At 63.7% G+C, this 230,686-nt stretch carries 194 protein-coding genes, 1 tRNA gene and 1 pseudogene (2 of these 196 only partly in view); 113 read left to right on the top strand and 83 right to left on the bottom strand.

Features of this window, described 5'->3' with window-relative positions:
* Positions 1–361 carry the end of a rhamnogalacturonan lyase gene (locus LDN85_RS17940; RefSeq protein ID WP_275966381.1) on the top strand. Its footprint begins 1,673 nt before the window's first position, so the window shows 361 of its 2,034 coding nt (coding positions 1,674–2,034); its start codon lies off the left edge, out of view; its stop codon occupies positions 359–361.
* Between the two features lie 88 nt (positions 362–449).
* Here LDN85_RS17940 and LDN85_RS17935 read toward each other — a convergent pair whose 3' ends face one another.
* The 4 genes from LDN85_RS17935 to LDN85_RS17920 form a co-directional block, all read right to left on the bottom strand.
* Positions 450–806 carry a hypothetical protein gene (locus LDN85_RS17935; protein ID WP_223943717.1) on the bottom strand — a complete coding sequence of 119 codons (357 nt, stop codon included), beginning with the start codon at positions 804–806 and terminating at the stop codon, positions 450–452.
* A gap of 214 nt (positions 807–1,020) precedes the next feature.
* Positions 1,021–2,253: an amidohydrolase family protein gene (locus tag LDN85_RS17930; RefSeq protein ID WP_223943716.1), complete on the bottom strand. Its 1,233-nt coding sequence runs from the start codon at positions 2,251–2,253 to the stop codon at positions 1,021–1,023.
* Entirely contained in the window at positions 2,254–2,742 is a 489-nt protein-coding gene (locus tag LDN85_RS17925) for a GAF domain-containing protein (RefSeq protein WP_223945490.1), read from the bottom strand.
* Positions 2,743–2,747: 5 nt separating this feature from the next.
* Positions 2,748–4,136 (bottom strand): MFS transporter, encoded by a 1,389-nt coding sequence (locus tag LDN85_RS17920; protein ID WP_026546935.1) that lies wholly within the window; start codon positions 4,134–4,136, stop codon positions 2,748–2,750.
* Between the two features lie 109 nt (positions 4,137–4,245).
* Here LDN85_RS17920 and LDN85_RS17915 point away from each other — a divergent pair, with 109 nt between their 5' ends.
* Positions 4,246–5,124: a MurR/RpiR family transcriptional regulator gene (locus LDN85_RS17915; protein WP_091552067.1), complete on the top strand. Its 879-nt coding sequence runs from the start codon at positions 4,246–4,248 to the stop codon at positions 5,122–5,124.
* Between the two features lie 181 nt (positions 5,125–5,305).
* Here LDN85_RS17915 and LDN85_RS17910 read toward each other — a convergent pair whose 3' ends face one another.
* Positions 5,306–8,107 (bottom strand): Tat pathway signal sequence domain protein, encoded by a 2,802-nt coding sequence (locus tag LDN85_RS17910; protein ID WP_223943715.1) that lies wholly within the window; start codon positions 8,105–8,107, stop codon positions 5,306–5,308.
* A 148-nt stretch (positions 8,108–8,255) separates the two neighbouring features.
* On the opposite strand from LDN85_RS17910, the gene LDN85_RS17905 reads away from it, so the two are divergent.
* The 3 genes from LDN85_RS17905 to LDN85_RS17895 all read left to right on the top strand — a co-directional run bounded on the left by LDN85_RS17905 (position 8,256) and on the right by LDN85_RS17895 (position 9,787).
* Positions 8,256–8,621, top strand: coding sequence for a metalloregulator ArsR/SmtB family transcription factor (locus LDN85_RS17905; protein ID WP_091552064.1), 366 nt, complete (start codon positions 8,256–8,258; stop codon positions 8,619–8,621).
* Positions 8,618–9,106, top strand: a complete 489-nt coding sequence (locus LDN85_RS17900; RefSeq protein ID WP_223943714.1) for an SRPBCC domain-containing protein — start codon at positions 8,618–8,620, stop codon at positions 9,104–9,106. Before LDN85_RS17905 ends, LDN85_RS17900 begins: the two co-directional genes overlap by 4 nt.
* A 102-nt stretch (positions 9,107–9,208) precedes the next feature.
* A complete protein-coding gene (locus LDN85_RS17895; RefSeq protein WP_223943713.1) occupies positions 9,209–9,787 on the top strand; it encodes an adenylate kinase in 579 nt (192 codons plus the stop codon).
* 15 nt (positions 9,788–9,802) lie between these two features.
* Here the strand turns inward: LDN85_RS17895 and LDN85_RS17890 are convergent, their stop codons facing one another.
* The 3 genes from LDN85_RS17890 to LDN85_RS17880 are packed head-to-tail and all read right to left on the bottom strand — an operon-like array spanning position 9,803 to position 13,001.
* Positions 9,803–10,570 (bottom strand): glycosyltransferase, encoded by a 768-nt coding sequence (locus LDN85_RS17890; RefSeq protein WP_223943712.1) that lies wholly within the window; start codon positions 10,568–10,570, stop codon positions 9,803–9,805.
* Entirely contained in the window at positions 10,567–11,925 is a 1,359-nt protein-coding gene (locus tag LDN85_RS17885) for a bifunctional PIG-L family deacetylase/class I SAM-dependent methyltransferase (protein WP_223943711.1), read from the bottom strand. The genes LDN85_RS17890 and LDN85_RS17885 overlap by 4 nt, the downstream gene beginning before the upstream one ends.
* Positions 11,919–13,001, bottom strand: a complete 1,083-nt coding sequence (locus tag LDN85_RS17880; protein WP_223943710.1) for an acyl-CoA dehydrogenase family protein — start codon at positions 12,999–13,001, stop codon at positions 11,919–11,921. The genes LDN85_RS17885 and LDN85_RS17880 overlap by 7 nt, the downstream gene beginning before the upstream one ends.
* A gap of 227 nt (positions 13,002–13,228) precedes the next feature.
* On the opposite strand from LDN85_RS17880, the gene LDN85_RS17875 reads away from it, so the two are divergent.
* Positions 13,229–15,526: a bifunctional SulP family inorganic anion transporter/carbonic anhydrase gene (locus LDN85_RS17875; RefSeq protein WP_026541957.1), complete on the top strand. Its 2,298-nt coding sequence runs from the start codon at positions 13,229–13,231 to the stop codon at positions 15,524–15,526.
* A 222-nt stretch (positions 15,527–15,748) separates the two neighbouring features.
* Complete coding sequence (locus LDN85_RS17870) at positions 15,749–16,345, top strand: DUF1992 domain-containing protein (RefSeq protein WP_026541956.1); 597 nt, start codon at positions 15,749–15,751, stop codon at positions 16,343–16,345.
* A gap of 80 nt (positions 16,346–16,425) precedes the next feature.
* Here LDN85_RS17870 and LDN85_RS17865 read toward each other — a convergent pair whose 3' ends face one another.
* Together LDN85_RS17865 and LDN85_RS17860 are read right to left on the bottom strand one after the other, a co-directional pair.
* The gene (locus LDN85_RS17865) at positions 16,426–17,748 is read right to left on the bottom strand and encodes an ammonium transporter (protein WP_175493431.1); all 1,323 of its coding nucleotides are present in this window, start codon (positions 17,746–17,748) and stop codon (positions 16,426–16,428) included.
* Between the two features lie 174 nt (positions 17,749–17,922).
* Positions 17,923–19,149 (bottom strand): MFS transporter, encoded by a 1,227-nt coding sequence (locus tag LDN85_RS17860; protein ID WP_035761082.1) that lies wholly within the window; start codon positions 19,147–19,149, stop codon positions 17,923–17,925.
* Positions 19,150–19,308: 159 nt separating this feature from the next.
* Between LDN85_RS17860 and LDN85_RS17855 the strand changes: the two genes are divergently transcribed.
* From LDN85_RS17855 to LDN85_RS17845, 3 genes are all read left to right on the top strand, one after another.
* Positions 19,309–20,040, top strand: coding sequence for a glutamine amidotransferase (locus LDN85_RS17855; RefSeq protein WP_026541953.1), 732 nt, complete (start codon positions 19,309–19,311; stop codon positions 20,038–20,040).
* A 70-nt stretch (positions 20,041–20,110) separates the two neighbouring features.
* Positions 20,111–20,755 carry a dihydrofolate reductase family protein gene (locus LDN85_RS17850; RefSeq protein ID WP_026541952.1) on the top strand — a complete coding sequence of 215 codons (645 nt, stop codon included), beginning with the start codon at positions 20,111–20,113 and terminating at the stop codon, positions 20,753–20,755.
* Between the two features lie 93 nt (positions 20,756–20,848).
* Positions 20,849–21,616: a phosphatase PAP2 family protein gene (locus tag LDN85_RS17845; protein ID WP_051421610.1), complete on the top strand. Its 768-nt coding sequence runs from the start codon at positions 20,849–20,851 to the stop codon at positions 21,614–21,616.
* A gap of 97 nt (positions 21,617–21,713) precedes the next feature.
* Here LDN85_RS17845 and LDN85_RS17840 read toward each other — a convergent pair whose 3' ends face one another.
* The 4 genes from LDN85_RS17840 to LDN85_RS17825 form a co-directional block, all read right to left on the bottom strand.
* A complete protein-coding gene (locus LDN85_RS17840) occupies positions 21,714–23,342 on the bottom strand; it encodes an FAD-dependent oxidoreductase (protein WP_035761063.1) in 1,629 nt (542 codons plus the stop codon).
* Positions 23,339–24,511 (bottom strand): alcohol dehydrogenase catalytic domain-containing protein, encoded by a 1,173-nt coding sequence (locus LDN85_RS17835; RefSeq protein ID WP_051421609.1) that lies wholly within the window; start codon positions 24,509–24,511, stop codon positions 23,339–23,341. The genes LDN85_RS17840 and LDN85_RS17835 overlap by 4 nt, the downstream gene beginning before the upstream one ends.
* Before the next feature lie 8 nt (positions 24,512–24,519).
* A complete protein-coding gene (locus tag LDN85_RS17830; protein WP_026541949.1) occupies positions 24,520–24,840 on the bottom strand; it encodes a YciI family protein in 321 nt (106 codons plus the stop codon).
* A 111-nt stretch (positions 24,841–24,951) separates the two neighbouring features.
* Positions 24,952–25,848, bottom strand: a complete 897-nt coding sequence (locus LDN85_RS17825; RefSeq protein ID WP_026541948.1) for a LysR family transcriptional regulator — start codon at positions 25,846–25,848, stop codon at positions 24,952–24,954.
* A gap of 91 nt (positions 25,849–25,939) precedes the next feature.
* On the opposite strand from LDN85_RS17825, the gene LDN85_RS17820 reads away from it, so the two are divergent.
* From LDN85_RS17820 to LDN85_RS17800, 5 genes are all read left to right on the top strand, one after another.
* On the top strand, positions 25,940–26,746 hold the full coding sequence (locus LDN85_RS17820; protein ID WP_026541947.1) for an IclR family transcriptional regulator: 807 nt from the start codon (positions 25,940–25,942) through the stop codon (positions 26,744–26,746).
* A gap of 242 nt (positions 26,747–26,988) precedes the next feature.
* On the top strand, positions 26,989–28,401 hold the full coding sequence (locus tag LDN85_RS17815) for an MFS transporter (protein WP_081733373.1): 1,413 nt from the start codon (positions 26,989–26,991) through the stop codon (positions 28,399–28,401).
* 134 nt (positions 28,402–28,535) lie between these two features.
* Entirely contained in the window at positions 28,536–29,696 is a 1,161-nt protein-coding gene (locus LDN85_RS17810) for a Gfo/Idh/MocA family oxidoreductase (protein WP_223943709.1), read from the top strand.
* A gap of 2 nt (positions 29,697–29,698) precedes the next feature.
* Positions 29,699–32,920 (top strand): FAD-dependent oxidoreductase, encoded by a 3,222-nt coding sequence (locus LDN85_RS17805; RefSeq protein ID WP_223943708.1) that lies wholly within the window; start codon positions 29,699–29,701, stop codon positions 32,918–32,920.
* The gene (locus tag LDN85_RS17800; RefSeq protein ID WP_223943707.1) at positions 32,917–34,680 is read left to right on the top strand and encodes an FAD-dependent oxidoreductase; all 1,764 of its coding nucleotides are present in this window, start codon (positions 32,917–32,919) and stop codon (positions 34,678–34,680) included. Before LDN85_RS17805 ends, LDN85_RS17800 begins: the two co-directional genes overlap by 4 nt.
* Positions 34,681–34,770: 90 nt before the next feature.
* On the opposite strand, the gene LDN85_RS17795 is transcribed toward LDN85_RS17800, so the two are convergent.
* The 8 genes from LDN85_RS17795 to LDN85_RS17760 form a co-directional block, all read right to left on the bottom strand.
* Positions 34,771–36,966, bottom strand: a complete 2,196-nt coding sequence (locus tag LDN85_RS17795; protein WP_223943706.1) for a transglycosylase domain-containing protein — start codon at positions 36,964–36,966, stop codon at positions 34,771–34,773.
* 106 nt (positions 36,967–37,072) lie between these two features.
* Positions 37,073–37,573, bottom strand: coding sequence for an ATP-binding protein (locus LDN85_RS17790; RefSeq protein WP_223943705.1), 501 nt, complete (start codon positions 37,571–37,573; stop codon positions 37,073–37,075).
* A gap of 465 nt (positions 37,574–38,038) precedes the next feature.
* Positions 38,039–39,661: a carbohydrate-binding domain-containing protein gene (locus LDN85_RS17785; RefSeq protein ID WP_223943704.1), complete on the bottom strand. Its 1,623-nt coding sequence runs from the start codon at positions 39,659–39,661 to the stop codon at positions 38,039–38,041.
* A gap of 44 nt (positions 39,662–39,705) precedes the next feature.
* Positions 39,706–40,467 (bottom strand): polyphosphate polymerase domain-containing protein, encoded by a 762-nt coding sequence (locus tag LDN85_RS17780; protein WP_223945488.1) that lies wholly within the window; start codon positions 40,465–40,467, stop codon positions 39,706–39,708.
* A 23-nt stretch (positions 40,468–40,490) separates the two neighbouring features.
* Positions 40,491–41,273 (bottom strand): DUF4956 domain-containing protein, encoded by a 783-nt coding sequence (locus LDN85_RS17775; protein WP_346347051.1) that lies wholly within the window; start codon positions 41,271–41,273, stop codon positions 40,491–40,493.
* Positions 41,273–42,418, bottom strand: coding sequence for a bifunctional glycosyltransferase family 2/GtrA family protein (locus LDN85_RS17770; RefSeq protein WP_223943703.1), 1,146 nt, complete (start codon positions 42,416–42,418; stop codon positions 41,273–41,275). Before LDN85_RS17770 ends, LDN85_RS17775 begins: the two co-directional genes overlap by 1 nt.
* Positions 42,415–43,425: a phosphodiester glycosidase family protein gene (locus tag LDN85_RS17765; RefSeq protein WP_223943702.1), complete on the bottom strand. Its 1,011-nt coding sequence runs from the start codon at positions 43,423–43,425 to the stop codon at positions 42,415–42,417. The genes LDN85_RS17770 and LDN85_RS17765 overlap by 4 nt, the downstream gene beginning before the upstream one ends.
* Before the next feature lie 65 nt (positions 43,426–43,490).
* The gene (locus tag LDN85_RS17760) at positions 43,491–44,078 is read right to left on the bottom strand and encodes a DinB family protein (RefSeq protein WP_091552034.1); all 588 of its coding nucleotides are present in this window, start codon (positions 44,076–44,078) and stop codon (positions 43,491–43,493) included.
* A gap of 300 nt (positions 44,079–44,378) precedes the next feature.
* Between LDN85_RS17760 and LDN85_RS17755 the strand changes: the two genes are divergently transcribed.
* On the top strand, positions 44,379–46,751 hold the full coding sequence (locus LDN85_RS17755) for a polysaccharide lyase 8 family protein (RefSeq protein WP_223943701.1): 2,373 nt from the start codon (positions 44,379–44,381) through the stop codon (positions 46,749–46,751).
* 28 nt (positions 46,752–46,779) lie between these two features.
* On the opposite strand, the gene LDN85_RS17750 is transcribed toward LDN85_RS17755, so the two are convergent.
* Positions 46,780–48,003 (bottom strand): substrate-binding domain-containing protein, encoded by a 1,224-nt coding sequence (locus LDN85_RS17750; RefSeq protein ID WP_223943700.1) that lies wholly within the window; start codon positions 48,001–48,003, stop codon positions 46,780–46,782.
* A gap of 142 nt (positions 48,004–48,145) precedes the next feature.
* Between LDN85_RS17750 and LDN85_RS17745 the strand changes: the two genes are divergently transcribed.
* Positions 48,146–49,645 (top strand): sulfatase-like hydrolase/transferase, encoded by a 1,500-nt coding sequence (locus LDN85_RS17745; RefSeq protein ID WP_223943699.1) that lies wholly within the window; start codon positions 48,146–48,148, stop codon positions 49,643–49,645.
* A gap of 28 nt (positions 49,646–49,673) precedes the next feature.
* Here LDN85_RS17745 and LDN85_RS17740 read toward each other — a convergent pair whose 3' ends face one another.
* Complete coding sequence (locus LDN85_RS17740; RefSeq protein ID WP_263422070.1) at positions 49,674–50,666, bottom strand: Gfo/Idh/MocA family oxidoreductase; 993 nt, start codon at positions 50,664–50,666, stop codon at positions 49,674–49,676.
* A gap of 292 nt (positions 50,667–50,958) precedes the next feature.
* Here LDN85_RS17740 and LDN85_RS17735 point away from each other — a divergent pair, with 292 nt between their 5' ends.
* The 5 genes from LDN85_RS17735 (at position 50,959) to LDN85_RS17715 (ending at position 55,104) form a co-directional block, all read left to right on the top strand.
* On the top strand, positions 50,959–52,296 hold the full coding sequence (locus LDN85_RS17735; RefSeq protein WP_223943697.1) for an extracellular solute-binding protein: 1,338 nt from the start codon (positions 50,959–50,961) through the stop codon (positions 52,294–52,296).
* Positions 52,296–53,294, top strand: coding sequence for a sugar ABC transporter permease (locus tag LDN85_RS17730; protein WP_223943696.1), 999 nt, complete (start codon positions 52,296–52,298; stop codon positions 53,292–53,294). Before LDN85_RS17735 ends, LDN85_RS17730 begins: the two co-directional genes overlap by 1 nt.
* Before the next feature lie 10 nt (positions 53,295–53,304).
* The gene (locus LDN85_RS17725; RefSeq protein WP_223943695.1) at positions 53,305–54,213 is read left to right on the top strand and encodes a carbohydrate ABC transporter permease; all 909 of its coding nucleotides are present in this window, start codon (positions 53,305–53,307) and stop codon (positions 54,211–54,213) included.
* 179 nt (positions 54,214–54,392) lie between these two features.
* Complete coding sequence (locus LDN85_RS17720; RefSeq protein ID WP_223943694.1) at positions 54,393–54,707, top strand: MmcQ/YjbR family DNA-binding protein; 315 nt, start codon at positions 54,393–54,395, stop codon at positions 54,705–54,707.
* An 85-nt stretch (positions 54,708–54,792) separates the two neighbouring features.
* On the top strand, positions 54,793–55,104 hold the full coding sequence (locus LDN85_RS17715) for a hypothetical protein (protein WP_223943693.1): 312 nt from the start codon (positions 54,793–54,795) through the stop codon (positions 55,102–55,104).
* Between the two features lie 103 nt (positions 55,105–55,207).
* Here the strand turns inward: LDN85_RS17715 and LDN85_RS17710 are convergent, their stop codons facing one another.
* The 4 genes from LDN85_RS17710 to LDN85_RS17695 are packed head-to-tail and all read right to left on the bottom strand — an operon-like array spanning position 55,208 to position 60,331.
* Positions 55,208–56,020: a bifunctional allantoicase/(S)-ureidoglycine aminohydrolase gene (locus LDN85_RS17710; RefSeq protein WP_223943692.1), complete on the bottom strand. Its 813-nt coding sequence runs from the start codon at positions 56,018–56,020 to the stop codon at positions 55,208–55,210.
* 14 nt (positions 56,021–56,034) lie between these two features.
* Complete coding sequence (locus LDN85_RS17705) at positions 56,035–57,297, bottom strand: aldolase (protein ID WP_223943691.1); 1,263 nt, start codon at positions 57,295–57,297, stop codon at positions 56,035–56,037.
* A 1-nt stretch (position 57,298) separates the two neighbouring features.
* Positions 57,299–58,912 carry a malate synthase A gene (gene aceB / locus LDN85_RS17700; protein ID WP_223943690.1) on the bottom strand — a complete coding sequence of 538 codons (1,614 nt, stop codon included), beginning with the start codon at positions 58,910–58,912 and terminating at the stop codon, positions 57,299–57,301.
* A gap of 18 nt (positions 58,913–58,930) precedes the next feature.
* On the bottom strand, positions 58,931–60,331 hold the full coding sequence (locus tag LDN85_RS17695; RefSeq protein WP_223943689.1) for an NAD-dependent malic enzyme: 1,401 nt from the start codon (positions 60,329–60,331) through the stop codon (positions 58,931–58,933).
* A gap of 221 nt (positions 60,332–60,552) precedes the next feature.
* On the opposite strand from LDN85_RS17695, the gene LDN85_RS17690 reads away from it, so the two are divergent.
* Complete coding sequence (locus LDN85_RS17690; RefSeq protein WP_026546905.1) at positions 60,553–61,308, top strand: IclR family transcriptional regulator; 756 nt, start codon at positions 60,553–60,555, stop codon at positions 61,306–61,308.
* Positions 61,309–61,852: 544 nt separating this feature from the next.
* Here LDN85_RS17690 and LDN85_RS17680 read toward each other — a convergent pair.
* Both LDN85_RS17680 and pucL read right to left on the bottom strand, forming a co-directional pair.
* Positions 61,853–63,361: a nucleobase:cation symporter-2 family protein gene (locus LDN85_RS17680; protein WP_026541934.1), complete on the bottom strand. Its 1,509-nt coding sequence runs from the start codon at positions 63,359–63,361 to the stop codon at positions 61,853–61,855.
* Between the two features lie 197 nt (positions 63,362–63,558).
* Complete coding sequence (gene pucL / locus LDN85_RS17675) at positions 63,559–64,473, bottom strand: factor-independent urate hydroxylase (RefSeq protein WP_026541933.1); 915 nt, start codon at positions 64,471–64,473, stop codon at positions 63,559–63,561.
* A gap of 370 nt (positions 64,474–64,843) precedes the next feature.
* Here pucL and LDN85_RS17670 point away from each other — a divergent pair, with 370 nt between their 5' ends.
* Positions 64,844–65,020: a hypothetical protein gene (locus LDN85_RS17670; protein WP_014922716.1), complete on the top strand. Its 177-nt coding sequence runs from the start codon at positions 64,844–64,846 to the stop codon at positions 65,018–65,020.
* Positions 65,021–65,989: 969 nt separating this feature from the next.
* On the opposite strand, the gene LDN85_RS17665 is transcribed toward LDN85_RS17670, so the two are convergent.
* Positions 65,990–66,940 (bottom strand): type IV toxin-antitoxin system AbiEi family antitoxin domain-containing protein, encoded by a 951-nt coding sequence (locus LDN85_RS17665; protein WP_026546902.1) that lies wholly within the window; start codon positions 66,938–66,940, stop codon positions 65,990–65,992.
* 245 nt (positions 66,941–67,185) lie between these two features.
* Entirely contained in the window at positions 67,186–67,887 is a 702-nt protein-coding gene (locus tag LDN85_RS17660; protein WP_155854085.1) for a hypothetical protein, read from the bottom strand.
* 1 nt (position 67,888) lies between these two features.
* Here LDN85_RS17660 and LDN85_RS17655 point away from each other — a divergent pair, with 1 nt between their 5' ends.
* Entirely contained in the window at positions 67,889–69,025 is a 1,137-nt protein-coding gene (locus LDN85_RS17655) for a hypothetical protein (protein ID WP_223943688.1), read from the top strand.
* A 116-nt stretch (positions 69,026–69,141) separates the two neighbouring features.
* Here LDN85_RS17655 and LDN85_RS17650 read toward each other — a convergent pair whose 3' ends face one another.
* On the bottom strand, positions 69,142–70,488 hold the full coding sequence (locus LDN85_RS17650; RefSeq protein ID WP_026546901.1) for an 8-oxoguanine deaminase: 1,347 nt from the start codon (positions 70,486–70,488) through the stop codon (positions 69,142–69,144).
* 522 nt (positions 70,489–71,010) lie between these two features.
* On the opposite strand from LDN85_RS17650, the gene LDN85_RS17645 reads away from it, so the two are divergent.
* The 5 genes from LDN85_RS17645 (at position 71,011) to LDN85_RS17625 (ending at position 78,610) form a co-directional block, all read left to right on the top strand.
* Positions 71,011–71,505, top strand: a complete 495-nt coding sequence (locus tag LDN85_RS17645; protein WP_011776019.1) for a nucleoside deaminase — start codon at positions 71,011–71,013, stop codon at positions 71,503–71,505.
* Between the two features lie 6 nt (positions 71,506–71,511).
* Entirely contained in the window at positions 71,512–73,095 is a 1,584-nt protein-coding gene (locus tag LDN85_RS17640; RefSeq protein ID WP_026546900.1) for an NCS2 family permease, read from the top strand.
* A 328-nt stretch (positions 73,096–73,423) separates the two neighbouring features.
* Complete coding sequence (locus LDN85_RS17635) at positions 73,424–74,749, top strand: XdhC/CoxI family protein (RefSeq protein ID WP_081733550.1); 1,326 nt, start codon at positions 73,424–73,426, stop codon at positions 74,747–74,749.
* Positions 74,740–75,678 (top strand): FAD binding domain-containing protein, encoded by a 939-nt coding sequence (locus LDN85_RS17630; protein WP_026546899.1) that lies wholly within the window; start codon positions 74,740–74,742, stop codon positions 75,676–75,678. Before LDN85_RS17635 ends, LDN85_RS17630 begins: the two co-directional genes overlap by 10 nt.
* Positions 75,668–78,610, top strand: coding sequence for a molybdopterin cofactor-binding domain-containing protein (locus LDN85_RS17625; protein WP_223943687.1), 2,943 nt, complete (start codon positions 75,668–75,670; stop codon positions 78,608–78,610). Before LDN85_RS17630 ends, LDN85_RS17625 begins: the two co-directional genes overlap by 11 nt.
* A 75-nt stretch (positions 78,611–78,685) precedes the next feature.
* Here the strand turns inward: LDN85_RS17625 and LDN85_RS17620 are convergent, their stop codons facing one another.
* Complete coding sequence (locus LDN85_RS17620) at positions 78,686–79,153, bottom strand: GNAT family N-acetyltransferase (protein ID WP_223943686.1); 468 nt, start codon at positions 79,151–79,153, stop codon at positions 78,686–78,688.
* A gap of 58 nt (positions 79,154–79,211) precedes the next feature.
* Positions 79,212–79,850 carry a nicotine blue oxidoreductase gene (gene nboR, locus LDN85_RS17615; RefSeq protein WP_026541925.1) on the bottom strand — a complete coding sequence of 213 codons (639 nt, stop codon included), beginning with the start codon at positions 79,848–79,850 and terminating at the stop codon, positions 79,212–79,214.
* A gap of 160 nt (positions 79,851–80,010) precedes the next feature.
* Here nboR and LDN85_RS17610 point away from each other — a divergent pair, with 160 nt between their 5' ends.
* Complete coding sequence (locus tag LDN85_RS17610) at positions 80,011–80,202, top strand: DUF1508 domain-containing protein (RefSeq protein ID WP_026541924.1); 192 nt, start codon at positions 80,011–80,013, stop codon at positions 80,200–80,202.
* Between the two features lie 85 nt (positions 80,203–80,287).
* Here LDN85_RS17610 and aceE read toward each other — a convergent pair whose 3' ends face one another.
* Positions 80,288–83,053 carry a pyruvate dehydrogenase (acetyl-transferring), homodimeric type gene (aceE, locus tag LDN85_RS17605; protein ID WP_223943685.1) on the bottom strand — a complete coding sequence of 922 codons (2,766 nt, stop codon included), beginning with the start codon at positions 83,051–83,053 and terminating at the stop codon, positions 80,288–80,290.
* A 290-nt stretch (positions 83,054–83,343) separates the two neighbouring features.
* Between aceE and LDN85_RS17600 the strand changes: the two genes are divergently transcribed.
* The 5 genes from LDN85_RS17600 (at position 83,344) to LDN85_RS17580 (ending at position 89,419) form a co-directional block, all read left to right on the top strand.
* The gene (locus tag LDN85_RS17600) at positions 83,344–84,909 is read left to right on the top strand and encodes an NCS1 family nucleobase:cation symporter-1 (protein WP_223943684.1); all 1,566 of its coding nucleotides are present in this window, start codon (positions 83,344–83,346) and stop codon (positions 84,907–84,909) included.
* A 103-nt stretch (positions 84,910–85,012) separates the two neighbouring features.
* Positions 85,013–85,777, top strand: a complete 765-nt coding sequence (locus LDN85_RS17595; protein ID WP_091549668.1) for an aspartate/glutamate racemase family protein — start codon at positions 85,013–85,015, stop codon at positions 85,775–85,777.
* Positions 85,778–85,845: 68 nt separating this feature from the next.
* Positions 85,846–86,613 (top strand): SDR family oxidoreductase, encoded by a 768-nt coding sequence (locus LDN85_RS17590; protein ID WP_223943683.1) that lies wholly within the window; start codon positions 85,846–85,848, stop codon positions 86,611–86,613.
* Between the two features lie 599 nt (positions 86,614–87,212).
* Positions 87,213–87,752: a hypothetical protein gene (locus LDN85_RS17585; RefSeq protein ID WP_223943682.1), complete on the top strand. Its 540-nt coding sequence runs from the start codon at positions 87,213–87,215 to the stop codon at positions 87,750–87,752.
* A 179-nt stretch (positions 87,753–87,931) separates the two neighbouring features.
* Positions 87,932–89,419 carry a cation:dicarboxylase symporter family transporter gene (locus tag LDN85_RS17580; protein ID WP_223943681.1) on the top strand — a complete coding sequence of 496 codons (1,488 nt, stop codon included), beginning with the start codon at positions 87,932–87,934 and terminating at the stop codon, positions 89,417–89,419.
* Between the two features lie 70 nt (positions 89,420–89,489).
* On the opposite strand, the gene LDN85_RS17575 is transcribed toward LDN85_RS17580, so the two are convergent.
* Entirely contained in the window at positions 89,490–89,894 is a 405-nt protein-coding gene (locus tag LDN85_RS17575; protein ID WP_223943680.1) for a sterol carrier family protein, read from the bottom strand.
* A gap of 62 nt (positions 89,895–89,956) precedes the next feature.
* Entirely contained in the window at positions 89,957–90,973 is a 1,017-nt protein-coding gene (locus LDN85_RS17570; RefSeq protein WP_026541401.1) for an asparaginase, read from the bottom strand.
* Between the two features lie 81 nt (positions 90,974–91,054).
* Between LDN85_RS17570 and purD the strand changes: the two genes are divergently transcribed.
* Positions 91,055–92,365, top strand: a complete 1,311-nt coding sequence (purD, locus tag LDN85_RS17565; protein ID WP_026546562.1) for a phosphoribosylamine--glycine ligase — start codon at positions 91,055–91,057, stop codon at positions 92,363–92,365.
* Between the two features lie 2 nt (positions 92,366–92,367).
* A complete protein-coding gene (locus LDN85_RS17560) occupies positions 92,368–93,306 on the top strand; it encodes a phosphoribosylaminoimidazolesuccinocarboxamide synthase (RefSeq protein WP_026541399.1) in 939 nt (312 codons plus the stop codon).
* Between the two features lie 91 nt (positions 93,307–93,397).
* On the opposite strand, the gene LDN85_RS17555 is transcribed toward LDN85_RS17560, so the two are convergent.
* The gene (locus tag LDN85_RS17555) at positions 93,398–94,663 is read right to left on the bottom strand and encodes a helix-turn-helix transcriptional regulator (RefSeq protein WP_026541398.1); all 1,266 of its coding nucleotides are present in this window, start codon (positions 94,661–94,663) and stop codon (positions 93,398–93,400) included.
* Positions 94,664–94,790: 127 nt separating this feature from the next.
* Between LDN85_RS17555 and LDN85_RS17550 the strand changes: the two genes are divergently transcribed.
* Positions 94,791–95,006 (top strand): hypothetical protein, encoded by a 216-nt coding sequence (locus LDN85_RS17550; protein WP_223943679.1) that lies wholly within the window; start codon positions 94,791–94,793, stop codon positions 95,004–95,006.
* Positions 95,007–95,160: 154 nt separating this feature from the next.
* Here the strand turns inward: LDN85_RS17550 and LDN85_RS17545 are convergent.
* The 5 genes from LDN85_RS17545 to LDN85_RS17525 all read right to left on the bottom strand — a co-directional run bounded on the left by LDN85_RS17545 (position 95,161) and on the right by LDN85_RS17525 (position 102,361).
* Positions 95,161–95,237 (bottom strand) — tRNA-Pro (locus LDN85_RS17545).
* Positions 95,238–95,335: 98 nt separating this feature from the next.
* A complete protein-coding gene (locus LDN85_RS17540; RefSeq protein ID WP_223943678.1) occupies positions 95,336–97,168 on the bottom strand; it encodes an ABC transporter ATP-binding protein in 1,833 nt (610 codons plus the stop codon).
* On the bottom strand, positions 97,165–98,964 hold the full coding sequence (locus LDN85_RS17535) for an ABC transporter ATP-binding protein (RefSeq protein WP_223943677.1): 1,800 nt from the start codon (positions 98,962–98,964) through the stop codon (positions 97,165–97,167). The genes LDN85_RS17540 and LDN85_RS17535 overlap by 4 nt, the downstream gene beginning before the upstream one ends.
* A gap of 152 nt (positions 98,965–99,116) precedes the next feature.
* Complete coding sequence (locus LDN85_RS17530; protein WP_223943676.1) at positions 99,117–100,064, bottom strand: metallophosphoesterase; 948 nt, start codon at positions 100,062–100,064, stop codon at positions 99,117–99,119.
* 2 nt (positions 100,065–100,066) lie between these two features.
* Positions 100,067–102,361, bottom strand: a complete 2,295-nt coding sequence (locus tag LDN85_RS17525; RefSeq protein WP_223943675.1) for a transglycosylase domain-containing protein — start codon at positions 102,359–102,361, stop codon at positions 100,067–100,069.
* 37 nt (positions 102,362–102,398) lie between these two features.
* Between LDN85_RS17525 and LDN85_RS17520 the strand changes: the two genes are divergently transcribed.
* From LDN85_RS17520 to LDN85_RS17510, 3 genes are read left to right on the top strand one after another with little or no spacing between them, the layout of a single operon-like run.
* Positions 102,399–102,554 carry a DUF4177 domain-containing protein gene (locus LDN85_RS17520; RefSeq protein ID WP_011775990.1) on the top strand — a complete coding sequence of 52 codons (156 nt, stop codon included), beginning with the start codon at positions 102,399–102,401 and terminating at the stop codon, positions 102,552–102,554.
* A 2-nt stretch (positions 102,555–102,556) separates the two neighbouring features.
* Positions 102,557–103,093, top strand: a complete 537-nt coding sequence (locus LDN85_RS17515) for a RidA family protein (protein ID WP_223943674.1) — start codon at positions 102,557–102,559, stop codon at positions 103,091–103,093.
* A 17-nt stretch (positions 103,094–103,110) separates the two neighbouring features.
* Positions 103,111–104,022, top strand: coding sequence for an NUDIX hydrolase (locus tag LDN85_RS17510; RefSeq protein WP_026541391.1), 912 nt, complete (start codon positions 103,111–103,113; stop codon positions 104,020–104,022).
* 135 nt (positions 104,023–104,157) lie between these two features.
* On the opposite strand, the gene LDN85_RS17505 is transcribed toward LDN85_RS17510, so the two are convergent.
* Positions 104,158–104,835: a Crp/Fnr family transcriptional regulator gene (locus tag LDN85_RS17505; RefSeq protein WP_011775987.1), complete on the bottom strand. Its 678-nt coding sequence runs from the start codon at positions 104,833–104,835 to the stop codon at positions 104,158–104,160.
* 246 nt (positions 104,836–105,081) lie between these two features.
* On the opposite strand from LDN85_RS17505, the gene LDN85_RS17500 reads away from it, so the two are divergent.
* Together LDN85_RS17500 and aroQ are read left to right on the top strand one after the other, a co-directional pair.
* A complete protein-coding gene (locus LDN85_RS17500) occupies positions 105,082–106,266 on the top strand; it encodes a MarP family serine protease (protein ID WP_026546554.1) in 1,185 nt (394 codons plus the stop codon).
* 94 nt (positions 106,267–106,360) lie between these two features.
* Positions 106,361–106,825 (top strand): type II 3-dehydroquinate dehydratase, encoded by a 465-nt coding sequence (gene aroQ, locus LDN85_RS17495; protein ID WP_026546553.1) that lies wholly within the window; start codon positions 106,361–106,363, stop codon positions 106,823–106,825.
* Between the two features lie 151 nt (positions 106,826–106,976).
* Here aroQ and LDN85_RS17490 read toward each other — a convergent pair whose 3' ends face one another.
* From LDN85_RS17490 to LDN85_RS17475, 4 genes are all read right to left on the bottom strand, one after another.
* Entirely contained in the window at positions 106,977–109,166 is a 2,190-nt protein-coding gene (locus LDN85_RS17490) for an alpha-galactosidase (protein WP_223945486.1), read from the bottom strand.
* 115 nt (positions 109,167–109,281) lie between these two features.
* Positions 109,282–110,628, bottom strand: coding sequence for a sugar ABC transporter substrate-binding protein (locus LDN85_RS17485; RefSeq protein WP_026541387.1), 1,347 nt, complete (start codon positions 110,626–110,628; stop codon positions 109,282–109,284).
* A 67-nt stretch (positions 110,629–110,695) separates the two neighbouring features.
* Complete coding sequence (locus LDN85_RS17480) at positions 110,696–111,622, bottom strand: carbohydrate ABC transporter permease (RefSeq protein ID WP_026541386.1); 927 nt, start codon at positions 111,620–111,622, stop codon at positions 110,696–110,698.
* A 9-nt stretch (positions 111,623–111,631) separates the two neighbouring features.
* The gene (locus LDN85_RS17475; RefSeq protein WP_081733348.1) at positions 111,632–112,453 is read right to left on the bottom strand and encodes a sugar ABC transporter permease; all 822 of its coding nucleotides are present in this window, start codon (positions 112,451–112,453) and stop codon (positions 111,632–111,634) included.
* A gap of 358 nt (positions 112,454–112,811) precedes the next feature.
* Here LDN85_RS17475 and LDN85_RS17470 point away from each other — a divergent pair, with 358 nt between their 5' ends.
* Both LDN85_RS17470 and LDN85_RS17465 read left to right on the top strand, forming a co-directional pair.
* Complete coding sequence (locus LDN85_RS17470) at positions 112,812–114,011, top strand: Gfo/Idh/MocA family oxidoreductase (RefSeq protein ID WP_223943673.1); 1,200 nt, start codon at positions 112,812–112,814, stop codon at positions 114,009–114,011.
* 14 nt (positions 114,012–114,025) lie between these two features.
* A complete protein-coding gene (locus tag LDN85_RS17465) occupies positions 114,026–115,045 on the top strand; it encodes a LacI family DNA-binding transcriptional regulator (protein ID WP_026541383.1) in 1,020 nt (339 codons plus the stop codon).
* Positions 115,046–115,165: 120 nt separating this feature from the next.
* On the opposite strand, the gene LDN85_RS17460 is transcribed toward LDN85_RS17465, so the two are convergent.
* The 4 genes from LDN85_RS17460 to acs form a co-directional block, all read right to left on the bottom strand.
* Positions 115,166–116,536 carry an FtsX-like permease family protein gene (locus LDN85_RS17460; RefSeq protein WP_223943672.1) on the bottom strand — a complete coding sequence of 457 codons (1,371 nt, stop codon included), beginning with the start codon at positions 116,534–116,536 and terminating at the stop codon, positions 115,166–115,168.
* Positions 116,529–117,338 (bottom strand): ABC transporter ATP-binding protein, encoded by an 810-nt coding sequence (locus tag LDN85_RS17455; protein WP_223943671.1) that lies wholly within the window; start codon positions 117,336–117,338, stop codon positions 116,529–116,531. The genes LDN85_RS17460 and LDN85_RS17455 overlap by 8 nt, the downstream gene beginning before the upstream one ends.
* 84 nt (positions 117,339–117,422) lie before the next feature.
* Positions 117,423–118,211, bottom strand: a complete 789-nt coding sequence (locus tag LDN85_RS17450; protein WP_223943670.1) for a DeoR/GlpR family DNA-binding transcription regulator — start codon at positions 118,209–118,211, stop codon at positions 117,423–117,425.
* Between the two features lie 179 nt (positions 118,212–118,390).
* Entirely contained in the window at positions 118,391–120,436 is a 2,046-nt protein-coding gene (acs, locus tag LDN85_RS17445; protein WP_026541379.1) for an acetate--CoA ligase, read from the bottom strand.
* A gap of 468 nt (positions 120,437–120,904) precedes the next feature.
* On the opposite strand from acs, the gene LDN85_RS17440 reads away from it, so the two are divergent.
* Genes LDN85_RS17440 through LDN85_RS17430 form a run of 3 tightly spaced genes read left to right on the top strand, consistent with a single transcriptional unit; the run spans position 120,905 to position 123,956 of the window.
* Positions 120,905–122,476, top strand: coding sequence for a hypothetical protein (locus LDN85_RS17440; protein ID WP_223943669.1), 1,572 nt, complete (start codon positions 120,905–120,907; stop codon positions 122,474–122,476).
* Positions 122,477–122,487: 11 nt separating this feature from the next.
* The gene (nth, locus tag LDN85_RS17435) at positions 122,488–123,282 is read left to right on the top strand and encodes an endonuclease III (protein WP_223943668.1); all 795 of its coding nucleotides are present in this window, start codon (positions 122,488–122,490) and stop codon (positions 123,280–123,282) included.
* Positions 123,279–123,956, top strand: a complete 678-nt coding sequence (locus LDN85_RS17430) for a CoA pyrophosphatase (RefSeq protein WP_223943667.1) — start codon at positions 123,279–123,281, stop codon at positions 123,954–123,956. Before nth ends, LDN85_RS17430 begins: the two co-directional genes overlap by 4 nt.
* Positions 123,957–123,970: 14 nt before the next feature.
* On the opposite strand, the gene LDN85_RS17425 is transcribed toward LDN85_RS17430, so the two are convergent.
* Together LDN85_RS17425 and LDN85_RS17420 are read right to left on the bottom strand one after the other, a co-directional pair.
* The gene (locus LDN85_RS17425; RefSeq protein WP_026541370.1) at positions 123,971–124,171 is read right to left on the bottom strand and encodes a DUF1508 domain-containing protein; all 201 of its coding nucleotides are present in this window, start codon (positions 124,169–124,171) and stop codon (positions 123,971–123,973) included.
* A gap of 169 nt (positions 124,172–124,340) precedes the next feature.
* A complete protein-coding gene (locus LDN85_RS17420) occupies positions 124,341–126,032 on the bottom strand; it encodes a bifunctional 3'-5' exonuclease/DNA polymerase (protein WP_223943666.1) in 1,692 nt (563 codons plus the stop codon).
* Positions 126,033–126,189: 157 nt separating this feature from the next.
* Here LDN85_RS17420 and ssd point away from each other — a divergent pair, with 157 nt between their 5' ends.
* The 7 genes and pseudogenes from ssd (at position 126,190) to LDN85_RS17385 (ending at position 131,471) form a co-directional block, all read left to right on the top strand.
* On the top strand, positions 126,190–127,308 hold the full coding sequence (gene ssd, locus LDN85_RS17415) for a septum site-determining protein Ssd (RefSeq protein ID WP_223943665.1): 1,119 nt from the start codon (positions 126,190–126,192) through the stop codon (positions 127,306–127,308).
* On the top strand, positions 127,305–128,561 hold the full coding sequence (locus LDN85_RS17410) for a TadA family conjugal transfer-associated ATPase (RefSeq protein ID WP_223943664.1): 1,257 nt from the start codon (positions 127,305–127,307) through the stop codon (positions 128,559–128,561). Before ssd ends, LDN85_RS17410 begins: the two co-directional genes overlap by 4 nt.
* Positions 128,558–129,358: a hypothetical protein gene (locus LDN85_RS17405; RefSeq protein WP_223943663.1), complete on the top strand. Its 801-nt coding sequence runs from the start codon at positions 128,558–128,560 to the stop codon at positions 129,356–129,358. Before LDN85_RS17410 ends, LDN85_RS17405 begins: the two co-directional genes overlap by 4 nt.
* Entirely contained in the window at positions 129,358–129,933 is a 576-nt protein-coding gene (locus LDN85_RS17400) for a type II secretion system F family protein (RefSeq protein WP_223943662.1), read from the top strand. Before LDN85_RS17405 ends, LDN85_RS17400 begins: the two co-directional genes overlap by 1 nt.
* Before the next feature lie 538 nt (positions 129,934–130,471).
* Positions 130,472–130,636, top strand: a pseudogene (locus LDN85_RS22020) (DUF4244 domain-containing protein); the annotation flags it as partial.
* A gap of 89 nt (positions 130,637–130,725) precedes the next feature.
* Positions 130,726–131,112, top strand: a complete 387-nt coding sequence (locus LDN85_RS17390; protein ID WP_223943660.1) for a TadE family type IV pilus minor pilin — start codon at positions 130,726–130,728, stop codon at positions 131,110–131,112.
* On the top strand, positions 131,109–131,471 hold the full coding sequence (locus LDN85_RS17385; protein ID WP_223943659.1) for an Rv3654c family TadE-like protein: 363 nt from the start codon (positions 131,109–131,111) through the stop codon (positions 131,469–131,471). The genes LDN85_RS17390 and LDN85_RS17385 overlap by 4 nt, the downstream gene beginning before the upstream one ends.
* A gap of 20 nt (positions 131,472–131,491) precedes the next feature.
* On the opposite strand, the gene LDN85_RS17380 is transcribed toward LDN85_RS17385, so the two are convergent.
* Both LDN85_RS17380 and LDN85_RS17375 read right to left on the bottom strand, forming a co-directional pair.
* Positions 131,492–133,834 (bottom strand): DEAD/DEAH box helicase, encoded by a 2,343-nt coding sequence (locus tag LDN85_RS17380; protein WP_026541363.1) that lies wholly within the window; start codon positions 133,832–133,834, stop codon positions 131,492–131,494.
* Positions 133,835–133,915: 81 nt separating this feature from the next.
* Positions 133,916–134,611, bottom strand: a complete 696-nt coding sequence (locus LDN85_RS17375) for a GNAT family N-acetyltransferase (RefSeq protein ID WP_026541362.1) — start codon at positions 134,609–134,611, stop codon at positions 133,916–133,918.
* 195 nt (positions 134,612–134,806) lie between these two features.
* Here LDN85_RS17375 and LDN85_RS17370 point away from each other — a divergent pair, with 195 nt between their 5' ends.
* Positions 134,807–135,703, top strand: coding sequence for a rhodanese-related sulfurtransferase (locus tag LDN85_RS17370; RefSeq protein WP_026541361.1), 897 nt, complete (start codon positions 134,807–134,809; stop codon positions 135,701–135,703).
* 8 nt (positions 135,704–135,711) lie between these two features.
* Here the strand turns inward: LDN85_RS17370 and LDN85_RS17365 are convergent, their stop codons facing one another.
* Together LDN85_RS17365 and LDN85_RS17360 are read right to left on the bottom strand one after the other, a co-directional pair.
* Positions 135,712–136,242 (bottom strand): hypothetical protein, encoded by a 531-nt coding sequence (locus tag LDN85_RS17365; RefSeq protein WP_223943658.1) that lies wholly within the window; start codon positions 136,240–136,242, stop codon positions 135,712–135,714.
* A gap of 64 nt (positions 136,243–136,306) precedes the next feature.
* Positions 136,307–136,750: a hypothetical protein gene (locus tag LDN85_RS17360; RefSeq protein WP_026546537.1), complete on the bottom strand. Its 444-nt coding sequence runs from the start codon at positions 136,748–136,750 to the stop codon at positions 136,307–136,309.
* Between the two features lie 92 nt (positions 136,751–136,842).
* Between LDN85_RS17360 and LDN85_RS17355 the strand changes: the two genes are divergently transcribed.
* The 7 genes from LDN85_RS17355 (at position 136,843) to proC (ending at position 145,837) form a co-directional block, all read left to right on the top strand.
* Complete coding sequence (locus LDN85_RS17355) at positions 136,843–138,492, top strand: methyltransferase (RefSeq protein ID WP_223943657.1); 1,650 nt, start codon at positions 136,843–136,845, stop codon at positions 138,490–138,492.
* Positions 138,489–139,199 carry a winged helix-turn-helix domain-containing protein gene (locus LDN85_RS17350; RefSeq protein WP_026541357.1) on the top strand — a complete coding sequence of 237 codons (711 nt, stop codon included), beginning with the start codon at positions 138,489–138,491 and terminating at the stop codon, positions 139,197–139,199. Before LDN85_RS17355 ends, LDN85_RS17350 begins: the two co-directional genes overlap by 4 nt.
* A 125-nt stretch (positions 139,200–139,324) precedes the next feature.
* Positions 139,325–142,051, top strand: coding sequence for a type I DNA topoisomerase (gene topA, locus LDN85_RS17345; protein ID WP_091549688.1), 2,727 nt, complete (start codon positions 139,325–139,327; stop codon positions 142,049–142,051).
* A gap of 145 nt (positions 142,052–142,196) precedes the next feature.
* Positions 142,197–142,631: an SseB family protein gene (locus tag LDN85_RS17340; protein ID WP_026541355.1), complete on the top strand. Its 435-nt coding sequence runs from the start codon at positions 142,197–142,199 to the stop codon at positions 142,629–142,631.
* Between the two features lie 89 nt (positions 142,632–142,720).
* A complete protein-coding gene (locus LDN85_RS17335) occupies positions 142,721–143,863 on the top strand; it encodes a Ppx/GppA phosphatase family protein (RefSeq protein ID WP_026541354.1) in 1,143 nt (380 codons plus the stop codon).
* A 1-nt stretch (position 143,864) separates the two neighbouring features.
* Entirely contained in the window at positions 143,865–144,698 is an 834-nt protein-coding gene (locus LDN85_RS17330; RefSeq protein ID WP_026546534.1) for a sugar phosphate isomerase/epimerase, read from the top strand.
* A 308-nt stretch (positions 144,699–145,006) separates the two neighbouring features.
* Positions 145,007–145,837 (top strand): pyrroline-5-carboxylate reductase, encoded by an 831-nt coding sequence (proC, locus tag LDN85_RS17325; protein ID WP_026541352.1) that lies wholly within the window; start codon positions 145,007–145,009, stop codon positions 145,835–145,837.
* 76 nt (positions 145,838–145,913) lie between these two features.
* Here the strand turns inward: proC and LDN85_RS17320 are convergent, their stop codons facing one another.
* Together LDN85_RS17320 and LDN85_RS17315 are read right to left on the bottom strand one after the other, a co-directional pair.
* Positions 145,914–146,600, bottom strand: coding sequence for a TrkA family potassium uptake protein (locus tag LDN85_RS17320; protein WP_026541351.1), 687 nt, complete (start codon positions 146,598–146,600; stop codon positions 145,914–145,916).
* Positions 146,593–148,026, bottom strand: coding sequence for a potassium transporter TrkG (locus LDN85_RS17315; protein WP_223943655.1), 1,434 nt, complete (start codon positions 148,024–148,026; stop codon positions 146,593–146,595). Before LDN85_RS17315 ends, LDN85_RS17320 begins: the two co-directional genes overlap by 8 nt.
* A 103-nt stretch (positions 148,027–148,129) precedes the next feature.
* Between LDN85_RS17315 and LDN85_RS17310 the strand changes: the two genes are divergently transcribed.
* The 3 genes from LDN85_RS17310 to gdhA all read left to right on the top strand — a co-directional run bounded on the left by LDN85_RS17310 (position 148,130) and on the right by gdhA (position 151,559).
* Positions 148,130–149,356, top strand: coding sequence for an acetoin utilization protein AcuC (locus tag LDN85_RS17310; protein WP_223943654.1), 1,227 nt, complete (start codon positions 148,130–148,132; stop codon positions 149,354–149,356).
* Positions 149,357–149,435: 79 nt separating this feature from the next.
* Positions 149,436–150,014, top strand: coding sequence for a metalloregulator ArsR/SmtB family transcription factor (locus tag LDN85_RS17305; RefSeq protein ID WP_223943653.1), 579 nt, complete (start codon positions 149,436–149,438; stop codon positions 150,012–150,014).
* 207 nt (positions 150,015–150,221) lie between these two features.
* The gene (gene gdhA, locus LDN85_RS17300; RefSeq protein ID WP_026541347.1) at positions 150,222–151,559 is read left to right on the top strand and encodes an NADP-specific glutamate dehydrogenase; all 1,338 of its coding nucleotides are present in this window, start codon (positions 150,222–150,224) and stop codon (positions 151,557–151,559) included.
* 81 nt (positions 151,560–151,640) lie between these two features.
* On the opposite strand, the gene LDN85_RS17295 is transcribed toward gdhA, so the two are convergent.
* Positions 151,641–152,984, bottom strand: a complete 1,344-nt coding sequence (locus LDN85_RS17295; RefSeq protein ID WP_275966324.1) for an alpha-hydroxy acid oxidase — start codon at positions 152,982–152,984, stop codon at positions 151,641–151,643.
* A gap of 91 nt (positions 152,985–153,075) precedes the next feature.
* Here LDN85_RS17295 and LDN85_RS17290 point away from each other — a divergent pair, with 91 nt between their 5' ends.
* Positions 153,076–153,804 carry an FCD domain-containing protein gene (locus LDN85_RS17290; RefSeq protein WP_091549693.1) on the top strand — a complete coding sequence of 243 codons (729 nt, stop codon included), beginning with the start codon at positions 153,076–153,078 and terminating at the stop codon, positions 153,802–153,804.
* Between the two features lie 38 nt (positions 153,805–153,842).
* Here the strand turns inward: LDN85_RS17290 and LDN85_RS17285 are convergent, their stop codons facing one another.
* Positions 153,843–154,871, bottom strand: coding sequence for a LacI family DNA-binding transcriptional regulator (locus LDN85_RS17285; RefSeq protein ID WP_026541345.1), 1,029 nt, complete (start codon positions 154,869–154,871; stop codon positions 153,843–153,845).
* Positions 154,872–155,051: 180 nt separating this feature from the next.
* On the opposite strand from LDN85_RS17285, the gene LDN85_RS17280 reads away from it, so the two are divergent.
* From LDN85_RS17280 to LDN85_RS17260, 5 genes are read left to right on the top strand one after another with little or no spacing between them, the layout of a single operon-like run.
* Entirely contained in the window at positions 155,052–156,473 is a 1,422-nt protein-coding gene (locus tag LDN85_RS17280) for a Gfo/Idh/MocA family oxidoreductase (protein ID WP_223943652.1), read from the top strand.
* A gap of 29 nt (positions 156,474–156,502) precedes the next feature.
* Positions 156,503–157,594 carry an NAD(P)-dependent oxidoreductase gene (locus LDN85_RS17275; protein ID WP_223943651.1) on the top strand — a complete coding sequence of 364 codons (1,092 nt, stop codon included), beginning with the start codon at positions 156,503–156,505 and terminating at the stop codon, positions 157,592–157,594.
* Complete coding sequence (locus LDN85_RS17270) at positions 157,591–158,496, top strand: 5-dehydro-4-deoxyglucarate dehydratase (RefSeq protein ID WP_223943650.1); 906 nt, start codon at positions 157,591–157,593, stop codon at positions 158,494–158,496. The genes LDN85_RS17275 and LDN85_RS17270 overlap by 4 nt, the downstream gene beginning before the upstream one ends.
* Positions 158,496–159,677 carry a mandelate racemase/muconate lactonizing enzyme family protein gene (locus LDN85_RS17265; RefSeq protein WP_223943649.1) on the top strand — a complete coding sequence of 394 codons (1,182 nt, stop codon included), beginning with the start codon at positions 158,496–158,498 and terminating at the stop codon, positions 159,675–159,677. The genes LDN85_RS17270 and LDN85_RS17265 overlap by 1 nt, the downstream gene beginning before the upstream one ends.
* Positions 159,658–161,109, top strand: coding sequence for an aldehyde dehydrogenase (NADP(+)) (locus LDN85_RS17260; protein ID WP_223943648.1), 1,452 nt, complete (start codon positions 159,658–159,660; stop codon positions 161,107–161,109). Before LDN85_RS17265 ends, LDN85_RS17260 begins: the two co-directional genes overlap by 20 nt.
* A gap of 110 nt (positions 161,110–161,219) precedes the next feature.
* On the opposite strand, the gene LDN85_RS17255 is transcribed toward LDN85_RS17260, so the two are convergent.
* Genes LDN85_RS17255 through LDN85_RS17245 form a run of 3 tightly spaced genes read right to left on the bottom strand, consistent with a single transcriptional unit; the run spans position 161,220 to position 165,720 of the window.
* Positions 161,220–162,359, bottom strand: a complete 1,140-nt coding sequence (locus LDN85_RS17255) for a M24 family metallopeptidase (protein WP_223943647.1) — start codon at positions 162,357–162,359, stop codon at positions 161,220–161,222.
* Positions 162,356–164,437, bottom strand: coding sequence for a DUF6807 family protein (locus LDN85_RS17250; RefSeq protein ID WP_223943646.1), 2,082 nt, complete (start codon positions 164,435–164,437; stop codon positions 162,356–162,358). Before LDN85_RS17250 ends, LDN85_RS17255 begins: the two co-directional genes overlap by 4 nt.
* Positions 164,434–165,720, bottom strand: coding sequence for an acetylxylan esterase (locus tag LDN85_RS17245; protein ID WP_223943645.1), 1,287 nt, complete (start codon positions 165,718–165,720; stop codon positions 164,434–164,436). Before LDN85_RS17245 ends, LDN85_RS17250 begins: the two co-directional genes overlap by 4 nt.
* Before the next feature lie 387 nt (positions 165,721–166,107).
* On the opposite strand from LDN85_RS17245, the gene LDN85_RS17240 reads away from it, so the two are divergent.
* From LDN85_RS17240 to LDN85_RS17230, 3 genes are all read left to right on the top strand, one after another.
* Complete coding sequence (locus LDN85_RS17240; RefSeq protein ID WP_026541336.1) at positions 166,108–167,052, top strand: sugar ABC transporter permease; 945 nt, start codon at positions 166,108–166,110, stop codon at positions 167,050–167,052.
* Positions 167,045–167,983: a carbohydrate ABC transporter permease gene (locus LDN85_RS17235; RefSeq protein WP_026541335.1), complete on the top strand. Its 939-nt coding sequence runs from the start codon at positions 167,045–167,047 to the stop codon at positions 167,981–167,983. The genes LDN85_RS17240 and LDN85_RS17235 overlap by 8 nt, the downstream gene beginning before the upstream one ends.
* 301 nt (positions 167,984–168,284) lie before the next feature.
* Positions 168,285–169,670: an extracellular solute-binding protein gene (locus LDN85_RS17230; RefSeq protein ID WP_223943644.1), complete on the top strand. Its 1,386-nt coding sequence runs from the start codon at positions 168,285–168,287 to the stop codon at positions 169,668–169,670.
* Positions 169,671–169,851: 181 nt separating this feature from the next.
* On the opposite strand, the gene LDN85_RS17225 is transcribed toward LDN85_RS17230, so the two are convergent.
* Complete coding sequence (locus tag LDN85_RS17225) at positions 169,852–171,882, bottom strand: beta-galactosidase (protein WP_223943643.1); 2,031 nt, start codon at positions 171,880–171,882, stop codon at positions 169,852–169,854.
* A gap of 218 nt (positions 171,883–172,100) precedes the next feature.
* On the opposite strand from LDN85_RS17225, the gene LDN85_RS17220 reads away from it, so the two are divergent.
* The 6 genes from LDN85_RS17220 (at position 172,101) to LDN85_RS17195 (ending at position 178,800) form a co-directional block, all read left to right on the top strand.
* Positions 172,101–173,387 carry an ABC transporter substrate-binding protein gene (locus tag LDN85_RS17220; protein WP_223943642.1) on the top strand — a complete coding sequence of 429 codons (1,287 nt, stop codon included), beginning with the start codon at positions 172,101–172,103 and terminating at the stop codon, positions 173,385–173,387.
* A gap of 31 nt (positions 173,388–173,418) precedes the next feature.
* The gene (locus LDN85_RS17215; protein WP_223943641.1) at positions 173,419–174,369 is read left to right on the top strand and encodes a sugar ABC transporter permease; all 951 of its coding nucleotides are present in this window, start codon (positions 173,419–173,421) and stop codon (positions 174,367–174,369) included.
* The gene (locus LDN85_RS17210; protein WP_091549702.1) at positions 174,366–175,289 is read left to right on the top strand and encodes a carbohydrate ABC transporter permease; all 924 of its coding nucleotides are present in this window, start codon (positions 174,366–174,368) and stop codon (positions 175,287–175,289) included. Before LDN85_RS17215 ends, LDN85_RS17210 begins: the two co-directional genes overlap by 4 nt.
* A gap of 32 nt (positions 175,290–175,321) precedes the next feature.
* Complete coding sequence (locus LDN85_RS17205; protein ID WP_223945484.1) at positions 175,322–175,963, top strand: Poxvirus protein I5; 642 nt, start codon at positions 175,322–175,324, stop codon at positions 175,961–175,963.
* Between the two features lie 104 nt (positions 175,964–176,067).
* Positions 176,068–177,375, top strand: coding sequence for an MFS transporter (locus tag LDN85_RS17200; protein WP_223943640.1), 1,308 nt, complete (start codon positions 176,068–176,070; stop codon positions 177,373–177,375).
* A 135-nt stretch (positions 177,376–177,510) separates the two neighbouring features.
* A complete protein-coding gene (locus tag LDN85_RS17195; RefSeq protein ID WP_223943639.1) occupies positions 177,511–178,800 on the top strand; it encodes an extracellular solute-binding protein in 1,290 nt (429 codons plus the stop codon).
* Between the two features lie 58 nt (positions 178,801–178,858).
* Here the strand turns inward: LDN85_RS17195 and LDN85_RS17190 are convergent, their stop codons facing one another.
* Together LDN85_RS17190 and LDN85_RS17185 are read right to left on the bottom strand one after the other, a co-directional pair.
* Positions 178,859–182,020, bottom strand: coding sequence for a family 78 glycoside hydrolase catalytic domain (locus tag LDN85_RS17190; protein WP_223943638.1), 3,162 nt, complete (start codon positions 182,018–182,020; stop codon positions 178,859–178,861).
* Entirely contained in the window at positions 182,017–184,155 is a 2,139-nt protein-coding gene (locus LDN85_RS17185) for a DUF6807 family protein (protein WP_223943637.1), read from the bottom strand. Before LDN85_RS17185 ends, LDN85_RS17190 begins: the two co-directional genes overlap by 4 nt.
* A 340-nt stretch (positions 184,156–184,495) precedes the next feature.
* On the opposite strand from LDN85_RS17185, the gene LDN85_RS17180 reads away from it, so the two are divergent.
* The 10 genes from LDN85_RS17180 to LDN85_RS17135 all read left to right on the top strand — a co-directional run bounded on the left by LDN85_RS17180 (position 184,496) and on the right by LDN85_RS17135 (position 193,574).
* Positions 184,496–185,317: a DUF624 domain-containing protein gene (locus LDN85_RS17180; RefSeq protein ID WP_223943636.1), complete on the top strand. Its 822-nt coding sequence runs from the start codon at positions 184,496–184,498 to the stop codon at positions 185,315–185,317.
* A 225-nt stretch (positions 185,318–185,542) separates the two neighbouring features.
* Positions 185,543–187,072, top strand: coding sequence for an extracellular solute-binding protein (locus LDN85_RS17175; protein WP_091549708.1), 1,530 nt, complete (start codon positions 185,543–185,545; stop codon positions 187,070–187,072).
* The gene (locus LDN85_RS17170; protein ID WP_091549709.1) at positions 187,069–188,043 is read left to right on the top strand and encodes an ABC transporter permease subunit; all 975 of its coding nucleotides are present in this window, start codon (positions 187,069–187,071) and stop codon (positions 188,041–188,043) included. The genes LDN85_RS17175 and LDN85_RS17170 overlap by 4 nt, the downstream gene beginning before the upstream one ends.
* On the top strand, positions 188,043–188,915 hold the full coding sequence (locus LDN85_RS17165) for a carbohydrate ABC transporter permease (RefSeq protein WP_026541323.1): 873 nt from the start codon (positions 188,043–188,045) through the stop codon (positions 188,913–188,915). The genes LDN85_RS17170 and LDN85_RS17165 overlap by 1 nt, the downstream gene beginning before the upstream one ends.
* A gap of 28 nt (positions 188,916–188,943) precedes the next feature.
* Complete coding sequence (locus LDN85_RS17160; RefSeq protein WP_223943635.1) at positions 188,944–189,630, top strand: rhamnogalacturonan acetylesterase; 687 nt, start codon at positions 188,944–188,946, stop codon at positions 189,628–189,630.
* Positions 189,627–190,373, top strand: coding sequence for a DUF1961 family protein (locus LDN85_RS17155; protein ID WP_223943634.1), 747 nt, complete (start codon positions 189,627–189,629; stop codon positions 190,371–190,373). The genes LDN85_RS17160 and LDN85_RS17155 overlap by 4 nt, the downstream gene beginning before the upstream one ends.
* Before the next feature lie 51 nt (positions 190,374–190,424).
* A complete protein-coding gene (locus LDN85_RS17150; RefSeq protein WP_026546512.1) occupies positions 190,425–191,432 on the top strand; it encodes an acetylxylan esterase in 1,008 nt (335 codons plus the stop codon).
* Positions 191,433–191,652: 220 nt separating this feature from the next.
* Positions 191,653–192,795, top strand: a complete 1,143-nt coding sequence (locus LDN85_RS17145; protein WP_223943633.1) for a 3-deoxy-7-phosphoheptulonate synthase — start codon at positions 191,653–191,655, stop codon at positions 192,793–192,795.
* 304 nt (positions 192,796–193,099) lie between these two features.
* Complete coding sequence (locus LDN85_RS17140) at positions 193,100–193,312, top strand: helix-turn-helix domain-containing protein (RefSeq protein ID WP_017199160.1); 213 nt, start codon at positions 193,100–193,102, stop codon at positions 193,310–193,312.
* Positions 193,313–193,475: 163 nt separating this feature from the next.
* Positions 193,476–193,574 carry an AURKAIP1/COX24 domain-containing protein gene (locus LDN85_RS17135; protein ID WP_003792170.1) on the top strand — a complete coding sequence of 33 codons (99 nt, stop codon included), beginning with the start codon at positions 193,476–193,478 and terminating at the stop codon, positions 193,572–193,574.
* 364 nt (positions 193,575–193,938) lie between these two features.
* Here LDN85_RS17135 and LDN85_RS22015 read toward each other — a convergent pair whose 3' ends face one another.
* Together LDN85_RS22015 and LDN85_RS17125 are read right to left on the bottom strand one after the other, a co-directional pair.
* Positions 193,939–194,517, bottom strand: coding sequence for a DUF559 domain-containing protein (locus LDN85_RS22015; RefSeq protein WP_346347050.1), 579 nt, complete (start codon positions 194,515–194,517; stop codon positions 193,939–193,941).
* A 565-nt stretch (positions 194,518–195,082) separates the two neighbouring features.
* On the bottom strand, positions 195,083–195,931 hold the full coding sequence (locus tag LDN85_RS17125) for an HAD-IB family hydrolase (RefSeq protein WP_223943631.1): 849 nt from the start codon (positions 195,929–195,931) through the stop codon (positions 195,083–195,085).
* Between the two features lie 133 nt (positions 195,932–196,064).
* Between LDN85_RS17125 and LDN85_RS17120 the strand changes: the two genes are divergently transcribed.
* Together LDN85_RS17120 and LDN85_RS17115 are read left to right on the top strand one after the other, a co-directional pair.
* A complete protein-coding gene (locus tag LDN85_RS17120) occupies positions 196,065–196,319 on the top strand; it encodes a glutaredoxin family protein (protein ID WP_026541317.1) in 255 nt (84 codons plus the stop codon).
* Positions 196,320–196,407: 88 nt separating this feature from the next.
* Positions 196,408–197,103 carry a redox-sensing transcriptional repressor Rex gene (locus LDN85_RS17115; protein WP_026541316.1) on the top strand — a complete coding sequence of 232 codons (696 nt, stop codon included), beginning with the start codon at positions 196,408–196,410 and terminating at the stop codon, positions 197,101–197,103.
* Between the two features lie 44 nt (positions 197,104–197,147).
* Here LDN85_RS17115 and LDN85_RS17110 read toward each other — a convergent pair whose 3' ends face one another.
* From LDN85_RS17110 to LDN85_RS17100, 3 genes are all read right to left on the bottom strand, one after another.
* On the bottom strand, positions 197,148–197,897 hold the full coding sequence (locus LDN85_RS17110) for a hypothetical protein (RefSeq protein ID WP_026541315.1): 750 nt from the start codon (positions 197,895–197,897) through the stop codon (positions 197,148–197,150).
* A gap of 275 nt (positions 197,898–198,172) precedes the next feature.
* The gene (locus LDN85_RS17105; RefSeq protein ID WP_223943630.1) at positions 198,173–198,886 is read right to left on the bottom strand and encodes a hypothetical protein; all 714 of its coding nucleotides are present in this window, start codon (positions 198,884–198,886) and stop codon (positions 198,173–198,175) included.
* Between the two features lie 190 nt (positions 198,887–199,076).
* On the bottom strand, positions 199,077–199,628 hold the full coding sequence (locus tag LDN85_RS17100) for a YceI family protein (protein WP_026541313.1): 552 nt from the start codon (positions 199,626–199,628) through the stop codon (positions 199,077–199,079).
* A 207-nt stretch (positions 199,629–199,835) separates the two neighbouring features.
* On the opposite strand from LDN85_RS17100, the gene LDN85_RS17095 reads away from it, so the two are divergent.
* The 10 genes from LDN85_RS17095 to LDN85_RS17050 all read left to right on the top strand — a co-directional run bounded on the left by LDN85_RS17095 (position 199,836) and on the right by LDN85_RS17050 (position 214,055).
* On the top strand, positions 199,836–200,501 hold the full coding sequence (locus tag LDN85_RS17095) for a histidine phosphatase family protein (protein ID WP_223943629.1): 666 nt from the start codon (positions 199,836–199,838) through the stop codon (positions 200,499–200,501).
* A gap of 2 nt (positions 200,502–200,503) precedes the next feature.
* Entirely contained in the window at positions 200,504–201,109 is a 606-nt protein-coding gene (locus LDN85_RS17090; RefSeq protein ID WP_223943628.1) for a TlpA disulfide reductase family protein, read from the top strand.
* Between the two features lie 6 nt (positions 201,110–201,115).
* A complete protein-coding gene (locus tag LDN85_RS17085) occupies positions 201,116–201,871 on the top strand; it encodes a cytochrome c biogenesis CcdA family protein (RefSeq protein ID WP_026541310.1) in 756 nt (251 codons plus the stop codon).
* On the top strand, positions 201,871–203,586 hold the full coding sequence (locus LDN85_RS17080; protein ID WP_223943627.1) for a cytochrome c biogenesis protein ResB: 1,716 nt from the start codon (positions 201,871–201,873) through the stop codon (positions 203,584–203,586). The genes LDN85_RS17085 and LDN85_RS17080 overlap by 1 nt, the downstream gene beginning before the upstream one ends.
* Positions 203,586–204,653, top strand: coding sequence for a c-type cytochrome biogenesis protein CcsB (ccsB, locus tag LDN85_RS17075; protein ID WP_026546507.1), 1,068 nt, complete (start codon positions 203,586–203,588; stop codon positions 204,651–204,653). Before LDN85_RS17080 ends, ccsB begins: the two co-directional genes overlap by 1 nt.
* 220 nt (positions 204,654–204,873) lie before the next feature.
* A complete protein-coding gene (locus LDN85_RS17070; RefSeq protein WP_223943626.1) occupies positions 204,874–207,027 on the top strand; it encodes an Hsp70 family protein in 2,154 nt (717 codons plus the stop codon).
* A gap of 3 nt (positions 207,028–207,030) precedes the next feature.
* Positions 207,031–209,091, top strand: coding sequence for a LuxR C-terminal-related transcriptional regulator (locus LDN85_RS17065; RefSeq protein WP_026541306.1), 2,061 nt, complete (start codon positions 207,031–207,033; stop codon positions 209,089–209,091).
* Between the two features lie 175 nt (positions 209,092–209,266).
* Positions 209,267–210,526, top strand: coding sequence for an IniB N-terminal domain-containing protein (locus tag LDN85_RS17060; protein ID WP_223943625.1), 1,260 nt, complete (start codon positions 209,267–209,269; stop codon positions 210,524–210,526).
* Between the two features lie 155 nt (positions 210,527–210,681).
* Positions 210,682–212,571: a dynamin family protein gene (locus tag LDN85_RS17055; RefSeq protein ID WP_223945483.1), complete on the top strand. Its 1,890-nt coding sequence runs from the start codon at positions 210,682–210,684 to the stop codon at positions 212,569–212,571.
* Complete coding sequence (locus tag LDN85_RS17050) at positions 212,568–214,055, top strand: dynamin family protein (RefSeq protein WP_223945482.1); 1,488 nt, start codon at positions 212,568–212,570, stop codon at positions 214,053–214,055. Before LDN85_RS17055 ends, LDN85_RS17050 begins: the two co-directional genes overlap by 4 nt.
* Here LDN85_RS17050 and LDN85_RS17045 read toward each other — a convergent pair.
* Positions 214,024–214,650: a hypothetical protein gene (locus tag LDN85_RS17045; protein ID WP_223943624.1), complete on the bottom strand. Its 627-nt coding sequence runs from the start codon at positions 214,648–214,650 to the stop codon at positions 214,024–214,026. The two genes, LDN85_RS17050 and LDN85_RS17045, sit on opposite strands and share 32 nt — an antisense overlap.
* Before the next feature lie 6 nt (positions 214,651–214,656).
* Entirely contained in the window at positions 214,657–215,097 is a 441-nt protein-coding gene (locus tag LDN85_RS17040; RefSeq protein WP_026541301.1) for a PLDc N-terminal domain-containing protein, read from the bottom strand.
* A gap of 87 nt (positions 215,098–215,184) precedes the next feature.
* Between LDN85_RS17040 and LDN85_RS17035 the strand changes: the two genes are divergently transcribed.
* Complete coding sequence (locus LDN85_RS17035; protein ID WP_026541300.1) at positions 215,185–215,496, top strand: DUF4229 domain-containing protein; 312 nt, start codon at positions 215,185–215,187, stop codon at positions 215,494–215,496.
* A gap of 61 nt (positions 215,497–215,557) precedes the next feature.
* Here the strand turns inward: LDN85_RS17035 and LDN85_RS17030 are convergent, their stop codons facing one another.
* From LDN85_RS17030 to LDN85_RS17005, 6 genes are all read right to left on the bottom strand, one after another.
* Positions 215,558–216,439, bottom strand: a complete 882-nt coding sequence (locus LDN85_RS17030; protein ID WP_026541299.1) for a 1,4-dihydroxy-2-naphthoate polyprenyltransferase — start codon at positions 216,437–216,439, stop codon at positions 215,558–215,560.
* A gap of 60 nt (positions 216,440–216,499) precedes the next feature.
* Positions 216,500–217,639 carry an AMP-binding protein gene (locus LDN85_RS17025; RefSeq protein ID WP_223943623.1) on the bottom strand — a complete coding sequence of 380 codons (1,140 nt, stop codon included), beginning with the start codon at positions 217,637–217,639 and terminating at the stop codon, positions 216,500–216,502.
* 10 nt (positions 217,640–217,649) lie between these two features.
* Positions 217,650–218,612 (bottom strand): 1,4-dihydroxy-2-naphthoyl-CoA synthase, encoded by a 963-nt coding sequence (locus LDN85_RS17020; protein WP_223943622.1) that lies wholly within the window; start codon positions 218,610–218,612, stop codon positions 217,650–217,652.
* Positions 218,613–218,633: 21 nt separating this feature from the next.
* Complete coding sequence (locus tag LDN85_RS17015) at positions 218,634–219,071, bottom strand: VOC family protein (RefSeq protein ID WP_223943621.1); 438 nt, start codon at positions 219,069–219,071, stop codon at positions 218,634–218,636.
* A gap of 135 nt (positions 219,072–219,206) precedes the next feature.
* Positions 219,207–219,938 (bottom strand): CPBP family intramembrane glutamic endopeptidase, encoded by a 732-nt coding sequence (locus LDN85_RS17010; RefSeq protein WP_026541295.1) that lies wholly within the window; start codon positions 219,936–219,938, stop codon positions 219,207–219,209.
* 46 nt (positions 219,939–219,984) lie between these two features.
* A complete protein-coding gene (locus LDN85_RS17005; RefSeq protein ID WP_026541294.1) occupies positions 219,985–221,235 on the bottom strand; it encodes an Nramp family divalent metal transporter in 1,251 nt (416 codons plus the stop codon).
* Positions 221,236–221,471: 236 nt separating this feature from the next.
* Between LDN85_RS17005 and LDN85_RS17000 the strand changes: the two genes are divergently transcribed.
* From LDN85_RS17000 to LDN85_RS16985, 4 genes are all read left to right on the top strand, one after another.
* A complete protein-coding gene (locus tag LDN85_RS17000) occupies positions 221,472–223,139 on the top strand; it encodes an ABC-F family ATP-binding cassette domain-containing protein (RefSeq protein WP_223943620.1) in 1,668 nt (555 codons plus the stop codon).
* Between the two features lie 280 nt (positions 223,140–223,419).
* A complete protein-coding gene (locus LDN85_RS16995; protein WP_223943619.1) occupies positions 223,420–223,767 on the top strand; it encodes a molybdopterin oxidoreductase in 348 nt (115 codons plus the stop codon).
* Complete coding sequence (locus LDN85_RS16990) at positions 223,767–224,816, top strand: FAD-dependent oxidoreductase (protein ID WP_223943618.1); 1,050 nt, start codon at positions 223,767–223,769, stop codon at positions 224,814–224,816. Before LDN85_RS16995 ends, LDN85_RS16990 begins: the two co-directional genes overlap by 1 nt.
* 150 nt (positions 224,817–224,966) lie before the next feature.
* Complete coding sequence (locus LDN85_RS16985) at positions 224,967–226,430, top strand: amino acid permease (RefSeq protein ID WP_026541290.1); 1,464 nt, start codon at positions 224,967–224,969, stop codon at positions 226,428–226,430.
* 404 nt (positions 226,431–226,834) lie between these two features.
* On the opposite strand, the gene LDN85_RS16980 is transcribed toward LDN85_RS16985, so the two are convergent.
* Positions 226,835–227,704 (bottom strand): DUF1295 domain-containing protein, encoded by an 870-nt coding sequence (locus LDN85_RS16980; RefSeq protein ID WP_223943617.1) that lies wholly within the window; start codon positions 227,702–227,704, stop codon positions 226,835–226,837.
* 96 nt (positions 227,705–227,800) lie between these two features.
* Here LDN85_RS16980 and LDN85_RS16975 point away from each other — a divergent pair, with 96 nt between their 5' ends.
* The 4 genes from LDN85_RS16975 to LDN85_RS16960 form a co-directional block, all read left to right on the top strand.
* Complete coding sequence (locus tag LDN85_RS16975) at positions 227,801–228,280, top strand: MarR family transcriptional regulator (protein ID WP_051421567.1); 480 nt, start codon at positions 227,801–227,803, stop codon at positions 228,278–228,280.
* A complete protein-coding gene (locus LDN85_RS16970) occupies positions 228,277–230,139 on the top strand; it encodes an AMP-dependent synthetase/ligase (RefSeq protein ID WP_223943616.1) in 1,863 nt (620 codons plus the stop codon). The genes LDN85_RS16975 and LDN85_RS16970 overlap by 4 nt, the downstream gene beginning before the upstream one ends.
* Entirely contained in the window at positions 230,136–230,555 is a 420-nt protein-coding gene (locus LDN85_RS16965; protein WP_223943615.1) for a DUF2177 family protein, read from the top strand. Before LDN85_RS16970 ends, LDN85_RS16965 begins: the two co-directional genes overlap by 4 nt.
* Before the next feature lie 89 nt (positions 230,556–230,644).
* Positions 230,645–230,686, top strand: partial view of a pentapeptide repeat-containing protein gene (locus tag LDN85_RS16960; RefSeq protein WP_223943614.1) — the beginning only. Its footprint extends 615 nt past the window's final position; only the first 42 of its 657 coding nucleotides appear in the window; the start codon lies at positions 230,645–230,647; its stop codon lies off the right edge, out of view.

Raw genomic sequence — 230,686 nt, 5'->3', positions numbered from 1 at the left:
CGTGCCTACAATCTCCAAATGGAACTGGGAAACGGAAACCAGTGATCGGCTCCTGACCGCCGACGGCGCCCGCAGCAACAACACCACCAAGGGCAACCCGTCCATCCAGGCCGACATCCTGGGTGACTGGCGTGAAGAGATCGCGTGGCCCTCAACGGACAGCACCGAGCTGCGGATCTACACCACCACGGCTCCCACCGAGGTGCGCTTGCGGACTCTGATGCACGACACCGTGTACCGGACGGCTGTTGCCCGCGAGAACGTGGCGTACAACCAGCCGCCGCACCCGAGCTTCTTCATCGGTGAGGGTATGCAGGCTCCGGCGATTCCCGCCGTCGTCTATACCGGCACTGCCAAGTAAGCCCGGATGAAGAGCAACGCGGGGTCATTTAAGGCCCGTTACGGCGCCCGGAGGGGGCCACAAGTGACCCCGCGTTGCTCTTGAGGGTTCAGCGTTGGCCGGGAAGCCCGCCGCTCTGGGGCGGGATGAAGCCGAGCCCCGGGCCGTGGTCGTCATCATTGCGCTCCGCGGCGCTGCGGGTGTCGCTTTCGGAGGTTCCGTCCGAGTCCCCGTCCACGTCGGCCAAACCGTTCGTCTGGTCAAAGGGGTGGGTGATGGGGTCGACGTCCGGTGTCTCCCGGGCGGCCGGAGCCGAAGCGGCCGGCCCCGAAGCGCCCGGCCCCGCCGCGGGCCCCGCGGCCGGAGCCGAAGCGCCCGGCTCCGCGGCCGGAGCCGTAGCCGCCGTAGCCCCGGTTGACTCCGACTCCGGCTCCTGGTTCTCGATGTACTCCCTGAACTTTTTCAATTCCGACTCAGCCTGCCTCTCAACAACATGGAGTTTGCCGCCCAGGTCCAGAATGCGTTGAAGCGCGTCCGCTGCCTGTAGGCCGCGCTGATCGCAGCGATGACCAGTACTTGGCAACTTCCGTGGCCATGCTGCCCTCCTCGGCTCAATAATGATCAGTATGCTTACATTATTGACCATGGCGGAGGGTTAATACAGGCCCGGCAGGAGCGAATCAGCTGATGATCCGGCCGTTCTGGACGAGGTAGTCCAAGTGCTCGGAGATGTCGGCCAAGACGGCGATGTCCGCCACCGGATCGGCGTCCAGGACCAACATGTCAGCGTCGGCTCCCGGTGCAATGACGCCGATTTCCCCTTCGCGCTCCAGCAGCTCTGCCGCCGTCGTGGTTGCCGAACGGATGGCGTCGATCGCCGGCTGCACCTTCCCCAGCAGCCTGAATTGCTCGTTCTGGTGACGGTGCATACCGCCCAGGAGGTCCGAGCCGAACGCCATTTTGACGCCGGCTTCGTGGGCGCGCTCGATCGCTTCAAGCCCGCTGGTGAGGACGGAATCCACCTTGGCCCACATTTCCTCTGTGAGCCCGAACTCCTTGCCTTCTTCCTTCAGCGCCCAATACGTGACCAAGGTGGGAACCAGGAAGGCGTCCGTTTCCAGGAACAGGTTGAGGCTTTGTTCATCCAGCAGGTTGCCGTGTTCGATCGAGCGAACGCCGGCTTCCAAGGCGCGGTTGATGGCCTTGGCGGTGTAGGCGTGCGCGGCGACGTACCGGTTGGCGGCCTGGGCTTCTTCCACCGCGGCCCTCATCTCTTCCATGGAGTACTGGGTGGAATCGATGCGGTCTGTGGGGGAGGAGACGCCGCCGGACGCCATGATCTTGATGTGGTGGGCACCCTTGCGGATCTCGTCCCGGGCGGCGGCGCGGACAGCGTCAACGCCATCTGCCACCCGGCCAATGCCGCAGCAGCCCCGGCCGTTGGGATCGTGGTCTTCACCGGGCAGGCGCATGTCGCCGTGGCCACCGGTCTGGCTCAGGGCGTGGCCGCAGAAGTGGATCTTCGGCCCCTCCAGCAATCCCTCCTCCTGCGCCATCGCCAGCCCGAAGTCGGCGCCGGACAAGTCGCGGACCGTGGTGAAACCGCGGCGCAGCATCGCCCCCATGATTTTGGCGGTCTGGGCGTAGACGTAGGACGGCGGCGTGAAGGTCAGCGACCGGAAGTCGGCGCTGGAGGCGACCACATGGACGTGGGCATCGATCAGGCCGGGGATCACGAACTTGCCGGTGCCATCGATGACCCGCGCACCGGCAGGTGCCTCGGCATTCGGTTCGACGCTGCTGATCTTCCCGTCAACGCTGACGACGTCGGCAGTTGAGTAGCTGCCGGCCGCAACGTCCAGGACGCTTGCGTTGCGGATGATCAGGGGAGTGCTTTCTGGGGCGGTGCTCATTTAGATGGTGTCCTTCGCGGGGGCTTCGGGGACTTCTGGGATTTCCGTGGGATGGGCTTCAAAAGCCTGGACGAGTTTGGCAAGGTTGGAGTTAACCACGTCGACGGCGGTTTCCACACTGTGCTGGGTGTACTTGCCTTCGGCGTCGAGGAGCGCGAGGACTCCCACTACGTTCTCCTGCTGGTCGAGGACCGGCACGTTGATCACGGCGCCGCAGCCGAGTTGCTGGATGAGTCCGGAGTCGGAGAAGACGTTCCGGAGCGCTTCCAGGTCCGGGGCGAGGAAAGGCTTCTTGTCTTCGATGACCGTTCCCAGCCAGCCGGGGGAGATCTCCACTGTCTTCTCACCTCCCACCGGGTACTCGGCTGGATGGCTGGTGTAGAGCCGCTTGAGGCTGGATCGTTGCGGAATCCACTGCAGGACTGTGAAGAGGACAACTCCGGGGTCCTGCTCCATGGCGTGGAAGGTCTGCTCGAAAACCGATGTCATGGCGTTCACTTGCTTCCTGCCGCTGCGGGATCGTGTTCGGTGCGGGCGTTGATGTCCTCCAGGGACTTCCCTGCCGTGGAGGCGCCGAAGATTACTACGCCCAGGACGCCGATGGTCAGCACCACGGTGGTCATGGTGAACACTCCGCCGAAGCCAAGGGATGCGGCGAAGATGCCGATGATGGAGGGCGCAAGGATGCTGCCGATGCGGCCCACTGCGCTGGCCAGGCCGACGCCGGTGGCGCGCATCCATGTGGGGAAGAGCTCGGGGGTGTAGGCGTAGACGCCGGCGTAGGTGCCGTTGAGGAAGAAGGACAAGGTTGCCGCGGCCACCAGGATCATGCCGGAATCGTTGGACTGGCTCAGCCAGAAGGCACTGATGGCCGATCCTGCCAGGTACAGGGCGATGGTGTTCTTCCGGTCGATCCGGTCGCACAGCCAGGCCGCTGAGAAATAGCCGGGGATTTGTGCCAAGTAGATGAGGATGGAGAACTCGAAGCTCTTGGTGATGGTGATTCCGCGGCCCACCAGCAGGGTGGGGATCCAGGAGAAGAAGCCGTAGTAGGAGAACGTGATCACGAACCAGATCAGCCAGATCACTGCTGTCCGGCGTCGCATGGCCTTGGACCACATGAACTTCAGGGCGTTCCAGATGTTGATCTTCTGTTCGTGCTTGACGATCTCTTCTTCCGCGGCGGGCAAGGGCTCCAACGGCTTTCCGGTGGCCTTAATGACGCTTTGCTCAAAGCGGTCTACTACTTCGGTTGCTTCGGCCACGCGGCCGCGGCTGATGAGGTAGCGGGGGGATTCAGGCAGGCTGCGGCGCCACCACAGGAGAAGGAGGATGGGGATTGCGGTGAGGACCTGGGCCCAGCGCCAGCCGTCTTCGCCCATGGGAACAACGAACCGGCCGATCAGTGCGGCGGCCACAAAGCCGAAGGAGAAGAAGCCGGCCAGGGTTCCAATGAACCATCCGCGGCGCTTGGGGGGAATGAATTCTGAGAGGAACGGCGCGATGATGACACTCTCGGCGCCTGCACCCAGTCCCGCAAAGATCCGTGCAATCAGGAAGATCTCGAAATTCGGGGCCATGGCTGCCACCACGGACATGAGGCAGTAAAAAGCCAGCGCCCACAACATGACCTTTTTCCGGCCGAAGCGGTCACCGAGCCAACCGGCCAGGATTGCGCCGAAGAAGAAACCGAACGGGGCGGCCGAGCCTACCAGGCCCAGGCTGGCGGTGCTGAGACCCCAGAGTTCCTGGATGCGTGGGAGCAGGAAGGCCACCACTGCGCCGTCCATTCCGTCGAAGGAGTAGCCGAGGCCTCCAATGAGGAGAAGCTTGTAGTGTGGTCGACTGAGAGCCAGACGATCAAGGCGTGCTGTGAGAGACATTGGGGATTCCTGCCAAAGTGGGCCAAGTTGTACATTTTTAGGAATATGCACGGATCTGTGCAGAAACGATGTATCGAAGTTACGGCCAAAGTGTGAGGTAGGTCAATAGGTGGAAGAAGATTTCGACTCGTCAACGTTGACCGAGTGGCTGGACAGCCGTGTCCAAGGACGCAAGCTCGCGGCACGCCAAATGCAGGTCATCGGCATCCTCCGCTCGCAGCCCCGGCTGGCCTCCTACGGCTCCGTCAGCGACATCGCCGCAGTGGCTGCCTCCAATGCCTCAACGGTCACAAGAACCGCGCAAACACTGGGCTTCAAAGGGTGGGCGGACTTCCAGTACGAGCTCAGGTCCCGCTTCCTGGCATCCCTTAGCGCAGTGGAAGTCGCGGCGGAACACAACGGCCACCTGAGTAGTCCTGCGCAGGCGGCAGTGTCCACGGACCGGGCAAACCTGGCCCATTTTGAGCGCACTTTGGACGCCGGCACGCTGCACAACATTGCGAAAGCGATCGCCGGTGCGCGGCAAACCTTCATTGTGGCCGCGGGAAGTTACGCCATCCCAGGCAAAGCCCTGGAGCACAACGCGATCATTGCCGGCTACAACGTCAGGCTCCTGGATGCCGACGTCGCGGCCCTCACCAATGCCATTGCACGACTCGGTGCAGAAGACCTGGTGATCGCCATCAGCCTCTGGAGGGTTTACGACAGCACCATGCGCGCCGTGGAAATCGCCCACAACCTCGGCACGCCCATCGCATCGATCACCGACAGCGCGGGCTCACCGGTCGCAGTGCACGCCGATCACAGGATTGTGGTGCCCACCGAGGGCGCCGGCTTCTTCCCGTCCCTGACAGGTGCGGTGACCGCGGTCCAGGCGATCGCCGTCGAGCTTGCCTCCCTGGACCGCGAACGCTCCAACCAGAACATCGCCGCTTCGGAGCGGACCTGGGATCAGATGCGTATCATGCACCCGCGCTCAACTTCCTAGGGCCGTGTCTTCTTGACCTTCTTTGGGTCCACCGGGACCTAAACACAACCCCTTTGGGTTACTTTACGGCCGCGGCGGCGCCAAAGAAGGTGGGGAAGCAACAGAAATTACGACGCCGGGACCTCCTGGGATGCATCGGCCGCCACAGGCTGGTGGTGTCCCGCCGCAGGAGGTACGGAGATTACGACGCCGGGACCTCCTGGGATGCATCGGCCGCCCCAGGCTGATGGTCACCCGCCGGGAGGTGGTCACCGACCAGGGCCAGGTTCTGGATGACGGCCAAGCCGAACTGGGCGGTGTCGTTCGTGGAAACTGTAGGTGCCTCATCCACGGGCTGGAGTACGTAAGGCGGCAGGATCTTCTTCAGCGTGAAGGCCTCGGCATGGTTGAGGTTCTCCCCGCCCTCGGCAAAGCTCTCCCATGCCAACTCCGCCAGTTCCGGAGACCCCAACCGGGCCGCCGCATAGGCCGTCAGCCGACTGTGAGCCTGGGTGAGGTAGATACCGGCCAAGGGCTGGCCCACCTCCGCGATCTGCTCCTCCGGGGTGGCAAGGAACAGCCGGCAGTACTGCATCCAGGCCTCCTCGAAATCCTTGTCTGGCACCAGGCTGATCAGTTCGCTGCAGATTTCCACCAAACCGAACACGGCACTCAGGTGCGAGACGCTGATGGCTTCCCTGCCGGCGTCGAACCTTCCCGCATCCAGGTCGTAGAGCGCTTCACCGGTCAGGAAGCCGTACTTCAGGGCGCCGATGTCGGCCATGGTTCCCAGCAGCCGATCGCGGGAGCGCGGGTTGCCGGTCCGTTCCCAATCGGTGAGCCAAGTGGCGGCAAGCGAGCCCCAGTCCGTGCCGAGTCCCACGCCCAAGGCGCCACGGTCCGGGTGGTAGGTCGCGGCGTCGGGCCTGACTTTCCGGACGGGATCCAGGCCGAGGAAATTCTGGTCGCTGTCCACCAGTTCGGTGAGGAGATCGCCCGTGCGTTCGTCCGCGGTCAGGTAGTAGTGGAAACGCCGGTAGGCCGGGGTGCTGATGCGCAACTGCTTGGCGCTGCAGCCCCAGTGCTGGACGTTGTGCCGTGAACCCAGGCCGCGCCAGGGCCCGAGGTGGTAGACGTCCACCTCACCGGTGTGGCGGGTCATGGCCTCGGCGTAGCGGAAAACGTCCGCGCGGCCCGTCCGGAGGTACATGTACCAGAGCCAAAGATCGGGGGAGAGCTCGGAGTTGTCCCAGGCGTAACCGCCGACGTCGTAGCGCCACACGTGCCTGTCGGTGTCATAGGTGTGCATGACGTCGCCGTAGTTCCAGAACCCGTACCAGCGGCGCTGCTCGGTCTGGCCCTGGTAGAAGTCGAACAGGAAGTCCAACTTGTCTTCCAGCTCTGCCCGGGCGGGGGTGCTGCGGTCCACGGGAGCCCAATCGCCGAACACGCCTGCTGCGTGCAGGTATCCGGGCGAGGGCTGCAGCATTGGCGGAACGGATGCCGCCTTGGCGTCCGCGGCGAGTGACTCCGTGCTGGGCGTTGCGTCGTAGGCGAAGAGCGTCAGCTCGTGCGTCCGGGCGATGCCCGTGGCGTTGCCGAAGCCTGGCTCATAGTCCTCATACGTGATTTCAAGGCCTTCAAGCTGGTCCTCGAACGTGTCCTGGCCCAGACCGTCGTGATAGAAGCGAAGGTCCATCGGCTGGGCTTCGGGGGAGTAGAGCCATGCGGTCATCTTTGCTTCCGCGGTAGCTGCCCCGCGGATATCCAACTGTCCCGGATGCGATTGCCAGAAGTCGCGGATCCCAACGCCGAAGCCGCCGCGGATATCGCTCAGGGAGCAGAAGCCGGCCGCCCGGGTGCCGCCGGAAACCCCCACCCAGCCGTGGCCGGGAGCAGTCCGTTTGCGCAGCTCAAAACCGTCTGCGGTCAGCTGCGTGAGGGTGTAGTCGTTCCAACTGGGGATGAGGTGGAGGCGTTCGGAAACCAGCGGACTCCACTCGGCCGCAGGGGGAGTGGGCCGCCCGGCGATCTGTGCCGCGCGTACTCCCTCGCCCGGATCCCGGCGCAGGCCCGTCACTCCCCGGACAGCCTCCACCAGGAAGCCGCCGTCGGCCCCGGCAATCCTGATGTGCCGGTCATGCAGTTCGCTCTCGAGCGGCACAGTGAACTCGACGCCCAGCCCCGCCAGGAAATCCTGTTCGGCGTCGCCGTCCCAGATGAACGAGTGCATCATCCTGACGCTGCGGGCGCCTGCGTAGAAGTAGAAACGAACGGTGAAGGGGAGCCATTCTTTGCCGCCGTCATCGGCGCGGTGCCGGCCCTCGACCCGGACCACGGCACGGACCGGGCCGCGCTGTTCCACGGTGACCTGTGTGGTGTGGCCGGTGAAGCCCGTGCGGGTGGTGGTGCCTGTTCCCTCCGCCGGCCCGGACTGCAGCAGGCTCACAAGGCGGCCGTCCTTGGCCACCACGTTGCCAGCGCGGCGGAGTTCGCTGAACAGGGTGTCGCTATTGCTGGTGATGACCATGTCCAGGGTGCCCGTGGAGACCGTGACGGAGCCTCCCTCTTCGGTGACGGTCACCGTGCCTCCAGCGGAGCCTTCGGAGCCGGAGCCTTCGGAGCCGGAACCTTCGGAGCCGGAACCTTCCGCGACCGGGTGTTCGGAATTCGCGTGTACGGAACTTGGGGCTTCCGTATCCGGACGCTCGACGACGGCTGCCGGACCGGCCTCGTGCGTTTCAGATGGGAAGCTCACCTGATAGGCGTCGGCGGGTTGATCCGTGGCTCCAATGGCAATGCCGGCCCACTTGAGGGATCCGTCGGGCCAGGTGGCGAGAGGCCATGATTGGGCGCTGATGGTGCTGCCGCCGGAGTCGTGGACCCTGAGGACACCTGCGTCCTGCACTGTGCCGCGCTGGAACGGCATGCCCCACGTCGTGCCGCCGCTGAGTGCGGCGGGCGGTTCGCCATCGATCCACGTGATCGGGGCGTGCTGAGTCATGGTAAATCCACCTAAGAGTCTGGGAAAACGCTTTCTTTGAGACGTTTCAACAACTTACCCGTGCTGCGGCACAGTCGCAAGGGGTGGCCGGGTGGCGATCAGGTGAACCCCTTGACCCACCGCGAATGCCGGCGTATCGTACAACCAAATGGTTGTAGATCAGCTCAGTAAGAATCCCTCCGGAGACGTCGAACTCGATCGCCTGTTCCAGGCCCTGGCCGACGCCACCCGCCGGGACATCGTGGCCCGGGTGACAGCAGGGGAGTACTCGGTCTCAGGGTTGGCTGCGCTGTACGCCATGAGTTTCGCGGCCGTGCAGAAGCATGTTGCGGTACTGGAACGGGCTTCCCTGGTGACCAAGGAGAAGCGTGGGAGGGAGCAGATTGTGCGGGGGAATCATGACGGACTGCAAAAAGCCCGGCATCTGCTGGACCACTTCGAATTGATCTGGCGGCAGCGTGCCGGCCGGATCGCGGACATACTCGCTGAAGAAAACGAAAGGGATCTGCCATGACTGTTGTCAGCGTAAACAAGGATGCTGAGGCCCTGAGCTTCACCATCGTGGCCGAGTTCGATGCCGATGTGAAGCGTGTGTGGAGGATCTGGGAGGACCCGCGGCAGCTGGAACGCTGGTGGGGGCCGCCAACCTGGCCTGCCACGTTTGAAACCCACGAGTTCACCGCCGGGGGCAAGGCCGCCTACTACATGACCGGGCCGGACGGAACCAAAGCCCACGGTTGGTGGAAGTTCACGGCCATCAACGCCCCGGACCACCTGGAATTTGACGACGGCTTCGCCGACGAGCACGGCGAGCCGGTAGATGACCTCGGCATCACGCACGCCACGGTGAAGCTCGAGCCCCTGGACAACCGCACGCGCATGACCATCACCTCCCGCTTCGACTCCGAGGAGCAGATGCAGAAGATGGCCGAGATGGGCATGGAAGAAGGAATGCGCGAGGCAATCGAGCAGATCGATGGGCTGCTGGGCTCCAACTAGCCACTGAACCAAAAGCAAAAAGAAGCCGACGACGGCGGGTGCCTCGCGTCGTCGTCGGCGTATTGTTTAAGTCCCGGCCGCCTCTCGAAACGGACCAGTGACATGGCGCGACTGATCATCATGGGCCCTCCAGGTTCCGGCAAAGGCACCCAAGCCGAACACATCGCGCGGCACTTCGGGATCCCGGCAATTTCAACAGGGGACCTGTTCCGCGAGCACGTTCGGAGGAAAACAGGGCTGGGTGCCGAGGCCAGCGGGTACATGGACCAAGGAGAGTTCGTGCCCGACCATGTCACCACGGCCATGCTGCGCCAACGGCTTGACGACGGGGACGTTGACGCCGGTTTCCTCCTGGACGGCTACCCGCGGAATGTTCTCCAGATCGGCGCCTTGGACGAAATACTCGCTGCGCAGGGCCGGGGCCTGGAAGTGGTGCTCGCCTTGGCAGCCCCGGACGAGGAATTAGTGGCGCGAATGCTTCGACGGGCCCAGGAGCAAGGCCGGGCCGATGACACGGAATCGGTGATCCAGCGGCGGCTTGAGCTCTACCGGGACGAAACGCACCCTGTTCTGACCGCCTACTCGCAGCGCGGGATCCTGGCAAACGTCGAGGGGGCGGGTGATCGGGAGACGATTACTGCGGCCGCGATCGCAGCGGTGGAGGGGATTTTGGGCGGTTAGCCATACGTCCTGTCGTCAGCCCCCGGCGGCGGCAGGAAGTTCGGCGCCCAAGCCGCGGAGGTAGGCCGCGAAGCCTTGCGGTGCCCGGGCCTCGGTCCTGCCCGAGGTCACCACCCGGATGCTGTCCGTGGAAGTCACCGTGAAACCGTTGCGGCGAAGACGCTCCACCAATCCACGATCCTCGTGGGAACGCACCAAAGGAAATCCGCCCGCCGCGAGGTAGGCCGAAGCCCTGATGCCCAGATTGGCTCCGTAGATGTGGGAGTGATCCTCGCGGAACGGATGCAGCGCCAGCCAGCGCCCCAGCACCGCGGGGTCCACATCCGCAGGGTCCGGTTCCACCGAGCCCAGGACGGCGTCGGCGCCTTTGTTGGCAAGATCGACCTGCCTTACCAGCCAATGCCGGGGGACTCTGGAATCGGCATCGGTACTCGCGAGCCAAACGGTTTCGGGTCCTGCTCCGGTTTCAGTCCCGGGGGGTTGGAGGCCGTCCAGGGCAGTCCGCACGCCATAATCGCGGCTGGCCCCTGCGCTGCGCAGCTTCACAGTGACATTGCGGAAGCGGGGATCGTCGGCGCTGAAGGCAGTGCAGATCTCCTTGGAGTTGTCCGCGCAGTTATCCAGGACCACCGTGACTGAAACGCCCACCCCGGCGTGCTCCACTTCAAGAGTGTCCAGTGCACCGCGCAACCCGCTGAGCGCCCGGCCCAAACGCTGTTCCTCGTCATGGGCGGGCATCACAACGGCCACTTTCCTGATGCCTGCCGGCGGTGCTTCGGTCATGTCGAACTGTCCGGCGCCACCAGGACTTCCACCATGAAATCCTTCTCCTGGTAGAGCCCATGGGTGGGCCAGCCGAGCTGGGTGCGGGCCATGGCGTGCACCGATTCCGCGTCGAGCTCCCAGCCGGAGATCGGGTGCCTCCAGTGGCACAAAAGCAGTGCTCCGCCGGGCGTAGTTGAGGCCTGAATTCTTGTGAGCAGTTCGCTGAGCTCTTCCGGGGACAGGTAGTAGCCAGTCTCGGACAGAACCACCAGATCAAATGCGCCATCGGGCCATTGATGCGGCATGGTGAGGTGCTTGACCTCCGCTGACGGGTAGTTCGCGAGGCGCTCCGCTGCCTGGGCCAAGGCTGCGCTGCTGGCGTCCACTCCCAGGAAAGTCCGGCAGCGTTGCGCCAGTTCCTCACTGAGGGTGCCAATCGAACAGCCGAGCTCCAGCCCGGACTCGTAGCTCTCCTGTGGCAGGGCCGCCATGGTGAGCGCCCTCTTCCGGCGCTCATACCAGCTGGTGGTGTAGCTCCATGGGTCCGTTTCCCGGGTGTGGACCTCATCAAAGATCCGCTCAGCATCCGCGGCGCTGTTGTTCCCCGCCGTTGAAGGATGCCAGGCGAACGTTTCCCACGGCCTGGTGAAGTGCTCCAGGAAGGTCGCGGACAGCAGCGTCTCGTCGCCTGCCTGTTCGGAGAGCGGCCCGGTCTGTGAGGCGTGGGCGTGCATGGCGGTCGCTTTGGCGTGTTGTTCTGCCGGGCCCAGAGGCAGGCGTACCCAGTCCTTCCACGCAGAGTCTTCAGGTCCTGCCCACAACCAGTACCAAATGGGGTACTCCAACAGGCCGAAGCCGCGTTGTGTTGCTACTCCGGCGGCTACGCTGCCCAGGGTGTCGTGGTCCGTATGGCCGTCGGACCGGTAGGGACCCACGATCACCACGTTCTGGGGTGAATGCCCCGCGGTGCTCTCCTCAACCGCGGCGGCGATCCGATCAGCAGAGGCGGCCAGTTTCCCGTCAGGGAGTTCCAAATACCGCCACGTCGCCCCCGGCACCAGCCCGGACATCGCTGTGCCGAACTCGGCGAGCCTGACAGCGGCAAGCTGTTCCGGCGTCGTGGTTGGCGAATCCGGGTGCGAGGCCTCGCCTGCGGTGCACAGGATGATGTCCACTGACGCGCCGGCCGCCTGCAGTTTGGCCAGGAGGCCACCGGCGCCCAGTGATTCGTCGTCCGGATGCGCAGCCAGCACCACGAATTTCATGGCTGCGAGCTCTGATGCGTCGAGTGGGAGTTCAGGGAGCGCAGCCACGCCCGAAGCCGCCCAGTCCTTTTCCGGCGTGCCGACGTCAGCGTGCGTGAAAGCTACCATCCACAGTCCCCTTTCAAGGTCAGGGCGCCCAGCTGGGCATCGTCCCGCATGGCGTGGTGCTGCCTGATGTACAGCGACAGGTCCGCCATCCGTTTGCCGTACGCCTCGTTGAACGCCAACGGAGCCGGCCCGAGGTTTTGAGTCACTACCGTTTGGACGCGCTCGACGGCGGCCGCAACAGTGCCGCGGACACGGAGCGCTTCGCTCCAGGCGCTGGGGGAGTTGCTGTTGTGGCCGTCTGGAGTTTCCGGCTCGCCGGTGTCTATCCGCTCGGCGGTTTGGGCGAGGTACCCGGTGACGGATGTGAGGATTCGGTCCACCTCACCCAGGGAGGCGAGGGCCACCTGGTCCGGTTCCCTGCCATTGTCCGCGCCCTTCGCCAGCGCGGTCTTGAAATCCCGGGCAACGGCAACTGCTCCGCCAAGCCAGCACGCGGCAACGCCCATGCCACCCCAAGCGAAACCGGGACGGGCGAAGTACCACCCTTCACCGCCGACAGGGGTTGCGGGGACTTGGTCGAAGTGGACGGTGCCACTGGGGATTTCCTGCAGCCCTCGGCTGGTCCACAGCGGTGTTTCGCAGGAAACCCCGGGGTGTTTCAAGTCCACGGCAAAGGCGGCCCGACTGTTGTCCTCGGCGTGGGCTGTGATCACTGCGCCATCCAGTTCTGCGGCCAGGGAACACCACGGCTTGGACCCGTTGAGGACGTAGTTTCCGGCGTCGTCACGCTTTGCCTCGAGCTTCAGGCCGGGGCCTTCGGCGGCGAAGACTCCCCAAGCGCCCTCGGGTGTGGCGGGGCTGTCAGCCTGTTCCAGGATGGCAAGGGCATCCAGGTGTGGCTCAAGCACCCTCCCGGCGGCCACATCTACTGCGGTCACAGACGCGAGCAACTCCCAGAGCTTGGCGGTGTTGCCTTCGCCGGGCTTCGGGGCTGTGTCGCCGATCTCCTTGGCCAAGGCCAACAACGCCCGAACGTCACCCACCGCGGCCCATACCTGTTCCAGCATGGGTTCGAGCGCCTGCAGTTGAACGGGTTCGGAACTGATGCGTACAGGCCTGGCTTCGGGTTGACTCATGGAGCCAAGCCTAAACTAAGGGGCCTTAGGTTATGGGTGCGCCAAGCAAAAGAACGACGGCGACCCGCGAACGCCCCAACGCGCTCCACCCCGATAAAAGTTCCTCTGGGTCCCAAGATGAAGCGCATCTTCACAGCTTTTGTCATGCTTGTCACATCTTGTTGTCATTAACCGTGACAGTTTCCGTAGCTTGGAGGGGTCAGCATTCCCGAGCTCAAGGACCACCCATGCCACAGCCCAACGATTCCGCTACCGTTCCCACCGACTCGCACAGCCCGCCGGGTACCAACCCGGGCAAGGGAACAGCCAAGCCCAGCTTCCTCAGCAACCTCGGCGCGGACCTTCCCGCGTCCCTCGTAGTTTTCCTCGTAGCACTCCCGTTGTCGCTGGGCATCGCCGCCGCCTCCGGAGCCCCTGTCATGGCCGGTCTCATCGCCGCAGCCGTGGGCGGCATCGTCGCAGGCAGCCTGGGCGGCTCCCCACTGCAGGTGAGCGGCCCCGCCGCCGGGCTGACCGTCGTCGTCGCCGGTCTTGTGGACGAATTCGGCTGGGCGGTGACCTGCGCCATCACAGTGGGTGCCGGCGTCGTGCAGTTACTGATGGGTGTCAGCCGTATTGGCCGGGCCGCGTTGGCAGTGTCGCCCGTGGTGGTCAAAGCGATGCTCGCCGGCATCGGCATCACCATCATCCTGCAGCAAGCCCACGTGTTGCTCGGCGGGCAGGCCGCAGGGTCCGCGATGGAGAACCTGACAGCCCTTCCCGCGGCCATCACCAATGTGGAGCTCCACTCGGCGTTGCTTGGCCTTGCCGTGGTGGCCATCCTGATGGCCTGGAAATACTTGCCTGCGGCGGTGCGGAAAATTCCCGGGCCGTTGGCCGCCGTCGTCGCCGTGTCCGCCTTGGCCGTTGCAGTGGCACCAAACGTTGAGCGCATCAGCTTCAGCGGCTCCATCTTCGATGCCATCGCACTACCAAGCCTGCCGGACGGCAATTGGCGGGCCGCGTCCATGGCCGTCATCACGGTGGCGCTGATCGCGAGCATCGAATCTCTCCTGTCCGCGGTGGCCGTCGACAAAATGCACGGCAGTTCCCGCACCAACCTCAACCGCGAGCTCGTAGGCCAAGGTTCCGCCAACGTTGTCTCGGGCATGCTCGGTGGCCTGCCGGTGACCGGCGTGATTGTCCGCAGCGCCACCAATGTTGAAGCCGGCGCCAAGAGCCGCTCATCTGCCATCCTGCACGGTGTCTGGGTCCTGGTGTTCTCTGCCCTGTTCGCCGGACTCATCCAACTCATTCCGTTGTCCGTCTTGGCCGGCCTGCTGCTGGTCATTGGCGCGAAGCTCGTCAAGGTCGCCGACATCCGCACGAGCCTGCGCACCGGTGAGCTCCTTGTCTACAGCGTCACCCTCATCTGCGTGGTGGTCCTGAACCTGCTCGAAGGCGTCATGATCGGCCTGGCCCTGGCCGCCCTGTGTGTGCTGTGGCGGGTGCTCCGGGCACAGATCCACGCCCACGCACCCGCAGGTTCCGGCCTGCCGTGGCGCGTGACCATCGCCGGCTCGTGCAGCTTCTTCGCGCTGCCCCGGCTCAACCGTGTCCTGCACTCCGTGCCCGCCGGCCAGGACGCCGTGGTGGAACTGAACGCCGACTACCTCGACCACGCCTTCCGTGAAGCACTGGTGGCCTGGCAGAAACAGCACTGCAATTCCGGCGCCTCCGTGGTCCTTGAAGAACACGGAACCACTGCTTTCACCGACGCCGAGGACAACACTCCCCAGCGGCAGGACCTGCGCGAATTCCCCTTGCCGCCGCGCACGTCCTGGTTGCCTTCCGCTGACAACACAACAGCAGACGACGACGGCGGGCAGCCGCCGCTGCGGTCCATCCTCCTGGGCATCGACAAATACCATCGGCGGCACGCAGACAAGGTACGTCCACTGGTCCAGGACCTGACGGAAAGCCAGAATCCGGACACCTTGTTCGTGGCCTGCGTCGACTCCCGGGTCAACCCCAACCTGATCACCAGCAGCGGGCCGGGGGATCTGCTCACGCTCCGCAACATTGGCAACGTGGTGTGCAGTGACGGCCGGGACGCCTCCATCGATTCCGCGTTGTCCTTTGCGGTCAAGGCGTTGTCCGTGGATTCGATTGTCATTTGCGGCCATTCCAACTGCGGTGCCATGAAGGCCGTCATTGCTGACGCTGAGGGTTCAGCAGCTGCGTTGGGTGCCGGTTTTGATGAGTGGCTGGAGCACGCGCGGCCCAGTTACTCGGCTTTGCTCGCCGGTCATCCCGTTGCCCGGGCTGCCGAGGTCGAGGGGTACAGCCGGCTGGACCAACTGAGCATGGTGAACATCGCCATGCAGCTCCGCAAGCTGGAGGACCACCCCGTCACCGGTCCGGCGTTGGGTTCAGGCCAGGTCCAGGCCACTGGGTTGTTCTACGACATCTGCACGGCCCGGGTTGTGCTGGTGACGGCGGAGGGCATTGAACAGCTGGATCCGGGCATGGCTGTGCGCGCCTGATTCCGGCTGTGCCTCCTCTGGCGGTGCCTCCGGCGGTGGTGCCTCCACCACCTGCATTGGCCTCCGAAGGCCCCCGCCTCGCCGCATTTACGGCGTGGCGGGGGCCGAGGCGGTTTCAAAGTGGGTGGTGGGGGTACCTCCTTAAACCAAGCCGACGTGCGGAATACTGGAATGAGGACGTCCGGCAGGCGAGGGGCTGCCGTGTGAGGAGGTGGCGGGAACATGAACGCCGGGAACAACGCCTTCAGGCGCAAGCTTGAGCGCGGCGCAGAACTGCGGGCCGTGCGGTCCTGGGGCGGCAACGCGGAAGAAGACGCCGAGCTCGAAGCCGCCGACGCCGAGGAACGCGAGAAGCGCCGGAAAGTAGACGACGCCGCAAGGGTTGAGTACCTCATCCGCGACGCCATGAGCCAGGGCAAGTTCGACAACCTCAAGTACGCCGGCAAACCAATCCCCGGACTAGGGGAGCATTATGACCCCGACTGGTGGGTCAAAGGCCTCATCCAGCGCGAGCGCCTGAGCGGGATCGGACCACCCGCCATCCTGCTCCGCATCGAGGACGGCGAACTCGAGGCCAAACTGGATCAGCAATACACGGACAAGCAGGTCCGCGACATCCTCGAGGACTTCAACAAACGCGTCATCGAAGCCCGGCGGCAACTCCAGGGCGGCCCGCCAGTGATCACCAAGCTCCGCGACGTGGACGCCGAGGTTCAAAAGTGGCGGGAGCGCAGGGCAGCTGCAGCCCCGCCGGAGCCTGAGCCGGAGCCCCAGGGCAAACGGACGTGGTGGCAGCGCCTCTGGAACGGCTCCGGCTAACCCAACCAGGCGGCGCACAAAACAGTAGCCGACGGCGGGACTCACGTTCCGCCGTCGGCTGCTGTTTGTTGAGCGTGCCGTCAGGCGAAGCTGTCTTCCTTGGCCCCCGGAGCTGGAACGGGCTTCCCTCCGATGAGGGCCGAGAGGTGCGCCTGCTGCTGGCGGAAGTGGCCGTGGGCGGTGAGGCCGAACTCGTAGGCGGACTCGGCGTGCTGGGTGAGGTCCACGCCGGTGACTTCGTGCTCAAGGGGAACCCGGAATCCAATGGCCTTGTGAATCATCCGGCCGATGACCAGCGTTCCGATACCGGAGAGGGCGATGGTGACCAGGACCGCCACGGTCTGTGCGATGAGCTGCTGCGGACCGCCGCCGTAGAGGAGCCCGCCGCCGACGCCGTCCACCGGCAGGGCGAGGAAGCCCAGGGAGAGGGTGCCGATGACGCCGGCGCCGAAGTGGACGCCCACCACGTCAAGGGAGTCGTCGAAGCCGAACTTGTACTTCAGGTCGACGAATACAGCACACGCGGCACCGGCTACGAGGCCCAGTGCCAGGGCAGCGAGCGGGCTGATGTTGGCGCAGGACGGGGTGATCGCCACCAGGCCGGCCACTACACCGGACGCTGCACCCAAGGATGTGGGGTGACCGTGGCGGACCTTTTCCACAACAAGCCAGCTCAGCATTGCCGCAGCAGGTGTGACCAGGGTGTTGATCCAGATGAGGCCGGCCTGCTCCGCTGTGGTGGCGGCACCGCCGTTGAAACCGAACCAGCCGAACCAGAGGATGGCTGCGCCGATCATGATGAACGGGACGTTGTGCGGGCGGTGGTTGGGGTCTTTGGCGAATCCGTGACGCTTTCCCACGATCAATGCGAGGACAAAAGCGGCGGTTCCGGAACTGACCTCAACCACTGCGCCACCGGCAAAGTCGATGACCTGGCCGAAAATCCGGGTAAGGGCGCCGTCTGCGCTCATGAGGCCACCGCCCCAGATCATGTAAGCCAGCGGGCAGTAGACAACGGTGACCCAGATCGGGACGAACAAGGCCCAGGCGCTGAACTTGGCGCGGTCGGCAATTGCGCCGCTGATGAGGGCCACGGTGATGATAGCGAAGGTGGCAGCGAAACCTGCCTTGATGAGGTCCGGCGAGCCGATCAGGTCCTGCAGGCCGAAGTGCGCGAAAGGGTTGCCGAACAAGCCGAGGAAGCCGTCGCCGGTGGTCATCGAGTAGCCCCACAGGACCCACACCACGCCAACGATGCCAGCCGAGATGAAGCTCATCATGATCATGTTCAGTGCAGCCTTGGCGCGGGTCATGCCACCGTAGAACAGGCCGAGGCCTGGGGTCATGAACAGCACCATTGCCGCCGACAACATCATCCAGACGTGTTGCGCAGAGATTTCCACCTGCGTTCCCTTCTCATTGAGCCTGTCCGAAACGGGACCGTTGTTTCCGGCCCACATCAACCCCCCGATCAATATTCGGTGAGCTATGTTTCCGACTCAGAAGAGATAAGTTGCAGGTAAGTTACAGAAATCGTCCGTTCGTGAAGATCACGTCACTGGCGTGTTTCGAGAATGTTAACGGCGCTTCTCCCGACCCCCGGCAGGGTAGCCGCCGCGACGACTCGCAACGATGATCACCAGGGCAATCGCGGTTGGCACTGCGGCAGCCAGGGGCACCAGCTGTGCGCCCACAGTGGTCAGGGCGAATGCTCCGTAGACGGCGCCCACGGCGATACCCAGCTGGATGGTCACCACGGTGAGGCCGTTGGCAGCATCCTTGTGCTCGCCGCCGGCGCGGAGAATCGCGGCCTGGTTGTAGATGCCCACCGCGCCGAACGCGATGCCCCAGAGCGTCATGAGTCCAAACGCACCCACCCACGTGCCGCCCAGCGCCGGCAGCAGGGCGAACGCAACAACCAAGAGTCCGACGGCGGCAATCACCGAGGTGCGCGGCCGGGAGTCCGCTGTCATGCCGGCAATCCAGATACCCACCAAACTGGCAATTCCCACCACGGAAAGGGACAGGCTGGTAGCCGATTCGGGAAGCCCCGAGGCCAGGAGGAACGGAGCAACATAGGTGAAGAGGGTGAAGTGCGCCAGCAGCAGGAGCGGCCAGGCAACGGCGATCGCAACCACGCCGGGGAGTTTCATGGCCGCCCGGAGGGACGGGGTCTTCTGGCTGGCCTGGTCATGGGCGCCGGGGAGCAGCCACAAGGCCAACAATGCCAGCAGTACACCCACCCCGGCCAGGACCAGGAAGGAGGTCCGCCAGCTCATGAGGGAACCCATCAGGGTTCCAATGGGAGCACCGACGGCCAGCGCGATGCTGTTGCCGCTGAAGACCACGGCCATGGATTTACCCACGGAGTGTGCGGGGACGATCCGGGCCACATACGGGGCCATGCTGGACCACAACATGCCATGGGCGATGCCGCCAAGGAGCCTGGCGCCAATGGCCCATCCCAGGGAGGGGCTCAGGGCGAGGAGGACATTGCTCAGCGCAAATGCCAGCACCGTGGCAATGAGGAGGGTCTTCCGCGGCAACCTGCCTGCCAGGAACCGGGACAACGGGAGTGCCGTGAAGACGATGATGGCCGCATAAACCGCGGTCAAGGAACCCACGGCCGACTCGTCCACACCCAGGTCACGGCTGATTTGGGGGAGCAGGCCGGAGGGCAGGAGTTCAGTGGTCACCGCGGTGAACCCGGCCGCGGCGAGGACCAGAAGCCCACCCCAGGGGATCTTCTTCGGTTGCTGCGTTCCAGCAGTCGACGCCTTGGCTGATGGCGTTCCGACGATCACGGGGTCCTGCGTCAAGAGATGGCTCCTCGGGGGATGGTTATTTCATGGGGTTCCTACAACGTTATGCAGCGCCGGCGATGCGAGGGAGTCTCTGTCAGAAACCCCCTCCAACCAGCAACACACTTTGTCAGGCAGGCATTCCTCGCGCAGACTGGGCGTGTGAAGCCCTTCCTCTTGCTGGCCACCCGCGCCGAAGACGCCGCAGCCGATGACGAGTACCAGGCGTACCTGCGCTACTGCGGCCTGGAACCGGAAGAACTTGTCCGCGTGCGCTTGGAATCCGAGCCGTTGCCGCCCCTTGATCTCGCCGACTTTTCCGGAGTAATCGTTGGTGGCAGCCCGTACACCTCCAGTGATCCTGTGGAGGAAAAGAGCACAGCCCAAGTCCGGGTGGAGGCGGAACTCTCGGAGCTGTTGGACAGGATTGTGGCCCAGGATTTCCCGTTCCTGGGCGCTTGCTATGGAGTTGGAACGTTGGGCGTTCATCAAGGAGCCACCATTGACCGGCGCTTTGGCGAACCTGTGGGGCCAACGGAAATCCAGCTCACCGCTGAGGGTGCGCGTGACCCCATGCTTCGAGGCGTTCCCCAAACCTTCGATGCTTTTGTGGGCCACAAGGAAGCGTGCAGCGAACTCCCCGGACACGCAGTGCTGTTGGCAAGCTCGGCTGCCTGTCCTGTTCACATGTTCCGCATCAAGAACAACCTTTACGCCACGCAGTTCCACCCTGAACTGGATGCCGACGGCCTCATCACCCGCATCAACATCTACAAGAACGCCGGATACTTCCCACCCCACGAGGCTGACGAACTTATTGCCGTCGCCCGGAACTCCGGGGTGACTGAGCCCATGCGGGTGCTCAGGAACTTCACGGAGCTCTACGCGCGCTGAATCCGGTGGTGTCGCCGGCGCCGGCGCCACACCATACACCCCCGCTTCACCGAACCGAAGGAATGACGACATGACCCGCGTTCGCATGGACCTGTTCACCTCGCTGGACGGATACACCCCTGCCGATCCCACTCCGGACCAGCCCATGGGTGCTGACTGGGGGCGCCTCACTGAGTCCTATGCCGCCACCCGGACCTTCCGGCAGAAGGTGTTCGGCGATACCAGCGGCGCTGGAACCACAGGACTGGATGATCGCCACGCAGTCTCCTTCTTTGAGGGCGTCGGTTCCGAGATCATGGGCGCAGGGATGTTCGGACTTCACGCGTTTGCCGATGACCCGGACTGGAAGGGCTGGTGGGGTGACAATCCGCCGTTCGGAACCCCGGTCTACGTCCTCACCCACACAGCACCGCGTCCGTCGATCCCGATGTCGGGAGGAACCACCTTCCACTTCCGCAACACCGCAATCGAGGAGGTGCTCGCGGAGGCCCAGGAGGCTGCCGGTGACCTGGATGTCCGCGTTGGCGGTGGTTACGGGACGGCCCGGGACTTCCTGCGTGCCGGCTTGGTTGATGAGATCCACCTGACGATCGCTCCTATTTTCCTGGGTCGCGGCAACCGGCTGTGGGATGACCTGCGCGCATTCGAGCTGACCCACAAAGTGACATCCGAAGTGGCCGAAAGCGGCACCATCCACGTCACCCTGACACGCTAAAACCACCTCCCTGGTGGAACGGGAAGGGAGTATGTTGAACACGCGGGCTTCGGATGTCCAGGATTTGGTATCGCGCGCACTCGCGGAGGGTCAATGAGCGGTAGTCGTCACAGTGCAGGGATACTCAGGCTCCTGGACCGAAAGCTCACCGTTCAGGAACGGGAGATCACCGAGCCCACACGGAAGCGGCTGTATGTTGCCGCTTTGGTGCTGGCGATGGTCGGTGCCGGGTTTTTCTTGCTCCTCCTCACCGGGGTCCAGCAGAAGACGTTCGTGGCCGGCGTCGATGGTCCGGTCAATTCGTGGTTCGACAACCAGCGGTCCCCCGCGATGACCGTCACCATGGCCGTCCTTGCCACTGTTTTCGGCCCCGTTGCCATGCCCATCATTGTGGTGGCCTCCACAGTGGTCTGGATGTTCCGGGCCCGTCACGCCTGGCGGCCTTTGTTGTTGGCCGGCGCGATGCTGACCGGCGTGATCCTTGCCCAGGTCATTTCGCGTCTGGTTGACCGGCCCCGGCCACCGCTGGAACAGATGCTGCTGGGCGGGGACACCACGTACTCGTTTCCCTCCGGTCATGTGCTGGGGGCCTCGGACTTCCTCTTAGTGGGCGCGTTCCTCGTCCTGTCCCGCGGCCGGCACGGGCCAGGGGCCGTAGTTGCCGGATTCAGCGTGGCCGTGGCGGGGATCCTCACCCAGGCAGTGAGCCGGCTGTACCTCGGCTACCACTGGCTAACGGACACCCTGGCATCCATATCCCTTTCACTGGTGGTCCTTGGTGCAGTCATTGCGCTGGACACATGGCGCACCACCCGGGTGGCGCGGGCTCCGGCCACCAAACCCTCAACCGAGGACCCCTGACCCCACCCCCAGCGGCGCCCTCGTCCAGCGGCGCCCACGTCCAGCGGCGTCCCACCCCAAGGGGGGCCCCACGCTGCGCCCACACTTACACCGAGCGCTACGCCAGCCGGGCCGCGAGATCTTCCCCCACGGCGAAGGCGCGGGTAATCGCAGAGCCAAGGGTTGCGCCGCCGCCGGGGTAGTTGTTGCGGAAGACGCCAGCTGAGACGTTCCCCGCGGCGTAGAGCCCCGGGATCGGTGATTGCCGGTGGTCCAGGACCCGGCCACTGAAGTCCGTGGCCAACCCGCCCGATGTCCCCAGCACGCCGGCCCGAATGGGAACGGCATAAAACGGCGCAGCCAGCAAGGGGGCCAGGCACGGGTTGGGCATGTTCCCGGCGTCACCCAGGAACCGGTCCTGTGGCGATGCACCGCGCCCGAATTCGGTGTCCACGCCAAGTGCTGCGTCTGTATTGAACCGGGCAACCGTGGCATGGAGGCCGGCCGGATCGATGCCCAGTTCCCCTGCCAGGAGTTCCAGGGTGGGTGCGGACGCCATCCACTCTGCGGGTTCGCCCGGCACTGAGCCCGCCACCGGATACTTGCCAAGATAGTCAGCATCAAATACCAGCCAGGCCGGATTGTTCTGCTGCCGTCCGGTGTGCGGGTTGATGGACGCAAAGACCCTGCCGGCATCGTGGTAATTGAGGGCCTCATTGACGAATCGCTTGCCGTCGCTGTTTACCGTGATGGAGCCCGGAAGGGTCATCTCCACGTTTCCCATGCGGCCTGACCGCTGCCCGTCGTACTGATGGGCCGGCGTCGAAATGACCGGAACTCCCCACACCGCGGACATGTCCTCCACAGCGGCGCCGGCCTTGAGGCCGAGCACCAAGCCGTCGCCCTCATTGGACGGGGCACTGATAGGGGTCACCGGATACGGCAGGAACGCGCTGCGAAGCCGAGGATTCCATTCGAAGCCACCAGAGGCAAGCACGACGGCGGTCGCTGACACCCGCGCGCCCGCGGAGGTTCCGCCGAGGCCCACCTCCCACCGGTCACCCGTCCGCGACAAGTCCTCCACAGGACTGGACACCGCGATCTGCACGCCCCGATCCAGGGCGCTCGCCGCCAGGCTCCCCACCAGCGCGCCACCCATGGTCCGGATTCCCGCAGAGGCCCGGTGTTCCAGCAGCGCGGGATCAGCGGCGCGGCCGTTGAGCTGATCCCGTTCGGTCATGGTGAGCAGCGGAAAGTACGACGACGGCCGGACCAACTCCGAAAGCCCGGGGTAGTCCCGGGGGTCGAACGCGTTGTTGTCCAGGCCCCTGCCACCATTGGCAGCCCCTTTCCACTCCATGTGGTAATCCGGGCGGGCAATGGGAACCATGGAGACTTTGGTCTTGCGGTTGAGGAACGCCACAGCCCGCGGCGCAGTGGCCACATACCACTGGATTTCCCCGGCCGTCATCACATGGCCTGCCGCCTCGGTCAGGTAAGCGACGCCGTCGGCCTGGCTGTCCTGGTACCCGGCAGCCTTGGCGAGGTGGTTGTCCGGCGCCCACATCACGCCGCCACCAGCAGCGGTGGTGCCGCCCAAAAGCGGGGCCTTCTCCACCACCAGGACGCTGAGCCCGGCATCGGCTGCACGGACGGCGGCAACCAGACCGGCGGCGCCGCTGCCCATGACCACGACGTCGTAGCGTCCGTTGAGCTGTTGGGGTGCGGTGATGATTGCGGTGCTCATGCGGTGCCTCCCGCCGGCATCTGGATTAACACCTTGCCGATCTTTTCGGTCCGGCCTTGCATCAGCCGATACGCCTTCTCAAGATCGGAGAAAGCGAAACGGTGGGTCATGAGCGTGCGGGCCTGTCCGGGGTGCCGGGCCAGCAGGGCGAGCCCCTCCGGAATGAGGTTCAAGCTCATCCGGCTGCCCAGGAGATCCAGTTCCTTGTAAGGAATGTCCTTCATGGAGACGTTGGCCAGACGTGGCGAGATGCCCACCTGGACAATCCGGCCCGCGCTGGCGACCAGCCTGATGGCATTCTCCAAGGAGGAAGGAACCCCCGTGGCTTCAATGACGACCTGCGGTCCGTATCCGTCGGTCAGAGTGTCCAGGCGATGCGTTTGGTGCTCATCCGGGAAGTCGGCTCCCGGGGTCACAAGCAGGGTGTCCGCTGCGCCGAATTCCACTGCAAGATCCAGTCGGTGCTGCTCAGTGTCGGCACAAATGACATTGACGCCCAGTTCCGTCAGATACAAGGTGGCCAGCAGCCCAATGGGTCCGCTTCCCAGCACCAGCGCGGTTTCGCCGGGCTCGGGTCGCCCACGGTTGACGGCCTGCATGGCAATCGAGGCAGGCTCGCCCATGGCGGCGATGTCCAGCGGAAGATCGTCCGGAACAGGGCACAGCTTTTCCACCGGGACGCTGATGAGTTCGGTAAATGCCCCATTTGAATAGCAGCCCAGGCAGCCCACGTTCTGGCAGACGTTGTACCGGCCTGTGCGGCAAGGGCGGCACTCACCGCAGTAGATGATGGGGTTGACTGCTACGCGGTCTCCGATGCTGAAAGCGGGCCCGGTGGCGGTGGCTCTGCCGGTGGCTCTGCCGGTGACTCCCGCGGCGCCGGCTGTGGAAGCGGCGCCGGCTGCGGCTCGTCCCGAGGTGCCGGGGACGCCAAGTGCGGTGACACCATGATCGGGGACCTCCGGACCAAGGGCTTCGACTATGCCGGAGAATTCGTGGCCTTGGATCAACGGGAGTTCCGTGGGGTAGTCGTCCTCCCAGATATGGAGGTCGGTGCCGCACAGCGTGACGTTGTGGACCCGGACCAGGGCGTGGCCCGGTTCAACGGTGGGATCAGGGGAGTCCTGAAAGGAGATGGTCTCTTTGGCGACAGTGATCGCGGACAACACGGCTGGGCTCAGTTCTGCGCGGCAGATGCGGTTGCAGGCTCAGGGGCATCCGCACCGAAGAATATGTTCCACTGCTGAACTGTCCGTTCCTCGATGAGGCCGGACTGGTGGAACGGGTCCTGGTCCATGAGGGCTTCGACGTCCGCTTTGGTTTCGCCGGCAAGGATCAGCAGCGCCCCAGGTGATTCCTCCGGGCCGAAAGGGCCGCTCTTGAGGAGGCGGCCGCCGTCGAACTGGGCCTTGAGGAATTCCACATGGGCAGGGCGGACGGCATCCCGGCGGGCGGACGTAGCGTCGGAGTAGGAGTATGTAACGGCAAACGTGGGCATCGGGTTGTCCTCTTCATTGAGTGGTGGTGGTTTCCCTCAATGCTGGGCAACTCATTAGGCCTTGTCCAATACTTAGTTGGTCTAAAACTATGTGTAGAAACTACATAGTCCCTAGTCCTTCGGAGTGGGGAGCACGTCCTCGGCCACAGCGAGCGCAGCCCGGACCGCGGGCGTCGTCGCTCCCGGGTTCCAGGCGAGCCCGGAAAACAACAGCACGTCGTCGCCTTCCAAAGGCAGGAATACGATGCCGGTGGGCATAATCCCCTCGATGGAGGCGGGCATGACGCTGATGCCAACGCCACCGGCCACCAGTGACAACGCAGTGTAGGGATCGGAGACTTCCTGGCTGATCCGGGGGCGGAAGCCAGCGATGGCACACGCGGCAAAAGTGACTTCGCGCAGGGTGGAGCCTTGGGCGGCGGGCATGGTGATGAACGGATCACCGGCCAGCTGCGCCATGTGCACGGAGGCCTGTCCAGCCAGGGGATGGTCCGCGGGCAGGGTGACCCCCAGCCGCTCTGTGGCGATGCGACGGGTGGCCAGCGCGGGGGCGTCGATGGGAAGGCCGATGAAGGCCAGATCCAAGGAGCCGTTGCCCAGCTGCTGAAGGGCTTCCTGGGTGAGCAGGCCTCCATGCAGCGTGACGTCGAGTTGCGGGTAATGCTGCCGCAGGGCCCGCATCAGTGGGGGCAGCGTGGCATGGTTCAACGCACCGGAGAAGCCGATGGCGAGTTTTCCGTAGATGGTCCCGGTCCCGGCGCTGACGGCCCTCCGCGCCAAATCCACTTCCTCAAGAATCCTGCGGGCATGCGGCAACAGCGAGTGGCCTGCCGTGGTCAGGGTGACGGACCGGGTGTTGCGTTCAAACAGCGGTGCGCCCAGACCCTTTTCCAGCTTCTTGATGGTCTGGCTCAACGGTGACTGTGCCATGCGAAGCCGCTCTGCCGCCCTGCCAAAGTGCAGCTCCTCAGCTACTGCCAGGAAGGCCTCAATTTGCCGCAGTTCCACGTTGCCTCCCGGATTTTGCGCTCCAGTGCAAGGCTATATTGGGTTTCGAGGTCCGCGATGCAGCCGACCGGAAAAGCACTACGGAGGCATCATGGCCAACTCGGCGTCGGGGGAGTCCGTGATCGAACGCGTCGTGAAGATCATGGACGCGTTTTCAAAGGGCCGTCCTTGGCTTCCCTTGAAGGACATGGTCCGGATCACCGGTATGTCCCGCAGCACCGTCCACCGCCTGGCCATGGACCTGGCTGCCAACGGACTCCTGGAGCGCAATGCCGAAGGCGAGTTCGGCGTGGGAATGAAGATGTGGGAGTTGGCCTCCCGCAGCAACCCCCTGGAAGAATTCCGGCGCCGTGGTTTGCCGTTCCTGGAAGGTGTCCACGCCGCTGTGCAGGAGCACGTTGCCCTCTCCATTCCGGACGTGGAGACCAACAGCGTGCTCTATCTCGAGCGGCTGGACCGGCATGGGACCGTCATGAACCTGGCACAGGTGGCAGGCCGGCTGGATATCCACACCACGTCCTCCGGAATGGCCATGATGGCGCACATGCCAGGCTGGGTGCAGGATCGTTTCCTTGCAGGAAAGCTGGAGAAGACAACGCAGGCCACGGAGATCGACCCGGTAAAGATCAGGAGCCACCTGGCCCTGATCCGTGAGCGCGGCTATGCCCGGTTGGTCGGTGTCCTGATCGAGGAGAACACGGCCTATTCCGTGCCGGTCTTCGGCCAGGGCCAAACCGTCATAGGTGCCATTTCCGCCGTCGTGCCTTCCGTTGACGAGGATGCCGGACTGATCCTTCCGGTCCTGGTGGCCGCAGGCCGCGGTCTGTCCCGGACCATGGGTGCTGAACGGCGCCCCTACGGTTCCCGTCCGTGGTTGTCACACCCAGGAGCTGAGTAGCCCGCGCACGGGACCTGTCCCGTTCAACGGGAAGTTGCGCCGCGCCGTGTGACCTGGGTCCTACAGTCGATTCCAGAGGAACAATCGCCTGTGATCTGGAGCACAGCTGCGGGAGTCGTTATCAACGGCCACCGGGCGGGCTGCACAACAAAGCAGCAGCCGGCGACGAGGCCTCGTCCAATTCTTTGCCGGGCAAGGCACCATGGCGGTGCCACTCCCGCGGCACTCAATGAGGAGACAGTATGGGACACGTGCAGCAGCACACGCCCTCGGACGTCAACAACGCGGCCTCGCCGCTTGGCACACAGCCAGCCGGAACAGGCCCGGATGGCACACAGCCAGCCGGAACAGGCCCGGATGACCACGTCAAAATGCCCAAGAAGGCGGCGCTCGCCTCCTTCCTTGGATCCACCCTGGAGTATTACGACTTCTTCATCTACGGCACCGCCGCAGCCCTGATCTTCCCCAAGATCTTCTTCCCCGGCGGGGACCCCGTGGTGGCATTGCTCGGAGCCATGGCGACGTTCGGCGTCGGCTATCTTGCCCGGCCATTGGGCGGGTTGGTGATGAGCCACTATGGCGACAAGATCGGCCGGAAGCAGGCGCTGATGGTCACTCTCGTGATCATGGGTGCTGCCTCGATCGGCATCGGATTCCTGCCCACCTATGGACAGCTGGGCTATTGGGCAACTGCGTTGTTGCTGCTGGGCCGGCTGGCCCAGGGCTTCTCTGCCGGTGCTGAAGCCGCAGGCGCCTCCACCCTCACCATGGAGCACTCACCCGAAGGCCGCCGCGCCTTCTTCACCAGCTTTGTGATGACCGGGTACGCCTCGGGAATGGTGTTGTCCACCATCGTCTTCATCCCGCTGGCAGCGCTGCCCGAAGACCAGCTCCTGAGCTGGGGTTGGCGCGTACCGTTCTGGCTTTCGGTAGTTGTCCTCGCCGTCGCTTACTGGATACGGACCCGGCTGGATGAACCACCGGTGTTCGAGGAAATCGTGGAGCAGGACAAGCCTAAGGCCATTCCCGCCGTCGCAGTCATGAAAACCCAGTGGCGCGATGTCCTGCGCGTCGGCGTGGTGATGTTGTTCTCCGTCATGCAGACCACCTTCACCGTGTATGCCTTGGCCTACGCCACCGGTCCCGCCGTGGGCATCGACCGCACCCTCATGCTCACCGTGAACGCCGTAACCATCGGCCTGTCCATGGTGACCATCCCGATCTCGGCCATGATCTCGGACCGCATCGGCCGCAAGAAGGTCCTCCTGGTAGGAGCGCTCGGTTGCGCACTGACCACCATCGGCTACTTCTGGGCCATCAGCGAGCAGAACATTGCCCTGATCTTCCTGTTCGGTTTCCTCAACATGACCGTCTTCTACTCCTGCTGGAACGGGGTGTGGACTGTCTTCTTCCCGGAGATGTTCCCGGCAGCGGTCCGCTACTCCGGCATGGCGATCGGCAGCCAGATCGGCCTGATCCTGGCCGGCTTCGCACCGGCCATCGCAACCCTCCTGGCCCAGCCCGGACCGAACGGTTGGTGGCCCGTAGCGGGCTTCACCATCCTGTGCCTGGTGGCTTCGGCCATCGCCATCATGACGGCCCGCGAAACCTACAACGTTCCGCTGGAGGACCTCGGCAAACCGCGGATCAAGTAGGCACTCCAGGCAGAACAGAACGCACGACGCCGGGCGGCGGCTCCCAGCCGCCCGGCACCGTCCCTTACCAATACATCCAAGCAACCGACTCGCCCAAGCAACCGACTCATATGTCCCGAAAGTTGGATCACCCCATGATTTCGCCAGCACCGGCACCCCGCATCTTCCGCGTAGGAATCGCGGGTTGCGGCGCCATTTCCCGCAACCACCTGGAAGCCTTCAGCGCCTTGGACAACGTCCGAATTGTGGGCGTCTGCGATGTGGATCCGGACCGGGCCTCGGCTACGGCAGCGAGCTGGGGAGTCCCGCACGCAGTCACCAGCGTGGACGAACTCCTGGCACTAAACCTGGACATCGTCTCCGTCTGCACGCCACACCCCACCCACGAAGAAGTGGTGCTCCAGGCTGCGGCCGCAGGCGTGAACGTCCTCTGCGAAAAACCCATTGCCACCAGGCTGGACTCGGCCGAACGCATGGTGGCTGCCTGCAATGAAGCCGGGGTCCAGTTGGGGGTCCTGTTCCAGCGCCGTTTCTGGCCGGCGTCGCAGAAAATCCGGGCAGCGATCGACGACGGCACTCTTGGCAAAGCGATCATGGCCCAGTGTTCAGTGATGCTCCACCGCGCACCCGACTACTACAACCGCGACGCCTGGCGTGGCACCTGGGAGAGCGATGGTGGCGGGGTCCTGATGTCCCAGGCCGTCCACCAGATCGACCTCCTCCAGTGGTACCTCGGGGATGTCGCCGAGGTCTACGGGAAGGTCAACACCTACCGCCACGGCGACTATATAGAGGTGGAGGATTCCGCGACGGCGGTGATCACCTTTACTTCCGGGGCCATGGCAACCCTTCAGGCATCCACAGCAGTATCGCCCAACCTCGGGATCCAGCTCCGCATCACCGGTGAAACAGGCGCCTCGGCATCGCTCACGGAATTCCCGGAAGGCAGCGATGGCCGCCTGGACCTGTGGGCGGCGGATGGGAGGATCGTCGTCGAGCCTGTACATCCCGAAGGCGTGGAGCCCAACGTGGACCTGTCCATCATCAACGGCCAGCTCATCCCGTTCCACAAACTGCAGGTGCAGGACTTTGTCCAGGCCCTGGAGAGCGGCACCGAGCCGGCCATTACCGGCCAGGATGCGCTGAAGTCGCTGCGGATCCTGCTTGCTGTTTACGAGTCCTCACGCACGGGCAAGCCGGTCCGCTTTGCGCCGGCCCACCCCGCCCACGCAGCCATTCCCTCCGCCCGGCCAGCGATCAGCCGGCTGGGAAGTCCCGTGAAGGTGGCGGGCTGACCATGGAAACGTCACCAACAGCAGCATCACCATCAGCAGCGTCGCCCCTGACCCTCGGCCGCAACGGCCGCACCCCAAGGACCCTCCGCAACCGGCTGGCTTCGGCTCCCATGGAACGCAATTACGGAACCGCGGATGGTTACATCACCGAGCAGTACATCGACTACCTTGTAACCCGCGCCAAGGCGGGCCTGGGCATGGTCACCACCGAAGCCACCTATGTCCGGGCGGACGGCAAGGGCCGGACGCACCAACTTGGACTGCACACCGATGACATGGTCCCGGGCCTGCGCCGCCTCACCGACGCCCTGCACGCCCAAGGTACCCTGGCCGCCGTCGAACTTAACCATGGCGGCCGCACCGCGCAGTCCGCAGTGTCCGGGTTCCAGAACCTCGCGCCGTCGCCGGTTCCGTGCGCGACGGCGGGTGGAGAGGTTCCGCTGGAACTCACCGCTGCCCAGTGCTACGAACTCGTTGACGCGTATGCTGCTGCGGCCCGCCGTGCGGTTGCCGCCGGGTTCGACGTCATCAACGTCCATGGCGCCCACGGGTACCTGATCCACCAGTTCATGTCGCCGATTTCCAACCATCGGACGGACGAGTTTGCTGCCCCGGAGTTCTTCATGAATTTGGTCATTGATGCTGTTCGAGAGGCCGTGCCGGATACGATCCTGGGCATGCGCGTCTCCGTGGTGGAAGGCCCCGCCGACGGCATCAGCGCCGAGCAGCAAGTTGACATCATCGCCAAAGCCAACCTCGACAAGCTCGACTTCCTGGACCTTTCCGCGGGCAGTTACGACGCTGGCGAATGGATCGTCCAGTCGGGGGAATGGAAGCCCGGCATCCTTGCCGATTACGCCAAGGCCTACCGACGGTTCGGCATGCCGCTGGGGATGGCCGGCCGGCTCAACAGTCCGGAAATCATTGAAGAAGTCCTTTCGGAGGGCACCTGCGATTTCGTCAGCCTGGCCCGTGCCATCCATGCCGATCCTGCTTTTGTTGGCGGTGTCCTGCGGGGCGAACGCTACCGGCCATGTATCGCGTGCAACGTCTGCATCGACAACCTCGGACTCGGGCAAGTCACCTGCACCGTCAATCCTGCTGTCGGCCGGTCCCGGGTACCGGTTCCCACCCCGGCCGTCCGTCCGGATTCCACAGTGCTGGTGGTCGGTGCCGGTCCTGCCGGGCTCACCGCCGCCCGCGAACTCGCCCAAGCCGGTGCCCGTGTGACGCTGGTGGACCAGGGGTCGCGGACCGGCGGGCAGTTTGCCCTGGCTGAACGCATGAGGTCCACGCCGGACTTCCACCGCTTTGCCGACTGGTCAACGTTGGAAAACGAGCGCCTGGGCGTGGACGTCCGCTTGGGTTCCCGCGTTGACACCTCCGACGCCGGTGCGCTGGCCCGTGACTTTGGAGCCGACGCAGTTGTTATCGCCACCGGGGGTCGTTTGCCGGCAGCCGGGTTTGCCGGCAGTGATTCGCCTCGCGTCCTGGATATCCGGGAATGGCTGGCGGCTCATCCGGAAGTGCTCGACGGCGGTGCTGCCGCTGCGGGGGGTGCGACCGCGTTGGGTGGCTCGGCCTTTTCGGGTGGTCCGGTGGCTCCGGGTGGTCCGGCCGCTGCGGCTGGCTCGGCCGCTTCGGGGGGTGCGGCCGATTCGGGTGGCTCGGCCGATTCGGAGGGTACGGCCGGTTTGGGTGGCTCTGCCGATTCGGCTGGTCCGGCCGCTGCTGCCATTTCGAATGGTCCGGCCGCTTCGGCTGGCTCGGCTCCGGAGGCAGTGACCATCTGGGGTGCCGATGCTGTGGCGATGAGCGTGGCCGACACCCTGGCTTCCCGGGGAACCGCGGTGACGATCATCGGACCCCAGGAGTCGTTGGCCCCGGAGTCAGGCCGCCGGGCCAAGATTCTGGCAGTGCCGCGATTGGAAGCCAACCCGCGGGTGCGGATCTTCCTGTCCAGCACCATCGAGGAGTTTGACGGCAACCGCGTCCGCATCAGCCGCGCAGGTGTTGAGGACCAGTGGGTCGAAGCCCCGGGTGAGTTGCTGGTCTCACGATCCGTACTTCCCGTGGAAGGATCTGCCACTGTAGAGGCATGGAAATCCGGGGACGGCGTGGCCTCCATCCCTGTAGCCATGGCCGGGACCGTCGTCGATCCGTCTCCGGCCATCGTGTCCAACGCAGTCAAGAGCGGATACGACGCTGCGCAACGGATTGCTGCTGCTTTGGCTGCCGGTCCTGGCAGCGATGGTACCGAGGTCGCTGGAAACGTGCCGGTTCGCCGGAGCTTTTCGGCGATCTCGCAGCGTAGCGGCGATCCCGGTGCCGCAGAGTCCCACCCAGCCGGTGACTCTGCCCCCATTGCCCTTCCACCCCTTGGCACACCGATACGCAGGCTCGGGCTCGCCCAGTTGTCCCTGGTGGGAACCGCGCCCCCGGACTTGGTGACCATCGCCGGCCAGGCCGGGTTCGACTTCATCGGAGCCCGCGTCCGCCCGGTGACCGCCACGGAACGGTCCTACAACCTTCAGCCGGGCTCGCCCATGCTGAGGGAAACCCTGGCGCGGATGGCTGACACCGGGATCACTGTGGAAGACATCGAATTCCTGCTCCTGGACGGAACGGGCCTGCAGAACGGCGTTGACCAACGCGCGGCCTGGTTGCGGATGATGGAGGCAGGCCAGGCTCTGGGCGCATCCACGCTGACTGTTGCCTGCGCGGATCCTGATTTGGACCGATTTGGGGACCACCTCGCGCAGATGACGCAGGACGGCACCGCGTATGGGATCGTTCCCACGCTGGAGCCCATTTCCTACCAGAAGGTCCGGTCAATCCCGCAAGCCGTGGAGCTCGCCGACTTTGCCGACTGCAAAATCGTGGTGGACGCGCTCCATTTCAACCGCTTCGGCGGCACATGGGCAGAACTCGAAGACGCTGCAGACCTGGTTCCCATGATCCAGCTCTGCGATGGACCGACCACCCCGCCGCCGGGCAAGGAAGGGCTGATCCTGGAGTCCCGCTTGGAGCGGGGTGTACCGGGGGAAGGCGCATTCGATCTCACGGCCATGCTCGCCTCCTTCCCCCCAGTGGTCCCCGTCAGCGTCGAGACCCCCTCTGGAAGCCGGGTGGCCGCCATGGGCGAACTCGCCTGGGCCAAACAGCTGAAGGCGGCAGCAGACTCTGTCCTCAATACCCCCGCATTTACCTGGAGTACCTCATGAACAGCACCCCCTCCCTCCCCACCCAGGACTGCGATGTCCTCGTCATTGGCTCCGGGGCAGGCGGCCTCGCTGCGGCTGTGACAGCGGCCTATCACGGACTGAAAGTCATCGTCGTGGAAAAATCCGATGTTTGCGGCGGTGCCACGTCATGGTCCGGCGGATGGGCTTGGGCTCCCGGTAATCCGCTGGCACAAGCCGAAGGCGTCACCGAAGAGAAGGAAACCTTCAGGACCTACCTCCGGGCAGTCCTCGGCGGAGATTACCGGGAAGAGAACGTGGAAGCCTTCCTGGAAGCGTCACCACACATGGTGGGATTCTTCCAGGACAAGACGTCCCTGCAGTTCGTCCCCGGCAGCAGGATCAACGACATTTACGGCAAACTTCCCGGCGCGGGCACGGGCCATCGCTCCGTGGGTCCCAAACCCCTCAATGCCCGGGCCATCAAACCAGCCCTGCGTGCCAAGATGCGTCACCAGCTGTACGAGACGTCCTTCCTGGGCATGGGAATCATGGCCGGTCCGGACCTCAGCAAGTTCCTCTCGGCATCGAAGGGCAACCCCGGCGGGATCTTCCACGCGGGGTGGCGCTTCGCTTTCCACCTCCTGGATGTGCTGGTCCACCGCCGCAACATGCAGCTGGTCAATGGCACGGCCCTTACCGGCAGGCTCATGAAGTCAGCTGATGACCTGGGTGTCGATATCCGCGTTTCCACTCCTGCTACAGCATTGCTCAGCGACGACAACGGCAAGGTGACCGGCGCCGTCGTGCGTTCTCCCGAAGGTGAGCTTCACATCAAGGCTGGACGCGGCGTCGTGCTGGCAACCGGCGGCTTCCCCAACGATGTCCAGCGCCGCAGGGAACTCTTCCCCAAGACCCCTACCGGCCGGGAGCACTGGACCTTGTCGCCGCATGAAACCACGGGCGACGGCATCAGGCTGGCCACCTCCGTGGGGGCCCGTTTCAGGACAGACGTGAAGTCGCCCGCCGCGTGGTGTCCGGTGTCGCTGGTGCCGTACCGCAACGGCCGGACGGGAGTGTTCCCGCACATCATGGACCGTGCCAAGCCGGGCAGCATCGGGGTCCGTGCTGACGGAAAACGGTTCGTGAACGAGGCCAATGGCTACTACGACTACGTGGAGGCGCTCCTGGCAGCGACGCCCGAAGGTGCCACCGTTGAATCGTGGCAGATAGCGGACAGCCGGTTCGTGCGCAGGTTCCCGCTGGGAATGGCCAAACCGTTGCCCGTCCCGCTGTTCCCCTACCTGCGATCCGGGTACCTCATCAAAGGCCGGACGTTGGAGGAGCTTGCCACGAAATGCGGGATCGACCCCGCAGAGTTGCGCCGCACGGTGGCGAGGTTCAATGCCAACGCGCGCGACGGCGTCGACCCTGACTTCGGGCGCGGCGGGACGGCCTTCAACCGCTACGGCGGTGATCCCGGCAACCAGCCCAACCCGTCACTGGGCACCCTGGAGAAGGGCCCGTTCTATGCGGTGCGGGTGGTTCCCGGGAGTTTCGGCACGTTCGCCGGGATCGACACGGACGGAACCTCGCGCGCGCTCACCAGCGACGGCGACCCCATCCCCGGTCTCTACGTCACCGGCAACGACCAAGCCAATGTCATGGGTGGCCACTATCCAGCCGGCGGCATCAACCTTGGCCCGGCGCTGACGTTCGGATACATTGCAGGCCGTCACCTCGCGGGCGTGGACAACTACGAGGACGGCGGCACGCGCGCGGCCGTGCAGGTCACGCTGTAGCGAGACGTTGTGAGGCCTGCTGTGCAGGGTTTGGCACGGGGATTGCGTGCAGAGCAGGCCTCACAACGCGGGGTGATTGCTACGTACTTCCTACCCTCCTGTCAGGCGCGGGACGGCCGGAACAGTAGTGACAGGCGCCGGTGCCGGTGGGGGAGCGGGCGCCGCGAAAGGACCGCTCGGATAGAGTGCGGTGGCTTCCATCATGTAGTTGGCCCATTGCGGACCGGCGATCATGTAGCCGTCCAAGGACTTGTAGAACTTGCCGTCAATGGTGACGTTTTGTCCGGCGCGCTGCTGTCCCGCCGTCGTGTCCCCAAAGAACGACGCCGTAGCAAGGGTGGTGGTGTAACCGGCAACCCAGGTGGCGCCGTTGTTGTTGGACGTGCCGGTCTTGGCGGCCACGGGTACTTGGCTTTGGACCTTGGGATTGATGTAGACGCCGGAGCCCATTTTCAGGACGTCCTGGAGGACCGCGTTGACACCGCGGGCCACAGCCGGTTTCACGGCCTCCCTGCACTCGGGTTTTTGGGCTTCGAACTGGCGGCCTTGGGAGTCGCTGATCCCGGTGATCGCGATGGGTGCGCAGTAGGTGCCGTCATTGGCGAAGGTGGCGTACGCGCTGGCAAGGACCACCGGTGCCACGCCGATGGAGCCCAGCAGGTTTCCAATCTGGTGCATGTTCACCGGAGCGTTGTCGAGACCGCTGTGAAGACCCACTGTGTCCACCATTTTTTGGATGCCGCAGAAGTCCAACTGGGCTGCGGTGGCGAAGGTTGCAGTGTTAATGGAGTTGTAAAGGCCGTAGTTGATGGGCATGGGCCGGTAATAGCCTGCGTCGTTGTTTTGCAGGTCGTCGTCGGCGCCCAGGTTCTGTGCTTTCTGGGCGCTGCTGTAACCTCCCATCACCTTGCCGCAGCTGGAGCGCCAGGGGAAACCCACCGGATAAACCCTTCGCGAGGCGTCAACAATGGCCGTGGGGTTCTTGCCTTCGTTGAGCCATTCGGCGTAGATGAACGGCTTCATGGTGGATCCCGGTTGGAATCCTCCCGCGCCGTTGAGGTCGTATCCGTTCGCGTCCTTGGCGTCCACGTTGAAGTTCAGCTGGGTATCGTACTTGCCTTCTTGGGGTACAAACACCGTGTTCTGGGCCATGGCCAGGATCTTCCCGGTGCCGGGCTGCACGGTGGTCATGGCCGCACCCCATTTGTCCGGATTGTCCCCGGCCGAGGCGTCCACCTGGGCTTGGGCAGCGGCCTGGAGCCTGCTGTCCAGGGTGGTGGTGATGGTCAGGCCACCCCGGTAAAGCAGGCGCTCGCGCTCGTTGACAGTGGAACCATAGGTCTCGTCGTTGAGGATCAGATGGGAAACGTAGTCACAGAAGTAGGTGGCGATCGCGGCACCCGCGCAGCCTTGGCGCGAAGGGGTGACGTTCAATTCTATGGGCGTTGCCACTGCCACGCCATGGTCCACTGCCGTGATCTTGCCCTGTTCCAGCATCCGGTCCAGGACAAGGTTGCGGCGCTTCAACGCGGCATCGGGATCCACCGTGGGGTCGTAGATGCTGGGGCCGTTGACCAACCCGGCGAGCAGCGCGGCCTGCGGCAGGGTCAGATCCTTCGCGGACGTGCTGAAGAAATAGCGTGAGGCGGCTTCAATGCCGTAGGCGTCCCGGTTGAAGAACACAATATTCAGGTAGCCCTCAAGGATCTGGTCCTTGCTGAACCGCTTTTCCAGTTCGAGGGCAAGCTTGATCTCGCGGAGTTTGTCCCCCATGGTTTTCTGGCCGCTGAGCACCACATCTTCAGGTCGCCCTTCGGAAAGCCGGGACTCGTTGAGCACGTTGGTGACATATTGCTGGGTCAAGGTGGAAGCACCTTGCCGGGTGCCTTTGGTCAGGTTGGAGGTCAGTGCACGGATGATGCCCTGGGCGTCCACACCGGCGTGCTCGTAAAAGCGGTTGTCTTCAATGGCCACGATCGCCTCGCGAATGAACGGCGACATCTGGTCCAAAGGGACCTTCACGCGGTTCTCGGCGTAGAACGTGGCAATGTGTTGGCCATCGGCCGAGACCAGCGTGCTGGAAAGGGAGGGGGAATCGACGTTCAGTTCGCTGGGCAGGTCTTTGTAGAACCCGATCGATCCACCCACGGTAGTGCTGGTGAATGCCACCACAGGGACTACCAATCCGGAGATCAACACCCCGCAGAGAATGCTCACGAAGAAGTATCCGAAGACCCTCAGGAGGACCTTGCCGAGACCTGATTTCGGACTCTGGTTGTTCGCCATTTTCGTGCCAATCCGTCGGGATGTCAGGCTGAAAAGTAGCTACAGAATACGTCCGGCAACGCTATTGGGCCATGGTTGGAAGCCCAAAAATGGTCCCAAATCGGACTCAATCCAGCGGCAGGGTGACCCTCACACTGGTGCCCCGCCCAAGGGCGGAGTCGATGTCTACTGTCCCGCCGGCGTCGTGCACTGCGATGGACATCAGCAGCAGGCCGAAACCGTGCCGCCGGCCACTGGGTGCTGCGTGGATTTCGAATCCGCTGCCGTCGTCAGTGATAGTGATCTGGATTCCGTGGTAAACGGCGTTGAGGCGAACGGTGAGTTCCGTGGCGTTGGCGTAGTTGAGGGTGTTGCTGAAGGTCTCCTGGGCCACGTGGTAGAGCAGTGCGGCGGCCGAAGAGGAGATCTCGATGCCATGATGCGGGGTCTGCCAGTGGACGGCGATGCCGGTCCGGCGCAGCGGCGCGGCAAGGCGGTCGATGCATCCTGCGACGCCCAGCGCGTAGAAATCCACGGGGTGCTGGTCCTGGATGATGCCCTTGACGGCAACTACCTCACTGAGTGCTGATGACTGCTCCATTGCGTCCCCCACATCGTTGTCTTTCATATTTGGAATTCGTTGCCGAAACCCCTCGGTATGGGTGTTCCGACTGATTCCAGCGTGGCGCCGCTTTATCAAGGAACGTTTCCGTTTGGCTCAAGTTCGCATCAAGTTTGCGAGGGAGGCTTGCGGGGGCCCGTCTCCTCCTTTCGCACGAACCAAAACAGCGCCCGACGACGGCAGGCGAGTGTCGTCGTCGGGCGCTGAAGGGTGTGGGCTACCTCCTCTGGTCCAAGGCGGTGAGCATCAGGCGGCACGCACTTGGGACCGGAAGTTCATCCCTGCCGAACGACGTGTGGCTTCGCTACCCACTTTCGCCGTTCAGCTCGCTCAATGAAAACCAAAAAGGTTGATTTCAGCCAGCAAAACAGTGAAAAGGGGTAACGAAGCCACAGGATTCCAACAGGGCCAGCTCACCCAGGCGGGAAGAGGTGCTTCCCTCGAATCGCAACGTCGTTTGGGGAGTCGGGCCTACCGGCGGCCGCCACCTCCACCAGGGCCCTGGGCCTGGGTGTACTGGCCCGCAGTCACCGTGCCCTGCTTCTGGGCTCCGTCAGTGGAACCCGTGGTCAGGCCTGCCCCGGCATTGGCGCTGCCCCCGGTGTACACCGTGTAGCTCTCACCGTCGGTGATGGCCTGGGAAGAGAAGACCAGCGATGCAGTGGTCTTTGTGGTCACGAATGTGGCAACCACATCACCGGATGAATCAACAAGGTGCACCGGAGTGCCAGCCGATACGGACGAATCGAAGGTCACTTGCACCCCTGACTGCGTGGACGTGGTGCCAGGGGTGACCGCCATGCCTGCACTGCCGGCTGCTGCGACGGTTCCGCCACTTACTACCAGCTCGCCGTTTACATCCAAAGCCCCGTTGCCGTCGTTGGTGGGGCCGTTGACCACCACTGTTCCTCCGGAGATGGTGGCGCTGCCGTTGGAGTCCAGGCCGTCGCCCTCGGAGTTGATGGTGAGTGTTCCCCCGGATACGTCCACGGAGTAATCGCCTGCCGCCATCTCGCCGCCGCCCATGCCGCCACCAGCGGGTCCGCCCATACCGCCGCCCATGCCAGCGGCGGCGCCGGCGTCAGTGGACGCTGAGGTGGACGAACCGCCCGAGGCGTTCACGCCGTCGTCGTTCGATGTGACGGTGACCTCGCCGCCGGAGATGGCGATGTGCTGGGCTTCGAGTCCCTCCTCCGACTCGGCCACGGTGACGGTTCCGCCGGAAACTGTGAGGGTGTTGAACGCCTTCACGCCGTCGTCGCCTGCATTGACGGTCAGCGAGCCGCCGCTGACCAGCAGCCAGCCGCGGCCTTCATCGGCGTCGTTGTCCGCTTTGATGCCGTCCCCGCCCGCGGTCACCTGGTAGGCGCCGTCCAACAAGACGGTGTAGTCCTTGCCGCGGATGCCGTCGTCCACCGCGTCCACGGTAACCTTGCCGGCGGCCATCACCAGGCCGTCCTTGGACACGATTCCGTCGTTGGCTTTCCCATTGACCGTGAGGGAACCGGTGCCGGCGATGGTGAGGTCGGCCATGGAGAAGAGCGCTGCGTTGGGGGCGTCATCCCCTTGGTCGGCATAGGTGGTGGCGTCGGTCAGGGTGTTGGTGCTGCCGTCTTCCAGGAACACGATCGCCTCATCCGCGCTCTGCACAACAAACGGCGAACCTGCCGAATTGCCCAGCTCGACGCCATCGAGGATGATGCGCACCGTGTCTTCTTCGCCCGCCGCTACGACGATTTGGCCATCGCTCAGCGAGCCACTGAGGCGGTACGTTCCTGCCGCGCTGATGGTGACGGTATTGCCGTCTACGGCCACGCCGGTGGAGGCCGACGACGTCACTTTGCTGCCGTCGTCGGCCAGGCTCACAGCCACTTCAGTGGCGGCATCCCACGTGAGGTCGTCGCTGTCGTAATGGGTGTCTTCCTCGATGGTGGCGGCGGAGACTGCCTGCTGGGTGGAGGTGGTGCTTGAGTTGCCGGTGTTGCTGGAGGTGGTGCCGGTGGACGATGAGCTGGTGGCGGCCGTGGAGCAGCCTGCCAGTGACACGGCCAGGGCTACGGCGGCAACGGAGAGGGCAGTACGGAAAGAGCGCATGGTGGGTTCCTAAGTCTGTGGAGGGAAGGTCAGCGGACGGGATGTCAGCAGGCGGGACGCAGGGGCATCCTGTGGCGGAGTGTTTGGTTCCAACGGTTGGCCGGAAGCGCGGGATGAAGTGCTGCCATGCCGGTGGCGAACTTCGAGATGCGGCAAGGCCGGACGCCGTGTGCCCAAAGGTGCCGGTCCAGCGGGCCAGGGGCGGAACCGGATTTCGTCTCGACCACCACAGCGTTGTCCAGCATCCAAGCCTGGCCATCGGGCCTCTGCCAGGTGACGTCGGAGTCGATGGTGGCCCTGCTTCCGGACCCGGGGAGGAACAGTGTGGTGCGGTCATAGCGGGTGGACAGCACAGGGTCCAAGGGTCCAAACCCGGCATCGCCGATCGTGGCGGCCAGAGTCTCATTCACGTACGCCAAACCTTCTTCGGTCAGGCGCTCGCGGTCGCTCAACTGGTACGGAATCCGTTCCTTGACCGTTGCGTCGCGGGCACCTTCGGTTTTCACTTCCAGGAAGCTGACCCCGCTGTCCAGGTAAGTTCGGGTGCGGATCTTGAACCGCCGCCGCCGGCCACGGGCCGCCAGCATATAGCTGTCCAGCGCCGGGGTGTCGAAATAAACGGAGTCGTAGGAGAAGGTACGGTTCCCGTCCATTTCCAGCACCCGGGCCTCCGTGGTGAACGTACTGAGGATCGCCCGGGCCGTTGCCGACGGCACCAGATACTTGCGGTCAACCCGGGTCAGCAGCCCGGCTTCCGTGGTGAGTTCTTCAAGTCCGACGGCGGGTAGTTGGCCCAGTTGCGGCATGACCGGTTGGGCCTCGACGCGGCTCACGCTACACCAGCCGTAGTGGGTGTGGACGGAGTGGGGGTGGACAGTTGGCCCGGTGCGGACGGAGTGGGTGTGGACGGCTGGCCCGGTGCGGGCGGAGTGGGTGTGGACGGCTGGGTGGGTGCGGACGGTTGGGTGGGTTGCGCCCTGTGTAGGGGCTGCGCCGGCAGTTCCCGGGGTGCCGGAGAGAGCGCCCCGGAGGGCTGGTCGAAGCCCAGATCCGAGCGTCGGGGCTGCTGCGGGCGCACCGCGTACCGGACATCAACGATCGTCTTGTCGTTGACCATGTCCAACTCCTGGATGGTGGCCGAATGCACGGTGCCGTGGAGGACTTCCTCCAACCGGGCGTAGAGCTCGGGCTCGTTATTGATGGCCCTGTCCAGGACCACTGTCTGGTGCCGGTAGGCGGGCAGTACCCGTGGGTTGTCTCCAACGAACATCACCAGGAGGACCAGTGCCATGAGGGCCAAGGTGAGCCAGAGGGGCTCCACGCCGATGCCCGCGATCAGGCCGAGGGCCAGTGCCGAGAAGTAGTAGGCCACCTCGTGCTGGGCCAGTTCCGTGGAGCGGAGCCGGATGATGGAGAGAACACCGAACAAGCCAAGTCCCAGGCCAACGCCGGCAGCCGAACCGGACAAAGCCGTGGCCACTGCCAGGACGCCCACGTTCATGCCCAGGTAGGAGACCACCAAATCACGGCGCCGGTGGCGGCGCAGGTAGAGGGCAAGCGTCAAAATGGTGATGGCGGCCAGGTCTGCCGCGATGAGGATGATGGTATTCATCAGTTGCTCCGGAATCTCTTGGGGGATTGATCTCCACTTTTCCCGGGCATGCTGTGCTGAAACTGTGCCGGGACCAAGGCGGGGATATGTGTTTCGGTGCCATCGGTTTCCGATGCTGCGGTGCGGGCCCTGCGGATGAACAGGAATCGCTGCTGAACGCCGTAGCTGACGCCCAACAAGGCCACCTCGGTCAGCAATTTGGCCGGCACATCCGGGAGGGCAAGGGAAGTGAGGGTGGCCATGGCGGCGTAGTTGGCCGACAACAGGACAACCACCAGGGCCACATAGCCAGCAGCCGCGGCACGCAACGAGGTGTCCTTGCCGTGCTCAAAGACCAGCCGACGATTCACCAGGAAGTTCACCGAGGCACTGACCAGCCGGGCACCCACAACTGCCAGCAGCAACGAATCCGTGACGGCGCTCAGCACCAGGAACATCACCGTGTCCACCACGAACGCGGACAACGAGGAGCCCAGGAACTTCAACAGCGGCGCATAGATCCTCAGGGAGTCGGCCACGGGCCTGAAATGCGATCCGGAGTTGTTGTCCAGATAGACGGTGGCGATTTCCACGGACTCGATGCCGTAGCCTGCCTGTTTCGCTTCCAGCAGCAGGTTCAGTTCGTATTCGTAGCGTTGGCCACGGACTGTCAGCAGCCAAGGGAGCATGTCGGCCCGGTATCCGCGCAAGCCCGTTTGTGTATCAGCAACCCGTTGCCCTGTCGCCAGCCTGAACAGGCCGCGGGTCACTGTGTTGCCGAACCTGCTGCGGGCCGGGACACTTCCAGTGAAGTTCCGGCATCCAAGGATCATCGCCGCTGTGACATGACGGACACGATCGGCCACGGCCAGGATGTCGGCCACGGCGTGCTGGCCATCGCTGTCCGCGCAGACAACGTCCTGCCCCGGGAACCGTTCGGCTATGAAAGCGAACCCGCTTTTGAGGGCGTGTCCCTTCCCGCCGTTCACGGCGTAACTGAGCACATGGCACCCAAGCCGGGCGGCGTCGTCGAACGTTTGTTGGTAGTCCGGTCCGGAACCGTCGTCCACCACCACCATGGTCAGCCATGGATCGGCTTCCTGAAGGTTTCGGACAAGTGCGGTGAGCTGGTGGTCCGGCTCATAGGCCGGTATCAGGACGATCATGACTGGGCGATGTAGAGGATGTCGGAGGTGCCACGCTCTTTGTTCTCTCCAAGCGGGTTGTTCACCAGGGAGCCGTTGAAGTACATGGTGGAGGAACCGCCGCCGTCGATGTTGTAAGCGGTGGTAGCGCCGAGGTCCTTCATGATCCCGGCCAGTCCGTTCATGGTCACGCCTGCTGAGTAGCCGGGGCTGCGGCCATCGACCACCACGAACACCAGATGGTTCTCGTCAATGACCCCGACGGCGGTGCGGGGCTGCTCACCCTGGATGGAGTGGTTGCCGAAGTTGGTATCAACCTCCACGTCCTCGATCCCGGAGGCGATCTCCCCGTTGTCCAGCAGCGACGGCCCGAACGAGAGCGTGTTCCAGACGCCGTCGGCGACGAGTTGCTCAGCGCTGGTGGTGGTCTCGTCGTAGACCTTGACGGTCCCGTCCTTGTAGAAAGCCAGGCCCTGCCGTGCGCCCTCATCCCGGTACACCACGCCGTTGCGGATCACGATGCCCGTGTCCCTGAAACCGTAGTAATCGCCGTTGATGGCGAAGATGGCGTTGTGGTCCTGGGCGATCGCGGACGTGGTTTCGGTGATGTTCTCGCCATAGGTGTCCTCGGCGAACGCCGACTTCAGCGTGGTTGCATCATCAAGCACGACGTCGGCAACGTAGTAGGTGACGGTGTCGTCGCCGCTGCCGGTGGTCACCGTGGAGACGGTGACGCCGGTGTCGCCCGAGGTGTAGGAGGTATCGGTGACCACGGCGGCCGCAGGCGACGCATCAGCAGAGGTGCCGTCCTCAGCAGAGGTGGCGTCCGTCGTCGAACCGTTTGTGGTGGTGCCGGTCTGGCTTGCCTCGTATTCGGAGACGTTGGTGATCTCAGCGTGCGGAACCACGAAGCGGTCCAAAGCCCAGGCTGCGGCACCCCCGGCAGAAAGAGTGACCGCCAGAACGGCGGAGATGACGGCGCGCCGTGTCCGGCCGCCCTTACGGTGTTCAGTCTGTGGAGGAGTCATGCCTCATTTCTACGGAGCAAGGCTACGCAGGAGGTTTGCCCGACTTATGCGTGGGCTGTGAAGGTTCAGAAGCCGCGGCGGTCGGCCTCCCGGGCTGCTTCCTCGATCCGGAACCGGTGCGCAGCCCACTCCTCGGAGTTACGCGTGGGAATGTTCGGATCGCCCGGCCTTTGTCCTGCGGAGCCGTCGATGAGCTCCCTGATGATGTCCGCGTGCCCGGCATGCCTGGCGGTTTCCACGCACATGTGGACAAGTATTTGGTGGAGGGTCACGTTCTTCTTCTCCTCGGACCACCATGGAACAACGCCCGGCGCATCCAAGGGAAGGGACTCGATGGTCTCATCGCTGTGCTTGGCCGAGAAGTGGTGCAGCTCCAGGATCTCCTCCCGGGTCTCGGTAACGGGCACCCACATATCGGAATCAGGCTCGGCGTCCTCCGCCAACCACGGCAGCTCCCTGCCGCTGGGGCGTCCGAACGTCACCCCGAAATAGTCCAGTTCCACGCTGGCCACATGCTTCACCAAGCCCAAAAGGTTGGTTCCCGTGGGAGTCAAGGGCCGCCTGGCGTCGTACTCGCTGAGGTTCTCCACTTTGCCCAGCAGGTCCGCGCGGCGCAGGCGCAAGTAACCGAGCAGCATCGCTTTGTCATCCATGGGGAGCACTCTACCGAAGGGGTGTGACGGTATTGGGGCTCCGCCTCCAGATGGAGGGGCTCCGCCGCGACGGGTTCGTGCTCGACCGTGGGTTCGTGGAAACCCTGCCGGATCGCCGGAACTTACACAGGGGGCTGGCAGCCTTCCCGGGGGCCATGCACGTTTCCCGCGACTTGGCAGCAGAGCCAAGGTACTGCTTTATTCCTCCTTTCCACTTCGCGTTGACTACAACGCAAGCCAGTGGCGGTCCCGGCGAAAGACGCCGGAGTGAGTCCAGCCACGAGTGTTAGGAGCAACTCCTTGTCACTTCAATTCCCCCGAAGGACCCTGCTGCAGGGTGCCGGTGCCCTGTCTCTGGCCGCTGTGGCCAGCTCCATGTTCGCCGGCAACGCCTGGGCGGAAACGGGGCCGGATGCCGCTCAGTTCGCAGCGTTGCGAAACCGTTGGGTAGACCAGATCACCGGCCGCACCGTGATCCAGACAGGGGATCCGGACTTCACCAACGCTGTGGCGGCCTTGAACGCGAAGGCCGCCGACTCCCTTGCAAAGCTCAACAGGGCCGCCGGCAGGACATCGGTGTTCACGGATCTGTCCTTCGCCAAGGACGCAGAAATGGTCACCACGTATACACGGCTTTCCCAGTTGGCCACGGCCTGGGCCACGCCAACGGCTGCGGTGTTCGGAGACGCCGGAGTGCTGACGGACATCAAAGCGGGCCTCGCCGATGCCAACACCCTCTGCTACAACGACGCCAAAGAAGAGGTTGGCAACTGGTGGTCGTGGGAGATCGGGGTTCCGCGGGCATTGGCCGACGCCATGGTCCTGCTGCACGGCGAGCTGTCCGCAGCTGAGATCCAGGCCTATTCGGCGGCCATTGACCACTTTGTCCCCGATCCTTGGCTGCAATTCCCGCCGAAGCGCGGCAAGGTCACCTCAGTGGGAGCCAACCGGGTGGACTTGTGCCAGGGAATCATCATCCGGTCACTGGCGGGGGAAGACACCCCTAAACTTCAGCACGCAATCGCAGGACTCAGCCAAGTGTGGCAATACGTCACCAGTGGCGACGGGATCTTCAGGGACGGCTCCTTCATCCAGCACAGCACGACGCCCTACACAGGTTCATACGGTGTGGTTCTGCTCAACGGGCTTTCAAAGCTGTTCGCCCTGCTCGGCGGAACCGACTACGAGGTCTCCGATCCTTCGCGCAGCATCTTCTTCGACGCAGTGGAGGGATCGTTCGCCCCCCTGATCATCAACGGAGCCATGGCAGATTCGGTGCGCGGCCGGAGCATCAGCCGTGAAGCCAACACGGGATATGACCTGGCTGCTACGAGCATCGAGGCGATCCTGCTTTTGGCCCGGGCGATGGACAATGACACAGCCGTAAGGTGGAGGGGCCTCTGCCAAGGCTGGATTTCACGCAATACGTACCGACCCATTCTTGCCGGGGCCAGCGTCCCACGGACGGCCTTGGTGAAAGAGTTGTTGGCTTCCGGGATCGCGCCAGTGCCTGAATCTCCGGGTCACCGGCTCTTCCCTGCGATGGACCGGACTATGCACCGGGGGCCCGGCTGGGCGTTGTCCCTCTCCATGGCCAGCAACCGGATTGCCTGGTACGAATGTGGAAACGGAGAGAACAACCGCGGCTATCACACGGGGTCAGGGATGACCTACTTCCACACCTCGGACCTCGGCCAATACGATGACGCGTATTGGGCCACCGCCAACTACAACCGCCTGCCCGGCACCACCGTCGATACCACCCCTTTGCCGGACAAGGTCGAGGGCGAATGGGGCGCTGCCGTCCCTGCAAATGAATGGACCGGCTCAACAGCGCTCGGTGAAGTAGCCGCCGTCGGACAGCATCTGGTGGGTCCGGGCCGTACCGGCTTGTCCGCCCGGAAGTCCTGGTTCGTCAGCGGGAGCGTCACTGTCTGCCTCGGCGCCGACATCACTTCCGCGTCCGGGGCGCCTTTGGAAACCATCCTCGATCACCGGAACCTCCACCAAGGAAACAATGAACTCACGACGGCGTCCGGCACCGTTGCTGAAACGGCAGGGAACGCTGTTGTGCTGAGTGGGGACCGGTGGGTTCATTTGGAGGGGTTTGGTGGCTACGCTGTCCTGGATTCCTCTCCGCTGACCGTCTTGCGGGAGGCCAGGTCCGGGAGTTGGTCGCAAGTGAACATCAACGGCAGCAGCACGGTGCAGCAGCGGAACTACGCCACCATCTACCTGGACCACGGTGCCGGTTCTGCAGCGAAGAGCTATGCCTATGTGGTGGCCCCGGGAGCTTCGGCCATGGAGTCCAGCAAACTCGCCAAGCCCAATAAGCACGTAGTGATCCGCAACGACGCCACTGCCCAGTCGGTGGAGTTCAAGACAGAGAAGACCACTGCTGCCACGTTCTGGAAGCCCGGGACGGCAGGCGGGCTGGGCGCCTCCGGCCCTGCCTGCGTCGTGATTTCCCGGCACGGCAACGTCCTCAGCCTGGCGGTCAGTGAGCCGACGCAGAAGGCTGCGAGCCTCACCCTGACCCTTCCGGAGGGTTCGTGGACCAGCGTTCTCGAAGGCGCTGGCACGCTGGGGACAGATGCGGAGGGACGGACGACCCTGACGCTTGCCACGGCCGGGCTCAATGGCGTGACGCAGTTAGTGAAACTTCGCCGCTAGACCTTCGTTGTGAGGCCTGTTCTGCGAGCTATTTGGCCCTCAATGGATGCAGAACAGGCCCCACAACGCGCTGGAGGGGGCTAACCTTTTTGGCCCCGCAGGAATCGCGCACCACTATTCTCGGGCGCAGGCGGATCTGATGGAGGGGACAGGCATCGCCCTCGGTCAGCCGTCGCAGCAGGACGTCGGCGGCCATCACTCCGAGCCGGTGTTTGGCAGGGGAAACCGCAGTGAGGGGAATCTGGGCGAGGTCTGCCATTTCGTCATCGTAGGAGACCAGAGCCAGCTCCTCCGGAACCCGGATTCCATGCCGTGCTGCCGCCCCTTCCAGCAACGCTGCTTCCCTGTCACCGAAGACCAAGGCCGCCGTAGCGCCGCTGGCCGCCAGCAGCTGGAACATGTGCTCTGCCTGATCTGCTTCCCATTCGGGCTTGGTAGCGCTGAACGCCATGTCGTGGTGTCCGTCTGTATCCAGTCCCAGGACTTCTACTGCGGAAGCGTACCCGGCCATGACGGCGGCCTGCGTTGGGTTGCTGCTCCGGGCAGCCTCGTTGGCCCGCGTCAGCAGCCCGATCTTCCGGTGCCCTAAACGGTGAAGGTGCATCACGGCGTCGTACGCTCCGCCTTGGTGATCCGAACAAACGTGTTCGGTCCGGTCCCCGGGCCCGAGATCGTCGAGGCTGCGCTCCAACAAAACTACTGGAACCGGCAGGGCCATCAGCTCAGCAACCCTCTGTTGGGGGTTGTCCAATCCGGTGAGCGTCGGCACCAGGATCAGCCCGTCAACGCCGGCCTCCAGAAGGAAGCCGATGCTGGCGTTCTCGCGCGTGAAATCGTAGTGGTACGTGGAAAGCTGCAAGCTGGCGCCGCGGGCGGAGAGATGTTCCTCGATGCCTTGCAGCACTTGCGGGTAGTACAGCTGCGTGTCCGGCAGGAGCACGCCGATGACGAAGCGGGAGCGTTTCTGCGAACGCTGCGGCGCCACGAAACTCCCGGCACCCTGCCGACGAACCACCAGGCCCTTGTCCACCAGGTCCTCAAACGCCCGCCGGACTGTGGTCAACGAAAGCCCGGTATCCAGGGAAAGCTGCTGCTCAGTGGGCAGCTTGGTTCCCACCGCCCAAGTTCCCGCCAAAATACCCCTGCGCAGGTTGTCACTCAGGTTCTGGAACTTCAGGTTTTGTTTGGCGGTGTCACGCACAGTCAAAGGCGCGGATTCGCCCGTGGCGGGTTCGGGGTTTTTCCTTGGCATGATCCACCTTCACCTGGGAACGGAAATTTCTCCCATCTTGCCCCACGGTTCAGGGAGTATTTAAGAAGGAATCCCTACCCCGTGCCAAGGATTTTGGGAATGCTCATTGATTCCTCGCGTCAACGAAACGTAGCAATGAGGAGTGCCCCATAAAAAACCGAACATCATTTTCATCCTGAGTGACGACCAAGGCGCTTGGGCGCTGGGATGCGGCGGTAACGACGAGATCCACACTCCGCATCTGGACGCGCTCGCCGATCGCGGAACGCGCTTGGAGAACTTCTTCTGTGCCTCGCCCGTGTGCTCCCCGGCCCGCGCCAGCCTGATGACCGGAGACATTCCCTCCCGTCACGGCGTCCATGACTATCTGGCCGGTGTCGAAACGGGACCGGAGGCGGTGGACTTTTTGCAGGGGCAGCGCCTTTTCACCGACGATCTGGCCGACGCCGGCTACCGCCTGGGCCTGTCGGGCAAATGGCACCTGGGCGCCAACGACACCCCAAGGAGAGGCTTCAGCCACTGGTTTGCATTGGAAGGGGGCGGAAGCCCTTATGACCAGGCAGTGATGTACAGGTACGACGGCGTCGCCAGCCACCGGGAAGAGGTCACCGGATACTTGACGGACGCCATCACCCGCGACGCCTTGGGCTTCATCGAAAAGGCCTCCACTCGGCCGGAGCCCTTCTTCCTGGCCATCAACTACACCGCACCCCACAAGCCGTGGAAAGGCCAGCATCCGATCGAATTCGGGGAGCTCTACGCTGACTGTGCCTTCACGAGCTGCCCCCAGGAACCGCTCCATCCGTGGAGTCCCACTGTCAATGGCGTGCCCATCGGGGGTGAGGCCGATGTACGGGCAGCCCTGGTGGGATATTTTGCCGCAGTGAGTGCCATGGATGTAGGAATCGGCGAGGTCCTGGGCCGGCTGGAGGACCTTGGCCTTGCGGACAACACCCTGGTGATCTTCAGTAGCGACAACGGCTTCAACTGCGGCCACCACGGTATTTGGGGGAAGGGCAACGGGACGTTTCCCCAGAACGTGTACGACTCGTCCATCAAAGTCCCGGCCATTTTCGCGTTGCCCGGCCGGATCAGGCAGGGAGCCGTCCTGACGGAACTGCTGTCGGCCTACGATGCAGCCGCAACGGTCCTGGAGCTGGCCGGACTGGACGCCGGGCCCTTCGAGGAGGGGCCCGGGAAGTCCTTCGCAGGGTTGTTGCGCGGGCTGCCGGACCCTGCACGGACTGGCAGCGGCGGGAACCCCGACGACGGCGGGCAATCCGCCGCCGCGGGGGACCGCGCCGTCGTGGTCTTCGACGAGTATGGCCCGGTTCGGATGATTCGCAGTGCGGAATGGAAGTACGTGCACCGGTACCCCCATGGGCCACACGAGCTGTACAGCCTGGTGGCTGATCCGGACGAACGGGACAACCTTGTGGATGACCCGGTTCATGCCCTCCGCGCAGCCGGTATGAGGGGCCAGCTCCAGGAGTGGTTTCACCGTCATGCCGTCCCGGGATTCGACGGGAGTTCACTCCCGGTGGCAGGGGCCGGGCAGACTGCGTCCGTAGTGGAGGATCCCTTGGGAGCCTTCACGCCACCCAACTGGGACGGAACGGCCGCAGCCGGCCTTTCGTCCTAGCCGGCCGCCGCACCAGCCGGCCTCCGGACTAGGGGACTTCGCTGAGCACCCGTCCGCCAGCAGCGGTGTTGCCGGTCGGGCTGAGGAGCCGGACGCCACCGGTTCCGGCTGCCTCGTAGGAGGCCAGGACCACCTCTACTATGTGGCGGGCGTGCTCAACGCTGACTTTCGGTCTCCCGCCGTCGAGCACTTCGATGAAGTCCTGCAACTGCAGGAAGAAGCCTTCCTGGATATCCTCAGGACGGGGTTTCCAGACAGTCCGTGTGGTGCCATGTGTGCGGACCAGCGTTCCGTTGTGAGGGCTGCAGGAAACCGTGCCGTGTTCGCACACGATGAGAACCTCGTCCATGCGTTGGGTTGAGTCTGAAGCAATGACGATGCTGACGTGGACACCATTTCGAAGCGTCAGCGACATGGCACCGTCCGTTTCCACCGGAACTCCGAAGCGGTTCAGCGTCGAGGCACTGAGTGACTCGACCGGCGCGCCCCCGAACCAGATGGAACGGTCCAGGCAATGTCCGCCAATGTTCATCAGGGCCCCGCCCCCGGCCATGGCTTTGCTGAAGAACCAGTCCGGTCGGGTTCCAGGGCGGTAGTCGGTGGTCCGGTAGTCACGGATCATCAGGACTTGGCCGAGTTCGCCGCTGGCCAGCACCTTCTCCGCGGCGAGCTTCTCCGGCAGGAAATGCTGGATCTGGCCCACCACCAAAGCAACCCCGGCTTCCCTGCATGCCTGGATCATGCGTTCACAGTCGGCAACCGTGGTAGCCATGGGCTTCTCCACCAACACGTGCAAGCCATGTCCTGCCGCGGCCAGCACCATCTCCAAGTGCAAGGCGTGCGGGGTATTGATGATGACGGCGTCCAGTGCGGCGTCCCGATACATGGCCATATAGTCCGTGTAAACCTGCGCATCCCACGGCGAGGCAACCCTCGCCGCTGCCTCCTGCTGAAGGTCGCAAACCGCAGCCAAGCGGACGTTGTTGATCCGCCCGGCAGATTCCGCGTGGAAGTGTGCCACGGCACCGGCCCCAATGATTCCCAGTCGTATCAATTTCCCTCTTTACATCGCGGCCGAAGCGCGGACACTGCCTGCCCGCGCGGATCACTTTGATTGTTGGGGAGCCCCAAGGGAGGAATACATGCCTAATCGGAGTGGACCGTCGTGGCTGTGACAGGGAAGGGCCTGATGATGGCGGAACCCGGTGGCGACTCATTCGAAAGTACTCATTGAATCCTGCTTTCACCGACTGTGAGAGTCGTCTCACTGAACCGCATCCGGCCGGTTCCCCCTCACTTGAAAGGTGATCCCCATGGGCAAAACAGCCCGTCATCTTCGCCCGCTGGCCGCACTGCTGGGTGCTGCACTCGCCTTGTCCACCACTGCTTGCGGTGGAGCCACCGATGCCTCCGCCCCTGCTGGGGCCGTGGATATTTCCGGCTCCATTTCAGGGCAGACCATCAACTACTGGTCCATGTGGAAGGACGGTGAGCCGCAGCAAAAGGTCATTGCCGCAGCCATCGCCGACTTCGAAAAAGAGACCGGCGCTACCGTCAGCGTTCAGTGGCAAGGGCGCAGCAACACGGAAAAACTCGTTCCAGCCTTGAACACCAACAACGTCCCGGACCTTGTGGACGGCACGTTCGCGAAGCTGGCCCCGGTAGTGGGAGAAACGGGCCAGGCGAGCCCGCTCACATCCGTGTACTCCTACGAAGTTGACGGCAAAGCGGTCAATTCAGTGATTCCGGAAAAGTTCACCAGCAACGGAGTATTCAAGGGCGAGGACGGGCAGCCGTGGATGGTTCCCTACAGCGTCAGCTCGGACGGCATCTGGTTCGATGCTGCCAAGCATCCCGAACTCAAAGCCAAACCGCCCGCCACATGGGATGAATTCATGGAGGTCCTGGACAAGCTGAAGGCCACGGGCACCGCTCCCATCGCGGCGGACGGCGACATCGCCGGCTACAACGCCACCTGGTTCGTGACCTCGCTGCTTCGGCTCAAAGGGGCGGGAAGCTTCAAGGCGCTTGTCGAGGACAAATCGGGGGAAAGCTGGGACGACCCCGCGGTACTCGACGCAGCCCGGAAGGTGGAAGCCCTTGTAGATGGTGGCTACCTCAACAGTGGTTACAACGCGAGCAAGTTCCCCGCTCAGCAGCAACTATGGGCCAACGGCGACGCCGCACTGATGCTCAACGGTTCCTGGACCCCTACCGAAACCGGTACTTACGCAGCACAGGGGTTTGAGTTCTCGTCCTTCCAGTTCCCCTCCATGGGCGACAAACCTGCCAGTGCCCGGGTGGACTTCATCGGCTTCGCAGTGCCGGCGAAGTCCAAGAACCAGGTTCCCGCCCAGCGGCTTGCAGCGTTCATGCTTGGTGCCAAGTACCAGAACGCCCTTGGAACCGAAGCCAAGGTGCTGCCGGTACGTGCGGACGCCCCGGTTGCACCCGCCGTCGAATCCGTCAAAGCCGCCATCGACGCAGCCCCCGCTACCCATCTGCAAAACGACGGAGTGACCTTCCCCGGCTACATGGAGAAAGTCTTCTTCCCCAAGGATGACGAGTTGTTCCTCGGGAAGTCCTCTGCCGAGGACTTCATCGCAAAGATGAAAGATGCCCAGATCCAGTACTGGAAGGACAACGGCTGATGTCCCTTGACCTCACGGAGACCCGGAAAGGCAGTCTGTCCCCGAACCGGCCCGAGTTCCGTAAGCCTGCCCGGCGCAAACCACCACGCGGTGTCAAGCACCAGGGGAGCTCCGTCGACGTGCAGCGCAAGAAGCTGTTGGTTCCTTTCGTTGGTCCGGCCTTTGTCCTGTACACGGTCCTCTTCATCGTCCCGGCACTCGGAGCAGTATGGATCAGCCTGCACAAGTGGGCCGGCTCCGGACCTATGAAGTTCGTTGGGCTGGACAACTACGGCAGGATCTTCCGCGACCAACTGTTCCTGTCGTCCTTTGGGAACACCCTGCTTCTGCTGTTCGTCGTGGGAGCAGCGATCTTCATCCTGGCTTTCGCGTTGACGTTGGTGCTCAGGGACATGGCGGGGAAGAAGATCGCCCGCAACGTCATCTTCTTTCCGCACCTCATTAACGCCCTGGTGTTCGGCGTCCTGGCCGGCTTCATCTTCAATCCAGGCGGGCTGGTCAACAGCCTCCTGGCACCCTTCGGAGTGACCGACCCGCCCAAGTGGCTGGCACAGGACAACATCTTTCCGCTCATCATGGTGACCCTCGTCTGCACCACCACCGGCTACTTCACCACCATCCTCATGGCCGGTGTCGACCGCATTCCGCCCTACTACTACGAAGACTGCGCCTTGGCCGGTGCCTCGGCTTTCCAGCGCCTGCGCTATGTGATCCTGCCCCTGACCTGGGACGTCTTTGGCACCTGCGCGGTACTGTGGACGATTTCCTCCGTGAAGATCTTCGAGATCGTCTGGGTCTTCGGTGGCAGCTCCGGAGCAGGTGTGCCACCGACACAAAGCTGGACGGCTGCCGTGTACACATACGTCAACGCCTTCTCTGGACAATCGACCCCGGCGTACGGCGCTGCTACCGCGTCAGCTGTGCTGTCATTGGCCCTGATCTCCGTCCTGGTAGTCCTGCTGCGACGCGCCATGCGCCGCGACGCCGTCGAGTTCTAAAGGAAAAACCATGAGCCAAGACAAATTGCTTGCACCCGTGACACTGACGCGCCGGCGGGGAAGGCGTGGTGTCAGCCCCGCCTTGCGTGGGGAGCGCAACGTGGTGCGGGGGATAGGCGTTGCGTTGCTGTGGGCTGTTGTTGCCATCAGCATCGCGGCCCTGGTGTGGATGGTGGCCCAAGCCTTCCGGGATACCCGCTCCATCCTTGATGATCCCTTCGGCGTTCCCGTCTCTTTGGATTTCGGCAACTTCGTCCGTGCCTGGACCGTGGGAGACTTCGCAACGGCCACCTGGAACAGCTTGGTGACCACAGTGGTGTCCTCGGTATTGACCGTGGCGATCGCGGCACCTTGCGCTTACTACCTGAGCCGTGTGGACAACAGGCTCACCCAAGGACTGAGCCTGTACTTCATCCTTGGGTTGGGCATTCCCGCGCAGGTCATCCTGATTCCCCTGTTCGTGATGCTCAACAAGGTCTACCTGACGGACAGCATCCTGGGGCTGAACCTGGTGTACATCGGGGTCTCCATGCCCTTCACAGTTTTCCTGCTGACGGCGTTCTTCCGCTCCTTGCCCTTGGAAATGGAAGAGGCCGCTGCCCTGGATGGAACCACCGCGTTCGGTACTTTCTGGCGGATCACGCTGCCATTGGCGAAAGGCGGGATCCTGACAGCGTTCATACTTCAGGTGATCTCGCATTGGAACGAGACCCTCCTGGCGCTGACGCTCCTTCAATCCACCGAGAAGTACACCCTTCCGGTAGCCCTCATTTCGTTTGTGCAGCAACAGACCTACTCGGGCGCCGACTGGGGCGGACTTTTTGCGGGGCTGGTGATCGTGGTCCTGCCGATGCTCATCATCTACATCTGGTTGGGCAGGCGGCTCACTGAGGGCCTCACGCTGGGGATGGGCAAGTAGCGGACTTCGGTGTCACCGCCGGGCTCGCCGGGCTCGCCGGACTCTGGTGTCATCGCCGGGCTCGCCGGGCTCGCCGCGTTCGCGGGAAACGCGCGAGATCGCAGGGAAGCCCACGGCCATTTCACAGCATTCCCGCGAACTCGCTTGTCGCAGCCAGCCTGACGATGCCAGAGTGAACCATGGCCACAGAAGACGACGTCCGGCGCATGTGCCTGAGCATGCGAGGCGTAACAGAGCGGCCCAGCTGGGGACAACCGGCATGGTTCGCCAAGACCCTGATGGCACGCATCTGGGAAGCGGGCGTGGGCACGGTGAAGTCCGACGAACGCGAAGCGCTCGCAGCCATGAGCCCCGATACCTTCTTCTGGACCCCGCATCATGAGCAGTCACCCCAGCTCGTGCTGGTCCGGCTCGAACGAATCGGCACGGACGAGCTCGACGAGTTGCTGCAGGAGTCGTACAGAATCGCCGGCGGCCCGGGCAAACCCAACTGAGTGACAGCAAACGTCCCATTGAGCGCTCAATGGACCATGTGCTGTTACCCAGTTGGGTGCACGCACGCAGGTTAGACTCGGGCGCATGGGGGATAACAACACACTTGGGGAACACAACCAACCGACGCCGGGACGCAAACTGGCAACCGTCGTCGTGCCTTTGCTGGGGCTGGCCGCGGTGATCGTGGGGCTGATCGTGGCGTTCAGCAACCAAAGCACGGACTTTGGCTTCGTTGCCTATGCGCCGTTGAGCGACACGCTCTTCCTGGGCAACGGTGTGACGATGGTCAGCCAAGCCAGTCAGGTGGGGCTCGCTGTGACGGTCCTTGGCCTGCTGATGCTCGCCTTCTGGGCCGGGCTCAGAATTGGCCGGCGCGGAACCCACCAAAACGGCTGAGTTCGCCGGACCCGCACCGAAACCGCCGGAAAACGACGAAATCGCCGGAGAGCTCCAGCGAACTGGCAGCGTTCCGGCGATCTCGGCAAACCCAAAGCAAGGACTAGGTGAGCTTCACCTGGCGGTTCATGTCCTTGTACAGCAGGTAACGGAACTCGCCCGGACCGCCCGCGTAGCAAGCCTGCGGGCAGAACGCGCGCAGCCACATGAAGTCGCCGGCCTCCACCTCAACCCAGTCGTTGTTGAGCAAGTACATGGCCTTGCCCTCAAGGACGTACAGGCCGTGCTCCATGACGTGGGTCTCCGGGAACGGGATCACACCGCCGGGTTGGAACGTGACGATGTTGACCTGCATGTCGTGCGCGAGGTCGCTGGAGTCCGTGAAGCGCGTGGTCTTCCAGACGTCGTCGGTGTCCGGCATGGAGGTGGGCTCCACGTCCTTCTCGTTGGTGACGAAGGACTTGGCCTCGAAGCCTTCAAGGCGCTCGTAGGCCTTGCGGATCCAGTGGAAGGAGACGATGTCGTCGGACACGTTCTCCAGGCCCCACTCCGAGCCGGCAGCAAGGTAGGCGTAGCCGCCCTCTTCGAGGTGGTGCAGTTCGCCGTCGAGGGTCAGGTTGACCTGGCCCTTGGTGACGAAGATGACGCCTTCAACGCCGGATTCGAACTCCGCCTTGGGAGCCCCGCCGCCCGGTGCGATCTCCACGATCAGCTGGGAGAACGTGGTGGCGAAGCCGGAGATCGGCCGCGCGATGATCCACGAACGCGTGTTGGAGAATCCCGGCAGGTTGCTGGTGACGATGTCCGTCATGACGCCCTTGGGGATCACCGTGTAAGCCTCGGTGACGATCGCCCGTTCCGTGGTGAGGTGGGTCTGAGGCGGCAGGCCGCCCTGCGGGTAGTAGTACTTGCCCATGCGAAATGCTCCTATCAGTGGGAAGTCGGTTGTGCGAGCCGCGGGTGCGCCAGTGCGGTCAGCTGTGAAAGTTCGACGCCGGCAAGCGCCTTGACCTCGTCGGTCCCCACTGCGCCGCACTGGACGCCGCGGAGGACGAAGCCGGCAAGGGCGCGGGCGGTGGCGGGCTCGTCCATGACACCGCCTTCGGTGCGCTCCACATAGTTGCGCAGGCGCAGGGCGGCGGCGGGCAGGCCTTCGCGGTAGAAAGCATACGACGCCGAGAAACGGCTCGGCAGCTGGGCGGCGTGGAGATCCCAGCCTTGGTAGTAGCCGTTTTTCAGGGACCTGCGGACCAGTCGGCCGTGCAGCTTCCAGGCATCTTCCACACCGTCGCCCACGGGGATGATGTTGGTGGAACCGTCGGAGAGGCGGATGCCCGTTCCGGCGACAGCGAGCTGCATGACTTCCTTGGCGAAATCGGCCACGGGGTGCTCCATGGACTGGTACTCCGCGGAAATGCCCAGTGAGGCGCTGTAGTCGTAGGTCCCGTAGTGCAAGGCGCTGATACGGCCCGGAACAACGTGGGGGAGCTGGGCAACGGGTGAGGTTCCGTCAGCACCGATGATGAGCTGCGGGGTTTCCACCTGCACTTCAAAGCGGAGCCGGCCGGCGGGAAGCCCGTGGACTTCCTCAAGGCGGGACACTGCGAAGTCCATGGCCTGCACCTGGGCCACCGTGGTGACCTTGGGCAGGGTGAGGATCAGGCCGGCCGGGAGTTCGCCGGCCTGAGCCAACGTGGAGACGAACAGGTCCAGCGTCTTCAGGCCACGTGCGCGGGTGGGGGCTTCGAAGCACTTGAAGCGGATGCCGATGAACGGCGGAGCTGTACCGGCCGCAACTGCGGTAGCAACAGCCTTGGCGGCAGCCACGGCGTCGGCGTCTTCAACCTCATCGCCGCGATCGCCGTAGCCGTCTTCGAAGTCCAGCCGAAGGTCCTCGATCGGTTCAGCAGCCAGCTTGGAAGCCACCCGGGAGGCAACAGCGGCAGCCAGGTCGGGCTCCTGGCCCAACAGCCGGCCCAGCTTCTCCAAGCCGCCGTGGGCTTCCGCCGTCGCGAGTGCCTGGGCGCCCCAGTCCGCCACGAAGGTGGGCGTGAAGCGGTCGGCCGGGATGTAGACGGTGTGAATGGGCTGGCGTGAGCCGTCGTCGCCGGGGTAGTTCCGGTCCAGCAACTGGTCAGTCGCTTCAAGCTGCGACTCGATGTGGGCCAGGTCAGAGGAAGAGAATGAGCCCATCTCAGCCCACCAGCTCGTAGGCGGGAGTGGTGAGGAAGTCCGTGTAATCGTCGGACAAACAGATGTCCTCGATCAGCTTGGAGGCAGGCTCGTAGTACTTCGCGAAGTTCTCGTCGCCGAATTCGATGCGCAGGCGCTCGGTCTCCTCGCCCAGGATGCGGGTAACCAGTTCGCGGGTCACGGTGTTGCCCGTGTCCGCCAGGACGGACTTGTTGCGCAGTTGCTGCCACACCTGTGAACGGGAGATCTCCGCAGTTGCGGCGTCTTCCATGAGGTTGTGGATGGCGACGGCACCGCTGCCGGAAATCCAGACGCCCGTATAGGCGACGGCGACGTACAGGTTCAGCCGCAGGCCGGCTTCGGTGACGGTTCCGCCGGCGGACGCGACGTCGATCAGCTGCTCCGCGGTGACGTTCACCTCGGGGCGCTGCTTGTCCAGCTGGTTCTTCTTCCCGCCGTTGGCAGGGTCACCCAGGACTGAGTCAAAGACTTCGCGGCAGGTGGGGACCAGGTCCGGGTGGGCAACCCAGGAACCGTCGAAGCCGTCGTTTGCCTCGCGGGTCTTGTCGGCGCGGACCTTGTCGAAGGCTGCTGCGGTGACGTCCGGCTGCTTACGGTTGGGGATGACGGCGGCCATGCCACCCATGGCGAAGGCGCCGCGCTTGTGGCAGGTCTTGACCAGGAGTTCGGTGTAGGCGCGCATGAATGGAGCCGTCATGGCAACGGTGGCGCGGTCCGGGAGGACGAACTCTTCGCCGGCATCACGGAAGTACTTGATGATGCTGAACAAGTAATCCCAACGGCCGGCGTTCAGGCCCGAGGCGTGATCGCGCAGTTCGTAGAGGATCTCGTCCATCTCGAAGGCTGCGGGGATGGTCTCAATGAGGACCGTGGCGCGGACGCTGCCCTGCGGAACGCCGAGAAAGTCCTGGGCGAAGACAAAGACGTCGTTCCAGAGGCGGGCCTCCAGGTGGCTCTCCATCTTGGGCAGGTAGTAGTACGGGCCCTGACCGTTCAAGAGCAGCTGCTTGGCGATGTGGAAGAAGTGCAAGCCGAAGTCCACCAAGGCACCCACGGCGGGTACGCCGTCGATCAGCAGGTGGTTCTCCTCCATGTGCCAGCCGCGGGGGCGGGCCACCACAACGGCCAGGGGAGCGTCGGTGCGCAGGCGGTATTCCTTGCCCTCGGGCGAGGTGTAGGCCAGGGTTCCCTGGGCGGCGTCGCGGAGGTTGAGGATGGCATCGATGACGTTGGGCCATGTGGGCGTGCTGGCGTCTTCGAGGTCCGCGAGCCACACCTTGGCGCCGGAGTTCAGGGCATTGATGGCCATCTTGGCCGGGGTTGCCGGGCCGGTCATCTCAACCCGGCGGTCCTGCAAAGCTGCCGGTGCCTCGGCGACCTTCCAGTCGCCGTCGCGGATTTCCTGGGTCTCCGGGAGGAAGTCCAGGCGGCTGGTGTCGGCAACTTTCTGGCGCTTGACGCCACGGGCCTTGAGGAGCTCGTTGCGGGTGCCGGCGAAGCGCTTGTGCAGTTCTTCGAGGAAGGCCAATGCCTTGGGGGTAAGGATTTCCTCGGCGCGATCGATCGGCCGGGGATCGGTGACTGTGATAGCCATGTGAGCGGATTCCTTTTTCTAGAGTGCGCTGGCGGCGTTGGCGTGCGCAGCATTGGCTACGGCGGTCGCAACGTCGGCGGCAACATGGGGATCGAAGACGCTGGGGATAATGTAACTCGCGTTGAGCTCATCGTCAGCCACCCGGTTGGCAATCGCCTCGGCGGCGGCCACCAGCATGTTCGGGGTGATGTCTGAGGCCCCGGCGTCCAGCAGCCCGCGGAAGAAGCCCGGGAAGGCCAGCACGTTGTTGATCTGGTTCGGGAAGTCGCTGCGGCCGGTGGCCACCACGGCTGCGTGCTTGGACGCAACTACGGGGTCGATCTCCGGCGTCGGGTTGGCCATGGCGAACACGATCGAGTCTTCGGCCATGGAAGCAACCTGCTCTTCGCCGATCACGTGCGGGGCGGAGACGCCGATGAAGACGTCCGCACCCTTGAGGGCGTCGTGCAGGGTTCCGGAGAATCCTTCTTCGTTGGTGTTCGCTGCGATCCAGCTGCGGTGTTCGTCGCCGTATTCCTCACCGGAGTGGATGGCGCCGGAGCGGCCTGCGGCGATGATGTGCTGCGCGCCCTGGGCCTTGAGGAGCTGGATGATGGCCGAGCCGGCAGCGCCGACGCCCGAAACCACGATCTTGACCTCGGAGAGCTTCTTGTCCACAACACGGAGGGCATTGACCAGGGCCGCGAGCGTGACGATCGCGGTGCCGTGCTGGTCATCGTGGAACACCGGGATGTCCAGCTCTTCGCGCAGGCGGTTCTCGATTTCGAAGCAGCGCGGCGCGGCGATGTCTTCGAGGTTGATGCCACCGTAGACCGGTGCCATGGCCTTGGCGATCATGATGATCTCTTCGGTGTCCTGGGTGTCCAGGCAGACCGGCCAGGCATCCACATTGGCGAACTGCTTGAACAGCGCAGCCTTGCCTTCCATGACGGGAAGGGCAGCGGCTGGGCCGATGTTGCCCAGGCCCAGAACGGCCGAACCGTCAGTGAGGACGGCGATGGTGTTGCGCTTGACCGTCAGGTTGCGGGCAGCGGCCGGATCTTCCGCAATGGCCATGCAAACACGGGCGACGCCGGGAGTGTAGGCACGGGAGAGATCGTCACGGTTGCGCAGGGCTACTTTGGGGACAACTTCGAGCTTGCCACCGAGGTGCATGAGGAAGGTGCGGTCCGAGACGTGCTGGACGGTGACGCCGTCGAGGGCGTTCAGGGCGTCCTTCACGCGGCCTGCGTGGTCGTCGTCCGTGGTGTTGCAGGTGACGTCAACAACGATCGTCTCGTGGTGGGATTCCGTGACGTCCAGCGCGGTGATCGCTGCACCGGCTGCGCCGACGGCTGCTGCCAGTTCGCTGGTAGCGGTGAAGCTCGACGGTGCGGCGACGCGCAGGGTGATCGAGTTTCCGGGGCTCGGATTCGCCATTGAAATTCCTCCTGTAAGGCCCGTTCCCGGGCCGCCGTTCCAAACTGAATGTTTTCGTATTATGGATATTATTGTCTACAAAGTGGAAACACAACCCCCAGCTTGGTCATGTTCGGTGTCATCGCGCAGCTTGGCGCTGTGCTGTATGTTGGGTGTTCTAAGCAATTCTTTTCACGATGCGGATAAGAGTTGTCGGAATCTGAGTCATTGGAGACAAGGGAATGGCTGAAAAAGCCTCCGGAGGCGTGCAGTCCGTTGAGCGCGTCTTTGAACTGCTGGAACTGATCACGGATGCGGGCGGCGACGTCACACTGAGCGAGCTCTCGTCATCCACTGACCTCCCCCTGCCCACCATCCACCGTCTTTTGCGGACCTTGGTGTCCCTTGGCTACATCCGCCAGCTGCCCAACCGCCGCTACGCCCTGGGCCCCCGGCTCATCCGGCTCGGCGAAGGCGCCAGCAAGCAACTCGGTGCCGTGGCACGCCCGCAGCTGAAGACCCTGGTGGAACGCCTCGGTGAAACTTCCAACATGGCTGTGTTGGATTCCGACATGGTCATCTACGTGGCCCAGGTCCCCTCCATGCACTCCATGCGCATGTTCACCGAGGTTGGCCGCCGCGCCCACACGCACGATACCGGCGTGGGCAAAGCCATCCTCGCCCAGCTGGACGACGAAGTTGTCCGCGGCATCGTGGCCCGCACCGGCATGCCCACACCCACCGCCAAGAGCATCGGTGACATCGACTCCCTGCTCGCGGACCTGGCGTTGATCCGTGAGCGTGGCTACTCCATTGACGAGGAAGAGCAGGAGCTCGGCGTCCGCTGCTTCGCCATGGCCGTGCCCAACGCACCCACGCCTACCGCGATCTCCGTCTCCGGCCCGATCACCCGTGTTGACCAGAGCTTCGCCGACCGCGCCGTGCCCATGCTGCGCGAGGCCGCCATGGCGATCTCCGCGGAGCTCAACCAGAACTAGGCTGTACTACCCGCGCCCCCTGCGCGAGATGGCAAAAGATGGCAATGTTTCCCCAAAACATTGCCATCTTTTGTTATCTGGGAGTGGGTTTTGAGCCGGCGGTCCTCTTCAGCGTGGAGTCCACCACGGGCGGATGCACAGGCCGTATCGCGCCGAGGTACGGCTTCCCGCACCACTCTTTAGGCTCGACGGCGGTGGTCACCCGGATCGGTCGGCTCACCCGGGTCAACCGCGGCGGCGGTGGTCACCCGGATCGGTCGGCTCATGCGGGTCAATTCCGACGGCGGTGGTCGCCCGGATCGGTCGGCACGCCCGGGTCAACTTCGACGGCGGTGGTCACCCTGATCAGTCGGCTCACCCGGTTAATTCCGACGGCGGTGGTCGCCCGGGTTGATTGGCTAACCGGGGTCCGACGGCGGTGGGCACCAACCAAGGTGAGGGCCGCCGCAGAGGCCGGTGCCGGCGTCGTACGCTTCACCCAAGCCGACAAAAGGCGGCAACGTCCCCCAAGGAAACGTTGCCGCCTGCTGTCGCTGCGGAAGTGCTAGTGCTCTGACGCGCTGGAGGTCTTGAGCGGGACTTCGTTGCCGTCGGCGTCGATCAGCTTGCCGTTCTCGAAGCGGTCGCCTTCGCTGAGGCACTTGATGTCTTCTTCGCTGACGATCCTGTCAGTGCCCGCGACGAACACCGACTGGTTGTCCGAGTTGCCGGCCTTGAAGTGGTTGAAGAGGATGTTCAGCAAGATGGCCATGACCGCGGCCGAGCTGATGCCGGAGTGGAAGATCGTGGCGAACCAGGACGGGAACTGGTCGTAGAACTTCGGGGCGGCAATCGGGATCATGCCGAAGCCGATAGATGCCGCCACGATGATGAGGTTCATGTTGTTCTTGTACTCGACCTTGGCCAGGGTACGGATACCGCTGGCTGCCACGGTACCGAAGAGAACGACGCCGGCACCGCCCAGGACGGGGGTCGGAACCGCTGCAACAACCCGGCCCAGAATCGGCAGGAGGCCCAGGATCACCAGGATCAGGCCGCCGGCGCTGACGACGAAGCGGCTCTTGATGCCCGTGATGGCAACGAGGCCAACGTTCTGGGCGAAGGCGCTCTGCGTGAAGGAGTTGAACAGCGGGGAGATGGCGCTGGAGAGCATATCTGCGCGAAGGCCGTCGCCGATGCGGCGTGAATCAACCTTGGTGTCTACGATCTCGCCCACTGCGATGATGTCTGCCGAAGTCTCTGTCAGGGTCACCAGGATGACGATGAGCATGGAGATGATGGCGGCGATTTCGAAGGTGGGAGCACCGAAGGCGAACGGCGTGGGGAATGCGACGATGTCGCCCTGGCCAACCTTGGAGAAGTCAGCCATGCCGGCCACCAGGGCAATGATGGTGCCGATGACCATGGCCAGCAGGATGGAGAGCCGGGAGATGGCGGCGTTGCCAACCTTGCTCAGGAGAAGGACGATGCCCATGGTTGCTGCTGCCAGGCCGATGTTGGCCATGCTGCCGTAGTTATCTGCCTTGGCGTTGCCGCCCATGGCCCAGTTGGCGGCCACCGGCATCAGCGTCAGTCCGATGGTGGTGATCACGGTTCCTGTGACCACCGGCGGGAAGAACTTGATGATCTTGGAGAACAGGGGAGTGATCGCCAGGCCAATCAGCGACGCCACAATGACTGAGCCGAACACCGCCTGGATCCCGCCGCCGCCTTGGACGATCGCCACCATGGTGGAAACGCCCGCGAACGACACACCCTGGACCAGTGGCAACTGCGAGCCGAAGAACGGTATGCCCACGGTCTGCAGGATGGTGGCCAGGCCGCCAACGAACAAACAGGCGGCAATGAGGAGGCCGATGTCCTGGGAGGACATGCCGGCCGCTGCGCCGATGATCAGCGGCGGGGCAATGATTCCGCCGTACATGGTCAGGACGTGCTGGAAGCCGTAGGCGAAGGTGCTGCCAATGGAAAGGCGCTTGTCCTCCGGGCGCTCGGACTGATGTTTCTGCGAAGAGGTGGTATTCGCGGGGCGGGACTTCTTCTTGATGTTCATGGCAGACTTTCTGGGTTCATGGCAGACGTCTTCGTCTGGCTAACTGTGTCTGGCTAACAAAATCTTGTGGTTTTTGGGGTTGGCTGTGTGCAGGTCCGGCCTTCAGGGGGCGCCGTTGGGAGGGACCTGCACACAAACCCGTTGTTGGTGCGGTTTGTTGCGGGGTTACTGCGGGTTGGTGCGGTGTTTCTGCGGGTTTAGCAGAAGCCGGCGATGCCGCTCCACGCAACCGGTGCAGCCTCGATGTCCTCGCGCTGGACCGTGGCTTCGATCAGGCCGTACGGACGGTCAGCCGCGAAGAAGACCTCGTTGGGGTTGTCCAGGCCGAACGGGCTCAGGTCAACCAGGAAGTGGTGCTTGTTGGGCATGGAGAACTTGATCTCGTCCACCTCGCTGTGTGCTTCAAGGACCTTCTTGCCCATGTCGAACAGCGTCTGCTGCAGGGCGTGGGAGTAGTTCTCGGTGAAGCCTTCAAGCAGGAGGGCCTTGATGTCCTCGTAGCTCTTGTTGAAGTCCGTGCCGGCGAAGTCCAGGTTGGTGTTGTAGCGCCAGCGGGCGGAAACGTCGGTGGCCAGGATGCGGTCCGTGGTCTCCGGCAGGGTGGTGTACTTGTCGCGCGGGTAGCCGACAAAGCCGGACTGCGTGGTCTTCAGGACGGTCAGGTCCTTGAGGCCGCTGATGAGGTGCGTGGTTGCGCCATCACGGACGACGACGGCGGTACGCACCTCTTGTCCGTTGCGGACGAAGCTGTGGTCATGTCCCTCGCCGTGGGCCTGGATACGATCCCAGCTGTAGGCTTCGGCTTCCCAGCGTCCACCGGTGACCCAGTCGAATCCACCGGTGAAGTGGTCTGCGAGGCGCAGGAGGAAGGACTCGGGGGAGCCGATGCCTTCACGGGCGAACGCGTAGACCGTGTTCTTCTGGGTGTCGGTGGCAACGACGTGGCCGTTGTCGCCCTGGAGGTGTGCTGCCTGGAAGTCGCCACGCAGCTGCGAGGTGACGTTCAGGTCTTCGATGTGGTGGCGGTCCGTATCCCGAGTGACCTTGACGACGCGGACTTCTGCTTTGCCGTACTGGTTTTCGCCGAGGACGATGTTGTTGCTCATGGTCATATCCCAACTTCTGTGAGGTGGAACCTACGTTCCATCAATGAAATTAAGCGCGTGTTTCCACCGCGTTTCTGGTGGAGCTGACCCAACAAAAAAGAGCCAGCATCCATGGATGCCAGCTCATTACGACCCTGCCTGCTGCTCTCAGGTTACGTGACCTACGCCACGAACTCATTCGAGAGTAGCGCATGATTTCGGCCTGTGTATATGGGTTGCCAAGGATCGTTATGAACCAGCCAAATGTGACCGGGGCAACTTGGTTGGGGTGTCCGGGGGTCTTGACGGCTGCTTTCGCCGCTGCCTACACTTTCCACATAACAATAAAAGATTTCCGAAGAGCGGAAACTGTGTGCATAAGAAAGAGGAGGAACAGATGGACTCGAAGGATACGAACAACGTCGTGGAATTCCCGGCGCCGGGCCAGGAGCTGTACCTGCCCTTCGGTGCAACAGATCCGGACTTCTACATTCCGGCCGACTGTGATCGCAAAGCCGGCGGGTTCTCCCGTTGGCTGCGTGCACTCCCGGTGTTCGGCCGGCAGCGCCCCTAGGATCTTTCCTGCATCCAAGGGTGTGCGGACTCTGCGCAACAGAGCCAACGAGGCGGGCGATACCTGGGGAGGTGTCGCCCGCTTTTGCGTGCCTTCTTCCTGCTGTGGCCGCCCGTTTCGATGGCTTGCTGCGGGGTGTGCCGTGCGCGCGGCATGGTGTGCAGCGAACCCCCGGATTGGCGGGCCATGGCGCCGCAGCTCTGCCCGGTCGTTTGTTGCCCGGCCGTTGCCGGCTGCCGTTTCGATGGCTTGCTGCGGGGTGTGCCGTGCGCGCGGAATGGTGTGCAGCGAACCCCCGGATTGGCGGGCGGTGTGCCGCAGCCCTGCCAGCCCGTTTGTTGCCCGGACGTTGCCCCCACCCGTTTCGATGGCTTGCTGCGGGGTGTGCCGTGCGCGCGGAATGGTGTGCAGCGAACCCCCGGATTGGCGGGCCGCGTCGCCGCAGCCCTGCCCGGTCGTTTGTTGCCCGCACCCGTTTCGATGGGTTGCTGCGGGGTGTGCCGTGCGCGCGGAATGGTGTGCAGCGAACCCCCGGATTGGCGGGCGGTGTGCCGCAGCCCTGCCAGCCCGTTTGTTGCCCGGACGTTGCCCGCACCCGTTTCGATGGCTTGCTGCGGGGTGTGCCGTGCGCGCGGCATGGTGTGCAGCGAACCCCCGGATTGGCGGGCCGCGTCGCCGCAACCCTGCCCGGTCGTTTGTTGCCCGGACGTTTGCCGGCTGCCGTTTCGATGGCTTGCTGCGGGGTGTGCCGTGCGCGCGGCATGGTGTGCAGTAAACCCCCGGATTGGCGGGCCGCGTCGCCGCAACCCTGCCCGGTCGTTTGCTGCCCGGCCGTTTGCCCGACTGCCGTTTCGATGGCTTGCTGCGGGGTGTGCCGTGCGCTCGGCATGGTTTGCAGCGAACCCCCGGATTGGCGGGCGGTGGCGACGCATCCCTACCCGAGTCAGCCGCATCCCTCACCCGGAGCCTCTACGGAACGGCCTGGCTCGTGGTGCGCAGAACCCCAAGCACGGTTGCTTTGAACTCCTGTTCCTGAAATAAATGCTTCCACTGGACCCGGATGAACTTCCAGCTCTGTGCCATGAGGGCCTTTTCACGCTGTCGTTCCTCGTAGATGACCTCGTCGGTGGGCGCGTATTCGAAGTACTTCACCTTCCCGTCGAACTCCAGGGCAACTTTCTTGTCCCGCCACGCAAAGTCCAGCCGATGACGACCCACAACGGAAGACACCTCCACCTGCAGCTCGGGAAGTTCGATGCGTAGCCGTTGGAGAAGTTCACGGCTCAGGGTTTCGCCCGGTGATTCTGACCTGGCATCGGCGTTTTCCAAAGCCCTCCGGAGAGTCCGGACTCCGCTGCGTCCGGCCATCGATGCGCACATTTGCTGCATCTTCGCCGCGTCGGCACCTTTTCTGAGCGCGTGGTCCATCAGCACCAGGGCCTGTTTGTAGTTCAGCAGCCGGCAACAGTCCACCACCGTTTGTTCCAACGGGGTGCACGGCATGCCCTGGATGAAAGCAACTGCACCCGTCAGCTTCCGCAGGCGGGTATGTGCAACTACGTCCCCGCCGTGAGAAGTGGAAGACGCTGTGGTTTCCGTAGTGATGTGGACCTTGTCATCGACGTCCCATAGAAACAATCCGTGAAGGCGCGCAGCCGAGGTGTGGCTGTAAACCGCGCCGCCGGCCGACGTCGTAAGAGTCCCGTGTGCGTGCGCGGCAACGAGCTGCAGGCTGCGGATCCACGGTTTCTGGAGCGTCCACGTGCTGCCTCTGATATAGCAACCGCGGCGTAGCCGTACCAGCTCTCCGGAGCGGACCAGCGCAGCAATTCGTCGATCGTGGATCCCCGCTTCGTGCAGTTCGCTGGTCCGCCACAAGTCCATTCCCGGGGGCAGCTGGGCACCGATTCTTTTCGTCATGAATCAAGCGTCGAAGGTACAGGAGAGTTGGCACAGGGGAGGGTTGGCCTATGTGGAGAACCGGCGTCGATGGTTCCCTGCCGAACGTGCCGTGCGCGCGGCATCCTGATCAGGGAACCCTCGAAGTGGGCGGCGTGGCGGAATTCGACTTACCGTATGCTGGGCCGACGACCACCTACGGGTACCTGAAGGTCGTGGCGGCCCTGACCGGACACGGGCCGCAAACTCCCGCTCGACCGGGCCGTCTACAGGCGGCGTGCGGCAATGATCGGGAATCCGACGCGCATCGCCGCGCCGTGCCGGGCGATGTCCCGGCTGAAACCCTGCCAAGGCAGGTGGCGAAAGAGCCGGCTGGGGAGACGGCATCGAGCAGCTTCACTGCGGCTGCAACTCAAAGGAATGCAAGTCATGAAACTCAAGGTCTCAATTTTCGTGGCGGTGATGGCGTTGGCTCTTTCCGGGTGCACAACTCCTGAGCCACAACCAACACCAAGTGCCACTGCGACTTCGACGGCGACGCCGACTGAAACTGCGACGCCGACACCCACACCCAGCGCAACGCCGACGCCGACAGCAACCCCGACACCCACACCCAGCGCAACGCCGACGCCGACTGAAACTGCGACGCCCACACCCAGTACAACGGCGACGCCGACCGAAACTGCGACGCCCACACCCAGCGCAACGCCGACGCCGACTGAAACTGCGACGGCGCCGCCCACACCCAGTACAACGGCGACGCCGACTGAAACTGCGACGCCCACACCCAGTACAACGCCGACGCCGACTGAAACGGCAACGCCCACACCCAGTGCAACGCCGACGCCGACTGAAACGGCAACGCCCACACCCAGTGCAACACCTACGCCGACTGAAACGGCAACACCCACACCCAGCGCAACGGCGACCCCAACCCCAACCACTCCACCCACCGGCAGCCTTTCCAACTTGGCCCGGGTTCCTTGGGACGGCGGACCGTCGTACTGGTCCAAGTTCCCCGGTGCGGCGAAGCTGAACGATCCCAACCTCTTCCCCGTGAGCGTCTTCTTCGGGAAACCGGAGCATGCCGCCCAGTTGAAGGACCTTGGAGTGAATGTCTATCAGGAGGCAGAACACGATGGCTCAGCACTGACGTCCATCACTGACACCGGGATGTTGGTCATTGCCGGCCAGGAGTGGACACGCGCCGAGGTGGGTAACAATGCCGGCGTTGTCGCCTGGGCGACGTTTGACGAGTGCGACATGGGCCTGGGTTGTTCCGGGAGCAACACTCAGGAGAACCTGCAGCAGATGAAGGACCTGGTGGCGAAGATACGCGCCTACGGTGATGGCCGCCCCATCAATGCCAACTACAGTAAAGGCATTCTCGGGACGTGGTGGGCCAGCGGGACCATGGATGATTTCCTGGCTGTGGTGGACTTCGCTTCCGCTGATAATTACGCCTACACCAGCCCGGCTGTGGGTGATGCCATCAAGGCTTCTCCCGCCTGGCCTGCGGGAGCCAACCCCGCGGCGAGTGCTGCGTACGGATGGCAGATTGACCGGCTGCGCTCCTTCCAGGCAACCCCTGGAATGAAGCCGAATTGGGTGTTTGTCGAATCGGCTCGGCCCTACTTGTCGGAGTCGAATGCCAGCACCATAACTCCTGAGCAGATGGAAGGAGCCATGTGGTCGGCCATCATCCATGAAGCCCGCGGTATCAGTATCTTCCAGCACAACAACGATTCCCGGTTCGGGACGTATTCGTTGGTGGACATCCCGGCGGACCGCAGAGCGGCGATCAAGGCTGCGCTGGCTGGCATCCAGTCGCTGGCACCTGTCCTCAACACCCAAAGCTATGTGTGGAACGCTGGAGCCCCGGGTGCGGACACCATGCTGAAGGCCAGGGACGGCGACGCTTATCTCTTCGCCGGCATCGGGTTGAATGGTGCCGGCGGTTCAAAGACGTTCACAGTTCCTGACGACATCACCGGCACGCAGGTGGAGGTGGTGGGCGAGAACCGCACCATTTCTGTCCAAGACGGGAAGTTCACGGATTCTTTCACGAACGAGTACACGCATCACGTTTACAAGATCAGGATCTAGCTAAACCACGCGCCCATCCAGGCCACCCGGTTCGGGGGTTCCCTGCCAAGAGTGCCGTACGCACGGCATCCTGAGCAGCGAACCCCCGAAACGGGCGCGGCCAAAGCAGAAACAACCTACCCCGCCACCAACTTCCGTGCCGCAGCCGAGTGCTCAGCGATCAGTCCGGCCACATCCAGCCCGGGAATCGCGCCGTCCACCACGCGCCACTGACCCCCGACCATCACCCGGTCGGCACGGTCCGCCCCGCAGAGCAGCAACGCGGCTACGGGATCGTGGCTTCCGGAGAACCGCAGCTCGTCGGGCTTGAACAGGGCCAGGTCCGCTTGGAGCCCCGGTGCCAGTTGCCCAATATCGGATCGTCCCAACACGGCAGCGGACCCGCGGGTTGCCCAGCCCAGTGCCCGCTCCACAGGAACAGAGGCGCCGTAGCGGAGCCGTTGCAGATACAGTGCCTGCCGTGCTTCGAGGATCATGTTCGAAGCGTCGTTCGACGCCGAACCGTCCACTCCCAGCCCCACGGGAACGCCTGCTGCTTCGAGTTCCAGGACCCGCGCGGTCCCGGAGGCCAGGCGCATGTTCGACGTCGGACAGTGGGCCACCGCTGTTCCTGCGGCTCCCAGCCGCGCAATTTCCTCGTCGTTGAAGTGGATGCCGTGTCCCAGCCAGGTGCGGTTGCCCAACCAGCCCACGGATTCCAGGTAGTCCACGGTCCGCAGTCCGAACATGGATTTGCAGAAGTCTTCCTCGTCGATCGTCTCTGCGAGGTGTGTGTGCAGCCGGACATCGAACCGCTCAGCCATCACCGCAGACTCGGCCATGATTTCCTTCGTCACCGAGAACGGCGAGCACGGGGCCAGGGCAATTTGCACCACGGCCCCATCTCCGGTCTCGTGGTACTGACGGATCAGCCGTTCGCTGTCCGCAAGGATCGCCTCGGGTGACTGGACCGTGGTCCTGGGCGGCAGCCCGCCGTCGTCCTCTCCCAAGGTCATGGACCCGCGGGTCAACGTGGCCCGCATCCCCATGGCACGCACGGCGGCGACTTCAATGTCGATTGCGTCTTCCATGCCGTCGGGGAAGAGGTAGTGGTGGTCGGCGGCGGTGGTGCAGCCCGAGAGCAGCAGTTCGGCCAGCGCAACCTGCACGGCAAGCTCGAGGCTTCGAGGAGTCAAACGGGCCCACACGGGGTAGAGGTTCTGCAGCCACGGGAACAGGGGAGCGTTGGCCACCGGTCCCCAGGCGCGGGTGAGGGTTTGGTAGAAGTGGTGGTGCGTGTTGATGAGCCCGGGCAGGACAACGTGCGCGGAGGCATCAAAAACGGAACAGGGAAGCGATGGCTGCCCGCCCGAAGGCACCAGCTCAAGGATGGTGCCGGAGTCGGAAACCACCAGGCCGCCGCCGGCGTCGAGGTCGTTTGCGGTGAAGATACCCAGCGGGTTCTTGATCCATAGAGGGGTCATTGCAGGTTCCTTGTCTGGTCGGCGTGTACGCGTTCCAGCTCAGTTAGGCCCTGTCTGCTGATCCAGGTTGCCGGACCGTCAAAACGCGGTCCAGTCCGAAAAGCGTAGAATGCACGACGGCGGCCGTCAACGCCCGCGGTCGTCAGCCGGTCACATTCGGGCGCCAGCCCCGGCACCACACGAGGCGCTTCCCGGCACCACACGGGGCGCTTCCCGGCGCCACACGAGGCGCCTCCCGGCGCCAGCCCGGCATCACACGAGGCGCCTCCCGCACGGGCCCGGCCCCACGAGTAATTTCGCATGACGAAATTAAGTTTTCAAAAAACTATGGCGCGGCTCACAAACCTGGTGCTACGCTCTAACTGCCAAAGGCGGGCACCCGGACCTCGGGAAGCTATCTACCAGGCGCAACTTAACCTTCATCGCACATGCTGAAGCCTGGTAACCAAGCTAACTGGAGCTCCTCTCTGTAGCGCCCCCAAACAGGTCACCTGGCTTCCTCAGCACTAAGGAAGTCGCAACATGAGTACAACCGTCACGGCCGAGCAATTCCTGGCCACATCCATTGAGCTGGCTACAGCCAATGTCCTTAACAGTGGTGGCCCTTTCGGCGCCGTCATTGTCACCGCGGACGGACGAGCCTTCGAAGGCGTCAACCGCGTTACCGCAACGAATGATCCCACCGCACACGCAGAGGTTACGGCCATCCGCAACGCCTGCCGCGAACTGGGGACCTTCGATCTCAGCGGAGCAACCCTCTACACCAGCTGCGAGCCATGCCCCATGTGCCTGGCTTCGGCACTCTGGGCACGCGTGGACCGCGTGTTCTTTGCCGCAGACCGTCACGACGCCGCATCCGTTGGCTTCGACGACGCCGTCTTCTACGAGTACTTCGAGAACGACAACCGGGACGCGCTGATGCCGGTAGCCAAGCTGGAACTGGGCGACCCCCAGGCTCCGGAGGCCCTCCAGCCGTTCAACACATGGAACACGCTTGATTCCAGGATTGACTACTAGGGCCCGGTGGCTGACATGAACATCCTGGATAACGCAGAAATGCAGACAGCAGCTGAGAAGCAGGCTGCGCTCTTCCCCAACGGAGAGAACAGCGCAGAGCCCACAGCAGCAAAGCACACGGCAACCGGCCTGGCAGATGGCAACAAGAAGCCCCCGGTGTCGAACTCCTTTCTGGACAGGTTCTTCCAGATCTCCAAGCGTGGCTCCACGCTGGCCCGTGAATTCCGCGGCGGCCTGGTCACGTTCTTCACCATGGCGTACATCGTCATCCTGAACCCGCTGATCCTTGGCGGCTTCTCGGCGGAAAACGCTCCCACGGACGTGGCCGGCGGCTGGCTCTCAGCAGCACAGGTCGGTGCCGTAACGGGCCTGACTGCCGGCGTCATGACCATCATTTTCGGTCTGATTGCCAACTTGCCCTTCGGCCTCGCGGCCGGCCTGGGCATCAACTCGTTCCTTGCCGTCGCGGTCATCCAGGAAGTGACATGGCCAGAAGCCATGGGCCTGGTGGTCATCAACGGCATCCTGATTGTCCTTTTCGGTGCCACCGGCGCCCGTACGGCGATCTTCAAGGCAGTCCCCAAGGAACTCAAGGCCGCCATTACCGTTGGCATCGGCCTGTTCATTGCCTTCATCGGCTTCGTCGATTCCGGCTTTGTCCGCGCCACCACGGGCGGTCCGCCGGTCCAGCTGGGCGACAACGGCTCCATCACATCCATCCCCACCCTCGTCTTCATTGTGGGTCTGCTGACCATGGGCATCCTCGTGGCACGCAAGATTCAGGGCGGCCTGCTGATCGGCATCGTCGCCACCACCATCCTCGCCGCCGTTGCCGAGGCCGTTTTCCACATTGGTCCCGGCAGCGCAGAGAACCCCGGCGGCTGGCACCTCAATGTCCCCATCCTCTCGAGCCAGTTGGTGTCCGTCCCGGACCTCAGCCTGGTGGGCCAGTTCGATCTCTTCGGTTCGTTCGCACGGATCGGTGGACTGGCAGCAACCATGTTGGTTTTCACCCTGGTGTTCACCAACTTCTTCGACGCCATGGGCACCATGACGGGCCTGGCCAAGAGTGCAGGCGTGGCGCATAAGGACGGCACGTTCCCCAAGCTGAAGTCGGCCTTCATTGTTGAAGGCATGGGCGCAGTGGTGGGTGGTGCGACGTCGGGTTCGTCCAACACGGTGTACATCGACTCGGCGGCCGGCATCGGCGAAGGCGCACGTACCGGCCTGGCCTCAGTGGTCACCGGTTTGCTGTTCCTGGGCTCGATGTTCTTCACGCCGCTTACCTCGGTGGTGCCGTTGGAAGTTGCAGCAGCAGCCCTGGTGGTGGTGGGTGCCATGATGATGGCGCAGATCCGCGAGATCAAGTTCACCAAGTTCTCGATTGCGCTCCCGGCGTTCCTGACCATCGTGACCATGCCGTTGACTTACTCGATCGCCAACGGAATCGGCGTCGGATTCGTTTCCTTCGCCGTGATCAGCGCGGCGTCGGGCAAGGCCAAGAAGGTCCACCCGCTGATGTGGGTGGTTACGGCCGGCTTCATCATCTACTTTGCCCGCGGCCCGATCAACGCCCTGATGGGCGTCTAACCGGGAGCCGCACCCGCGCCGGCGGTTGTTCCGGCACTCTGATCGGCGGTCCGCCGGCACCCACCGCACGAATAGGCGTCCGCCGTCGTCGTCCTTCCCGAACCATAAGGACTGGAAGGCACGACGGCGGACGGCGGCTGGGCGGTCGACGCTCCGTCAAGGAACGGGGGCAGGGAGATGAAGCCCTTGCCCCCGTTCCCATGAACGCTTTTATCGATTACCTGCGACTTCCCCTCAACAACCTCTGGAAATGAGATTATGGGGCAAGATCGCGCACTGCTCCGGCCGGGCCACCCGGCTGGGACACCTGGAATAAGGATGTGTTGCCATGCTGGATCTGATGCCTTCACTGGGCAGCTGGCGGCCTGCGGTCTCCGGCCAACTGTGTGCTGTGGCCACGATCGTAGGGACTGGCGGTTCTGTGCCGCGGCCCATGGGAACCTCAATGTTGGTCTCCGAAAACGGCGAAATCCTGGGCAGCCTGTCCGGGGGTTGCGTGGAAGGCGCCGTGGTGGAAGCGGCTTTGGAAGCAATGCGCGACGGCGGCCCCCGCCTTGAGTCGTTCGGCTACAGTTCCGAGGACGCGTTCGCCGTCGGCCTTACCTGTGGAGGGGAACTGGAAGTCCATATCCAGCCTCTCCGGGCAGGATCGCCTGAGCTGTCTGTTTTTGCCGAAACCCCGCGTCCTGCGGCCTTGATCCGCCGGCTCGATGCACACGGCGGAGTCATGGTGGTCAATGATCCCGTCCGGTTCCGTGCCATGGAGTCAGAGGAACTGGCTAAACTGCTGGGCGACCACCCCTCCACACTTTTTGCCGCCGCTGCCCAGGTGGAGCCACTGCTCCAAGGTGGCCGAGCCGGTTTGGTGCGCCTGGCACCGCCCGAGGGATGCATCGATGGCTGGGTTACCACGGAGAGGCTGGCCATGCCCCCACAGGAGGAAACGCAACCGGAGCCCATCACCCTGTTGGTGGAAAGCCGGTTGCCGGCCGCCCGGATGCTGGTCTTCGGCGCCAACGACTTCGGCGCAGCACTGCTGCCCGCCGGACAACTCCTCGGATACAACGTGACCCTGTGCGACGCCAGGCCTGCGTTCGCCAAGCAAACCCGATTCGCGGGAGCAGACCAAGTGGTTACCGAATGGCCGCATCGCTACCTTGAAGCAGAGGCAGCGGCAGGACGCATTGATGCCCGTACCGTGGTGTGCGTCCTGACGCACGATCCCAAGTTCGACATCCCCTTGCTCCAGAGCGCCCTCCGTATCAACCTGGCGTATCTCGGCGCCATGGGTTCCCGCCGCAGCCACCGCCAACGGATCGACGCCTTGCTCGAGGCAGGCACTTCGCCGGAGTCCCTGGACCGGCTGCATTCGCCGATCGGACTGAACCTGGGTGCTGTCACTCCCGCTGAAGTGGCGGTTTCCATCACCGCCGAAATCATTGCTGAGCGCGGTGCGGGCCGGCGGACTTCGAGTGCCCCCGGGTTCCCTTCCCTCAAAGACAGCGCCGGCCCGATTCACCCAATGCCGATTCACGCAACGCCCAACGCAGCGCCGATCCCGGCCCCGACGCACGCAACGCCCAACGCAGCGCCGATCCCGGCCCCGACGCACGCAACCACTCAACACCTCACTCAGGAGGACCCATGGACATGAACACCATCGAGGCCGTGGTCCCCACCACGGACCCCGCACAATGGCGCGACGGCGACGCCTGGCTCGCCGGGGGCACTGTCCTTTTCTCCTATGGAAGCACCGTTCTCAAGCGGCTCCTGGACCTTGGCCAAGCGGAATGGCCGGCCATCACCGTTACGGATGCGGGCATCGAACTTGCCGCCACATGCACCGTCGCTGAGCTCTACGCCTTGCCACAAACCACTGAAGCAGCCACCCGCGAGTGGCCCGGATTGGCGCTGATCCGGCCGTGCTGCGACTCGTTCGTGGCCTCGTTCAAGATCTGGAACATGTCGACGGTGGGCGGCAACATCTGCACCGGGCTGCCCGCGGGGCCCATGACCTCGCTCTGCGCCGGACTGGACGGCGAAGCCACCATCCTCAGCCCGGACGGCACCAGCCGCAAGGTTCCCGTGGCCGACGTCGTGACTGGAGACATGCAGACCGTCCTGGCCCCCGGGGAGTTGCTCCGCAGCATCCATCTGCCGGCCAACGCGCTCTCCGCCCGCGTGGCCTTCCGCCGTTTATCCCTCAGCAACCTCGGCCGCTCCGGCGTGCTGCTGATCGGCCGGCTGGACCCCGACGGCGGGCTGGTCATCACCGTGACCGCCTCCACCAAAAGGCCGGTACAGCTGCGGTTCCCCGCCGGGCAGGTTCCCGACGCCGGGACGCTGGCTGACGTCGTCGGCGATTCCATTCCGTGGCCGCTCTACCACGACGACATCCACGGGCTCCCCGCGTGGCGGCGGGATATGACGTTCAAGCTGGCGGAGGAAATCCGGGCAGAACTGTTGGGCGAGTCCATGGCTGTGTCCGGCGATTTCTGGCCCCCGCACAATACCTCGCCCCAGCCGTCCACCCAGCCCACACCAACCACCACCCAGCAGAAGGAGGCCCCGAATGGCAATTGAGATCAACGGTTCTGCCTCGCAGGCCACACCCCGCCCGGGCCAGTGCCTGCGCACGTTCCTCCGTGAAGAGGGAAACTTCGGAGTCAAGAAGGGCTGCGACGGCGGCGACTGCGGAGCCTGCACGGTTCACGTGGACGGCACACCCGTTCACAGCTGCATCTACCCGGCCGTTCGCGCCGAAGGTAAAGCGGTCACCACCATCGAGGGCCTCGTGTCGGACGAAGGCCTGCACCCTGTGCAGGAGCAGTTCCTCGAGGCCCAGGGTTTTCAGTGCGGTTTCTGCACCGCCGGCATGATGATGACTGCTGCAACGTTCGACGACGAACAACGCGCCAATCTGCCGCGCAACCTCAAGGGAAACCTGTGCCGGTGCACCGGTTACCGGTCCATCGCGGATGCGGTCTGCGGCCATGGCGAAGGCCACGGCGGCCGCCACAGTGGCGGAGACCAGCACGACGCCGGAGCTGACGTTTCGGGGGCACAGCCAGTTTCCGGGACGCTGCCTATTTCCGGGAGGCTGCCTGCTTCCGGGCCGGATCCTGTTTCCAACACGCAGTCGCCCGCGCCCTCCGGCACCGCGAAGGCGATGGCAGCAGCAGCTGCCCCTGTGGCAGCCGCTCCGGGCCAGCTCGGCGACAACGTTCCCGCACCAGCCGGCCAAGCCGTGGTCACCGGGACCGCCCGCTACGCCCTGGACGTACCTGCCGAGGACCTTCCGGGCTTGCTGCACCTGAAGCTGCTGCGTTCGCCGCACCCGCATGCCCGGATCGTGTCCATCGACAAGGCCCCGGCATTGGCGGTTCCCGGCGTCGTGGCGGTCTTCACGCATGAGGACGCTCCACAGCTGCTGTTCTCCACGGCCCAGCACGAGAACTTCACCGACGATCCTGACGACACCCGGGTGTTGGACAACGTGGTGCGCTTCATCGGACAGCGCGTTGCTGCGGTAGTCGCTGAATCCGTGGGCGCAGCCGAGGCCGGGGCCCGGGCACTGGAAGTGAATTACGAACTCCTGGAGCCGGTGTTTACGCCGCAAGAGGCCATCCTCCCCGGAGCGCCGGCTATTCACGGAGAAAAGGATGGGGTCTTCTCCCGCATTTCCCGCCCGCATCACAATGTAGTGGCCGAGGTCCATGCCGAGCTGGGCAGCGTTGCGGACGGCTTCGCGGCGGCCGACTTCATCCACGAGCACACGTACCAAACCCAGCGCGTGCAGCATGTGGCCATGGAAACCCACTCGTCCATTGCCTGGCTGGATGAGGACGGCCGGCTGATGATCCGTTCCTCAACGCAGGTTCCGTTCCTGGTGAAAAGGACCTTGAGCCGGGTGTTCAACCTGGCGCCGGAGACCATCCGGGTGGTGGCTGGCCGGGTTGGCGGCGGTTTCGGTGGCAAGCAGGAGGTCCTGACCGAGGACTTGGTAGCCCTCGCCGCCCTGAAACTGCGCAGGCCCGTCCAACTGGAGTTCACGCGGACAGAGCAGTTCACCGCAACCACCACCCGCCACCCCTTCACCATCAAGCTCAAGGCGGGTGCCAGCCGGGACGGGTACCTCACGGCGCTGCAGCTTGACGTCCTCACCAATACCGGTGCCTACGGAAACCATGCTCCCGGTGTGATGTTCCACGGCTGTGGAGAATCCTTGGCCGTCTATAAGTGCGTGAACAAGAAGGTGGACGCGCACGCGGTTTACACCAACACCGTCCCCGCAGGCGCTTTCCGCGGGTATGGGCTGAGCCAAATGATCTTCGCCATCGAATCCGCCATTGACGAGCTGGCCATCGGGATCGGCATGGATCCGCTGGAGTTCCGGCTCAAGAACATGGTCCGGCCCGGCGACCACATGCTCTCCACAACCCCCGAGCCCGAGGAAGACGTCCACTACGGAAGCTACGGATTGGACCAGTGCGTCGCCTTGGTCAGGGATGCCCTGGACCGCGGCAAGGAACGCTACCGGGCTGCAGGCTTGGACGACCTCGGCCCGGACTGGGTGGTAGGGGAGGGCTCTGCCCTGTCCATGATCGACACCGTCCCGCCGCGCGGACACTTCGCCCACACGCGGGTGAGCCTGGAAGCTGACGGAAGGTTCGCCGTCGACGTCGGTACTGCTGAGTTCGGGAACGGCACCACTACCGTCCATGCGCAGTTGGCGGCCACCGCCTTGGCGACGACTGCGTCCAAGGTGACCGTGCGGCAGTCCGACACCGACCTCCTTGAGCACGACACCGGCGCGTTCGGTTCGGCCGGAACCGTGGTGGCCGGAAAAGCGACGCTCGGTGCGGCGCTGGAGCTCGGCACCCGGATCCAGACCGTTGCCTCGTCCCTGACGGGTGTTCCGGTGGCCGACTGCCGCTTTGTGGACGGTGCCGTGCAGTGCGGTGACCGTACGGTGCCGCTGACGGAAATCGTCGACGCCGCCCGGCTGCAAGGCGTTCGGCTCGCCACCGACGGCAACTGGGGTGGGACGCCGCGTTCGGTGGCGTTCAACGTCCATGGCTTCAGGGTCGCCGTCAACACGGGAACCGGCGAGCTGCGGATCCTGCAAAGTGTCCAAGCCGCGGACGCTGGTGTGGTGGTCAACCCGCGGCAGTGCCGTGGCCAGATCGAGGGCGGTATCGCGCAGGCCCTCGGCGCGGTGCTCTACGAGGAAGTAAAAGTGGACGACGCCGGCCGCGTCACCACGGACATCCTGCGGCAGTACCACATCCCTTCGTTCGCGGACGTGCCACGGAGCGAGGTGTACTTCGCAACCACCAACGACTCCACCGGGCCTTTGGGTGCGAAGTCGATGAGCGAGAGCCCGTTCAATCCCGTGGCTCCCGCGCTGGCCAACGCCATCCGCAACGCAACCGGCATCCGCTTTGGTGAGCTGCCCATCGCGCGGGACAAGATCTACCTGGCCCTTCGCGACCGCACCCTGATCCCCAACTGACCCCTATCCCCGTGCCAGCCCAACTAGGTAACAGCAAACGTCGCTATGAGCCCTCATTGCGTCGTTTGCAGTTACCTACTTGGGGGAGAGGGTGAGCTCCATGAACACGCTGTTCGGGTCCAGGATGTAATCCCCAAAAGGCGGGCACTCCGTAAAACCGTGCCGGGCATACAGCCTGCGGGCCGGGGCGAAATAATCCTCGGTACCCGTCTCCAGGCTCACGCGCCCGTAACCCAGCCGCGCGGCTTCGGCCACAATGTGCTCCAGCATCGCGGTGGCCACCCCACGTCCGCGCGCGGCGGACGTAGTGCGCATGGACTTGATCTCGGCCTGCCCTTCGGAGAGTTTCTTCAACGCACCGCAACCCAGCAAGGTGCCGTCCTCGCGGGCTGTCCAGAACGTAATGGACTCGTGCGACAACGCCGAATGGTCCAGCGCATGCACGCTCTCGGCCGGGGAAGTGGCGAACATGTCGGCCAGGTGCTCGCTGAGGAGCTGGCTGACATCAGGGCGTGCGGGATCGTCGGGTTCGATACGGATCATGCCCCCAAATCTACCCGGCGCTACCCTTCCTACCCGGCGCTACCCTTCCTACCCGGCGCTACCCTTCCAGAAGGTGCAGCTGGTCTTTGGTATCCAGGTCCTCGCCGGAACAAAGGTCACTGCAGTCCACCAGGTCCACCAAGCCTGGGTGCGCTTTGAGGAATGAACGCGCGCCGGTGTCGCCGTGAGCTGCCGCGGCAGCGTCGGCGCGGAGTCCGACGTCGAAAATCACCGGGTGCCTGCGCTTCAGGTGACCCGACTCGTCAGGATAGGCGGCTGCGGTGACCCGGCCGGGACGGTGGCTGCCCAGCAACCTGCTGACCGCCGTCGGGGTTAAACCGGGTTGGTCCACCAGCGCCACCATGATGCTGTTTCCTGGGGCGGCGGCGTCGATTCCGGCGCGGAAAGAGCCGGCCATTCCCTTGGCCCAGTTCTCGTTCTCGACCACCATATGGGTGCCCAAATCGGTGTTGCTCCGAACATGCCCGGCCTCAGCACCGAGTACCACCACAACCTCGCGGCAACCGCCGTCGAACAGGGTATCGGCGAGAACCTCCACCAAAGTCCGGCCGCGGAAGGGCAGCAAGGCCTTGGGGCCGCGGCCCAGGCGGGTGCCGGCCCCGGCAGCGAGGAGCACACCCGTGGTGGGGGCCGTGCCGATGTCAGTCATATCCTCACCATACGCGCGGGGGTGCATGCGGTCTCTAGCTCCTTGGTGGCTTTCGAAGCGATCTACCTATATCGGTTGTAAATTACCGATGAGTAGGGCTTTTGGCCGTATGAAATGGCCGATATCGTCTATGGGGGAGTTATGAAGTCAGCTCGGAAACGCAACGATGCGTGAAAGTACAGGGGAAATGGCTGGCAATTTCGAAATTCTCAAAGCAGGATCCAACTCATTCCGGTTCAGGCTTACCGCCGAGGACGGCACGGTTGTGGCAGTGTCGCCGCAGTTTCCGAACCTCAAGGCCGTGGTGGCCGGCATCAACGCCGTCCGCGAAAATGCGGCAACCGGCTTTGTGGTGGACCGCAGGAACCTGGGCACCTAGGCCCGGTTGGCAGAAACCAGCGAAACAACAAGTGGCGGCAATGTTCTTTACGAACACTGCCGCCACTTTTGTTGATACGGGGTGTTTAGGCGTCTCCGCCCGCTCCGCCGGTGGTGCCGGCGTTCACGTCCAGCAGTTTGTAGCGGTCAATGGCGTACGACGGCGCGCCCTCCTCGACCTCGCCCCTCGCCGCCAGCAACTGGAGGGTTTTGGCGACGATGGAGTGGGTGTCGTTTTTGAAGTAGCGGCGTGCGGCTTGGCGGGTGTCGGAGAAGCCGAAGCCGTCTGCTCCGAGGGAGGCGAAGTCGTTGGGGATGAATTGGCGGATTTGGTCGGGGACGGCTTTCATGTAGTCCGAGACTGCGATGACTGGTCCGGTGGTGCCTGCGAGTTGTTCGGTGATGAACGGGGTGCGGGCGGGTTGGCCGGGGTTCAGGAAGGCGTGTTCTTCGGCGGCGAGTCCGTCGCGTCGGAGTTCGTTCCAGGAGGTCACGGACCAGACTTCGGCGGCGACTCCCCAGTCGTCGTTGAGGATCCGGGCGGCTTCGAGTGCCCAGGGTACGGACACGCCGGAGGCGAGGATGTTCGCGGTGGGCCGGTTGCTGTCTCCTGTGGGGGCTTCGGCGAGGCGGTAGATGCCTTTGAGGAGCCCGTTGATGTCGAGGTTTTCCGGTTCCGCGGGTTGGGTGATGGGTTCGTTGTAGACGGTGAGGTAGTACATGACGTTACGGTCTTCACCGGTGCCGTCTGTGTTGTTCTCGCCGTACATTTCTTCGAGGCCGTGGCGGATGATGTGGCCGATTTCGTAGCCGTAGGCGGGGTCGTAGGTTTTCACGGCGGGGTTGGTGGAGGCCAGGATGGGGGAGTGTCCGTCGGCGTGTTGGAGTCCTTCGCCGGTGAGGGTGGTCCGTCCTGCGGTGGCGCCGATGATGAAGCCGCGGGTCATTTGGTCTGCTGCGGCCCAGAACGAATCGCCGGTGCGTTGGAAGCCAAACATGGAGTAGAACACGTAGATCGGGACCAGGGGTTCGCCGTGGGTGGCGTAGGCGGTGCCGGCGGCGGTGAAGGCTGCGACGGCTCCGGCTTCGTTGATGCCGGGGTGGATCAGTTGTCCGGCGGGTGATTCTTTGTAGGCCAGGACGAGGTCGCGGTCCACGGAGAGGTAGTTCTGGCCTTTGGGGTTGTAGATTTTCGCGGTCGGGAAGAACGCGTCCATGCCGAAGGTCCGGGATTCGTCCGGGACGACGGGCACGAAGCGTGCGCCGAAGTTTTTGTCCCGCATGAGGTCCTTCAGGAGCCGGACGAAGGCCATGGTGGTCGCGGCTTGTTGTTTGCCGGATCCGCGTTTGGCGACTTCGTAGGACTTCGCTTCGGGCAGGGTCACGGGGGTGTGTTTGCGGCGGCGTTCGGGGACGAACCCGCCAAGTTCTGCCCGGCGGTCCATGAGGTATTTGATTTCCGGGGCGTCCATGCCGGGGTGGTAGTACGGGGGCCGGTAGAGGTCAGCGTCGAGTTGTTCATCGCTGATGGGGATCCGGAGGTGGTCACGGAAGGCTTTGAGGTCTTCCATGGTCAGTTTCTTCATCTGGTGCGTGGCGTTGCGGCCCTCGAAGTGCGGGCCCAGGCCGTAGCCCTTGACGGTTTTGGCCAGGATGACCGTGGGTTTGCCCTTGAACTCGGTCGCTGCCTTGTAGGCGGCGTAGACCTTGCGGTAGTCGTGGCCGCCTCGTTTGAGGCCCCAGATCTGTTCGTCGTCCAAGTCCGCGACCATGTCCTTGGTCTGCGGGGATTTACCGAAGAAGTGTTCACGGACGAACCCGCCGGACTCGGCCTTGTAGGTCTGGTAGTCACCATCGGGGGTTTCGTTCATGATCTTCACCAACGCCCCGTCTTTGTCCGCTTCCAGGAGGTGGTCCCATTCGCGGCCCCAGACGACCTTGATCACGTTCCAGCCCGCGCCGCGGAAGAACGCTTCGAGTTCCTGCATGATCTTGCCGTTGCCGCGGACCGGTCCGTCCAGGCGCTGGAGGTTGCAGTTGATCACGAAGTTCAGGTTGTCCAGGTTCTCGTTCGCGGCGAGCTGCAACAAACCACGGGACTCGGGCTCGTCCATTTCCCCGTCACCCAGGAACGCCCAGACCTGCTGGTCCGAGGTGTCCTTGATGCCACGGTTCTGCAGGTACCGGTTGGACTGGGCCTGGTAGATCGCGTTCATCGGGCCGATACCCATCGACACGGTCGGGAATTCCCAGAAATCAGGCATCAACCGCGGGTGCGGGTACGAGGACAGGGCATGACCGGCCTTGGACTTTTCCTGCCGGAACCCGTCCAAATCCTCTTCCGTGAGACGGCCTTCCATGAACGCACGGGCGTACATGCCAGGGGAAGCATGGCCCTGGAAGAACACCTGGTCCCCGCCACTGGGGTGGTCCTTGCCGCGGAAGAAGTGGTTGAACCCCACCTCATACAGGGTCGCGGCACCGGCATACGTGGAGATATGCCCGCCCACACCAATATCAGCCCGCTGCGCACGGTGAACCATCACCGCGGCGTTCCACCGCATATACGCCCGGTACCGGCGCTCGAACTCCTCGTTCCCCGGGAACTCTGCTTCCTGGTCCACCGGGATCGTGTTCACATAATCAGTGGTCGTCACCATCGGCACACCCACCGACCTCGCGCCGGCACGCTGCAACAACGAACGCATAATGTACTGGGCACGCTCGGTACCCTGCTCCGCGATCAACGCATCAAGGGACTCAATCCACTCAGCGGTCTCTTCCGGATCACGATCAGGCAGCTGGGCAGTCAACCCGCTGAGGATGTGTGAGGTCTCTTCTCCTGCAGCCACGTCCAACCTCTCTTCATTGAATGTCTGGGCGCTTGCTCTGTGGGGGCGCTCAAGGAATTTCGTATTGTGAGAATAAAATTCTGCAATTCGAGATTACGTCTGCTGATGGGCAGCGTCAACACGGATTGCGTAACCAAAACAGTCAACTGGGAAACCGTTGCCCAAGCAACCGAATGTGACCCTGCATACACCGCGAATCCTTGACGTTACGTGACCTGAGTCATAGAGTGCTTTCACTATTCAATAACTAGATTCCGCAATGTGGAATCAGTACGAAGTGGAGATCCACGATGCAGACGACTTCATCAGTCGGCGTCACTGAGACTCCGGGAGAACCAAACGCAGGTGGCCCCAACCACCCGGTCGTGGGAAACACTGACCTCTGCGCCATTGCTTCCGAAGCATCAGGCCGTACCATCAGCCCCAGCCTCTACAACATTGACCTTGCGCCGACTAAAGCCAAGGGCCGCAAGTGGACCAGCTACAGCATCTTTACCCTCTGGGCCAACGACGTCCACAGCCTGGGTAACTATGCCTTCGCCATTGGCCTGTTCTCCCTCGGACTGGGCGGGTGGCAGATCCTGGTGGCACTGGGAATCGGCGCCATACTGCTGTTCGGCCTCCTGAACTTTTCCGGATTCATGGGACAGAAGACGGGGGTTCCTTTCCCGGTCATGAGCCGCATCAGCTTCGGCATCCGCGGAGCTCAAATTGCCAGCTTGGTTCGCGGCGCCGTTGCCGTAGCGTGGTTTGGCATCCAGACGTACCTGGCCTCTGTGGTCCTTCGCGTCATGCTGGTTGCCATGGCCCCCGGCTTGAAGGACTTGGACAGCAACTCCATCCTGGGCCTCTCAACTTTGGGCTGGCTCTCCTTCGTGGCCCTGTGGATCGTTCAGCTGGTCATCGTCAGCTTTGGCATGGAGATGATTCGTAAGTACGAGGCCTTCGCCGGCCCGGTCATCCTGGTGACCATGGCCGCAATCGCCGTGTGGGTCTTCATCGAAGCCGGTGGCGCCATCCAGTGGTCCGGCATCAAGGGCCTTGAAGGTGGGGAAATGTGGCTGACCATCTTCGCCGGTGGCGCGCTCTGGGTCTCCATCTACGGAACGTTCGTCCTGAACTTCTGCGACTTCACGCGGTCCTCCACCTCCAAGAAGTCAATCGTCAAGGGCAACTTCTGGGGAATTCCCATCAACATGCTCGTCTTCGGCGCCATTGTGGTTGTCATGGCCGGTGGCCAATACAAGATCAACGGAACGGTCATCGAGAGCCCGTCGGACATCGTCCAGAGCATCCCGAACACCCTTCTGCTGGTCCTGGCGTGCCTTGCCCTGCTGATCCTGACAGTGGCAGTGAACCTGATGGCCAACTTCGTTGCTCCGGTCTATGCGCTGACCAATCTCTTCCCGCGGCACCTGAACTTCCGCAAGGCAGCCTGGGTCAGTGGCACCATCGGCTTGGTCATCCTGCCGTGGAACCTCTACAACAACCCCATCGTCATCGTGTACTTCCTCGGTGGCCTCGGCGCACTGCTTGGACCACTGTTCGGCGTCATCATGGCCGACTACTGGCTGGTCCGCCGAGGCAAGGTCAACGTCCCGGAACTGTACAGCGAGGACCCCAAGGGCGCCTACTTCTACAAGCGCGGCGTGAACCCTAAGGCCATCATCGCCATGATTCCGGCGGCAGCAATCGCAATCGCCATTGCCTTCGTTCCGGCATTGGCAGCCGCGGCACCGTTCGCCTGGTTTATCGGAGCCGGCGTTGCTGCACTCACGTTCTTCGCAGTGGCCGACAAGAAGCAGGTCCACGAGGACGTCTCCGGCGAGCCGATCGCCGCCGCCAGTACTCACTGACCCCCATCATCAAGGCGCGGCCCGTCCTCCACGCCGCCCCGGATCCCAGCAAGCGGATCCGGGCCGGCCGGCAGGGACGGGCATTGCCGTTGGAAGGAAAACCATGCGCATCCTGGTCGCGAACGTCAACACCACCCAGTCCATGACGGACTCCATCGCCGCGCAGGCCCGTGCTGCAGCGGCCCCCGGCACCGAAATCATTGGCATTACCCCGCGCTTCGGCGCCGACTCCTGCGAAGGAAACTTCGAAAGCTACCTTGCCGCGATCGCCGTCATGGACGCCGTGGTCAACTATCCCGAACCATTCGACGCCGTCATCCAGGCCGGCTATGGCGAGCACGGCCGCGAAGGCCTCCAGGAACTCCTGGACGTCCCGGTGGTCGACATCACCGAGGCAGCCGCCAGCACTGCGATGTTCCTGGGTCATAAGTATTCCGTGGTCACCACGCTTGACCGCGCGGTTCCGCTGATCGAGGACCGCCTCAAGCTTGCCGGCCTCGATGCCCGGTGTGCTTCTGTGAGGGCCAGTGGCATGGCCGTGCTCGAGCTGGAGGAATACCCGGAACGCGCCGTTGAAGCGATCGTGGGCCAGGCCGAACAAGCGGTCGACCATGACAAAGCCGAGGTCATTGTCCTGGGGTGCGGTGGCATGGCCGGTCTCGACGAGGAGATCCGTCAGCGCACCGGCGTTCCTGTAGTGGATGGTGTGGCCGCGGCAGTCACCATCGCAGAATCCCTGGTCCGCCTGGGCCTGTCCACCTCGAAGGTCAGGACGTATGCCACCCCGCGTCCCAAGACTGTCATAGGCTGGCCGATAACCGTGGCCTCAACCCACGCAGGACCCCAGCCTGCCGACGCGGCACACTGAGGTAACACGCTGAGGCAAGACGCTGACGCGAGGCACCTAGGCAAAGTACGTCCCTGAAAGGCAACCATATGACTGACTCCAGCCTGCCCGCAGACCCCAGGGTCGCCGTCGTTACCGGTGCGGGTTCGGGTATTGGGCGGGCAGTTGCCCGGCTCATGCTCGCCGAGGGCTACCGCGTAGCGCTGGCCGGGCGTCGTGGGGCGCAGCTGCTCGAAACTGCGGGAGGCCATCCGGAAGCGCTGGCAGTTCGGTGCGACGTCACAGCGCCCGACGACGTCGCCCGCCTTTTCGGGGAGGTCCGCCAACGCTGGGGCCGGGTTGATGTGCTGTTCAACAATGCGGGCATCTTCGGACCGGCCGGCGACGTTGGCGAGATCAGCGTGGAGGAGTGGGAAGCGACTCTTCGCGTGAACGTCACCGGTTCCATGCTGTGTGCGGCCGAGGCGGTGCGGGCCATGAAAGCCCAGGAGCCCCAGGGTGGCCGCATCATCAACAACGGCTCCATTTCGGCGCATTCGCCAAGGCCAAGGTCCGTGGCCTATACGGTAACCAAGCATGCGATGACGGGCCTGACCAAGAGCATCGAGCTCGACGGCAGGGAATTCGGCATCACGTGCGGGCAGATCGACATCGGCAATACCCGCACGGAGATCATGGACACCATCGGCGTGGGCTCCGGGGCGCTGCAGGCCGATGGCAGCCGCAAGGTTGAGCCGATGTTCCCGGTGGATGACGCTGCCCGGGTGGTGCTGATGATGGCCAACATGCCGGCCTCGGCCAGTGTGGGGTCCGTGGTGGTGACTGCTGCCGGCATGCCCTTTGTGGGCCGCGGCTAGCGAGTTTTTGTACACATAACGCCCTCAAAACCGCCCTTTCCGGGCATTAGCTGTACAAAACATCCGGTCTGAGGGAGCTGGTCTGTGGATAACTCTTTCTCGCCTCAGCGGTTGTGACTCAATGGGGCATGCGCCCGTTGTCTTCCCTTCCCCCGGCTCTTTCTGACCAAGCCTTTACTCTGGCTGCGGCTGCGGAATTTGGAGTTGCCCCAAAGAGACTCCGGGCATCGGACCTTCTGGTGCCCAGCCGGGGACTCCGCGTGCCGCAGCGGACGCAGACGTTGCTGGAGGTTGCCCGGCCCCACCTTGACCTCCGTCAGGGTGACTTTTTGAGCCACAACAGTGCCGCTGAGGTGCTGGGATTGCCCCTGCCCTCTTGGGCGCAGTTCAGGCCCGACGACGGCGGGCCGGTGACCGCCGTCGTCGAACCTATTCCCTGGGGACCAAAGAGCGGCCCTCATTTTCGGGAGCCGGGACGATTTATCCATCTCTCGCGGCCAAGGGATGGATCGTTGCCTCGGCGGAGGGGAGTGGCCGGCCATCGGCTGACATTGAGGGACGGTGATCTCACAGATCTGGAGGGGGTTATCCTCACGTCTGTGGCACGAACCTGGGTGGATTTGGCCACGATGCTGCCGATGGACGACTTGATCGTGGTCGGGGATGCCATTATCAGCGAGCACAGCCGCACCTTCGGCCCTCCCCGGGTGGCGCTTGTCTCCCTTCAAGCCCTCAAGAGTTTCGTGGAGAAGGCCAACGGTGTCCACGGCGTCCGCAAGGCTCGCGTCGCGTTGGAGTCGCTTCGCGTGGGTGTTGATTCTCCGCCGGAAACCAAGCTCCGGCTCTTGCTTGAAGAGGCCGGGCTTCCTGCATTCGTTCCAAACTGCCGGGTAGACGATGCGCTTGGCAAACCGGTGTGGACTGACTTGGGATGCCCGGAGTATCGGATCTGCCTTGAGTACGAGGGCCTTCATCATCTGTTACCAGAGCAGCAGGCTCTGGATGCTTATCGGGATCAGCGCGTCTCAGAGGCTGGCTGGCGACAGGTAAAGATCAACAAGATCGACATGACGCATGGCAGGAAGTGGGTGGTGGCCCGGGTATCCCAGGGGCTCCGCAAACAGGGATGGACGGGCTGAGGTTTTGTACAGCTGATGCCCTCATGACTCGTCCTTTGGGGCATCACCTGTACAAAAAACCAAATGTGACTTCCACAATATGGAAACTGAATTCCCCCTTGCGGAATGCAACAAGCAGGCCTACATTTGAAAAACCCCCACAAAATGTGAGGCTGTTCACAACTGATTGGTTCAGAACAATGAAGATCCCAGACTCCGCGGCGCTGAAGGCGAGTTCGGCCCCGCAGAAGAAAAAGCGGCTGTACCAGTCGCTCTTTTTTCAAATCCTGATCGCCGTCGTCGCAGGTGTGCTCATCGGTCATTTTTGGCCGACCATTGGGTCCGCCCTTCGGCCACTGGGCGATGGATTCATTCAACTCATCAAAATGATCATCGCTCCGCTGATTTTCCTCGTGATCGTCACGGGCATCTCGGCAGTGGGCGACGTCAAAGCGGTCGGAAGGGTCGGGGTCAAAGCGCTCCTGTACTTCACCGGCGCCACTCTTTTTGCCCTTGTCTTCGGACTCATCGTAGGAAACATCGTTCAGCCTGGTGCTGGCCTTAATATCGACCCCGCTTCGCTCTCCCAGGACGCACTGGACGCCAAAACCGGTCATGCCGTCCCCAAGGACGCCGCAGCGTTCATCCTGGATGTCATTCCCGTCAGCGTGATCGGTGCTTTTGCCAACAACAGCCTGCTTCAGGTGCTGTTCTTCTCAGTCTTCTTCGGCGCGGCCATTGTGGTCATCGGCCGCGAACGCTGCCTGCCGGTCATCAGCCTCATGGAAACTGTCCTCGAACTGATCTTCAAGATCATGTCTTGGATCATGAGGGTTGCCCCCATCGGCGCCTTCGGTGCCATGGCCTTCATTATCGGCCAGTACGGGATCAGTACGCTGAGCACCTATGCGCTCCTGATAGCCGCCTGCTACGGAGCGGCCATCATCTTCATTGGCTTGCTGTTCGTAGTGGCTTGGGGCTTTGCACGCGTTCCACTATGGCAATTCCTCAAGTACACCCGCGAGGAATTCCTGCTGGCACTGGGCACCGCGTCCACAGAAGCTGTGATGCCGCGCATCATGACCAAGCTGACCAACGCCGGCTGCTCCCGTGCCACCACAGGCCTGGTGGTTCCCACCGGCTACTCGTTCAACCTCGACGGCGCCGCGATCTACCTCTCCATTTCGCTGCTGTTCCTGGCACAGGCCTTCGGGCACAACCTTGACCTCGGCCAGCAACTGGCGGCCTTGGGTGTCCTCCTCCTGACGTCCAAGGGCATGGCCGGCGTCCCCGGCTCGTCCTTCCTCGCGCTCTCCGCGACAGCCGCAGCCCTGGGTATCTTCCCGGTTGCCGGCGTCGCGCTCCTCCTTGGAGCCGACCGCCTCATGGACTCCATGCGGGTAGTGGTCAACCTGCTCGGCAACTGCGTGGCAACGTTCGTGGTGGCCAAGTGGGAAGGTCAGTTCGACCGCAGCGTCATGCTCCGTGCTTTCAACGGCGAAATCACCAACGAGGACACGGCCATCATGCTCGGCAAGGAAGAACTCTTTGCCCAGCAGGAACTGGAGCGGATCAGCGGCGGCCAGGAACCCTCACCGAAATTCCGCGGAGGCCCTGCTGCCGACGCCATCCCGCAATTCGAGATGAGCAAGAAGGGGCAATCAACCACCCCGGTCTGCCCGGACTAAACCGGATACTTTTTGTACAGCTGATGCCCTTAAGACACGGTCTTAGGGGCATTAGCTGTACAAAAACTCCTTAGAGGGGGAGCAGTTCGGAGAGGTCGGCGCGCAAGCCGGACGCCATGACCCGGTGGGTTGAAACGGCGTCCGCCCACGAAAGGGTGCCGGTGACCAACGAGAGCCAGGTGGCGGCGTCGGTCTCTATGACGTTCGGGGGAGTGCCGCGCGTGTGGCGGGGCCCCTCCACGCACTGCGTCACCCCGAACGGGGGCACACGGACTTCCACTGAATTGCCGGGCGCGCGGGCGGTGACCTCTTCCAGGGAGTAACGCACCGCCGTCGCAATCAAAGCGCGCGACGGCGGCGTCCCGGCAGCGCTGCCCGGCTCACCTTCAGTGTGGGAAGGCTCGACGGCGGCCTGCCAGGCTGCCAGCGCAGCGCGGCCCTCCGAGATATCAACGCGGCGTCGTGCAACTGCCATGGATTCTTTCCTTCTTACCTACTGGTCCGTCTTAACTACTAGTCCAGCTACTAGTCCAGCTACTAGTCCAGCAGGGCGGACACTGCATGGCCCAACCGGATCCTGCCCACCGTGCGTCCACCGCCAAGGACGGGCTCAACTACCCGTTCCAGGACGTTCGAAACTGCGGGGATGTCTACGGCGCCGCTCACGGCAAGGAGGGTCAGCCCTACCAAGGTTGTGGCGCGGAGGTTTCCGTCCAGCATCTTCACGGCTACCGTCGCGCCCGTGGGGGTGGCCAGGACCAGGACGCCCTCGGCGCCGATCTTGGCCAGGACTTCGAGTTCTTCCATGACCACGGTGTTGGATTCGCCCCGGCCCTGGACAGCCCAAGGGTAGTCCAACATGGACGTGGCAATGGTGGCCGCGCGTGCATTGGAAGATTTGTCACCGGGGGATTTGGCCAGGCGTGAATAGGCGCGGGCCAGCCCGGTCAGTGACACGGCGGCAACGGGTGCGCCGCAGCCATCGATCCCCAGGTGGGAAATGGTTTCTCCGGTGTATTCCTCAATGACGGACCGGACCCGCTGCTGAAGCGGGTGGTTCGGTTCGAGGTAGCTGCGGAGATCCCAGCCGTTCTCGGTGCAGGCCCACAGGAAGGCAGCGTGTTTGCCGGAGCAGTTGAAAGCCAGCCTGGACTCTCCGCGCTCGGACCGGACCAGCCAATTGCGGGCAGTTTCGTCCTGCGGCCAGGCGCTGGGGCACTGGAGGTTCTCTTCCTTAACGCCCGCCGCTTTGAGCATTCCCTCCACAACATCCATGTGGTCAAGGGAACCGGTGTGGCTGCCGCAGGCAACAGCAACCTGGGCGCCCCGCAAAGGCACGCCCGACTGCATGGAGGCCAGGGCCTGGAAGGGTTTGAGGGTGGAGCGGGCCAGGATGGGGGCATCGATGTCACCAAGACGGGTGACCACCGAGCCGTCACCGGCAAGAACCACGGCCGCGCCGATGTGCCGGGACTCAATAAAGCCACTTCGTTCGATCACTGCCAGTTCCACCGCAGACTCAACGTTGAACGTTTCATGCGAACTCATGGGCATAAGCCAAGTCTAGGGCGCAGCAGGGTCCGGGGAGTGACACAGCTTAGGCCGCGCGCCCTTCACAAAGTACCCTTGAAGACTGTGAAGGTACTCGTCATTGGCCCAGGCGGCCGCGAACACGCCATTGTCCGCTCTCTGCTTGAAGATCCCAACGTTTCCGAGGTCCACGCGGCCCCGGGCAACGCGGGCATCAGCAAACTCGTTCCCACCCACGCGATTGACGGGAACAACCCGGAAGCCGTGTCCGCCCTCGCCACCAAGCTGGCAGTGGACCTGGTTGTTGTAGGACCCGAGGCGCCGCTGGCTGCCGGTGTGTCCGACGCCGTCCGTGAAGCCGGGATTCCGGTCTTCGGTCCCAGCAAGGAAGCTGCCCAGCTGGAGGCTTCCAAGGCCTTCGCCAAGCAGATCATGGCCGAAGCCAACGTGCCCACGGCCATGGCCCGCGTTGCCACCAACGCCGAGGAAGCCGCCGACGCCCTGGACACCTTCGGTGCGCCCCACGTTGTTAAGGACGATGGGCTGGCAGCAGGCAAGGGCGTGGTGGTCACCAAGGACCGCGCGGAGGCCCTGGCCCATGCCCAGGCATGCTTCGACGCCGGTGGAACCGTGGTGATCGAGGAATTCCTGGACGGCCCCGAGGTTTCCCTGTTTGTCCTCTGCGACGGCCGCACCACTGTCCCGTTGTCCCCGGCACAGGACTTCAAGCGCATCTTCGACAACGACGAAGGCCCCAACACCGGTGGCATGGGCGCTTACACCCCGCTTGAATGGGCTCCGGAGGGCCTGGTCCAGGAAGTCATCGACCGCGTCGCCCAGCCCACAGTGGATGAGATGGCCCGCCGCGGCACCCCTTTCGTGGGCGTGCTGTACTGCGGCCTCGCCCTGACGTCCCGCGGCACCCGCGTCATCGAGTTCAACGTCCGCTTCGGCGATCCCGAGACCCAGGCAGTCCTCGCCCGCCTCAAGACCCCACTCGGTGCGCTGCTGCTGGCAGCTGCCAAGGGCGAACTGGACACCGCAGAAGAGCTGCGCTGGTCCAAGGACACGGCAGTCGCCGTCGTCGTGGCCGCCGAAAACTACCCGGACGCGCCCCGCACCGGCGATCGCATCCGCGGACTGAAGAAGGTTGACGAGCTGGACGGCGTCCACGTGGTCCACGCCGGCACCAAGCTGGACGACGAAGGCAAGGTGGTCTCCGCAGGCGGACGCGTCCTGGCTGTTGTGGCGCTCGGTTCGGATCTGGTGGAGGCCCGCGAGAAAGCGTACGACGGCGTGGAGCTGGTTCAGCTTGAAGGCTCACAGTTCCGTACGGACATCGGAGGCAAGGCCGCACGCGGCGAAATCCGCGTGCCGTACACCGCTACCGGCACCATTCCGAAAGTGCAGGCCTGAGCATGACTGATTCTCTTCCCACCGGCGGTTTCGAGACCGAGACCCTGGATCTTCCAGGCTGGACCCACGTCTACTCCGGAAAGGTCCGGGACCTCTACGTTCCGGCAGATGAGGCCATCACGGAGAAGATCGGCCAGGAGTGCGTGCTGGTTGTGGCCAGTGACCGCATCAGCGCCTACGATCACGTTCTGAGCAGCGAGATCCCGGACAAGGGCCGTGTCCTGACGCAGCTGAGCCTGTGGTGGTTCGACCAGTTGGAGGTTGAGCACCACGTGCTGGCCTCCACGGTTGAGGGTGGCGTACCTGCCGCCGTCGAGGGCCGGGCCATGATTTGCAAGAAGCTGGATATGTTCCCGGTGGAGTGCATTGCCCGCGGCTACCTCACTGGCTCCGGCCTGGTGGAGTACAAGGAACACGGCACGGTCTGCGAGATCCCGCTGCCCGAGGGCCTGGTGGACGGTTCCCGCCTGGACAAGGCATTGTTCACGCCGTCGGCAAAGGCCGAGGTGGGCGAGCACGACGTCAACATCACCTACGACGACGTCGTTGCCATGGTGGGCGACGATATCGCAGCCCGCCTGAGCGAGCTCACACTGAAGATCTACACCCGCGCCGAGGAGATCGCCCGTGAACGCGGCATCATCCTGGCCGACACCAAGGTGGAGTTCGGCATTGACGCAGCAACGGGCATCATCACCCTGGGCGACGAAGTCCTCACCCCGGATTCGTCACGCTTCTGGGATGCGTCCACTTACGCGCCGGGCAAGTCGCAGCCGTCCTATGACAAGCAGTATGTCCGCGACTGGCTGACCTCCGCCGAGTCGGGTTGGGACAAGTCCTCCGACACTCCGCCGCCGGCGTTGCCCGCTGAGGTAGTGGAGCGCACCCGTGCACGCTACGTTGAGGCATACGAGAAACTTACGGGCCGCACCTTCGCATAGAGGCACCCAACTGAGTCGCAGTTAAGCGCGTTTTGACCCCTCAAAACGCGCTTAATTGCGACTTACTTGGTTAATCAGGCTTGGGGTTGGATCAGGCTTGCGAGTGTTCTTTCGCGGCACGGCGCTCGGCCAGGCGGATCTCCAGGACTGCATCCATTGCTTGCTGGACCCTGTCCGAGGCTCCGGCCGCGCTGAAATCATGCTGCGCCTCTTCAAGGAACTGGAGTGCCTCAGAGGCTTCGCCGGCTGCTTTGAGCGACTTGCCCAGCAACAGCGAGACTTCCCCCGCGGTGTGCTTGGCCAGGACCTTGCGGTCTGCATGAATTTCGCGGAGCTTCCCGACGGCGGCCGGAATGTCACCGGTCAGGTACAGCCAGCGTGCGCGGATGAAGGCGACCTCCAGCTGGTCCGTCTTGTTCCCGCCCACAATGGACAACGCGAGTTCTGCACGTTCAATGGCGGAGAGCGTTTCCGGCTCCACGATGCCGGAGGAAAGCCGGACCGCCGCTGAAGCCTTGTTGAACCGGGCCCACAGCTCAATGTCGTTGGCGGGGGAGAGGAGCTTGGCTGCGCGCTCGTGGTGCTTGATGCCCTCCACGTAGTCGTGGCGCATGAAGGCTACGTTGCCCACCACCCAGGCCACCTCGCCGGCTAGTTGGGACATGGAGTGCTCGTCCATGTGCTCGATCATGGCCAGGCAGTACTCCCAGGCCTCATCAAGCTTGCCGCTCTCGGCAAGTGCACCAATCAGTGCGCGGTGCGCACCGATGATGAGCGTGGATCCCTTGGGCAGTTGCTCGGACAGCTTTACTGCCTGCTTTGCATGCTCGACGGCGGTGGCCAGCTGACCTTGTCCGTGACACACAGCGGCAAGCATCTGCCAGGCGCGCACTCCAAGGCCTGCGGATTCCGTGGCCATGGGGTGCTCCAGGAGGTGCTCAACAATCTGCTGGCATTCCTTCAATTGGCCTTGCTTCATGACGCACTCGGCCTGCATGTACGTCATGTTCCACCAGGCGCTGTTGTTCTTGGCTTCGAGGGCAATCTGCGCGGCGGTGGCTGCATGGCTGGCGGCGAGTTGGTAGTCGCGAAGATCCCAGGCTTGCCGGGCATACAGGCCGGCAAGGACGTACTCCGCGTCACTCACGGAAACGGGTTGGCTCCACGCTTCCAGGGCCTTCGGAGCGAGTTCGAGCCTGCGTGCAAGCTCTTCGATGACCTCGGCCGTGGGTTCACGGCGGCCGGTCTCAAGCAGCGAAATGTAGCTGGGCGAATACAGGTTTTTGCCGAGCTCAGCCTGCGTTAACCCACGTTCGAGCCGTTCGGCACGTAGCTTCTCGCCGAATCCGTTTCCCACGGGTCCCTCCTACAGGTGTCTTTTGACCAAAACCTTGACAGTCTCTGTGGAAAACATTTTACAATGTATGTCAACAGGGACCGTGCAATTTCCGTAACGAATCCGACTCGCATTGGGGTACAACATCATGTTCAAGAAAATCATCGCTTCAGTGGCCGTGGCGGGCGCACTGACGTTCGCGGTTGCGGCTCCCGGTGTAGTCTCTGCTGCTCCTGCTGCAGATTCAAACACAGTAAGCGCCATTGGTAACTGGCCGGATCCGATGCGTGTGGCGGCGCCGACCAAGTCAACCGACACCACGTACACGCCGATGTCCATTGGTAACTGGCCCGACCCTATGTAAAGCAATTGTAGTTAAGAAAACCCCGGGGCGTGACGAGCGATGCCCCGGGGTTTCTTTTTGCCCTGGCAGATTGGAAATCCCCTGCCATCTCTTGAGTACAGCGATAGTGGAGGGAACACAAAAGAGGGCCTTCCAATGGAAGACCCTCTTTGTTTGGTCGGGATGACAGGATTTGAACCTGCGACCTCTTCGTCCCGAACGAAGCGCGCTACCAAGCTGCGCTACATCCCGATCCGCTGCGAAAGCAACTGTTCAAGAATAGCCGAAACGTCCCGTGATGCGAAATCGAGGAGCCGGTGTCCCTTGTCACAGCCGCGAGGCAGCGGAAGCTACACCAGCGAGTCGCGCCACGCTCCGTGCAGTTGGGCAAACCGCCCGCCGCCACTGATCAGCTGGGCGGGTGTTCCGTCTTCCACAATCCGGCCGTCATGGACCACCAACACCCTGTCGGCTGTCTCCACGGTGGAGAGGCGGTGGGCGATGATGATTGCCGTCCTGGCCCCTCTGCCACCGGCCACTCCTTCCAGCAGGTTGGACAGTCCTTGCTGCACCATGCGCTCGGAAGGAATGTCCAGGGAGGAGGTTGCCTCATCAAGGATCAGCACGGCCGGCGCGGCCAGGAAGGCGCGGGCGAAACCGATGAGCTGGCGCTGGCCTGAGGACACCCGCCCACCGCGCTTGTTGACGTCCGTGTCGTAGCCCTCGGGGAGGCTCATGATGAACTCGTGCGCACCCACCGCTGCAGCGGCCGCCTCAATCTCAGCCCGCGACGCTTCCGGCCGGCCCAGTGCGATGTTGTCGGCAACGGAGCCGCTGAACAGGAATGCTTCCTGTGTCACCATCACCACGGCGCGGCGGAGGTCGGTGGTGGACAGGTCCCTGAGGTCCACGCCGTCCAGCGTGATCGCGCCGGAGGTGACGTCGTAGAAGCGGGCCACGAGCTTAGCCAACGTTGACTTCCCCGCGCCCGTTTGGCCCACCAAAGCAACGGTTTGCCCTGCCGGTATGTGCAGGTCGAGCTTGGGAACAACAACCTTGCCATCGCTATAGCCAAACTCCACGGCCTTGAAGTCGATTTCGCCGCGGGAGCTCTTCAGCGCCACAGGGTTCTTGGGCGGACGGACGGTAGGAACTTCCTCAAGGAGTCCGGACACCTTTTCCAATGCTGCCTGTGCGCTCTGGAAGGAGTTGTAGAACATGGCCATCTGGTCCACGGGTTGGAAGAAGCGCTTGGTGGACAGGATCAGTGCCAGCAGGACGCCGACAGCCAAGTCGCCACTGAGCACCCGGAAACCGCCGAATAGCAGGACCACGGCGACGCAGACGTTGCCGATCAACACCAGGCCAGGCTGGAAGATGCCGTTCAGGTTGATGGAGCGGACGGTGTTCTTGCGGTAATCCTCGGCCAGTTCGCCGTACCGGGAGGCATTCTCGCGCTCCTTGCGGAAAGCCTTCACCGCGCGGATTCCGGTCATGGTTTCCACGAAGTGGACGATCAGGCGGGCTGAGACCACGCGGGACTCACGGAAGGCTATCTGCGAATGCTTTTGGTACCAGCGGGCCAGGAAGAACATGGGCACGCCGGCTGCCAGGACGATCAGTCCGCTCCGCCAGTCAAGGGCAAAGATGGTGAAGGCGGTGAACACCATGAACAGCATGCCGGAGGCCAGGGAGCTGACACCGGAATCCAGGAGTTCCCGGAGCGCTTCAAGATCAGAGGTCTGACGGGCGATGATCCGGCCGGACGTGTATTTCTCGTGGAACTCAAGGCTCAGCCGTTGGGTATGCCGGAAAACCCTCAAGCGAAGATCCAGCAGCATGGCTTGGCTTAGCCGGGCAGTGGAGGTCACGTACAGCGCCGTCATTCCAGCTGTGGCAATCGCAGCTGCCAGATAGAGGGAACCAGCAAGAACCAAGGGGCCGTTGTCACCCGCCTGCAGCGCAGGGAGGGCGTTGTCGATCCCAAAGGCGATCAGTGCAGGTCCGGCAACCCGGGTGAGCTGCGAGACCACCACCATGACGATCGTCATCCAGAAATGCAACCGTACCGGGCGGATGAGCGAAGCAAGCAAGGTGAGCGACCGGCGTCGTACGGCTTTGCTGTCTGCTTTGGTGAGGAGCGTGTTGTCCTCGTTGGCGGTTCCAAACGTTGCGGCACTCACCGGCGGGCCTCCTCAGCTTCTTCGAGCTCGTCCAGTTCGGTGTCCAGGTCCTTGGGACCGGCGTCCAAGCTGGCAATGACGTAGCGGTAGTGATCGTTTTCGGCCAAGAGTTCCGTATGGGTCCCGACGGCGGTGATGGTTCCGTTTTCGAGCAAGGCCACCCGGTCGGCCAGTGCCACCGTGGAAGGGCGGTGTGCGACGATCAACGTGGTGGTGTCGCGGAGTACCTGGCGCAGCCGGGCCTCAACCCGTTCCTCGGTGTTCACATCCAAGGCCGACAACGGATCATCCAGCACCAGGACCTTTGGCTTGGCCGCGATGGCCCGGGCCAGTGCAATGCGCTGGCGCTGGCCGCCGGAGAGGTTCAACCCCTCTTCGCCGATCAGTGTGTCCACGCCATCGGGCAATGAGTAGGCAAACTGGGCCTGCGCCACGTCCAAGGCTTCGTCCAAGGCAGCGTCGCTGGGATCGGGAGCGCCGAGGAGCACGTTGTCCCGCACGGAGCTGGAGAACAGCGTGGTGTCCTCGAAAGCCACGGCCACTATCCTGCGAAGCTCCTCAACGTCGTAATCGCGGACATCAACGCCGTCGATCGTCACTGCACCTTCGGTGACGTCATACAAGCGGGGGACCAGTTGGAGCATGGCGCTCTTGCCGCTGCCAGTGATGCCCACCAAGGCCATGGTCTCGCCGGGACGGATATCCAGGGTGAGGTCGTGCAAAAGCGAGCCGCCGTCGTCGAACCAGAAACCCGCATGCTCAAAGCGCAAGGCGCCCTTTACCGTCTCCGGTACCGCGGCCTGGTCCGGCGAAGTGATGGTGTTCTCCGTGTCCATGACCTCGAAGTGGCGGTCCAAGGCGGTCTTCGCGGTCAGGGCCATGGCCAGGAGCATGCCGGAGAATTCCACTGGCGTGGCCACAACAGCGGCGGTGGCGAAGAATGCCACCAGCGAGCCGATGCTCAACTGACCGCTGGACGCGAGCATGATGCCCACCACCAGCCCGACGCCCAGCGCCAGCTCGGGAAGCAGCGTGACCACCAGTGTGAAACCGGCTTGCTGCTTGGCTTTCGCGATCTCGGTCTGACGAAGCTCCTCAGCCTGTCCGTTGAAGTTCTCCAGTGCCTCACGGCTCCGGCCAAAGGCCTTCAGGACGCGGATGCCGTGGACGGATTCCTCAACGGTGGTGGCGAGGTCGCCGGCCTGGTCCTGGCTGAGGCGGGTGACCAGGCTGAAGCGGCGGCGGAAGCGGAAGGAGTTGATCATGATCGGCACGGCCGCGCCCAGGAAGATCAACGCCAGCTGCCAACTCATGGAGAACATCACGCCGACGCCGATGATCACCGTCAGCGTGGTGACCACCAGCATGATCGCACCAAAGGCCATCCAGCGGCGCAGGAAGCTCAGGTCCGTCATGGCCCGGGAGAGCAGCTGGCCCGAGCCCCAACGGTCGTGAAACGCCACGGTGAGCTCTTGCAGGTGGCCGTACAGGGTCACCCGCATCCTGGTCTCAACCGTGGTGGCCGGGTTGATGACGAACTGCCGGCGCAACGCCACCAGTCCCGCTTCAGCAACACCCAACGCAAGAATCACGACGGCGGCAATCCAGACTGCGTCCGTGGAACCGCCGGGCTGCAAGGAGTTGTTGACGAGGACGCGCAGGACCTGCGGAATCGTCAGCGCAACAATGCTCGCGAGCAAGGCGCAGATCAGGCCCATGAAAAGGCGGGGGAGGATGGGCCGCACATGAGGGTACAGGCGGCCGACGGAGGTGAAAAATGACGTTTGCTTGGACATGCCCGCTTCTCAACAGCTGGATCTTCAGATGGTGCGGAGGTAGTTTCCCGTAGCAACTACCCTATGCCATGGCGTGATTCGTTTCACAGGAGAACGCAACGTCGGTGAAATGTTTGACCCAGTTATTGAGGATCGTAATGATCCTGCGGCGTTTAGCTGCGTGCCGTGAGGGTGAGTAGGACTGCCTCGGGGCGGCAGGCGATCCGGACTGGCGCGAAACGCGACGTACCGATACCGCCGGAGACGTTCACCGGCGTCGTGAATTCCTTGCTTTCCCAGTCGTGGAGGCCCTTGGCACGCCAAGTCGGGAGATCACAATTGGAGACGAGGGCGCCGTAGCCGGGGATGCAGATCTGGCCGCCGTGCGTGTGGCCCGCGAGGATCAGGTCTGCCCCGGCTTCGGTGAAGTGGTCCAGCACGCGCTGGTACGGAGCGTGGATCACAGCGACCTTCAGGTGGCGGCGCGCATCCTGATTCACGGTTCCACGGGGCCAACCGGCGTACCGCTCGCGTTTGAGGTGGGGATCATCGACGCCGGAGAAATCGAACCTGAGTCCATTCAGGACCACCGACTGGGCGCGGTTGGTCAGATCGATCCAACCACCCATACCGAACGCAGAGCGGAGCTTTGGCCAATCGAGTTTGACGGGGTCCTTCTTGTGCCTCGATGGTCCGCGGAAGTAGCCGGCAGGATTCTTGATCCGCGGGGCGTAGTAGTCGTTGGATCCGGGAACGAACACGCCGGGGAACTCCAAGAGCGGACGCAGGGCCTGGATCAGGGGATCAATGGCCTTTGCATGGCTCAGGTTGTCGCCAGTATTGACCACGAGGTCGGGCTTCAGCTCAGCCAGGGACTCAAGCCACTGGGCCTTCTTGTCCTGACCCGGGACGAAGTGGATGTCACTGAGGTGCAGGATACGGAACGGCGCCGAACCCTCAGGGAGGATTGGCAACGTTTCCTGACGGACCTCAAATTGGTCCTTCTCCCACCAGCCATACGCGGCGGCTGCTGCGCCGGCTGTTGCACCAAGGGCTGTAGTGACGGCGAAACCGCGCCCGACGGTACGGACGCGGTTTGCCAGTGAATCACGGAAGGACATGCTTAGCCCTTGTTGCCGTTGCCATTATTGCCATTGTTCCCGTTGCCGCTGTTTCCGTTGTTGGAGGGCGGGGCCGGGTTCTGCGTGGTGGGCGCCGGTGTCGTGTTGCGCTGCGGGGCAGCCGTGCCCAACAGGTTGGACGGAGGTGCCGGGAACGGGTTGGTTCCGTATGCAGGAGCCACAGACAACATGTAGTTGGTGAACTGCGGACCGGCAATCATGTAACCGTCAATGGACTGGTAGAACTGGCCGTTGATGGTCAGGTTACGTCCGGGGCGGAGCTGGTTGTCCAGCGGATCACCGAACCACGAAGCCGTGGCCAGGCCGGTGGTGTAGCCAACAACCCAGGTTGAGCCGTTGGAGTCGTTGGTACCGGTCTTGGCAGCCACCGGGAAGTTCTTGGAGTTCAGGGCTGGGCGGATCAGCGAACCCGAACCTTCATCCAGCACCTTCCCCATTGCGTACGCAACACCACGGGCAACCTCAGGTTTGACGGCATCCTTGCAGTTGGATGACTGGGCAGGCAATTCAGCGCCCGACTGGTCCTTCACCGACGTGATGGCAATCGGCTCACAGTATTTACCGTCAGCAGCGAAGGTCGCAAAAGCAGCCGCCATGGTCAGGGGTGCAGTCTGCGTAGCGCCGATCAGGTTGGACAGTGTGGTCATCGGAACCTTGGGGTTCGGGTCAGTGACCTTGCCCGCTTCATCACGGGTCGGGAGTCCACCGTGGATTCCGGTGGCATCCACAATGCCCTGGATTCCACACAGGTCCACCTGGGAAGCCGAGGCAAACGTCGCGGTGTTGATGGAGTTCATGAGCCCGTACAGGACGGTCATGTTCCGGTAGTAGCCCTCATCCGAGTTCTGGAGGTCGAAGCTACCGGCCACGTTCCTGTCGTAGAAACCATTGACCGGCGTGGGACAGGTGTTACGCCACGGAAAGTTGACTCCATACTTTCGCACGCTCGCGTTGATGGTGGTATTCATCGACTTGCCCTCGTTGAGCCATTGGGCGAACGTGAACGGCTTCATCGTCGAGCCAGGCTGGAAGCCACCGATGCCGTTGAGGTCATTGCCGTCGGCATCCAGGACGTCAACGTTGAAGTTCTGGGTTTGATCGAACTTGCCCTCTTGAGGGAGCCATACGGTGTTCTGGGCCATGCTCACGATCTGGCCCGTGCCCGGCTGGACCGACGTGATGGACGCGCCCCACTTGTCCGGGTTGGCGCCGGCAGTGGCATCAACCTGCTGCTGGGCTACGGTCTGGGCCGTCGGATCGAGGGTGGTCTGGATGGTGAGGCCGCCACGCTGGACGCGCTTGATGCGCTCGTCCGTGGTGTCGCCGTACGCCGGGTTGTTGAAAAGAAGGTGCAGGACGTAGTCACAGAAGTACGGCGCCATGGTGGCATAGGCGCAGCCTTGGCGGGCCGGGGTGACCTTGGTGGTGACCGGTGTTGCTACGGCTTCGTCGTACTGGGCCTGGGTGATCTTGTGCTGGTTCACCATTGCGGCGAGTACAAGGTCGCGGCGCTTCTTCGCGTTGTCCGGGTTGGCGATGGGATCGAAGGCCGAGGGGCTGTTCACGAGGCCGGCCAGGAGGGCGGCCTGCGGAAGTGTCAGGTCCTTGGCGGTGGTGCTGAAGAAGAACTTGGAAGCAGCTTCGATTCCGTAGGCGTCACGGTTGAAGAACACGATGTTGAGGTAGCCCTCAAGGATCTGTTCCTTGGAGAACTTCTTCTCCAGGGCGATGGCGAGCTTCATTTCGCGGAGCTTGTCGCCCACGCCCTTGTCGCCGCCGTTGAGTTTGACGTCTTCTTCGCGGTCGGACGCCACCAGGGACTCGTTGATGACGTTGTTCACGTACTGCTGCGTGATGGTGGACGCGCCCTGCTTGTTGCCGCGGGCGGTGCTGACGATGGCTCGCATGATGCCGGTGGTGTCGATACCACCGTGCTCATAGAAACGGCTGTCCTCGATCGCGATGACAGCGTCCTTGATGAACGGGCTCATGGAGTCCAGCGGAACCTTGGTCCGGTTCTCCGCGTAAATCGAGGCGATCGGCGTACCGTCCTTCGCCAGGATCGTGGTGTTCTGGCTGGGCGGATCCACCTGCAGTTCCGCCGGCAGAGTGTCAAAGAACTGAATTGAACCACTGGCGGCACTGCCCGAAACGGCGGCTGCGGGGACCAAAAGGCCCGCCACGAGGACGCCACAAATCGCGCTCACACCAAGGAAGCCTAGAATCTTTCCGAGGGTGGTGGCAGTGTCGAATAGTGGGTTCTTGCGAGTCACCATGTTTTCCAGTTTACCGGCACGGGCTAGGCTTTCTGTCATGACCAAATGGGAGTACGCCACGATTCCGCTCATTATTCACGCCACGAAGCAGATCCTGGACCAGTGGGGCGAAGACGGCTGGGAGCTTGTCCAGGTTGTCGGAGGCCCCGATGGCAAAGGCCTTGTTGCATACCTGAAGAGGGAGAAGCAGTAACCATGACAACCCCCGCAGAAACCACGTCTCCCGCGGAATCCGGCGCCCCCACATCCGCTGTGGAGCAGCGCCTGGCTGAGCTCGGACTGACTCTTTCCGAGGTCGCCGCACCTGTGGCGGACTACGTTCCCGCCATCGTCTCCGGCAACTACGTTTACACGTCCGGACAGCTGCCCTTTATTAACGGCAAACTCGAAGCCAAGGGCAAAGTTTCCCTCGGCGAGTTGGGCGCGTCCGACGAACCCACCGTGGATCCCGAAGACGCCAAGCGCTACGCCGCCGTCTGCGCCATCAACGCCCTGGCCGCCGTCAAGAGCGTCATCGGCGATCTTGACCGCGTGACCCGCATCGTCAAGGTAGTTGGCTTCGTAGCCTCGGAACCCACCTTCACCGGCCAGCCCGGCGTTATCAACGGTGCATCCGAACTTCTGGGCCAGGTATTTGGCGACGCCGGCAAGCACGCACGCTCCGCCGTCGGCGTTTCTGTCCTGCCGCTCGACTCTCCTGTCGAAGTCGAACTCATCGCTGAATTCAGCTAAGGAACCGGTTCACCCAATTGCCGCAGCTTGCCCGCCGCCTGTTTGTACTGCCCCCCGAACTCGAAGGGGCAGCACGGAACTGGCTTGAGCTCGGCGAGCGGACCCCCAGGGCCGCCCGCTTCGCGTCATCCGTTGTGCTCTTGCGCGACTCACCCACCGGCTTGGAAACCTGGCTTGGCTACAGGCCAGGTTCCTCGCCGCTGGGCGTTGTCGCCTTCCCCGGCGGTTCCCTCGATCCGTCCGACGACGACCCCGTAGGTTGGATCGGCCCCACCCCGCAGCAGTGGGCTGAGCACATGGGAACGGACGACGTCGGACTCGCCCGCCGTCACGTTGTGGGCGCTATCCGCGAACTCTTTGAAGAAACCGGCGTGCTGCTCGCAGGTCCGGACGCATCTTCCACTGTTGAATCGAATTCCACGGTGGACTGGATGCGAGCACGGGAAGCAGTTGCCGCGCAGGAAAAATCCTTTACGGAGATGCTCTCCAAGCGCGGGCTTTCCCTCCGCACCGATCTCCTGAAACCCCTGGTGAACTGGCTGAGCCCGGACTTCGCGCATACCCGCTTCAACACCCGCTACTTCGCTGCCACGGTTCCGGTGAACCAGCAGCCGAGCATCCTGGAAAGCAAGGGCGTGTGGGGTCGCTGGGTGACCGCGGCCGAGGCGATCGCACTCCGCGACACTCCGGCGCTCGGCGACGAGATCGGCCAGGCGAATACTGTGGGCCTCACCCTCGGCCAACTCCTGGTTCCCGGCTCCGAAATCATGCTCGAGAAAATGTCGGCCGCCAACGGATGCATCGCCTACCTGAGCTACAAGCGCAAAGCGCACGTGTACCAGGCCAAACTGGTGGACGAGGGCGGAATCCTGATGCTCGAGGTCGAAGCCGCCCGCACAATCGCCGGAGAGCCCCAGCGCGAGCGCTAGCCGCACGCTCTTTCACGTCCCCCGGGTTTGGGCCGGACGGTCTCTCATGTCCCCCGGGTGCGGGCCGCACCGTCCCCCAATGCCAACAAAAAAGCCGCCCCGGTGACAACCGGGGCGGCTTTTCTGATGTGATGCTTAGCGGGAACGCTGGCGAAGACGCTGCATGTCCAGAATCACCACGGCGCGGGCTTCGAGGCGGAGCCACCCACGCTGAACGAATTCGGCAAGCGCCTTGTTTACGGTTTCGCGGGAAGCGCCCACCAGCTGGGCGAGTTCTTCCTGCGTGAGCTCGTGAGCCACCAGGACACCGTCGGTTGCCGGACGGCCGAAGCGATCAGCCAGGTCCAGCAGGGCCTTGGCAACGCGGCCGGGAACGTCGGAGAAGACGAGGTCGGACAAAGAGTCGTTGGTCCGACGCAGGCGGCGGGCCAGGGCCTGCAGCAGCTGCGCGGAAACCTCGGGACGCGTGCGGAGCAGTGCGTTGAGGCTCTCGTTCTTGAGGCCGGCCAGACGCGTCTCCGAAACGGCGGTGGCCGTGGCGGTACGCGGGCTGGGGTCGAACAATGCCATTTCGCCGAAGAGCTCGCCCGGGCCGAGGATGGCCAGCAGGGACTCGCGGCCATCGGGGGAGGTGCGGCCGAGCTTCACCTTGCCGGAAACGATGAAGTACAGCTGGTCACCCTGGTCGCCTTCGCGGAACACCGAAGCTCCACGTGAAAGGTCCACCTCGGTGAGTTCGTCCGTCAGCAAGCGGAATGCGTCGTCGTCAAGGGTGGCGAAGAGGGGTGCGCGGCGCAATACCTCGATGTCCATGAAATCTCCTGAATATAAGTTTCGGTCGTGGCGCTCAGGCCATTGTTTCAGAATTTTTAGGCTTCTGTGACGTACTTGGCACGCGAAACGCTGAAACTACGCGGGTTTCAGCCATGGAACGCCCTAAATGAGGGCCTCGGAACAGGCTAAGAGCAGCATTCACAGGGCTGCCGTGGTGATGTGACTAACGGTTGGTTGTCAGGGTCCACAACTACAATTGGCGCTACGCGGCTATGAGGAGCATTGGTGTTTGGCTTGACGATATTGGATTTCGCATTGATCCTGATGCTCCTGTCCTACCTGATCTATGGCCTGCGCAACGGCTTTATGGTCACGTTGGGTGGAATTGCCGGATTCGTGGTCGGCGCCATCGCAGCGTTCATCGCCGTGCCACTTGTGAGCGGGTGGGTGACGGACAGCGGTTGGAGGCTGACCGCCACGGTGGGTGCCGCCGTCGTACTTATTGCTTTGGGTCATGGGCTTGGAACCATGATCGGACGCAAAATCCGCCACGCCGTGCGGATCAAGCCGCTGCATGCCGTTGACCGCTTGATCGGCGGCGTAGTGAGCGTAGTGGTGGCGGCGCTGGTCATGTCCATGTTGGCGTTCAGCATCAGTTCGCTTGGTGTGCCTTTTGTTTCCCAGCAACTGGCCGGTTCCCGGGTGATCCGCTACATCGACAACATCACTCCAACGCCCGTCAAGAGCACCATGGCACAGTTGCGTTCCACCGTGATCGGCGATGGCATTCCCAAGCTCATCGAGGGCATCGGCCCTGTGACTCCGGTGCCCGTTCCCAACGCCTCCACGGACACCCCGGCCCTGAACCAGGCAGCGGAGTCAGTCCTCAAAATCGCCGGCACAGCCTTTGAATGCGGCCAGAACCAGACCGGGTCCGGATTTGTCGTGGCGCCCGGGCGCGTCGTGACCAATGCCCACGTCGTGGCGGGCGTGTCGCAGCCCGTGGTGGAAGTTCCCGACGGCGGTGCGTTGCCGGGTCGGGTGGTTTACTTCGACCCCCAGCGGGACATCGCAGTCCTGGCCGTGGATGGACTGCAGTCCAGTCCGCTGCCTATGAGTGCGGACCTGCCCGACGGCAGCCCTGCGGCTTTCGCGGGGTACCCGCACGGCGGTCCTTTCCAGTCCAAGCCGGCAACGGTGCAGGGGATCTCGACCATCATTGTCCCGGATATTTACGGCGCGAATCCTTCTCCGGAACAGGTCTACAAGTTGGCCGGTGATGTTCAACCGGGCAACTCGGGTGGTCCGTTGCTCACCATGCAGGGGGAGGTGGCCGGGCTCATTTTCGCTAAGACAACCACCAACGCCGCCCTGGGCTTCGCCCTCACCATGGCAGACCTGGAACCCGTGGCCGCGCAGGCTTCAGGCCTCAGCAACCCCGTTACGCCGGGCCAGTGCACCCGTAAGTAACGGTTCTCCCGCATGGTGGGTGTTTTCTGGCCGGCACCGCTCACGGAGCGGGCACGGTTCCCGTGAGTTCCCAGGCCGCTATAGATTGGGAGCCATGACTGAAGCCACTCCCGCCACCGAAGCTGGTCGCGGCACCATCCTTGTGATCAATGGACCCAACCTCAACCTCTTGGGCACACGCGAGCCTGAGAAGTATGGAACGTCAACACTGGCCGACGTCGAGCAGCTCGCCATGTCGGCGGCCTCAGCCCATGGCTTCACCGTTGACTGCGTGCAATCAAACCATGAAGGCGACCTCCTGGACGCCATCCACGCAGCGCGAGGCACCGCCGTCGGAATTGTGATCAACGCCGGTGCCTACACGCATACATCAGTGGCACTCCGTGACGCCCTGGCCGCAGTGCAGCTGCCAGCCGTCGAAGTCCACATCACCAACGTCCACCAGCGTGAAGAGTTCCGCCACCACTCGTACTTGTCGGGTGTCTGCACTGCGATCATCGTTGGCGCGGGCGTACTTGGGTACAAGCTGGCTATCGATTATCTGGCGGACGCCGTCTAAAACGCAGGGGATGTGCGTGAGGGTTCCCGGGAAGCCCAGGGGATGTGCGTGAGGGTTCCCGGGAAGCCCTTGGGATGTGCGTGAGGGTTCCCGGGAAGCCCTTGGGATGTGCGTGAGGGTTCCCGGGAAGCCCAGGGGATGTGAGTGAGGGTCAGAGGGCCGTGAACCGCAGCAGGATGGCGTGCTCCGGGTTCAGGACCGGCATCGGCAGGCCCACTTCGCCCAGGAAACGTCCCGTGGCTTCGGCCCCGGACGCCAACCACGGCGCGGGCTTTGCCTCAGTGAAGGTGTGCCCGTAGTCGGCGTCACCGGGTGTCGGGAAAATCGCCTCCACCCGGTATGAACGGGAAGGAACCATTCCCGGGATCGCCACCCGTCCGGTCAGCTCCCCAAAGCCTGTACGGGTCTTCACCACAGCGAAAAGTGCAGCAGTGGCACCAGCGGGTGTGCCGCCGTCGGCCCCTTCAGTATCGGCAACAACGCCGTGCACCATCAGCGACTCGTCCGGCACATCGGCCCGCACCATTCGTCCACTGTGGATCAGTCCGCGGTGTTCCTTGTACAGGCCGATGAAGCGCTTGAGTTCCTCGCGCTCCGCCCCGGCGACGCTGCGGACGTCCCACTCCATGCCAAAGTGCCCGAAAAGGGCAGTGATGGCGCGGAAGGAGAGGTCGTGGGTGCGGCCAGTGGTGTGCGACGTCGTGGGTCCAATGTGGCCGCCCACCAGCTCCGGCGGAACCACCAATCCGGTCCATCGCTGGATGGTCTGCCGTTCCAAGGCGTCGTTGCAGTCCGACGCCCAGATACGGTCGGTCCGTTCCAGGATGCCGAGGTCTACACGCGCGCCACCGGAGGAGCAGCTTTCGATTTCCACCCCGGGATGGGCGGCCTTCAAGGCGTCGAAGAGCCGGTAGGCAGCCAGTGTTTGCTCGTGGACCGAAGCCCGGCCGGCATGTCCGTGTTCCAGGAGGTCCCGGTTCTGGTCCCACTTGAGGTAGCTGATGCTGTTCTCGCTCAGCAGCGCGTGGATGCGGTCGTATATGTACTGCCAGGCGTCCGGGTTTACGAGGTCGATCACATGCTGCTGCCGCCATCCCAGGGGCAGCCGGCCACCGTCCTTGTGGGAAATTGCTGAGGGCCCCACGATCCATTCGGGATGCGCCCTGGCGATGTCGGAGTCCAGGTTGACCATTTCCGGCTCCACCCAGAGACCGAACTCCATACCGCGACTGGTCACGGCATCAATCAACGGCGTCAGCCCATCGGGCCAGAGGGTTTCGTCAACGTACCAGTCGCCCAACCCGGCGTGGTCGCCGCGGCGCCCGCGGAACCAGCCGTCGTCGAGCACAAAACGCTCAACGCCAAGCTCAGCCGCCGATTCCGCCAGCTCGATCAGGGTGTCCAGGTTGTGGTCGAAGTACACCGCTTCCCAGGTGTTGAGGACTACTGGGCGGGCCTTTCCGGAAGCTGCACCCACGTGGTGCGGACGTGAGCGGAACCAGGAGTAGAACGCTTCCGAGATCCCATCCAAACCACGGTCTGAGTAGGCGGCAAACAGTGCAGGCGTGGTGTAGCTCCCGCCCGGCTGAAGGATGACTTCGGCGGGTCCCAGCAGCTCTGAGCCGCCTACCATGGTGCGCCCATCGGCGACGCTGTCCGCAAATTGCTCGTGGTTGCCGCTCCAGGCCAGGTGCGTGGCCCACACCTTGCCGTGGCGGTTGCCGAACCCGGCGGTCCCCGCAGCCAGCAGGAGGGATGAGTCGTGTCCAGTACGTCCGTGGCGTCCGGTCCGGACCCACGTTCCCTGTTGGATGGCCCGGCGCTGCGGGTGGCGTTCACGGCACCAGCGACCAGTCAGGTCCAAAAGTTCGACGGCGTCAGGCGCCACCGGGAGCATCGTCGCCAGCTCATCAATCTGGAAAGGGGAGGTGCCGTCGTTCGTAGCCGTGTGCCGCAGTTCGAGAAGCCCGCCCGGGTGCAAGGTGAGGTTGCTGGTCACGGTGATGCCGGCGTCGGGATCGGACTGAACCACGACGGCGGCAGTACCGTCCGCCGTCGCGCTCACCGTGCGAAGACGGAGGGAGAAATCAAAGCCGGGTACGCCGTCGGTAATGCGGTGGCCACGCAGTCCGGGCCGTCCTTGCCAACTCGAGGAAGCCTGCGGCAGGAGCCCTGCGGGGACGTTGGCGTCGATGGCGGAAGGCGGAATTGGCTCGTTGAGAATGGCCAGGTCAGGCAGGGTCTCGCCCAGGTCGGCTCCCCAGTGGGTTATCTCAGCCTCTCCGCGGTGGGTGCTGATCACCAGGCTGGTACCTGCGGAACGGAGGTGGAGCGGGTGCATGTATGAAGTCACTTTCAATCGGTGGGCTCTGGGCCGGTAAAGGGGCGCTGCGGGGCCCGCTCTGCGTGCTTCGCGATGAAAATAACGCGCAAAGCGGGCCCTACAACAGGGGGTGTTACTTCGCGAAGAGCGCGTTGACCTGTTCGTTGGCTGCCGTCAGCGTACTGGCCGGTGCCTTGCCTGCGATCACAGCGTCAACTGCAGGCTTCATGATTCCGGCAACCTTGGCGGCGTTGTCGGTGATCGGGAGCATGAAGGTGGTCTTGTCCTTCACGTGCTGGGTGAAGGCACTGACGTCCACGTTCTTGGCCTTGAAGGCTTCTGCTGCCTTCTCGGAGGAGGTGGTGATGGCGGGGAACACCACGGCCTTGGAAGCTACGACGTCCTGGCAGGCTGCGGAGCCGAGGTATTCGACCCACTTGATGGCAGCGTCCTTCTTCTTGGTGCCAGCCCACACGGAGTCGGCCAAGCCGTTGAACATGGAGGCGCGTTTGCCTTCGGGGCCCTGGGGAGTGGGGGCGATGCCAACGTCAATGCCCTTGTAGCCGGTGTACTGGCCGATCATCCAGGAACCGTTGCTGTTGATGGCGGCCTTCCCCGCGCCGAAGCTATCGGCGGCGTTGGCGCCAACGGTGGTTTCAAGCTTGGGCATGTAGCCCTTCGCGGCGAGCGATGCCCACCAGTCGATGGTGTCCTGGAGCTTCTTGTCGTCGTAGTTGAAGTGGGTGCCCCACGGGTTCTTGTCTGTGGTGGTCCAGCCCGTGGTGGCGGACAGGTAGCTCCACTGCGTCTGGCCCGCGTTCTCGGCGTCGGAGCCCGGCAGCCCCAACCCATAGACGGCAACGTTGTCCTTGTCGAAGCCTGCTTCGTCGCCGCGTTTGCCGTTCTTGTCCACGGTGAGCCGGGCGATTGCTTTCTCGTACGTTCCACCGTCCTGCGGGTTCCAGGTCAGCGAGCCCATCTGTTCAGGGGTGATGCCGGCGTCGGTGGCCATCTTCTGGTTGTAGAACAGGGCAACGGTGTCCCAGTCTTTGGGCAGTCCGTAGCGCTTTCCATCCTGGCCCACCCAGAGGTCGGCAAGGCCTTCGTTGTACTGGGAAACGTCTACGTTGTCCTGCTTGATGGAGTCGTCAAGGGCCACGAGTTGCTTGGTCTTGAGGAAGTCCGGGTACTTGGAAAGGTGGTCCGTGAAGACGTCCGGTGCGGTGCCGGAAGCCATGCCGTTGGTGAGCTTGGACCAGTAGTCGTCCCAACCGGTCTGGGTGATCTTGACAGTGATGTCCGGGTTGGCCTTGGTGAAATCGGTGGCGCACTGCTGGTAGGCAGGAAGCTGGTTGGCATCCCAGAGCCAGTAGTTGATCTCGCCCTTGGCAGCTTCTGCCCCGGAGGCTCCGCCCGAGCAGGCGGACAGTGCGAGGACAGCGGCTGCGGCGACAGCGCCCAGTGCCTTCTTGTTCATCATGGTTGGTCCTTTCAGGACGGGTGGGGGTGCGTGCCGGCACATGCCGGTTTCCGCGGGAGGGAGGAGATTATTTGGTGCCGTTGAAGCCGATGGAGTTGACGATTCGTTTGCCGAAGATGGCGAAGAGGATCAGCACGGGAGTAGCGGAGACGAGTGTTGCTGCCATGAGCCCGGACCAGTCCGGCGCGCCCTGCGGGGACTGGGATTTGAAGACTCCCAGACCCACGGTCAGTACCCGGGACTCCTCGGAGGTGCCTACCAGTAATGGCCAGAAGTATTCGTTCCACTGACCCATGAAGGTCAGCAACGCGAGGGTCGCGATCGGGGCAGCTGCGTTGGGCATGATGATCTGGAAGAAGATCCGCCAGTGCTTGGCGCCGTCCAGCATTGCAGCTTCTTCGACTTCCCTGGACATGTTCAGGAAGAACTGGCGCATGAAGAAGATCGCGAATGGGGTCATGAACAGGTAGGGCAGCACGAGCCCCAGCATGGAATTGAGCAGGCCCAGGTTCTTGATGAGCAGGAAGTTGGGCAGGGCCGTGAAGATCGGCGGGACCAGCATGGTGGCAAGGAACAGGGAGAAGACTGCGTCGCGGCCTTTCCACCGCAGCCTGGAGAACGCGTAGGCGGCCATCGAGCTGAAGAACACCGCACAGGCTGTGGTGATGCCGGAGAAGAGCAGCGAGTTCCACAGGTACTGCCAGAAATTGATCGAAGCGCCCGAGCCGCCTTCGGCGATGGCTTCGGAGGCACTTTGGAGGCCGAAGACACGCTTGAACGCGCCCAGGTTGAAGTCGGCCGGCAGCAGGTTGGCGGAGTTCGCGGCGAGGGAGCCGTTGGAGGACAGCGCGGTGCGCAGCACCCAGTAGAAGGGCAGGATGCTCACGGCTACGGCCAGGGCGAGGAGGGTCAGGGCGATGGCACGTCGCCAGTTGAAGGGCCGGCTGAATGCTCGACGGCGGCTGCCGGACTTGGGCGATGCAAGAGTGGTCATGGCGTGTCCTTAGTCCAGGTCCGACTGGTTGCCGCGGAGGAATTTCATCTGGATGAAAGCGACGATTGCGAGGATGAGGAAGAGGATGACGGCCAAGGCGGATCCGTAGCCGAAGTCCTGCTCGTTGAAGGCGCGCTGGTAGATGTAGAACTGCAGCACCCGGGTCGCGTTGACGGGTCCGCCGGCCGTGGTGACGGCCACGGTGTCGAAGACCTGGAAGGAGCCGATGACTGTCACTACGAGGACCAGTACCAGGACCGGCCGCAACAGTGGCAAGGTGATCCGCCAGAAAGTGCTCACCGCCCTGGAGCCGTCGATGCTGGCGGCCTCGTAGACGCTGTTTGGGATGGCCTGGAGTCCGGCGAAGATCAGGAGGGCTGTGTAGCCCATGTGCCGCCACGTGTTGATCAGTGCCTGGGTGGGGATGGCCCATTGCTCACTGCCGAAGAAGGCCACCCGCGGAAGCCCGGTCCATTCGATGATCTGGTTGATGATGCCGATCTGGTAGTCAAGCATCCAAAACCAGAGCAGGGCCGCGATGACGTTTGCCATCAGATAGGGCATCAGGAGTGCGCCGCGGATGAGGGTCGACTTTGCCACGCGATGCATCAGGATGGCAAGGCCCAGGGCCAAGGCCGTTTGGAGGACGATGTTGATCACTACGTATTCAGAAGTGACGCCCAAGGCATTCCAGAACAGCGGGTCCTTGGCTATGCGTTCGTAGTTCCGCGTACCGATCCATTCGGGGTCGCCGAGGATGCTGTACTCGGTGAAGCTGAGGTAGATGCCCCTGATGGTCGGGACGAGGTAGAAGAGGATCAAGCCCACCATCGCCGGTGCGATGAAGAAGAGGGCTACCTTCAGGTCACCGATGCCGCGGAACCCATCGGACGGTTTTCCCCGCTTGCGTGGTTTTCCTGGTTTCCGGGCCGCACCGGTGGTGGGCCCCGGATCCGGTTGTTTGGTAATCGTGGTCATCATCGACCCTTTCCTGGCTGTGATGTGCGTAACAACTGGTGGTGAATCTACACGAGTAGATCTGAGCATAGCAAGAGCTGGCGCAAACTTTTGGGGAATAATGTTCACAAATGTTGTTTCTGTTGACTCGAGTAGATTCCGATGCAAGACTCGACGGGAAATCAGGGAAGTACACGCGGAGGCTGCTCTATGGGCCCAGGAAAGGTAAACAATGACGTTTTCGATCGGTGTTGTGGGTGTAGGGCAGTTCGGTAGCCAGTTCGCCCATTTGTTCAAGCTCCACCCGGGCGTCAGTGCCGTGTATGCGGTGGATGAACTCCCCGAACGGGCAACTGCAGCGCAGGAGCGTTGGGGACTGGATGGAGTGATGGGCAGCTTCGAGGAACTGTTGGAGTCCGACGTCGATGCTGTCGCCATCTTCACGCAGCGGTGGACCCACGGCCCCTTGGTGGAGCGCGCCCTCAGGGCCGGCAAGCACGTCTATTCAGCAGTGCCGATGGCCATTTCCGAAGAGGAGATAGCACGGATCATCGAGGCTGTCCGGGAGACCAAACTGGTCTACGCCATGGGAGAGACCAGCTACTACAACCCAGCCACGGTCTTCGCCCGGCAGCAGCACGCGGCAGGCAAGTTCGGCCGCATCTTCTACACCGAGGGAGATTACGTCCATGACATGGACCTCGGCTTCTATGAGGCTTATCAGTACAGCGGCGGAGAGCGGTGGAAGGAAACCGCCAGCTACCCGCCCATGCTCTACCCGACACATGCCATTGGTGGCGTCCTCGGCGCCGTTCCTGGCCACGCCGTCAGCGTCAGCTGCATCGGGGTGAAGGACCAGCGCGGCGATGGCGTCTTCGATAAGGACGTGAGCATGTTCGCCAACGACTTCTCCAACGCCACGGCGTTGTTCGAAATGAACGACGGCGGTGCGATGCGCACCAACGAGATGCGCCGCGTGGGGTATCCATCGCATATCCGTGAGTCCCGCTTCCGGTTCTTCGGCACCGAGGCAAGCTTCGAACAACTTGCCACCACCACGGTGTGGCAGGACAAGTCCACGGTGGAAGACGTCTCCAAGCAGGTGGAAACCAAACCCACCATGTCCCTGGATGACCCCTCCCTGGCAGAGGTTGCGCCGGAGTTGAGGGATGCCTTCATTTCGGGGTTGGCTCCGGTGCATGACCAGTCCAGGCTCCCGCAGGAGTTCCTGGGCGCACCCAACGGACACGAGGGCAGCCATCAGTTCCTGGTGGACGACTTTGTGACAGCCGTGAACAACCGGTCTCTTCCCCCGGTGAACGCGTGGGTGGCTGCCCGGTTCACCCTCCCCGGCATCATCGCCCACGAGTCCGCGCTGCGTGGCGGGGAGCGCCTGCCCATCCGCGACTTCGGTGATGCCCCCGTGGAGTAGCTAGCATTTACCTCATGACACCTTCGGCGGTACAAACCTCGCGCGGCCCGGTTACACGCAAAGACGTGGCCCGGTACGCCGGGGTGAGTACCGCCGTCGTCAGTTATGTGGTGAACGGTGGCCCCAAGAATGTGGCCCCGGCAACGGAAGCCAAGGTGCGCGAGGCCATCCGCGTCCTTGGGTACCGGCCCAACGCTGCCGCCCGGGCACTGAAGCTGGGATCCAGCGAAACCATCGGCGTGGTGGTTCCGGATAACACCAACCCGTTCTTCACCCACTTGGCCCATGCCGTGGAAGATGCTGCGGCGGAACTGGGCTTCGGCATGGTGCTTACCAACTCGGACGGAAGCCTGACGCGCGAACGCAAGAATATCCGCACCTTGGCTGCCCGGCAGGTGGACGGTGTGTTCCTTGCCAGTTGCGTGTTCGATCCCGACGTCTCCGAACTCGAGGCCTCCGAGATCCCCGCGGTGTTGCTGAACAACGCGGGCTCACCCCCTGGGTTCAACAGCGTGGGTGTTGACCTGCAAGCTGGGGCCAGGGCCGCCGTGGAGCACCTGATCGGCCACGGCCACACAAACATTGGCCTGGCGATCGGCACCAATACCGGCAACCAATTGGACGGGCGCGAGGTGGGTTGGCTGGCGACCCTGCGTGAGGCGGGACTGCCTGACGGGCCCATGCTGCATGGTCCCTTCAGCCGACCGGGCGGGTATGAGGTGGGCAAGAGGTTCCTCTCCATGGCCAACCGCCCCACAGCGATCTTCGCCAGCAACGACATGCAGGCGATCGGTATCCTCAGGGCACTTCATGAGGCCGGCGTGCGGGTGCCCGAGGACCTTGCGCTGGTGTCCTTCGACGGCTCCTTGGATTCCGAGTACAGCTGGCCCGCGCTCACTACTGTGGCCCAGCCCGTCAAGGCCATGGCCCAAGCTGCCGTGCAGGCCCTGGTTGGCAAGAGCCGCGGGGACGAGCTGCAGCACCATATCCTGCCCACCGAGCTGATCATCCGGCAGTCCTGCGGCTGCAAATAACCCCGCGAGGTGGCATTTAGTGACAATGTTGTGCGGGCGCCAACACTGTCCTTAAGTGCCACCTCGCGGGGCTTTTGGGGGAGGGGGCTCCACAGGGGATTACGACGGCGGCTGGTCGGGTCAGGAGTCCATGCTCGCGTAGCGCTCCGGGCGGGCCAGCACCTGGTTGATCTGAGCCGTTCCCGCCGCGACGGCCAGCCGGACCAGCAGGAAACCCGCCACAAATACGCCGCCAATGGTCAGAAGCACCACGGGCTGGGTCAACAACACCATGCCCGTCAGCGGCAGGACCAAGGCGGCCGCAGCGGCTGCGGAAAGGCCGGCCACCAGGAACAGCGGGGACATAACAGCCTTCACCCGCGAGGCCACCATGAGCTTGCGCGGCATGCCCACCCGGTCCAGGGCCACCAGGGTGGACGCCCGGTCCAGCACCGAAGCCGCCTGGTTGACGCCCGCTGAGCAGGCCACCATCAGGAATGAGCCCAGAAGTGTGATCATCACGCCTGTGTTGATATCGCGCACCAACAGCGCGGCCTCGTTGTCCGCTCCGGAGCCCATGGTGTCTGCCACGGCCATGCCCACGCCCACAAAAACGCCCACAAAGCTGGTCATCGCGACGCCCCCAACTTGACGCCACGATTCCTTGGGACTCTCCAGGACGGTCCGGGCGGCCAGCAGTTGTTCCGGGCGCTTGGCCCGTTTGAGCTGCGAGGACGCCCGCAACCTAAGGACCCAGGGACCCATCAGGTTCAACGCCAGCAATGCCAGCCCAAAGCAGCCACCCATGACGGCCACGATCACAATGAACCCGCCAAAGCTGCTGAGCATACCCATCGCAACCACTCCCACAACCACCACAACAGCCGCGATGAGCCCGCGAACCCAATGGACGCCGTCGGCCGATTGCCGTGTCCTGACTCCCAACGGCGTCACCACCACTTTGCGAAGTCCCAAGGCGGCACTTGCTGCAGCCAGCACGCAGACGGCGGCAATGCAGCCCAGGATGGACGGTACGGTCAGCCACGCATGGCCGGCAATCGCCTGGCCCCGGAACTGGATCAAACCCAGGAACGGTGCCGCGCAGGCGTACAGTCCCGCGCCCGCGAGTGCGCCAACAGCCGCGAGCACGGTGGACTCGATGACAGTCATCCAGACCACAGTGGCGCTGTCCGCACCCAGCAAACGCAGGGACGCCAAGCGGTCATCACGACGGCGGGCGGCGAGTCGGGCGGCGGAGGCCCCCAGCGTCAGGAGCGGGATGATGAGCAAGACCATCGCGACGACGGCCAACGCCTGGTAGGTACCTGCGATGTCGTCGGACCAGGACCAGAAAACCTGTGAACCACCGGCCACGGTCAGCAGGAGGGCAGTGACCGTGCCGAAGGCCAGAACAGGAAGTCCGGCATCGCGCAGGCCCGTTTCGCGCAGGCTGCTGCCGCTGCTTCGCGCCAGGTAAGGGGTGAGCCGGAGGGCCATGGAGAGACTAGACATTGAAGGCACCCTTGAAGTTGGTGGCCTGGGTGTTGGTGGCCTGGGTATTCAGCTTGGCCTGGGTATTCACGGGTGCCGGGATTTTCGCCGGCTGGACAGGGGCCGACGGGGGAACGGGTCCGCCACTGTCCGCCACGATCCTGCCATCACGCAGCTCCACCACCCGTTGGCACCGGGCTGCGACGTTGGGATCGTGGGTGACCACCAGCAGTGTCCGTCCGTTGGCGGCCACGGAGCGCAGCAAAACGTCCAGGACTTCAGTGGATGTGGCGGAGTCCAAGGCGCCCGTGGGTTCGTCCGCGAAGACAACCCGTGCACCGGTTACCTGGGCCCTCGCGATCGCCACTCGCTGGACCTGCCCACCTGACAACTCTCCCAAGCGGCGCTGCTCCATGCCGGCAAGGCCCAGGGCACCAAGCCATTCGGCGGCCCGGGACTCGGACGACGCCCGGTCAGTCCCGTTGAGCATCAGGGCCAGCGCAACGTTCTCCACGGCAGTCAATTCCGGCAGGAGCATGCCTTGCTGGAACACGAATCCGAACTCTTCCCGGCGCAGGCGGGACAACGCCGCGTCTCCCAAAGTATCCAGGCGCAAAGGCGCCGATGGCGTGTGCAAGGTGATGGAACCGGCGTCGGGCCTCAAAATACCGGCAAGGCAGTGCAACAAGGTGGTCTTGCCCGAGCCGGAGGGCCCGATGATCGCGATGGACTCGCCGGCGTTCGCCGTGAAGTCAACCTGGTCCAAGGCAATGCTGCCGGGGTAGTGCTTGGTGAGTTGCTGGGCGTGGAGGATGGCGTTCATATATCCAGCATCGCCGTCTGCCCCGTCCGGCCGCGTCAGTCCCGCGGCTGAACTCTGCGGCCAGGCCTCCACCCGCGGTATGAGTCAGGCGCCGGCGATCCTTAGCTTCGCCACATTCTCGGCCAGCACCCGCCGGGCATCCTCGCCCAGCAGGGAATCGGTGATCAGTTCATCGGCCTCTTCCAGCTGGGCGATCGAAGCGATGCCCACCACGCCCCACTTGCTGTGATCGGCCAGGACAACGGTGCTCCGGGCGGAGGCCATGAAGGCGCGGTCCGTTTCTGCTTCGAGCAGGTTCGGCGTGGTGAAACCGGCCTGGGCATCCATGCCGTGGACGCCCAGGAACAAGACATCCAAGTGCAGTTGCTTCAGGGAAGCGGTAGCGATGGGTCCCACCAAGGCGTCCGAGGGCGTGCGCTCGCCGCCGATCAGGATCACGGTGGAGCCGAAGCGGGCGGGGCCGGACGACGATCCGTGATGAAAGAGATCAGCTATCCGTACGGAGTTTGTGACCACGGTGATGCGGGGCCCGTGAACCAGTTCCTGCGCCAAGGCCCACGTGGTGGTTCCGGCGCTGAGGCCAATAGCCATGCCTTCCTGGACGATGGATGCAGCCTCGACGGCGATCGCATGCTTTTCGGCGGTGAGCTGAGTGGACTTCAGCTCGAACCCCGGCTCATGCGTGCTTGCATCACCGGGCAGTTTCGCTCCGCCGTGGATGCGCTCCACGCGGCCGGTTTCCTCCAGTGCTTCGATGTCCCGGCGGACGGTCATGGGGGAGACCCCCAGCAGCTGTGCGAGGTCCGAGACCCGGACCACGCGTTCGCGCTGGACGGCATCAATGATGGCTGAGTGGCGTGCTGCCTGAAGCATCAGGGCCTTTCTGGAGGGCCTCGTTCAAGGTGAGGCTGAGTCTGGCTCCAGTCTAGGACGCGGTCCCTCCGCCCGGTGGCTCATTGGGTCGCGGCGTCGTCACGCGGGCGTCACGCAACTGCTCCAAAGCACGACGGCGCCGCTCACCCCGGGAGGTGGGCGGCGCCGTCGTTTACTGCTTACTTACGGAGCGAATCCGCGATCTGCTGCATGATGCCGGGATCTGCCAGTGTGGTGGCATCGCCCGTGTCGCGGCCTTCTGCGATGTCCTTGAGGAGGCGGCGGACGATCTTGCCGGACCGTGTCTTGGGCAGTTCAGGCACGATCAGGAGCTGCTTGGGCTTGGCGATCGGGCCGATTTCCTTGCCCACATGGTTGCGCAGTTCCAGGACGGTTTCGTCGCCGTTGTTCACGGCGTCACCGCGGAGGATGACGAACGCCACCACGGCCTGGCCGGTGGTCTCGTCCGCGGCACCAACCACGGCGGCCTCGGCCACGGATGGGTGGCTGACCAGGGCGGACTCGATCTCGGTGGTGGAGAGGCGGTGTCCGGAGACGTTCATGACGTCGTCCACGCGGCCCAGGAGCCAGACGTCGCCGTCTTCGTCCTTCTTGGCGCCATCGCCGGCGAAGTACATGGCCTCGAAACGTGACCAGTAGGTGTCCTTGAAGCGTTCCGGGTCGCCCCAGATGCCGCGCAGCATGGACGGCCACGGTTCGCGGACCACCAGGTAGCCGCCTTCGCCGTTGGCCACGGACTGGCCGTTTTCGTCCACAACGTCCACTGCGATTCCCGGCAGTGGAACCTGGGCTGAGCCGGGCTTGGTAGCCGTGACGCCGGGAAGCGGGGCGATCATCTGCGCGCCGGTTTCGGTCTGCCACCAGGTGTCCACGATCGGTGCGGGGTGTTCCTTCTTTTCACCGTTCTTGCCGGCGTTGGCGCCGATGACATCCCGGTACCACATCCAGGCTTCGGGGTTGATGGATTCGCCCACTGAGCCCAGCACGCGGATGGAGGAGAGATCGTACTTGTCCGGGATGTCCCGGCCCCATTTCATGAACGTCCTTATCGCGGTCGGTGCGGTGTACAGGATGGAGACCTTGTACTTCTCCACGATTTCCCACCAGCGGCCCTGGTGGGGGGAGTCCGGGGTGCCTTCATACATGACCTGGGTGGCGCCGTTGATGAGCGGAGCGTAGGTGACGTAGGAGTGGCCGGTGACCCATCCGACGTCGGCGGTGCACCAGTACACGTCCGTTTCGGGGTGGAGGTCGAATACGGCCTTGTGCGTGTAGGCGCCCTGGGTGAGGTAGCCGCCGGTGGTGTGCAGGATGCCCTTGGGCTTGCCCGTGGTGCCGGAGGTGTAAAGGATGAACAGCGGGTGCTCGGAGTCGTGCCCGACGGCGGTGTGCTCGGTTGCTGCCTTATCAACCGTTTCAGACCACCAGAGATCGCGGCCTTCCACCCAGTTGACGTCCTCGCCGTTGCGCTTGACCACAACAACGTTCTGAACCGTATGACCTTCTTTGGACAGGGCTTCGTCCACTGCGGGCTTCAGCGCGCTCGGCTTGCCGCGGCGGTAGGTGCCATCGGCGGTGACCACGAGCTTGGCTTCGGCGTCCTCGATCCGGGAACGCAGGGCATCGGCGGAGAAGCCACCGAACACCACAGAGTGCACGGCGCCGATGCGGGCGCAGGCAAGGAGCGTGATGACGGCCTCGGGGATCATGGGAAGGTACACAGCCACGCGATCACCCTTGGCCACGCCGAGGGACTCGAAAGCGTTGGCGGCCTTCTTCACTTCTTCGGTCAGCTGCGCATACGTGTAGGTGCGGGTGTCCCCGGGCTCGCCTTCGAAGTAGATGGCAACGCGGTCACCCAGGCCATTCTCAACGTGGCGGTCCAGCGCGTTGTACGCCGCATTGACCTCGCCACCGACGAACCACTTGGCGAATGGCGGGTTGGACCAGTCAAGCGCCTCGGTGAAGTCCTTGTCCCACGTCAACAACTCGCGTGCCTGCTTGGCCCAGAACGCGGGACGGTCTGCCTCTGCCTCTGAATAGGCGTCAGCGCTGGTCACGGCGTTCGCGGCGAACTCTGCAGAGGGCGCGAACTTGCGGTTCTCGTGGAGGAGGTTTTCAAGTGCCTCGACGTGTGCGGCCGATCCGTTCTGAGCAGTTGAAGCTGCAGCGGTGGCCGTGGATCCGGTGGTGTCCTGGGACATGTGAACCTCATCATTCATCGATCTTTGCTGCGCGGAACCTGTCGCGAGGCTCCCGCCCGGGCCGTCGTCGGCGTCGAACGTCTCCCCGAAAGGTCCGCAGAGTGCTGTCCGCCATCAACACTATCGCTTCGGAAGGTCCTACGTGTGCGTCGTCACAAACGTGCCAGCGAGCGGCGCGGATTTAGCGACGAATGGCGCCTCAGGCGGTGGGGAACCGTTTACATGACGTACGACGGCGGCTCCCGCCCGCCGCTGTTACGGGGCAACTGCAGGCCTCGATCTGTAAGGAACCTTGGAGTTTGCTGTGGGCGAAGCCGGAAGGCCGTTTTCAGCTAGAACCCTGTCAGTGGGGTGGCATAGGCTGAAGAAGTCCTGGGACGCACCTTGAGCGTGGCCGGTTTTCCGCGGATTCCTGCGGGGGTCGCCTGTCCGGACTGCCCAGGACGCCGCCGTACGAAGGAGAAATAGATGAACCAGCTGAGCCCAGGCCCGCACGACACACCGCGAACGGGGCCCGAGACCACGGCTGGAACGGCCACCGCACCAAGTGCCAACGCTGGTGCAAATCCTGATGCTGCCAAGAAAGACGCCACCAAATACGACGCCGTCGCAGGACCCTTCACCATCCGGGACCTCACTGTTTTCGGCTCAGCGCTGCTGATGTTTGTTGCGTCCTTACTGCCGATGTTCGGAGGGCTCTTCAACCTCTGGAACCTTGGCAGCCTCTTCTTCCTGCTGCTGGGGATCATCCTGCCGCTGGTTGTGGTGGCACTCTTCGTAGCCCGCAGATTGAAGCCTGGAACCATCGTCCGGGTGGGTTCACTGTCCGTTGACCAGTTCGCGTCCGTCACGGCGTCCTTCGCCTTTCTCCTCTTCTTCCTGACCATCGCCGTCTCATTCAACGGCAGTGCCCTGCTGGGTCTTATCGGTTCCGCGGGCCTGCTTGCCGCAACCGTCCTGGCACCGCACCTTCCCTGGTTGTCAGCTGATTTCAAGGACCGCGCGGAAGTCCCGGCCCACGTGGTAGCCCGCGAGGCCGCAATTCCCAGCCGCAAGCCGGCCGCTCCCAAAGCACCCAAGGAACCCGTAACTCCCGCTCCGGCCGCAGGGCAGGCTACGGCTGGATCGGCCCCCGGTTTCCAGGCTCCCGCCGGTAACGCATCCTCCGTGAACGCATCCGGCTCTTACGCTCCCGGCTCTCACGACTCCGGTTCGCAGGCTGCAGGCTCGCAAGGATTGGTTGCCGGGGCTCCCGGCGCGGGTGCTGGTGCAGCTACCAGCGGTGCTGGTGCAGCCTCCAGCGGTGCTGGTGCGTCCGCTGTCGGTGGGGTTGGCGCTGGCGGTACCGGGGCCACAGGTTCCAGCCCGTTCGCTCCGCCGGCCAACTACGGTGCTGCGTCGTCGGACGCTGCGGAGACACCCGCCGTCGTGCATTCAGCGGACGTCAGTCCGGCCGCCAGCGCTCCGGAAGGCCGCTCTGGAGCCGTTGGCTCCGCCGCCGGGAGCAACCAGGAAACCGCCGGCAGCCCTGCACCGGGCGTGGCGGCTCCGGCTCCTGCCGGCGATAGCGCGCCTTCCTCTGCGGCTGAGCCGGTACCGGAAGCCGCGAAGGGTCCTGAAGTGAAGCCGGAAGTCGCAACTTCCCCTGTCGCCGCCGAACCTGCCACAACGCAGCACGCCGCGGAACCTGCCACAACGCAGCACGCCGCTCAACAGCCAGCCGCGCAACAGCCGTGGGCTGCCACCATGGCCACTCCCATCGTTTCCGGCGACACCCGTCGGGTCAGCGAATCGATCGGTGCCACGGTGGATCCCGCCAGTCGTCCGGACGACTCCGACTCACCGCAATACGAGGCGTTCTGGTTCGCTGTTGCCCAACCGCGGACTGCGTACGACGAACACACGGGCACCCCTGCTTTCACCATCGAACCGGGTGGCTGGGTGTTGGCGCTGGAGGACCGCGGCCATGAGTTCCTGGTGCAGGATACCGACGGCAAGGTTGGGGTTCTTCGGGAGCTCAGCAACATCGAACGCGGCTAGGCAGGGACCCCGTGGCCATCGCTGAAGCTGGTTCGCTGCTCGCACTCAAACGCCGGGCCCGCAAGATCAACCGGGTCCTGGCGGAAAAGTATCCGTACGCGCACGCGGAACTGGACTTCCGGAATCCGTTTGAGCTGGTGGTGGCCACGGTCCTGTCAGCACAGACCACGGACGTCCTGGTCAACCAGGTCACCAAGATCCTGTTTGCCCGGTACCCGGATGCGCGGGCCATGTCAGAGGCTGATCCCGTGGAACTGGAGACCATCCTTCAGCCCACCGGCTTCTTCCGGGCCAAAGCGCGGAACGTCCTGGCACTCAGCAACCGGCTGGTGGACGAGTACGACGGCCAGGTTCCCGGCAGGTTGGAGGACCTGGTGTCGTTGCCCGGCGTCGGGCGGAAAACCGCCAACGTGGTACTGGGCAACGCGTTCGGCATCCCCGGAATCACGGTGGACACGCACTTTGGGCGGTTGGCCCGCCGATTCGGATGGACGGAGTCCGATGATCCCGTGAAGATCGAGTTCGACGTCGCGGAATTGTTTGAACCGCGGGACTGGACCATGTTGTCGCACCGCGTGGTGTTCCACGGCCGCAGGGTATGCCACGCCAGGAAGCCCGCCTGCGGTGCCTGCCCTGTGGCCAGCCTCTGCCCCAGTTACGGCGACGGCGAGACGGATCCGGTCAAAGCAGCCAAGCTGTTGAAGTACGAGCTCGCCCCGGGCAATGAGGCGCTGCTGGACAAACTGTTGGCGGAGACCCACCGCGCCGCGGAAATCCGCATGGAATCGCAAAGGAGGCCCGGGTGACCGCGCTTGAAGAACTCTCGGCGCTGGTGACCCGGTTCGAGGCCGGCGAACAGCAGCACTCTGCTCTGTGGGAGAAGCTCCCCGTCATCCCCGAAACAAACAGGCCTGCCGCGGTGCTCATGCTCTTCGGCGTGCTTGATGACGTACCCGCAGAGTCCGACCGCCCCATAGCCCCGGCGGACCTTGATGTCCTCTTGTTGGAGCGCGCACACACCCTCGATGACCACCCAGGCCAAGTAGCCTTCCCAGGCGGCATGGTGGACCCGGAGGATGAGTCGGTGGTGGCTGCGGCATTGCGGGAAGCCGTCGAGGAAACCGGGCTCGACGCCAGCGGTGTCCGTGTGCTCGGCGTTATTCCCGAGCTCGGACTGATCCGCAGCAATTTCCGGGTGACTCCCGTGCTGGGCTGGTGGGACAAGCCATCGCCGGTACGCGTAGTGGACTTCGCTGAGTCCGCGCAAGTGTTCAGGGTGCCGGTGCGCGACCTCCTGGATCCAGACAACCGCGTCACCGCCACCATCACCCGCTTCGGCCGCACCTACACCAGTCCTGGTTTCACTGTGAACGGAGTGCTGGTGTGGGGCTTTACCGGGATGATCCTGAGCGGACTTTTCGACGAACTGGACTGGACCGTCCCCTGGGACACGGAGAAGCTGCGCGACGTCGACCTCTAGCAAAACGGTCGCTGTCAGGCGGCCTTGCGCGCCGCCGTCGAACGGTCCACTATCAGCCCTGTCGCGGCGTTCTCCCGCACGGCCTTGATGCCTGCAATGACACCGTCAAGGTGTCCGTACGTGGGCGATTCGGCCACAACCGTGCCGTCGGCCGCGGTGAGGCGGAACCTGTACGTCTCGTCGCTGTCTTTGAGAATTTCGAACCTGCCGGCCATTGATGCTCCCCCTTGTGCTTCCGCGCAGAAAAATGTGGAAAACAACGTATCCACATAGCGAAAGTAGCCAGAACCAGGGGAGAACGAAAGTTACTTGGCGGTACCGGTCATTCCGCCTCATATGGCGAGATATGACTGGATAGTCCACGAGGTTGTGGGTACTGTGCGGCTACTTCGCCTTGTCATAGGACTCGACGACGGCGATGCTCACCGGGAATTCGACCGGGATTCGTCCGAACATGAGCTCCTTGGCCGCGGCGGCTGCTTCCTCGATGGCTTGGATACAGGCTTCCACCGCCTCGTCCGGGGCGTGAACCATCACTTCGTCGTGCAGGAAGAAGACGAGCTCCCCGGAAGGCAAGCCTTCGGCGCGCATGGCCCGCAGCCGCCGTCGTAATTCAGCGAGCCAGCAGGCCGCCCATTCCGCAGCCGAACCCTGGACTACGAAGTTGCGGGTGAAGCGGCCCCGGGAGCGGGCCAGGTTGTCCGCGCGACGCTGTTCTTCGGCAGTGGTGGACTGCTGGCTGCGCAACCAGCCCAACGACGGCGGCGGGCTGCTTCGGCCCAGCCTCGTGGTGACGGTCCTGCCGGCCTCGCCTTGGCGGGCGGCTTGCTCCACGAACCCGACGGCACGCGGATAGGTGCGCGTGAGCTGCGGCATGAGCCTGCCCGATTCGCCAGTAGTGGCGCCGTAGATTGCTCCCAGCAGTGCAATCTTGGCCTTGGCCCGGTCGCCGCCGAAACCCTGGGCCGCAATGCCCGCGTAGAGGTCTTTGTCGCGGGCGGCCTCGGCCATCTTTGTGTCCTGGGCAAGCGCCACCAACACGCGCGGTTCGAGTTGCGAGGCATCAGCGACGATGAGTTTGTGGCCGGGATTGGCATGGACCGCACCGCGGATGTTCCGCGGGATCTGAAGCGCACCGCCGCCGCGGGAAGCCCAGCGGCCGGACACGACGCCGCCCACCACGTATTCCGGGTGGAACCTGCCCTCCCGCACCCATGCGTCCAGCCATGCCCAGCCGTTGGCCGTGTGGAGGCGGGAGAGTTTCTTGTAGGCGAGAAGGGGCTGGATGGCGGGGTGTTTGGACTCCTGCAGCTCCCATTGGCGCGTGCTCTTGACCTCTATACCGTTCCGGTGGAGGGCTCGCATGAGGTCCTGGGGGGAGTCCGGGTTCAGGCCAGGGGAGTTCAGGAGGCTGCGGAGCTCGGCGCAGAGAGCTTCAAGGGCCGGAGGCCTCCGTCCTTGGGGCGGCCTGGGTCCGAGGACGTCGGCGAGGATCTGCTGATGCAGCTCTTCGCGCCAGGGGACACCGGCGTGTTGCATCTCCACGGCGATGATGGCGCAGGCTGATTCGGCGGCCAGCAGCAGTTGGAGCCGTTGCTTCCGCTGCTCATCGCTGGACACCTGAGCCACTGCCTGTTGTTGGGCTGCGAATTCCTCCCGGAGTTCGGCCAGCCCCGCTTTGGGGTTGGACGGGGCAGGATCTTCAAACAAGGCCCCCTGGTCCGCAGGAGGGGGCGGTGGTTGAAGAGCGCGCGGTGGAGCCGAGTCATCGTCCTGCGTGATCTTGACGGCATGCCGGGCGTAGTCGGTGTCCGCCGTGAATTCCGAGTGCGCCAGGATGGCTCCACACAGTGCCAGATCATGGCATCGCTCCAGCTCCACACCGTGGGTCAGCAGTTCCGGATACCAGTCCATGGCGCGATGCCACACCCAGCGGGGCCGCTGGGTTTCGAACTCACGCACGACGCCGGGAAGCTCACCTCGCGTGACCACGCGCGCGTCCGCCGTGGGCTTGCCGGTGGGGGAAATTCTTTGTATGGCTGCGCCTTCCGGGTGGGCGGCGAGCAGCAAATACATGGTCTCTATTCTGCCTTGTGCGTGGTGGTGCGTTGTGCGTGGTGCTGCCCTGCACTGTTCCTCCACATGTGGCCCCGGGCAGCCGGTTCCATCGAGGTTGTGCACATACGGGTCTGAGGTCCTGATGGTGTTCCCGAAGGTCCGCAAGGGTGGATCCATGAGCAAGCGCGAACGCCGGCACCGGCAAGCCACGAACCAGCCACTGGAAGCGGAAATGGACGGAGTTTGGGTTCCCCATGATTCTGCCGGAATACTGCTCGTCTCCTCGGACCCTTACTTGCAGGAAGAGGCCAAGCGGATTGTGGCAGCCGCGGGTGGAAACCTCACAACCGCTGCTGACATCGTCGAGGCCTTGCAGGGTTGGGAGAGCGCCGACGTCGTTTTGGTGGGCAGCGATGTCCGGGAGTTGCCCCCTCGAAGACGCTCTCCCACAGTGCTGTTGGGGAAGGCAACAGATGGGGACGGGCTGTGGGAGCTGGCGGCTGTCCTCGGGGCTGAACGGGTTGCCGTCCTTCCCGAAGCCGCCGCATGGTTGGCCGAGCACCTCAGCATGTCCGGTTCCCCCGATCCCGGAGGCATGGTCTTGGGGATCATTGGTGGAAGTGGCGGCGCGGGGGCTACCACTACAGCCATCTGGCTGGCGCAAGCGGCTGCGGACTACGGCGTCAGCACCATGCTCATCGACGGCGATCCTTGGGGAGGCGGCCTTGAACTGGCCGTAACGGCAGAGGATGTTACCGGGCTGAAGTGGCCCGACTTCGCTGAGACCCGCGGGCACATTGATCCCGTGCAGTTTCGGGATTCCTTGCCATTCACCGGTGGGTTCGCCTATTTGTCATGGCCCGGCACAAGGGACGCGTTCCACAGCCCGGACACCAGGGCAGTGGCTGCCGTCATGGACGCCGCGCGCCGCAGCTTTGAGCTCATCCTCGTGGACATAGGGCGCAGCGGAGAAGGAGTTCGCAACCTCGCCTGGGACTGCGACCGGTTGATCCTGCTCGCACGGGCGCACCTTAAATCCGCAGTTGCAGCAGGGCGGATCCTCAATGAACTTCCTCCCACGGACGCTGGGCTGGTGGTGCGGGGCAGCAGTGCTTCCTCTGTTGATGCCGGCCTCATCGCGGAGTCCTTGGGATTGCCATTGCTGGGTGTCCTCCCCGATATGAGGGGCGTGGCGGCCGGCACTGAACTCGGCCGCATTCTTGAGTTCGGCCGGCGCAAGCCCATCAACCGCCTGGCCCTGTCCGTGCTGGAACTGCACGGTGCCATTCAATGAACCGGTTCGAAGCAACACGGCGAAGGCAAGGCCGAAAACTAGATTCCCTGCTCCTTGAGACCGTGCGGGAGTCTGTCCTGGCAGGCAACGGGCCAGTCACTCCGTCCACGGTGGCAGCGGCTGTCCAGGCAAGCGGCAGGTTGCTGGGCACAGCCGGCGCCCTCGAAGCGGCCGAATCCATCAACGCTGAGCTCAACGGGTTGGGACCCCTGCAGCAGTTGGCACAGGATCCGGCCGTGACGGACATCTTCGTCAACGGCCCCAACTCCGTCTGGCTGGACAGAGGGCAAGGGCTGGAACGGTCACCGGTGCACTTCGAGACTGAGCAACAGGTCAGATCCCTGGCGTCCCGTTTGGTCTCAGCCGGTGGCCGTCGTTTGGATGATGGGTCGCCCTGCGTCGATGTCCGGCTCAACGGCGGATACCGGGTGCATGCGGTTCTTTCGCCGATCTCCACCACCGGAACACTTCTCTCCATTCGTATTCGCCGCGAGAATGTCTTCACCCTTGCGGAGTTGAGGGAGAGCGGCATGTTTTCGGAGCAAGCCGAGTGGGTTCTCAAGGCCATCATCAGCCAAAGGCTGAGCTTTCTGATCAGCGGAGCCACAGGCTCGGGAAAGACCACACTGCTGTCCACCATGCTCGGCCTGAGCCACCCGTCCGAGAGGCTGGTCCTGATCGAGGACGCTGCCGAACTCAACCCCGTCCACCCTCATGTGGTAACCCTTGAATCCCGGCACGGAAACCTTGAGGGTGGGGGTGCCCTGGATCTTGGCGAACTGGTCCGCCAAGCACTGCGAATGCGGCCGGACCGGCTGATCGTTGGAGAATGCCGTGGCGCTGAAGTCCGTGAACTGCTGACGGCCCTCAACACCGGGCACACAGGCGGTGGTGGGACCATCCACGCCAACACGGCAGAGGCCGTCCCTGCACGGTTGGTGGCACTGGGTGCGCTGGCGGGGTTGAACGCTGAGGCCGTACGGCTCCAGGTTTCCAGTGCCTTGGACGTCGTCATACATGTGGACCGGACGCCAGCGGGAAGGAAAGTGGCCTCCATAGGGGTACTGACTGATACCGCTGAGGGCCAGAAAGTGCTCTCCGCCCTCCGCTGGGACCCCATCGGGATGACATGCGGGCCCGCCTGGCTGGCCCTTGCCGGCAGGCTTGCCCCGGCGTTGCCCGCGGGGTTGGACTGGTTCCGGGATGCCGGGTCACCAGATCCCGGGTCACCGGGTCCCAGGTCCGGCACATGATCGCTGCCTTTGTCCTCATTGCAGCCCTCGCGGCCTGGCAGCACTTCCGTGGCAGCCGCGTTGATGATCGACGGGTGCGGAAGAGATTGGGGGAGCCTCAAGGAGGCATGGGTGCCGCACGCAGTGCCCGGCAGGGTGTGGGGCTGCGCCGTCCTTGGCGGACCCAGCGCACAGAGTCCTTGCCGCTGGTTGTGCTCGTCCAACAGCTTGCGGCCTTATTGCGTGGTGGGCGGGGAACGTCCCGATTATGGGACGAACTGTGGATGGTCCATGGCTCCCGGTTGAGCAAGGATGGCTCCGCGGACACGGTGGCACAGCGGGGGACAATTGCCCTCAGCACGCAATCGCTGCTGGTGGTGGCCGCGGCCAGGGCGGCATCCAGCTTGGGAAATCCTACGGCTGAAGCAATCCGGGACACCGCCGCGCGGACCTATGCCCGGCGGGGAAGTTCAGAACGACGTGTATGGATGGAACTGGCGGCATGTCTGGAAGTTGCAGAAACAAGTGGCTGTCCGCTTGCTGACCTCCTGACCCGCTTTGCTGCCCAACTGGAAGCCGAAGAAGACGCAGAAGCCGCCCGGCAAACGGCGCTCGCCGGGCCAAAAGCCACGGTCAGGCTGCTGTCTTGGCTCCCGGTGTTCGGGCTCTTGCTGGGGATGGGCCTCGGTGTGGACCCGCTGGGAATCCTCCTGAACAACATTTTGGGTGTCGCCACGTTCGTGGCTGGCATTCTCCTGACCGTGGCCGGCCGCGTTTGGTCCTCACGCCTGGTGGCCTCTGCGACCGGGAGCACGTGATGGCAGCGCTGTTGATAGTTATTGTCCTGGGCCTGGCGGCGTCCATCTGGTTCGCTGGACCGGTCCGTTCCAGGGCTCGATTACTGGTTCGCGGCGAAGGTGACTCGTCGCCGACCGGTCCTGCGAGCCGGGCTCCGGACGATGGCCTCCACGACACCGCCATGATGCTGGAGTTGGTGGCATCAATGCTCGACGCCGGCGCGGGTATTGGGCGGTCACTTGAACTTATTTCCGGATGCGCCTCCCCTCCCATCAGGAAATCGCTCAGGCCAGTGGTGGCCGCCCTTGCCATAGGGGCCGATTGGGAAACGGCGTGGCGGGCACCCACTGAGCACATCCCTGAGGTGGTCCGCCTCAAAGAGGCACTGGCATTTGCAGCGCTGACGGGTGCGCCCTCGGCATCGATCCTCTACGCCCAGGCTGCCAGGGAACGGCGTGAACAGTTCAGGGCTGCGGAGAAGAGAGCCGCAGCCTTGGGTGTGAAACTGGTGGTGCCACTGGGCCTTTGCTCACTGCCCGCGTTCATCTGCCTGGGGATAGTACCCGTCCTGATAGCCATGCTTCCTGCCGGATGAACCGGGCAGGAGCACAGCAAATACACTCTGTGAATAATGGCCACTCTCCCTCCACATCCGGGCCATTTGCATGGGTTATCCACTTGGAAGAGTCTGCTTCTATTGGCCGTGGCTGAGCCACGGAAGAGTCGAACCAGCCGGCGGATCCGCTGGTTTTTCTTGAAAGGAATCCACTGTGAAAACACTATTCAGGCCCGGACCTGCCCGCCGTCCAGGTCGTCGCTCTGCAGGCACGGATCGAGTCTGGTTGGACCGGACGTGGCTGGACCGGGGAACCACTGCAGGGAAGCCCGGCATGAGGGCGTTTGGTATTGAGCAATTTGAGCTCGAGGAATTCAAGGATTCCGGGTTTGGGCAAGTGGAGTCAGGGGGCGCTGGAACCAGCCTCCAAGTCTCCGCACCAAGCGATGCTCTGGCCATACGGGGGCCGCTGGCCGCCCGCAACCCGGATTTGGTCGAGGACCATGCTTCTCTGCGGAGGCGGCCTGGCCGGCGGCAGCGGAGGAGCTATCGGAGGATCGGGGAAAAGCTCCGGACACGGGGGATGCTCCTGGGCTCCGAAAGCGGTATGGCCACAGCAGAGTACGCGATCGCTACCTTGGCCGCGGTGGGTCTGGCCGGCCTGCTGGTGGTCATCCTTCGGAGTGAAGAAGTCCGTGGCTTCCTGCTCAACCTGATCCGCACTGCACTGTCCTTGCCATGATGCACGTGCTGCCTGCCGGCGGAAGGTCACCTGCTGCCTGCGCAGGACCACCATCCAAATGGAAGAGGGACGGGGCGGAATCAGGAGCCGTGACAGCGGAGTTTGCCGTTGCCTTGCCGGCTGTGGTCTTGCTCTTGGCCTTCCTGTTGGCAGGCGGCGCTGCGGGGATCACGCAACTGCGGTTGGAAGAAGCTGCCACGGCCGGAGCCCGGGCGTCAGCTCGGGGCGAGACCGGCGGAACAGTGGAGGGAATCGTCACACGGCTCGCCGGTGACACCGCCACTTCGACCCTTACTGAAAGCGGTGGATGGCTCACGGTGACAGCGTCATCCCGGGTCGGGGGAGCGCTGGGACCGTTGATCCCCTGGACGTTGACAGCATCGGCTTCCGCCCGTGCAGAGTCAGGCCGCACTGACTCAGCCGGCACTGCACCAGGCCGTGCAGAGTCAGGTGGTTCAGGGGCAAGCAATCCATGAATCAGTCGGGAGTTCCTGTGCACCCTGAACGCGGGGCGGGAACGGTCCTCGCGTTGGTGTTGGGCGCGGTAGTGATTGCCCTGCTCTTCGGCGTGCTCTTCCTGGCCCAGGCCGGGGTCTTGGCTTCGAGGGCTGCGTCCGCGGCAGATCTGGCAGCCCTCGCGGGGGCGGACGCCGCCCGGGGCCTCACCTCGGGGGAACCGTGTTCGGTTGCTTCAGACGTTGCGGGGCGGCAGGAAGCCACGATTGTGTCCTGCACAGTGACCGGCGGAACGGTAGTTGACGTTGCCACCGAGCTGGACCACCCTTTCGGCTGGGGAGTTGCCACGGGACGGGCAAGGGCGGGGCCACCTCCCTAATGCCGCCGTACGACCTGTCTCTAGATGGCATCCTTCAACAACACACCAAGGAGGGTGATGGCGGCTGCCTTGTCCAGCGGATTGTTCTTGTTGCCGCATTTAGGGGACTGGACGCAGGATGGGCAGCCTGCCTCACACTCACAGGCCTGAATGGCTTCTTTGGTTGCCGTCAACCAGATCTTGGCCTTTTCAAAGCCCCGCTCAGCGAATCCGGCACCACCAGGATGTCCGTCGTATACGAAAATCGTGGGCACCCCGGTGTCGGCGTGCAGGGCAGTGGAAACACCGCCAATGTCCCAGCGGTCACTGGAGGCAACCAACGGAAGGAGCCCGATGGCAGCGTGTTCGGCAGCGTGAAGTGCCCCCGGGAACTCTGCTTCCACCAGACCTGCCCCGTGAAGAGAGCGGTTATCCACAACAAACCAGACGGCCTTGGTAAAGAGATCCCGGGCGCCCAGCTCCAAGGGTTCTTCACCAAGGATCTCGTTGGAAATCAAGGCCTTGCGTTGGAAGGAGACAACTTGCGTAGTTACTTTGACGTCGCCAAAATGCACGGTGATGTCGCCCCACTGGACCGAGCGCGACGTTTCGAGCACCTCGATCTGGGTCACGTCCCTCGCGGTGGTGTAGAAATCGGGGTTCACCCGGCGGACCATGACGCAATGGTCAGCCTCATTGAGGTCTTCCACCAGGTAGCTTTCGCCCTGGTGGACATAGATGGCACCCGTGTGGGCCTGGTAGTGGGTTTGCGGCGAGTCCATGGTCCCCAGGAGCGACCCTGTTTCGGCGTCAACGATGCTCACTGGACCGCCTCCGTCCGCCCGGAGATTCACCATTCCGGCGGCACTCTCCGGGTGGGTCCAGAACCATCCTGCAGGCCGCTTGCGCAGGTATCCCTGGACAACAAGCCGGTCCAGGAGTCCCTCGGAGGTCGGGCCGAAAAGATCAAGCTCGGCAGGCCCGATCGGCAGTTCTGCAGCCGCTGCACACAGGTGGGGTCCCAGGACGTAGGGGTTTCCAGGATCAAAGACGGTGGCTTCCACGGAAACGTCAAAAATGGCCTCGGGATGGTTCACCAGGTAGGTGTCCAAGGGGTCGTCGCTGGCCACGAAAGCGGCAATGGCATCCTGCCCCGCCCGGCCGGCCCGGCCAATCTGTTGGAAAAGGGAGGCACGGGTGCCCGGCCACCCAGCCACCAGCACCGCATCGAGGCCGGAAATGTCGATCCCCAGTTCCAAAGCGGACGTGCTGGAAACACCCAACAGCTGGCCGGACCTCAAAGCCTGCTCCAGAGCACGACGTTCTTCGGGAAGATACCCGGATCTATAGGCGGCCACGCGCCCTGGCAGACTTGGGTCCACCTCGTCGAGGAGCCTCTTGGTGATCGACGCAATGGATTCGGCCCCTCGACGCGACTTGATGAACGCGATGGTCCTTACACGCGAGGAAACGAGGTTGGCCAGGATGTCCGCTGTTTCGGCTACGGCAGTCCGCCGCTGTTTGGCACCGTTTTCACCTTTGACATCGGTCAGCGCGGGCTCCCAGAAAGCCACCGTGGTGGAACCGTGCGGCGAGCAGTCCTCGGAGACTTCCCTGACCGGAGCACCGATGAGCCGGCCAAAGGAAACACCGGGATCGGACGCGGTGGCCGACGCAGCAATGAACACCGGCTCTGGGAACGTGTTGCCTGCGCCGTAGTAAGCACAGATCCGCCGGAGGCGACGCATCAGGTTTGCCACATGGGAACCGAAGACTCCGCGGTAGCTGTGTGCCTCGTCCACAATGACGTAGCGCAGCCGCCGGAAAAACTTTGCCCACCAAGTGTGGTTGGGCAGGATTCCAAAGTGCAGCATGTCCGGGTTGGCCAGGATGAAGTTGGCATGGTCGCGGATCCAACGTCGCGACGCCACGTCGGTGTCGCCGTCGTATGTTTCCGCCCTTACGGTGGGAAGCTTCAGCGCACGGATCGCCGCGAGCTGGTCTGCAGCCAGAGCCTTGGTAGGGGACAGGTAGAGGGTGACCGCACCGTCGTCGTGGATCTTTCCGGGATCGGAGAGGACCCGCAGCTCGGAACGGTGAATCGCGTCCAGGGCAGGAAGCTGGTAGGCCAGAGACTTGCCGGATGCCGTACCAGTGGCGATCACTACGTGTTGTCCGGAATGGGCGAGCTCGGCTGCCTGGATCTGGTGCCGGTACGGTTCCTGGATACCCAGGGACTGGTAGGCGTCCACGACGTCGGGGTGAGCCCAGCCCGGCCAGGGCTCGTTAACGGCCTTCCGCGCAGGGATGGTGTGGACATGGCGCAACTGCTCCGGGTCCGGCGTCCGGCCCAGCAAGGAGATCAATGATTGAGGTGCAGCCACCGAATCATTCTGTCACTGTGCAGCCATGCCGACGGCGGCACCCGCGGGCGCCGCCGTCGAACCCAACACGACCGCGGGCAGTTACAGCCCCGAGAGATCAGATCCTTCGGTGCCGCTGGCGGACATCATGAGCACGTGCCCCACCACTTCCCAGCCGAGGTGGGAGTACAGTTTCTGACCGTCCAGGGATGCCAGCAGCAGCCCGTTCTCGACATCGTGGGAAAAAGCTTGGGCGGCCAGGGCCTTCATGATGAAGCTGCCCAACCCACGCCGTTGGAAGTCCGGTTCGGTGACGATTTTGTCGAAGACGGCGGTCCCGTCCACCACGAAGACCCGTCCGCTCGCAGCTACCTGCTCGCCGGAATGGACCACCGCGTAGTGGACCCCGTTGGATTCGGAGGTAGCCAGTTCCAGGTCATCGTCCGGGAGCCAGGGATCCTCGGCATCCTGGGTTTCCATGTCCACGATCATCATGGTTTGCGATGCGGAGGTCACGGTCAGCCCGTGCTGTTCCGCGAGGTACTTGTAGCGTTGGACGTCGTTGGTAAGGACCGTCAGGATCCGGGTGGGAGCTTCTGCGGTTTTAGCCGCCAGGGCGGTGAACTCTTCGTCCGAGGGATCATGGGCAAAATACTCCCAGTCACCGGTCTTGTCGGCGCGAAGTGCGGCAGGGAAGCGGCCTTCCTGGCGTGACTCGTAGCCCCGGCAGCCGGACCAGCCGGCTACCCAGACTTCCAAGAGGTGCGCAATGTCTTCAACCAAGGCGTCTGGACTCATGTAGAGAGAGTATGCCAGCACACCATGAAGCAACAGAGCCGGATCAGCGCCGGAATGGTTGCTTATGCAATTGTGACTTCTCCCCGCGGCAGCCACCGCAGAACATGCCCCGGCAGCAACCCCCGCAGCTGCCCCGGCACTTGGTCCGGCAGTCCTGCCGCCCGGCGATTTTACTGCACCAAGTACCCTTGAATAGTGGCTTTGAACCGAATTGTGCTCTTCTATGGCTTTACCCCGATCGCCGACCCCGACGCCGTGCGTCTATGGCAGCGTGCCCTCTGCGAGAAACTTGGGCTCACCGGCCGGATCCTCATCTCGAAGGACGGCATCAACGCCACGGTGGGCGGCGAACTGAACAACATGAAGCAGTACGTGAAGACCACACGCGAATATAAGGGCTTCCACGGGATCGACTTCAAGTGGTCGGAGGGAGGCGCCGCAGATTTCCCGCGCCTCAGCGTCAAGGTCCGCGATGAAATCGTGTCGTTCGGTGCTCCCGGGGAACTCAGGGTTGATGACCAGGGCGTGGTGGGCGGCGGCAAACACCTGCAGCCGGAGGAACTCCACGCGTTGGTGGATGCGAAGAAGTCCAGCGGCGAGGACGTGGTGTTCTTTGATGGCCGCAACGCGTTCGAGGCACAGATCGGCAAGTTCAAGGATGCGATCGTTCCGGACGTGGACACCACGCATGACTTCATCAAGGAACTCGACTCGGGCAAGTACGACGACCTCAAGGATAAGCCCGTTGTTACCTATTGCACTGGCGGAATCCGCTGCGAGGTCTTGTCCAGCCTGATGGTCAACAGGGGCTTCAAAGAGGTGTACCAGCTCGATGGCGGGATTGTCCGCTACGGCGAAACGTTCAAGGACAAGGGCCTCTGGGAAGGTTCCCTGTACGTCTTTGACAAGCGCATGCACGTTGAGTTCAGCGAGGACGCCAAGACCATCGGTGAATGCGTGCGCTGCTCCGCTCCCACCAACAAGTTCGAGAACTGCTCCAACCTCAGCTGCCGGACCTTGACCCTTTACTGTGCCGAGTGTGCTTCAAGCCCGGAAACGCTGCGCTGCCCCGGAGGCTGCGAAGCAGCGTAAGGCCGGGTTCAGAGCCGGCTGACCCGGTAGGCGAAGTTGGCATCGGACCTGGATCCAACGGTGATGGACAGGATGGCGTCTTTATCCAGTTGGACAACGCTCACCCTGGCGTTGGCGCATCCCAAGGTCAGGTCCACCAAGGCGACCCCGTTCAATGTGACATCGAAGGACACACGACGCGTGCCGCGGCATGCCAACGTTACGGCGTACGTTCCAGCGGGCAACTGCACAGTTTGCTCGGACTTGGACTCACCGGGGTTCAGGTAGCCGTTGCTGGAGTAGAACGACTGCCCTTGGGATTCGGGCAGCGCAGCTTTCGCCCATTCTTCCAGGGCCTCGCCGCTGACGGTTTCTTCCAGTGCCGGATCAGGCGGAAGCGCAATATTTCCCGCCGTGGAGGTGGCACTCGCTTCCGGCTTGCCGCCGTCCTCATAGGTGTACTCGCAACCGGCCACGCCGCCGCACAGGACAACAAGAAGCACGACGGCGGCCCTCGCCAGCCGCTGTGGCCTCACCGAGCAAGCTGCCTTGCTGCCCATGCACTGACTTTACGCCCGGGGGGCCTCCGTCTGAAGGCCCTGCGGAGCCAGGTTCTGGCGGGTCCTAGCTTGTGGTTGGAGCCAGATGGTAGGCGTAGATCAACGGGGCGTCAACGCTGCTGGTGGAGATGTTGATCGGACCAGTTGCGGGCACTTTGATTTTCACCACATCCAGGCTGCCGTTGCATGCAGCTGCGGCATCGGCAATCTTGTTTCCACTTGAAGAGACTGCGAAGTAAGCCTTGCCGCCGCCGTCGCAGGCCATGGTGAGCGTGTAGGTTCCGGCGGGGACACTGGTCGATTCCTTCACCAGCGGATCCCTGTTGAGGATCTTGCCTGAGTCCTCCAGAACCGCGCCGTTTGCTGCCGGAAGGACCTTTTCCTTCCAGGCAGGAACGTCTGCATCTGCGATGTTAACGGGCGCTTGGCAGGCGCCGGCCCCCAGCAGGACAGCAGCGGCCAGGGCAACAAGGCCCGCGCGGCGCCTTGTGGAGGAGAAGTTGAGCATGATTCCACGCTACCGGGTTCCAATGGGGTCCTTCGTCCACATAGCCCGGATCGGCCCCGCAAGGCCTTGCCCGCCGCACCTACACTTGCAAGGTGACTGACACAGCTTTCGCCTTTACTGCAGGCAATACCGATGATGCTCCCCGAAGCGACCAGCCCGGCCTGCTCCAGGTTCTCGCCGGGGACCTTCAGGCCATCTCCTACACCGTGGACGGCGTTGCTGCCCTCCTGGGGGAGTCGGCCTCAGCGGCCCTTGGCCGGGACCAGGTGGTGCCCGCCCTCTTGGCCACCGAGCGGCTGACGGACTCGCACGATCCCGCTGTCCGGGCACTGGCTGTGGTGGTCCGTCTCTGGCTGTTGGCCGTCCCGCAGTCCGTGGCGGAGGTTGACTCTGCCCTGCCTGGAATCCGCAGCCAAGGACTCGTGGACCTCGGCCTGGCCACGGTGGACGCCGGCGTTGTCCGGGTCACGGTTGATTTACGCCCTTACGGTTGGGATGCGAATGCCGACGGCAGCGGCGGTGCCGAACTTTGGGTAGCCAGTGATCTCGCTGCCCACCAGCAGCCGGGGGTCCTTCGTCATGACCATGTCCTGGGCATCGGGCGCGCCTCCACGACGCTGGTCCAGACGACCATCAGGGAACACACCCAACGTGCCCTGGACCTGGGGACCGGATGCGGGATTCAAACGTTCCACCTCCTGCACCATTGCGAGCACGTCACGGCTACGGACATCTCCGAACGCGCGCTGGCTTTCACCCGGTTCAACCTCCTGCTGAACGCTGCGGAACTTGAACTGGATCCGCAGGATCTGGAAAGCCGGGTAAGCCTGCGGCTGGGATCGCTCCTGGAACCAGTGGCGGGCGAAAAGTTCGGACTGGTGGTATCCAACCCTCCCTTCGTGATCACGCCAAGGAAAGGCGGGGAGTCCTCCTCGGACCAATTCACCTACCGTGACGGTGGGCTTCCCGGAGACGGAATTGTGGCTTCGTTGGTGCAGTCGATCTCGGGGGTCCTTGCGCCCGGGGGCACCGCCCAGATGCTGGGAAATTGGGAGGTCACTGAGGGAACGGACTGGAAGGACCGTCCCAAGGAATGGCTCAAGGACGCGGAACTTGACGTGTGGTTCATTCAACGCGAGCAAGTGGATCCGGAACAGTACGCCGAGACCTGGCTGCAGGATGCCTCTCAGAACCGTGACCGCGAGCAATACAAAGAGTCCTATGCTTCCTACCTTGATGACTTCGCGTCCCGGAACGTGGAGGGCGTGGGCTTCGGCATGATCTGGTTACGCCGCCCGGAGGCCGGGCAGCAGGCCATCATCAGCCGCTTCGAGGAGATTACCTATCCCATCGAGCAACCCATTGGACCCCATCTGGGTGCGGCCGTTGAACGGGCCGATTGGGTGGCGGCCAACGCCGTGCCCGAGGCGCACCTGCTGGTAGCGGAGGACGTGACCGAAGAACGACACCAACGCCCCGGTGCTGCCCACCCGGGCGTTATCCTCCTCAGGCAGGGTGCCGGTCTCCGAAGGACCAATCTGCTCAGCACGGAACTTGCAGGTTTCGCATCTGCCTGCGATGGAGAGCTCTCGGTCCGGCAGATCGTGGCAGCCCTGGTCTCCCTGCTGGGAGGCGGTGAAGACTTCGACGAGGATGCCTTCAGGGATGGCTTGTACCGCGACGTCACCAACCTCGTCCTCGAGGGATTCCTGCTTCCGGACCCAGCAGAGGCCGGCACATGAGCAGCGACGCGACGCCGGCGGGAATGAACTCCGCTGGTCCGGTTAGTGACCCTGACTACACTGATCAAGTGATTGCGAACAACGAGACATCCCAAACGTCAGGAGACGTTCCGCGGCGGAAGCGGGCCGAGAAGACGGTTGAGATCACCGACCCCAAGGCTATCCGTGCCTTGGCGCACGCTGCACGCATCGAGGTCATCTCCGAGCTCTACGCCACCCAGGTGAGCCACACCGCCACTGAACTCGCTGCGCGTACGGGCCTCACCCCCAGTGCCATGAGCTACCACCTCCGTGCCCTCCAGAAATGGGGAATCGTGGCACCGGCCGAAAATGCGGGGGACGCGCGCGAGCGGCGTTGGAAGGCAGCCGGTACAGACTTCACTATCTCCGGAGGCAGCGTCGCCAGTCCCGAGATAGCCGTGGTTGACCTTGAGCTGGATGCTTTCCGCCGACGGGCTTCGGCGTTCGCCAAAGCCCGTGGAGAACGCCGCCAGCGCGGTGAAGGGGGAGATGAACCGGTTTCGGTGGTCCTCTCCAGCAACCTGCTCTACCTCACCCACCCGCAACGGAAGGAACTTGCGGACAGAATCCGTGAGGTAGTCAGGGAGTACGAGCTGGAGGATCCGACGCAGATTCCCGAAGGTGCCGAACGTGTGGCAACCTTGTGGTCAATGATCCCGGATGATCGTGTGGCACCCGGGCAGTAACCTTCCGGCCGGGTCACCGAATGACCGCCCTGGTTTCCGTACCAGAACGCAGGATTCTGCAATCTATGGTGAACTAGGCCAATATGGGCACCAGCCCAATTACACATTTTTTCTGTAGGAGCACCGTGCCCAGCAAGGCAAAAACCGGCAAGAAACTCGTGATCGTGGAGTCTCCCGCCAAGAGTAAGACCATCGCCAAGTACCTTGGCGAGGGCTTCATCGTCGAGGCTTCCATCGGCCACATCCGGGACCTCCCGCAGCCCTCGGACCTCCCTGCAGAACTGAAGAAGACCTCGCTGGGCAAGTTCGCCGTCGACGTCGAAAACGGCTTCAAGCCGTACTACGTTGTCTCCCCGGACAAAAAGAAAAAAGTTGCCGAGCTCAAGGCGCAGCTGAAAGATGCTGACGCGCTCTATCTCGCGACCGATGGGGACCGCGAAGGCGAAGCCATCGCATGGCACCTCCTTGAGGTCCTGAAACCCAAGGTTCCCGTCTACCGCATGACCTTCGGTGAAATCACCAAGGAAGCCATCCACCGCGCCATGGACAACCTGCGCGATGTCGACACCGCCCTGGTGGACGCCCAGGAAACCCGCCGTATCCTTGACCGCCTGTACGGCTACGAAATCTCTCCTGTCCTGTGGCGCAAGGTTGCCCGCGGGCTCTCGGCGGGCCGCGTGCAGTCCGTGGTGACCCGCATGGTGGTGGACCGTGAACGCGAACGCATGGCCTTCCGGGCCGCGTCCTACTGGGACCTTACGGGCCAATTCGGTGCCGGCTCGGGGTCCTTTAAAGCCAAGCTTGCTGCCGTGGACGGTTCCAAGGTTGCCAGTGGCCGCGATTTCAACGACAACGGCCAGCTGACCTCCTCCACCGTGGTGCACCTCAACGAGGAACTTGCTACGTCTTTGGCTGCTGGACTGGAGAACGCCGAATTCCGCGTTCGTTCCGTCGATACCAAGCCGTACACCCGCCGTCCTGCCGCGCCGTTCACCACCTCGACGCTTCAGCAGGAAGCCGGCCGCAAGCTGCGTTTCTCCTCCAAGAGCACCATGCAGGTAGCCCAACGCCTGTATGAAAACGGCTACATCACCTATATGCGTACCGACTCCTCGGCATTGAGCGATGAAGCCCTCACGGCATCCCGTCGCCAGGCTGCCGAGCTGTACGGCCCCGAGTACGTACCCCAGAGCCCACGCGTGTACGCCAACAAGGCAGCCAATGCCCAGGAAGCCCACGAGGCCATCCGTCCCGCCGGTGACTCCTTCCGCACCCCTGCCCAGGTGGCCAAGCAGCTGAGCGGCGACGAGTTCCGGCTGTACGAGCTCATCTGGAAGCGCACGGTGGCCTCCCAGATGGCCGATGCCAAGGGCTCCACGGCCACCATCCGCCTCGGAGCCGTGGCTGCTGACGGACGCGACGCCGAATTCTCGGCTTCAGGCACCGTCATCACCTTCCCCGGCTTCCTGGCCGCCTATGAAGAAGGCAAGGATGAGAGCCGCGGAGACGATGAATCCGACGAAGCCCGACGCCTGCCCAACGTGGCCAAGGGCGATGAGCTCACCGCCTCCGACATCCTGGCTGTGGGCCACGAAACCTCACCGCCGCCTCGGTACACCGAAGCTTCGCTGACGGCTGAGCTGGAAAAGCGCGGCATCGGCCGCCCGTCCACTTACGCCTCCACCATTTCCACCATCCAGGACCGTGGCTACGTCCGTAAGCAGGGGTCCGCCTTGGTCCCCAGCTGGATTGCGTTCTCCGTGATCCGTTTGCTGGAACAGCACTTCACGGATTACGTGGACTATGAGTTCACCGCGGACATGGAAGGCGACCTGGATAAGATCGCCAACGGACAGGCCGTGGGTGCCGCCTGGCTGAAGCACTTCTACTATGGTGAAGACGCCGATCCTGGCCTGTTGAGCATTGTGAACAACCTGGGCGAAATCGATGCCCGCGAAATCAACTCCGTACCTATCGCCGAGGGCATTACCCTCCGCGTAGGCAAGTTCGGACCCTACCTGGAAAGCTCCATCCCCACCGTGGATGAGAAGACCGGAGAGGTAGTGGAATCCGCGCGTGCCAACGTCCCCGAGGAACTGGCCCCGGATGAGCTCACGGCCGACAAAGCCAAAGAACTCATGGAGACCGCTGCCCCGGAGGAACGGGTGCTGGGAACCGATCCCCACACCGGACACACCGTGGTGGCCAAAAATGGCCGCTATGGGGCCTACGTCACCGAGATCATTCCCGAGATGACCGAGGAACAACTGGCCAACCAGCCGGTGGAGTATTACAAGAACGGCAAGCCCAAGCCGCCGAAGAAACCCGTCAAGGCCAAGCCGCGCACGGGCTCACTGTTCAAGTCCATGACTGTGGACACTGTGACCCTGGACGAGGCCTTGCAGCTCATGAGCCTGCCCCGGGTCCTGGGCGAGGATGCCGACGGCAACCCCATCACGGTGCAGAACGGCCGCTTTGGTCCCTACCTGAAGAAGGGCACGGATTCCCGGTCCATCGGCTCGGAAGAGGAGATCTTCACGATCACCCTGGAGCAGGCACTGGAGATCTATTCCCAGCCCAAGCAGCGCGGCGCCCGTGCCGCTGTGCCTCCGCTGGCCGAGTTCGGTCCGGATCCTGTTTCGGAAAAGAACATCGTGGTGAAGGAAGGCCGCTTCGGTCCGTACATCACTGACGGCGTCACCAACATCACCGTCCCCCGCTCAACCTCGTTGGAGGAACTGACCCGGGAACGCGCCGTCGAACTTTTGGCCGAGAAGCGGGCCAAGGGCCCGGTCAAGCGGACCACCACCCGCAAGGCACCGGCCAAGAAGAAGGCCACCGCCAAGAAGTAGGCCGCGGCCATAAAGCAGCCACTATGAAGGCACCGGCCAAGAAGTAGGCCGCGGCCAGCAAGCAGCCACCATAAAGCAGCCACTATGAAGGCCGGGACAGCAAGCGCGAATTGCGTCCCGGCCGGCATCGTGGTCGAGTAGAACCATGACTGAACAGACCGTTTCACCGGACAACGAACCCTTGAACGACCTCGAGGCCAAGCTCGCCTCGGCCGAGCAGCCGGACGCCAACCCGGTTGATGTCATCCTCGCTTTCCTGAACAACGAGGTCTACCTGGTCAGCTCCGAAGCCGTGGACGGCCCGGATTCGTCGGTGGAGCCGTTGGTGCTCTCCAACGCTGACGGTCAGCCCGTCCTGGCTGTCTTCAGCCACCCAAGCCGCGTTGATGAGCGGTTCCTCGAAGCGGCCCCGCACGTCCTGGGCACCATGGGATCAGCGATCCTGGGAAACATCGGCGATGAACTCGGCATGGTCATCAACCCGGGCAGCGAGTTCGGCTTCGAAATCGACCCCGAAGGCATCGCCAACATCCGCCGTGACTTCAAGCGCGCAGATGAAGCAGGGGAGCCCACCGAATAGCCGGTGCCCAAACCGCCGGACATCAATCCGACGGCGAAACGTCGCCGCCAAGTTGCTTCACGGCCTTGGAATCGGTGAATAATGGCAGAATGCGTCTTGGCGTTCTAGACATCGGTTCCAACACCGTCCATCTGCTTCTTGTGGATGCTCACCCGGGCGCGCGCCCGGTGGCTTTCGCATCCCACAAGCGTCCCCTGTCCCTGGTGCAGTACCTCGACGGTGACGGCAACATCAACGACGCCGGCCAGCACGAGCTCATCGAGTTCGTACTGGAAGCCTGGGAGTTCGCCGCCAGCCACAAAGCCGAGGACCTCCTGGCGTTTTGTACCTCGGCAATCCGCGAGGCCACCAACGGTCCGGAGGTCCTGGCTCGGGTCAAGCACGAAACAACGGTGACCCTGCAGGAACTGACAGGCAGCGAGGAAGCGTCCATGACGTTCTTCGCAGTCCGCCGCTGGTATGGGTGGGGCGCAGGTCCCATCCTTGACCTGGACATTGGTGGGGGCTCCTTTGAAATGGCCTATGGAACCGATGAACTTCCCGAGTTCGCCACCTCGGTTCCCCTGGGTGCCAGCCGTTTGACACGGGATTGGCTCCACGATGATCCTCCGACAGCAAAAAGCGTCAAGGAACTGCGGCGCTACATCCGTTCCACGCTGAAGCCTGTGGTCCGCAATTTCCACGAGCTCGGCCGTGCGAACCTCGTGGCCGGTACTTCCAAGACCTTCCGGTCGCTGGCACGCATCGCAGGCGCGGCGCCGAGTGCGGCAGGACCCTACGTGAAGCGCGAACTCCACGCCGCGGACCTCGGCCTGTGGGCCCAGCGAATTTCGGCTATGACAGTGGAGGACCGGCTGTACCTGCCAGGTGTCTCGGACGCCCGGGCACGCCAACTGTTGGCAGGTGCGCTGGTGGCCGAGGCCGCGCTTGAGCTCTTTGAATTCCCCACCATGGAGATTTGTCCGTGGGCACTGCGGGAGGGCCTGATCCTTCGCCGGCTTGACCAGCTGGTCTTTGAAGAGGCCCTCGACCCCGCGCCGCATGTGGGCAAGCGGAAGAAGGACAAGTCCAAAAAGAAAGCAGCCAAGGACGGTGCCAAGACGGTGGATAATGATGAGTCCCACCCCGGGATCGATGAGTCCCACCCCGGGATCAAGGAATTTCCTGTCCCCGTGAACACTCCGTCCCCTGCACCAATCCCAGCCCCCGTGGCAGGCGGGCTGGCCTCCTGAGATGAGCAACGACGTCGAACCTGAAGTGAATGACCGCCAGATCCCCGTAGCGCTGTCCAGCGCTTCCGTCTACCCCTTGAGCGTCCATGACGCTTTCGCCGTGGCGCAGGACCTGGGTTATGAAGGCGTGGAGGTGATGGTCACCAACAACGCGGTGAGTCAGAACCCGGCCGCCCTGATCCAGTTGAGCCACCGCTACCACCAGGAGATCGTCTCCATTCACGCGCCCACATTGCTGCTGACGCAACAGGTGTGGGGCACGGCCTGGAACAAGATCGAGAAGTCGTGCCAGATGGCCGCCGACGTAGGATGCGACACCGTGGTGGCCCACCCGCCGTTCCGCTGGCAGTCCAACTATGCGGAGAACTTCGTGGAAGGCGTCCGGGAGATCGCGGCGAGGTACCAGGTGCATATTGCCGTGGAGAACATGTACCCGTGGCGTGTCCGTGGCCGCGAAGCTGTGGCTTACCTGCCGCACTGGGATCCCCTGGGACAGGATTACGACGACGTCACGTGGGATTTCTCGCACGCGGCCACTGCCGGGGCCAACAGTTTGGAAGCCATCAAGGCATTGGGCAGCAAGCTCCGCCACGTCCACCTCACAGACGGTTCAGGTTCCGGTAAGGACGAGCACCTGGTGCCCGGCACGGGAACGCAACAGTGCGCCGACGCCCTCCAGCACCTGGCGTCCACTGGGTTCGATGGCGTGGTGGTGGCCGAGATCTCCACCCGCAAGGCCAAGGTGGCGGGGGAGCGCGAGGAAATGCTGGCAGAAACCCTGCGCTTCGCGCGGCAGCACCTCAGCGCACCATCGCTGCGCAGCGTAGAGAACTAACGGCGTCGAGCCTGTTCTGAGCTTGTTGGCCTGACGCACCGTCTCACACGGTGTGTCGGGCGGGCGGCGCCAGGTCCGGCCGTTAAAAGCGAAAGCACCGGCGGCCGAATCGGGAAATGGGGGAAAACCCGCCCGGCCACCGGTGCTTGTGGCGGACATCCCCATGCCCGCCTCATCACTCGCACCCTCAATGAGGTAACTACTAAGTTACGGACCAACAATGAGTGCTGCCTGCAATAACCTTGGGAACAAGCTGGGAATCCGGAATCCGTTAGACCCCGTCCAAGGCCAACTGCAATGATGGAGCAATGAGCAACCGAATCGCATTCCTTGGCTGTGGATCCATGAACGAGGCAATCCTGGGAGGCCTGATCGCCGCCGGGACCGACCCCGCAGACATCGTGGCCACGGTCCGGCGGGCCGAGCGCGCCGACGAACTCGCCCAGCGGCACGGGGTTATGGCCATCGCCGGCGAAGAGGAGCCGGACAACAATAAGTTGGCTACCAAGGGCTCCGGCTTGGTCATCCTTGGCGTTAAACCGGTAGGCATCCTGGATCTGGCACGGGAGATCAGCCCGGCCCTGGCCAAGGACACGATTGTTGTCAGCGTCGCGGCGGCCGTTTCCATCGCCCAGCTTGAAGCAGCGCTGCCGGACGGCCAGCCGGTGATCCGCACCATGCCCAATACACCGGCCCGGCTGGGGCGCGGCGTCATCTCGGTCTCCCCGGGAACGCATTGCACCCCTGAGCAGCTTGAACGGGCCAAAGCCGCGCTGGCTGGTGCCGGCACGGTGGTGGAGATCCCGGAGGAACAGGTGGACGCGCTGTCTGCCATCAGCGGTTCGGGCCCGGCATACGCTTTCTACCTGGCCGAGGCCATGGCAGCGGCCGGCGTCGAACTGGGCTTGGACCAGGAGCTGTCCGTCATGCTTGCCCGCGAAACAGTGGCCGGCGCCGGCTTTATGCTGGCCGAACCGGGTGCGGACCCCTCAGCCCTGCGAATCGCCGTCACCAGCCCCAATGGCACCACTGAGCGTGCCATCATGGCCTTCGACGACGGCGGCATCCCCAAGATCATTGCCGACGGCGCCCGCGCGGCAGCAGCCCGCGCAGCAGAGATCACCAAGCAGCTCGGCTAACCTCGGCGTTTTTGTACAGCTAACGCCCCTAAGAGCGCGTCTAAAGGGCGTTAGCTGTACAAAAACTCCATCACGGTTACGGGCGTGCTGCGAAGCGCTCCAGCAGGTCCACGTGTCCGGACACGATCAACATATCGTGGCCGGACACTTTGGTTTCCGGCCGTGCGTAGGTGAAATCCTCGCCCGGGGTTTTGACGCCGACGATCGTCACGCCGTACTTGGAGCGGACCTTGGATTCTTCCAGGGTGAAGCCCACGGTTTCCTTGGGCGGGTACATTTTCACGATCGCGTAGTCGTCGTCGAACTCGATGAAGTCCAGCATCCGTCCGGACACCAGGTGCGCCGCCCGGACACCGGCATCGGCCTCCGGGTAGATCACATGGTTGGCGCCGATGCGGGTGAGGATCTTGCCGTGCGAGGGCGTGATGGCCTTGACCCACAGGTGTTGGATGCCCAGGTCCACCAGGTTCACGGTGATGAGCACCGAGGACTCGATGGACGTGCCAACACCCACTACAGCTGAGCTGAACTCCTGGGCTCCAAGCTGGCGCAGGGCATCGATGTTGGTGGCGTCGGCCTCCACCACGTGCGTGAGCACGGGCGCCCACTTTTGGACGAGGGTACGGTCGCGCTCGATGGCCAGGACTTCGCGGCCCTGCTTGACCAGCTGCTCAGCCGTGGCGGATCCGAACCGGCCCAGGCCAATGACCAGTACTGGTGCGTTGTGTGCGGGGCGGTTGGCAGCCCCCGTGGTACTAGCCAATGATTGGCCTCTCTTCCGGGTAGTGGTACAGCTGGCTTCGTTGGCGCAGGGCCAGTCCGGCAGCAAGGGTTACGGTGCCGACGCGGCCGGCGAACATCAAAGCGGTCAGGACATAAACGCCCGACGGCGGCAGCTCGGCACTGAGGTTGGTGCTCAGTCCCACGGTGGCAAAGGCGGAGATGGATTCGAAGAGCACCCGGTCCAATGATGCTCCGCTGATGGATAGCAGCAGGAACGCTGCAACGGAGACCAAGGTGGCGCCGGCAACGATCACCGAGATGGCCACGCGCATGGTGCCTTGGGGGATGGTGCGGCCATAGACCTTCACGTCGGCGTCGCCACGGGCTTCGGCCATGATGGCCAGGAACATGACGGCGATGGTGGTTACTTTGATGCCACCGGCTGTGGACGCCGACCCGCCGCCGGCGAACATGAGGGCATCGGTGAGGAGCATCGTGGTGGATTCCATGTGGTTTTGGTCCACCAGGTTGAAGCCTCCGGACCTGGTCATCACGGAGGCGAACAGGGAATGGGCCACCTTGTCGCCAAGGCCCATATGGCCGATGGTGCGCAGGTTGTCCCATTCCATCAGGCCCCACAGCACTGCGCCGGCTGCCAGCAGGATGAAGGAGACCTGGATGGTGAGCTTGGTGTGGAGGTTCCACTTCTTCCAATTGAGCCCGTTCTGCTGCAACACCATCACCACCGGGAATCCGAGGCTGCCGAGGAAGACCCCCAACATCAGCGGAACCAGGATCCACAGGTCGGTCTCATAGGGGACGATGCCATCGGAATGCGGTGTGAACCCGGCGTTGTTGAACGCGGAAATGGAGTAGAAGACGCCGTGCCACACGGACTGCCAGAAGCTCTCCCCGAGCACTATGAAGCGGGGAATCAGCACGATGGCCAGTCCGGCCTCAATCACCACCGAGGTCACGATGACGATCCGGAGCAGGGTACCCACCTCACCGAGGCGGCCAGCGTTGTTCATGGCTTCCTGGGCGATCAGCTTGCCGCGTACGCCCAGGCGCTTGCTGACCATGAGGGCCAACAGCGAGGCCAGGGTCAGCGTGCCAAGGCCTCCCACGAAGATGCCAATGAGGATCACCAGCTGACCAAAGAAGGTCCAGTGGGTAGCGGTGGAAACCACCGTCAGCCCGGTGACGCAGACGGCAGAGACCGCAGTGAACATGGATTGATGCAAGGGCGTGACCGTACCGGCAGCGGACGCCGCGGGCAGGGACAGCAGGCCCGTGAACACCAGGATGACCACGGCGAAGACGGTCAACGCCAAACGGGCAGGGGAGGTGTTGGCAATGTTGTCGATGAAGTCGCGCACGCGGGTGAAGATCCACAGACCTTCCCGCTCCTGCTGGTTGGGTTGCCAGTTGGCCGGGCTCGTGGACCGCGACTGGCTTTGAGACATGGCGCTCTTCCTCGGTTGAAACAAGCTTTCCTGAGTAGTAAACCACTATTCCCGCGGCGTAACCGGGCGTGGGGGCCCTCCAGCCTCAGGTAGCCTGTTCTGGATGAACTCCAGGCTTGGGACTACGGCTTCCAGCATTACCCGCTCCGCACTGCCAACGACGGTGGTGTGGGACCCAGCCATGACTGCCTACAATTTTGGCCCCGGCCACCCCATGGCTCCCCAGCGACTGGAACTGACAGCACGGTTGGCCGAATCCCTGGGCTTGTTTGACCATGAGCATGTGGCGGTTGAGGCACCCGAGGTAGCAACCGACGTCGAACTTCTAACGGTGCACAGCGCCGGCTACGTGGAGGCCGTCCGGCGCGTCAGCGAGGACCCGTCCACCCCGGAGGAAAGCCGCGGCCTGGGGACGGAGGATGACCCCGCGTTCGCCGGAATGCACGAGGCCAGTGCCAGGCTTGCCGGCGGTTCACTGCTGGCCGCTGAGAACATCCTCTCGGGCAAGGCGGTCCGGGCGGTGAACTTCAGTGGCGGGATGCACCATGCCGCACGCGAGCGGGCCAGCGGCTTTTGCGTCTACAACGACGTCGCGCTGGCAATCCAAAGACTGCTCGACGGCGGGGTGCAGCGGATCGTCAGCATCGACGTAGATGCCCATCACGGCGACGGGACGCAGAGTATCTTCTGGAACGATCCCCGTGTCCTGACCATCAGCCTGCACGAAACGGGCCTGACCCTCTTCCCGGGGACCGGCTTTGCCAATGAAACCGGCGGGCCGGACGCTCCAGGGACTGCGGTCAACGTCGCGCTTCCCACTTTTACGGGTGATGCCGCCTGGTTGCGGGCCTTCCATGCAGTGGTTCCGCAGCTTGTGGGTGCCTTCCAGCCGGAGGTCATCGTCAGCCAGCACGGGTGCGACTCCCACCGCGACGACCCCCTGACGCACCTCACCCTCAGCGTCGACGGCCAGCGTGAGGCTGCCTCCGCCGTCGCGAGCCTGGCGGCCCGTTACTGCGGGAACCGATGGATTGCCACTGGCGGCGGCGGTTATGACGTCACCGGTGTTGTGCCGCGTGCGTGGAGCCACCTGATCGGGATGGTGACACAGCGCCCGGTGCCACTCAGTGCGCCCGTGCCTGAAGCGTGGCGGACGTATGTGCGCGAAACCTATGGCGTGTGGGCTCCGGAGTCCATGGGCGATGACGTGGACGTGTGGTGGCGCTCCTGGGAAGTGGGCTATGACCCCGCCGATGAGGTGGACCGGACAGTCATTGCCACGCGCAAGGAAATCTTCCCGCTCTACGGGCTGGACCCTTGGTTCGACTGACGGAGGCCACGCTCCACAGGCCCTGCATCACAAAGAAACAGGGATGCCAATCGGCGTATATGTCGCTAGGGTGGGAGGCATGGTGACTGACGACGTATTTGCCGTCATAGCTGAGGCAACCAGGCGCGACATCCTGGTTTCCCTCCGCTCTGGGGATAAAGCAGTAGGCGAACTGGTGGAAGAACTGGCTGCGAGCCAACCCACTATCTCCAAGCATCTGAAGGTGCTCCGCGAGGCTGATCTTGTCAGCATGCGCGCGCAAGGCCAGAAGCGCTTCTATGCGCTCAATCCCAAGCCGCTTGCCGGCGTCGCGAGCTGGCTTGAAACGTTCGACGTCGGCGGCCCGGCTCCCGCCGCCGTCTTACCTGCCGCTGTGGCGCCTGCCGTGGCCGCGTCTCCGGCAGCCCCTGCGGAAATTCCCGCAGTCAGTACGCCTCCAGTTGAAGCTGCTGCACCGGTCCCGAACCGTGCCGACGCCATCAGCCAGGCCGTCAAGGTCCACGCGCGTGAAACGCCTGTTTCGGTTGACCCTGCCTCCGATGACACCGTTCCCCAGCAGATTGGCCGTACTGTTGGCCGCGCTGCCACTAAGGCTGCTGACCTCCTGGCCAACCTTCCGAACCTGCCCAACCTGCCAAAGTTTGGCCGTAAGCGGTAGCGCGCAACGACTTAACGTGATCCTCATCACATTGTGAGTTTTTGTTTACCTTCCGCTTCCTTGTGTTTTCAACGATTTTCTACAGTTGTGTTAACTCAGCTTTGAGGGTCACATTGTCTCCGGATGGAGATCCTATGTCCCTCGGTGCAACCATGGGCGGGACTAATCGTCTCGCCGCGGGTCGGCGCACTGAGGATAGGAACACGCATGGATTCAAGGCTCGAAGCTGTCCGCGACACCGTGTTGGCGCGGAACCCGGGGGAGAAGGAATTCCACCAGGCCGTCACTGAGGTCTTCGAAAGCCTTGGCCCCGTGCATGACCGCCACCCCGAATTCCTCGAAGGTGCCGTCCTGGAACGCCTTTGCGAGCCCGAACGCCAGATCATCTTCCGCGTCCCGTGGACCGACGACGCCGGTCGCGTCCACGTAAACCGCGGCTTCCGCGTGGAGTTCAACTCCGCCCTGGGCCCCTACAAGGGCGGGCTCCGGTTCCACCCCTCGGTATACCTGGGGATCGTGAAGTTCCTTGGCTTCGAGCAGATCTTCAAGAACGCGCTCACCGGCATGCCCATTGGCGGCGGCAAAGGTGGCTCGGACTTTGATCCGCGCGGGCGTTCCGACGCCGAAATCATGCGTTTCTGCCAGTCCTTCATGACCGAGCTCTACCGCCACATCGGCGAGTACACCGACGTCCCTGCCGGCGACATCGGCGTGGGTGGACGCGAAATCGGTTACCTCTTTGGCCAGTACAAGCGCATTACCAACCGCTACGAGTCGGGAGTCCTCACGGGCAAGGGCATCTCCTGGGGCGGCTCCCTGGTCCGCCCCGAGGCTACCGGCTACGGCACGGTGATCTTCGCCCAGGAGATGCTGAAGACGCGGGGCCAGTCCTTTGACGGCCAGCGGGTGGTGGTTTCCGGTTCGGGCAACGTGGCCATCCATGCCATCGCCAAGGCGCAGTCCCTGGGCGCCACCGTGGTGGCCTGTTCAGATTCGGCCGGTTACATCGTGGACGAGGCGGGGATCGACGTCGGGCTTCTGAGCCAGATCAAGGAAGTGGAGCGCGGACGCCTCACCGAGTACGCCGCGCGCCGTTCCGGAGCCAACCATGTTGCCGGTGGTTCCGTGTGGGACGTGACCGGCACGGTGGCCTTGCCGTGCGCCACGCAGAACGAGCTCGACGGCGATGCTGCCGCCAAGCTGGTCAGCAACGGCCTGATTGCGGTGGCGGAGGGTGCGAACATGCCCTCCACCCGTGCCGCGGTATCGGTGTTCCAGGAAGCCGGGATCCTGTTTGGACCGGGCAAGGCCGCCAACGCCGGGGGTGTTGCAACGTCTGCGCTGGAAATGCAGCAGAATGCCAGCCGCGATTCGTGGTCCTTCGAGCACACCGAACAGCGCCTCACCGAGATCATGGTGGGCATCCACGATCGCTGTGCCGAAACAGCGGACGCCTACGGTGCGCCCGGAAACTACGTGGTGGGTGCCAACATCGGAGGGTTCGTCAAGGTAGCCGACGCCATGCTGGCCCAGGGCCTGATCTAACCCTTTACCCAAACAACACAACAGCCCCTGTTCGCAATGGACGTCCATTGCGAACAGGGGCTGTTGCCTGCATGGGTGCTTTTAGCGCTGGAGCAACCGCACGTGGTCCGGGTTCAGGTCCTCCACCTTGCTGACGCCCAACAGCGCCATGGTGCGGGTCATGTCCTTCTCGAGGATCTGGATGGTGCGGTCCACGCCTTCGCGTCCGCCGGCCATCAGGCCATAAAGGTAAGCGCGGCCGATCAGGGCGAAGTCTGCGCCCAGTGCCAGGGCTGCCACGATGTCCGCGCCGCTCATGATGCCCGTGTCCAGGATGACCGCGGCCTCGCTGTTGTCCGCCTTCAGTGCTGTGGTGACTTCCGGCAGCAGGTGGAACGGGATGGGTGCGCGGTCCAGTTGGCGTCCGCCGTGGTTGGACAGGATGATTCCATCAGCACCGTGGTCAACAACGCGCCGGGCGTCTTCCACGGTCTGGATGCCCTTGACCACCAGCTTGCCCTTCCAGGTTTCGCGGAGCCAGTCCAGGTCCTCGTAGGTCAGCGTGGGATCGAACATGGAGTTGATGAGGTCGGCCACGGTGCCGGTGTAGCGCGAGAGTGAGGCGAACGTCAGGGGCTCGTGGGTGAGGAAGTTGAACCACCAGGCCGGGCGGTACGAGGCGTCCAGGACTGTCTTGATGGTCAGTGCCGGCGGGATGGTCATGCCATTGCGGACGTCGCGGAGGCGGGCGCCCGCAACGGCGGTGTCCACGGTGACCATGAGGGTGTCGTTGCCGGCTTTGGCGGCACGTTCGATCAGTTCCAGGGAGCGGTCGCGGTCCGTCCACAGGTACAGCTGGAACCAGTTCCGGCCGTTCGGGGCGGCGGTGGCCACGTCCTCGATGGAGGCGGTGCCCATGGTGGAGAGGGTATAGGGGATTCCGGCAGCTTCAGCAGCCTGCGAACCGGCATATTCGCCCTCGGACTGCATCATGCGCGTGAATCCCGTAGGTGCGATGCCGAAGGGCAGGCGGGATTCCTTGCCCAGGATTTCCGTGCGGAGGTCAATCCTTGAAACATCGCGAAGGATGCCCGGCCGGAATTCGATGTCCTGGAACGCCTGGCGTGCACGGCGCAGGGTGATCTCTTCTTCGGCGGCACCGTCGGTGTAGTCGAACGGTGCCTGCGGGGTGCGGCGCTTGGCCATGTCCCGCAGTTCCCAGATGGTGCTGGCGCGCTTGAGCCGGGCGGTCTTGCTGAATTCGGGCTTCTTGAACTGCATCAGCGGCGCGAGGTCCGAGACCTTGGGGATGCGCCGCTTCAATGCCGGAGGCACCAAGGATGGGTGTACGACGGCGGGCGCCGGCTGCTGCTGCCGGGTCACGTTCTGATCGCTCCCGGCATTGGCGGGCTCGGCGGTGATCTTGGGATCGAGGGTGTCGGTCATGCGGTTCTCCCTTGAATTCTGTGGTCCTGCCACTGTGGTCTAACCACACTGTAATCCATGTGGTTGGACCACATCAACTAGTATTTCGTTTATGCGTACCCACGAGCTGGTCCTGCAATGGATCGAGAAGCAGTTGTCCGACGGTGACCTTGCCCTCGGTGGCAGGCTGCCGGGCGAACGCACCATGGCCGAGCAGTTGAAGGTTTCCCGGACGTCGGTGCGCGAGGCCGTCAGGATCCTGGAGGCAATGGGAGTGGTCCGCGCGGGGGTGGGCTCGGGCAAGGATGCCGGGACGGTGGTCATCGCCGAGCCGGGCTCCGCACTGGGTTCCACCCTGAGGTTGCACGTGGCTACGCGGCACCTTCCCGTGGCGGACATCGTGGAGACCCGCGTCCTGCTGGAATCCTGGGCGGCCGAACGCGCCCACGTGGGTGTGCCGGAGCTGGAGGAGGCCGCGGAGCTCCTGGACCAGATGGACTCTGCCCAGGACATTGACTCGTTCCTGGCCCTCGATGCCCGCTTCCATGTGGCCCTGGCGCAGGCGGCAGGCAACACCGTGGTGAGCGCCATGATGGCCTCGCTCCGGGGTGCGATCGAGAATTACGCGGGCGAGCTGACGGGAAACCTTCCGGATTGGAACGCGACCTCAGGCAGGCTGCGGGCCGAGCACCGCGCCATCCTCACCGCCGTCAACAACCACGACGGCGCCAAAGCAGCTGAGCTTGTTGCCGCCCACATCCAGGGCTTCTACAAAGAGGCCGGCGTGGGCGCAAACCCTGCCCCGAACCAGGGCAACGCGGGGTCACTCAAGGCCCCGTAGAACCGCCTAAAGGGGCCATAAGTGACCCCGCGTTGCATCTAGGCGGGCTTGAGGGCCGGCGCCGCGGTGCTCTTGCGGATCTCCACCCTGGGCGAGAACTCGTCCTGCGCCTGGGTAGTGGCTTCGCCGGCCTGCTGGATCTGCTCCCGCATCCTCCGCCAGGCAAGGCTGCCGAGCTCGTTGATGGGCACGGCCGCGGTGGTCAACGGGGGCGTGGTGTATTTGGCGAACGGAATATCGTCAAACCCCGTCACGGAAATGTCCTCCGGGACGCGGATGCCGCGCTCGTGAAGGCCGCTGAGCAGGCCCATTGCCACGAGGTCGTTGAAGGCCAGGATTCCGGTGGCGCCACTGGCAATGATGGCCTCGGTGGATTCGTGGCCTGAATCGAAGTTGGAACCGCCATGGAGCATCTGCAAATCGATCTCCGGGTGCTTGGCGCGGAACTGGTCCAGGCCCACCAGGCGTTGGCGGTTGGAGGCGCTGTGCTCGGGACCGGAGAGGAAAACCAGCCGGCGGTGTCCCAGTGAGACCAGGTGCTGCGCCAGTTCCTGGATTCCCTGCCCGTAGTCCACGCTCAGGCTCGGAGTGTTGGTGGCGATGGTGGTCCGGTTGATGAGTACCAGGGGATGCAGGGTGGGGGCCAGTTCCTCGAGTTCGGCATCCGCCATGCGGGGTGCGCACAGAACCACGCCATCGCAGCGGCGACGGGCTTCCCCAGCAAGGATGGCTTCCTCACTGGTGACTTCGGAGGAGTCTGCGATGAGGACGCGGTATCCGTCCTGGGCAGCGGCAATGCTGAGGCCGCGGAGGATGGCCTGGAACGTGGGGTTGGCCAGGTCCGGGACAACTATTCCGATGGTGTCGGTCTTGCCCAGGGCAAGGCTGCGCCCCACCGGGTTGGGCTGGTACTTCAGTTCAGCGGCGGCTGCCCGGACCCGCGCTGCGATCCCGGGGTCCACTGCGGCGTTACCGTTCATGACGCGGGAGACGGTGGCGTGCGAAACGCCGGCCTTCTCCGCGACGTCAGCTATCCCGACGCGCCTGTTGGTGTTCCTGCGTGCCATGTGGCCCCTTCCCATTGGTCGTCTCCCGTATGCGCCGTCGTTGGTGCAGTGGTTGACGTGACCACCAGAGTCTTGATACAAAGCTTATAACGCTCTGAGAAAACGCTTTCTCATGATTCTTCCCACACGAAGCCGGGCCGTCAAGCGGTTCACTCCTGCCTTTTGAAAGGGGCATCCCACATGGTCACCGTCGACTCAGCCGAGACCCAGACAGAATCAGCAGCATCGGCAACACCCACAGCCCAGCCCGAAGGCGGCAAGCGGACCCGTATTGCCCTCATTGGAACCGGTGGCCGCTCCGAGATGTACATCCGGGCCATCTACGGCCAGCACGCTGACGTAGCCGAACTCATTGCGCTCTCCGACGTCAACCAAGGCCGGGTGGACTTCTACCAGGAGCTCATCCGCGAACTTGGCGGAACGGAACCTGTGGCATCCTTCGAGCCCGGCCAGCTCACCAGCTTCATCCAGTCCAACGGCATCGAGCGCGTCATCGTCACGACGCCCGACTACACCCACGCCGACTACATCGTCGAAGCGCTCGAGGCCGGTGCCGACGTCGTGGTTGAAAAGCCGCTGACCATTGACGTGGATGGCTGCCGCCGCATCACCGAAGCCGTGGCCAAGACCGGCAAGAACGTGGTGGTGACCTTCAACTACCGCTACTCGCCGCGCAACACTGCCTTGAAGGAAGTCATCCACAACGGTGTGATCGGCAAGGTCACGTCCATCGACTTCAGCTGGGTCCTGGACACCGTGCACGGCGCCGACTACTTCCGCCGCTGGCACCGCGAAAAGAAGAACTCCGGCGGCCTGCTCATCCACAAGGCTTCCCACCACTTCGACCTGGTCAACTGGTGGATCAACGATGTTCCGGAGCGCGTTTTCGCCTCCGGTGGCCTGCGCTTCTACGGCGACAAGAACGCTGCCGAGCGTGGCCTGGGTGCCCGCCCCGAACGCGGCACGGTTGATGGGCTGGGCCATGATCCCTTCCGCCTGGACATGCGCGATGACGAGCGCCTGAAGGCCCTGTACTACGACAACGAAAAGTTCGACGGCTACATCCGCGACCAGGACGTCTTCACCGAGGGCATCACCATCGAGGACAACCTGGCCCTCGTGGTGGACTACCAGGGCGGACCCACCCTGAGCTACTCGCTCAATGCGCACAGTCCGTGGGAGGGCTACCGCGTGACCGTCAACGGCACCGAAGGCCGCGCCGAGCTCGAAGTGGTGGAACGCGCCGCCGTCGAGTCTTCCACCGACAAGAAGACCGTGGTTGACCCCAGCGCCACGCCCATCGAGGAAGATGACGCCGTGCGCCGGAACGGCGAGCGCCTTGTAGTCCAGCGCCACTGGGAGCCTGCCTATGAGGTTCCTATCGTCAACGGCGAGGGCGGCCACGGCGGCGGCGACAACCTCCTGCTCTCGGACCTCTTCAACGGCCCCGGCATCGATCCCCTGGGCCGTCCGTCCGGCTACATCGACGGACTCCGTTCCGTCTCGGTGGGAATTGCCGGCAACCAGTCCCTGGATACCGACCTCCCGGTCCGGATCAGCGAACTTGGCCTCGGCGCCGATCTCAGCCGCAACCAGGCCTGACCCGTTCACAACCAAGCAAGGAACACACCATGAGCAGGATTTTTGTCACCGGAGGTTCCGGCCGGCTGGGGCGCAGCGTTGTTGCCGGGCTGGCGGACGCCGGCCACAAGGTGATCTCGGTGGACCGCGACGCCATCCCCGCCGAGCAATTGCCCGCCGGAGCCGAACAGCACACCGCTGATCTCCTGGCACCCGGGGAAGCGGAACGGCTAATCCGGGAAACAGCGCCCGACGCCGTCATTCACCTCGCTGCTATTGCCGTACCTTTCAGCGCGCCCGAGGATGTCATTTTCAGCACGAACACCCGGCTCGCCTATGCGGTGGTCAGTGCGGCCACCGACGCGGGCGTGCCGAAGATCGTGACGGCGTCCAGCCCCACCGCCCTGGGCTATGGCTCCCCGGCCGGGTGGCTGCCGCCGTCGTTCCCCTTGGATGAGCAGACGCCGCCCAAGCCGTGGAACGCGTACGCCTTGTCCAAGCTGATTGCCGAGCAGACAGTGCAGATGTTCGCCGCAGCCCAGGGCGACAGGATCCGGTATGCGGCCTTCCGCCCGTGCTACGTCCTTTCCCCGGAGGAGTGGGAAGGGGCCCTGACGCAGCAAGGCCACACCATCCGGGAACGCCTGGATGATCCCTCGTTGTCCGCGCCGGCTCTGTTCAACTATGTAGATGCCCGCGATGTGGCTGACTTCCTGGATGTGCTGCTGGAGAAGATGGACAGCATTCCCAACGGCCAGGTCTTCTTTGTGGGCGCCAAGGATGCCTTGGCTACCGCGCCGCTCTCGGAATTGTTCCCCCGCTTCCTGCCGGGCAGCGGACCCCTCACGGAGCACCTCACCGGGACCAGCCCGGCGTTCGCCATCGACAAAGCCCGTGAGCTCCTCGGTTGGGAACCGAAGCGGTCCTGGCGCACCGAACTGGCCCCGCCCTATGAAGGGGCCGACACAGCGGCAAGCGAACAAGCCGCACTGAACGAACAAGCCGCACTGAACGGCGCAGCACCGAACGGCGCAACGCCGAACGGCGCAACACTAAATCAGGCAGCACTAAATCAGGCAGCACTCAACGACGAGAATCCCGCCGGCCTGGTCCCGGCGGGAGCAACCAAGGAGACACCATGAACTTCGACGGCGTACTGTTCTTCCCCGTCACTCCCTTCGCCGAGGACGGCAGCGTCGATGTGGACCTGTTGAAGGAACACATCACCTCCCGGCTGCCTTTTGGCCCCGGCGGCGTTTTCCCTGCATGCGGCACAGGCGAATTCCATGCGCTCTCACTTGAGGAGATCCGCACCGTGGTGACTGCCGCCGTCGAGGCCGTTGCGGGAGCTGTTCCCGTGGTCTCCGGTGCCGGCGGACCGCTGGGTCATGCCATTGCCGCCGCGAAGGTGGCTGAGGAAGCCGGTGCGGACGCACTCCTGGTGCTTCCGCCGTACTTGGTGACCGGTCCCACCGATGGTGTGGTGGCCTATGTTGAGGCCATCGCCGCCGCGAGCAGCCTGCCGGTGATCGTGTACCACCGCGGCACGGCAAAGTTCACTGCCGAAGCCATCACGCGCCTGACCGCGAACCCGAAGGTGGTTGGCTTCAAGGACGGAATCGGCGACGTCGGGCTGGCGCAGGAAATCGTCTCGGCGATCAACGCCAGTGGCCGCACCGATTTCGCGCTCTTCAATGGCCTGTTGACGGCCGAGCTGACGCAGGGCGCCTACCGTGGCCTGGGGATCCCGCTCTACTCCTCGGCAGCGTTCGCCATGGCACCGGAGATCGCCAAGGCCTACTACGACGCGTACGTCTCCGGCGATGAAGAGCGCCGCCATGCGCTGCTTGAAGGGTTCTATGCGCCCTTGGTCCGGCTGCGTGACCAGACTCCGGGCTTCGGCGTTTCACTGATCAAGGCGGGCCTTCGCCTTGCCGGGCTCCCGGTTGGCCCGGTACGGCCGCCCCTGGTGGACCCTTCCGAGGAACAAATGCTGGAGCTCAAGTCCATCCTGGCCAAGGGCCACGAGCTGGCCGGCAGCTGATGCCGGCCCGCATCACGGGCCTCACCACCCGGCTGATCACGGTCCCGCTGCTGCGCAGCTGGGGTGCCGAGGCGCCCGAAAACCATGTGGTCGTCACCGAACTGACCACCGACGACGGCGGCACCGGCCACGGTTTCTCGTGGACACCCACCATTGGTCCGCAAGCGGTCAAAGCGCTCCTGGATTACGATATTGCCCCGTTCATCCTTGGCCTCGAAGCCAACCCTGACATGGTGTGGGACCAGTTGTGGAAACGGCTCCATGAAGCCGGCGGGGGAGGCCTGACCACCATTGCGATGGCCGGCGTGGACCTGGCCTTGTGGGACCTGAAAGCGCGGCGGGCCGGCACCTCGGTCGCAGGGCTGCTGGGCCAGCGCCGGGAATCGGTGGAGGTTTACGGCTCCGGCGTGAACCTGCATTACACCCTGGAGGAGCTCGTGGAGCAGGCGCAGCGATGGGTTGCTGCCGGGCATAACGCCGTGAAGATCAAGGTGGGCAAGCCCGAACTCCGGGAAGATGCCGAACGCGTGGCCGCGGTCCGGCAGGTCATCGGTCCGGACCGTTTGCTCATGATCGATGCCAACCAGCGGTGGGACCTAGCCCATACGTTCCGTGCCTTGGATATCTTGGGGGAGTACGGACTGGAGTGGCTGGAAGAACCGATCCGCGCCGATGACCTCTGGGCCTACCGGCGTCTGCGCAAGCAGTCCCCGGTCCCCATCGCCTTGGGGGAGAACGTCCACACCATCTACCGTTTCCGCGACTTCATCGAAGCCGAAGCGGTGGACATCATCCAGCCCAACATCGTGCGGGTGGGCGGCATAACCCCGTTCCGCAGGATCGCTGAATTGGCTCGTGCCAACAGCATCCGGGTGGCGCCGCACCTGCTTCCGGAACTCTCCGGGCAGCTGGCCCTCACCCTTGCCGATGCCGTGAGCGTGGAGGACGTGGAAGATGCGTCCTTCGGGCAGCTCGGAATCCTGGCCGGACCTTCGCCGGTGAAAATCAGCAACAGCACCGGCAGGAGCCTGCTTACCAGCACAGACCGTCCGGGGCTCGGCTTCGAGTTCGGAAAGCCGGCACAACTGCCCGCCACCGACAGCGCCGTTACCGAGAGCGCCGTCCCCGCCAGCGCCGTTACCGAAAGTAAAGGAAACCGCATTGAGTACAGCAACTCTTGACCTGACAGCCATCACCGCCGCAGCCACGGAAGCAGCCAAGGTGACCGCAGCAGCAACCGATGCCGAGCGCGCCGCCTGGCTGACCGCCGTCGCCGATGCCTTGGACGCGAACGTCACCGAACTGGTGGCCATTGCCGATTCCGAAACCAGCCTGGGCACCGTCCGGCTCGCGGGTGAGGTAGCGAGGACCAGCGGCCAGCTCCGCCTGTTCGCCAACGTGATCACCGAGGGCTCCTACCTTGAAGCCGTCATTGACCACGCTGATCCGACGTCCACCCCGCCCAAGCCGGATCTGCGCCGCATCCTTCGTCCCATCGGCCCGGTAGCCGTTTTCTCGGCGTCGAATTTCCCGTTCGCTTTCTCCGTGGCCGGTGGCGACACAGCCTCCGCGCTCGCGGTGGGTTGCCCGGTGATCGTCAAGGCGCACTCCGGCCACATCCGGCTCTCTGAGCGGACCGCCGAGGTTGTCACCGAAGCCCTTGCCAAGGCAGGGGCCCCGGAAGGGATCTTCGCCCTGGTCAGTGGCCGCGAGGCAGGCACGGCACTGGTTCAGGACCCGGCCATCAAGGCCGTCGGGTTCACCGGATCCATCCCCGGTGGCCGTGCCCTGTTCGACCTCGCAGCCTCGCGCCCCGAGCCCATCCCGTTCTACGGGGAACTGGGCAGCCTGAACCCCGTGGTTATCACCGCGGACGCGCTTGCGGAACGCGGACAGCAGCTTGCCGCGGGCCTGGCGGGCTCGTTCACCATGGGCGCCGGGCAGTTCTGCACCAAACCCGGGCTGGTCTTCATCCCGGCAGGCACGGACTTCGCCTCCAACCTGGCCGAGGCCAGCAAGGACAAGCCCACCGCGGCCATGCTCACCGAGCGCATCGCCGAGGCCTACCCGGACGGGCTGCGGAACGTCGCGGACCAGCCGGGTGTCGCCGTCGTCAGCGGTACGGTGCAGCAGGACAGCCTGGCCGACGGCGCCGCGCCCGTGGTCTTCTCCACCAGTGCCGCGAACGTCCTGGAACGTCCGGAAGAGTTGTTGGAGGAGTGCTTCGGCCCCACCACGCTGCTGATCGAGTACGCCAACCAGGAAGAACTGTCCGCGGCCCTGGCCAAGGTCCCGGGCAGCCTCACCGGCACGGTGCACGCACAGCCGGGCGAAGACGTATCCGCCTTGGTGGATCAACTCAGCGGGCTCGCCGGACGCGTCCTGTTCGACGGTTGGCCCACCGGGGTTGCCGTGAACTGGGCCCAGCAGCATGGCGGCCCGTACCCGGCCACGACGTCCCTGTTCACCTCCGTGGGCGCTACCGCGGTCCGCCGTTTCCAGCGCCCGGTGGCCTACCAGGACGCGCCCGAGTCCGTCCTGCACCCGGCGTTGCACGATGCCAACCCGCTGGGCATCCCCCGGCGCGTGGACGGCGTGCTGACCCTCAGCTAACCCACCCCAACGGGGCCCAATTGATTACGACCTACTTGGGTCGGGGGAGACAAAAAGGGGCGGGGTCACCATCACGGTGACCCCGCCCCTTTCGTGTGGGGAGCCAGGTGTTACGGGCGAAGCGTCAGCGGACGACGGCGGCCGTCAACGTCGGTGGTTGGCCAACGGTCGTCAGTGGTCAGGACCTGCAGACCGGATTCCGTGAGCAGCACAGTGTCCTCGATCTTCACCCCGGGGCCGGACGGGTTCCAGGTAAAGGGCTGGTTCAGCACAATCGTGTCAGTGACTTCAGCGGTGACTCGCGGATCACGGCCGGCATAACCAGCCGGGCCGCCCTGGTGGTGCAGCGTCCACTGGTCCTCGCCGAAACCATGCCGGGCGTAGGCCTGCCGGATTTCAGAGAACACCTGGTTGAGCCTTGCACCGGGGACGGTGGCACGGAAAATGTCGGCCTCAACGGCAGCGATGCGCGCCTCGGCGTCGAGCTCCTGGGGAGTACCGGCGTCGAACGCCACCCACCGGGTCACGTTGGCAACCAAGCCGTTCCGACGCGCGCACACCACAGCCATGGCACGGCGCCCGATGGGGGAGTGCGTTGCCAAAGGATGGCGGAAGTCGCTCCGGGACGAACCGTTGCAGAGCAGGACCAGGGGCTCGGCGCCCACTGAAACAATCCGTGCGGCCAGTTCAGCCACGAGCTCGAATTCCGTGGTTTCCGGGGTCGCAGCAGTGAGGACATCGGTCATGGCGGCTGCGGCATCGGCTGAGAGCATGGCATAGCGGGCGGCTTCGGCCGGGAGGAGCTGTTGGCGGGCGGCACGGAGTTCGGTGGTGACCGCCGCTTCGACCAACGGATCACCATCAACGGCCAACCCGGCGGCGACGGCATGCAGCTGGCCGTGCCACGGCACCGTGTGCAGGCTGACATCCCCGGGCAGTTCCTCGGCCGCGATCCGGCCGGCCTCGTTGTTGAAGGTCACCAAATGGTCGCCGTCGCGGTCCACCAGCAGGGCCGCGATGGGATCGCCGGCAAGGCTGATGTGTACCCGGCTCCCGTCCAGGTACCAGGTGAGGGCGGTGTTGGAGGTGAGCAGGAGTGAGTCGCGGCCGGCGGCATCAAGGATGTCCAGCACGCGGCGGCGCTTCACTGCGCGGTCGGCGGCGCTGGCGGGAGCAGTGCGTCCGGCCGGCGCCAATGCCGGCGTCGGGGCCTGCCCGGCCATGGGTGTCGATTGAGTAGGTGTGGTCATGCCTGTTCCCCCAAAGTTGAGATGAGTCGTTCAATGTCTTGTGTGGCCAGGAAGCCATCCGTGATGAGGATGGTGGCAGTCCTTTGGACCGGGTGGCCCGGTTCTGTGGTCACCGGAGCGTCCCAGGCGAGCGAAAGGCCGACGCCGGGGTAGCCTTCGTGCCGGACAAACCATGGGTCCGGTGCCTGCGGCGAGGCCAGGAACACGAGGGTCGCCGGGTGCCCCAGCCCGGGATCGGGATCGCCGGTGACATGCGCTGGATTGGCTGTTCCGGCGTCGAACGTCCCGGACCACGCCAGCCATGGCGACACGCTCCCGTGCACGGCGTCCTCGCCCCGCGCGTCGGGCGTCCATATCGTCGCATCGCCAACTTTGGGAAGCCGCCAGAAGAAGCCGCCGTAACCGCCCTGCGGCCGGCCATTGGAACCCGGGCTGCCCAGCAGCACAGGGCGTCCCGTGGCTGAGTCCAGCGTGAAGTCAAGCGCTAGTTTCCACGCTGAATCCCCGACGGCGGACCACCGCCACTGGCGCTGTTCGCGCAGTACCGGTGATCGGTCCGGCCCCAGCCAGCTCAACTGTTCGCGTCGCTGACCGTCGGTGTGCTCCACGGAATCAGTAACGATCATGCCGTGATCCTTGCGCCAGACGTAGGCGCCTGCGTCCCGGGTGTAGGTCCGGCCGCCCCAGAAGTTGATGCCGTCCACGTCCTGGAGGGCAACCCCGGCTCCCAGGTGCCAGACATGGTCCTCGGGGATGTGATCGGTAACTATGGTTCCGGCGAGCGTACGCACAGGGTGCAGGTAGGGCCGCGGCGAGGACGTGGGCCGGATCAGGGTGCCGTCGTGCACTGCAGCCACGGGGGTGCCGTTGACCTCCAAAGTGTCCGGAACGGGCCCGGCTGAAGCGGCCCACGGCGCGCCCAGCTCGGCGAACGTCGCCTGGCCCAAGGCTGCCCGGCGGATCAGGGACTCGATGCCGTGCACCACGGGGTGGGCGTCATCGCCCTCGCCTTCCCAAGTAACAAAGTCCGGGTGGATCTGCCGGGGCGGCTCGGCCGTGCGGATCGCCTCCAGCACCGAAACGTAGGCGCCCACGCCGCTGAGCGGGCTGAGCAGGTCTTCTTCCGTGCGTGCGGACAAGAGGTTTTCCAACAGGTCCGTCCGTCCGAACGACTGGCTCCGCGTGCCGTCGGCAGTGGTGAAGTCCACGCGGTCCTCGGTATAGAAAAGTGTGACTTGCCCCGAGGTGCCATAGATGGTCACGGTGGGCGCGGACTGTGCCGGCGCGCACAACGTCAGGGCGCAGGTTACTACCGGTGCGCCGCTGAATCCGTCTCCCCTGGAGGTCCGGACACGCACCACCGACGTGTCATCGCTTTCGGTGTCGTTGGCACGGTAGAGATCCGTCTCCACCGAGGCCACGTCAGAGACCGTGCGGGCGCCGGCAAGCCGCAGCCCTGTTGCCACGGCGTGCGCCAAGGCGTTGGTGACAACGCCGTCCACCACATCCGTTCCGTTCAGGCTGCGCTTCCCGGCCCACCGCGACCGTTTGAAGTAGGCCCGGTTCCGCAGCCACAACCCGGTGGCACTGATACCGCGGACCTCACCGATCCCACCGGAGGCCACCAAGGCGTCAATTGCGGGAAGGGCTTCGGAGCCCAGGCTTTGGAAGCCCACCTGCACCAGCCGGCCGGCGCTCGCAGCCGCGGCCATGACGTCCTGGTACTGCGCCATCGACGCTACGGGCGGCTTTTCCAGGTACACGTGGGCCCCGGCTTTGAGGGCAGCAAGTGCCAGCGGTGCGTGTGTCTGGATCGGCGTGGAAATGATGACGGCATCCGGCGCGGTTCCTGCCGCCAACAGATCGTCCAGGGAGGGGAAGACCTCCACGCCGGGGGCCAGTTTCCCCTCGGCGGGCGGGCGGGGATCGGCCACAGCCACCAGTTCCAGTGTGCCGGCAGCCGTGAGTCGGTCCAGGTTGGCAAGGTGCCTTTCGCCGAATCCGTGGACGCCCACCAGGGCTACGCGGGGGAGCCGGGAGTGAACCTCCGGAGCGGTTGTGGTCAAGGGCTGGGTCATGAGTCTGTCCTAGCGAGCTCAGGTGTCGGGGAAGTCCCGGATGGGGTAGGGCGCAGGGCTGCGGCGAGGAAGGCCGAAGCCTCCTCCTGCATGGCCCGGGTAAAGACGTGCGGTTCGTGCCACAAGCTGCCGGTGTAGCGTGCGGGCATGTGCTCCAGCAGGTGTCTGTGGGCATCGCGCATTCCCTGTTCCGGGAACAGGGGGTCGGCCAGCCCGTATTGGACCAGGACCTTTTCGACGGCCGAACGGGCGGCAAGGTCCGGCCAGTCGCCCAGCCTGGACAGGCCTGGGGAATGAAGCAGCCAGGAATGGGCGTCAAGGTAGGCCGGGAGCAGTGAGCCGAACGTGGTCATCATGCAGGTCACCACGTAGCTGCGGATCAGCGGACTCAGTGCGGCGAGGACCATGGCGCGCCCGCCGCCGCCGGAGAATCCCAGGCAGCCGAGCCGCTCGGCGTCCACTCCGGGGAGCATTGAAAGGATGTCCAGCGCGGCGAGGTCGTCATGCGCAACAGTGCCCGCGACGCTGCTGCCGAGCAGTGTTGCGGCTTTGGCCACCGTTTCCTCGTGGGCAGCGGCCGCTGCGTTGTACATCTCCGCCGCGGAAGGTTCGACGCCGGCCTCCCGCCACAGTGCCTGCCGGCCGTTGACGGCGGCGGCGGTCCGCCAGGGCGGGGTGTCCAGGCCAAAGCGGCGGCTTCCCCACATGAAGGTGTCGTGGGCCAGTACGGCGAAGCCCTGCTGAGCAAGCCAGGTGGCGAGTGCACGGCCGTCGTAGAGCTTTTCCCTCACCTCGGCCGGGATCGGGCCGAAGGGCTGCAGGTTGTGACCGGAGAAGACACCGGTGGGGGTTCCGCCGTCGTCAGTCTGTTTCCTGTCCGGAAGGGCGCCCTCCGCGAAGGGGCCGTCCGGAAGGGAGCGCTCCGCAAAGGGGTCATCCGGAAGGGACACGAGCCGCTCGGCTCCGTAGGCCTTTTCTCCGCCGTGGCAGTGGAGGGCAAGAATGCCGGGAAGCGGACGTGTTTCGCAGGTGGGCCGGACGAACCAGGCCGAGGTCCTGGGACCGAACCCCAGCTGCCACGACAAATGCGAGGTGGTAACGCCGTCACGATCGGCTTCACTATGCACTGTGTAGTCAAGATCCGGTGTTACGGAGGGCACGCCGAGTGTGTCGGCCAGTTGCTGTGCTGCGGGGGTGGCCGCGGTGAAGCGGTGGCGGACGGCATAGTCCGGCCAGTCTTCGTAGCGGGCCACAGCGCTGGGGCGGATGGGCGTATCTGCCATGTCAGCCGCGCTCATGGCAGTCGCAGTCGGTGGGGAACAATAGTGTCCTGCCTTATCGATGCGTCAAGGGTGTGCGGGGGCGCACGCCGGGCGTCTTCAGCGTGGGGAAATCAGATTCGGCGGCTTCATCAGAAAACGCTTTCTCAAAAATTAGCAAAAGGCTGTACATGGGTCAAGAAAACGTTTACTTTGGTACGGAGCCGCTGAAGCCCGGGACCCAAATCCTGGTCCCTCAGGGGAAGTGCCAGGAACACCGGCGCCCCCGAAGGCAAGCACCAACCAGACTCGAAGTCCGTGGATGGCCACGATGACCAAAGGAGACCACATGGCCGCTGTACTACACACGGGGACGCCGCAAGGCGTTCGCGGGCCGGCGAGGGGGAAGCGATGAGCGCCATAGGCGAACTCTCAACGATGACCCGCCGCAAGGGCCCCATGACGAAGGAAGAGAAGAAGGCCAACGGCCGCGACAACAAGGCCGCCTACGTCTTCCTTCTTCCCTGGCTGATTGGGCTTGCTCTGATCACCGTGGGACCCATGCTGATGTCGTTGTACTTGTCCTTTACGGACTACAACCTCCTGCAGCCCCCGGAATGGGTGGGCCTGGACAACTTTGTCCGCATGTTCGGCGACGCCCGGCTCCACAACTCCTTGCGCGTCACCTTCACCTACGTTTTGGTGGGTGTTCCGCTGCAGCTGGCAGTTGCGCTGGTGATCGCCCTGGTCCTGGACAAGGGACTCCGCGGACTTCCGTTCTACCGGTCAATCTTCTACTTGCCGTCCCTGCTGGGCGGTTCGGTGGCAGTTGCCATCCTCTGGAAGCAGATCTTCGGCACTACGGGCCTGGTCAACCAGGTCCTGGCGATGGTGGGCATCGAGGGGCCGGGCTGGATCTCGGATCCCAACACCGCGCTTGGTTCCATCATCCTGCTGCACGTCTGGACGTTCGGCAGCCCCATGATCATCTTCCTGGCCGGCCTGCGCCAGATCCCCACCATGTACTACGAGGCTGCCGAAGTTGACGGCGCCACCACACTGCAGAAGTTCTGGCGGATCACCCTGCCGATGCTGAGCCCCATCATCTTCTTCAACCTGGTGCTGCAGATCATCGGTTCGTTCCAGTCGTTCACCCAGGCGTTCATCGTCTCGGGCGGCAACGGCGGACCATCCGACTCCACCATGTTCTTCACCCTGTACCTGTACCAAAAGGGCTTCGGCCAGTTCGATATGGGTTACGCCTCAGCGATGGCCTGGTTCCTGCTGGTCATCATCGGTGCCTTCACTGCCATCAACTTCATCGCTTCAAAGTATTGGGTGTTCTACGATGACTAAACTCCAGACCCTCCCCGCAGCATCCTCCGACGACGCCAAGGCCGGCAGGTCCGGAAAAGGCCCACGCCGCCGCGAATCCCGCGGCAGCCTCGCGTTCAGCCGCAGCGCCCGCATCAAAGGCCTGGTCAAGCACGCCATCCTGATCATCGTGGGCGGCGTGATGATCTACCCGCTGCTGTGGATGGTGGTTTCTTCCCTGCGGCCCAACGACCTCATCTTCCGCGAACCGGGCCTGTGGCTGGAAAACCTGGAAATGAGCAACTACACCGATGGCTGGTCCGCGCTGACGCACCCGTTCGGTCACTACATGATCAACTCGGCGATCGTTGTCCTGGGCTCCATCCTGGGCAACCTGATCTCCTGCTCCATGGCTGCCTACGCTTTTGCCCGGCTCCAGTTCAGCGGCAAGAAGATCTTCTTCGGCATCATGCTCCTGACCATCATGCTCCCGTTCCACGTGGTGATCGTGCCGCAGTACATCCTGTTCTCCCAGATCGGCTGGGTAAACACGTTCTGGCCGCTGATCGTGCCCAAGCTCCTGGCCACCGACGCGTTCTTCGTGTTCCTGATGGTCCAGTTCATCCGCGGCATTCCCAAGGACCTCGATGAAGCAGCACGCATCGACGGCGCCGGCCACCCCAGGATCTTCCTCCGCGTGATCCTGCCCCTGATGGTCCCGGCTCTGGCCACCACCACCATCTTTACGTTCATTTGGACCTGGAACGACTTCTTCGGCGCACTGATCTACCTCACGGATCCGGACATGTTTACCGTCCCGGTGGCACTGCGGGCCTTCGTTGACTCGCAGTCGGCCACCAGCTGGGGATCGCTGTTCGCAATGTCCATCGTGTCCTTGCTCCCGGTGTTCCTCGTCTTCCTGTTCGGCCAGCGGTTCCTCATCAAGGGCATCGCCACCACCGGCATCAAATAGGCCGGAACCATCTCCGGAAGGGGGTGGCGGTTGCCTCCCCCTTCCGATGGATGCTGCCAACTGCCGGGCGTTCGACGCCGGAGCAGCCAATCGACGGCGGACGGTCCCGCCGACGTCTGGCGGACCGCCGCTGGTGAGTACCGACGTCGGGCGAACCGCCGCTGGTGGGTACCGGCGTCGGGTAATCCAACAACTAGGACAAGTTTCTATCTTGTAATACAAGATTGTGACTTGTATCATAATGAGCAGTAAGAAAACGCTTTCCCATTCGCATCAGGATCAATGAAGATCGGAGACAACAGTGCCGGAACATCACAAGGGTGAAGCAGTCGCCCCCGCAGCGCACACCCCCGCAGCACACACGCCCGCGGTGCCGAAGGCCCGGAGGACCAAGCGCAAGCTTCGCGCCTCGGCCCTGGTAGCTGCCACGGCAGCAGCCGTCCTTGCCCTCACCGCCTGCGGCGGCGGAGGAGGATCCGAAGCCAAGAGCGCCGACGGCAAGGTGGAGCTGCGGTTCGCATGGTGGGGCGGCGACAAGCGCGCCCAGGTCACCCAGGCAGCCATCGCTGCGTTCGAGGCCGAGAACCCCAATATCAAGATCAAGCCCGAGTACGGCGACTGGAGCGGCTACTGGGACAAGCTGGCCACCCAGGTGGCAGCAAACGACGCCCCGGACATCATCCAGATGGACGAGAAGTACATCACCGAGTACTCCACCCGCGGGGCCTTGCTTGACCTTTCCAAGTACAAGATCGATACCTCCAAGCTTGATGCGGCCGCATTGGAAGCAGGCAAGGGCGAGAAGGGCCTGACCGGTATTGCCGCCGGCATCAATGCCGCCACCATCCTTGCCAACCCTGCGGTGTTCCAGGCGGCAGGGGTTGCCATCCCCGATGACAAGACCTGGACGTGGGAAGACTTCGAGCGCGTTGCTGCCGAGGTCACCGCCAAGTCGCCCAAGGGCACCTACGGCGCTGCCGCCTACGGCACGGACGAAGCGTCTCTGGGAGTGTGGCTCCGCCAGAACGGCAAGTCCCTCTACACCGAAGACGGCAAGCTTGGTTTCGAGCCCTCGGACATCGCCGAATGGTGGGGCTTCCTGAAGGAACTGAGCGAGAAGAAGGCTGTTCCGTCGGCCTCTGAAGTTGTTGAAGCCGAAGCTGCTCCGCTGGACCAGAGCGGCCTGGCCACCGGCAAGAACGGACTGGCCTTCTGGTGGTCCAACCAGCTCCCGGCCCTCGAGAAGGCTGCCGGCGGTGAACTGCAGATCCTGCGCTTCCCGTCCAAGACCGGCAAGGCTGACGACGCCAAGCTCTGGTACAAGGCTTCCCAGTTCTGGTCCGCATCATCGCGCACCAAGCACCCGGAGGAAACCGCCAAGTTCATCGACTTCCTGACCAACAACGTCAAGGCCGGCGAGGCACTCCTGGCAGACCGCGGCGTGTACCCCAACTCGGAGGTCCGCGAGGCCATCGCCCCCAAGCTGGCCAAGGCAGACGTCAAGGTTGTCAGCTTCATTGACGGGATCAAGGGTGAGCTTGGCGATGCCCCGGCGGCTCCGCCGAAGGGTGCAGGTGCCATCCAGGAAATCATCAAGCGCTACACCTCGGAAGTCCTGTTCAACAGGCTTTCCACTGAAGAGGCAGGCAAGAAGGCTGTGGACGAAATGAAGTCCGCCATCAGCTGACTTTCCTGAAGCACAACCGCGCCCCGGACGGATCATTCGTGATCCGGCCGGGGCGCGGTTTTTTGCGTGCGCCGGCCTGAGTGTGCTGGCCGGACTGCGCCAGTTTTTGTCTGCCGACCAGCCTGGCGACAGCACATGGGGCTTTGGGGACCCAATGCCCATGTGCCGTCACCTGCTTTGGTTAGTCCTCCGCGATGATTGCCACGGCGCCGGCGGGAACCACGCCCGTGAAGCGCAGTCCACTAAGGAGCTCGGCGCCGTCGGCCTTGACCGTGACATCCTCGCGGCTGTGGTTGATGGCGAACAGGAACGTACGGCCGTCGTCGGCGCGCCTGCGGGAAAGTTCGACGCCGGCGCTCGTCTCGGCCACGGCTCCCACCCCCGCTTCCTCCACCAGCCGGGCGGCCAGGGCATCGATGCCGACGGCATCCGGGAGCGTGGCGAGGTACCAGGCCGAACCGTTGCCGACGGATCGGCGCGTCAGGGCTGGAACGCCGTCGAGCGGGTAATCGGTGAAGGTCGCAAGAACCTCCGCCGAATCACCGGCGGACCCGGCAACGTGCACGTGCTCGCTCCACACGGAGCCCACGGTTCCATCGCTCAAGGTCACCGATGTGCCCGGGAACAGGGGGTGGAATTCCTCGCTGCGGATCCCCAGCAAGTCACGGAAAGCACCCGGGTAGCCGCCGAGCCGGACGTGGTCCCGTTCGTCGACGATCCCGCTGAAGTAGCTGACCAGCACCGTTGCGCCACGTTCCGCGGCGGCGGAAATCGAGGCGGCCGCCTGGTCCGTCACAGAGTACAAAGTGCACACGAGGATCAGGTCGTAACCGGAGAGGTCGCCGGTGGGGTGAACAAAATCCGCAGTGATTCCGCGCAGGTACAGTGCGCGGTGGAAGGCGCGCATGGTGTCGAGGTATTTCAGGGAATTGTTGGGGTGGGAGTCCAGTTCGGAGGCCCACCAGGCCTCGTAATCGAAAACGATCCCTACCCGTGATTCCACCCGGGAGCCCTTGAGCGGTTCCAGCCTCTTCAGTGCTTCGCCCAGGTCCACCACGTTGCGCCACACCTGCGTGTCGCGGCCGCCGTGGGGGACCATCGCCGAGTGGAACTTCTCCGAGCCGGCCTTGCTCTGCCGCCACTGGAAGAACATGACGGCGTCCGCACCGCGGGCCACATGGGCCAGGGAATTGCGGAGCATTTCGCCGGGCATTTTGGGCTGGTTGTGGGGCTGCCAGTTGACCGCGGACGTGGAGTGTTCCATGAGGATCCATGGCTGACCGGATGCTACGCCACGGGTGAGGTCGGCGCTGAAGGCGAGTTCGATTTCGCGTTCAGGGTCCGCGGCCACCAGGTAGTGGTCGTTGGCGACCACGTCCATGTCCTTGGCCCAATCGAAGTAGTCCAAAGCTTTGGTGGCGCTGGAGACCATGAAGTTGGTGGTGGCCGGGACATTGGGGGTGACCTCGCGCAGCACTTCCAGCAGCTCGCGGTAGTAGTCCATGAACACCCACGAGTTGAAACGGGCAAAGTCCAGTTGCTGGCCCGGGTTCAGCGTGGTGGGAGCCGCGCCGGGCGGGATGATTTCAGCGAATGAGGCGTAGTGCTGGGACCAGAAGGCTGTTCCCCAGGCGTCGTTAAGGGCCTCGATGGTGCCGTAGCGTCGCTCAAGCCAGGCCCGGAAAGCGGCGGCATCTTCGTCGCCGTGGAACTCACCAACGTGGCAGCCAAGTTCGTTGTCCACGTGCCAGAGCGCCAAGGCGGGGTGGTCCTTGTAGCGTTCGGCGATGACGCGCGTCATGGTGGTGGCGTACTTGCGGTAAACGGCCGACGACGGCGTGTAGTGGCGTCGCGAGCCTCGCTCCAGCCGGACTCCTTCCGCCGTGACGGGCAGTATTTCGGGGTGTTTGCGGGCCAGCCACGCCGGGGGAGAAGCGGTGGCCGTCGCCAGGGCCACCTTGATTCCGGCCCCGTTGAGGTTGTCCAGGACATCGTCCAGCCAGCCGAAGTCGTAGTTGCCTTCGGTGGGTTCCAGGAGTCCCCAGGAGAAGATGGCGACGCTCAGGAAGTTCACCCCGGCTTCCTTCATCAGTTCGATGTCTTCGAGGCGGATGTCTTCCGGCCACTGCTCAGGGTTGTAGTCCCCGCCGTAGGCGAGGCCATCAATGGCGTTCCAGACAGCTGGACTGCCGGTGTTTTCGGGGGAGGTCAAGGGGACTCCTTCGTCATGTGGCGGGTTCAGTCTTTGTGGTGGTCCGAGGGTATGCAAGCAGCGTAGCGGAGGAAACAGGCGGGAAAGAGCTCCATTGGAAAACGCTTGCCCAGATTCACATTTAGGGATATTGTATCGATTCAGAACGAGTGTAAGCGAGATCACTGCCACGTTGTAGAGATCCCGGAAGCTTGCACCAACTGAGCAAGGAGGCTCTCATGATTGATAGAAGGAAATTCCTCGGAACCGTGGCACTCGGCACCGCATCTGCCGCGTTCCTGGCTGCCTGTGGCCAGTCCTCTTCCCCGGCCCAAACCGGCTCCGCGGACAACCCCGTCACCATCACCTACACATGGTGGGGCAACGACGACCGGGCAGAACGCACCCGCAAGGCGATTGCGCTGTTCGAGTCCAAGAACCCGGACGTCAAGGTCAACGGCAACTTCTCCGATTTTGCCGGATACTGGCAGAAGCGCGCCACCGAAGCCGCCGGCGGCGGCCTCCCCGACGTCATGCAGTGGGATCTTTCCTACCTCCGCGACTACGGCCAGCGGAACCAGCTCCTTGACCTGGGCACCGTGAAGATCAACACGGACGCTTTCGACAAGTCACTCCTGCCCTCCGGCCAGATCAGGGGAAAGACCTACGGAATCCCCACCAGCACCAATGCTTTCGCTGTGTACTACGATCCCGCCAAGCTCGCTTCCCTGGGCATCGCCGAGCCGGATGGTTCCTGGAACTACAAGGAATTCAACGCGTTCCTTTCAGAGGTTGGCCAGAAGGGCAACGGGACCTTGTTTGGAGGCACCGACTACACCGGGGTCTGGTGGAACTTCAACATCTGGTTGCGCCAGAACGACATCAAGGCCTTCACCGAGGACGGCAAGCTTGGTTTCTCGAAAGACGACCTGAAGAAGTGGTGGAACCTCAGCGCAGACCTGCGCGGCACAGGCGCCATTGTGGGAGAAGACAAGACCACACAGCTGTTGCCCAAGTCCCCGTTTGGTTCCAACGTCACTGCCACTGAGGTTACCTGGGACAACTTCATGGCCGGGTACCTCGCTGACAGCGGCGCGAAGGAACTCAAGCTCGTGCCCGTTCCCTCGGATGATCCGGAGAACCTGGGCCTGTTCCTCAAGCCCTCCATGCTGATGGTGGCCAGCGCCAAGACCAAGTACAAGGACGCTGCTGCACGTTTCATCGACTTCATGGTCAACGATCCCGAGGTCGGCCAGATCTTCAAGACCTCCCGCGGCGTGCCGGCGTCGAAGACCCAGCGCGACGGCACCACCTTCGAAGGCACCGACAAGCTGGTGGTGGACTACGAGAAATCCATCGAGAAGTACCTCAAGGACGCCCCGGAGCCGCCCATCGTTGGTTTCGGCACGCTCGAATCAACGTTCAAGCGCGTCAGCTCGGACCTGAACTACGGAAAGCTGACCATCGACGGCGCAGCTGATGCGTGGTTCAAGGAAGCCGAAGACCTTATCAAGCAGAACGCCTGATCCAGGCTTTCATGACTGACGGACTACTCTCGTGACGCAAAGCCCAACCTTGAGCAGGCGCGCCGCCTCCGCTCCCTCGCAGCCGCGTAAATCGCGGCGGCGGGGAGCGGACATCCGCGCCGGCTACACCTTCCTGCTGCCATGGCTGCTGGGATTCATCGCCCTGACCGTAGGACCGATGATTTCCTCGCTGTACCTCTCCTTCACCAACTACAACCTCTTCGACGCCCCCAAGTGGATTGGCCTGGACAACTACACGTCCCTCTTCCAGGACGAACGTTTCCTGCAGTCCGTAGGCGTGACCATGCAGTACGTGGTCTTCGGTACTCCGTTGAAGCTGGCGGCGGCGTTGGCGATCGCGATGCTCCTCAACAGCAAGCGCCGCGGCCAGGGCTTCTACCGGTCCGCGTTCTATGCTCCGTCATTGATCGGTGCGTCGGTGTCGATCGCCATCGTCTGGAAGGCCATGTTCGGCGATTCCGGACCGGTTGACCAAGGCCTGTCCTTCTTCGGAATCAACCTGGGCGGGTGGGTTGGCAACCCCAACATGACCATGGGCATGATGATCCTGCTGACCGTCTGGCAGTTCGGCGCTCCGATGGTCATCTTCCTGGCCGGCCTTAAGCAGATCCCGGTGGACCTCTACGAGGCAGCCTCGATGGACGGCGCGGGTCCGGTCCGGAAGTTCATGAACATCACCTGGCCCATGCTGTCCCCGGTGATCTTCTTCAACCTGCTCATGGAGACCATCCACGCCTTCCAGATCTTCGCGTCCGCCTACATCATCTCCAACGGTGAAGGCGGCCCGGCAGGCTCCACCCTCTTCTACACCCTCTACCTGTACTTGCGCGGTTTCTCCGATTTCCGGATGGGTTACGCCTCGGCGATGGCCTGGCTCCTGGTGATCGTGGTCGGCATCATCACGCTGATCTTCTTCAAGACCTCCAAGTCCTGGGTCCACTACAGCGGTGATTCGAAATGACAACCATGGCAACCCCCACCCAGCCCGCTCCCACGAAACCCCCGGCGGCGCAGGCTTACAACCCGAAGTCCGAGTCCACCACAGCCAAGCGCATCAAGAGCACCATCTTCCACATTGTTGCCTTGGCACTGGTGGCCGTGGTCCTCTACCCGGCCATCTGGATGATCTCGGCCTCGTTCAAGCCGAACTCCGAGATCGGCGGTGGCAACAACGCCCTGTGGTCGGCCAACTTCAGTTTCGACAACTTTGTCACTGCCATGGACGGTATTGGCGGGGTCTCCACGCTGACGTTCTTCACCAACTCCCTGATCCTGGCAGTGGGCGCTGTTGTGGGAACCGTCCTCTCGGCATCCATCTCGGCCTACGCCTTCGCCCGGATCAACTTCCCCGGACGTGGTCTGTTCTTCGGCATGATGATCGCCACCCTGCTCCTGCCGTTCCACGTGGTGATCATCCCGCAGTACATCGTGTTCCAGCAGCTTGGCCTGGTGGACACGTACGTGCCGCTGTTGATCGGCAAGTTCCTGGCCGCCGACGCATTCTTCGTCTTCCTCATGGTCCAGTTCATGCGGGGCCTCCCGGCCGAACTGGATGAGGCGGCCCGCATCGACGGCGCCGGCCACGCCCGGATTTTTGGGTCCATCATGCTTCCGCTGATGAAACCTGCCCTGATCTCCACGTCGATCTTCTCCTTCATCTGGAGCTGGAACGACTTCCTGGGCCCGTTGCTGTACTTGAACACTCCCGAAAAGTATCCGCTTCCCTTGGCGTTGCGGCTCTTTGTTGACCAGACCCAGAGCTCGGATTATGGAGCCATGATCGCCATGTCCGTCCTGGCGCTGCTGCCAGTGCTGGTCTTCTTCCTCGTCTTCCAGCGCTACATCGTAGAAGGCGTCTCCACACAAGGCCTCAAAGGCTGACGGACACGGAAGAGAATACAGAAATGAGCACCATGAACGCCACAGGCAAGTCATCGCCGAAGTCCGGCATCCCGGTCAACCGCTTCGCCCTCTTCGCCGAGACCATCCTGGCCGGGGTCATCGTGCTCCTCCTCTCCGTCCCCCTGGTGACGGCGCCGGCTGCCTATGCGGCCGGCGTCGCACACCTCGAAAGGCACCTCAGCGGCAGGGATGACTCCCTCCGCAGCTTGTGGGGGAATTTCCGCCGCGCGCTGCCCGGCAGTTGGAAGCTGGGAATCACGACGGCGGCAGCCGCCGTCGTGATTGTCCTGAACCTCTTGCTCGCACTGGTGGGTCAACTGCCCGGGCGTGCCTTTATCCTGCCGGCGACGCTGATTTTGGCCGCTGCAGGTGCGGTTCTGCTGCTCCGCACCGCTGCCAACTGGAGCGGCAGCGTCACTTGGGACGGCGATGCCGATCTCCAGCCTGCCGACGTACCAGGCCCCGAACGTTGGGCTGCAGCCTATTCACAAGCCAAAGCCGATTCTGTGCGCGATTGGACGGGTTCCTTGCTGCTGCTCGCGGCACTCTTCATGACGGTGGTCTTCGTGTGGATGCTGCAGGCACTGTTCGTGATCGTTCCCGGGACCCTGGTCCTGGCAGCCGCAGCCATCAAGATCCGCTCCCATCGCTGAGTTTTTGTACAGCTAATGCCCTTTAGGAGCCTCCTTAAGGGCATTAGCTGTACAAAAACTCCATAAGAAACCGACCCCAAGAGCTGAATCGAGCACTCCACCCCGTGTCGCCGCGCCCGTTCCCACTGCGCCCCCAATCCGCTAAATCCACCAAGTCCACCACACCGGCCCCACGGGTCGGCTCCACCGAAACCTGGCACTATCCACTGCGGCACCACAACTACCGGATCTTCGTGGCCCTGTCCCTAGTGGGAAGCGGCGGGGTGTGGATGCAACGGCTGGCGCAGGACTGGCTGGTTCTCCAGCTCACGGGAAGCCCGGCCGCTGTGGGCCTTGCCGTCGCCCTCCAATTCCTGCCCATGCTGGTGGTTGGGCCTCTCTCCGGCGTGCTGGTGGATCTTTTCCCCAAGCGACGCATCCTCCTGGCCTGCCAAGCGGTTGCGGCGTTGCTGGCAGCTGGACTCGCGGTGTGGAATGCCATGGGCGGCACCGACGTCTGGGTTGTCTACGCCTCCTGCATTGCGCTGGGCATCACCAGCGCCATTGACGGCCCGGCCCGGCAAGTTTTCGTCAATGAGGTTGTGGGCGACGCCGGACTTCCTGCCGCCATTGGGTTGAACAGTGCGGTGGCCCAGCTCGGTGCCATGGCCGGTCCCGCGCTTGCCGGGGTGGTCATTGCCCAAGCAGGTCCGGCGGCGGCCTTCGCGGCCAATGCCGGCATTGGCGCAGCGGTGATGGTCATGATCGTCTCCATCAGGCCAGGTGAGCTGCACCATTCGCCGGAGGTCCGTGGGCAGGAACCGCGGCGTGGCCAGATCCTTGCCGGGTTCCGCTTTGTCCGCGAGCGGCCACCCCTGCTGTTGACCATGCTGCTGGCTGGCTTGCTGGGCGCTTTCGGGATGAACGGCCCGGTTGTCCTGGCTGCTTTCGCGGACAGGGTCTGGCACAGTGGTCCCGCCGGTTTCGGCCTGTTCAATACCGTCAGCGCTTTGGGCGCGCTGGTGGGCGCATTGGTGGCAACCCGGATCAAGCGGTTCGGTCGGAAGGGGATCGTGGCCAGCGCCGGGCTCTTCGGGCTGACGCAACTGCTGGCAGCATTGATGCCCACGCAGGAGTGGTTCGTGGTGATGCTCATGGTGGTGGGCTTCATGACGTTGCTGTTCCTGACCAGCGCAGCCACGGCCGTTCAGCTGGAAGCCGGGGCCAGCGTTCGCGGCAGGGTGCTGGCGCTGTACTTCCCGTTGCTCCTGGGCGGCCACGCGCTGGGTGGTTTGTTGGCGGGATGGCTGACGGAGGACTTTGGCGTCAGGGCAGGACTGGTGGTTACCGGTGCGCTCGGCATGGCGTCGGCAGCTGTGATCGGGTTCTTGCTGTGGCGTTATTCGGTGCGGCGTGCCCGCACCGCGGCCTGAGCGCTTTTGTTATAAGTGATAGCTCAAACAAACAAAAACTCCCTTGACTGGTGATGTAGAGCACACCTAGGCTGAGAAAGCGTTTTCTCCGACGTGCATCTGCAAGAGCCCACCCTGCCCAGACAAGGACCCCAGATGTCGATTCGTGCAACAAAGAAGTTCGCGCTCAAAGCTGCAGCCGCCGCGGCCGTTGTGGCCATCACCATGACCGGATGCGGCAGCTCGCCGCAGGCCGCCTCCGACGGAACAGTCACCCTGCGCTTCAGCTGGTGGGGTTCGGATGTCCGCCACAAAATGACCCAAAAACTTATCGATGCTTTCGAAGCAGAGAACCCCACCATCAAAGTCAAAGGCGAATACGGCGACTGGTCCGGGTACTGGGACAAGCTCGCCACCCAGGTGGCCTCCCAGGACGCTCCGGACCTCATTCAGATGGATGCCGCCTACCTGGGTGAATATGCCGAACGCGGCGCCCTCCTGGAACTTAAGGACGTAGACCTCGGCAAGTTCGATTCCGCCGTGGCAGATGCCGGGAAGGTTGATGGAAAACAGTACGCCGTCACGGCCGGCGTCAACGCCCAAGTGGTCCTGGCCAACCCCTCGCTCCTGACCGCCAGCGGTGTCAGCTTGCCCGATGACAAGACCTGGACCTGGGATGAATACAACAAGGCTGCGGCAGCCATCACCGAGGGAAGCAAAAGCGGTGTTTATGGCTCCGGAGCTGTGAGCGGCGACGCCCCCATGAATCTCTGGTTCCGCCAGCACGGCAAGTCGCTGTTCACCTCCGACGGCAAGTTTGGCTTCGACGAGGAAGACCTGGCGGGCTGGTACGAGTACCAGGCCGAGCTGCGCGATTCCAAGGCCGTGCCTCCCGCCTCGGTCATGACCGAGGACGCCACCGCTTCGGTGGACCAGCAGGGCCTGGCCACCAACAGGTTCGGGCTCGCCTGGTATTGGTCCAACCAGCTAAGCGCCCTCACCAAGGCCTCGGGCCAGCCGCTGGAGATCCACCGGCCGCCGAGCACGGACGGCAGCGCGGCGAGTGCCAAGCAGTTCTACAAGTCCTCGCAGTTCTGGTCCGCCAGCTCCCGTACCAAGCACCCGGCCGAAGTCCAGAAACTCATCGACTTCCTGGCCAACAATGTGGAGGCCGGAGAGATAGCCCTCGCGGACCGCGGTATCCCGGGTAATTCGGAGGTCCGTGCTGCTGTCCTTCCCAAGTTGACCCCCGAAGACGCAGCCACGGCAAAGTTCATCGACGAGATCTCCTCCGAACTGGGAGACGCCGTCCCGGTGCCGCCGGCAGGTTCCAGCTCTGCCGTCGAAGCTTTTGGCCGCTATGGCCTGGAAGTGCATTTCAACCGGATGTCACCTGCTGACGCCGCCAAAAAGGCCATGGACGAGGCGAAGACCGCACTGAGCTAGGTCCCGTTCACGCCCGCGAGGTGGCATTTGGTAACAGTTCCGGGCGGGAACATTGTCACTAAATGCCATCCCGCGGGGTGAATCGCCACGTTCCCGGACCTGCCGCGACGGTCCGGTCCGGAAGCACCACCTGCGCACTGATGCCCGCGGGGACAGTGCACTCCAACTCCATACCGTCGGCCGTCCGCTTCCAGGACACGGCAACCGCTCCGCGTTGGGTGGGCACGCTACCGGAGGCCTGTTCCAGGCGGCACACGGGCGGTTGAATCACGACGGCGGACGCCCCCGGTGCGGTCACCCGGACACCGAGGAGGTACTCAAGGATCTCCCGCACCACCGAGGCCGACCACGCGTGTGACTGGCTGTAGTCAGTGCCTTCCTCCAGCTCCCAGGCCTCCCAGGTGAAGGACCCTCCGGCCTCCAGCAAGCGTGCCCACCCGGGCTGTGTGGGATTGGTCAGGAGATCCAGGACAGCATCCAGCTGGTTTTGTGAAAGCAGTGCACGGAGCAGTCGGTGCACGGTCATGGGACCCTGCCGCATGCCCATTCCAGCGAGGCGCCCGGCGTCCTTGGCCGCATGCTCGGAAGGGGTGATGCCCATGGACAACGGGAACGACGTCGCATGCTGTGACGCGTTCAGGCTTGGCCGGCCGTCAGCGTACAGGCCGTCCACCATGACCCCGTCCACGCGCAGCCGGGCGTTGATATGCCCTGCCAACTCATCCGCCGCGTCCCTATGCCTGGCCGCCTCACGCTCAAAGCCCGCTGCCGCACAGAGCCGGCTGACGGCGTCGAGCACTGACCAGCCCTGGGCGTTCACGGTGGTGCGGGCCACGCAGTCCATGTCGTACCCGAAGCGGCCCTGCGCCGGCCAGTCCACGATGCCGTGCAGGTACGGACCCGCGCCGCCCCCGAGATCGGTAACCAGCCCGGCGGTGGGGCCACTGCCGGGAACGTGCCGCAGCACGTACCCGGCCGTGTCCAGGAGGCAGGGAAGCAGCTCGTGGAGCAGCGCGTTATCCCCGCTGAGCCGGTGGTAGTCCTCCACCCATTCGGGCATCATGAGCGAGAAATCGGGGATGTCCCGCTTGCCATCGCCGTTGGGATAGACAGCGTTGTAGCGCCCCCGCTCGTCGGGTGAATCCCAGTAGCGCTTGGCAGATCCCGCGAACTCCCGCAGGGCCTTGGCCGTGAAATGTCGCTCGCCGAACAAAGCCATGGTGGCGTAGGAGATGTTCACGGCATCGCCCAGGAACTGGCCCTTCTCACGGGTGGGCGTGTCCACGAACTGTTCCTGCGCACCGAACAGCGCTGAGTCCCTCAGGAGGGTGAAGACCCGGTTCAGGGTGTGGTCGGAGCTTTGGAAGCTGCCTTCGGAAGGGTGCCCGGCGTGGATAACCCGTGCCCCCACCGCACCGAGCTCCTCCATCTGGACGCCCGGAAACTCAAGGTAGCGGAACCCGAGATGGACAGCCCCCTCATAGCGCTGGGGTCCATCCTTCTGCGTGTAAGGGAAGGTCATATCCGTGTTCTGGCTGGCGGTTTTCCCCCTATCCACGCGGCCATCCGGTTGCAGGGTATACCCCGCGCGGAGCATCACGGTCCGGCCATGATGGCCCTCGCGGAACTCCACCACCGGTCTACCCGGAACCACCCTTCCAAAGTCCGCCACCGGAGTGCCGTCCCCGGCTGTGAAGAGTTCGACGGCGGAGACCTGGTTCCGTGCGACGCCGGCGAAGTTCGGGGCCAGCACGGGGAAGTCGGCCGCGGGGTGGGCTCCGAGTGAAAGCGCCGGGTACCAGTTCTCCGGTGCCGGCCATGCTGTGGCATCGAGGTGCTCGATCGGATCGCCTTCGTCGTTGCGGTATCCGCCCTGGCGGTAGGGTCCCTCGGCCACCATCCACTGTGGCCCGGATCCAAACACGTCCCGGGTGCCGTCGTCGTACTCCACTGTCAGCTGGGCCAGCAGCCCCGGCCTGCCCGCCGCGCGGCCCTGGCCAGGTCCGTACCAATGCGCGACGGCGGTCAAGGCGGCGGTGCTGCTGGAACGCAGTGCATCGGTGACGTCGGCGGCGTTGTAGAAGTGTTCGCCCGGGTAGCCGAAGTTGGTGGTCTCCAGACAGGGAGTGCCGTTGAGGGTGAACGCAGCGTGGTGGCTTGCTGCAGCGTAGAGGCGGGCGCGGACCACGGGACGCCCGAGGGCGAAGGTTGCCTTGGCGAGGGTCCATTCGTCGGGCTGGCGGAGGGGAGTGGCGGTGTTCCAATCGCTGAGGGCTCCGGGGGCGGCGAAATCGCTGCTGAGGACGGTCTTTCCGTCACTGCTGACGTTCACGGACAGGTATTCGGACTGGCTGCGCGGTGCCTGGTGGAAGGCGATGCCTGTTCCGGTGCTTGTTCCGGTGCTGGGCGCAACGTCCGTCTCCAGGACCGTGGCGCCGTCAATGGTGATAGTAATCCGCCGGTTGTCATCGGTGACCACCAGGTCCTGCCAGTCCTCGCCGGCCATGGCACCGGCGCGCGACACGGGGGTCGCCTCAAAGGCCGGGGTTTCAGCAACCACTTCCGTTGCCGGCGCGGTCATGGCCCCGATCTCCCAGTCAGGTGCCATGCGGAGGACGGCCGTGCGATGTGGTTTGAGTTCCAGCAGCACACCGTTGCCCGGCCCGTTGCTGCGGAGGATGATCCCGGCCGTACCAAGCCGCAAACGGAAGCGGGCAGTGATGACTGTGCTGCCGCCTGCAGAAACAGGCCAGGGCAAGTGGGGTGATCCGCTGACGCGCAGCGACCCGTCCACCAGTTCCATCGGAGCACGTCCGCCTGGATTTCGGTGGATCCATTCCGCAGCCCAACCGTTGCCTGCGTCGTCGAAGATCCCGGTACTGAACCGCGCCGGAGGGCTGGCGCTACCTAACACACCCCCGGAGTCAGTAAGTTGCACGGTCCACTGGTAGTCACTGTCCTGGCGCAGCTGGGGGCCTGTGTAGGGAAGGTGGTGCTGCTGGTCCGCGACCACAGTGCCGGAGTCCCATACTTCCGCCCCGGCGCGGTCCATCAACCTGATGCGATAGGCACTTTGGAACGATTGCCCCGCGCTCGCAGAGGGGCCCGCATCAAGCAACCAGCCGAAGTTTGGCGAGGGCGGTGCCATCAAGCATTCCGGGGATCCCTCGACCATGAGGTTTGTGGCGACCAGTGGTGAAGCCGGGGTGCCAGCGGTCATCGGGCGGCCACCAAATCCTCGATCCCGGCCATATCCAACGTTCCATCACTGATCCATACGGTCACGGAACGGGAGAGGGACTGGTTCCCTGCCAGCTCGACGGCGGTATCCCAAGCCAGCGCGGAGCCGACCGCCGGGTAACCGCTGCAGCGGACAAACCAAGGATCGGGCGATTCCGAAGGTGCCCCAAACACCAGCGTTGCAGGGCCGCCGTCGAACTCTCCGGACCAAGCCAGCCACGGCGTCACTGAACCGTGCACCGCATGTTCGCCGACGGCTGTGGAGGAGAAGACGCGGGAATCTGCGTTGGCAGGCAACCGCCAGAAAAAGCCGCCATACCCGCTGCCGGCCGCGCCATGGGACCCCGGACTCCCCAGCGAAACATCAACGACGGCGGTGAGTTCCGTGGTGATATCCAGTCGCCACGTGCGGTGGTCGAGGAGCGTGCGGTGGTCAAGGAGCGTACGACGGAAAGTGCGCCGCTCCTGGAGCAGCAGTCCGCCATCGGCACCCAGCCACTGGAGGTCGGCCGTGGTCTGGTCCGAACCGTGGGTAATGCCCTCGACCACGATCCTGCCGTGATCGTTCAGGTCCACGTACTTCCCTGCGGTCCTTCGATAGCTGCGGCCGCCCCAGAAGTTGCTGCCGTTGACATCCTGGAGCGCGAAACCGGCGCCCAAGTGCCACACATGGTCGGATGCCATATGGTCCGTAACCACGATGCCACCCCGGGTGGTCACCGGATGCAGGTAAGGGCGCGGCGACAACGCTGAATCAAGGCCGGTGCCGCGGCGGAGGACGGCGGCGGTGTCGGCGGGAGAAGCGTCGTCAGGGGAGCTGACGGCGGGCGTGGCAGCGTCGTCGGCGACGGGAATGGCAGCGTCGGCAGCGGCGTCGGCGAACAGTGCCTCGGTGGAGGTTGTGTCAGGTCGAGCCCAGGGGAGGGCGAGCTCGGAAAACGTGGCATGGGCCAACGTGGCCCGTTCCAGGATGTCCTCGATCTGTGGGATCACAGCGTGGGCCTGGTCTCCGTCCCCTACCCACGTGACGAATTCCGTGGGGATCAGGGCAGGAGCTTCAGCTGTGCGGATGGCTTCGAGAACCCTCATGAAGGCGCCGCTGTGGTCCAAGGGGCTGAGCAACGCGGTGCCCTGCGCGAGGTGCTGGAGCAGATTCTCCGTGAGATCGTCCCGCCCAAAGACATGGCTGGTCTCGCTGGACTCGGTTCGGACGGTCACACGATCCTCGGTGTAGTGGAATACAGCAGTGCCTTCGGTGCCGTGCAGTGTGACGTACGGTTCCACGGATTCGGAGGCGCACAGTGTGAGGGCGCACGTTATGGGCAATCCGCTGGTGGTCTGCATTCGGATCACGGAGGTGTCGTCCGCTTCGATGTCGTTGGCCCGGTAGAGATCCGTATCCACAAAGGCAAGGTCTTCGGCCTTGCGGGCTCCGGCGATGCGGAGGGCAGTGGCGATCGCGTGGGCCAGGGGGTTGGTTGCAACGCCATCCACAACGTCCACGCCGTCGAGGTTCCGCTTGCCGGCCCATCGCGAGCGCTTGTAGTAGGCGCGGTCCCGCACCCAGCGGCCCGTAGCGGAAATGCTTTTGAGCGTGCCGATACCGGGCAGTTGTTCCGATGGTTCGCCGGCGGCCAACTGTGCCAGCGGGGCGAGCGCGTGGGAGCCCAGGCTTTGGAATCCGATCTGGACACGGCGCCCAGCTGCGGCGGCCGCGTCCTGGAGGCGGAGGAAATCGGCCATGGAGGCCACCGGGGGCTTTTCGAGGTAGAGGTCCGCGTTGGAGGCAAGGACGGACAGGGCCAGCGGTGCATGGGTTTGAATCGGCGTAGCCACGATGATGACGTCCGGGCGGTGGTCCCCGGCCAACAGGTCGTCGAGCGTGGCGTGAACAGCGGTGGTTTCAGGCAGGGCACCGGCTGCCGGGGGATTGGGGTCCGCCACTGCAACGAGGTCAACTGCTCCCATACTGGCCAGCCGCTGGAGATTGTTCAGGTGGTGTGTTCCGAAACCGTGGACTCCCACCAAGGCAATCCGCGCCGGTGCGTTCTTGGGCGCCGGGGCAGCCCGGTGCGGGTCAGGGCTGGTGATGGACTCGATGGAAGGGGTGTCCATGGCTCTCCTCTGCTGGCGCTGCAACGAGGGCGGCGACGCCTTCGTCGGGGTTGTTACGTAAGTGTTCAGGCTGGTTCAGGCTATACCTAGCAAGCGCTTTCCCAGTTCCGGTTCCGCCCAGTGTATCGCGGCTTCAGCCCGAATGTAACGATTCAAGAAACGCCTTGACTGGACCCCTCCCCGGCGTCTAAGTTGCTGGGAAAGCGTTTACTTTAGTGACATGGCCCACTGGGGCCTACCCCAACTGACTGGCGACCACGGTTGCTCCGAAGCTCTTCGGCGAATCCTAGCGGCAGTCATGCGGGCCTGTTCTGCAACGATGGAGAAAGGGGGGAGCGCCATGGCCTCTGGAGGATTTGGCTTCCGCGCTTACACGCTCTTCGACACACTCGTGTGGATTGCCTGCCTGAACATATTGTGGATGACCTTCACAGTGCTCGGGGGAGTTGTCCTCGGGATCGGGCCCAGTACTGCTGCCGCCCACGTCCTGGTGCGTGACAAGGTGCGGGGAAATGCTGCACCCTTGATGCGGCGCTTTGCCAGGGAGTACTTCAAGAACTTTGCCAAGGGCAACGCACTGGGTTTGCCCTTGATTGCCGTGGGTGTCGCGCTGTCCTTGAATTGGGGCTACTTCTCCGCGGGCTGGGATTTTGGTTCGCAGATCGCTTCGGCCGGGATCCTGCTGGCCGCCCTCTTTGCTGCAGGGACGGTCTGCTACCTCTTCCCTATGTTCGCCCGCTATGAACTGTCCCTTCCGCAGTACTTCCTGATGTCCTCGCGTTTTGCCATGCGGCACCTCGCTGGAACCGTGATTCTCCTGTTCGTGACCGCCGCGGCCGTGTTCGTCTGCCGGTCGGTTCCGGGGCTGATCCCGTTCTTCGGCGTGGGCGCCTGGTTGTACGTCACGGGCTGGCTCTGCGACCGCTTCTTTACTGCCAACGACGAAGCGATGTCAGCCGACGCCGGTGCAACGCCAGGCCCTGTTTCTACGTCAACCCCCACCGCTGCAGGTGCAACGCTTGCCACCCTCGCGGTACCCGCCGCCGTCCCGGTGCCCGCCGCCGTCCCGGTGCCCGCCACCCCAAGGGCTGGCCGAATGCCGGTAGCGGCCGGCGGCCCTGTTTCCACGTCAACCCCCACCACGGAGGCCAGCCTTGCCTGAGCTCAACCGTCCTCGACCTGCCTTTGGAGGCCCGCCCGTGCTTCACCGTTCCCTTGATGTCCAAGGAAGCAGTGAGCTGGTAGCCCATTCCTCTGGCGCGAGTACTAATGAAACGTATCAAGATGCGAGTGGGCAGCACATATGGAGCCTCAAAAGGTTCCCCGGTGTGCCGTCAAACCAAGAGTCGAAAGACACCAACCCCGATGAAGTGGAGCAGGTAAGACAATGATCCGTAGAAAACACACGTTGGCCGCCGCCGTCGTAGTTTCCGCAGCCCTGGCGCTGACCGCCTGCGGTGGCGAAGCGCCGGCGTCGGACCTTTCCTCCGTCAAGATCATGGCGCCGTTCCTGGAGGCGCAGCCGCCCACCGCCGATGGCGCCGTCCAGAAGAAGCTCGAGGAACTCACGGGCAAGGATGTCAATATCACCTGGACGCCCAACGCGTCCTATGAAGACAAGATGAACATCACCTTGGCGTCCTCGGAGATCCCGCACGTCCTGGTGGTCCAGGGCAAAACCCCCGGCTTCGTGAAGAACGCCGAAGCCGGCGCCTTCTGGGACCTGACGGACAAGCTCAAGGACTACCCGAACCTGAAGACCACCTTCCCGGAAGTCCAGCAGAACGCCAGCGTCAACGGCAAGGTCTACGGGGTGTACCGTGGCCGCAACCCGATCCGCGCTGCGGTGATGTTCCGCCAGGACTGGCTTGACAAGCTGGGCCTCAAAGCGCCCGAAACCACCGAAGACCTCTACAAGGTTGCCAAGGCATTCACCGAACAGGACCCGGATGGCAACGGCCAGAACGACACCTACGGAATCACCATCCCCAAGTGGGGCGCGCTGGGAACCAACAGCCCCTATGACCTGATCGAAACCTGGTACGGCGCCGGAAACCGCTGGACCGAGCGTGACGGCAAGCTGGTTCCCAGCTTCGAAACCGACGAGTTCCTCGAAGCCAACCGATTCGTCAAGAAGATGGTCGATGAGAAGCTCATCAACCCCGATTTCGCAACGTTCGACGGAACCAAGTGGAACGAGCCGTTCTTCAACGGCAAGGGCGGCATCATTATCGACGTCGACTCCCGCGTCAGTGTGCTGATCAACCTCTTCAAGCAAGCCAATCCGAACGACTTTGAAAACAAAGTGGGCTTCGTCGGCAGCCTCAAGGGCCCCGACGGGGAACTGCACGCGCACCCCACCGACGGCTACTCCGGCTTCCTGGCCATCCCTAAGTCCAGCGTCAAGACCGAGGCGGACCTGAAGAACGTCCTCACCTTCCTGGACAAGCTGAACAGCAAGGAAGTTGCCGTCCTGATGAACAACGGCATCGAAGGCGTGAACTTCACCGTGGAGGACGGCCTGGCCGCCACCATCAAGCCCGAAACCCCGGAGGGCAAGGTGGTCAACACCGACATCAAGAGCTTCGCGCAGCTGGGCACCAACGTTACGGGCAACAACTTCTACCCCGTCAAGCAGGCCTCCGCGTACGAGCAGAAGGTCTTCGATGACCGCGTATCCGTCATGGCCGAGGACCTCAAGAGCGCTGTGTACAACCCGGCAGCCGCTTTCGTTTCACCCACCTACGTTGCCAAGGGCGCGCAGCTGGACAACATCGTGGCCGATGCCCGCATCAAATACCTGGCCGGGCAGACCGACGAGCAGGGCCTGAAGGACGCCATCAAGCTGTGGAACACCAGCGGCGGTGACAAGGTCAAGGAAGAAATCAATAAGCTCTGGCAGGAAAACAAGAAGTGACTGCCCCGGTTGTAGAAGCCAAAGCTTCGGAGCGGGTGGCCACCAAGCCGCCCGCCCCGTCGCGGCGGCGCGGGTTCGCCGTCCACTTCGCGCACTACAAGTGGCTGTATCTGCTGCTGTTGCCCGGAGTCCTGTACTTCGCGATCTTCCGGTACGGGCCCATGTACGGGGTGTCCATCGCCTTCAAGGACTACGTTCCGTTCCTTGGCGTCAACGGCAGTCCCTGGGTGGGTTTCACCAACTTCACGGACTTCTTTGCCAACCCCGACTTCCCGCGGCTGCTCGGCAACACGCTGATCCTGGCGTTCCTGAACCTGGGCATCGCGTTCCCGTTGACCATCATCCTGGCGTTGCTGCTTAACGAGGTCCGTCTTTCGGTGCTCAAGCGGACCGTCCAAACGCTGGTCTATATCCCACACTTCCTGTCCTGGACCATCGTGGCGTCACTGAGCTTCCTGCTCTTCGCCCTGGACATCGGACCGTTGTTCCAGTTCGTGAACGGCCTGTTCGGGACCAACGTGGACATCCTGTCCGATCCCAACTGGTTCCGGCCGTTGATCGTGCTCCAGGAAATCTGGAAGAACACCGGCTGGGGCACCATCATCTTCCTCGCCGCGCTGGCCACCGTGGACCAGGACCAGTATGAGGCAGCGATCATCGACGGCGCCGGCAGGTTCCGCCGCGTCTGGCACATCACCTTGCCCGGCATCCGGTCCACCATCATCGTGATGCTCATCCTGGCCATCGGGCAGATGCTCAACACCGGCTTCGAGCAGATCTACCTCATGACCAACGCACTCAACCGCAGCGTGGCAGACGTCTTTGATACCTACGTGTACTTCGTGGGCATTACCCAAGGCGCCTACAGCTACAGCACCGCCGTCGGGCTCTTCAAGTCCCTGGTGGGAATCGTGCTGATCTTTGGCACCAACTGGCTGTCCAAGCGGTTCAACCAGAGCGGACTGTTCTAATGAAGATTCACAACACCCGGGGCGGGCGGGTCTTTGATGCCGCGAACTACGTCTTCCTGAGCCTGATCGGCATCATCACCCTGTTGCCGTTCATCTACGTGATTGCAGGGTCCTTCGCCAACGAGGCCGAGATCACCCGGCGGGCGTTCTTCGTCTGGCCCGAGCAGTTCACCCTTGGCGCCTATGAGTACATCTTCTCCACGCCCGCCTTCACCAGGGCGCTGATCACCACGGTGCTGGTGACGCTGGTGGGCACGTTGATCCAGCTCATCCTGACAGTCACCATGGCCTACCCGTTGGCGAAGAAGAACCTGCGCGGCCGGAAGCTGATCATGTCCCTGGTGGTCTTCGCCATGGTCTTCTCCGGCGGCATGATTCCCACGTTCCTGCTGGTCAAGGACCTTGGCCTGCTGAACTCCTACTGGGCGTTGATCCTGCCGGCGGCCATCAACCCGTTCAGCCTGATCATCATCAAGAACTTCTTCCAGGAACTCCCGGCCGAGCTGGAAGAGTCTGCCAAAATGGACGGCGCCACTGAGATCGGGATCCTTTGGCGGATCCTGCTGCCGTTGTCCAAACCGGTGCTGGCCACGTTCGCGCTGTTCTACGCGGTGGGGATCTGGAACGACTTCATGTCGCCCCTGCTCTACCTCAGCGACAACAACATGTGGACCCTGCAGATGTACCTGCGCCAGGTCACGGCGGCGTCTGACCTCCTGGGCACCGGCAACGTGGATCCGTCCTACATCCCTCCCGAGCAAGGCATCAAGTTTGCCGTGATCGTGGTGGCCACCTTGCCCATCCTGATCTTCTACCCCTTCCTGCAGAAGCACTTTGCCAAGGGCATGCTGATCGGCTCGGTCAAGGGCTAGGGACTGCTGTTTCCATGAAAGGACAACCATGAAAATCCTCCTCGCGGGCGACTCCACCGTTGCAGCCTGCCCCAGCTACGAATATCCGATGAGCGGCTGGGGTGCGCACCTTGCCCCCGGGACGTACTGGTGGGCTGCCGTCCACAACTACGCCAAGGGCGGTGCCACTACGGAGTCGTTCCGGGAGGAGGGTCTTTGGTACCAGCTCATCAACCAGACCGTCCAAGGGGACGTTGTCCTGATCCAGTTCGGGCACAACGACCAGAAGCGTGAACACCTGGCCGCCCGCACCGGCTACACGGACAACCTCAAACGGATGGTGGCCGAGGTCCACAGCAAGGGTGGCATTCCCATTCTCTGCACGTCCGTGGAGCGCCGGCATTGGCTTGATGGCACGCTGGAAGCCACTTTGGGGGACTACCCGGCGGTGGTCCGGGAACTTGCCGAGGAGCTCGGCCTGGACGTTATCGACCTCAATGAATGGACACGTGGGCTTTACGAGGAACTGGGGGAGGAAGGCTCCAAGGGACTCTTCTGCCATTTCGCACCAGGGGAGCACGCGCATTGGGCCGGCGGACTGGAGGACAACACGCACTTCCACGAGAAAGGCGCGCAGCGGATCGCAGCCTTTGTGGCGGAACAGTTGGAGGCCCTCGGCTACGGCCTGTCGGCAACCCTCACAGCGGGGGCGCTCAACGCGGGGGCGCGTGCGTGATCCACTCGAACCCGTTGCGGGGCCCTGCCGACGTTGCTGATTGGATCCCCGAGGGGCCGGTCCAGTTTTCTGCGCAGGTTTTCGGAGCGGCCGACGACGGCGGGCGCGGCTTGGGTGCCGACGACGGCGGGCGCGGCTTGGGTGCCGACGACGGCGGGCGCGGCTTGGGTGCCGACGGCACCAGTGCTCTGGTCCTGTCGGGCTCCCTTGACGCGGACGAGCACGGCGACCACGCCCATTGGACGCTCTGGTGCCCTGAGGAGTTGCCGGACCACGTCAGGATCAGTTGGGAGTTCCTTCCCTTGGAGGAGCCGGGCCTGGCCATGGTGTTCTTCGCTGCACGGGGTCACAGTGGCGAGGACCTGTTTTCTTCCGCTTTGGCTCCGCGTACCGGCTTCTATCCGCAATACCATTCGGGAGATATCGACGCCCTCCACATCTCGTATTTCCGGCACAAACATGCCTCCGAGCGGGCCTTCCGAACCTGCAACCTCCGCAAGAGCGCCGGCTTCGAACTCGTGGCCCAAGGGGCGGATCCTTTGCCGCCTGCGGTGGATGCCGATGGGTTTTATGGCATCGAGGTGGTCAAGGACGGCCCGCATGTGGCCTTCTCCATCAACGGGCTGCCGCTCTTTGCCTGGACCGACCCATCCCCGGAACCGCTCGGGGGTGGATATTTCGGGATCCGCCAGATGGCACCCCTAAAAGCCGCCTACAGAAACCTGTCCATCGCACCTCTTTAGCGCGCCCGCCCCTGTGACGGGGCACACGAAACCATGACGTAGGATGTCCACATGCCCCTCTTTGACCTTCCCCTTGAGCAGCTCCGCGACTACACCTCAAGCGCGGTTCCGCCGGCAGACCTTGATCACTTCTGGGACCTCACCATTTCCGAGGCCAGGTCCCTTCCGCTCGATGCCGTGTTCGAACCCGTGGACAACTACCTCTCCGTGATCGACACCTTTGACGTGTCCTTCTCCGGGTTCGGCGGAGACCGCATCAAGGGTTGGCTGCACTTGCCCGCGCAGCGTGAGGCGGAGGAACAGCTTCCCGTCGTGGTGGAATACATTGGCTACTCCGGCGGCCGTGGACTGGTCAACCAGAACACCCGCTGGGCACAAGCCGGCTACGCCCACTTCATCATGGACACCCGCGGCCAGGGGTATGGCGGCGTCTCAGGGGACACCCCGGACCCGCACCCGTCAGCGGGCGGGAACAATTATGCCGGGCTCATGACCCGCGGCGCCGACCACCAGGACAACTACTACTTCCGCCGGGTCTACGTGGACGCGTTCCGTGCCGTGGAAGCGGCGCAGAGCCATCCCGCCGTCGACCCTTCCAAGGTAGTTTTGGCAGGCGTCAGCCAAGGTGGCGGCATAACGGTCGCCGCCGCAGGGCTGACGGCTGGAAGGCTCGACGGCGTGATCGCCGCGCTGCCCGACGTCCCGTTCCTGCAGGATTTCCCCCGCGCGATCGACATCACCCCGCGCGGCCCGTACCCGGAAATTGCCGGGTTCCTGGGGCGTCACCGCGACAAATATGAGCCGATGCTGGCGGTGTTCAACTACTTCGACGGCGTGCACCTGGGCCGTGCTGCCACCGTGCCTGCACTCTTCTCAGCTGCCCAAATGGACGACATCTGCCCTCCGTCCACCGTTTTCGCGAGCTACAACAACTACGGGGTTTCCGGCGGTGCGCCCGAAAAGGACATCGAGGTGTACCGCTTCAACAACCACGAAGGCGGGCAGGAACACCACTGGATCAAGCAGTTGGAGTTCCTTCGCAAACTTTTGTCATCATGACGGACGCGATTTGCCCGGTCTGAAGAACCGCGGTTATGGTGTGGCTATGACAAACCGTTGGTATGCGTATTTTTCGTTGGCTCTGGAGGGGCCCGCGTCTAACTGACACGCATCCAACTTTCCTTCAGAGCCAACAGGGCAGAGATCATTCTCTGCCCTTCGCCATATCCGGCGGGTTCTGAAAAGGGGCCCGCTCCGCATCCCGGAACAGGACCCAGACATGACCAGCATCGCTGCAGAACCCACCGACTCGCTTGATTCCGCCTCCGATCCGGATCAGCCCGCTACATCCAACCTGCGGGTGGCCCGCTTCGAGCCGCTTCCGGCGCCCCAGGACCTCATCGCCGAGTTGCCGCTGGACGCCCGCTCAGCAGCCGTCGTCGACCGCGGCCGTGACCAGGTCCGCGCCATCATGGACGGTGTTGACGACCGCCTGCTGGTGATCGTTGGCCCGTGCTCCATCCACGATCCCAAGGCCGGCCTCGAATACGCCCGCCGGCTGGTCAGCCAGGCCGAAAAGCACAAGGAAGACCTGCTGATCGTCATGCGGACCTACTTCGAGAAGCCCCGCACCACCGTTGGCTGGAAAGGCCTCATCAACGATCCCCACCTCGATGGCAGCCATGACATCGCTGCGGGCCTGCGCGCCGCCCGTGGCTTCCTCAAGCAGGTCACCGCTTTGGGTCTGCCCACTGCCACCGAGTTCCTCGAGCCCATCAGCCCGCAATACATGGCTGACCTCGTGTCCTGGGGTGCCATTGGTGCCCGCACCACCGAAAGCCAGATCCACCGCCAGCTTGCCTCAGGATTGTCCATGCCCATCGGCTTCAAGAACGGCACCGACGGCGACCTCCAGGTGGCCATTGACGCTTGCGGCGCCTCTGCCGCGGAGCAGGCCTTCCTGGGAATCGACGACGCCGGCCGCGCGGCTCTCGTGGCAACCTCCGGCAACCCGGACACCCACGTCATCCTGCGCGGTGGCCGCAAGGGGCCTAACTACTCAGTGGACGATGTTGCCGCTGCTTCCGCCAAACTCGCCTCCAAGGGACTGAACCCACGCCTGATCGTGGACGCAAGCCACGCCAACAGCGGCAAGAGCCACCACCGCCAGGCAGAGGTAGCCCTGGAAATCGGTGCGCAGCTGGAGGCAGGGGAGACCTCGCCCATCGCCGGGGTCATGTTGGAGAGCTTCCTGGTAGGCGGAGCCCAGAAGCTCGACACCGCCAAGCAGCTGGCCGGGGAGCAGGAACTCGTATACGGGCAGAGCGTCACGGATGCCTGCATGGAGTGGGACGTCACGGCGTCGGTGCTGGAGCAGCTCGCGGCTTCGGCCCGGAAGCGCCGGGCAGTGGTTGCCCTGTAGCATCCCCGGCGCGGCGGTAGGTTGGGCCGGCTCCGTTTCGTGGCTTTGCTGCGCAACATGCCGTGCGCCCGGCACTCCCGGCAGCGAGCCCACGAATCGGGCGCTGCGGGTGAGTGGTGGGGGCATGGCAGGTCGGCGGCAGGTCAGCTGCGGGGGAGGGAGCGTGTTCCCACTTTGCGGAAATGCTTTCACATTGGCCCCATCAGCCTCTAGAGTATCTAGCACATGGTTGTTGGATGGCTCAGCATCGGCACACCGTTCTACTGGGGGTGTCCTACTGTCTGAGAGCAAAGGAATATGGGAAATGTCCGCAGAGACTAACTTCTCGAATGCGCGTTTCATGACGGTGGCCGAAGTGGCCGACGTCCTGCGTGTTTCCAAAATGACCGTGTACCGCCTGGTCCACTCAGGGGAAATGCCCGCCGTCAGGTTCGGCCGTTCCTTCCGGGTTCCTGAAGAGGCCGTTGCCCAGTACCTTAAGGGTGCTGTGGTGGACGGACAATCCGAGACCGCCTGAGGCCTCCCGGTCCGTCCAGCGGACCGTGGTCACAGGGTGCCCCTTTGAAGCGGTACTCTGTTAAGGAACGTTTTACGTCAATGTAAGAATCTGTCAGTTGTACTTGTCTGCTTCCGCGGATCTGTTCCAACAGACAGGAACTTCTAGTTTGTAAGGAACTTTCGTGGGTTCAGTTATTAAGAAGCGCCGCAAGCGTATGGCCAAGAAGAAGCACCGCAAGCTGCTTCGCAAGACCCGCCACCAGCGCCGCAATAAGAAGTAGAGATACTTCATCAAGCGTGAATGCCCGCTGCCTTTCGAGGTGGCGGGCATTTTTGCATCCGGACGGTCTCTCACGTCCTCCGGGGTTTAGACCAAATGTTCTCTCACGTCCCCCGGGGTTTGGGCCGGTCCCTCTCTCACGTCCCCCGGGGTTGGGCCGGACGGTCTCTCATGTCCCCCGGGGTTGGGCCAGACGGTCTCTCACATCCCCCGGGGTTTGGGCCGGTCCTTCTCTCACGTCCCCCCGGGTTTGGGCCGGACGGTCTCTCATGTCCCCCGGGGTTGGGCCGCACGGTCTCTCATGTCCCCCGGGGTTTGGACCGGACGTTCTCTCATGTCCCCCGGGGTTTGGACCGAACGTTCTCTCACGTCCCCGGGGAAAAGCCCGAAGCAACCGCGGGATCCTGCCATGCTGATCGTAGAGCGCCTTTAATCTGCCGAGTGGCGGACGTAAAGTTGTCCGCCAAATCGTCTTTCCCGAATTTGAGGACGGTCCAGCCCGCTGCCTCGAACGCCTTGTCGCGTCTCCGATCGCTGAACATCTGTTCCCGCCCAAGGTGATGACCGCCGTCGTACTGTATTGCTATCCGACGATCACGGAAGCCCAAGTCTGCCGACGGCGAGAACGGGTCGTTAGGGCGGAGCTGCACTTGGAGCTCGGGTTCGGGAATGCCGGCGTCCAGCATCGCCAAGCGAAGCAACGACTCGGGCGCAGAATCCGCCCCGACACGCATCAGGTCCAAAGCTTCCCTTGCGCGGACAACGCCCTGCAGGTTCTTGTGTCTGTCCACCAACTGTCGAAGAGCCTCCAGGGTGGTGAAAGGCGTGTCTCGTTCTTCGAATTCCGGTCTGGGCCTGCGGATGAGTTCGTCGCCCATGCAGATGAGATCGCGGACCGGCAGGCGCCTTGCCAGATCCAACCAAGTCCGGGACCGAGTACTCATCCAGATGCCTTCGACGCACTCGATTTCGTCATCAAAGGCAACCACAGTATGTCCGATTACTCCCTTGCGCCGCACAGATGGCAGCTGCCTCGGCTTGCTGAGGTGCAGCTCATTGGAGTCCGACAACCACGGCGGAAGACACGCACCTTGCAACCTCGCTGCCGTTACATGGGAAATCCAAGCGCCAGGACTTACCGCTGACAGCGTTCTAGCGGCGGCTGACAGCTCAAAATTCCAATCCGATGGCCGGTAAATGCCACGGCTGACCCCATCTACCGTGGTGCGGTTCCAGAGGTTTCTTAGCCCCAGACCTGCCGTCTTCGCTTCTTCGAGCGTGAATGGTGCGTTGGTGAGGTGAGCCGGAAGAGGCATGGCATTCTGCATACTTGGCATTCTTGCCCAGAAACGCTTGTGTCACCGGAAGTTATCCACAGGCTCGGTGGGGCCTCCGGGGGATGTGAGTGAGCGTTTGGGTTGGGGGCAGGGGATGTGAGCGAGCGTTTGGGTTGTGGCCCGGGGGATGTGAGTGAGCGTTTGGGTTGTGGCGCGGGGATGTGAACGAGCGTCAGATGCGGGGGCCGCGGAACCGTGAAAATCCGCGCCAGAGGCCGTAGACCGCCCCGCCCACCGTTGCGGCTTTCAGTCCCAAGGTTGCCGCCCGACGACCGGAACGAAAGTCGTACACGGGCCAGTTATTCTCACGAGCATGCCGGCGCAGCTTTGCATCCGGGTTGATCACGACAGGGTGCCCCACCATGGTGAGCAAAGGGATGTCGTTGGCGGAATCGCTGTAGGCCCAGCAGTGATCCAGATCCAGGCCCTCCCTGTCGGCCACAAGCTGGACCGCCACTGCCTTTGCAGGCCCGTGAAGAATGTCGCCCACGAGTTTTCCCGTATACATGCCGTCTTCCACTTCACCCACGGTGCCAAGGGCGCCGGTTAGTCCGAGCCGGGTGGAAATGACCGTGGCTACCTCTATGGGTGTAGCCGTGACGAGCCAGACCTTGCGTCCAACCCTGAGGTGCTGTTCCGCGAGTGCCTTGGTCCCCGGCCAGATCCGCGACTCGATCATTTCGTCGTAGACCTCTTCGCCCAGGGCCTTGATGTCATCAACAGTGATGCCGGCAGCAAGGGTAAGCGCGGAGTCGCGGACAGAGTGGACGTCTTCCATGTTCTCGCCCCGCATGACGAACTTGAACTGCTTCCACGCGAATCCAGCCGCTTGCGAAAGTGTGAAGGCCTTACGTTCGTACATTTTGCGGGCAACGTGGAAGAGGCTTGCACCCTTCATCAAAGTGTTGTCGACGTCGAAGAAGGCGGCTTCGCCCGTGCGCTTCTGCACGGCGTCCTTCTGCACAGTGTGCTTCTGCACCAAGGCATCTGCGACCACGGCGGCGTTCTTCTCCTCGGGCATGTCTTGAGTCTAGTCAATCGCCGGGAACCGCGTTGGGGGCGCACGGGTGAACCGCTTGAAGGTGGGGGATGTGAGAGAGGGTGCGTCCGGTGGGTGGGGGATGTGAGAGACGGTTGGACGGTACCTTTGAGGCATGGCTATTCCCGACGTCGTCCTCCTCACCAAAGCTGACTGCCACCTGTGCACGGAGGCGCGTGCCGCCGTCGAGCGTGTCACCACAAGCCTGGGCGTGCAATGGACTGAACAACGGATCGACGACGATCCCCGGTTGCAGGAACGCTTTGCCGAGGAGATTCCCGTAGTGCTGGTTGATGGTATCCAACGTGATTTTTGGAAGATCGACGAGGACCGGTTGACCCGCACCCTGAAGAAGGTCCTGGAGGGCTGAAAGCAGGATTACCCGCAAGTAATGGCTTTTGTTCAGTCCGGCCGGGGGTCATAGAGTGGAACAACAAAGCGACGCAATGGAGAATACCGTGACTGCGCTGGAACCGTCCCCGGAAGCTGTAACCGGGGACAACGAACCTGCCGCCAAGCAGATCCCGCCCGCGGCTGTGGCCCGGATGACCCTCTATTTGCGCGCGCTCAACTCTTTGCTGGCCGAGGGCGTGGAGCGGGTGTCGTCGGAGGCGTTGGCGGAGGCCTCAGGGGTCAGTTCGTCCACGCTCCGCAAGGACCTTTCCTACGCGGGATCTTATGGGACACGCGGTGTCGGCTACGAAGTCCAATACCTTAGCCGCCACATTGCGGCCGCCCTGGGCCTGACCCATGACTGGAAGGTCGCCATTGTTGGCGCCGGTAACCTCGGCAAAGCCCTGGCCAGGTATGGCGGGTTCGAGTCCCGGGGCTTCGACGTTGTAGCTATTTTCGACGCCGACCCCATGGTGATCGGCAATGAAGTTGGCTGGCTGCGTGTCAGCGACTCCGCCGAACTTGAGCGGGTCCTGGAGCGTACACATACCAACATGGTGGTGCTGGCGCTGCCGGCGACCGTGGCCCAGGCTGTGTGCGACCGCGTCATTGCCGCCGGCATCCGGAGCATCCTCAGCTTCGCGCCGGTGCTGTTGCAGGTCCCTCCGCACGTGAACCTCCGCAAAGTGGATATGGCCACGGAACTGCAGATTTTGGCCTATCACGCACAACGGGCGCAGACACCGGGCCAGGCTGTATAGCCTTCGCCGGGTCCGCGCCCGCAGGGTTGTCTAAGGCTGCGTCTTTAGCGGCCGTAGGGGTTCTGGTACGTGTTGCCGAACGGCTGCGCCTTGCGGAAATAAGGAGCCGACGCCGGCAGGTACAGCATGACGATCGCCGCAACACCCAGCAGGATCACGATGAGCTGCAAGATGCCGTAGGTGGCGCCGAACTGGAACAGGCTGGTCAGGCCCAGGACGGAGATCGCCGCGAAGACGGTGCCGAGGATCCTGGCCCAGTTCTTGCCCTTGCGGACGGGGAAAGCGACCAGCGCGTAGAGGCCAAGGCCCACGATTGCTCCGACGATGGCGCTCACACCGATCACGCCCCGCATGCCTTCCAGGGACCCTTCGGGAAGCTCAGTGCCTTGCTGGCCGGCCTGCTGGTTCATGGCATTGATAAAGGCGTCAGCACCAGTGGTAGCCAACAGCAGCGAGCTGATCGCGGAGAGAATGCCTGCCGCAATGATCATCCAGAAGGCGTAGTTGACCATGGGCGGCACGGCGGTGGGGCCGGGCTGCTGGCTGGGCCAGTTGGTGTCCTGCCCGTACTGCGGTGCGGCAGGAGCCTGGCCGTAGGGAGAAGACTGTTGGCCGTACTGCGGTGCTGCCGGGCTCTGCTGGCCGTACTGGGGCGCGGAAGGCTGCCCGTACTGCGGTGCTGCGGGGCTCTGCTGGCCGTACTGGGGCGCTGACGGAGCGGCGGGCTGGGTGTCCGGCTGCTGGGGCTGGTTGGCATCGCCCGGGTTTGACGGCGGGTACGGAGGGTTGCTCATGGCATTCCTTTGCTTGTTCGACTGCTGGTGCGGCCGCCGGGATCAGCAAAATGACCCTGCCCCCAGCGTGGTTCTGCTTCCACCGTACCTTCCGGGTCTGACGCTGAAGGTGATCCCACGCAGGTATTTCCGGCGGACGGCAAAAATCATCATGTTGGCTTACGCCTTCATGATGAAGGCCGCGCATGATGAAGGCCGCGGCGATCCGGAGGATTTACCGCGGCCTTCTGCTCCAGGTGGCCGTTCAGCGAACGACGACGGCAGTTGCGTCAGCGCTATGCGTGACCCTTGACTGCCTTGAACCAGAGTTGGGAATTGGGGAGCCACATCAGCACCACGGCTACCGCGCTGACGAGGAAGCCGAACCAGTTGCTGCCGAGGCCTGTACTGGACCCTCCGGCGCTGGCGGCACTGAAGATGGTGAGCAGCAAGGAGATGACGGCCACGACGGTCAATGCCAGGCGGGCCCACTCTTTTCCTTCCTTCATCTTCATGGCCAGAATTACCTGCGCAGCGGCCACGGCGAGGGAGAGGATGAGGATGATCAGCAGGATCGCGGCAACTCCGGGGGCGAACGCGAAGAGGGCGATGATCGCGAAGAACCCAATGAGTCCAAACAGCAGGCCCAGGAGCCCGGAGATCACCCAGATGAAGTAGGAAACCTTCAGTTCGGTGGGAAGGCCCTGGGTCTTGAACATTCCCGAGAAGCCGCCCTGGGGCATGACGTCGTTGAAGTTGCGGGGACCGTCGGTTGGCATTTCGAAGTGGAATCCGGGCTGCCCGGGACCGGGTTGCCCTGGACCCGTCTGGGGCGGGCCGGCCTGTCCTTGGTTGGGCTGTGAATACTGCCCGGGTTGCGACGGCGGCTGGTAACCCTGGGGTGGCTGGTAGCCCTGCGGAGGCTGGTAACCCGCAGGAGGAACATTGCCCGGCTGCGGAGGCTGGGAGCCGGGCTGCTGTGGCTGTGGTGCTTCGTCTGGGGTACTCATGGCATCACTGTAGACCGCAGGTTGAAGGTTGCATAGGAACTTCGCAGCCAACTCGCAGCTGAATACAGGCTTTTTGCCGAACAATTGCGGGGTGACTTCCGGATATGCGAAACGGCGCCACCCACAGCCGGCCAAAGGCGGGGACTGTGGGTGGCGCCGTCGTGGTGGAACCGTGCGGAAAGCCCTAAGACTATGCAGCTGCCGGTGCGATGAATGCGAGTTCCAGGTTGATGACCACCTTGTCGCTGACCAGGACGCCACCGGCTTCGAGCACTGCGTTCCAGGTAAGGCCGAAGTCCTTGCGGCTGATGGTGGTTTCGCCGGAGACGCCGGCGCGGGTGTTGCCGAAGGGGTCCACTGCTACGCCGTTGAATTCGGTCTCGATGGAGACCTCCTTGGTGACGCCCTTGATTGTGAGATCGCCCACGAGGTCGAAGCTGTTTCCGTTGGCCTTGACGTGGCGGGAAACGAAGGTGATCTCGGGGAACTTCTCGACGTCGAAGAAGTCTTCGCCCTTGACGTGGCCGTCGCGGTTGACGTCGCCGGAGTCGAAGCTGGCGGTCTGGATGGTGGCGGTGACCTTGGAGTCGGCCAGGGTTTCGCCGACCTCGAGGGTGGCCGATGCGTCCTTGAACTGGCCGCGGACCTTGCTGATGCCTGCGTGGCGGACGGTGAAGCCGATCTCGCTGTGGGAAGCGTCGAGGGTCCAGGTGCCGGTGGTGACGGAAGCGGGAAGAGTCATCATGGTGTTGCTCCTATATCGATTGGTAGGTACTGCGTGCTTGCCCGGTCTGGTCGATTGCTTGAAACGTCAACCGAGCTTCGTGTCCAGTATAAACATGCATATGCATCTTTTATTCCAACTCCGGGGAACATTTCGGAAAAACTTTGAGTTCTACTAGCGGTAGAAGATTTCGGATCGCCCCGCTTCTTTGAGAAACTGGTAAACATGCCCCAAGCAACTGTCCACCTGCTTCGCCATGGCGAGGTCCATAATCCCGACGGCGTCCTGTACGGTCGCCTGCCGGAATTCCACCTCTCCGAACGTGGCCGGGAGATGGCCCGGATGCTGGCCGACCACTTTGTGGCGCGCGCCGGCCAGGGTTCCAAGATCGTCCATTTGGTGGCCTCGCCGCTCACCCGCGCACAGGAAACGGCCATGCCTACTTCAGAGGCTTTGAACTTGGAGATCACTACCGAGCCGCGCATCATCGAGGCAGAGAACCACTTCGAGGGACTGCACCCCACCAAGAGTGAGTTCCTGAAGCCCAAGCACTGGATCTACTTCCGCAATCCACTGCGTCCTTCCTGGGGCGAGCCGTACAAACAGCAAGCAGCGCGGATGCTGGCTGCCGTTGAGGACGCCAGGGCCAAGGCAATTGAACTGGGCGGTGATGGCGCCGAAGCCATCCTGGTGAGCCACCAGCTCCCTATTTGGTCCACCCGTTTGACCGCAGAAGGGCGCCGACTGGCCCACGACCCCCGCAAGCGCGAGTGCACCCTTACCTCCCTGACGTCATTGACCCTGGACGGGGACGGCAAGATCGTGCGGGTCGAGTACACCGAACCTGCTGCCGTCCTGCTTCCCGGCGCGGCCAGCACCCCGGGGGCATAACAATGGACAACAACCTTTCACGCCGTGGCGCGTTGGCTGCCGGCGGCGTCCTCCTCGCAGGACTGACCATGGGCCTGTCCGCGTGCGCGCAGGAAGATTCCCTGGCCAAGCAGGCCAAAGCCGGCGACAACAAAAACTACGTGGCCGGCGACGGCTCGGTGACGGAGTTCGCCAGGGCTGACCGTGCTGCACCCGTGGCCCTCAAGGGCACCCTCTTTAATGGCCAAACGGTAAAGCCCGAGGATCTCCAAGGCAAAGTCACCGTCCTGAACTTCTGGTTTGCCGCCTGCGCTCCGTGCCGCATCGAAGCTCCCCAGCTTGAGGCCCTCCACCAGGACTTCAAGGACCAGGGAGTCCAGTTCTTCGGCGTCAACCTTCGCGATGAACAAGCCACGGCTGAAGCGTTCGACAAGACCTTCAACATCACCTACCCGAGCTTCAACGACAAGGACGGGGCAGTGCTGCTGTCCGTATCCGGGATTGTGCCCCCGGGCGCGGTACCCACCACCCTTGTCCTGGACAAGGAAGGCAAGGTTGCCTCCCGCGTACTCGGGGAGATTGAGAAGAGCACCTTGAAAGCCCTCATCACTTCAGCAGTGGCTGAGTAGCGCCCCATGAACAGTCCCTTCGCCGAGACGATCCTCAACGGATCGCTGCTGCTGGCTGTGCCGGTGGCCTTGCTGGCCGGGCTGGTCTCCTTCCTTTCGCCGTGCGTGCTGCCCCTGGTGCCCGGGTACCTTGGCTACGTCACCGGACTCACCGGCGTCGACCTCCAAAAGCAGCGGCGTGGCCGCATGCTTGCCGGTATCGGGTTGTTCGTCCTTGGTTTCTCGGTGATTTTTGTCCTCCTGGGCGGCGCGTTCGGGCAGTTGGGTACCTTGCTGACCGGTCCGCAGAATGCCTGGATAACCCAACTACTGGGCATCCTGGTGATCATCATGGGCATAGTGTTCATGGGTGGCTTCGGCTGGCTGCAGCGTGATGCGAAGATCCATGCCAAGCCTCCGGCCGGACTGTGGGGCGCACCGCTCCTGGGGCTGACCTTCGGCCTGGGTTGGGCGCCCTGCATTGGCCCGACGTACTCCGCGGTACAGTTGCTGAGCCTGTCCGGTGGTTCATCGGCGGCAAAGGGTGCGCTCCTGGCCTTCGTCTACAGCCTGGGATTGGGCATCCCGTTCCTCCTGATCGCCTTGGCCGTCCGCCGTGGCATGGGAGTCATGTCCTTCTTCCGGAAGCATCGGCTGGCCATCCAGCGGATTGGCGGGGGCATCCTGATTTTGCTCGGCATCCTGATGGCCACCGGCGTGTGGGGAACCTGGGTGACCGAGTTGCAGTACTGGTTCCAAAACGATGTGAAGTTGCCAATCTGATGAGCGAGTCCGTGAAAGCCAAGAAGAAGTCACCGTCCGCTGAAAGCGCCACTGGGAACGCAGCGGATGGCAAGCTCCAGCAGGCCAAGTCCGAGGCAGCCCTGCCCGCCCTCGGGTTCAAAGACATGCTCCGGTGGGCATGGACCCAGCTGACCAGCATGCGCACTGCGTTGTTCCTGCTGCTCCTGCTTGCAGTCGGCGCGGTCCCGGGGTCCCTGTTCCCGCAGCGGCCGGCAAACCCGTCAGTGGTGACGCAGTACATCAAGGACAACCCGTCCTACGGTGAGCTCCTGGACGCCCTGCAGCTTTACGACGTGTACTCGTCGGCATGGTTCTCCGCCATCTACATCCTGTTGTTCATCTCTCTGATCGGTTGCGTCACTCCGCGGGCCATCGCCCACTACAAGGCCATGAAGTCGCAGCCGCCGCGCACCCCCAAGCGCCTTTCGCGGCTGCCGGAGTACGGCACCCTTGCGCTGCCCGCCGACGCCGGGATCCCGGCGTCGAAGGCCATCAACGATGCCGCCGGGCTGCTCAAGAAGCGCGGCTACCGCGTTGAAGTCAGGGACGTCGACGGCGCCCTGCCGTCCTTGGGTGCCGAGCGTGGCTTCCTGAAGGAAGTGGGCAACCTGGTGTTCCACACGTCCTTGATCGGCGTGCTGGTGTCCGTGGCCATTGGTGGCCTGTACGGATACAGCGGCCAGCGGATCCTTGTGGAGGGCGAGACGTTCGTCAACACCTTGGTGGGCTATGACCAGTTCACGCCGGGAACCAACTTCCAGAGCAGCGCACTCCAGCCTTACTCCATGCAGTTGGACAAGTTCCAGGCCACGTTCGACCGCGAATCGCCGGGCAAAGCGGGCCAGCCGATCGATTACACGGCCGAGGTGACCACCAAGGAAGGCCCGGACTCTCCGGCCAAGAAGGAAACGCTGAAGGTCAACGATCCCGTGTCGCTCGGCGGTACCAGCCTCTACCTCACCGGTAACGGCTACGCCCCCATGATTACGGTCCGCGACGGGGAGGGCAACGTCTCCTTCCAAGGCCCGGTCACGGCCAAGGTTCAGGGCGACAACTATTACTCGTCCGTGGTCATCAAGGTCCCCGACGCCAAGCCGGAACAACTTGGTTTTGTCGGCTTCTTCCTTCCCACGGCGTTCGTCAGCGAGAACGGAACGTCATTCAGTGCCTCACCTGAGCTGTTCAATCCGCAGTTGAGCCTGAACTCGTTCTACGGCGATCTCGGCTTGGACAAAGGCGTGCCCCAGAACGTGTTCGAACTGGACGTCAAGGACCTCAAGCCCCTCAACGCCCGCGACCTCGCCGCCGGTGGCATCACCCTGACCCCGGGCGCCACCGCCAACCTGCCCGAGGGTAAGGGCAGCATCACGTTCGACGGCGTCAAGAAGTACATCGGCGTGGACATCCACCACAACCCCGGCCAGCTCTACGCACTGATCTTTGGATTCCTCGCGGTCGCCGGCCTGGTGATGTCGCTCTACATCAACCGCCGCCGGGTCTGGGTCCGCAGCGGAACCCATGCCGATGGCCGCACCATGGTGGAGTACGGACTGCTGGCCCGCGGTGAAGACCACCGCCTGGCCGGCGAATCAGCAGCACTACGCGAGATCTTTGCCCGGGAATGGAACATCCCGGATGCGCAGGACACCGCTCCGACAACAGCAGGATCTTCCTCAACCTCGAAGGACCAGTAATGCCAGCCATCAACGAAACCCTGGGCCAGTACAGCGAGCTGTTCATGCTGTTGGCCGCCGGCACGTACACCGTGGCGTTCATCGCCTTTGCCTGGGACCTGGCCAAGAGCAGCAAGGTGCTCCGCGCCGTGGACCTGAAGGCCGCGGCCAGCACCGTCGAGGAAAAGGTCACGGTTTCAGCAGGCCGGGTCAGGTCAGGCCTGGGAGGTTCCGACGCCGGTGGGCCGGCAGGCCGCGCCGAGCGCCCGACGTCGGGCCTCACCTATGAGGGCGGAACCGCCGCCGGCGACATGAAATACGGCGGCGAACGCCGGGCACCTGCCCGCGTGGCGGTAGCGCTGACGGTCCTGGGTGTCCTGATTCACGGGGCCGGCGTTGTGACGCGTGCCTTCGGTGCAGGACGTGTGCCGTGGGGCAACATGTACGAGTTCCTCACCACCGGTGCCTTTGTTGCCGTTGCCGTGTTCCTGATTGTCCTCATCCGCCGCGACCTGCGCTTCCTGGGCACGTTCGTGATCGGCCTGGCCATCATCATGCTCGTTGCAGCCTCCGCTGCTTTCTGGACCCCGGTGGGCCACCTGGTTCCGGCGCTGCAGAGCTACTGGCTGATCATCCACGTCTCCATCGCAGTGCTCTCCTCAGCGTTGTTCACCCTGACGTTCGCGATGTCCGTGCTGCAGTTGCTGCAGTCATACCGCCAGAAGAACCTCGCCGCCGGCCGTGCGGACAACCTGGGCTTCATGCGCTTGGTTCCCAACGCGCTGAGCCTGGAGAACCTGTCCTACCGCATCAATGCCATCGCCTTCATCGGCTGGACGTTCACCCTCATGTTCGGTGCCATCTGGGCCGAGAAGGCCTGGGGCCGCTTCTGGGGCTGGGACCCGAAGGAAGTTTGGACCTTCGTGATCTGGGTGGTCTACGCGGGCTACCTTCACGCCCGCGCAACAAGGGGCTGGACCGGAACCCGCGCTGCATGGTTGTCGATCGTTGGCTACGCCTGTGTGATCATCAACTTCACCTTGGTGAACACGGTCTTCAACGGCCTGCATTCGTACTCCGGGCTCTAAAACGGGGCTTCAAATCCGGGCCCGGATCCGAATCCGGCCCCTGGGTCCCAATCCGGGCCTGAGCAGGGGCGTTGTCCCAGGCTCGGGCCCGAACCTCTGAGAAACGTCAAAACGGTGCACTAAACAAGCCTTTTTCCTGTCCAAAGCTAGTGCTAACTTGTTCAGAACCCGCTTGTGATGCAGTCCGCCAGCGTTGCGCCGTGTTTCTTTCGAGGTACCCATGAGCTATGTTCTCGCCATTGACGTCGGGACGAGTTTTACCGCTGCAGCCCTTGCCAGGCCCGATCAAGGCACGCCACCGGAAGTCCTGCCGCTGGGTTTGCACGGCAGTGCAGTACCCTCCGTGCTGTTCTACACCGACGACGGCCGCGTGCTGGTAGGCGAAGCAGCCGAACGTCGGGGTCTGGACGAGCCCCACCACATGGTGCGTGAATTCAAGCGCCGGATCGGGGATTCCGTTCCCCTCGCTGTTGGCGAGGGATGGCTTACCGCCGAGGACGTGTACGCCACCATGGCGGCGTGGGTAGTGGACAGGGCCCGGGAGCGTGAGGGTTCGGAACCGTCGTCGATCATCATGACGCACCCCGCCGCCTGGGGCGCGCATCGTGTCTCTTCAGTCCTGGCTGCCCTGGACCTGGCGGGCTTGTCGGACATCACGCTGATCAGCGAGCCGGAAGCGGCGGCCCTGCACTACGCCTCCCAGACACGCGTGGAAGATGGCAGCATCATCGCTGTGTACGATCTGGGTGGCGGCACCTTTGACACCGCCATCCTCCGTAAAGCCGGAGCCGGGAACTTTGAGTTGCTGGGCCGTCCCGACGGTATCGAAACCCTTGGCGGGGCTGATTTTGACGCAGCCGTCCTGCGCCACGTCATGGGACACGTGAGCCCTGCGGTGGACATGGATCCGATGGCACCGGAAACCCTGGCAGCCCTGGCGCGGCTGCGGCGGGAATGCCGTGAAGCCAAAGAGGCGCTGTCCATGGACAGCGAGTCCAGCGTGGCCGTTTCCCTTCCAGGAACCCAGCAGTCCGTCCGCCTGGTCCGGGCCGAATTCGAAGAGCTGATCGAGGCACCCCTCCGGGAAACGGTGGAAGCCTTGGAACGAAGCCTGCAGGGCATCAACGTGGACGCGCATGATTTGCGTGCCGTACTGCTCATCGGAGGCTCATCCCGCATTCCCTTGGTGGCTGAGATGATTTCGGTCGAACTTGGCCGGCCCATCGCCGTCGACGCCGATCCGAAGTCCTCCATCTGCCTCGGCGCGGCAGTGGCTGCTGCGGGCATGGCGGCTGCGGCGGGCATGGTTGAAGCCACAGGCCCGGCGGCTGCGGCGGGCATGGTTGAAGCCACAGGCCAGGCGGCTGCCACAGCGCCGGCGGTGGGGCCGGTACCGTCCGATGACGCGCTGCGCCGGCCGTCGGGGATCATGCGACCGCCGGCTTTGGCCGCCTTGAGGAACGCCTCCAGCTCACCTACCCGGCACACAACGTCACGGCCTCGCGTTCGGATGGCTGCGGCAGCCGCAGCAGCTGCGGCGGTGCTGACCATTGCTACGGCCACTGCTGCGCAAAGCCCCGATGCCCGCGGGCTGTTGGCAACGATGTTCGGCAACCAGGCTGCCGATGTCATGCGCGACGGCGGTCCGGCAGCCTCCGGTGGCGGGGGCAGCGGAGCGGGAGCAGGAAGCACCGGTGAGACACCGGTGGTACGTAACCCAGGACCGGGACTTGAAGCCAGCGCCAGGAACGGCGCCACGAGGGCCGGAACGGGGAGGGGATCCGTCCGGCCTGGGACCGGAAGCGCCGGGACGGGCACAGGATCCGCCGGGGGATCGGCCACTGGCAACCCAGCCGGTGCGGGCTCTGGCAACTCACCGGGTGCGGCCACGGGCGGAACGGGCAGCACCGCCACTCCTGCCCCGGGCACCGGAACCCCGGGCACCGGAACCCCGGGCGCCGGAACCCCGGGCGCCGGAACACCCGGCACCGGAACACCCGGAACGGGTACCCCCACCACGGGGACGCCCGGCACTCCGGGAACCGGCACCCCTACGCCCGCACCTACGGGCGGCGCTGCCAGTGGTCCCACCGATCCTCCTCCCACCTCGACTCCCACCACTCCGCCTCCGGTCACTGAACCCAGCATTCCGCCTGCCACACCCACGGACCCGGTCAGCCCGCCGCCTCCACCACCACCTCCACCGCCGTCGCCGGAGCCGACGCTGCCCCAGCCTGAGCCGAGCATCACCCAGGCCCCGCCCCCGGCATCACCGGAGCCCGCGCCGGATCCGGTACCGCCGCCCGCCACAGCTGATCCCGCACCCACGCAGACCGTCCCCGTTGCGGATCCAGCGCTGTTGTCGGCGGTCTAGCCCATGACGGGACATGACCATCAGCCACGGCACTTTCCGCCCGGGCTCCACGATCACCCCCTCATGGATTCCCTCCCCAATGATGAAGTCCCCCCGCACCTGACGGAGTTGTCCGGCGGGTCTGCGATGGTCCGCGAATTGTTGTTGGCCCTGTCCGTGGGGTTCACCCTTCCCTCGCCCCTGCCGGAGCGATTGGAAGCCCATGACGGACTGGAAGGGGTCATCACCGCAGCCAGGGACGCAGGGTTGCTGCTGGCCGACGGTTCAGTGGTGGGTACGGCGCAATACGCCTTGCTCCAAGGGACCCCGACCACCCGCATCCGGGCGCTGCAGAGGGAGCTGGTGGACAAGCACCTCCACGAAGGCCGGCCCTTGGGCGACCTCGCACGGGACCTTGCCAGGAGTGGGCTGCAGGACGCCCGCGTTGCCGCGGAACTTGAAGCGACCGCCAATGATCTCCTCGACAGTGATCCGCGACTTGCCGTGGATCTCTACGCCGAGGCAGTACTCGCAGGAAACAGCAAGCTGGAGAACGCCGCCAAACGGGCCCAGGCGTTGGCCGCCACGGGAGACCTGGACGGTGCCGGAAGGATTGTGGACAGGCTGCTTGCCCTGCCGGAGCCACCTGACCTTCGATTGGGGGTGGACGTGGCCGCCGCGGTATGGGCCCAGCGCGGCATGTTGAACCGGAGTGCTGATACCTACAGCTGGCTGGGACCGGACAGGCTGGAGGGGTCTGCGCCGCTGGCCGCTGTGGCCCTGATCGGTTCCGGAAACGCGGTACAAGCCGAAGAGATGCTGGCATCCGGCAGGACTGGGGGGTCCCCGACCCTCCTCGCGGTGGCATTGACCCTCACCCAGGAAGGCCTTCGGCAGACCCTTGGACCCGCGCCCCACCTGGCGCTGCCGGAGCTCATCAGGGCGTCGGACATGATGAATGCCTCAGCCGCCGCTATTCCCTTGCCGGAGACTCCGGGTGCTTTGGCCGCTCTGTGCGCCCTCCACAGCGGGGAACCTGCGGTGGCGGACAACGTGCTCCGGGCCGCCTTGGCCGCGGGCCAGGGCGGGGATGTCGCGCGTCCACGGCTGTTCCTCCTGCAGGCATGGTCCGCCATGCAGCAGGACAACGCCGACGAGGCACGATTGGCCATCAACGAGGCCGTCAAGGCGAACCATTGGCCCTTGGCGCCCCGCGATGAGCTGCTGCTGGCAGCGCTGGAAGTGGGGTTGGCACGGCGGGGCACCGAAGTGCACGGGCTGGTCCTGGCTTGGGACAGGGCCCGGGAAGCCATGATGCACGTATCGGTGGACCTGTACAGCCTGCTGCCATGGGGCGAGCTGATGATTTCCGCCGCGCGGTTGAGGGAGGCCCACCGGGTCTCACACTATTTGGATGGTGCGTGGGAACTCCTGAGGAGGCTGGGAAATCCGCCGTTGTGGTCGGTGCCGTTGCATTGGGCGGCGGTCCAGGCTGCGCTGCTGAGCGAAAGTCCCACAGATCTCGCGCCGCACGCTGCTGCGCTGGTCCGGGCTTCCGAACACAGCCACCTGGCCTCTGTTCTGGCCGCTGGTGGCAAAGCGTGGGTTTCGGTGCTGGCCGGCCGGTTTGAAGCGCCCGACGTCGAAGAGGCGGCCCGCGGGTTGGCCGCCGTCGGGATGCCCTGGGAAGGGGCCAGGCTGGCAGGCCATGCTGCGGCGCACGCAGAGGAGCGCCGCGACATGGTGCGGTTGCTGGCCTGTGCCAGGGACCTCCATCCCCAGGGCGTCCAGTCGGGTGGGAGCAGCGAGCGGGCGGAAGAACTCCACCGTGACGTTGCGGGAACCACCGTTCCGGACCCCATCAACCAAGGGGATGCTTCAGGGCTCAGTGCCAGGGAACGTGAAGTGGCGCGGCTTCTCCTGGAAGGGAAAACCTACCGGGAAATCGGTGAGGCCATCTACATTTCACCCCGCACGGCAGAGCACCATGTGGCACGCATGCGGCGGCGCCTCGGAGCAGAAAACCGCTCGGAACTCCTGGTCCGCCTGCGCCTGGCATTGGGGGAGGGGTACCCGCCTCCCTGACCGGCAACCCCCTCCACCCCCTAACGGGAATCACCGCAATCCCCTAACGGTGTTGCCGGCAGTAGGGGGACCACCCCCGATTCCCCGTTCCCCGCCCCGGTCATAGCTTGAAGGGGAGCCCGGCAAAGGCGCCGGGCCATTCACCACCCATCACAGAATTTGAGGGAGCACTCCAATGCCAACACTCGCACAACAGCTCGTGCAGTTCCTGATGAGCCTGTTCAACGATCCCGACGCCGCAGAGGACTTTGTCCGGGACCCCGAAGCAGCACTTGCCGCTGCGGGCCTCCGTGACGTTTCATCCGCCGACGTCGACGCTGTTCGTCCCGTAGTCCTGGACTACGCACCCATCAACGCCCGTTCATCGTTCGACCGCGAATACAACACCGGCGGCAACCACGCCTCCACGGGCGGTGGCAGCTGGGGCGGCCAGCACGACGACGATGACGATCACGGCGGTAGCGGTGGCGGTGGTGGCTGGGGTGGCCAGCACGACGACGATGACGATCACGGTCACGGCGGTAGCGGTGGCGGTGGTGGCTGGGGCGGCCATGACGACGACGATGACGATCACGGTCACGGCGGTGGCGGCGGCGGTGGCCATGAGGATCACGACGACCATGCCCATGCCGTTCAGCAGCTGGTCCACGTGGTGAACAACTACTCCTACACCACCACCATTGATGACCGCGACACGATTGTGGACCAATCGGTCAACCAGAACATCTGGGCCGACGGCGACGTCACGCAGCTCTTCAACCAGGACGCCGTTACGGCATCGGGCGACGGTGCCATTGCAGCCGGTGACGACGTCAGCCATTCCGGCAACACCACCACCACGACTACAACCACCAATACCGACGATCATTCGACCGACAACTCAATGACCATCAACGAGTCCGGCCCCGGGGACGTTGAGGTGGGCAACACGGACATCGAGGTCAAGGATTCCTTCAACGACAATTCGGACAACTCGGTGACCAAGGACTCCTACAACACCGATGTTGATGTTGACGTGGAGATCGAGGACTCCTTCAACGAGGACAACTCCACCCACACGGACAACTCGAACAACTCGGTCAACGTCTCGGATTCCTTCAATGACAACTCCACGGACGTGGACGTGGATGTTGAGGACGTCCAGCTCATCAACGACTCCGTGGTGGTCCAGGACAACGAGCTGGATCTTGAGTACTCGCCGGACAACTCCACCACGGTGAACGTGGAGGACGTCCAGGTCAACTACGACTCCACCGTGATCCAGGACAACGAGTTGGATGTTGAATACACCAACATCGAGGACAACGTGGTGGTTGCGGACAACGAACTCGAGTTCGACAACTCCACCAACCTGGAGGTCGAAGACGTGGACGTGGAGTACAACGAGATCACGGATTCCATTGTCGTAGCGGACAACGACGTAGAAATCGACTAGCTCCGAAGATCCAGACACCGCAGCGAAGGCTGCGACGCGAAGTACCCCCAGCAGTGCCCGGCAGACAGTTCACCGTCTGCCGGGCACTTCGTGGCCTCACAAGGCAGCACCGGAACAGAACGAACAAAGGACCTACGGTGACCGAAGCAGCACGGATGACCACGTTGGTGGAGCAGGCCATGGCGCTGGTGGGGGATCGGAACGATCTTCGACGCCGGCTGGAAAGCACCCGCGACCGCCTTAAGGATCCCAGCGTCCGGGTGATCGTCGTCGGAGAGTTCAAGCAGGGCAAGAGCCAACTGATCAACGCCCTGGTCAATGCCCCTGTGTGCCCGGTGGATGACGACATTTCCACCACTGTGCCTACCGTGGTGCGGCAGGGGGACCCGGCGTCGGCCGTTGTCCTGGTTTCCGCTGCGGAGGATGACCCGTCGGAGCACGCAAGCGAAGTGGCTGGACATGAGGGAACCCTTGAACGCCGGCCCGTTCCGCTGGACCATCTGGCCCACTATGTCTCCGAGAAGGGGAACCCCGGCAACGCGAAGCACATTGTGGCAGCGGAAGTTGCCTTGCCCAGGAAACTGCTGGCCGGTGGGCTGACGGTAGTGGATTCGCCCGGGGTCGGCGGGCTCGGGTCAACGCACACACTGACAACACTGACGGCGCTTCCCTCGGCGCATGCCGTGGTGTTCGTCTCCGATGCGTCCCAGGAGTACACCGAACCGGAGATGCGCTTCCTGGGCCAGGCCATGCGCATCAGCCCCAACGTGGTGTGCGTGCTGTCCAAGACCGACCTCTATCCCAGCTGGCGGCAGATCGCGGACCTTGACCGCAAACACCTGGCCGAGGTGGGACCGGACATTCCCCTGTTCCCGGTTTCGTCCGAGCTGCGCCTCCAGGCAGCACGGCTGCAGGATACGGAATTGAACGCCGAATCAGGATTTCCGGATCTGATCCAGCACCTGAAGCACAACATCGTGGGGGAGGCCGCGGCCATCCAACGGCGTTCGGTCGGGCACGATCTTTTGTCCGTTGCGGAAAACCTGAGGCTCGCCCTGCAATCGGAGCTCGGTGCCTTGGAGAATCCCGAAGGAACGCCGCAGATGATTGCCGGCCTGAACGCGGCCAAGGAGGACGCCGACGCGTTGCGCAAGCGGTCCGCCCGCTGGCAGATCACCCTCAACGATGGGATCGGGGACCTTATAGCCGACATGGAGTACGACCTGAAGGACAGGCTGCGCCGGATACAGCGCGAAGCCGAATCAGCCATTGACCAAGGGGATCCCGGACCCGCTTGGGAGCACTTCACCCAGTGGCTGGAACAGAGCACCGCCGCTGCCGTCTCGGATACGTTTGTCTGGACCAGCGAGCGGGCCCAGTGGCTGGCCAGCCAGGTTGCGGATCACTTTTCCGAAGAAGAGGTGGCCCTGCCGGCCTTGAAAGTAGCCGATACCGGTGGGGTCCTGGACCCCGTCGCCGGGATCCAGGACATGGACAAGGGCGGGCTTGGGCCCCTCCAGAAGGTTTTGATCGGCATGCGGGGTTCCTATGGAGGTGTACTGATGTTTGGCCTCCTGACAGGCATCTTCGGGATGGCCCTCATTAACCCGCTCTCCGTTGGGGCCGGACTCCTGCTGGGGCGCAAGGCGTACCGGGAAGACAAAGCCGCCCGGCTGAAACAACGGCAAGCAGAGGCCAAGATCCTGGTCAGGAAGCACGTGGACGATGTGGTGTTCCAAGTGGGTAAACAGCTCAAGGACAGGCTGCGGCTGGTCCAGCGCGCCACCCGGGACCACTTCACCGAGATCGCCGAAGAACACCATCGTTCCCTGGCCGAATCCGTTGCAGCCGCGCAAAAAGCCGCCGCCATTTACGCAGCGGAGCGGGACATGAGGATCAAGGAGATCCGGAACCACATCAAGGCCCTGGACACCCTGGCACAGCAAGCGCAGCAACTGCAGGAAAAGCAGCCAACGCAGGAAAAGCAGCCGGCGCCGGATATGCAACCAACCGGGCCCTCCACCTCGACGGTCCCCGCCGGCTGATGGAATCCGGAATCGCCGGAGCCTCGGAATTGCTCCGGCACGCACGGGACGTCTTCTGCGATGACACCGCTGCCCTCGCAGTGGTGGACGAGTTGGACCGCAGGCTTAAGGGGCCGCTGCGCATTGCCGTTGCAGGGATGGTCAAGGCCGGGAAATCAACGCTCCTCAATGCGATCATCGGTGAAGAGATTGCCCCGACGGACGCCGGGGAATGCACCCGCTTGGTCACGTGGTACCAATACGGACACGCGCCCAAAATCACGCTCTACCCGTTCAGGGGCGGACCCCGGAACCTTCCGGTGACCCGTGAAGACGGCCGCCTGGTCCTGTCCCTGGGTGAGACGCCGGCCGAGGACGTGGAGCGGCTGGTGGTGGAATGGCCGTCGGCCTCTTTGCGCCCACTCACTTTGATCGACACCCCCGGCATAGCGTCCTTGTCCGAGGATGTCTCCGTGAGATCCACGGCTTTCCTGCTGCCGGAGGACGAACCTACGGCCGCGGACGCCGTCATCTATCTCATGCGGCACATGCACGCCTCCGACGTGAGGTTCCTGGAATCCTTCAAGGACACTGCGGCCGGCCGATCCGGGACTGTCAATGCCTTGGCTGTCCTGTCCAGGGCCGATGAGATCGGAGCCGGAAGGATCGATTCCCTGATTTCGGCAGCAGTCATCGCCGACAGGTACAGCCGGGACCAGAACCTCAAACCACTGGCACTGGGGGTGGTGCCCGTCGCCGGTCTGCTGGCACAAAGCTCACGGACCATGCGCCAGGGGGACTGTGACGCCATGATGCTGTTGGCGCACATGGACCGGAACCAGCGGGAACGGATGATGTTGTCCGCAGACCGTTTTGTGCGCGGTACGGGACCGGAGGGATTGCAGCCGTCCATCAAGGCTTCCCTGGTGCAACGGTTCGGGCTGTTCGGGATCCGTTTGGGTGTTGCCCTGATCAGGGGCGGAACCACGGATCCCACGGAGCTGGCCCACGAGCTCGCCCGCCGCAGCGGGCTCGGTACCTTGCTGGACAGCATCAGTTACCTGTTCCAGACCCGCGCCGACGCACTCAAGGCGCGGGCCGTCGTCGTGGGTTTGGAATCATTGGTGCGCGGCGCGCCCCGGGAACGTGCGGCGTCGCTGGAAGCTGCCTTGGAACGGCTTCAAACCGGCGCCCATGAGTTCCGGGAACTGAAACTTCTCGCCGCGCTGCGTACGGGTGGCGTGGGACTGGACGAGGAGCAGGAAGCTGAGGCGGAACGGTTGGTGGGCGGCCGCGGCAGCACTTCCCCGCTGAGGCTGGGCCTGGCGCCGGACGCAGATGCCGGGGAAGTCAGCGAGGCAGCCAGGACCTGCCTGAACCGTTGGCGGCTGATCGCTGAGAATCCCCTGACCGAGTCCTCCGCGCTGGAGGCCTGCCGTGTGGTGATGCGAAGCTGCGAGGGGATGCTGGCTGCTATGCCGGCCGTTCACCGAGCCGTTCGCTGAACTTCTCGCTCAGCAGCCAGACGGTGGTGGTGGGGAAAAACAGCAGGATCAGGCCCGCTGCAGCAAGGATGAACTGGGCCGCCAACAGCACTGTGGCCAAAACGCCGTCCGCTCCGGGAGCCACCACGAAGTCGGCGGTGATCACTGTCACCACTGCGTGCAGGAGTACCAGGGGAGCCAAAGCCCACCGTGCCCAGACACGGCGTTTGAAAAGCACCGCGAGCAGCACCGCTTCCATGGCCACAACCAGGGCGATCATGGCCAGGCTGCCCAGGAATACGACGGCGGTGGCCCCGTCAACGGCTTGGGCGTCACCGTCGGCAACCATGCCTGAAATGACACCCTTCAGGCGCTCAAAGTGTGCATCACGGTCAAGGAAGCCGAAGACCACCACGGCGATTCCTGCCGCGAAGCCGGCAATCCACAAGGAGCGGGCGAGCCGTGCGATACCGGGTGGCTGGACAGTTGCGGCGATGGGCGGTGGAACGGAAAGGGAGATACCCGGCCGGGGTGGCGGTGGGGGAGGCGCTGATGGCCCGTTGGCTGATGGCGTGGTGGAAGGTGACTGCCGTGAACCATCGGCTTGTTGGGCCATGTTTACCTACTTCAGCTCGTCGGTGTCATGGGGATCCGGCTCACTGCGCTTGGCATCGCCAGGCTTGAAACCGTTGCCCGTTGCCTCACCGGAGCCATCGGAAGGTTTGTCGCCGAGTTCGCGTTCCTTGGCTTCGAGCTCGGCCTTCAGCTTCTTCAGGCGATCATCCTCGGCTTGGTTGCGGCGGCGGGTTTCCAGGTTGCGGAGGAATTCGGGGTCGTCGTCCGGTGCTGTGGGATAGCGGCGAACGGTTTTGGCGGTGGGCTTGCCATAGGGCCGGCCGAAGATGAACCAGAGAACGGCACCCAGCAACGGCAGGACGATCATCACGATGATCCACGCGGGTTTGGAAATACCGCGTGTTTGGTGTTTGTCCGTGCGGATAACATCCACCAGGGCATAGACGAAGATGACCAGGACAACGACGACGCCTACAACGCGGAGCATGCACCAAGTCTAGTCGCCGGAAGCCATTCGCTGGACGCCCTCTTTTGCCCGTGACCAGAGTGCAACCATTGGGGCGGCTAAACTTGGATGGTGGCTTTCCTGAAGTATTCCCTCATTCGTCTGGCGCTGTTCGTGCCGTTGCTCGTGCTCTTCTACTTTTTGGGGGTCGGACTGATCCCGGCGGTGATCTTCGCCGGCTTGATGGCGTTCGCCATCAGCTATTTGTTCTTCCAGAAACAGCGCGACGCCGCCACGGCAGCCATGCGCGAACGTTTCTCCGGGAGGGCCAAGCCCATCAGGACTGCCGGCGAGGTTGAGGACGCCGAAGCGGAAGATGGCCTGGTGGAAAAGAACCCGGACATCGCCGTGAACAACGACAAACGCCCGGGTTCCCTCTAGGAGTTTTTGTACAGCTAACGCCCCCAAGAAGCCTTCTTGGGGGCGTTAGCTGTACAAAAACTTAGAAGCCGCGGCTCAGGATCAGACCCAGCGAGAACAGCAGGCTGTATCCGAGGTTGATCATGCCGGTCTGCTTGAGGACGGGGATGAGGCTCTTGCGCTTCTTCCCGTTCACCATCAACCAGGCCGGCATCAAGCATGCCGGGATCAGCAGCAGGACGATCAGCATCCACGGTTTGGTGGGAGCCAGGACGATGACCAGCAAAATGGCGACGGCCAGCATCAATACGTAGCTTTCACGGGCGTGCCGGTCCCCAAGACGCACCGCCAGGGTCCGCTTTCCCGCAGCCGTATCCGTGGGAATGTCCCTGACATTGTTGGCCATCAGCAGGGCGCACGCGATGAGTCCCGTACCAATCGCACCGATCACCGCGGCCAGGCTGACCTGCCCGGCCTGGGTGTAGGTGGTGCCGAGCGTGGCTACAAGGCCAAAGAATACGAACACGAAAACGTCGCCCAATCCCATGTAACCGTAGGGATTCTTGCCACCGGTGTAGCCCCAGGCCGCCAGGACGCAGCCGATGCCCACCAGGATCAGCCACCACGCCTGGGTGATGATGACCAGGATCAAGCCGCATATCATCGCGGCGCCGAACAGTCCGAACGCTGCCCACTTCACTTGCTCAGGCAACGCAGCCCCGGATCCCACAAGGCGCAGTGGGCCTACCCGGTCTTCATCGGTGCCGCGGATGCCATCGGAGTAGTCATTGGCGTAGTTGACGCCGATCTGGAGCAGCAGCGCGACGAGCGCAGCCAGGATCGCGTTGGGCAGCCGGAACGCATGGAGCTCGTACGCCGCTGCCGAACCGATCAGGACGGGCGCGATCGCCGCGGGCAGTGTGCGGAGCCGGGCTCCTTGGATCCATTGTGCAGCTGTCGCCACGTGTAGTACCTCGTGTATTTCGCGGTTGTCTTGAGTCGGTTCGGGGAGGGAAGAACGTGTCTATTGTCCCTGATGCAGTTCGGAAAGCTGTTCAATCATGGCCAGCCTGTCCGGTTTTCCGTTGGGGAGCATGAGCAACTCGTTCTCCGCCAGGACTGTCTTGGGCGCCAGGACGCCCAGTGCTGCCTCGCGCCGGGACGTGAAGCCCTTGATGCCTTCGGGGCTCGGATCCGTCACCGCCACGTAAGCTGCCACGGCCTGTCCCCACTCGCGCGACGGGACGCCGGTCACGAAAGCCGCGGTGACGCCGTCGAGCTCTTCCAGCTTGCCTTGGATGAAGGCCGCGGAGGCTTTGACGCCACCGGTGATGATCACGTCATCGGCCCGTCCCAGGACGGTGAGCTTGCCGTCGTCGGACAGCTCCCCGAGGTCGCCGGTGACGTACCAGCGGACGCCGTCCTCCTCGAAGAAGGCTGCTTTGGAAGCCCGGGCCGCATCGAGGTAACCGGCAGCAACGGTGTCGCCGCCGAGCAGGATGCGTCCTTCCAGATCACCTTCGCCGATCCGGACCTCGACGCCGTCCAGCGGCTCGCCGTCGTACACGCACCCGCCGCAAGTCTCGGCTGAGCCGTAGGTGGTCACCACCTTGAGTCCCTGGGCGTGCGCGGCGGCGAGGAGATCGGGGGAGGCGGGAGCGCCGCCGAGCAGGATCGCGTTGAAGCGGCGCAGGACGGCAAGGGTTTCCGGCGCGGGGGAGTCCAGGAGGCGCTGCAGTTGCGTGGGTACCAAGGACGTGAAGCGGATCTTGTCCGTGAGTTCCTCCGCGGCAGCGGTAAAGGCCTCCGGTGTGAAGCCGTTGGACTGGTCCATCACCAACGGGCGCGTGCCTGCATAGAGCGAGCGGACCAGCACCTGGACACCGGCCACGTACTGCAGGGGGAGCGCCAGCAACCACTGGCCTTCACCGCGCAGGGCCATGGCAGTAGAGACCGAGGATGCTGCAAGGGCGTCGATGGTCAGGATGGTGGCCTTGGGCGTCCCGGTGGAACCGGAGGTGCGCACCACCACTGCCGCGTCCTCGACGCCGGTCTCCACCGGCACTGCTTGCGGCGCGCCGCTCTCGTCCAGGACGATTTCGACGGCGGGACCCTCGCCGTGGAGGGCGGCCATCAGGGCTTTGAGTACGGGATCAATGTCCACAGGGTGAGTCCTAGAAGTAGTAGGGGAAGCTGGACCAGTCGGGATCGCGTTTCTGGAGGAACGCTTCCTTGCCTTCCACGGCCTCGTCCGTCATGTACGCCAAGCGGGTGGCTTCGCCGGCGAAGACCTGCTGGCCTGCCAGTCCGTCGTCGGCCAGGTTGAAGGCGAATTTGAGCATGCGGATGGCCTGCGGCGACTGGCGGGCGATGTCAGCGGCGTATTCCAGGGCCACTTCTTCCAGCCGGGCGTGGTCCACGGCCTCGTTGACGGCACCCATCCGCACCATGTCATCGGCTGAATATTCGCGGGCCAGGAAGAAGATTTCCCGGGCGGCCTTCTGCCCGATCTGGCGGGCCAGCAGCGCAGAGCCGTATCCGGCGTCGAAACTTCCCACCGTGGCGTCGGTCTGCTTGAACTTGCCGTGCTCGCGCGAGGCGATGGTGAGGTCGCTGACCACGTGCAGTGAGTGGCCGCCGCCTGCCGCCCAACCATTAACGACGGCGATGACCACCTTGGGCATGGTCCGCATGAGCCGCTGGACTTCCAGGATGTGCAGACGGCCGGCGCGGGCGGGGTCGATAAACTCAGCTGAATCACCCGCAGCGCCTTCTACTTGGTAGCGGTAGCCGTCGCGCCCGCGGATGCGTTGGTCCCCGCCTGAGCAGAACGAGTGGCCGCCGTCCTTTTCCGAAGGTCCGTTGCCGGTGAGCAGCACGGTGGCGACGTCCGGAGTCATGCGCGCGTGGTCCATGGCGCGGTACAGCTCGTCCACGGTGCCCGGGCGGAACGCGTTGCGGACCTCGGGGCGGTTGAAGGCGATCCGGACCGTAGGGAGGTCCTTGACCGTGCCGTCAGCGGAGCGCTCTACCTGCCGGTGGTAGGTCATGTCCTTGAAGTCGTCAAAGCCGGAAACCATGCGCCAGCGTGAGGGGTCAAAGACGTCGGAAACCTTGGCAGGGAGTTGGTTGTTCACACTCCGAGTCTAGTAATGGCCTTAGCTGATGCAGAACTCGTTGCCCTCGGGGTCTGCCATGGTGTGCCATTCGTGGGGTCCCTGATTGGCGGTCCACAGGTGTTTGGCGCCGCGGGCTTCAAGTTCTTTGCGCACCTCATCCTTGTCCCGGCCGTCCAGCCTGACGTCCCAGTGCACGCGGTTCTTGACGGACTTTTGCTTGGGGTCTGTCTGGAACAGGATGCGGCGGCCGGTCTTGGGATCGGTGTCCTCGGCAGGCACGATCGCACAGCCGTCGGCCCAGACCAGCTTGCCCTTGTGGGTGATGGTCTGGTCCTCCGTGGCGAACCCCTGCTCGATCATGGACCGGATGAAGGCCTCATCCTGGGGCTCCACGTTCCATTCCAGCGTTTCGGCCCACCAATCGGCGAGCTCATGCGGCTTGTTGCAATCGACTACTACCTGGATGTTCAGTGTCATGCCCACCACGCTATTCCCGGCGACGGGTGGCCGGTAGGTGGATGCGGTCATTTTTGGTCCGGATTGCACGCCTGGGGCGCATTCAAGCGTGTTTGAGTCGCGTTCAAGCGCGCTTGCCACGCTCAAAAAGGTGACTTAGTTGGGCAACATTTCGGGCGGGATGGCGTAGATGAGCACTACTGCCATGAGGTTCTTCGCCGCATGGACAAAGTAGGAGAACATCAGGTTCTTCCCTGTCCAGACATACACCGCCACCAAGACCACGGCCATTCCCAGGTACGGCGCCAAAGCGGACAACACCAGTCCTTCACGGCCCACCACATGGATGGAGGCGAAAACCACCACGGAGATCACGCAGCAGATCCAGATGTTCACGTACTGCGACAACTTGCCGATCAGTAGGTGCCGGAACAAGTACTCCTCCACGAACGGGCCCAGCAGCACCAGCAGCGGCACCATCAGCCATGCCGGTACTTGCTGCAGCAGGCCTTGGATACCCAACTGGTTTTCGGAGCTTTGTGCCGTACCGAATGCCGCCACCAGGACGGCCGTGAGGATCAGCATCACCACGATCGCCAGCGGGATCATTCCGAGGGTGAACCAAGGGCGGGTGGCCAGGATCTTGAGGTCGCGCCCTGCGACGCGCCACGCGGAGGCCACTGCAAATATTCCGACACCGGCATAAAAGAGGGCATTGACGGCATAGGAGGCGGTGGCCGGCTCGGGGAACAGTTGGAGCATGAACCGCTCCACCGCTTCGCCCGCGAAAGTGAAGTAGGCAGTAAAGCCGAGGTAGACCGCTACTGCCAGGGCGTCGAGGGCGGTGAACCTGTACAAACGTGCCTTGGTGGAAAGTGGTGTGCCCATGTGAACAGCCTAGCTTTGCGTGGCCCCGGCATTAGTGCGGGCCCAGTCAGGACTGGCCCGTCAAAGTCAGCGTGATGAGCACGCAGTTCAATCCCACGATCAGCACGGCACTGGTCCAGCCGGCGATGCGAAGGGGCATGGAGTCCGTGTGCAGTCCCATGACCTCCTTTTTGCCTGTGAGGCGGATCAACGGAATCAGGGCGAACGGGATGCCGAAGCTGAGCAAAACCTGGCTAAGTACCAAGGCCAGCGTCGGCTCGATGCCGGCACCCAGGACTATCAGGGCGGGGATCAGGGTGATGACGCGCCGGGTCAACAGCGGAATGCGGACTTTCAGGAGGCCACCCATGATGGTCGCCCCGGCATAACACCCAACGGACGTGGAGGCCAGTCCTGAGGCCAGCAGGCCAATCGCGAAAATGACTCCGATCGCGGGGCCCAAGGCCGATGTCACCGCTGCATGGGCGCCTGCGATGGTATCGGTACCTTCGATGCCGCGGAGGCTTGAGGCAGCAAGGAGCAGCATCGAGATGTTCACTACCCCTGCCAGCAGCAGGGCGCCAACAACGTCCGTCCGGGTGGCCCGGATCAAACGGTTCCGGACCAGCGGGTCAGGTGAGAACCCGTGCCGGTCGCGGGCCAGTGCCGAGTGGAGGTAGATCGCATGGGGCATCACCGTGGCCCCGAGCATGCTGGCTGCCAAAAGGATGGTGTCGGTGCCTTCAAAGCGCGGAACCAGGCCACCCAGTGCGCTCGCGGCATCGGGCGGGTTGACGAACAGCCCGGAGACGAACCCCACCGCGATCACTCCCAGCAACACCAAAATGGCGTACTCGAAGGACCGTTGCCCACGCCGGGACTGGAGAGCCAGCAACATCATGGAGGCGATGCCCACAATGACTCCGCCGGCCAACAGGGGGAGCCCGAACAACAGGTTCAAAGCCACAGCCCCACCAATGACCTCTGCCATGTCCGTGGCTCCGGCTACAACTTCGGCTTGCACCCAGTAGAGGCGCCGACGCGTGTTTCCCAGCCGCTTCCCCAGGATTTCCGGCAGGCTCATCCCGGTAGCGAGGCCAAGTTTGGCCGACTGGTACTGCACCAGGACGGCCATGGCGTTCGCCACTACCAGTACCCAGACCAACAGGTATCCGTAGTTTGCACCTGCGGTGAGGTTGGCGGCGACGTTTCCCGGGTCAACGTAGGCGATCGCGGCCACGAAGGCGGGCCCCAGCAGTAAAAGCCGTGACCATACTTTGCCGGGTGTGGCACGTTTTTCCAGTGCGGGTGCAGCCATTGGGGATCCTCATCGTTGGGGGTTCTCCTTCTGAGAATACCGAAATTTAGGCATACCGAAAAGTTTTATTTAGGGCATCCGGTTTTCGTGGGACATCTCAGCCGCGAACTTGACGCGGCCGGCATCCATGGGCAGGCTTGAGCCATGAAGTCTTGAGCGCAGCCCCCTTCCTGCGGCTGCATCCCCAGTACCCACATGGCTTTAGGCCACCCACTGCGGACTTGCGAGGATTCCTCTTGACTGACCACCTTTACCTTTCCGGCGTTTCCCATGGCTATGGGGACCGCGAACTTCTCCACAACGTTGACCTCGCCATCCACCACGGCGAGCATGTAGCAATCGTCGGCGAAAACGGCGCTGGAAAATCCACCCTGCTGCGACTGCTGTCCGGGGTGGAAACCCCCGACGACGGCGCTGCCGGCTTGAGCGGTAACCCCGGCTATCGCGTGGGTTACCTCGCCCAGACCCACGGCTTCTCCGAGTCCGTGACCGTTGGGGACGCCATCGATTCCTCCCTGGCTTCGCTGCGTTCCCTTGAAGCCCAAATCCTCGACCTCGAATCAGGCCTCGCAGATGCCGGCAGCGAAGAACTTGAGCTCTACGGAAGCCTGCAAACGGAGTACCAACTCCGCGAGGGCTACGCGGCCGAATCCCGGGTGGAAGCAGCGCTGGACAAGTTGGGGCTGGGAGGCTTGGACCGGCGTCGAACGCTTGGATCCTTGTCCGGCGGCGAGCAGGAACGCGTGGCGCTGGCCTGCTTGCTGGCTGATCCCGCAGAGGCGTTGCTCCTGGACGAGCCAACCAACCACCTGGATGCGAACGGAACCGCATGGCTTGAATCGCGGCTGGCCGCGCACCGGGGCACCGTGGTGGTGGTCTCGCATGACCGTGTCCTGCTGCGGAAGGTGGCCACCACCATCATCGAAGTGGACGCCGATCGTCGCTCCGTGAACCGCTACGGGAACGGCTATGAAGGCTACCTCCATGAGAAGGCCGCAGAACGTGCACGGTGGATCCAGCAATACGATGAATGGCTCGATGCCATGGCCGCCGAACGCCTCCAGGCCGCCACTGTGGGTGACCGCATGGGCTACGGACGCAAACGCGACAACGACAAGATGGCTTTCGGGTTCAAAGCCGGCACATTGCAGAGCGCGGTCTCCAGTAAAGTCCGCAACGCCCAGGAACGGCTCCGCAGGCTTGAAGAAAACCCCGTGGACCGGCCGCCGGTGCCACTGAAGCTGGCGGCACCTGTGGGAGCCGCTGCGGTGGCAACAGGGGATCCTGCGCTCGAAGCCCGGGGCGTCAGTGTTCCGGGGAGGCTCGAACGCACCGACCTGAGGGTGGAGACCGGTCAAAAGGTGCTCATCACCGGGCCCAACGGCGCCGGTAAATCCACGCTGCTGTCGGTGCTGACGGGGAACGTGGAGCCATCCGAGGGGACGGTATCGGTCCGGGGCAGCGTGGGTTATCTGCAGCAGGAGTTGGAGGTCCCGACGCGCCCGTCGCTGCGGTTGCTTCCGGCGTTCGCTGCAGGCTTGGGTGGAAACATCGATGAACACGCTGAGGGTTTGCTCCGCCTGGGCCTCTTCCGGCCGGCCGAATTCCATGTCCCCGTCGGTGGCCTCTCGGCAGGACAACAACGCCGGCTCGCCCTCGCCCGGCTCCTGCTGGGCGGATACGAAACAATGATCGTGGACGAGCCCACCAACCATCTGGCGCCCGTCCTGGTTGAACAACTGGAGTCCGCGCTGGCCTCGTTTGCCGGGACTTTGGTGATCGTGAGCCATGACCGTGCCCTCGGGGAGTGGTTCGATCACTGCGCCCGCGTTGGCGGGACTGGCCGGGACTCTTCGGCGGGTTCATGGGTCCGCTACGGGATGCAGGGCGGCGAACTGCGGTAGCCGCTTTGGCTGGCTTCACAGTGGGGCTCCGCCGTGGGGCTCCTTGCTGCGCGTCCCGTGCTGCGTGTTCCCTGCTGGGCATCCGGTGCGGCGCGTTCCTTGCCGTGTGTCCCGTGCTGCGCGTCCCTTGCTGCGCGTTCCCTCACTGGCCTGCCGCGTCGGTGAGCTGTTGGCAAAGTGATCGTTACCCTCTGTCCTGCCTTCGGAAACACGGCGGCGGACGTCCTGAAACATCGGCGGAGCACCATGGAAAGGGCACCGGCCGAAAGGACTTGTCCCCGTGATCATCCAGAACCTCTTCCTGCAGGGCATCTACAACTTCGAAGGCACGGGGCTGGATAAGCCGATTCCGCTGCACGCCGAGCTTTCACACTTTGTTCCGGACGGTGTGATCAACCAGACGCTCTACTTCCGCGGCGGTAATTCGAGCGCGGAACTGATCACCGTGGTGCTGATGCGCGACCGCCTTCCCCTGCGCTATTTTCCGATCGGGGCCAAGAGCGATGTCCACATTCCGCTGCGGGTAGTGGAGGACACTGAGGGCGGCTCGGTGATCGAACTGTTCATCGTGGCCCCGGCCGGCGTTCGGGGTTACGTGGTGGTGGACCTTGGCATGGTGGAGCACTGATGAAGAAGCAACTGGTGGTGGTCGGAAACGGTATGGCCGGCGCCCGGGTTGTGGAAGAAATTCTGGCAAGGGGCGGTGCCGATCTCTTTGAGATCACCATGTTCGGCGAGGAGCCCTATGCAAACTACAGCAGGCTCATGCTCAGCCATGTCCTCTCGGGGGAGGAGAGCGTGGCGGACATTTTCCTCAACTCCCTGCCCTGGTACCAGGCGAACAACATCACCCTCCATGCCGGGGTCCGGGTGGACCGGATCGATAAGTTCAGCCGGCACGTCTTCGCCGCCGATGGCCGGGTGGTCCAGTACGACCACCTGATCATCGCTACCGGCAGCCGCCCTTACCTGCCATCCATGGAGGGGCTGTATTCGCCCAGCGGAACGCTCCGGCGGGGCATTTTTACTTTCCGGAACATGGAAGATACCCGCAGGATCATGAAGTTCGCCGGGCTCGGGCAGCGCAGTGATGAGCAAAGCAGGGCAGTGGTGGTTGGTGGCGGTTTTTCAGGTTTGGCGGCAGCCCGGGGACTGCGTGCAGCCGGCATGGATGTCCGCGTGGTCCACTCGGGCAGCCACCTGATGAGCGCGCAGTTGGGTCCCGACGACGCTGCAACACTGCGGCGAAGCGTTGAGGCGCTGGGAATCAGGGTGCACACAGGAAGCCGGACCACCGCGATCCGGGGGGCGGACAGGATCACCGGGGTGGGGCTGAACGACCAGCCGGACCTCGACTGCGACATGGTGGTGCTCGCCGCAGGGAAAAGACCCAAGGTCGATGTCGCCGTCGTGAGCGGTTTGGCAGTGGAGCGGGGGATCGTGGTTGATGACCATATGCGGGTTTTGGATGAGGAAGGAATCCATGCCGTGGGGGAGTGCGCGCAGCACCGCGGTGAGGTCTATGGGCAGGTGGCACCTGTGTGGGAGCAGGCCGCCGTGCTGGCTGACCAGCTCACGGGTTGGGATTGGCGTTCGATGTATCTCGGGTCCTCCGTCCTTTGTCCACAGCCCCCTGTTGCCTGCGTCACGGGCATTCCGGTTAATCCCGTAAGATAGACGGGTTGCGCGAAGCTTCGGCGTTCTGCGTTCTTTGTCACACTTCGGGTCCTCAAAGGAGGGAAAACTCGAATTTTGTGTGCCAAAGCCGCCTGTGTTCCGGCATGGGCGTAACACCTACAGCAATACCCCAACCCACAAGGAACAGCTGTGCCGCAAAGTACTCCCACAGATCTCCAGAGCTCCAAGGCCTCATCCGCCGCCTCGGGCTCAACCCTCAGCGCTGAGGGATACCAGAAGACCCTGAGCCGCCGCCATGTCACCATGATCGCCATGGGCGGCGCCATCGGCGTCGGCCTCTTCATGGGTGCCGGTGGGCGCCTGGCCTCCACCGGTCCGGCCCTGATCTTCTCCTATGCCATTGCCGGCGTCATCGCTTACCTGCTGATGCGCGCGCTCGGTGAACTCATCATGTACCGCCAGACCTCGGGCTCTTTTGTGAGCTACGCCGGTGAAATGTTCGGCAAGAAGGGCGCGTTCCTTTCAGGCTGGATGTACTTCATCAACTGGGCCATGACAGGCATCGCCGAACTGATTGCCATTGGCCTGTACTTCCAGTTCTTCTTCCCGAATGTCCCCATTGAACTGTCCGCCATCGCTGCGCTGGTGCTGCTGGTGGCCGTGAACCTGTTCAGTGTCAAGGCGTTCGGCGAGTTCGAATTCTGGGCGTCCTGCCTCAAGGTCGCCGCGATCCTGATCTTCCTTGCCGTGGGCACTTTCATGGTGGTCACCAACGCCAAGGTGGGCGATGGCCATGCATCCGTGGCCAACCTCTTCCACGAAGACGGCGGCATGTTCCCCAAGGGTGGCCTGGTGATGATCCTGGTCCTGAACGCCGTGATCTTCGCTTACAACGCCATCGAACTGGTCGGCATTACCGCAGGCGAGATGGAAAACCCGGAACGCGAAGTTCCCAAGGCGATCCGCGCCGTCGTGATCCGCATTGTGGTTTTCTACGTCGGTTCGGTGACGCTGCTCGCCATGCTCCTGCCCTCTGACCAGTACGTTGCCGGCACCTCGCCGTTCGTTACCGTCTTCGGCCAGATGGGCCTGGGCTGGATGGGTGATGTGATGAACATGATCGTCATCACCGCAGCACTGTCCTCCTGCAACTCGGGCCTGTACTCGATCGGCCGCATCTTCCGCACCATGGCCAACAACGGCCACGCACCCCAGTGGCTCACCAAAATGTCCACCCGCCATGTGCCCTATGCTGCCATTCTTGCGATCGGCGGCGTCTACCTCGTGGGCATCCTCCTGAACATCTGGCTGGGTGGTTCGCACGCCTTCGACCTCGCGTTGAACACGGCCTCCATCGGCGTGATCTTCACGTGGGGTTCGATCTTCGCAAGCCAGATTGCCCTGCGGAAAAAGCGCGGCAATGTCTCCAGCCTGCCGATGCCCGGTTCGCCGTGGACCAGCTGGCTCGGACTTATCGCGCTGCTGGCCATCACGGTGCTGATCGGGTTCGACACCATGACCGACAAAGCCACCGGCGAGGTCTTCCTGCTGGGTCTGTGGACCCTCGCCACCATTCCGTTCTTCGCCCTGGTCCTGTGGCTCGGGTGGCAGAAGGTCAAGAACAACCAGCCCAAGAGCGAGCTTTTCAGCTAAGACTCTGCTGGGTCCTGCGTTTCAAACGTACGACGGCGCGTGCCTCCTTCCGGGGGCACGCGCCGTTTGCGTTGGTGGGACCTCGCGTTGTGGGGCCCGCTGTGCTGGGTAAACGGGGTGTGATGCGAGCAGAGTGGGCCTCGCAAGGATCGGGCCTCGCGTTGCGGGGCCTGCTGTGCTGGGTAAATGGGGTGTGATGCGGGCAGAGTGGGCCTCGCAAGGAACGGGGCTCGTGTTGCGGGGCCTGCTGTGCTGGGTAAATGGGGTGTGATGCGGGCAGAGTGGGCCTCGCAAGGATCGGACCTCGCGTTGTTGGGCCTGCTGTGCTGGGTAAACGGGGTGTGATGCGGGCAGAGTGGGCCTCGCAAGGAGCGGGGCTCGCGTTGCGGGGCCTGCTGTGCTGCCTAACCGAACTTGGGGATCAACACCGGAGTGCTCTTCTTGTACTCCTCGTACCCGGCCTCGCCGCCCCAGGTTTTGTCGGCCTTCTTTTCCAGGAGGGGGATGCCGCTGACTTTGGTGAGCAGGAGGGTGACGAATACCGGGGAAATCAGTGCCACCCACTGCCAGCCTTGGAGCACGGGGATGGCGATAATGGCCACGCCGGTCCACAGGAGGATCTCTCCGAAGTAGTTCGGGTGCCTGGATTTGGCCCACAGCCCTGTGGAGATGAACTTGCCCTTATTGGCGGGGTCGGACTGGAAGCGGCTCTTCTGCTTGTCGGCCACGATCTCAATGGCGAATCCTGCAGCCCACATCAGGAATCCGAGGATCGCCAGCCAGTCGAGCCCTACCCGGTTGGTGCTGGTGATGGCCACCCATGCCGCAGCCGCCGTGAAGACTACCCAGAGTCCTTGGATGGTCCACACGTTGAGGAAGCGAACCAACGATGGCTTGATGTCGTCGAAGCGGTCGTCCTTGCCGGCCTTGTGGATCCGGCGGGAGAGGAAGGTGCCCAGCCGCAGCGCCCAAGCGGCAACCATGGCGGCGAGGAGGAGCGAGCGGGCATCGATCCCGGGCGTGGCAATCACCAGAAGAAGGGTGATGGCCACGTATGTCAGGGAGCCGGTGAGATCGAAGTACTTCTCCGTCTGGGCTTTGAAGGAGGGGATGAACACCAGCCATTGAATGATGAACGCTCCGGCGACTGCTGCCGCAAAGAGCGGAATTCCGGCCACGCTTGCCCCATTGTGGCTTCCGGCCACGGCGACGAGCGCGCCCAGCAGTACCACCACGGGAAGGGCAATCAGGCCCTTCCTGTCTGAATCCTTCACGATGGGGCTCCCTTTTGCTGGCTGAAAGCGCTGCCTTTTGCAGACGCTGATACCTAGCCTGTTTGATGTTCAAACTTATTTGATTACTATATAACCATGCAAAACGATGAAAAGGCTACCGGCGGGTTCGGCCATCCAGCCTCCGGGACCTTGCAGGGCTTGTTTGGGCTCGCCAATGAGACCGAGCGGAAAGTAGCCCGCGCCTTGGAGCTCAACCTCACTGATTACAGGGCTCTCACCGTGCTGGCCGACTCCGGCCCGGTCACGGTCGGATCCCTCGCCTCGGAGTTGGGTTCGACGGCGGCCACCACCACGGCCTTGGTTAGTCGCCTTGAGTCCCACGGCTACGTGGAACGGCTCCGCAGCACCGAGGACAGGCGCCAAGTGCACGTCAACGTCACCGAGGCCGCATCACGCCGGATCAAAGACCTGATGCGGCCCCTCCTCTCTGCCGCCAACGCCCAACTGGACGCTTTGCCCACCGACCAGCAGGTCGTCGTCGTGGAATTCCTGGACGCCGTCCGGAACCTTATGGAGGATCACTTGCAGTCCCTCTCCATGGCGGACACCCGTTGAGGGAATTTACATCGCCGCCGCTGGTCGACACCGCCAACCACCGCAATGCCACAGAACTCCTGATGCACCGCTTCCGGACCAATCCAGGCCACATCGCCTTCGAGGTCCGGGAGGCGGCGATCACCGGGCCGTGGAGGCAGGTAACCACCGGGCAGTTCGTGGACGAAGTCCGGGCGCTGGCCAAGGGATTCATTGCTGCGGGAATCCAGCCGGGTGAGTCTTTGGCCATCATGTCCCCCACCCGGTACGAGTGGGCACTGGCCGACATGGCAGCCTGGTTCGCCGGCGCCGTCGTGGTTCCTGTCTATGAAACCTCAGCGGCCCCGCAGGTAACGGCGATCCTGGCCGATGCCGATGTCCGCCTTGCCGTGGGCGGCAGCGCAGAGCACGCGGCCTTGCTGGAACAAGGGTTCAACCAGGCAGGCATCCATCCGCTGGGGATATGGACCCTCGATGCCAGCCCTGGCGCCGACATTGCTGACCTGGTGTCGCGCGGTGTTGAAGTCCCGGACAGTGTTGTGGAGGATCGGCGCCTGCTGGCCGACCTCGATTCCGTGGCCACCATTGTGTATACCTCCGGCACCACCGCGGCCCCCAAGGGCGCCCTCATCACGCATGGCAACTTCGTGGGACAAGTGCTGAACGTGGCAGGTGCCTACACCGAGGTAGTCCGCGAGGGCGGCAACACCATCATTTTCCTGCCCATGGCGCACGTTTTGGCGCGCGGGCTCCAACTGATCTGCCTGGCCAACGGCATGAGGATCGCGCACCTTTCAGATCCCCGGGACGTCGTCCCTGCGCTGGGAGCCCTGAAGCCCACGTTCCTGGTGGTGGTCCCGCGCGTGCTGCAGAAAATCCAGGCGTCCGCCGCTGCCGCTGCCACGCAGAAAAAGCTCGGCCGTGTGTGGGCCGCGGCCCAGCGAACCGCTGTGGAGTGGGGACGGTTCGCTGAAGCGCACGACGCCGACCCTCGCCTGCGTGCCACCGCCGGCCTCCGCATCCGGCGGGCTTTGTTCGACCGCCTCTTCTATGCCCGGCTCCGGAACCTGGTGGGTGGGCGGCTCGGCTACCTGCTGTCCGGCGCCGGTGCGCTCGATGCTGAACTGTCCCTCTTCTTCCGTGGACTGGGACTTCCGGTGATCGAGGGCTACGGCCTCACCGAAACAACGGCCCCGTTGACGGGAAACCTGCCGGGGTCCATCAATTCCGGATCCGTGGGCGTCCCGATGCCCGGAACCACCGTGCGCCTTTCGGCTGAGGGGGAGGTGCTGGCCCGCGGCGTTGGTGTCTTCGCCGGCTACCGCCGGGCGTCGGACGATGCCGAAGCGTTCGTGGACGGGTATTTCCGGACCGGTGACCTGGGCGAGCTGGATCACTTGGGAAGGCTCACCCTCAAGGGCCGGATCAAGGATGTGATTGTCACCGCCGGTGGAAAGACCATTTCGCCATCCATCTGGGAAGGCTACGTTGAAGGCGATCCATTGGTAGCCCACGCCGTGATGGTGGGGGAGGGCAAACCATATCTGGGCGGACTGGTGCTGCTGGACCCCGAATCGTTGGCAGCGTGGGCGGAGCGCGAGGGCATCGCCGACCTCAAGGGGCTGCGGATTCCAGAGGACGGCGGCGCTGTCCAAATAGAGGACGTCCGGCTTCTTGCGCTCATTGGCCAGGCCGTTAGTGACGCCAATTCGAAAATTGCCCGCTCGGAGCAGGTGAGGCGGTTCGTCCTGCTCCTGACCGACCTCACGGAGGCCAACGGGATCGTGACACCCACCATGAAGCTCAAACGTGGCGCCTTTACCGAACGCGCCAGGCACATTGTGGACAACCTCTACGCAGACCCCCGGCGCCAAGGATGAACGCGGGCCTGAAACGCTGGCTTCTGTCCTACGCCCTGGCCGCGGCGGTCTTTGCCGCGATCGACGTCGTCTGGATCCTCACGGTGGCGCAACGGCAATATGAAAGCCAGATTGGGCACCTCCTGGCGTCCAGCCCGCACCCGGTCGGGGCAGTGCTGTTTTATCTGGTCTTTGTCTCCGGCATTGTCCAGTACGGGGTGAGGCCGGGGAAAGCTGACATCACCCTGCGCAGGAGGATCCTCGGTGGAGCCCTGTTCGGATTCTTCACCTACTCCACCTGGGCTTTGACTGCGCTCGCCATCCTTAAGGACTTCCCTGCACTGGTGGCCGTGACGGATATCCTCTGGGGCGTGGGAGTCTGCGCCGTTGTCACTTGGCTGACTGCCCTGGTGGGGACTGTCAGGGGTCGGGTCTAGGCTCGATGTATGGAACTCACCACCACCCTGACGCAACACAATAACGGCGCCCTGCCCGGCAGCTCTTCTGCGAAGGCGGTATCCCTCTGATGGCGGCTGCGAAGATTGCAGCACCCAAAATTTCCCCTGTC

It is taken from the genome of Arthrobacter sp. StoSoilB20 (assembly GCF_019977295.1).
Classification (GTDB): Bacteria; Actinomycetota; Actinomycetes; order Actinomycetales; family Micrococcaceae; genus Arthrobacter; species Arthrobacter nicotinovorans_A.
The sequence above is the reverse complement of the archived record's forward strand: the minus strand, read 5'-3'. Positions and strand labels throughout refer to the sequence as shown.

What these genes read in the sequence shown, in the direction of transcription:
- LDN85_RS17930 (WP_223943716.1), bottom strand. Translation starts at nt 2,253, where the DNA reads ATGAGCACCGCCCCAGAAAGCACTCCCCTGATCATCCGCAACGCAAGC.
- LDN85_RS17925 (WP_223945490.1), bottom strand. Translation starts at nt 2,742, where the DNA reads ATGACATCGGTTTTCGAGCAGACCTTCCACGCCATGGAGCAGGACCCC.
- LDN85_RS17920 (WP_026546935.1), bottom strand. Translation starts at nt 4,136, where the DNA reads ATGTCTCTCACAGCACGCCTTGATCGTCTGGCTCTCAGTCGACCACAC.
- LDN85_RS17910 (WP_223943715.1), bottom strand. Translation starts at nt 8,107, where the DNA reads ATGACTCAGCACGCCCCGATCACGTGGATCGATGGCGAACCGCCCGCC.
- LDN85_RS17905 (WP_091552064.1), top strand. Translation starts at nt 8,256, where the DNA reads ATGGTTGTAGATCAGCTCAGTAAGAATCCCTCCGGAGACGTCGAACTC.
- LDN85_RS17900 (WP_223943714.1), top strand. Translation starts at nt 8,618, where the DNA reads ATGACTGTTGTCAGCGTAAACAAGGATGCTGAGGCCCTGAGCTTCACC.
- LDN85_RS17895 (WP_223943713.1), top strand. Translation starts at nt 9,209, where the DNA reads ATGGCGCGACTGATCATCATGGGCCCTCCAGGTTCCGGCAAAGGCACC.
- LDN85_RS17890 (WP_223943712.1), bottom strand. Translation starts at nt 10,570, where the DNA reads ATGACCGAAGCACCGCCGGCAGGCATCAGGAAAGTGGCCGTTGTGATG.
- LDN85_RS17885 (WP_223943711.1), bottom strand. Translation starts at nt 11,925, where the DNA reads ATGGTAGCTTTCACGCACGCTGACGTCGGCACGCCGGAAAAGGACTGG.
- LDN85_RS17880 (WP_223943710.1), bottom strand. Translation starts at nt 13,001, where the DNA reads ATGAGTCAACCCGAAGCCAGGCCTGTACGCATCAGTTCCGAACCCGTT.
- LDN85_RS17875 (WP_026541957.1), top strand. Translation starts at nt 13,229, where the DNA reads ATGCCACAGCCCAACGATTCCGCTACCGTTCCCACCGACTCGCACAGC.
- LDN85_RS17870 (WP_026541956.1), top strand. Translation starts at nt 15,749, where the DNA reads ATGAACGCCGGGAACAACGCCTTCAGGCGCAAGCTTGAGCGCGGCGCA.
- LDN85_RS17850 (WP_026541952.1), top strand. Translation starts at nt 20,111, where the DNA reads ATGACCCGCGTTCGCATGGACCTGTTCACCTCGCTGGACGGATACACC.
- LDN85_RS17845 (WP_051421610.1), top strand. Translation starts at nt 20,849, where the DNA reads ATGAGCGGTAGTCGTCACAGTGCAGGGATACTCAGGCTCCTGGACCGA.
- LDN85_RS17840 (WP_035761063.1), bottom strand. Translation starts at nt 23,342, where the DNA reads ATGAGCACCGCAATCATCACCGCACCCCAACAGCTCAACGGACGCTAC.
- LDN85_RS17830 (WP_026541949.1), bottom strand. Translation starts at nt 24,840, where the DNA reads ATGCCCACGTTTGCCGTTACATACTCCTACTCCGACGCTACGTCCGCC.
- LDN85_RS17820 (WP_026541947.1), top strand. Translation starts at nt 25,940, where the DNA reads ATGGCCAACTCGGCGTCGGGGGAGTCCGTGATCGAACGCGTCGTGAAG.
- LDN85_RS17815 (WP_081733373.1), top strand. Translation starts at nt 26,989, where the DNA reads ATGGGACACGTGCAGCAGCACACGCCCTCGGACGTCAACAACGCGGCC.
- LDN85_RS17810 (WP_223943709.1), top strand. Translation starts at nt 28,536, where the DNA reads ATGATTTCGCCAGCACCGGCACCCCGCATCTTCCGCGTAGGAATCGCG.
- LDN85_RS17805 (WP_223943708.1), top strand. Translation starts at nt 29,699, where the DNA reads ATGGAAACGTCACCAACAGCAGCATCACCATCAGCAGCGTCGCCCCTG.
- LDN85_RS17800 (WP_223943707.1), top strand. Translation starts at nt 32,917, where the DNA reads ATGAACAGCACCCCCTCCCTCCCCACCCAGGACTGCGATGTCCTCGTC.
- LDN85_RS17795 (WP_223943706.1), bottom strand. Translation starts at nt 36,966, where the DNA reads ATGGCGAACAACCAGAGTCCGAAATCAGGTCTCGGCAAGGTCCTCCTG.
- LDN85_RS17790 (WP_223943705.1), bottom strand. Translation starts at nt 37,573, where the DNA reads ATGAAAGACAACGATGTGGGGGACGCAATGGAGCAGTCATCAGCACTC.
- LDN85_RS17785 (WP_223943704.1), bottom strand. Translation starts at nt 39,661, where the DNA reads ATGCGCTCTTTCCGTACTGCCCTCTCCGTTGCCGCCGTAGCCCTGGCC.
- LDN85_RS17780 (WP_223945488.1), bottom strand. Translation starts at nt 40,467, where the DNA reads ATGCCGCAACTGGGCCAACTACCCGCCGTCGGACTTGAAGAACTCACC.
- LDN85_RS17775 (WP_346347051.1), bottom strand. Translation starts at nt 41,273, where the DNA reads ATGAATACCATCATCCTCATCGCGGCAGACCTGGCCGCCATCACCATT.
- LDN85_RS17770 (WP_223943703.1), bottom strand. Translation starts at nt 42,418, where the DNA reads ATGATCGTCCTGATACCGGCCTATGAGCCGGACCACCAGCTCACCGCA.
- LDN85_RS17765 (WP_223943702.1), bottom strand. Translation starts at nt 43,425, where the DNA reads ATGACTCCTCCACAGACTGAACACCGTAAGGGCGGCCGGACACGGCGC.
- LDN85_RS17760 (WP_091552034.1), bottom strand. Translation starts at nt 44,078, where the DNA reads ATGGATGACAAAGCGATGCTGCTCGGTTACTTGCGCCTGCGCCGCGCG.
- LDN85_RS17750 (WP_223943700.1), bottom strand. Translation starts at nt 48,003, where the DNA reads ATGCCAAGGAAAAACCCCGAACCCGCCACGGGCGAATCCGCGCCTTTG.
- LDN85_RS17735 (WP_223943697.1), top strand. Translation starts at nt 50,959, where the DNA reads ATGGGCAAAACAGCCCGTCATCTTCGCCCGCTGGCCGCACTGCTGGGT.
- LDN85_RS17730 (WP_223943696.1), top strand. Translation starts at nt 52,296, where the DNA reads ATGTCCCTTGACCTCACGGAGACCCGGAAAGGCAGTCTGTCCCCGAAC.
- LDN85_RS17725 (WP_223943695.1), top strand. Translation starts at nt 53,305, where the DNA reads ATGAGCCAAGACAAATTGCTTGCACCCGTGACACTGACGCGCCGGCGG.
- LDN85_RS17720 (WP_223943694.1), top strand. Translation starts at nt 54,393, where the DNA reads ATGGCCACAGAAGACGACGTCCGGCGCATGTGCCTGAGCATGCGAGGC.
- LDN85_RS17715 (WP_223943693.1), top strand. Translation starts at nt 54,793, where the DNA reads ATGGGGGATAACAACACACTTGGGGAACACAACCAACCGACGCCGGGA.
- LDN85_RS17710 (WP_223943692.1), bottom strand. Translation starts at nt 56,020, where the DNA reads ATGGGCAAGTACTACTACCCGCAGGGCGGCCTGCCGCCTCAGACCCAC.
- LDN85_RS17705 (WP_223943691.1), bottom strand. Translation starts at nt 57,297, where the DNA reads ATGGGCTCATTCTCTTCCTCTGACCTGGCCCACATCGAGTCGCAGCTT.
- aceB (WP_223943690.1), bottom strand. Translation starts at nt 58,912, where the DNA reads ATGGCTATCACAGTCACCGATCCCCGGCCGATCGATCGCGCCGAGGAA.
- LDN85_RS17695 (WP_223943689.1), bottom strand. Translation starts at nt 60,331, where the DNA reads ATGGCGAATCCGAGCCCCGGAAACTCGATCACCCTGCGCGTCGCCGCA.
- LDN85_RS17690 (WP_026546905.1), top strand. Translation starts at nt 60,553, where the DNA reads ATGGCTGAAAAAGCCTCCGGAGGCGTGCAGTCCGTTGAGCGCGTCTTT.
- LDN85_RS17680 (WP_026541934.1), bottom strand. Translation starts at nt 63,361, where the DNA reads ATGAACATCAAGAAGAAGTCCCGCCCCGCGAATACCACCTCTTCGCAG.
- pucL (WP_026541933.1), bottom strand. Translation starts at nt 64,473, where the DNA reads ATGACCATGAGCAACAACATCGTCCTCGGCGAAAACCAGTACGGCAAA.
- LDN85_RS17670 (WP_014922716.1), top strand. Translation starts at nt 64,844, where the DNA reads ATGGACTCGAAGGATACGAACAACGTCGTGGAATTCCCGGCGCCGGGC.
- LDN85_RS17665 (WP_026546902.1), bottom strand. Translation starts at nt 66,940, where the DNA reads ATGACGAAAAGAATCGGTGCCCAGCTGCCCCCGGGAATGGACTTGTGG.
- LDN85_RS17650 (WP_026546901.1), bottom strand. Translation starts at nt 70,488, where the DNA reads ATGACCCCTCTATGGATCAAGAACCCGCTGGGTATCTTCACCGCAAAC.
- LDN85_RS17645 (WP_011776019.1), top strand. Translation starts at nt 71,011, where the DNA reads ATGAGTACAACCGTCACGGCCGAGCAATTCCTGGCCACATCCATTGAG.
- LDN85_RS17635 (WP_081733550.1), top strand. Translation starts at nt 73,424, where the DNA reads ATGCTGGATCTGATGCCTTCACTGGGCAGCTGGCGGCCTGCGGTCTCC.
- LDN85_RS17630 (WP_026546899.1), top strand. Translation starts at nt 74,740, where the DNA reads ATGGACATGAACACCATCGAGGCCGTGGTCCCCACCACGGACCCCGCA.
- LDN85_RS17625 (WP_223943687.1), top strand. Translation starts at nt 75,668, where the DNA reads ATGGCAATTGAGATCAACGGTTCTGCCTCGCAGGCCACACCCCGCCCG.
- LDN85_RS17620 (WP_223943686.1), bottom strand. Translation starts at nt 79,153, where the DNA reads ATGATCCGTATCGAACCCGACGATCCCGCACGCCCTGATGTCAGCCAG.
- nboR (WP_026541925.1), bottom strand. Translation starts at nt 79,850, where the DNA reads ATGCACCCCCGCGCGTATGGTGAGGATATGACTGACATCGGCACGGCC.
- LDN85_RS17610 (WP_026541924.1), top strand. Translation starts at nt 80,011, where the DNA reads ATGGCTGGCAATTTCGAAATTCTCAAAGCAGGATCCAACTCATTCCGG.
- LDN85_RS17600 (WP_223943684.1), top strand. Translation starts at nt 83,344, where the DNA reads ATGCAGACGACTTCATCAGTCGGCGTCACTGAGACTCCGGGAGAACCA.
- LDN85_RS17595 (WP_091549668.1), top strand. Translation starts at nt 85,013, where the DNA reads ATGCGCATCCTGGTCGCGAACGTCAACACCACCCAGTCCATGACGGAC.
- LDN85_RS17590 (WP_223943683.1), top strand. Translation starts at nt 85,846, where the DNA reads ATGACTGACTCCAGCCTGCCCGCAGACCCCAGGGTCGCCGTCGTTACC.
- LDN85_RS17580 (WP_223943681.1), top strand. Translation starts at nt 87,932, where the DNA reads ATGAAGATCCCAGACTCCGCGGCGCTGAAGGCGAGTTCGGCCCCGCAG.
- LDN85_RS17575 (WP_223943680.1), bottom strand. Translation starts at nt 89,894, where the DNA reads ATGGCAGTTGCACGACGCCGCGTTGATATCTCGGAGGGCCGCGCTGCG.
- LDN85_RS17570 (WP_026541401.1), bottom strand. Translation starts at nt 90,973, where the DNA reads ATGCCCATGAGTTCGCATGAAACGTTCAACGTTGAGTCTGCGGTGGAA.
- LDN85_RS17560 (WP_026541399.1), top strand. Translation starts at nt 92,368, where the DNA reads ATGACTGATTCTCTTCCCACCGGCGGTTTCGAGACCGAGACCCTGGAT.
- LDN85_RS17550 (WP_223943679.1), top strand. Translation starts at nt 94,791, where the DNA reads ATGTTCAAGAAAATCATCGCTTCAGTGGCCGTGGCGGGCGCACTGACG.
- LDN85_RS17535 (WP_223943677.1), bottom strand. Translation starts at nt 98,964, where the DNA reads ATGTCCAAGCAAACGTCATTTTTCACCTCCGTCGGCCGCCTGTACCCT.
- LDN85_RS17530 (WP_223943676.1), bottom strand. Translation starts at nt 100,064, where the DNA reads ATGTCCTTCCGTGATTCACTGGCAAACCGCGTCCGTACCGTCGGGCGC.
- LDN85_RS17525 (WP_223943675.1), bottom strand. Translation starts at nt 102,361, where the DNA reads ATGGTGACTCGCAAGAACCCACTATTCGACACTGCCACCACCCTCGGA.
- LDN85_RS17520 (WP_011775990.1), top strand. Translation starts at nt 102,399, where the DNA reads ATGACCAAATGGGAGTACGCCACGATTCCGCTCATTATTCACGCCACG.
- LDN85_RS17515 (WP_223943674.1), top strand. Translation starts at nt 102,557, where the DNA reads ATGACAACCCCCGCAGAAACCACGTCTCCCGCGGAATCCGGCGCCCCC.
- LDN85_RS17505 (WP_011775987.1), bottom strand. Translation starts at nt 104,835, where the DNA reads ATGGACATCGAGGTATTGCGCCGCGCACCCCTCTTCGCCACCCTTGAC.
- aroQ (WP_026546553.1), top strand. Translation starts at nt 106,361, where the DNA reads ATGACTGAAGCCACTCCCGCCACCGAAGCTGGTCGCGGCACCATCCTT.
- LDN85_RS17490 (WP_223945486.1), bottom strand. Translation starts at nt 109,166, where the DNA reads ATGCACCCGCTCCACCTCCGTTCCGCAGGTACCAGCCTGGTGATCAGC.
- LDN85_RS17485 (WP_026541387.1), bottom strand. Translation starts at nt 110,628, where the DNA reads ATGATGAACAAGAAGGCACTGGGCGCTGTCGCCGCAGCCGCTGTCCTC.
- LDN85_RS17480 (WP_026541386.1), bottom strand. Translation starts at nt 111,622, where the DNA reads ATGACCACTCTTGCATCGCCCAAGTCCGGCAGCCGCCGTCGAGCATTC.
- LDN85_RS17475 (WP_081733348.1), bottom strand. Translation starts at nt 112,453, where the DNA reads ATGGTGGGCTTGATCCTCTTCTACCTCGTCCCGACCATCAGGGGCATC.
- LDN85_RS17470 (WP_223943673.1), top strand. Translation starts at nt 112,812, where the DNA reads ATGACGTTTTCGATCGGTGTTGTGGGTGTAGGGCAGTTCGGTAGCCAG.
- LDN85_RS17465 (WP_026541383.1), top strand. Translation starts at nt 114,026, where the DNA reads ATGACACCTTCGGCGGTACAAACCTCGCGCGGCCCGGTTACACGCAAA.
- LDN85_RS17460 (WP_223943672.1), bottom strand. Translation starts at nt 116,536, where the DNA reads ATGTCTAGTCTCTCCATGGCCCTCCGGCTCACCCCTTACCTGGCGCGA.
- LDN85_RS17455 (WP_223943671.1), bottom strand. Translation starts at nt 117,338, where the DNA reads ATGAACGCCATCCTCCACGCCCAGCAACTCACCAAGCACTACCCCGGC.
- LDN85_RS17450 (WP_223943670.1), bottom strand. Translation starts at nt 118,211, where the DNA reads ATGCTTCAGGCAGCACGCCACTCAGCCATCATTGATGCCGTCCAGCGC.
- acs (WP_026541379.1), bottom strand. Translation starts at nt 120,436, where the DNA reads ATGTCCCAGGACACCACCGGATCCACGGCCACCGCTGCAGCTTCAACT.
- LDN85_RS17440 (WP_223943669.1), top strand. Translation starts at nt 120,905, where the DNA reads ATGAACCAGCTGAGCCCAGGCCCGCACGACACACCGCGAACGGGGCCC.
- LDN85_RS17425 (WP_026541370.1), bottom strand. Translation starts at nt 124,171, where the DNA reads ATGGCCGGCAGGTTCGAAATTCTCAAAGACAGCGACGAGACGTACAGG.
- LDN85_RS17420 (WP_223943666.1), bottom strand. Translation starts at nt 126,032, where the DNA reads ATGTATTTGCTGCTCGCCGCCCACCCGGAAGGCGCAGCCATACAAAGA.
- ssd (WP_223943665.1), top strand. Translation starts at nt 126,190, where the DNA reads ATGAGCAAGCGCGAACGCCGGCACCGGCAAGCCACGAACCAGCCACTG.
- LDN85_RS17410 (WP_223943664.1), top strand. Translation starts at nt 127,305, where the DNA reads ATGAACCGGTTCGAAGCAACACGGCGAAGGCAAGGCCGAAAACTAGAT.
- LDN85_RS17405 (WP_223943663.1), top strand. Translation starts at nt 128,558, where the DNA reads ATGATCGCTGCCTTTGTCCTCATTGCAGCCCTCGCGGCCTGGCAGCAC.
- LDN85_RS17400 (WP_223943662.1), top strand. Translation starts at nt 129,358, where the DNA reads ATGGCAGCGCTGTTGATAGTTATTGTCCTGGGCCTGGCGGCGTCCATC.
- LDN85_RS17385 (WP_223943659.1), top strand. Translation starts at nt 131,109, where the DNA reads ATGAATCAGTCGGGAGTTCCTGTGCACCCTGAACGCGGGGCGGGAACG.
- LDN85_RS17375 (WP_026541362.1), bottom strand. Translation starts at nt 134,611, where the DNA reads ATGAGTCCAGACGCCTTGGTTGAAGACATTGCGCACCTCTTGGAAGTC.
- LDN85_RS17365 (WP_223943658.1), bottom strand. Translation starts at nt 136,242, where the DNA reads ATGGGCAGCAAGGCAGCTTGCTCGGTGAGGCCACAGCGGCTGGCGAGG.
- LDN85_RS17360 (WP_026546537.1), bottom strand. Translation starts at nt 136,750, where the DNA reads ATGCTCAACTTCTCCTCCACAAGGCGCCGCGCGGGCCTTGTTGCCCTG.
- LDN85_RS17350 (WP_026541357.1), top strand. Translation starts at nt 138,489, where the DNA reads ATGAGCAGCGACGCGACGCCGGCGGGAATGAACTCCGCTGGTCCGGTT.
- LDN85_RS17340 (WP_026541355.1), top strand. Translation starts at nt 142,197, where the DNA reads ATGACTGAACAGACCGTTTCACCGGACAACGAACCCTTGAACGACCTC.
- LDN85_RS17335 (WP_026541354.1), top strand. Translation starts at nt 142,721, where the DNA reads ATGCGTCTTGGCGTTCTAGACATCGGTTCCAACACCGTCCATCTGCTT.
- LDN85_RS17330 (WP_026546534.1), top strand. Translation starts at nt 143,865, where the DNA reads ATGAGCAACGACGTCGAACCTGAAGTGAATGACCGCCAGATCCCCGTA.
- proC (WP_026541352.1), top strand. Translation starts at nt 145,007, where the DNA reads ATGAGCAACCGAATCGCATTCCTTGGCTGTGGATCCATGAACGAGGCA.
- LDN85_RS17315 (WP_223943655.1), bottom strand. Translation starts at nt 148,026, where the DNA reads ATGTCTCAAAGCCAGTCGCGGTCCACGAGCCCGGCCAACTGGCAACCC.
- LDN85_RS17310 (WP_223943654.1), top strand. Translation starts at nt 148,130, where the DNA reads ATGAACTCCAGGCTTGGGACTACGGCTTCCAGCATTACCCGCTCCGCA.
- LDN85_RS17305 (WP_223943653.1), top strand. Translation starts at nt 149,436, where the DNA reads ATGGTGACTGACGACGTATTTGCCGTCATAGCTGAGGCAACCAGGCGC.
- gdhA (WP_026541347.1), top strand. Translation starts at nt 150,222, where the DNA reads ATGGATTCAAGGCTCGAAGCTGTCCGCGACACCGTGTTGGCGCGGAAC.
- LDN85_RS17295 (WP_275966324.1), bottom strand. Translation starts at nt 152,984, where the DNA reads ATGACCGACACCCTCGATCCCAAGATCACCGCCGAGCCCGCCAATGCC.
- LDN85_RS17290 (WP_091549693.1), top strand. Translation starts at nt 153,076, where the DNA reads ATGCGTACCCACGAGCTGGTCCTGCAATGGATCGAGAAGCAGTTGTCC.
- LDN85_RS17285 (WP_026541345.1), bottom strand. Translation starts at nt 154,871, where the DNA reads ATGGCACGCAGGAACACCAACAGGCGCGTCGGGATAGCTGACGTCGCG.
- LDN85_RS17280 (WP_223943652.1), top strand. Translation starts at nt 155,052, where the DNA reads ATGGTCACCGTCGACTCAGCCGAGACCCAGACAGAATCAGCAGCATCG.
- LDN85_RS17275 (WP_223943651.1), top strand. Translation starts at nt 156,503, where the DNA reads ATGAGCAGGATTTTTGTCACCGGAGGTTCCGGCCGGCTGGGGCGCAGC.
- LDN85_RS17270 (WP_223943650.1), top strand. Translation starts at nt 157,591, where the DNA reads ATGAACTTCGACGGCGTACTGTTCTTCCCCGTCACTCCCTTCGCCGAG.
- LDN85_RS17265 (WP_223943649.1), top strand. Translation starts at nt 158,496, where the DNA reads ATGCCGGCCCGCATCACGGGCCTCACCACCCGGCTGATCACGGTCCCG.
- LDN85_RS17255 (WP_223943647.1), bottom strand. Translation starts at nt 162,359, where the DNA reads ATGACCACACCTACTCAATCGACACCCATGGCCGGGCAGGCCCCGACG.
- LDN85_RS17250 (WP_223943646.1), bottom strand. Translation starts at nt 164,437, where the DNA reads ATGACCCAGCCCTTGACCACAACCGCTCCGGAGGTTCACTCCCGGCTC.
- LDN85_RS17245 (WP_223943645.1), bottom strand. Translation starts at nt 165,720, where the DNA reads ATGGCAGATACGCCCATCCGCCCCAGCGCTGTGGCCCGCTACGAAGAC.
- LDN85_RS17240 (WP_026541336.1), top strand. Translation starts at nt 166,108, where the DNA reads ATGAGCGCCATAGGCGAACTCTCAACGATGACCCGCCGCAAGGGCCCC.
- LDN85_RS17235 (WP_026541335.1), top strand. Translation starts at nt 167,045, where the DNA reads ATGACTAAACTCCAGACCCTCCCCGCAGCATCCTCCGACGACGCCAAG.
- LDN85_RS17220 (WP_223943642.1), top strand. Translation starts at nt 172,101, where the DNA reads ATGATTGATAGAAGGAAATTCCTCGGAACCGTGGCACTCGGCACCGCA.
- LDN85_RS17210 (WP_091549702.1), top strand. Translation starts at nt 174,366, where the DNA reads ATGACAACCATGGCAACCCCCACCCAGCCCGCTCCCACGAAACCCCCG.
- LDN85_RS17205 (WP_223945484.1), top strand. Translation starts at nt 175,322, where the DNA reads ATGAACGCCACAGGCAAGTCATCGCCGAAGTCCGGCATCCCGGTCAAC.
- LDN85_RS17195 (WP_223943639.1), top strand. Translation starts at nt 177,511, where the DNA reads ATGTCGATTCGTGCAACAAAGAAGTTCGCGCTCAAAGCTGCAGCCGCC.
- LDN85_RS17190 (WP_223943638.1), bottom strand. Translation starts at nt 182,020, where the DNA reads ATGACCGCTGGCACCCCGGCTTCACCACTGGTCGCCACAAACCTCATG.
- LDN85_RS17185 (WP_223943637.1), bottom strand. Translation starts at nt 184,155, where the DNA reads ATGGACACCCCTTCCATCGAGTCCATCACCAGCCCTGACCCGCACCGG.
- LDN85_RS17180 (WP_223943636.1), top strand. Translation starts at nt 184,496, where the DNA reads ATGGCCTCTGGAGGATTTGGCTTCCGCGCTTACACGCTCTTCGACACA.
- LDN85_RS17175 (WP_091549708.1), top strand. Translation starts at nt 185,543, where the DNA reads ATGATCCGTAGAAAACACACGTTGGCCGCCGCCGTCGTAGTTTCCGCA.
- LDN85_RS17165 (WP_026541323.1), top strand. Translation starts at nt 188,043, where the DNA reads ATGAAGATTCACAACACCCGGGGCGGGCGGGTCTTTGATGCCGCGAAC.
- LDN85_RS17160 (WP_223943635.1), top strand. Translation starts at nt 188,944, where the DNA reads ATGAAAATCCTCCTCGCGGGCGACTCCACCGTTGCAGCCTGCCCCAGC.
- LDN85_RS17150 (WP_026546512.1), top strand. Translation starts at nt 190,425, where the DNA reads ATGCCCCTCTTTGACCTTCCCCTTGAGCAGCTCCGCGACTACACCTCA.
- LDN85_RS17145 (WP_223943633.1), top strand. Translation starts at nt 191,653, where the DNA reads ATGACCAGCATCGCTGCAGAACCCACCGACTCGCTTGATTCCGCCTCC.
- LDN85_RS17140 (WP_017199160.1), top strand. Translation starts at nt 193,100, where the DNA reads ATGTCCGCAGAGACTAACTTCTCGAATGCGCGTTTCATGACGGTGGCC.
- LDN85_RS22015 (WP_346347050.1), bottom strand. Translation starts at nt 194,517, where the DNA reads ATGAGTACTCGGTCCCGGACTTGGTTGGATCTGGCAAGGCGCCTGCCG.
- LDN85_RS17125 (WP_223943631.1), bottom strand. Translation starts at nt 195,931, where the DNA reads ATGCCCGAGGAGAAGAACGCCGCCGTGGTCGCAGATGCCTTGGTGCAG.
- LDN85_RS17120 (WP_026541317.1), top strand. Translation starts at nt 196,065, where the DNA reads ATGGCTATTCCCGACGTCGTCCTCCTCACCAAAGCTGACTGCCACCTG.
- LDN85_RS17110 (WP_026541315.1), bottom strand. Translation starts at nt 197,897, where the DNA reads ATGAGCAACCCTCCGTACCCGCCGTCAAACCCGGGCGATGCCAACCAG.
- LDN85_RS17105 (WP_223943630.1), bottom strand. Translation starts at nt 198,886, where the DNA reads ATGAGTACCCCAGACGAAGCACCACAGCCACAGCAGCCCGGCTCCCAG.
- LDN85_RS17100 (WP_026541313.1), bottom strand. Translation starts at nt 199,628, where the DNA reads ATGACTCTTCCCGCTTCCGTCACCACCGGCACCTGGACCCTCGACGCT.
- LDN85_RS17095 (WP_223943629.1), top strand. Translation starts at nt 199,836, where the DNA reads ATGCCCCAAGCAACTGTCCACCTGCTTCGCCATGGCGAGGTCCATAAT.
- LDN85_RS17090 (WP_223943628.1), top strand. Translation starts at nt 200,504, where the DNA reads ATGGACAACAACCTTTCACGCCGTGGCGCGTTGGCTGCCGGCGGCGTC.
- LDN85_RS17085 (WP_026541310.1), top strand. Translation starts at nt 201,116, where the DNA reads ATGAACAGTCCCTTCGCCGAGACGATCCTCAACGGATCGCTGCTGCTG.
- LDN85_RS17080 (WP_223943627.1), top strand. Translation starts at nt 201,871, where the DNA reads ATGAGCGAGTCCGTGAAAGCCAAGAAGAAGTCACCGTCCGCTGAAAGC.
- ccsB (WP_026546507.1), top strand. Translation starts at nt 203,586, where the DNA reads ATGCCAGCCATCAACGAAACCCTGGGCCAGTACAGCGAGCTGTTCATG.
- LDN85_RS17070 (WP_223943626.1), top strand. Translation starts at nt 204,874, where the DNA reads ATGAGCTATGTTCTCGCCATTGACGTCGGGACGAGTTTTACCGCTGCA.
- LDN85_RS17065 (WP_026541306.1), top strand. Translation starts at nt 207,031, where the DNA reads ATGACGGGACATGACCATCAGCCACGGCACTTTCCGCCCGGGCTCCAC.
- LDN85_RS17060 (WP_223943625.1), top strand. Translation starts at nt 209,267, where the DNA reads ATGCCAACACTCGCACAACAGCTCGTGCAGTTCCTGATGAGCCTGTTC.
- LDN85_RS17055 (WP_223945483.1), top strand. Translation starts at nt 210,682, where the DNA reads ATGACCACGTTGGTGGAGCAGGCCATGGCGCTGGTGGGGGATCGGAAC.
- LDN85_RS17045 (WP_223943624.1), bottom strand. Translation starts at nt 214,650, where the DNA reads ATGGCCCAACAAGCCGATGGTTCACGGCAGTCACCTTCCACCACGCCA.
- LDN85_RS17040 (WP_026541301.1), bottom strand. Translation starts at nt 215,097, where the DNA reads ATGCTCCGCGTTGTAGGCGTCGTCGTTGTCCTGGTCATCTTCGTCTAT.
- LDN85_RS17035 (WP_026541300.1), top strand. Translation starts at nt 215,185, where the DNA reads ATGGTGGCTTTCCTGAAGTATTCCCTCATTCGTCTGGCGCTGTTCGTG.
- LDN85_RS17015 (WP_223943621.1), bottom strand. Translation starts at nt 219,071, where the DNA reads ATGACACTGAACATCCAGGTAGTAGTCGATTGCAACAAGCCGCATGAG.
- LDN85_RS17010 (WP_026541295.1), bottom strand. Translation starts at nt 219,938, where the DNA reads ATGGGCACACCACTTTCCACCAAGGCACGTTTGTACAGGTTCACCGCC.
- LDN85_RS17005 (WP_026541294.1), bottom strand. Translation starts at nt 221,235, where the DNA reads ATGGCTGCACCCGCACTGGAAAAACGTGCCACACCCGGCAAAGTATGG.
- LDN85_RS16990 (WP_223943618.1), top strand. Translation starts at nt 223,767, where the DNA reads ATGAAGAAGCAACTGGTGGTGGTCGGAAACGGTATGGCCGGCGCCCGG.
- LDN85_RS16975 (WP_051421567.1), top strand. Translation starts at nt 227,801, where the DNA reads ATGCAAAACGATGAAAAGGCTACCGGCGGGTTCGGCCATCCAGCCTCC.
- LDN85_RS16965 (WP_223943615.1), top strand. Translation starts at nt 230,136, where the DNA reads ATGAACGCGGGCCTGAAACGCTGGCTTCTGTCCTACGCCCTGGCCGCG.